The sequence below is a fragment of the Sphingomonas aurantiaca genome, assembly GCF_003050705.1.
Classification (GTDB): domain Bacteria; phylum Pseudomonadota; class Alphaproteobacteria; order Sphingomonadales; family Sphingomonadaceae; genus Sphingomonas; species Sphingomonas aurantiaca.
In genome coordinates this window covers 69,995-234,996 of record NZ_QAOG01000007.1, presented here as the reverse complement: position 1 = coordinate 234,996, position 165,002 = coordinate 69,995, and the positions used below count along the sequence as shown (strand labels likewise).

The 165,002-nt window shown below is 61.9% G+C and carries 154 protein-coding genes, 3 pseudogenes and 4 riboswitches; of the genes and pseudogenes, 65 read left to right on the top strand and 92 right to left on the bottom strand.

Annotation, left to right across the window (positions count from 1 at the left end):
- Positions 1-268 precede the first annotated feature (268 nt).
- Together C8J26_RS18080 and C8J26_RS18075 are read left to right on the top strand one after the other, a co-directional pair.
- Positions 269-1,513, top strand: a complete 1,245-nt coding sequence (locus tag C8J26_RS18080; RefSeq protein ID WP_208631454.1) for a molybdopterin-dependent oxidoreductase — start codon at positions 269-271, stop codon at positions 1,511-1,513.
- Positions 1,514-1,525: 12 nt separating this feature from the next.
- Entirely contained in the window at positions 1,526-2,002 is a 477-nt protein-coding gene (locus C8J26_RS18075; protein WP_107955917.1) for a hypothetical protein, read from the top strand.
- Positions 2,003-2,011: 9 nt separating this feature from the next.
- Here the strand turns inward: C8J26_RS18075 and C8J26_RS18070 are convergent.
- From C8J26_RS18070 to C8J26_RS18030, 8 genes and pseudogenes are all read right to left on the bottom strand, one after another.
- A pseudogene (locus C8J26_RS18070) lies at positions 2,012-3,375 on the bottom strand (voltage-gated chloride channel family protein).
- A 23-nt stretch (positions 3,376-3,398) separates the two neighbouring features.
- Positions 3,399-3,475, bottom strand: a riboswitch (Fluoride riboswitch).
- A gap of 241 nt (positions 3,476-3,716) precedes the next feature.
- On the bottom strand, positions 3,717-4,157 hold the full coding sequence (locus tag C8J26_RS18065) for a YidH family protein (RefSeq protein WP_056019523.1): 441 nt from the start codon (positions 4,155-4,157) through the stop codon (positions 3,717-3,719).
- Complete coding sequence (locus C8J26_RS18060; protein ID WP_043150693.1) at positions 4,157-5,242, bottom strand: sulfite oxidase; 1,086 nt, start codon at positions 5,240-5,242, stop codon at positions 4,157-4,159. The genes C8J26_RS18065 and C8J26_RS18060 overlap by 1 nt, the downstream gene beginning before the upstream one ends.
- A gap of 702 nt (positions 5,243-5,944) precedes the next feature.
- Entirely contained in the window at positions 5,945-6,967 is a 1,023-nt protein-coding gene (locus C8J26_RS18050) for a potassium channel family protein (protein ID WP_107959552.1), read from the bottom strand.
- 84 nt (positions 6,968-7,051) lie between these two features.
- The gene (gene rodA / locus C8J26_RS18045; protein ID WP_107959551.1) at positions 7,052-8,119 is read right to left on the bottom strand and encodes a rod shape-determining protein RodA; all 1,068 of its coding nucleotides are present in this window, start codon (positions 8,117-8,119) and stop codon (positions 7,052-7,054) included.
- A gap of 129 nt (positions 8,120-8,248) precedes the next feature.
- Positions 8,249-9,439 (bottom strand): Na+/H+ antiporter NhaA, encoded by a 1,191-nt coding sequence (gene nhaA / locus C8J26_RS18040; protein WP_107959576.1) that lies wholly within the window; start codon positions 9,437-9,439, stop codon positions 8,249-8,251.
- Positions 9,440-9,589: 150 nt separating this feature from the next.
- On the bottom strand, positions 9,590-10,885 hold the full coding sequence (locus C8J26_RS18035; protein ID WP_107959550.1) for a mechanosensitive ion channel family protein: 1,296 nt from the start codon (positions 10,883-10,885) through the stop codon (positions 9,590-9,592).
- Positions 10,886-10,984: 99 nt separating this feature from the next.
- Entirely contained in the window at positions 10,985-12,286 is a 1,302-nt protein-coding gene (locus tag C8J26_RS18030) for an SLC13 family permease (RefSeq protein ID WP_107959575.1), read from the bottom strand.
- Between the two features lie 236 nt (positions 12,287-12,522).
- Here C8J26_RS18030 and C8J26_RS18025 point away from each other — a divergent pair, with 236 nt between their 5' ends.
- The 3 genes from C8J26_RS18025 to C8J26_RS18015 all read left to right on the top strand — a co-directional run bounded on the left by C8J26_RS18025 (position 12,523) and on the right by C8J26_RS18015 (position 15,888).
- Positions 12,523-13,284, top strand: coding sequence for a hypothetical protein (locus C8J26_RS18025; RefSeq protein ID WP_146168901.1), 762 nt, complete (start codon positions 12,523-12,525; stop codon positions 13,282-13,284).
- Between the two features lie 34 nt (positions 13,285-13,318).
- Entirely contained in the window at positions 13,319-14,602 is a 1,284-nt protein-coding gene (locus C8J26_RS18020) for a DUF4118 domain-containing protein (protein WP_107959548.1), read from the top strand.
- A 203-nt stretch (positions 14,603-14,805) separates the two neighbouring features.
- Positions 14,806-15,888 carry an endonuclease/exonuclease/phosphatase family protein gene (locus C8J26_RS18015; RefSeq protein WP_244185385.1) on the top strand — a complete coding sequence of 361 codons (1,083 nt, stop codon included), beginning with the start codon at positions 14,806-14,808 and terminating at the stop codon, positions 15,886-15,888.
- Between the two features lie 283 nt (positions 15,889-16,171).
- Here the strand turns inward: C8J26_RS18015 and C8J26_RS18010 are convergent, their stop codons facing one another.
- The 14 genes from C8J26_RS18010 to C8J26_RS17950 all read right to left on the bottom strand — a co-directional run bounded on the left by C8J26_RS18010 (position 16,172) and on the right by C8J26_RS17950 (position 35,829).
- Complete coding sequence (locus C8J26_RS18010; protein ID WP_341871510.1) at positions 16,172-17,107, bottom strand: serine hydrolase; 936 nt, start codon at positions 17,105-17,107, stop codon at positions 16,172-16,174.
- Between the two features lie 317 nt (positions 17,108-17,424).
- The gene (locus C8J26_RS18005) at positions 17,425-19,083 is read right to left on the bottom strand and encodes a chloride channel protein (protein ID WP_244185389.1); all 1,659 of its coding nucleotides are present in this window, start codon (positions 19,081-19,083) and stop codon (positions 17,425-17,427) included.
- Positions 19,084-19,204: 121 nt separating this feature from the next.
- Positions 19,205-19,375, bottom strand: coding sequence for a hypothetical protein (locus C8J26_RS20605; RefSeq protein WP_167398896.1), 171 nt, complete (start codon positions 19,373-19,375; stop codon positions 19,205-19,207).
- A gap of 125 nt (positions 19,376-19,500) precedes the next feature.
- Positions 19,501-21,276, bottom strand: a complete 1,776-nt coding sequence (locus tag C8J26_RS18000) for an SLC13 family permease (RefSeq protein WP_107959544.1) — start codon at positions 21,274-21,276, stop codon at positions 19,501-19,503.
- Positions 21,277-21,535: 259 nt separating this feature from the next.
- Positions 21,536-24,352 (bottom strand): PAS domain S-box protein, encoded by a 2,817-nt coding sequence (locus C8J26_RS17995; RefSeq protein ID WP_107959543.1) that lies wholly within the window; start codon positions 24,350-24,352, stop codon positions 21,536-21,538.
- A gap of 133 nt (positions 24,353-24,485) precedes the next feature.
- Positions 24,486-25,739 carry a cation:proton antiporter gene (locus C8J26_RS17990; protein ID WP_107959542.1) on the bottom strand — a complete coding sequence of 418 codons (1,254 nt, stop codon included), beginning with the start codon at positions 25,737-25,739 and terminating at the stop codon, positions 24,486-24,488.
- A gap of 6 nt (positions 25,740-25,745) precedes the next feature.
- Positions 25,746-26,726, bottom strand: a complete 981-nt coding sequence (locus C8J26_RS17985; RefSeq protein WP_107959541.1) for a mechanosensitive ion channel family protein — start codon at positions 26,724-26,726, stop codon at positions 25,746-25,748.
- 8 nt (positions 26,727-26,734) lie between these two features.
- A complete protein-coding gene (locus C8J26_RS17980; protein WP_107959540.1) occupies positions 26,735-28,141 on the bottom strand; it encodes a DUF2254 domain-containing protein in 1,407 nt (468 codons plus the stop codon).
- A gap of 51 nt (positions 28,142-28,192) precedes the next feature.
- The gene (locus tag C8J26_RS17975) at positions 28,193-28,489 is read right to left on the bottom strand and encodes a hypothetical protein (protein WP_107959539.1); all 297 of its coding nucleotides are present in this window, start codon (positions 28,487-28,489) and stop codon (positions 28,193-28,195) included.
- A 548-nt stretch (positions 28,490-29,037) separates the two neighbouring features.
- Positions 29,038-30,198 (bottom strand): PepSY-associated TM helix domain-containing protein, encoded by a 1,161-nt coding sequence (locus C8J26_RS17970; protein ID WP_208631453.1) that lies wholly within the window; start codon positions 30,196-30,198, stop codon positions 29,038-29,040.
- A 1-nt stretch (position 30,199) separates the two neighbouring features.
- On the bottom strand, positions 30,200-32,224 hold the full coding sequence (locus C8J26_RS17965; protein WP_244185388.1) for a TonB-dependent receptor: 2,025 nt from the start codon (positions 32,222-32,224) through the stop codon (positions 30,200-30,202).
- Between the two features lie 52 nt (positions 32,225-32,276).
- Positions 32,277-33,116, bottom strand: coding sequence for a DJ-1/PfpI family protein (locus C8J26_RS17960; protein WP_107959572.1), 840 nt, complete (start codon positions 33,114-33,116; stop codon positions 32,277-32,279).
- Positions 33,117-33,128: 12 nt separating this feature from the next.
- On the bottom strand, positions 33,129-35,216 hold the full coding sequence (locus C8J26_RS17955) for a TonB-dependent siderophore receptor (protein WP_167398895.1): 2,088 nt from the start codon (positions 35,214-35,216) through the stop codon (positions 33,129-33,131).
- A gap of 175 nt (positions 35,217-35,391) precedes the next feature.
- Positions 35,392-35,829 (bottom strand): hypothetical protein, encoded by a 438-nt coding sequence (locus C8J26_RS17950; RefSeq protein WP_107959537.1) that lies wholly within the window; start codon positions 35,827-35,829, stop codon positions 35,392-35,394.
- A 353-nt stretch (positions 35,830-36,182) separates the two neighbouring features.
- On the opposite strand from C8J26_RS17950, the gene C8J26_RS17945 reads away from it, so the two are divergent.
- The 5 genes from C8J26_RS17945 to C8J26_RS21105 all read left to right on the top strand — a co-directional run bounded on the left by C8J26_RS17945 (position 36,183) and on the right by C8J26_RS21105 (position 39,456).
- The gene (locus tag C8J26_RS17945) at positions 36,183-36,494 is read left to right on the top strand and encodes a hypothetical protein (RefSeq protein WP_146168899.1); all 312 of its coding nucleotides are present in this window, start codon (positions 36,183-36,185) and stop codon (positions 36,492-36,494) included.
- Positions 36,495-36,691: 197 nt separating this feature from the next.
- Positions 36,692-36,847 carry a hypothetical protein gene (locus tag C8J26_RS20600; protein WP_167398894.1) on the top strand — a complete coding sequence of 52 codons (156 nt, stop codon included), beginning with the start codon at positions 36,692-36,694 and terminating at the stop codon, positions 36,845-36,847.
- A 73-nt stretch (positions 36,848-36,920) separates the two neighbouring features.
- The gene (locus tag C8J26_RS17940) at positions 36,921-38,330 is read left to right on the top strand and encodes a cytochrome ubiquinol oxidase subunit I (protein WP_107959535.1); all 1,410 of its coding nucleotides are present in this window, start codon (positions 36,921-36,923) and stop codon (positions 38,328-38,330) included.
- Complete coding sequence (gene cydB / locus C8J26_RS17935) at positions 38,327-39,340, top strand: cytochrome d ubiquinol oxidase subunit II (RefSeq protein WP_107959534.1); 1,014 nt, start codon at positions 38,327-38,329, stop codon at positions 39,338-39,340. Before C8J26_RS17940 ends, cydB begins: the two co-directional genes overlap by 4 nt.
- Positions 39,340-39,456: a DUF2474 family protein gene (locus C8J26_RS21105; protein ID WP_107959533.1), complete on the top strand. Its 117-nt coding sequence runs from the start codon at positions 39,340-39,342 to the stop codon at positions 39,454-39,456. The genes cydB and C8J26_RS21105 overlap by 1 nt, the downstream gene beginning before the upstream one ends.
- A 113-nt stretch (positions 39,457-39,569) precedes the next feature.
- On the opposite strand, the gene C8J26_RS17925 is transcribed toward C8J26_RS21105, so the two are convergent.
- Entirely contained in the window at positions 39,570-40,286 is a 717-nt protein-coding gene (locus tag C8J26_RS17925) for a DJ-1/PfpI family protein (RefSeq protein ID WP_167398893.1), read from the bottom strand.
- A gap of 288 nt (positions 40,287-40,574) precedes the next feature.
- Here C8J26_RS17925 and C8J26_RS17920 point away from each other — a divergent pair, with 288 nt between their 5' ends.
- The 5 genes from C8J26_RS17920 (at position 40,575) to C8J26_RS17900 (ending at position 43,423) form a co-directional block, all read left to right on the top strand.
- On the top strand, positions 40,575-41,003 hold the full coding sequence (locus C8J26_RS17920) for a DUF2946 family protein (RefSeq protein ID WP_244185384.1): 429 nt from the start codon (positions 40,575-40,577) through the stop codon (positions 41,001-41,003).
- A gap of 180 nt (positions 41,004-41,183) precedes the next feature.
- Positions 41,184-41,876 (top strand): superoxide dismutase, encoded by a 693-nt coding sequence (locus C8J26_RS17915; RefSeq protein ID WP_107959530.1) that lies wholly within the window; start codon positions 41,184-41,186, stop codon positions 41,874-41,876.
- A gap of 20 nt (positions 41,877-41,896) precedes the next feature.
- Entirely contained in the window at positions 41,897-42,373 is a 477-nt protein-coding gene (locus tag C8J26_RS17910) for a copper chaperone PCu(A)C (protein ID WP_107959529.1), read from the top strand.
- Positions 42,373-42,993 carry an SCO family protein gene (locus C8J26_RS17905; RefSeq protein WP_107959528.1) on the top strand — a complete coding sequence of 207 codons (621 nt, stop codon included), beginning with the start codon at positions 42,373-42,375 and terminating at the stop codon, positions 42,991-42,993. Before C8J26_RS17910 ends, C8J26_RS17905 begins: the two co-directional genes overlap by 1 nt.
- Before the next feature lie 10 nt (positions 42,994-43,003).
- On the top strand, positions 43,004-43,423 hold the full coding sequence (locus C8J26_RS17900; protein ID WP_107959527.1) for a copper uptake system-associated protein: 420 nt from the start codon (positions 43,004-43,006) through the stop codon (positions 43,421-43,423).
- Between the two features lie 54 nt (positions 43,424-43,477).
- On the opposite strand, the gene C8J26_RS17895 is transcribed toward C8J26_RS17900, so the two are convergent.
- The gene (locus C8J26_RS17895; protein WP_107959571.1) at positions 43,478-43,891 is read right to left on the bottom strand and encodes a MerR family DNA-binding protein; all 414 of its coding nucleotides are present in this window, start codon (positions 43,889-43,891) and stop codon (positions 43,478-43,480) included.
- A gap of 72 nt (positions 43,892-43,963) precedes the next feature.
- On the opposite strand from C8J26_RS17895, the gene C8J26_RS17890 reads away from it, so the two are divergent.
- Positions 43,964-44,725 (top strand): MauE/DoxX family redox-associated membrane protein, encoded by a 762-nt coding sequence (locus C8J26_RS17890; protein ID WP_107959526.1) that lies wholly within the window; start codon positions 43,964-43,966, stop codon positions 44,723-44,725.
- A gap of 68 nt (positions 44,726-44,793) precedes the next feature.
- Here C8J26_RS17890 and C8J26_RS17885 read toward each other — a convergent pair whose 3' ends face one another.
- Positions 44,794-45,132: an STN domain-containing protein gene (locus C8J26_RS17885; protein ID WP_107959525.1), complete on the bottom strand. Its 339-nt coding sequence runs from the start codon at positions 45,130-45,132 to the stop codon at positions 44,794-44,796.
- A gap of 270 nt (positions 45,133-45,402) precedes the next feature.
- Between C8J26_RS17885 and C8J26_RS17880 the strand changes: the two genes are divergently transcribed.
- Positions 45,403-46,542, top strand: a complete 1,140-nt coding sequence (locus C8J26_RS17880; RefSeq protein ID WP_107959524.1) for a DJ-1/PfpI family protein — start codon at positions 45,403-45,405, stop codon at positions 46,540-46,542.
- Positions 46,543-46,555: 13 nt separating this feature from the next.
- Here the strand turns inward: C8J26_RS17880 and C8J26_RS21225 are convergent, their stop codons facing one another.
- The 3 genes and pseudogenes from C8J26_RS21225 to C8J26_RS20700 form a co-directional block, all read right to left on the bottom strand.
- A complete protein-coding gene (locus C8J26_RS21225) occupies positions 46,556-46,735 on the bottom strand; it encodes a helix-turn-helix domain-containing protein (protein ID WP_208631456.1) in 180 nt (59 codons plus the stop codon).
- Positions 46,701-46,877 (bottom strand): hypothetical protein, encoded by a 177-nt coding sequence (locus C8J26_RS20705; protein WP_208631451.1) that lies wholly within the window; start codon positions 46,875-46,877, stop codon positions 46,701-46,703. Before C8J26_RS20705 ends, C8J26_RS21225 begins: the two co-directional genes overlap by 35 nt.
- Positions 46,878-46,879: 2 nt before the next feature.
- A pseudogene (locus tag C8J26_RS20700) lies at positions 46,880-47,179 on the bottom strand (DJ-1/PfpI family protein); the annotation flags it as partial.
- Positions 47,180-47,459: 280 nt separating this feature from the next.
- On the opposite strand from C8J26_RS20700, the pseudogene C8J26_RS21220 reads away from it, so the two are divergent.
- A pseudogene (locus C8J26_RS21220) lies at positions 47,460-47,708 on the top strand (isochorismatase family protein); the annotation flags it as partial.
- Entirely contained in the window at positions 47,635-48,060 is a 426-nt protein-coding gene (locus tag C8J26_RS21215; RefSeq protein ID WP_425275419.1) for an isochorismatase family protein, read from the top strand. The pseudogene C8J26_RS21220 and the gene C8J26_RS21215, both read left to right, overlap by 74 nt.
- Here C8J26_RS21215 and C8J26_RS17865 read toward each other — a convergent pair.
- The 4 genes from C8J26_RS17865 to C8J26_RS17850 form a co-directional block, all read right to left on the bottom strand.
- Positions 48,057-48,914 (bottom strand): SDR family oxidoreductase, encoded by an 858-nt coding sequence (locus tag C8J26_RS17865; RefSeq protein WP_107959523.1) that lies wholly within the window; start codon positions 48,912-48,914, stop codon positions 48,057-48,059. The two genes, C8J26_RS21215 and C8J26_RS17865, sit on opposite strands and share 4 nt — an antisense overlap.
- Before the next feature lie 74 nt (positions 48,915-48,988).
- Positions 48,989-49,549 (bottom strand): cytochrome b, encoded by a 561-nt coding sequence (locus C8J26_RS17860; protein WP_107959522.1) that lies wholly within the window; start codon positions 49,547-49,549, stop codon positions 48,989-48,991.
- Positions 49,550-49,587: 38 nt separating this feature from the next.
- Complete coding sequence (locus tag C8J26_RS17855) at positions 49,588-49,923, bottom strand: STN domain-containing protein (RefSeq protein WP_107959521.1); 336 nt, start codon at positions 49,921-49,923, stop codon at positions 49,588-49,590.
- A gap of 64 nt (positions 49,924-49,987) precedes the next feature.
- Positions 49,988-50,695 (bottom strand): DJ-1/PfpI family protein, encoded by a 708-nt coding sequence (locus C8J26_RS17850; RefSeq protein ID WP_167398892.1) that lies wholly within the window; start codon positions 50,693-50,695, stop codon positions 49,988-49,990.
- Positions 50,696-50,859: 164 nt separating this feature from the next.
- On the opposite strand from C8J26_RS17850, the gene C8J26_RS17845 reads away from it, so the two are divergent.
- Positions 50,860-51,840 (top strand): GlxA family transcriptional regulator, encoded by a 981-nt coding sequence (locus tag C8J26_RS17845; RefSeq protein ID WP_107959519.1) that lies wholly within the window; start codon positions 50,860-50,862, stop codon positions 51,838-51,840.
- A 166-nt stretch (positions 51,841-52,006) separates the two neighbouring features.
- On the opposite strand, the gene C8J26_RS17840 is transcribed toward C8J26_RS17845, so the two are convergent.
- The 4 genes from C8J26_RS17840 to C8J26_RS17825 all read right to left on the bottom strand — a co-directional run bounded on the left by C8J26_RS17840 (position 52,007) and on the right by C8J26_RS17825 (position 54,783).
- Positions 52,007-52,333, bottom strand: a complete 327-nt coding sequence (locus tag C8J26_RS17840) for a YnfA family protein (RefSeq protein ID WP_107959518.1) — start codon at positions 52,331-52,333, stop codon at positions 52,007-52,009.
- 158 nt (positions 52,334-52,491) lie between these two features.
- Positions 52,492-53,223: a hypothetical protein gene (locus tag C8J26_RS17835; protein WP_146168897.1), complete on the bottom strand. Its 732-nt coding sequence runs from the start codon at positions 53,221-53,223 to the stop codon at positions 52,492-52,494.
- A 103-nt stretch (positions 53,224-53,326) separates the two neighbouring features.
- A complete protein-coding gene (locus C8J26_RS17830) occupies positions 53,327-54,220 on the bottom strand; it encodes an MBL fold metallo-hydrolase (RefSeq protein ID WP_107959516.1) in 894 nt (297 codons plus the stop codon).
- 14 nt (positions 54,221-54,234) lie between these two features.
- A complete protein-coding gene (locus C8J26_RS17825; RefSeq protein WP_107959515.1) occupies positions 54,235-54,783 on the bottom strand; it encodes a cysteine hydrolase family protein in 549 nt (182 codons plus the stop codon).
- A gap of 52 nt (positions 54,784-54,835) precedes the next feature.
- On the opposite strand from C8J26_RS17825, the gene C8J26_RS17820 reads away from it, so the two are divergent.
- Positions 54,836-55,846, top strand: coding sequence for a GlxA family transcriptional regulator (locus C8J26_RS17820; RefSeq protein ID WP_244185383.1), 1,011 nt, complete (start codon positions 54,836-54,838; stop codon positions 55,844-55,846).
- A gap of 309 nt (positions 55,847-56,155) precedes the next feature.
- On the opposite strand, the gene C8J26_RS17815 is transcribed toward C8J26_RS17820, so the two are convergent.
- Positions 56,156-57,442, bottom strand: coding sequence for a type II toxin-antitoxin system HipA family toxin (locus C8J26_RS17815; protein ID WP_107959514.1), 1,287 nt, complete (start codon positions 57,440-57,442; stop codon positions 56,156-56,158).
- Positions 57,439-57,771 carry a helix-turn-helix domain-containing protein gene (locus C8J26_RS17810; protein ID WP_107959513.1) on the bottom strand — a complete coding sequence of 111 codons (333 nt, stop codon included), beginning with the start codon at positions 57,769-57,771 and terminating at the stop codon, positions 57,439-57,441. Before C8J26_RS17810 ends, C8J26_RS17815 begins: the two co-directional genes overlap by 4 nt.
- 586 nt (positions 57,772-58,357) lie before the next feature.
- Here C8J26_RS17810 and C8J26_RS17805 point away from each other — a divergent pair.
- Together C8J26_RS17805 and C8J26_RS17800 are read left to right on the top strand one after the other, a co-directional pair.
- The gene (locus tag C8J26_RS17805) at positions 58,358-58,645 is read left to right on the top strand and encodes a hypothetical protein (RefSeq protein WP_107959512.1); all 288 of its coding nucleotides are present in this window, start codon (positions 58,358-58,360) and stop codon (positions 58,643-58,645) included.
- Between the two features lie 6 nt (positions 58,646-58,651).
- On the top strand, positions 58,652-58,942 hold the full coding sequence (locus C8J26_RS17800; RefSeq protein ID WP_107959511.1) for a DUF1488 family protein: 291 nt from the start codon (positions 58,652-58,654) through the stop codon (positions 58,940-58,942).
- 99 nt (positions 58,943-59,041) lie between these two features.
- On the opposite strand, the gene C8J26_RS17795 is transcribed toward C8J26_RS17800, so the two are convergent.
- The 4 genes from C8J26_RS17795 to C8J26_RS17780 form a co-directional block, all read right to left on the bottom strand.
- Complete coding sequence (locus tag C8J26_RS17795) at positions 59,042-59,329, bottom strand: hypothetical protein (RefSeq protein ID WP_107959510.1); 288 nt, start codon at positions 59,327-59,329, stop codon at positions 59,042-59,044.
- Positions 59,330-59,332: 3 nt separating this feature from the next.
- A complete protein-coding gene (locus C8J26_RS17790; protein WP_107959509.1) occupies positions 59,333-62,602 on the bottom strand; it encodes an error-prone DNA polymerase in 3,270 nt (1,089 codons plus the stop codon).
- Positions 62,599-64,140, bottom strand: coding sequence for a Y-family DNA polymerase (locus C8J26_RS17785; RefSeq protein WP_107959568.1), 1,542 nt, complete (start codon positions 64,138-64,140; stop codon positions 62,599-62,601). Before C8J26_RS17785 ends, C8J26_RS17790 begins: the two co-directional genes overlap by 4 nt.
- Positions 64,141-64,303: 163 nt before the next feature.
- Positions 64,304-65,065: an ImuA family protein gene (locus C8J26_RS17780; RefSeq protein WP_208631448.1), complete on the bottom strand. Its 762-nt coding sequence runs from the start codon at positions 65,063-65,065 to the stop codon at positions 64,304-64,306.
- 307 nt (positions 65,066-65,372) lie between these two features.
- On the opposite strand from C8J26_RS17780, the gene C8J26_RS17775 reads away from it, so the two are divergent.
- The 3 genes from C8J26_RS17775 to C8J26_RS17765 all read left to right on the top strand — a co-directional run bounded on the left by C8J26_RS17775 (position 65,373) and on the right by C8J26_RS17765 (position 66,857).
- Positions 65,373-65,702 (top strand): hypothetical protein, encoded by a 330-nt coding sequence (locus C8J26_RS17775; protein WP_244185382.1) that lies wholly within the window; start codon positions 65,373-65,375, stop codon positions 65,700-65,702.
- Positions 65,703-65,913: 211 nt separating this feature from the next.
- On the top strand, positions 65,914-66,183 hold the full coding sequence (locus C8J26_RS17770; RefSeq protein ID WP_107959567.1) for an HU family DNA-binding protein: 270 nt from the start codon (positions 65,914-65,916) through the stop codon (positions 66,181-66,183).
- A gap of 50 nt (positions 66,184-66,233) precedes the next feature.
- Positions 66,234-66,857, top strand: coding sequence for an SOS response-associated peptidase (locus C8J26_RS17765; protein WP_107959507.1), 624 nt, complete (start codon positions 66,234-66,236; stop codon positions 66,855-66,857).
- Positions 66,858-66,899: 42 nt separating this feature from the next.
- On the opposite strand, the gene C8J26_RS17760 is transcribed toward C8J26_RS17765, so the two are convergent.
- From C8J26_RS17760 to C8J26_RS17750, 3 genes are all read right to left on the bottom strand, one after another.
- A complete protein-coding gene (locus C8J26_RS17760; RefSeq protein ID WP_107959566.1) occupies positions 66,900-67,769 on the bottom strand; it encodes a DUF7146 domain-containing protein in 870 nt (289 codons plus the stop codon).
- A 252-nt stretch (positions 67,770-68,021) separates the two neighbouring features.
- Entirely contained in the window at positions 68,022-68,345 is a 324-nt protein-coding gene (locus C8J26_RS17755; RefSeq protein ID WP_107959506.1) for a single-stranded DNA-binding protein, read from the bottom strand.
- Positions 68,346-68,395: 50 nt separating this feature from the next.
- The gene (locus C8J26_RS17750) at positions 68,396-69,046 is read right to left on the bottom strand and encodes a hypothetical protein (RefSeq protein WP_244185380.1); all 651 of its coding nucleotides are present in this window, start codon (positions 69,044-69,046) and stop codon (positions 68,396-68,398) included.
- Positions 69,047-69,442: 396 nt separating this feature from the next.
- Here C8J26_RS17750 and C8J26_RS17745 point away from each other — a divergent pair, with 396 nt between their 5' ends.
- The 15 genes from C8J26_RS17745 to C8J26_RS17675 all read left to right on the top strand — a co-directional run bounded on the left by C8J26_RS17745 (position 69,443) and on the right by C8J26_RS17675 (position 83,985).
- A complete protein-coding gene (locus C8J26_RS17745) occupies positions 69,443-70,159 on the top strand; it encodes a lysozyme family protein (RefSeq protein WP_244185379.1) in 717 nt (238 codons plus the stop codon).
- Positions 70,156-70,509 carry a hypothetical protein gene (locus C8J26_RS17740; RefSeq protein WP_107959504.1) on the top strand — a complete coding sequence of 118 codons (354 nt, stop codon included), beginning with the start codon at positions 70,156-70,158 and terminating at the stop codon, positions 70,507-70,509. The genes C8J26_RS17745 and C8J26_RS17740 overlap by 4 nt, the downstream gene beginning before the upstream one ends.
- Positions 70,506-71,111 carry a lytic transglycosylase domain-containing protein gene (locus tag C8J26_RS17735; protein ID WP_107959503.1) on the top strand — a complete coding sequence of 202 codons (606 nt, stop codon included), beginning with the start codon at positions 70,506-70,508 and terminating at the stop codon, positions 71,109-71,111. Before C8J26_RS17740 ends, C8J26_RS17735 begins: the two co-directional genes overlap by 4 nt.
- Positions 71,108-72,436, top strand: a complete 1,329-nt coding sequence (locus tag C8J26_RS17730) for an LPD7 domain-containing protein (RefSeq protein ID WP_107959502.1) — start codon at positions 71,108-71,110, stop codon at positions 72,434-72,436. Before C8J26_RS17735 ends, C8J26_RS17730 begins: the two co-directional genes overlap by 4 nt.
- Positions 72,437-72,445: 9 nt before the next feature.
- Positions 72,446-72,781 carry a TrbC/VirB2 family protein gene (locus tag C8J26_RS17725; RefSeq protein ID WP_244185378.1) on the top strand — a complete coding sequence of 112 codons (336 nt, stop codon included), beginning with the start codon at positions 72,446-72,448 and terminating at the stop codon, positions 72,779-72,781.
- Complete coding sequence (locus tag C8J26_RS17720; protein WP_107959500.1) at positions 72,774-73,115, top strand: VirB3 family type IV secretion system protein; 342 nt, start codon at positions 72,774-72,776, stop codon at positions 73,113-73,115. Before C8J26_RS17725 ends, C8J26_RS17720 begins: the two co-directional genes overlap by 8 nt.
- A complete protein-coding gene (locus tag C8J26_RS17715; RefSeq protein WP_107959499.1) occupies positions 73,108-75,474 on the top strand; it encodes a VirB4 family type IV secretion/conjugal transfer ATPase in 2,367 nt (788 codons plus the stop codon). Before C8J26_RS17720 ends, C8J26_RS17715 begins: the two co-directional genes overlap by 8 nt.
- A 1-nt stretch (position 75,475) precedes the next feature.
- The gene (locus C8J26_RS17710) at positions 75,476-76,201 is read left to right on the top strand and encodes a TrbJ/VirB5 family protein (RefSeq protein WP_107959498.1); all 726 of its coding nucleotides are present in this window, start codon (positions 75,476-75,478) and stop codon (positions 76,199-76,201) included.
- A 2-nt stretch (positions 76,202-76,203) separates the two neighbouring features.
- Entirely contained in the window at positions 76,204-76,476 is a 273-nt protein-coding gene (locus C8J26_RS17705; RefSeq protein ID WP_107959497.1) for a hypothetical protein, read from the top strand.
- 45 nt (positions 76,477-76,521) lie between these two features.
- Positions 76,522-77,586: a TrbL/VirB6 family protein gene (locus tag C8J26_RS17700; RefSeq protein ID WP_244185377.1), complete on the top strand. Its 1,065-nt coding sequence runs from the start codon at positions 76,522-76,524 to the stop codon at positions 77,584-77,586.
- A 437-nt stretch (positions 77,587-78,023) separates the two neighbouring features.
- The gene (locus tag C8J26_RS17695; RefSeq protein ID WP_107959496.1) at positions 78,024-78,701 is read left to right on the top strand and encodes a VirB8 family type IV secretion system protein; all 678 of its coding nucleotides are present in this window, start codon (positions 78,024-78,026) and stop codon (positions 78,699-78,701) included.
- Between the two features lies 1 nt (position 78,702).
- Positions 78,703-79,710, top strand: a complete 1,008-nt coding sequence (locus C8J26_RS17690) for a TrbG/VirB9 family P-type conjugative transfer protein (protein WP_107959495.1) — start codon at positions 78,703-78,705, stop codon at positions 79,708-79,710.
- Between the two features lies 1 nt (position 79,711).
- Positions 79,712-81,022 carry a type IV secretion system protein VirB10 gene (gene virB10, locus C8J26_RS17685; RefSeq protein WP_107959494.1) on the top strand — a complete coding sequence of 437 codons (1,311 nt, stop codon included), beginning with the start codon at positions 79,712-79,714 and terminating at the stop codon, positions 81,020-81,022.
- Between the two features lie 4 nt (positions 81,023-81,026).
- The gene (virB11, locus tag C8J26_RS17680) at positions 81,027-82,049 is read left to right on the top strand and encodes a P-type DNA transfer ATPase VirB11 (RefSeq protein WP_107959493.1); all 1,023 of its coding nucleotides are present in this window, start codon (positions 81,027-81,029) and stop codon (positions 82,047-82,049) included.
- 13 nt (positions 82,050-82,062) lie between these two features.
- Positions 82,063-83,985 (top strand): type IV secretory system conjugative DNA transfer family protein, encoded by a 1,923-nt coding sequence (locus C8J26_RS17675; RefSeq protein WP_107959492.1) that lies wholly within the window; start codon positions 82,063-82,065, stop codon positions 83,983-83,985.
- Positions 83,986-84,632: 647 nt separating this feature from the next.
- Here C8J26_RS17675 and C8J26_RS20265 read toward each other — a convergent pair.
- Positions 84,633-85,103: a hypothetical protein gene (locus C8J26_RS20265; protein ID WP_146168896.1), complete on the bottom strand. Its 471-nt coding sequence runs from the start codon at positions 85,101-85,103 to the stop codon at positions 84,633-84,635.
- Between the two features lie 233 nt (positions 85,104-85,336).
- Here C8J26_RS20265 and C8J26_RS17670 point away from each other — a divergent pair, with 233 nt between their 5' ends.
- Positions 85,337-85,657 (top strand): hypothetical protein, encoded by a 321-nt coding sequence (locus tag C8J26_RS17670; RefSeq protein WP_107956111.1) that lies wholly within the window; start codon positions 85,337-85,339, stop codon positions 85,655-85,657.
- Between the two features lie 248 nt (positions 85,658-85,905).
- Positions 85,906-86,226, top strand: coding sequence for a hypothetical protein (locus tag C8J26_RS17665; protein ID WP_107959491.1), 321 nt, complete (start codon positions 85,906-85,908; stop codon positions 86,224-86,226).
- A 676-nt stretch (positions 86,227-86,902) separates the two neighbouring features.
- Here C8J26_RS17665 and C8J26_RS20260 read toward each other — a convergent pair.
- The 6 genes from C8J26_RS20260 to C8J26_RS17640 all read right to left on the bottom strand — a co-directional run bounded on the left by C8J26_RS20260 (position 86,903) and on the right by C8J26_RS17640 (position 91,835).
- Positions 86,903-87,121 carry a hypothetical protein gene (locus C8J26_RS20260; RefSeq protein ID WP_146168895.1) on the bottom strand — a complete coding sequence of 73 codons (219 nt, stop codon included), beginning with the start codon at positions 87,119-87,121 and terminating at the stop codon, positions 86,903-86,905.
- A gap of 139 nt (positions 87,122-87,260) precedes the next feature.
- Entirely contained in the window at positions 87,261-87,827 is a 567-nt protein-coding gene (locus C8J26_RS17660; RefSeq protein ID WP_107959490.1) for a hypothetical protein, read from the bottom strand.
- A gap of 146 nt (positions 87,828-87,973) precedes the next feature.
- On the bottom strand, positions 87,974-88,441 hold the full coding sequence (locus C8J26_RS17655; RefSeq protein ID WP_107959489.1) for a hypothetical protein: 468 nt from the start codon (positions 88,439-88,441) through the stop codon (positions 87,974-87,976).
- Between the two features lie 525 nt (positions 88,442-88,966).
- A complete protein-coding gene (locus C8J26_RS17650; protein WP_107959488.1) occupies positions 88,967-89,845 on the bottom strand; it encodes a hypothetical protein in 879 nt (292 codons plus the stop codon).
- Positions 89,842-91,275, bottom strand: a complete 1,434-nt coding sequence (locus C8J26_RS17645; RefSeq protein WP_244185376.1) for a relaxase/mobilization nuclease domain-containing protein — start codon at positions 91,273-91,275, stop codon at positions 89,842-89,844. Before C8J26_RS17645 ends, C8J26_RS17650 begins: the two co-directional genes overlap by 4 nt.
- Complete coding sequence (locus C8J26_RS17640; protein WP_341871509.1) at positions 91,272-91,835, bottom strand: hypothetical protein; 564 nt, start codon at positions 91,833-91,835, stop codon at positions 91,272-91,274. Before C8J26_RS17640 ends, C8J26_RS17645 begins: the two co-directional genes overlap by 4 nt.
- A gap of 308 nt (positions 91,836-92,143) precedes the next feature.
- On the opposite strand from C8J26_RS17640, the gene C8J26_RS17635 reads away from it, so the two are divergent.
- Together C8J26_RS17635 and C8J26_RS17630 are read left to right on the top strand one after the other, a co-directional pair.
- Complete coding sequence (locus tag C8J26_RS17635; protein WP_107959486.1) at positions 92,144-92,404, top strand: hypothetical protein; 261 nt, start codon at positions 92,144-92,146, stop codon at positions 92,402-92,404.
- Between the two features lie 82 nt (positions 92,405-92,486).
- On the top strand, positions 92,487-92,873 hold the full coding sequence (locus C8J26_RS17630) for a VOC family protein (RefSeq protein ID WP_107959485.1): 387 nt from the start codon (positions 92,487-92,489) through the stop codon (positions 92,871-92,873).
- A 786-nt stretch (positions 92,874-93,659) separates the two neighbouring features.
- Here C8J26_RS17630 and C8J26_RS17620 read toward each other — a convergent pair.
- Both C8J26_RS17620 and C8J26_RS17610 read right to left on the bottom strand, forming a co-directional pair.
- The gene (locus C8J26_RS17620) at positions 93,660-94,346 is read right to left on the bottom strand and encodes a ParA family protein (protein ID WP_107959483.1); all 687 of its coding nucleotides are present in this window, start codon (positions 94,344-94,346) and stop codon (positions 93,660-93,662) included.
- 1,411 nt (positions 94,347-95,757) lie between these two features.
- Entirely contained in the window at positions 95,758-96,150 is a 393-nt protein-coding gene (locus C8J26_RS17610; RefSeq protein ID WP_107959481.1) for a DUF3768 domain-containing protein, read from the bottom strand.
- A gap of 248 nt (positions 96,151-96,398) precedes the next feature.
- On the opposite strand from C8J26_RS17610, the gene C8J26_RS17605 reads away from it, so the two are divergent.
- Entirely contained in the window at positions 96,399-96,725 is a 327-nt protein-coding gene (locus tag C8J26_RS17605) for a hypothetical protein (protein ID WP_107959480.1), read from the top strand.
- 197 nt (positions 96,726-96,922) lie between these two features.
- Here the strand turns inward: C8J26_RS17605 and C8J26_RS20595 are convergent, their stop codons facing one another.
- The gene (locus C8J26_RS20595; protein ID WP_167398891.1) at positions 96,923-97,087 is read right to left on the bottom strand and encodes a hypothetical protein; all 165 of its coding nucleotides are present in this window, start codon (positions 97,085-97,087) and stop codon (positions 96,923-96,925) included.
- Positions 97,088-97,819: 732 nt separating this feature from the next.
- Between C8J26_RS20595 and C8J26_RS20965 the strand changes: the two genes are divergently transcribed.
- Entirely contained in the window at positions 97,820-98,044 is a 225-nt protein-coding gene (locus tag C8J26_RS20965) for a hypothetical protein (protein WP_244185375.1), read from the top strand.
- A gap of 94 nt (positions 98,045-98,138) precedes the next feature.
- Here the strand turns inward: C8J26_RS20965 and C8J26_RS17590 are convergent, their stop codons facing one another.
- The 17 genes from C8J26_RS17590 to C8J26_RS17510 form a co-directional block, all read right to left on the bottom strand.
- The gene (locus tag C8J26_RS17590) at positions 98,139-98,549 is read right to left on the bottom strand and encodes a single-stranded DNA-binding protein (protein ID WP_107959478.1); all 411 of its coding nucleotides are present in this window, start codon (positions 98,547-98,549) and stop codon (positions 98,139-98,141) included.
- A 1,146-nt stretch (positions 98,550-99,695) separates the two neighbouring features.
- Positions 99,696-100,655, bottom strand: a complete 960-nt coding sequence (locus C8J26_RS17585; protein ID WP_107959477.1) for a DUF2493 domain-containing protein — start codon at positions 100,653-100,655, stop codon at positions 99,696-99,698.
- 979 nt (positions 100,656-101,634) lie between these two features.
- Positions 101,635-102,615: a hypothetical protein gene (locus C8J26_RS17580; RefSeq protein ID WP_107959476.1), complete on the bottom strand. Its 981-nt coding sequence runs from the start codon at positions 102,613-102,615 to the stop codon at positions 101,635-101,637.
- Complete coding sequence (locus C8J26_RS17575; RefSeq protein ID WP_107959475.1) at positions 102,608-103,219, bottom strand: DUF6927 domain-containing protein; 612 nt, start codon at positions 103,217-103,219, stop codon at positions 102,608-102,610. The genes C8J26_RS17580 and C8J26_RS17575 overlap by 8 nt, the downstream gene beginning before the upstream one ends.
- A 24-nt stretch (positions 103,220-103,243) precedes the next feature.
- Entirely contained in the window at positions 103,244-103,879 is a 636-nt protein-coding gene (locus C8J26_RS17570; RefSeq protein WP_107959474.1) for a hypothetical protein, read from the bottom strand.
- Positions 103,880-103,949: 70 nt separating this feature from the next.
- A complete protein-coding gene (locus C8J26_RS17565; RefSeq protein WP_107959473.1) occupies positions 103,950-104,159 on the bottom strand; it encodes a hypothetical protein in 210 nt (69 codons plus the stop codon).
- On the bottom strand, positions 104,156-105,127 hold the full coding sequence (locus tag C8J26_RS17560) for a phosphoadenosine phosphosulfate reductase domain-containing protein (RefSeq protein WP_107959472.1): 972 nt from the start codon (positions 105,125-105,127) through the stop codon (positions 104,156-104,158). The genes C8J26_RS17565 and C8J26_RS17560 overlap by 4 nt, the downstream gene beginning before the upstream one ends.
- On the bottom strand, positions 105,124-106,047 hold the full coding sequence (locus C8J26_RS17555; RefSeq protein ID WP_107959471.1) for an ArdC family protein: 924 nt from the start codon (positions 106,045-106,047) through the stop codon (positions 105,124-105,126). The genes C8J26_RS17560 and C8J26_RS17555 overlap by 4 nt, the downstream gene beginning before the upstream one ends.
- A gap of 139 nt (positions 106,048-106,186) precedes the next feature.
- Positions 106,187-108,250 (bottom strand): ParB/RepB/Spo0J family partition protein, encoded by a 2,064-nt coding sequence (locus tag C8J26_RS17550; RefSeq protein ID WP_107959470.1) that lies wholly within the window; start codon positions 108,248-108,250, stop codon positions 106,187-106,189.
- 126 nt (positions 108,251-108,376) lie between these two features.
- Positions 108,377-112,597 (bottom strand): strawberry notch-like NTP hydrolase domain-containing protein, encoded by a 4,221-nt coding sequence (locus tag C8J26_RS17545; protein ID WP_107959469.1) that lies wholly within the window; start codon positions 112,595-112,597, stop codon positions 108,377-108,379.
- Between the two features lie 177 nt (positions 112,598-112,774).
- On the bottom strand, positions 112,775-113,677 hold the full coding sequence (locus C8J26_RS17540) for a replication initiator protein A (RefSeq protein WP_107959562.1): 903 nt from the start codon (positions 113,675-113,677) through the stop codon (positions 112,775-112,777).
- Positions 113,678-113,942: 265 nt separating this feature from the next.
- On the bottom strand, positions 113,943-115,277 hold the full coding sequence (gene repC / locus C8J26_RS17535; RefSeq protein WP_107959468.1) for a plasmid replication protein RepC: 1,335 nt from the start codon (positions 115,275-115,277) through the stop codon (positions 113,943-113,945).
- A gap of 678 nt (positions 115,278-115,955) precedes the next feature.
- Positions 115,956-116,426: a MarR family transcriptional regulator gene (locus tag C8J26_RS17530; RefSeq protein WP_146168894.1), complete on the bottom strand. Its 471-nt coding sequence runs from the start codon at positions 116,424-116,426 to the stop codon at positions 115,956-115,958.
- Entirely contained in the window at positions 116,396-116,878 is a 483-nt protein-coding gene (locus C8J26_RS17525; protein ID WP_107959466.1) for a hypothetical protein, read from the bottom strand. Before C8J26_RS17525 ends, C8J26_RS17530 begins: the two co-directional genes overlap by 31 nt.
- A 25-nt stretch (positions 116,879-116,903) precedes the next feature.
- Positions 116,904-117,269, bottom strand: a complete 366-nt coding sequence (locus C8J26_RS17520; protein ID WP_107959465.1) for a hypothetical protein — start codon at positions 117,267-117,269, stop codon at positions 116,904-116,906.
- A gap of 27 nt (positions 117,270-117,296) precedes the next feature.
- Positions 117,297-117,788: a helix-turn-helix domain-containing protein gene (locus C8J26_RS17515; RefSeq protein ID WP_107959464.1), complete on the bottom strand. Its 492-nt coding sequence runs from the start codon at positions 117,786-117,788 to the stop codon at positions 117,297-117,299.
- 230 nt (positions 117,789-118,018) lie between these two features.
- Positions 118,019-118,249 (bottom strand): hypothetical protein, encoded by a 231-nt coding sequence (locus tag C8J26_RS17510; protein WP_107959463.1) that lies wholly within the window; start codon positions 118,247-118,249, stop codon positions 118,019-118,021.
- A gap of 798 nt (positions 118,250-119,047) precedes the next feature.
- On the opposite strand from C8J26_RS17510, the gene C8J26_RS17505 reads away from it, so the two are divergent.
- A complete protein-coding gene (locus C8J26_RS17505; protein ID WP_107959462.1) occupies positions 119,048-119,632 on the top strand; it encodes a recombinase family protein in 585 nt (194 codons plus the stop codon).
- A 69-nt stretch (positions 119,633-119,701) separates the two neighbouring features.
- Here C8J26_RS17505 and C8J26_RS17500 read toward each other — a convergent pair whose 3' ends face one another.
- Positions 119,702-120,208 carry a Ros/MucR family transcriptional regulator gene (locus tag C8J26_RS17500; protein WP_056418733.1) on the bottom strand — a complete coding sequence of 169 codons (507 nt, stop codon included), beginning with the start codon at positions 120,206-120,208 and terminating at the stop codon, positions 119,702-119,704.
- A gap of 403 nt (positions 120,209-120,611) precedes the next feature.
- Positions 120,612-122,168, bottom strand: coding sequence for an MFS transporter (locus C8J26_RS17495; protein WP_056418731.1), 1,557 nt, complete (start codon positions 122,166-122,168; stop codon positions 120,612-120,614).
- Positions 122,169-122,807: 639 nt separating this feature from the next.
- On the opposite strand from C8J26_RS17495, the gene C8J26_RS17490 reads away from it, so the two are divergent.
- Together C8J26_RS17490 and C8J26_RS17485 are read left to right on the top strand one after the other, a co-directional pair.
- The gene (locus C8J26_RS17490; protein WP_056418729.1) at positions 122,808-123,785 is read left to right on the top strand and encodes a TerC family protein; all 978 of its coding nucleotides are present in this window, start codon (positions 122,808-122,810) and stop codon (positions 123,783-123,785) included.
- Positions 123,786-123,946: 161 nt separating this feature from the next.
- Positions 123,947-124,780 (top strand): MipA/OmpV family protein, encoded by an 834-nt coding sequence (locus tag C8J26_RS17485; protein WP_279628956.1) that lies wholly within the window; start codon positions 123,947-123,949, stop codon positions 124,778-124,780.
- Here C8J26_RS17485 and C8J26_RS17480 read toward each other — a convergent pair.
- Both C8J26_RS17480 and C8J26_RS20255 read right to left on the bottom strand, forming a co-directional pair.
- Positions 124,770-125,669, bottom strand: coding sequence for a hypothetical protein (locus tag C8J26_RS17480; RefSeq protein WP_244185374.1), 900 nt, complete (start codon positions 125,667-125,669; stop codon positions 124,770-124,772). The genes C8J26_RS17485 and C8J26_RS17480 overlap by 11 nt on opposite strands.
- 82 nt (positions 125,670-125,751) lie before the next feature.
- The gene (locus C8J26_RS20255) at positions 125,752-126,036 is read right to left on the bottom strand and encodes a hypothetical protein (protein WP_146168893.1); all 285 of its coding nucleotides are present in this window, start codon (positions 126,034-126,036) and stop codon (positions 125,752-125,754) included.
- Positions 126,037-126,441: 405 nt separating this feature from the next.
- Between C8J26_RS20255 and C8J26_RS17475 the strand changes: the two genes are divergently transcribed.
- The 6 genes from C8J26_RS17475 to C8J26_RS17445 all read left to right on the top strand — a co-directional run bounded on the left by C8J26_RS17475 (position 126,442) and on the right by C8J26_RS17445 (position 132,123).
- A complete protein-coding gene (locus tag C8J26_RS17475) occupies positions 126,442-126,615 on the top strand; it encodes a DUF465 domain-containing protein (protein WP_082445373.1) in 174 nt (57 codons plus the stop codon).
- Positions 126,616-126,707: 92 nt separating this feature from the next.
- Positions 126,708-127,157: a hypothetical protein gene (locus C8J26_RS17470; RefSeq protein WP_055876914.1), complete on the top strand. Its 450-nt coding sequence runs from the start codon at positions 126,708-126,710 to the stop codon at positions 127,155-127,157.
- The gene (locus C8J26_RS17465; protein ID WP_055876911.1) at positions 127,154-127,897 is read left to right on the top strand and encodes a TorF family putative porin; all 744 of its coding nucleotides are present in this window, start codon (positions 127,154-127,156) and stop codon (positions 127,895-127,897) included. The genes C8J26_RS17470 and C8J26_RS17465 overlap by 4 nt, the downstream gene beginning before the upstream one ends.
- 787 nt (positions 127,898-128,684) lie before the next feature.
- Positions 128,685-130,097, top strand: coding sequence for a sensor domain-containing diguanylate cyclase (locus C8J26_RS17460; protein WP_187503153.1), 1,413 nt, complete (start codon positions 128,685-128,687; stop codon positions 130,095-130,097).
- A gap of 537 nt (positions 130,098-130,634) precedes the next feature.
- Positions 130,635-131,333, top strand: a complete 699-nt coding sequence (locus C8J26_RS17450) for a hypothetical protein (protein ID WP_146168892.1) — start codon at positions 130,635-130,637, stop codon at positions 131,331-131,333.
- A gap of 115 nt (positions 131,334-131,448) precedes the next feature.
- Positions 131,449-132,123, top strand: coding sequence for a hypothetical protein (locus C8J26_RS17445; RefSeq protein ID WP_146168891.1), 675 nt, complete (start codon positions 131,449-131,451; stop codon positions 132,121-132,123).
- 618 nt (positions 132,124-132,741) lie between these two features.
- Here the strand turns inward: C8J26_RS17445 and C8J26_RS17440 are convergent.
- Positions 132,742-133,455, bottom strand: coding sequence for an HPP family protein (locus C8J26_RS17440; RefSeq protein ID WP_082445371.1), 714 nt, complete (start codon positions 133,453-133,455; stop codon positions 132,742-132,744).
- 410 nt (positions 133,456-133,865) lie between these two features.
- On the opposite strand from C8J26_RS17440, the gene C8J26_RS17435 reads away from it, so the two are divergent.
- The 3 genes from C8J26_RS17435 to C8J26_RS17425 all read left to right on the top strand — a co-directional run bounded on the left by C8J26_RS17435 (position 133,866) and on the right by C8J26_RS17425 (position 137,061).
- On the top strand, positions 133,866-135,176 hold the full coding sequence (locus C8J26_RS17435) for a cation:proton antiporter (protein ID WP_056418714.1): 1,311 nt from the start codon (positions 133,866-133,868) through the stop codon (positions 135,174-135,176).
- A 134-nt stretch (positions 135,177-135,310) separates the two neighbouring features.
- Positions 135,311-136,267 carry a DUF3617 domain-containing protein gene (locus tag C8J26_RS20250; protein WP_146168890.1) on the top strand — a complete coding sequence of 319 codons (957 nt, stop codon included), beginning with the start codon at positions 135,311-135,313 and terminating at the stop codon, positions 136,265-136,267.
- Complete coding sequence (locus C8J26_RS17425; RefSeq protein ID WP_056418710.1) at positions 136,264-137,061, top strand: SHOCT domain-containing protein; 798 nt, start codon at positions 136,264-136,266, stop codon at positions 137,059-137,061. The genes C8J26_RS20250 and C8J26_RS17425 overlap by 4 nt, the downstream gene beginning before the upstream one ends.
- A gap of 119 nt (positions 137,062-137,180) precedes the next feature.
- Here C8J26_RS17425 and C8J26_RS17420 read toward each other — a convergent pair whose 3' ends face one another.
- Positions 137,181-137,390: a hypothetical protein gene (locus tag C8J26_RS17420; RefSeq protein ID WP_056418708.1), complete on the bottom strand. Its 210-nt coding sequence runs from the start codon at positions 137,388-137,390 to the stop codon at positions 137,181-137,183.
- A 49-nt stretch (positions 137,391-137,439) separates the two neighbouring features.
- Between C8J26_RS17420 and C8J26_RS20245 the strand changes: the two genes are divergently transcribed.
- Both C8J26_RS20245 and C8J26_RS17415 read left to right on the top strand, forming a co-directional pair.
- Entirely contained in the window at positions 137,440-137,937 is a 498-nt protein-coding gene (locus C8J26_RS20245; RefSeq protein WP_146168889.1) for a hypothetical protein, read from the top strand.
- Positions 137,938-138,121: 184 nt separating this feature from the next.
- Entirely contained in the window at positions 138,122-138,556 is a 435-nt protein-coding gene (locus C8J26_RS17415) for a pyridoxamine 5'-phosphate oxidase family protein (RefSeq protein ID WP_056418705.1), read from the top strand.
- Positions 138,557-138,904: 348 nt separating this feature from the next.
- Here C8J26_RS17415 and C8J26_RS17410 read toward each other — a convergent pair whose 3' ends face one another.
- From C8J26_RS17410 to C8J26_RS17390, 5 genes are all read right to left on the bottom strand, one after another.
- Positions 138,905-141,517, bottom strand: a complete 2,613-nt coding sequence (locus tag C8J26_RS17410) for a TonB-dependent receptor plug domain-containing protein (RefSeq protein ID WP_208631447.1) — start codon at positions 141,515-141,517, stop codon at positions 138,905-138,907.
- Between the two features lie 117 nt (positions 141,518-141,634).
- On the bottom strand, positions 141,635-142,930 hold the full coding sequence (locus C8J26_RS17405; RefSeq protein ID WP_056418698.1) for a DUF3526 domain-containing protein: 1,296 nt from the start codon (positions 142,928-142,930) through the stop codon (positions 141,635-141,637).
- On the bottom strand, positions 142,927-144,366 hold the full coding sequence (locus C8J26_RS17400; protein WP_056418695.1) for an ABC transporter permease: 1,440 nt from the start codon (positions 144,364-144,366) through the stop codon (positions 142,927-142,929). Before C8J26_RS17400 ends, C8J26_RS17405 begins: the two co-directional genes overlap by 4 nt.
- On the bottom strand, positions 144,363-145,103 hold the full coding sequence (locus tag C8J26_RS17395; protein ID WP_056418692.1) for an ABC transporter ATP-binding protein: 741 nt from the start codon (positions 145,101-145,103) through the stop codon (positions 144,363-144,365). The genes C8J26_RS17400 and C8J26_RS17395 overlap by 4 nt, the downstream gene beginning before the upstream one ends.
- A gap of 240 nt (positions 145,104-145,343) precedes the next feature.
- Positions 145,344-147,161, bottom strand: coding sequence for a M14 family metallopeptidase (locus C8J26_RS17390; RefSeq protein WP_082445370.1), 1,818 nt, complete (start codon positions 147,159-147,161; stop codon positions 145,344-145,346).
- 69 nt (positions 147,162-147,230) lie between these two features.
- On the opposite strand from C8J26_RS17390, the gene C8J26_RS17385 reads away from it, so the two are divergent.
- Entirely contained in the window at positions 147,231-149,480 is a 2,250-nt protein-coding gene (locus C8J26_RS17385; protein ID WP_056418685.1) for a TonB-dependent siderophore receptor, read from the top strand.
- A gap of 108 nt (positions 149,481-149,588) precedes the next feature.
- Here the strand turns inward: C8J26_RS17385 and C8J26_RS17380 are convergent, their stop codons facing one another.
- Both C8J26_RS17380 and mntR read right to left on the bottom strand, forming a co-directional pair.
- Positions 149,589-151,604 carry a TonB-dependent receptor gene (locus C8J26_RS17380; RefSeq protein ID WP_082445369.1) on the bottom strand — a complete coding sequence of 672 codons (2,016 nt, stop codon included), beginning with the start codon at positions 151,602-151,604 and terminating at the stop codon, positions 149,589-149,591.
- Between the two features lie 64 nt (positions 151,605-151,668).
- Entirely contained in the window at positions 151,669-152,127 is a 459-nt protein-coding gene (gene mntR / locus C8J26_RS17375; protein ID WP_056418680.1) for a manganese-binding transcriptional regulator MntR, read from the bottom strand.
- Positions 152,128-152,880: 753 nt separating this feature from the next.
- Positions 152,881-153,117, top strand: a riboswitch (cobalamin riboswitch).
- Between the two features lie 169 nt (positions 153,118-153,286).
- Between mntR and C8J26_RS17360 the strand changes: the two genes are divergently transcribed.
- The gene (locus C8J26_RS17360; protein WP_082445368.1) at positions 153,287-155,326 is read left to right on the top strand and encodes a TonB-dependent receptor; all 2,040 of its coding nucleotides are present in this window, start codon (positions 153,287-153,289) and stop codon (positions 155,324-155,326) included.
- A gap of 62 nt (positions 155,327-155,388) precedes the next feature.
- Here C8J26_RS17360 and C8J26_RS17355 read toward each other — a convergent pair whose 3' ends face one another.
- Together C8J26_RS17355 and C8J26_RS17350 are read right to left on the bottom strand one after the other, a co-directional pair.
- Positions 155,389-156,417, bottom strand: a complete 1,029-nt coding sequence (locus C8J26_RS17355) for a methionine synthase (protein ID WP_056418676.1) — start codon at positions 156,415-156,417, stop codon at positions 155,389-155,391.
- Between the two features lie 27 nt (positions 156,418-156,444).
- On the bottom strand, positions 156,445-157,428 hold the full coding sequence (locus C8J26_RS17350; protein ID WP_056418674.1) for a putative oxygenase MesX: 984 nt from the start codon (positions 157,426-157,428) through the stop codon (positions 156,445-156,447).
- A 125-nt stretch (positions 157,429-157,553) separates the two neighbouring features.
- Positions 157,554-157,775: riboswitch (cobalamin riboswitch) on the bottom strand.
- 159 nt (positions 157,776-157,934) lie between these two features.
- Positions 157,935-158,135, top strand: a riboswitch (cobalamin riboswitch).
- Between the two features lie 104 nt (positions 158,136-158,239).
- On the opposite strand from C8J26_RS17350, the gene C8J26_RS17345 reads away from it, so the two are divergent.
- On the top strand, positions 158,240-159,004 hold the full coding sequence (locus tag C8J26_RS17345) for an acyl-CoA thioesterase (RefSeq protein WP_208631446.1): 765 nt from the start codon (positions 158,240-158,242) through the stop codon (positions 159,002-159,004).
- 160 nt (positions 159,005-159,164) lie between these two features.
- Here C8J26_RS17345 and C8J26_RS20240 read toward each other — a convergent pair whose 3' ends face one another.
- Positions 159,165-159,422 (bottom strand): DUF6894 family protein, encoded by a 258-nt coding sequence (locus C8J26_RS20240; protein WP_146168888.1) that lies wholly within the window; start codon positions 159,420-159,422, stop codon positions 159,165-159,167.
- A 309-nt stretch (positions 159,423-159,731) separates the two neighbouring features.
- Here C8J26_RS20240 and C8J26_RS17340 point away from each other — a divergent pair, with 309 nt between their 5' ends.
- Positions 159,732-160,091 carry a VOC family protein gene (locus C8J26_RS17340; protein ID WP_107955855.1) on the top strand — a complete coding sequence of 120 codons (360 nt, stop codon included), beginning with the start codon at positions 159,732-159,734 and terminating at the stop codon, positions 160,089-160,091.
- Between the two features lie 1,374 nt (positions 160,092-161,465).
- Here C8J26_RS17340 and C8J26_RS21210 read toward each other — a convergent pair.
- From C8J26_RS21210 to C8J26_RS20590, 4 genes are all read right to left on the bottom strand, one after another.
- The gene (locus C8J26_RS21210; protein WP_416354519.1) at positions 161,466-161,786 is read right to left on the bottom strand and encodes a TetR/AcrR family transcriptional regulator; all 321 of its coding nucleotides are present in this window, start codon (positions 161,784-161,786) and stop codon (positions 161,466-161,468) included.
- A 96-nt stretch (positions 161,787-161,882) separates the two neighbouring features.
- Positions 161,883-162,527 (bottom strand): tetratricopeptide repeat protein, encoded by a 645-nt coding sequence (locus C8J26_RS17330; protein WP_162237049.1) that lies wholly within the window; start codon positions 162,525-162,527, stop codon positions 161,883-161,885.
- A gap of 173 nt (positions 162,528-162,700) precedes the next feature.
- Positions 162,701-163,144: an outer membrane protein assembly factor BamE domain-containing protein gene (gene bamE / locus C8J26_RS17325; RefSeq protein WP_056418667.1), complete on the bottom strand. Its 444-nt coding sequence runs from the start codon at positions 163,142-163,144 to the stop codon at positions 162,701-162,703.
- A 49-nt stretch (positions 163,145-163,193) separates the two neighbouring features.
- Complete coding sequence (locus tag C8J26_RS20590; RefSeq protein WP_208631445.1) at positions 163,194-164,876, bottom strand: YadA family autotransporter adhesin; 1,683 nt, start codon at positions 164,874-164,876, stop codon at positions 163,194-163,196.
- Positions 164,877-165,002: the final 126 nt, after the last annotated feature.

The following is a 165,002-nucleotide window of genomic DNA, read 5'->3' as shown; positions in this document are numbered from 1 at the left end:
TTCAAGCTCGGCACGACGCTTCAGCTCGGCTTTTTCGGGATCGTCGGCACTGTCCTCACAGTGGCGCTCGCAGCAATGTGGCTGCTGGTCGGCGCCAAGACGGTCGCGGGCGGCTGGCGCGGGAACCTGTTCGTGTCGCCCTGCATCGCCCAAGCCAATTGATGGGCCGAACTGATCGTCCTGTCGGATCGAACCGTCGCATCCGATCGACCCGTACCGGGCAGACCGGCGGACGGGTCGCGCATAAAAGCATGACATCGAAGGGAGAATGCTGGTGGACAGCCTGGATATGAAATTGGCGCAGGCGACGAACCGCCGTCGCTTTCTCTCAGAAGCCGCGATCGGTAGCGGCGCGCTGATCGCCGCACCCGCGCTGGCGCAGAGCATGGTCGATCTGCATCTGCCAGGTGGCCCATCGGAACGGCCCATGACCAACGCGTTCCCCGGCAAGGGCAACATGATCCTCCAGCGTATCCACCCGCCGTTGCTGGAAACGCCGATGAGCGTGTTCAATGGCGACGTCTTCACGCCGAACGACCAGTTCTTCGTCCGCTGGCACTGGGCCGACATTCCGACCGCGATCGATGTCGAGGCGTTCCGGATCAAGGTGTACGGCGCGGTCACGCGTCCGCTGTCGATCTCGCTCGCGCAACTGCTGAAGCTGCCGCGCGTCGAGTTGGCGGCAATCAACCAATGCTCGGGCAATTCGCGGGCGTTGTTCCAGCCTCCGGTGGCGGGTGCGCAGTGGCGTCACGGGGCGATGGGCAACGCCAAATGGCTCGGCGTGCGGCTGCGGGATGTGCTCGATATCGCCGGCGTGAAGCCGGGCGCGGTCGCGGTGCGGTTCGGTGCGCTCGACCAGCCGGTGGTCGCGGGCGGACCGGATTTCGCCAAGTCGCTGTCGATCGACCATGCGCGCGACGGCGAGGTGATGCTCGCCTTCGGGATGAACGGCAAACAGATGCCGCTCCTCAACGGCTTCCCGGTCCGGCTGATCGTACCCGGCTGGTATTCGACCTACTGGGTCAAGATGCTGAACGACATCGAGGTGCTTGCCGCGCCCGACGACGGTTACTGGATGGCCAAGGCGTACAAGGTGCCCGCCACGCCCGGCGCGAACGTGCGGCCTGGCCAGAAGGATTTTCCGACCGTCCCCATCAACAAGATGATCCCGCGCAGCTGGGTCACGAGCCTCGACGAGGGGCAGGCGATCGCGTTCGATCGCTCGATCCCGCTGGGCGGTATTGCGATGGGGGGCGATTGCGGCGTCGCCAAGGTCGATGTGTCGACCGACAACGGCAAGACCTGGTACAAGACGACGCTCGGCCCCGATCACGGCAAATACAGTTTCCGCCGCTGGGATGCGCAGGTTCCGCTCACGCATGCGGGCCCAACAAAGCTGATGTCGCGCTGCTGGAACACCGCCGGCATCGCGCAGCCGATGACGCCGATCTGGAATCCGGGCGGGTTCATGCGCGGCAACATCGAAACCACCAACATCGTCGTCGGCTGAGGAGCGCACCGCATGAAAACGCCTTCCATCGGCACGCTGTCGTTCGGGTTCGTCGGCGCGACCGTCGTTCTTCTGCTCGCGATCGGTGCCCCGAACAGCCGCGTCGCCCCGCCGCCTGCGGCCCCGACCGCACCACCGCCGCCAAGCGTCTCGGCGCGCGGCTTTTCGCTGGCGTCCACCTCGGTCGATCTTCCGACCGACGAAGGTCAATATCCCGCCGGCCCGCATGCCGATGTCATCAATGCCAACTGCACGTCGTGTCATTCGGCGAGCATGGCGCTGAACCAGCCACCACTCTCTGGCGACCAGTGGACCGCGGAGGTCACCAAGATGCGCGAGGTCTACAAGGCACCCGTCGCCGCAGCCGACGTACCGGCGATCGTCGCCTATCTGACTGCCATGAGCACGAAGCAGCCGGGCGCCGCGAAGGGCAAGGCACAGGACCCCGATCCGAAGGCTGCGCCCGACGTATCGGGAGGATCAGGTTAAGCCATCAACTCACGACACGCGGTTTTGCGCGCGAAGTGCTGTGCGGCGTGTACGTGTCTCGCGCAGTGTCGCATTGGGCGCCAGACCGTCTGCCGGCACCTTGGGTATCGCAACGCGCTGCGACAGGTAGATGCCGTTGTGGCCCGAGCAGAGATAGGCCACGAAACAGGCGACGGCGATCGGCACCGCATAGGCGGCGCCGAACAGTTCGATTCCCATGAAGGTGCAGGCGAGCGGGGTATTGGCGGCCCCGGCAAAGACCGCGACAAAGCCGATCGCGGCGAACAGGCCCGTCGGCACGCCCAAGAAAGGCGCCAGCGCGTTACCGAGCGCTGCGCCGATGAAGAACAAAGGCGTGACTTCACCGCCTTTGAAACCCGCGCCGAGCGTGACGACGGTAAACAGCAGCTTGATCGCCCAACTCCACCGATGCGTGTCCGGTCCGAAGAAGCTGGCGATGGTAAGGCTGTCGGGCCCCGCTGCCAGGACACCCAGGCCCAGATAGTCGCGCGTGCCGAACAGGAAGACGAGCGCGATAACGACGGCCCCGCCGATCACTGGACGTAGTGGACCATAGGGAACGATCCGCTTGAGCCATCCCCCGACCACGTGGTTGGCTTCGGCGAAGGCCAGACCGACCAGTCCGAATATGATCCCCGCAACACCTGCCTTCGTCACGAGCAGCGCATCGACGGGTATCAACGCACCGATCGGGTAGACACCGTGATGGATACCCCAGGCGAGGCACGTCCAATCGCCGACCAGCGCTGCAACGAGGCAAGGCACCAGCGCGGAATATTCAACGCGGCTGATCGCCAGCACTTCGAGCGCGAAGACCGCTCCTGCGATCGGCGTGCCGAAGACCGCGCCGAACCCGGCTGCGATCCCCGTCTTCAACAGGATGCGCGTGCCGCCCGCATCGAGGTGGAGCGCGCGGCCGAAACCGCTGGCAAGGCTTCCGCCTAATTGGACGGCGGTGCCTTCACGTCCGGCCGAGCCACCGAAAAGATGCGTCACCACTGTGCCGAAGAAGATGAGCGGCGCCATCCGCAGCGGCACACCGCCGCCCGGCTCGTGAATCTGCTCGACGATCAGGTTGTTGCCGCCCTCCACGAGCGCCCGGTGAGATGGTAGAGCAATCCGACCACGAACCCGCCCACCGGCAGCAGATAGAGCAGCCAGGGCGATGCGAACCGCAGTCGCGTAACGGTATCGAGGCTCAACAGGAACGCCGCACATAGCGTCCCGACGAGTGCCGCCATGGGCAGCAGGATCAGCGCCCAGCGCAGGACAGAGATCGCATGGTCGTGACGATCGCGCACGAATGCCGCGACGTTCAGCGTGTCGACCAGATTGCGAAAGGTAGCGCGCACAATTCCTCCTTGCTGCCTGACGGCGCCAAGTAGGAATCATCAGCTCATGTCAGAGCGGTTCGGCCAAATTGCCCGGCAGAAATCCATTGCCGAGGTCGATCTATGAGACGTTGGCCCCAACCGTCAATGGGCATGTTGGTCGGGCAAATGCTCGGACCGGCCGGTCGTTAGCGTCTATCTGAGCCCGTTATATGTACCGACTCCGGTTACGTTGCATGCGGGACCAATCGGTTTCGGCCCGCGCGTCGTTCTCGGGCTGCGTCGCAAGGAGCTATACCGCACGAAAGCCGCCGATGCGCTGCTGGAGCTGATCGGCTCGCAGCGCGGTTGGCGTCGCTGCGCTACGAGCGTGCCGTCCAGATGCCGACGAGCGCGGCCAGCGACACGAGCATGAGAAACCCGTTCATCACCACGAGCAACGCCGCGGGCAGGCGCTTTATGTCCGGTCGTGGCGGCGGGGCGCCGGCACCCATCTCTCGCCACACCGCGGCGACGAAGCAAAAGGCGCTGAACAGGATCAGCATCGTCCCGGTCGCCGTCGCCAGCCACGGGAACACGACGTCCTTGAGCAGCGCGCGCGCGCCGATCCCGGAAGCGAGCGCCGCCAGGCCGGTACGCACCCAGGCGGCATAGGTGCGTTCGCCGGCGAGGATTGTGCGGTCTGCAGCAAGCTCCGTGCGACGATCAGCGCTGTCCACCTGCTGGACTGCGCTGTCCTTTAGCGAGCTCGCGCTCTCCGCGAGCTTCGCATGGGCCCGATCGGCGTTGTGCGGCGCGTCCATCAGCCAGCGGTGACGGTGATGCGATGCCAAGCCGTCGAGAGATAGCCGGCGAAGTTCCAGATCGCTTCGGGCCGTTCGGGCTGCATCTGCCCGGCACCGTCGACGGCGCGCACGACCAGGACGTGGAGCCCGGGCGAGAGATCGACCGTGACGTGCCACTGCGTCCAGCTCCAGGGTGAATCCGGTTGGCTGGTCAGTTCCGCCTGCAGCCAGTCGGTGCCGTCATTGACGGAGACCTCGACGCGCGAGACCGCTCGGCCGAAGGCGACCGCATAGCCCGCGATTTCGCATGCGCCGGCGCCGATATGCGCGCCGTCCACGGGGGCGCAGATCGCAGCGTTGAGCGGCATCTCCTCGATCGTCAGGCCCCGGTCCCAATCCGCGTCCTCCTTCGCTACCGACGCCGGAAAGAGCTTGTAGTCCTTGGCCTGGATCGGCGCATCGGACGGGCGATCGCGCACCTCGATGCGCGTCAGCCACTTGGCGCTACGAACGCCCGCATAGCCCGGCACGACGAGCCGCAGCGGTGCGCCATGTTCGGGGGCCAGCACCTCGCCGTTCATGCCCCAGGCGATGAGCACGTCCGGCTCTAGCGCCTTGGCGATCGAGATCGAGGCACCGAACGGCGCCGTCTCACCATCGACATCCACGTCGTCGGCCCCCGTAGTGCCGACGAACGACGCGCCATCTTGGATGCCGGCCGCGGCGAGTACGTCGCACAGTGCGACGCCGGTCCAAGCCGCATTGCCGATCGCGCCCACGTCCCAGGGATCGCCCGAAGTCTTTTCCACGTCTTGAAGATGTGCCCGACGATTGCCGGCGCACTGCATGGTCGCGGTCACTGTCCGGGTCGCAAATGCCGTTTGAAGTTCGGCGACCGTGTAGGAGCGCGGGCGGTCGACCAAGCCGTCCAGCGCTATACGATGATCGTCGGCCAGCTCCGGCGTAGGTCCGTGACTGCGGATGTAGAAATTCGCCTGCGGCGTCAGGAAGGACGTGATCAGTTTATCCGGAGGCGTTTCCGCATTGAGCGGCTCCGGACAGCGGAGGATTAGATTCTGTTCGGCGCGATCGGATGCGGTCATGCAAGCGGCCTACCATGATGAAATCAATAGCGAAATTGATCGTTTGGCTGGACGATGTCACCCAGACTCTTTCGATAGCCTATCCCTTTCTAGACGGGGGGAGCGATCGCCATGCCGTCGCGCAAGAGGCGCCGAGTGCAAGACAGCCTTTCCCGTAGATCGACTCAATGTGGCTGAGCTTGCTACGACGGCTTTGTCCCAAAAGTCGTCGCTAGGCACCAGGGATGACGGAAAACCCTATCGCCATCGCAGATGCGCGACAAACGGGTGTTTTCGGACACCCAAGCAGACCTGTCGGCGCTTAGCGTATATCTGGGTCCATTCTATGTACCGACCCCCAAAGGTGTCGATCGCCCAGCTTTGCGCTGCCTTGAAAGCGGCGTCTGCGGTACCCGGTATCGCAAGCGTCGTTGCCAGGAGCAAGGCAATGATAGCGGACGCACCCCAGAACACGCGCGGATTGATTTGGCTCTTCATCATTTTGCCATTTTAACGCCGGCTGCCAACGATGGCCAATCAGTGGACGGGGAAGGTCACCGTTGCACCCAAACGGACGCCAGGTTCGCGAGGCTGCCAGCAGGCTCCTTGCCTAGAGCTATACCAAGTTCAAGAAAGATCCCAAGTTCCAGTCTAGCTAATTCGGGTGTCTAAGCTCGCGCTTGCCTAATTATCCAAAAAAGCTTTGCCACTTGATAAAAGAGGTCAACGACGAGGGATGACTTCCACAATAATATCGCCAGCTTCCAGACAGGCAGCTTCAGGCTCCCAGAAGCAAAAGTCCTGATGCCCACGATAGATGCGGTGACCGAGCCCGGTGGCGATGTCGGCAAGCGGCTTGCCCACTTCCTCTGCGGAGACTTCGCGTTCGCGCAGGACCACACGCCCGCCGGATGCGGCAAGATCGGCCATGTATTCGGCGGTATGTGCGCCGTGCGTGGAGCCGGCGAGCAGGAGACCGGCAAAGCTGGCCGGGTTGATGACCACGTTGGCGCCGGCCTGATGCGCGATCGCTTCATTGTCCTCCGATCGGATCACCACGCTGATCGGTAGATCGGGCGCGATTCGCCGCGCCGTCAGCACGATCAGGATCGAGGTATCGTCGCGACCGGCGGAGACGATGAGCGCCCGGGCCTTGGAAAGACGGGCCGCCTCCAGCGCTGCGTTGCGCGTTGCGTTCCCCTCCATCACCGTCGTGCCGCAACTCTCCGCCGTGCGTAACGCCGCGGCGCGCTCATCGACCACCACGATCGTGCCCGGATCGGCACCGCGACGGATGAGCTCGCTTACGGCCTCGGACCCGCTCGTGCCGAAACCGGCGACCACGACATGGCCTTCGAGATGTCGCTGGATTACCGACATACGCCATTTCTCCCAGACGCCTTTGAGCAGAAAATCATACGCGGTACCTAGAAAGATGAGCCATACGAAGAGCCGGATCGGCGTCACGACGAAGGTATCGAACATCCGCGCCTGCTGCGTCACAGGCACGATGTCGCCGTAGCCGACGGTCGTCACGGTAATCATCGTGAAATACAGGATGTCGGCGAACGTCACGGGCTCGCCCGAGTTCTGCCGTAAGCCGTCGCGATCGAACCAGTGGACCGCTAGCGCGATGCCGATCAGCGCCAGCGCGACCAGCGCCCGCCAGGACAAGGCCAGCCACGCCGGGGTTCGGCTCTGGCGTCGAAGGCGATAGTGCACCGTGTCGGCATCGTCAGTGTGCATGCTATCTCTTGCATCGGCACGCCGCTGTTGTGAAGCTAGGTTGGTCCGTCGAGGATCGGAACCAAGCCATAGCATTCAGCAGAGTCATAGCCCCCCGATATGGCGTGTCTGGAACCGCTCTCGGTGAATCGACATGAGGATTCCAAGCAGGATCAAAACGGTCATCATTGCCGATCCCCCATAGGATAGCAGCGGCAGCGGGATGCCGACGACAGGTGCCAGGCCCATGACCATCGCGATGTTGATGCTGACATACAGAAACAGCGTCATCGCAAGTCCAGCAGCGACCAGACGAGCAAACATCGACTTGCCATCGAACCCCAGGTTCAAGGCCCACCTGACGAGGTAGCCATAGGCCAGAAGGACGAACAGGCCGCCCATCATCCCCCACTCCTCCGTCATCGTCGAGAAAATGAAGTCGGTGTGTGTTTCTGGGAGGTATTTCAGGTGGCTTTGCGTCCCTTGCAGAAACCCCTTGCCGAAAATGCCGCCGGATCCGATCGCGATCTTGGACTGCGACAAATGGTAGCCGGTGCCGAGCGGATCGCTTTCCGGATCCATGAAGATCAAGATGCGGTTCTTCTGATAGTCGTGCAGCAACCCCCATGCGACCGGCAGCAGGGCGCCTACGATCGCGCCGGCGCCGATAAACCACCGCATTTTCGTACCCGCGAGGAAGATCATCGTCGTCCCGGCGATGGTGATCATCATCGCCGTACCGAGATCGGGTTGCAGCATCACCAGCCCGGCCGGAACCGCGACCAGCGCAACCGGGATGATCAATACGCCGGGGCGGCTGATGAAACCGGGCGGTACTGTGTCGTAGAAGCGGGCCACGCTCAGCACGACTGCGAGCTTCATGAACTCGGAGGGCTGCAGGCGGATGATGCCCAAATCGATCCAGCGCTGAGCGCCCATGCCGATATGCCCGAACAATTCGACGAGCAGGAGCAACGCGAGCGTGATGGCGTAGAAGGTGTAGGCATGCTGCTTCCACGTCGCGACGGAAACGCGCGAGAGCACGAGCATCCCTGCGAACAGCACCGCGAAACGCACCGCCTGGTTCGTCGCCCAGGGCGCAAGATGCCCTCCGGCGGCCGAGTAAAGCGTCACCAGACCAAATGTGGTGATCGCCATTACCGTCGCGAGCATCGACCAAGGCAATGCGCGGATCGGGGCGGGCAATGTGCCAGCTCTCAAGATTTTTTTCCCGTATCCAGTATTAAAACAATGATGGGCAGGCGCGTCGAGCACGTTTTGGTCCGTTCGCCACCCCGTCGCTCAGAGGCCGGTATTAGCCTTCGGCCGGCCGGACGTGACGCTCCGGAGCAGGAGGTAGCCGAGAAGTCCGGAGAGGAAGGAGCCGGCGAGAACGCCTAGCTTGGCTTCCGCCTGCAAAAGTTGGCTGCCGGGGAAAGCGAGCAAGGTGATGAAGATGCTCATCGTAAAGCCGATCCCGCAGAGCAGTGCGACACCAAGCAACTGCCGCTTCCCGGCATGTGCCGGCATGTCGGCCAGGCCGAGACGAACGGCCAGCATGGAGAACCCGAACACGCCTGTAATTTTCCCGATCAGAAGTCCCAGGGCAACGCCGAGCGTCACGGGCGCAACCAGCGCTTCAGCAGGTAGCGTCAGCACGGGCACTCCGGCATTGGCCAAGCCGAAAATGGGCACGACGAGAAAGCCAACAGGAAGGTTCAGCGCATGCTCCAGTCTATGCAACGGGCTGTCCGAGTCATTGTCGGGACGGCCGGGCGTGCACTGCATCGGGATGGTGAAGGCGAGCACGACCCCGGCGAGCGTCGCGTGGATACCCGAACGGAACACCAATACCCACAGGATCGCCCCCACGAGCAGATACGGCGTGAGGCGAAGCACGCCGAAGCGGTTGAGGCCTATCAGAACCATGAGCGCTACGGCCGCCCCGGCAAGATCCGGTATCGACAGCTTCGCCGTGTAGAACACGGCAATGATCATCACGGCGCCAAGGTCGTCGATGATCGCCAATGCCGCAAGAAACACTCTGAGCGATGCCGGAACGCGATTACCAAGCAACGCGATCACACCAAGTGCAAACGCAATGTCAGTAGCCGCTGGAATAGCCCAGCCTGCAGCGGTCGGACCACGGTTGAACACGAGATACACGAGCGCCGGTACCATCATGCCGCCAGCGGCAGCGATCCCCGGCAATATGCGACGCGACCAAGTCGAAAGCTGGCCATCCAGCATCTCGCGCTTGATCTCCATGCCAACGAACAGGAAAAATACCGCCATCAACGCATCGTTGATCCAATGCCCGACCGATAGCGGCCCGACGTAGGCGTGAAGGATGGTCTCGTAGTTCGGTCCGAGCGGAGAGTTCGCTACCATGAGCGCCAATACCGCCGCGCCCATCAGCACCAGACCGGCGGAGGACTGGCTTTCGAGAAAGCGGCGAATAGCGCTTGGCTGTACGTGGCGCGAGTGGCCCATCGTGACGGTCTCCGGACACAAATTTTCAGCGCTGGCGGCCCGACCAGCGTAAAAACCTGCCCCATTGACATGAGAGCACCCGTCGCGCCCTATCGCACCGGAAATTGACCGGGGCAACCCGATCAGGGTGGCAGTGGTACTATGTCGGAGTTATTCCCCGCTTGGTGGCGAATGAAAGCGCAGATCGCGCTGGGGCACTGGCATGGTGACGCCATGTTCCTTGAACAGATCCCAGATGCGAAAGAACACGTCGCTAGTGACGTTCCCAACCCCCGCCTCGGGACTGTCGATCCATATCCGCAGGTCGAACTCTACCCCGTTGTCGCCAAATTCCTTGATCCAGCAGACAGGGGCGGGTTCGGTCAGCACACGGGGCGAGACGGAGGCGGCTTCAACGGCGAGCCTCTGCGCAAGTCGCAGATCGCAATCGAACGATACCCGAAATCCGACATGAACCCTGACGTCCCGGCTTGAAAAAGACCAGTTTTCGACTTCGTCGGTCATCAGCCGTTCGTTCGGGATCAGATGCTCCTTGCCATCGCGGGTCAGGACTGAGACCGCGCGAACGCCGATCTTGTTGACCCAGCCGAAGGTGTCGCCCACCGCGATGACATCGCCGGGTTTGATCGATCGGTCGAGCAGCAGGATGAGACCGGCGATCAGATTGCCGAGCGTCTTCTGCAAACCGAAACCGATCGCGAGCCCGAACGCCCCGGAGAAAACAGCCAACGCTGTGAGATCAATGCCGAGAAGGTCGATACCGACGAAGATCGCGACGGTGACAACCGCGATCTGGGCGAGTTTCTGGAACAGCACGCGTTGCGCCGCGTCGAGCAGCCGAGCCTGTCCGATCCAGCGCAGAATAATCCCGAGAAGTGCTCTCGCGGCGAGGAACAGCAGGAGCGACAAGCCGACGGCATTGACGATGTCGAGCAGCGAGATGCGGCGGTTGCCAACCCTCATGCTGGCGCGATCTAGTCCCGCGATCAGAGGGCTAAGGCCACCCAGTCGACTTGCCAGCACGATGAGAAACAACGTGGCCGCGATCAACGACGCCGGCCTGCTTTGGAGGCCAAGCGCACGGCCAAACTCATAGGCCAGCACCGCAATAGCGATGCCGAGCCCTCCGGCGAGGAGAAGGTCCGCGCCGGGGTTCAGCCCGCGAATGCCCAAAAACGCCGTCAGTACCAGCGCCGTCACACCAGCGCGAGCAATTGCCATCAGCCGCGGCGCGATCACGTCCGCGTGCCGTGGCGCCAAGGCCGGCAAAAGGTACCGGCAGGCGAGGCGCGCTGCAATGATACCCAGCAGGAGGGCCGTGCTTAAGATCGCGACAGCCGAGATCAGGTCATGAAACGGGAGTGCCGTCCATTGATCCAGATAAGTCTGCCACCAGGCATCGTGTTCCAATCGGTTCTCCAGTGCCAGGTCTGCGGCGTCGATCACCCGACAATCATGGCGGCGATCACAGCGTCATTCACAGCTGGTAGCCGCCCCATTGCAATCTAACCATGGCGGTAATTTAGGGGCGGTACTGAGCATGGATCAGAACGGGAAGAACACACACGTAGTGGTGATCGCGACGATAGCGGTAAGAAGATTGAGCGGAAGTCCCACGCGAAGGAAGTCCGTGTATCGATAGCGGCCTAGTTGATATACGATGACGTTCGTCTGATAGCCGAATGGGGTCGCAAAGGAGGCACTGCCGGCGATCATGACTACAACAAGGAAGGGGCGAGGGTTTACCCCGAGACTCTCCGCCAATGCCACTGCGACCGGTGTGACCAACACCGCCACGGTGGCGTTCGAGAGCAACTCGGTCAGAACCATCGTCAGGCCATAGAGCACGATGAGAGCAGTTAACGGACTGACGCCCTCGAGAGTGGCAATAAGCTTTGTGGTGGCGGCACTCGCGAGCCCGCTTTGCGCCATCGCGATCCCCAAGACTACCATCCCAGCAATGAGAATGAGGATCTGAGGTCGAAGGCCCCCATAGGCTTGATCGGCCGAGATGACACGTAGCAAGATCAGTAACACTGCTCCTGCAAATGCCGTTGCGGCGATCGGTGCGACGTTGAGGGCGGCGAGCAGGATCGCGCCGACGAACGTCCCAAGCGCGATGGCAGCCTTGACGGGCTGCAACGGACGACGCTCGGCAAACACCTCGGCGTCCCCGACTTGCCCGCCAGCAACATTGATAGTCGCATCCGGATGCCCATCGGTTGGGTCCAGCATCCGCGTGCCCATTAATCTGCCGCTGAATAGCAGTAGATAGAGTCCGCCAACCAACGCAACGGGCACACCCACGGGCGTGATCTCGAAGATGCCGAAGCGGCTTTGACCGGCGATGCGCGCCATGTCGTCGACCAGGAGGTTGGTCGACGTGCCCAACAATGTGCAGCATCCGCCGAGGATCGTGATGTAGGATAGCGGCATCAGGTAGCGCTTGGCCGGCAGTTGCAGGCTCGCCGCGACGTCCTTGACGACGGGGGCGGTCAGCACGACGATCGGGGTGCTGTTCAACACGCTGGAAAAGAGCCCGGCAATACCTAGCAATAGCCAGACCCCCGTGCCGCCTAAACGACGGCACATCGCGACGGCAGCTTCGATCGCACGATCAAGCAATCCCGACAGTTCAAGCGCATAGGAAATGACGAAAAGCGAGGCGAGTGCGATGATAGCGGGGCTAGCAAAGGCGCCCTGAACGTCGATCGGGCGAACCACGCCCGCCATAAGCAAAACGGCCGCGCCCGCTAGCGCTACAACATCCGCACGCACCTTGTCCCAGATGAGCGCCGCGACGACGCAACCCAGTACAAGCAGTGTAACGATCTGGTCGAGCGTCATAACCGCCCCAGCGGTAACCAGAAGCCAGTGCTTTGCAAAGTAACCCTCATGCCACGCGGTATGGAGGATCGTGAGAAATTTGCTACAGTTCCGCAATGCTCGAGCCAACCCCCCGTACAAGTCGCCTTGTCGTTGCCGGCTCGGCCGCAGCGATCGTTCTGTTAGGCGGGGGCGGGTTTCTCCTAGGGCGGAGCACCGCACCCTTACCTCCGCCGCCAGTCGCAAGTTCGGAGCCTGTGCCGGTCGCAAAAAAACTGCCCGTTCCCGAAGCGCCTGCCGCCAATATTCTGGCACGCAGCGATATGATCGCGATTGCCAACGCTGCGGCAGACGCCACTTCGTCAGGAGCGCAACTTCCAGAGATGGCGTCCGCTGCCGAGGGTTTGCGGTTTGAGGTCGACTTACCGTTCGGTTGCGATGGTCCGGTGAGCGAAGACAGTCGCGAGGCATTCCAATGGCGCTACGACGCTAAGTCATCCTCACTCAGAGTGTCGGTAACACCGGCTGTATTCGATGCTAGCGAGTGGCTGGAGGAACCGCCATCAAGCGTTGCAAACGCCACGCCTTCGGCCAATCGGAAAGAGGCTATCGAGGGCTTCTGGATTGCGCGACCGTGGTCATCGCGCGAGACCTGCGAGTCCGGTTCGCTGCCCGTCGCCCCACTCGGCATCGATGCTGTTACGCTTCCGGGCCAGACGCTCGGTTTGGCGGAAGTGCTTTCCGATGATGGGGCGAGGAGCGCGAGACGCGGGGGCAAGCCCTATGAGAGCGTACGTCAGATAACTGAGACCGATCTCAAGATCGATCAAGGCCTGCGCGTCCGCCTCTCCGGGCGCATAGCCCGCTTTCCCGACGGATCGACAGTTCGGTGCCGTCAGCCGGCGGGCAAGGACCAGCGTCCGGTATGCCTCGTTGCCGTAAGCTTCGACGATGTCGCCATCGAGAACCCGTCGACAAAGGAAACGATAGCGACCTGGCCGTCGGCGAACAGAACGTGAGATTGTGGCAATTGAACATAAAGCTGTTTGTCACATGATCCTTCACGACGAGTCTGGATTGAACGCCAAAGATGCCTCGCTCAAGGTTGAGGAGGTGGCGGAAACCCGTATTCTTGCAGCAGTAAGCGGATCGGGAAGCGGAGAGCGGGTCGTTGAACTAGCTGCGGATCTGGCCAAGGCGCTGAGTGCGAGCTGGCACGCGGTGTTCATCGAGACGCCTCGATCGGCTCGCGATCCCGCCATCGCACGAAGAGCAGCCGACGCGTTAGCGCTGGCTTTGCGTCGGGGGGCGACAGTCAGCAACGAACCCGACGACGACGTAGCAAGCGGCTTGGTTGCACATCTTGCAGGTTCACCCGTTGAGCATCTCGTCATCGGAGCCCCAACATCCGAACCTAAGCGCCGCTGGTTTCAACGGTCGATGATATCGTTGGTACAGGAGCGGTTACCTTCGGTGACGGTCCATATCGCGCCAGCGACCGCGCCCGCATCAGCCTTTGATGGAGCAGATGCAGAGGCATCGCTCCCATCAGAGCCCAACCTACGCCATCATCTATTCGCCTTAGGCCTCGTCGCCATCACGCTCTGTCTTGCAGAGCTGGCAAGCCTGTTGATCGGCGGGCGACCGCTGAACCTTCTGTTCTTGTTTCCTGTGATCGCTGCGGCCGCCCGCTTCGGGATCGGTCCAGCCCTCACCGCGACCACGGCGTCAGTGCTGGGCTTCGATTTTTTCTTGCTTCAGCCTCGTTTTCACTTCGAACCGACAACACCCATCATATTCTTGACGCTGGCATCGTTACTGGCGGTCGCAGTCTATACCAGCTGGGTAACGCAAGCGCTCCGGAGCCGGGTTGCCTTGAGTGACCGCAGCGCGAAAGAGAATGCCCGCATCGCATCCTTTGCTCAGGTCCTTGCTCGTGCAGCAAATTGGAAAGAGACGGCTGGTGCAGTCTGTGACGAGTTCAGCAGCGTGCTGAAGGCCGACGTTGCCGTTTTCCGCGAACGCGGTGGACGTTTGGAACTTGTCGACGCAACAATGGATCCACTTTCTTGGGGCCCGATCGATCAAGCAGCCCTGGATTGGTGTTGGGAGCATGGCGTATCGGCAGGTCGTGGGACGACAAATATTGCTTCTGCGGAGTGGCGGGTTGAGCCTTTGCGGACGTCACTTGGGACTCTGGCAGTTTTGGCTTTCGTTCGTTCTGATGGGCGTGATCCAATCAGGGCCGATCGAGGGGTCTTGTTTAGCACGTTAATCAGCCAGGCGGCGTTGGCGCACGAGCGGCTGATCCTCGAAGATAGCTTGCGTACAGAGTAACCCAGCCGGCAGTGGTCAGCACCACCCTCCTGATTGCCGGCAATCAGGACGTTGCGTAGGCGCTTTGTAATGCGTCATGCAATCGGCGGAGACCGCTGCGATCTGCGATGCACGTCATTCGTTAATCCTGCTTCCGCACGAACATAGGCAAACGAATGAAGCACTTGCGTTACCGCGCTCAGGTTCGCAGAGACCGGCACCTAATGCTCTTCACTAAGTCACGAGAAACAGCTGTATTGCCGTGGTCGATGGTATGCCGTCTTTCGACGCTCGCTTTTGTGACCGGTACAGCAAGCTGTGTCGCGCTGCCTCCTCCCCTGATGCAGTCCTGCGCAACAGGTGGGCACGCAATCGCTGTGTCAGCCGATGGTCTGCGCGCTAGCACTACGTTCGACGTTCTGACCTTCAACATTGAAGGACTTGGCTGGCCGGCTCGTGGGAAGCGCGCCGGATCTCTGGTGAAGATTAACGCTGCACTCAAGCACATGATGAGACAAGGCACCGAACCGGACGTGATCATGGTGCAGGAGATGTTTAGCAAGGCGGCAGTCAACGCCGTTCAGGGCCTTGGCTACCCGAACATGGTTTCTGGCCCGTCCCGAACACAATCTAAGAATTTGCCTGTCAACGACAAGATGCCTGGTCCGTACCGGTGGAAGAAGGGGGAGCTTGGCCTGCATCTGGTCGGATCAGGCCTGTCCATTCTCAGTCGATACCCAATTATCGAAACGCACTCGGAGCCGTTTGGCAAGCGTCGATGTGCAGGCCTCGACTGCCTCAGCAATAAGGGTATGCTGTATGCACGTATGGCTATTCCCGGTGTCCCAGGCACAATCAATCTGTTTAACACGCATCTCAATTCGCAGAGGTCTTCTCGGGTACCGCCACGGCGACATGCCCGTGCGCATCGCCTTCAGGTCGAAGAGTTGGGCTATTTCATTTCCGCTGTCGGGGACCCGAACATTCCGACGATTCTTGGCGGCGACTTCAATATGAAGAGTTCGGCGATACGGTTCGAACGCTTCCGCAACGTTACCGAGCCGTTCGAGATCGTGCAGGAATATTGCATCGATAATCCGCTACCATGCGATGTCCGCATATCTTGGGACGGTGATGAACCGTGGATGGATACGCAAGACCTCCAACTATTCGAGAGCGGTTCCGCCGTCGATGTCATACCTGTGCGCGTCGAGGCTCTTTTCGATGGCTCGGAGCGCAGTCCCAGATTTTCGGATCACGACGGCTTTCGAGTTACCTACAAGGTAAGCTGGCAGGTAGGTAAATAGGATCGCATGTTTATTTGATATCTACCTGCTTTTATAAATTCGTACTTTTCAGGCAACAATAATTGCCTGCTCATCGTGAGCCATTACTGTGACATCGGAAACTCTAAATCGGCTAGTTCGTCTTAGCACTAGTCCGGCTAGTCGTAGTCTCTTCAAGTACATCCTTCACTTCAGCACGGGTATTATTTGACGTAGCATCAGAAAAAGGCGCGAATGTATAAGCATATGGCCTGAGCCCACACAATAACGCTCCTCCAGGCTGCGGACATTGAGCGATTATCGATTAGCGATTTGCCACAATCGCGCGCGTGACATTGCCCATGAGCCGCATCCGCACCGGTATGGGTTGGCGCGTGCTGGCGATCATGACGGCGACCGCATAGCGATGCCCATCGGGAGCAACGAGCAAACCCACGTCGTTGTAGCCGGTCGAGAGAGTGCCCAGATCCTGACCCGTCCCTGTCTTGTGCGCGAGCGTCCAACCAGGACGGAGGCCCGACTTTAAGCGCAGAGGACCGGTCTTGCTGGACCGCATGAGTGTTAGTAACGAGGTGGTCGATTGAGCGCTCAAGAGTTTGCCTTGAGCCAGTAGAGATAGCCCTAGCGTCACGCCATTGGCAGATGCACCGTCGAGCGGATCAGACAGATAGCGGCGCAACGCCTTGTCGCGCGCTTCGTAGGTCATAGCTGCACGGGCTTGCAGGAATCCCCAACCTCCGGCCCACTCCGGTCGCCATTCCAGTCCAGCGGTACGCGCCTGCAACTGCCTTTCTCCAGGGCCGAACCCGACGCCTGCAATCCCCTTCTCGTCCAACATGCGGTTGATTGCGGCAGGTCCACCGATGCGCCAAAGTAGCACATCGTTGCAAGTGTTGTCGCTGCGAGTCATTGCCCCGCGAAGCAAGTCACCGATCGTTGTCCTGTAGCCGTCTTTGCCAACAAATGCCCGGATAGGCTGATGAAATACAGTAAGGTCGGATCGTGTAACGGTTACTGGATCGGTCAGCGATAAGCGACCCCGATCCACCGCGTCCATGACCGCGATCGCAACCCAAAACTTGCTCACGCTCTGCTGGGGTCGAGGGTTGTTGCCCTCCCAGGCAACAACCCACCCCTCGTCAATGTCGCGGACGCTGATGCCAACGTCGCCTTTGAAACTTATGCCAAGCGCCTGTACCGCGTTAAGCAAGTTGGCTGATGGTTGGGCTCGCGTTTGCACAGGCTTGGGCGGTGTTCGGGCGGGTGTGGTGGTCTGTACCGTGATCGGCAGGGATACGGGCGTTACAGGGTACCGCCCTGCCGGAACACACGCTTCAACAACAGATAAACCTGCAATGATACCAACGCGACGACACAGTAAAGCAAATGACAATGCAACTTCCCTTTCAGGGTCTTTTAGCCAACTCTGTACACAGCGAAACTGGGGGGGGGGCGAGTTCGACCCGCATCTCACCCGGCTTGCCGCTGTTGTAACTGCGGGAAAGTCAGCTAAACGCCGAATTTGTCGAGGGAACATGGTACGTGCCTAAGCCGGGATCAGCTCTCGCCAAATAGCTCACGTTGCGCCTTGTCCAGTTCCTCTGCGTAGCGGCGTCGCGCGTAGCTCTCGGAGAGGATGCCGAGAACCCCACCGTCACTCCCAACTACCGCCAGTTCGTCCGCCCCTTCGGTATCGAACGTAGTCATGACGCTTCTGATGTCGGCATCCGGTGTAAGGGCGAGACCCGTGTGGATCGCCAGCGACCCGATCGCTGCCTTCTGATCGACCTCTTCGGCAAATGCACTGGCAGTCTGTACGATACCGCCATAATTTTCGTGGTCATCGACGAGTAGGACCCGACTTGTGGAACCAAGCGGGAACGCCCGACGAAACTCGGCAATCGTCGTGTTGCACGGCGTAGCCCGTTCGACACGTCGCATCATCTTGCCTGCCGTAAGCGTCCTGACCCAGCCGACATCGCGGGCGCTTTTGATGGTTTCGCCCCGGAGATGCAGGCGCCACGTTGAGAAGGAATAGCCGAAAAGCTCGCGGACGATGGTGGACGAGACCAGCGATGCTGCAATGGCCGCGCCGGCGAGGGAGAAGTCGTGGGTCGCCTCAAGGACTAGCATCGCCATTGTCATCGGCCCCCCAACCACGGCGACCGCTAATGCGGCCATCCCCACCAGGGCCGCATTGTGCGGGTCGATCACCGGCAATCCGACCATCCATTCGAGTGACCCCGCAAACAGGTGACCCAGTAGGCTGCCTAAGAACAAGGATGCGAAGAACAGGCCACCGCGGAAGCCAAAGCCAAGTGAGATGATGGATGCTGCGCACTTCACGACGAAGATAGCGGCGAGAAAGCGCAGCGATACGTCGGCTTCAAGATTGAGGTGGAGGGCGCCGTGACCAGCAGAGAGGATTTGTGGCGTGAGCATCGCGAGAGGGATGAGCAGCAGCCCGCCCAATATCGGCCGGCAAATTGAGGGTATCGGCAGCTTGCGTGTCGCTGCTTCCATCTCCGCGACAGCCCGCATCAGCAGTATCCCAGCGCCAGCGGCGCAAGCCCCAAGCCCGGCATAGACAAGGTAGTGGAACGTCTCGATCTGTTCGCCTGCATTAGCCGCAACCAGATACGGCTGAGCACCAAACGCCTGCGCCACAAGGACACTCGCCAGGCACGCCGCAGCGACAGGTGCCAGCGCTGATATCGTATAAGCCCCGATTACGATCTCGAAGGCATAGAAGGCCCCAGCTAATGGAGCCCCGAATGCACCTGCGATGGCGGCGCCCGTTCCGGCGCCGACCAAGATGCGCAGATCGGACCTGCGTAACGCAAACCAGTTGCCGCTGAGCGAGGCGACGAGCCCTCCCAACTGCGCATACGCCGCCTCAAGCCCCACAGACGCACCGAAGCCGTTGGAAAGGATCGTTTGCCCGGAGATAACGAGGCTGTCGGACCACGACATGCGACCACCATGAAGGGCGTTCGCCTCCACAGCGTCGACCATCCGGCGCCGGCGAGCATGAGTAACCCAGGAGAAGAGTGCGAGGACGGCTCCACCAGCCGGCAGGGCAAGTAGAGCGAGGTAAGAGATCGTCGTGGCCGCACTCAGCCTTTGATCCGGCGACAAGGCATAAAGCAGATGCTGCATCGTCTGTGCGAGCACGCCCTGGACGACACTAAGCAATCCGGCTGCACTGCCGATCATGATGGCCAGCACGATGAGTGCAGCTTCGCTGGATCGGAAAGCTTTACGGAGCCACGATGGCGCTACCCGACCAGAGCCAGGTGGACCAGCGGTGCTATCGATCAGTGGCGCTGAAGCCATGTCAGTCGGGGTCCTGCATCAAGGTCGCAAACAAGGCTGCGGCAAGAACCGCACTGGAAGGCCACATCACAATCGACAGCGTCCACGACGTCGCCAATCCAGCTGTCGTGACTGTTGCAAGCAGCAGGGCGATGAGAACGGGCATGGCTGCCGGCGAGCGGAGAAAACGCATGAAACCGCCTACGCCTGCTACATCTGCGGTGCCACAACCTTCCGGGCTTCCCTGCCACGGACGCCCATTCAGTATCCCGGAACGCCTGCGGTTTGGCCATACTGCCCATCAACAGTTCCCGGCGATCAGAGCAGTGGCCAAGTCCACATCACCAGAGGCGTACCAACCAAAACCACCAGAACAGATAGTGGCGCGCCCAGCCGGGCGTAATCACTGAAGCGGTAACCCCCAGGACCAAAAACCAGGGTATTACACTGATGCCCAATCGGCGTCAGGAAATCGCATCCTGCCCCGATGGCGGTCGCTATCAGGAACGCTTCGGGGCGATATCCGAGGTCGTGCGCGAACACCGCCGCGATTGGCGCCATCACCAAGACCGTCGCGGCATTGTTGAGAAACGGCGTCACAGCCATCGCCGCTACGAGGATCAGGGCGACCGCACCCCATGGCGGCAGGGAGGCAGCCAGATGGGCAAGCGAGGTCGCGAGTACATCCGACGCGCCGGTGCTGCGCAGGGTTTCGCTAACCGGAATGAGCGCGCCCAGCATGATGAGAATTGGCCATTCGACGCCATCGTAAGCCTCGCGCAGCGGTAGCGCGCCGGTCGCCATCATCAAACCGGCAGCGGCAAAGAAGGCGACTGCTACAGGCACATAGCCGGTCGCGGTTACGGTCATCGCAACCGCGAGGATGATAAGTGGTAGGAAGCGACGCTTCGAACTCCCCAGACGCAGGGCGCGCTCTGCCAGCGGCAACGTACCAAGGTCACGCATGCGTTCTGGCAAGAGTGTGAGGGGTCCTTGAAGAACGATGACATCGCCAGCGCGAAGGACGGTCTCGCTGAGCTGCTTGGTCAGCCGTTTGCCGGCGCGCGATACCGCGATGAGGTTGACGCCATAGCGTTGCTGAAGCCGCAGTCGTCCGGCGGACTGGCGGACCAGCACAGAGCCGGTGGTAATGACCGCCTCAATGACGCCGACCTCATCATCTTCGCTGCCTTCCGGTAGGTCACGATGCTGTCCGGCAAGTGCCAGGTAGTCACCCGCAATAACACGCTCGAGCGTATCCGGGTCACCGCCCAAGATCAGCGTGTCGCCGGCAGCCAGAAGGAACTCGGCCGTAATGCTCGTGCGCATATTGTCACGGACAACATTGGCGATCGTCACCTCATGATCATGGCGGTCGATGAAGGACTCAACCGTTTCGCCGACGGCGGGCGATCCGTCTTCGATGGTCGCCTCAGTGACATAGTCCGTGATGTTGAGAGCTTCGCCCATGGTCGGTGCTGCGCGGCGTTCCCTGGGCAGGAGGCGGTAGCCGAAACGCAGAAAAATGAGGCCTACCACAAGCAGGCCCAGCCCCGTTGGCAGATAATCGAACATGCCGAACGGCTTGCCGGTCATCTGCTCTAGTACTCTGCTGACAATGATATTCGGCGACGTACCAACGAGGGTCATCAACCCGCCGAGCAGCGAAGCGAACGACATCGGCATCAGGAACACCGAAGGGCTAGTGTCCGATTTCTTAGCCGTCTGAACGGCTGCCGGCATCAGCATCGCTAAGGCACCGACGTTCTTGACCAGCCCGGACGATACCCCGACTGCCGCGGTCAGCACCACGAGTTGCGACCGGACGCGGGTCACGCGCCGCGCCAGTATCCCGAGCGCGCTCTCGATTAGGCCGGAACGCTGCATTGCCGATGAGATCACCAGCGCCGATCCAACTATGATAACGATGTCATCGGAAAAGCCGGTAAACGCCTCTTTGGGCTTCACTAATCCCAGCGACAGTCCGGCCAGCAGGGCAATGATGGCTGTGACATCATAGCGAAAACGGCCCCAGAGAAAGAGGCCCATCATGCCAATCAGCAGGCCAATCGACATAAGTTGCGGCGTGGTCATGCAAGCAGAATCCGTAGAATGGCGATAGTCACGCCGGTTATTGCAGCCAAATCCCGACGAGTGCCGCCAAGACGACAATCGCTAGGAAGGCGTTCACAGCGATCAGCGGCCAAGCCGGCAGTCGCTGAGTGTCGGGCCGCCGTGGTGCGGCAGGGATCATTACGTGCCATACCGCTGCCCGTGTCTGACCCCTGCATCAAAGCGGAAGCCACCGGGACTCCCAAAACGCAGATTTTCAGCGACAAACTCGCGTTCTCGTTCAGGATGCGGCTTTTGTCATCGCAGCAACTTTGCTCGTCAACGCTTCAAGCGTGAATGGCTTGGTGAGCAATTCCATACCCGGCTCAAGGTGCCCGTTCCCAACCGCAGCGTTATCTGCAAACCCGGTAATGAAAAGTACCTTCAGGCCGGGCCGAAGCGTGCGAGCATGATCGGCTACCTGTCTACCGTTCATGCCGTTCGGTAGACCAACGTCGGTAATAAGCAGCTCGATACGAGCACTGGACTGCAAGACTTTGAGACCTGCTGCTCCATCCGCCGCACCAATCACTGTATAGCCCTGCTCTTCCAATACCTCGTCGATCAGATGACGGATCGTGGCTTCGTCATCCACCACCAAGACTGTCTGTCCGCCTGCAGCTTCAGCCGCGATGCGCTGAGTTTCAGCAACATCATCCACGACATCGCCGTGATAGCGGGGCAGATAGATGCAGACGGTCGTCCCTTGGTCGACCTCGGAATAGATGCGAACATGCCCACCGGACTGGCGTGCGAAGCCGTAGATCATCGATAGGCCGAGGCCTGTGCCCTGCCCAATGGGCTTGGTTGTGAAGAAAGGCTCAAATACCCGCTGGAGCAGATCGGGTGCCATACCCGTGCCGCTGTCCGTCACACAGACGGAAATATACTGACCTGGGGGAAGCTCATGGTCTTGCCCTGCACGATCGTCGAACCACTTATTCGCGGTTTCAATCGTAAGCCTGCCGCCATCAGGCATGGCGTCACGACCGTTGATGCACAGGTTCAAGATCGCATTCTCAAGCTGGCCTGCATCGATCTCGGTTGGCCAGAGGCCGACTGCGCCGACAACCTCGATATCGACGGTGGCCCCAACAGTGCGGGCGAGCATCTCCTCGAAACCGGTAATCAGTCGGTTTACATCGGTCGGCTTGGGATCGAGGGTCTGGCGTCTTGAGAACGCGAGCAATCGCTGGGTTAGTGCGGCAGCCCGGCGACCCGCACCCTGTGCTGAATTGATGAAACGGTCGAGATCCTCCAGGCGACCACGCGCAACACGAACCTGTAGCAGTTCAAGGTTGCCCATCATGCCGGTCAGCAGGTTGTTGAAGTCGTGCGCTAGACCGCCGGTAAGCTGACCCACCGCCTCCATCTTCTGGGCTTGTCTAAGAGCTTCCTCGGCTTGGCGTAGTGCCTCGGCCTGGTCCTTTTCCGCCGTGATATCTCGGGCGACGGCGATGATCAGTCCGTCTCCAGGCGCGGCCGTCCACGTCAGTGTCCGATAGCTACCGTCCTTGTGACGATATCGGTTATCGAACCGACCGATGACACTACCTGCCGACAGAGAGCCGGCAGCATTCTGCGTGGCAATCAGGTCATCGGGATGGACGAGGTCGAGGAAGTTACGCGTCAGCAGTTCCTGTTCGGACCAGCCGAGGGTCGTCATCCAGGCCGGGTTGACCGCGCTGATCACCCCATCGAAGCCCGCCACGAGCATGACGTCTCTCGATAGCGTCCAAAGGCGGTTCCGATCAGCGGTGCGCTGCTCCACCTGCTCTTCAAGCGAAATAGCGAGGTCGTTCAATCTGGCTTCCGCCTTGTGCCGTTGGATCGCTACCTGCGTCCGATCGGCAACCTCGCGGATGAAGGCAATCTCCGCCCCCGTCCAAGTGCGGGCGTCCCGCTGATTGACGAACAGGATCGCCGCCAGCGTGCCGCGTTCCATAACGGGTATATTGACTAAGGCAGTTGCTGCCGCTTCTCGAAGCGCTTCGGCATTCGTGCGGCGGTCGGCAGCTAAACCGTCGATGACCACGTCTCGGCCACGTTTCAGATCTTCGATGTATGATCCGTAGTCACGGAAGCGGACGATGCCCTGGACCGACGCAACGTCAGGTGCTGTCCAGTCACGCTCAATAACTAACGTATCCGCCGTCGGTTCAACCTCACCGTAACCCACCCGATCGACGTCCAGTGTGCGTCCAAGGACATCGCCCGCCGCATAGGTGATCTCAGAGGTCGAGGTGCAGTCACGCAACCGATCACCAAGCTCTAGCAGCGCCTCCCGATTGACCTCCCCGCGGCGCTGAACTGAGACATCACGAGAGACGGCGAGCAGCTTTTCCGGTTTACCGTCGAGGCCGAGGATCGGCGTAACCTTTACGTCCCACCATTTCGGCGTACCGGCCATGGTTGTCGCTGGACCACGGAAGTGCGCGGTTCCCCCGCTGCGCGCGGTCTCGACCGCAACTTTTGCGTCGGCGTTGCCCTGATCGGTCCAGAAGCTGGTCCAGGCACAGCCACGGATCGCCTCAAAATCAACGACCTCCATGACCTTCATGCCGCCCTCGGTCATCGATAAGAGATCGCCATTCAGATCGAGAACCTTGATGCAGTCGTCCGACGACGCAAGAACGCCCCGGAGAAACTCGGCATCGAGGCGGGCTTCCTCGGCGATCCGACGTTGCGCGGTGCGATCACGGAGAATCTTCACATAGCCGATGTGGGACCCATCCTCGGATCGCAACGGCATCATCTCGCCATTGGCCCAGAACCGCGAGCCATCCTTCTTCAGGTGCCAGCGTTCGTCGGTTGCGCGCCCTTCAGCCAGCGAGCAACGCATCTCGACACCCGCACGGTCAGCGGCTTGATCTTCCGGCGTGAAAAAGCGGTCTGCGGGCTGACCGGAGATCTCTTCTGCCGTCCACCCGAAGGTCCGTTCGGCACCGCTGTTCCAATCGGTGATCAGGCCATCAGTACCAAGGCCGATGATCGCGAAATCAACAGCGCTCTCGAAAATCGCCTGATATCGGGTGCTGTTACCCGCCGCTTCCGTCATTCCAACTCACCTGCTCGAAATGTAACAATGCGCCACTGACATAGATTGAGCGGCCTAGGCTCACTTTGCACCGCTGTCCTTGCAAATGCCTGAGGCTGCGATGTAGCTGACCATCCGCACCTCCTCGGATCCATTACGCTCTGCCGCGAGCTTTGGCGCGGTCAAGCACACGCTCGATGGTGCCGCCCTGCACGATTACCGAGAACAGCACGACGATGTAGGTAGCCGCAAGCGCGATAGACCGCGCGGGTCCGTCCGGCAGGCCAAGGGCCAGCGCAACCGAGATACCACCGCGCAGGCCGCCCCAGATGAGGGTCAGCGGTGCGAGCCGTCCGAGCGATAGGATCGGCCGCAGGACGGCAAGCGGCGTGACGACCGCAATCCCGCGGGCGAGCAGCACTAGCGGTACAGCGGTTAGACCGAGTGCGATAAGCCGCGGGTCCCAGGGGATGGTCACGACCTCGAGACCAATGAGCAGGAACAGGACAGCGTTGAGGATGTCGTCTATCAACGCCCAAAACTTCAGCAGATAATCGCGTGTGATGTCGCTCATCGCATCGGCAACGCCCTTGTTGCCAATCAGCAGCCCGGCGACTGCCATGGCGACCGGACCGCTGATGTGGAGCTGCGCGGCAAGCGCGTAGCCCCCCATAACCACCGCCAGCGAGATCATCACCTCGACATTGTATTCGTCAATCGATCGCATCGCCCGGTAGCCGATCCAGCCTGCCGCCAACCCCAGAAGCACGCCTCCGCCCGCTTCCTGAAGGAACAGTGCCGCACCGTGACCGAGCGACAGCGGTTCAGTGCCCAGCGCGGCTTCGAGCAGGATAGCGAAGACGACCACCCCGACCCCGTCGTTGAACAGGCTTTCACCGGCCACCGTCGCTTTCAGTGTCGGCGAAACCTCCGCTCGACCGAGGATGCCCATGACGGCGACGGGGTCCGTCGGGCTGATGAGCGCGCCGAAGACGAGACACCAGATCAGCGGCACGGCAAGGCCGAGCCAACCAGCGATCAGGTGGAAGCCACCGCCAATGATGAGGGTGGAGAGCAACACGCCAACGGTGCTGAGAACAACGATAGGCCAGCGCCCGCGTCGCATATCATCCCACTTCACGTGCAGTGCGCCCGCGAAGAGCAGGAACGACAGCATGCCGTCCATCAATGTCGTGTGGAAATCGATGCCGGCGATGAAGCCGACGACCTGCTCGCCGACCTGACTGCCGGGCAGCAACTGGTCAATACCGACGACAAGCAAGGAAGCGACCGCCCCCATGATCGTCAAGCCGATCGACGAGGGCAGTTTCAGTACACGGTGGTTGAAGTAGCCCAGCACCGCGGCGAGTACGATCAGGATCGCCGCTGCGTCGAACGGAGTCAGCACGGCCGGTTAGTCCTTCGGGTCGCTACGGACGATGGTCAGCGCGTTGATGTGGCGCGGCTCGGGAACGGTGTCACCCGCCGGCCAGCCCTCGCGCTGGCGTCGACGATCGCCGTCGCTCGCCTCGGTCTGGTCGTGGAACAGCACCTGGGTGGTAGGGAACGGCAGATCGATCCCGGCGCCGACCAGCGCCTCAGACACCGCCTGCAGAACCCGGTCACGAACCTGAACAACGCCCGACCGCTTGGGCTTAGTCCACCAGCGCACCCTTAGGTTCTTGAACGATCCGGCCAGATCCCAGAGTAGCACATCGGGGGCAGGCTCGGCGAGCACGCCGTCGACGCCCTTGACCGCTTCCAGGGCAATCCGTCGTGCGGTGGTGACGTCGTCGCCGTAGCCGATGCCAACGTCATACTCGCTGCGCAGCAAGTCGTAGGCGGTGATGACGGTTACCGTTTCGGTATAGATGACGCTGTTGGGCACGATCACCCGCTGGCCGTCATAGGTGCGGATGTAGGTAGCCCGCGTCTCGATCGATTCCACCGTTCCGGTGAAGCCGCCCCCGGTGGTGATCTCGTCTCCGGCGCGGAACGGGTGTCGGATGAGAAGCAGGATACCGGCGAGCAGGTTCTGGAAGATGTCCTTGAACGCAAAGCCGATCGCGACACCTCCGATCCCGAGCGCCGAGAACAGCTTCGCCGGCGTGACGGACGGAAACGCAACGGTCGCCGCGATCAACGCGCCGAGTAGCATCAGAGCGATATAGGCAAGCCGGCCAAACGCCATGCCAGCACTGGGAAACTCGGAACGCTTGGCTGCGAACGCTTCGACGCCGCGGCGAACACCCGATGCAAGGCCCCAGAATATCAGGAAGACGATCAGCCCCGCCAGAAGCAAAGGCAGCATGGCAAGGAAGCCGTTGACCATGCCGTTGACGGTCGTCCAGATCTCGGACGGATGGATGGCCTTCGCCGAGGGAGTATTCATCATGTTTTTCCTCAGGCCGTGCCGGCAAGCCAGGCGGTTCCGTCGCGCAGGCGACGCTTGTAGTCGGGTTGGTCGAGCGCGGTCCGTAACTCACCTGTGCGCGTCCGAACGCGGGTCAGGTTGAAGCCCCTCAGCGCCTCACCCGCCAGTTCCTCCAGCCTGTCGGCATAGAGGCGGATCGTCGTCAGCCGATCGGGCTCGTCACAGTCGAGCGATACCTCGCCTAGTGCGTTGAGGTAGCGCAGGCTCGCTACCATGTCGGCCGCACAATACTGCGCCAGCGCGCCAAACGATCGGTCCATCAGCGATGCGAACGTGGTGGGATGGGCAATGACGCGGAGCGCACCGGCATCGTCGACACGCAGGTGTGACGGCAGCGATCGGCCGGCCAAATCGGACATCGCAGCGCTCAGCCAGTCAAGGCAGGTGACCGCCGTGAAGGGATCGTTGACGCCAGGCGATAGCGCCCGTGCCGCGATCTCGACCAGTTCGTCAACGAGGAAGCGCAGGTCCTGCAACGCCGAACGGCGCGAGCCGACGGCGAATGCGTCGCGTAAGTCACTGGCACAGGCGTCGTCGCACTGCTCAGGCGGCCAAACTTCCACCAAAGCGCGCCCGACATGGACGAAGTCACCGGGCTGGTACTGAAGGCGAAGAACGAGATCGTGCTTGGATGCCAGACGGAGGACCGCCTCATCGTCTAGGAACTGGATGTAGCCTGTATCCTTGGCCGTAACGATCCGACGCTGTTTGCCGACGCTCGCGTTGGCATCGTCGCGGAAAGTGTCGGGAACGTTCGTAGCGGTCGTGGCATGATCGTCGGGCGAACTGCCGACAAAGCGGGGGAAGCGATCGTCAATGCCGCGCAGCAAGCGGTCGCCGACATCCTCAATCACGCTATTGATGTGAATTTTGGATGGTACATGGTGGATGAAATAGATCAGCACCGCGATCGAGCAGAGCGCCAGTAGCACGCCGACCAGCAGCGCCAGATTGGGCACGAAGCCATAGCCACCTGACTCGTCAGCCGAGTGAATCGTGCGGAGCACTAGCAGGCAATACAGGAACGTCGCGATGAAGGTTCCAAGCGTCACCTGGTTGCCGCGGTCGCGCATGAAGTTGGTCAGCAGGCGGGGACCATATTGGCCGGATGCATACACTACTGCGGCGATCGTGACGGAGAACACCGTACCGGCCACGGTGATCATCGACCCACCGACTGAGGACAGCACCTGTCGCGCACCATCCGGTCGCGAGGCGTACAGCCAGACATAGCCGTCCATCCAGGACGAGCCGACCTTCGAGTCCAGCGCCACCATGCCACCTGCCAGCAGTACTGCGGCGATGGCCATGACGGTGGGGACGAACCAATAGCTGGAACCGAGGTAATCGGTCAGACGGCGAAAGCCGGCTTTCATGAGGCAAGGCTTTCGACAGATGCCCGGCCGACTAGCGGCCGGGCAGAAAAATCAACGGACAGCTGCGGCCTGATTGGCGACAATGGCGTCGCGCTGTTGCTGGCTCATGCCGGCAACGTTCATATCAGCTGCCTCGATGGCGTCAGAGCGGGAGTCGCCGACCTTGCGTGCCTTGTCGGCACGATTATCGAGCTGCGCTGCCTGATTACGCAAATCATCGGCATTCGCTTCCATGGCGTCAGCACGGGTATCCGCTGCATTCTCGACGCGATCAGCAAGCTTGTCCGACGGACTTTTATTGCAAGCTGCCAGTGGAAGCATGGCGGCAAGTGCCACCAGGGTGATCATTGATTTCAAGGCATCTCTCCTGACAAAGCGCCAGGGTGTGTCCCGGGCGCGCCGAGCTCACCGTCCGGTTTGTATCAACTGCGAAACGACCAAGGGGTTCCAGACACAGGTTAAGCGCAAGCGGTTGGAATGATTACCGTCTTCCCAACAAGGCAGCTTTCGTGCCCCTCTTTGGTTGGCAACGCCGACGGGGTACGCGGGCGTTCCACTTGACGGATCTCGAGAACGCACTGAGTGCATCGAGCATTTTTCTTGGCAAGTGCCGTCAATAGATACGATGACGTACAATGAATAAAATCCCAAATAACATGGTTTTTCTTAGCAAAACACCGGCAGAAACCCAGGAGTATGTGACGCGACACCCTCGATCAGAGGGCCAGTATGTTATGGCATATCACACTGGCACGGATGTATTTCGTGTGTGGGCCATCCTCGAGCGACCTCACTTCCCGCAGCGCCGGCTTTTCACCAACCTCTTCAGGAAAGTAGCCAATGTTGCCTACGGCCGAAAAATAACGGGTGCGCCGTCAGCTACGCGAACATCACTCTCATGTGCCTCGCGGCCGTTCGTTCGGCCCTGCGAACTTCGCCAGAGTCCGACGCTCCGAATTGTTGCGGCGCCGCGACCAGCGCATAAAACCGGTCGTGAACAGGATCGTGGGCAGTATACCCGCGACCAGCGCGAGCAGCCGGCCGGTGAGCCCGAACGCCTCACCGCCATGCAGCGGGTGGAGCCAGTTTAGCACCGTGTCGCCGCCACTCTCCGCACGGCCGTCACGCACGGCAAGGATGCGACCATCATGGGGATCGAACCAGACATTGGTGCGCGGGAAGCGTCGGCTCGGCTCGCCGGGGCGGGCGAGATTGATACGGACGGCCCCTGTGGGGGTCGCCGGCGTTTCGATCCAGGCCAGCGCACCGTCGGGAAAGCGCCGACGTGCACGCATGATGAGCGCGTCGATGGTCAAGCGGGTGCTTCCGAGCATCACGGCCGGCTTGGGTGTCTGGTAAAGCGGCGAGACGCTGGCGATGATCGGCCTGGTCTGGTCGGGCAGGTCGAGCATCACCCCCGTCGCGGTCACGACCAGCAACAGGATCAGTCCGGCAAGGCCGGTCAGCTTGTGCCAGTCGTATAGTCGCCGGATCGGCAGGGCGTGCGTCTTGAACCGCACCGCGCGCCACCAGCCCCCTGCTCGCGGCCACCACGCCCATATACCGCTCGCCAGCAGCACCAGCATGACGATCCCGGCAATCCCCATCGCGATCCCGCCGGGCTCCTCCAGCAACAGGCGGTAGTGGAGATCGTAGATCCAGGTGACCAGCGTATCACCCCAGAAGCCGGTCCGGATCGTCGTCAAACGCACCGGATCGACCCAGGCAAGCAGCGGCGCAAAGGCGCGTCCGGTCGTTTCCTTCGGTGTGTAGTACCGGACGGGGATCGCGCCGCCCTCCCCCGACACCTCGATCCGCCACGCGCCGGTGCGCGCCGGATGCTCGCGGTGGAGCGTATCGACCACCGCCTGCCACGACGCCGGGTGTGCTCCCGTGGGCACCGCGCGCAGTGCTGGGCTGAGCACAGCGTCGATTTCCGGGTAGAACACCAGCAGGCTGCCGGTCAGCCCGGCAAACGCGAACAGCACGCCGATCGTCAGCCCGAGCCACAGGTGGACGCGCCGCATCGTCACGCGCAGCGAAGGACGCGTCGCCATTTTAGAAGTTCAACCGCACTGCGCCGAACAGGGAGCGCGGGTCCGCCGGCGCGTGAAGCCGCTGCGTGCCGTCGTACCAGACATATTCGTAATGATCGTTCGTGAGGTTCTTCAGCTGCGCCGACAGTTCGAGCTGCGGTGTCACCTTGTAAGCGAGTTCCGCGTTCAGCACGACATAATCGCCATAGCGCCCCTGCGTGTTCGCCGGGTTCAGTTCATAACTCGACTGTCCGTTACCCCAGAACGATAGGCGCAGCTTCGGATCCGGGGTTAGGTCCAGCCCGCCCGAAAAGACGTTCTGCGGGACATGGTCGATCGCGTTGCCCGCCTGCGACGGCGTCGCCGGATCGGGCGTCACGATCCGTGCGGTCTGGTGCGAATAACTGCCCCAGAGCGCAACGCCGCGCACCGGCTTCACGTCAATTTGGAAATCGACGCCGCGCCTGCGCGTCTTGCCGAGATTGTCGAAATCGCCCGACGGGTCGTTCAGGCGACGCTTCAGTTCGCCGCTCGCGGTCTGCTGCCACAGTGCAACGCGTGCTTCCAGCCAGCGACCGCGCGTTAGTTTCACGCCGCCCTCGAACCCCTCGTTGATCGACGCCGCGACATCGACGACGCGGGGCGCCACCAGATACGCACCTGAGCCGGCACCGATCTGGAAGGTCCGGCCGTAATTGCCGTACACCGTGACGCCGCGCACGGGCGCGATCGCGACGCTCAGCTTGGGCTGGCTGATCGTGCCGTAATCGTTGATCGGCGCCGTCGTGCCCGCGAGCCGGTTGGTGAAATCCCCCTCGGCCCGGTCAAGCCGCCATGCGGGCGTGATCTTCAGCCAGTCGGTCGGTTCGATCACCGCCTGCAGATACCCGCCGTACACGGTGAGGCCGAATTTCTGGTCTCGCGTCTGGCTGGTGAGGATACGCCGGTTGGTCAGCCAGCGCAGGCTCTTGTTGTCCTGCACCTGCACGTCGCCGCCCGCCTCGATCATCAGCGCGTCGCTGGCGTGGTAATGCAGCGCGAGCGTGCCGCCATATTGCCATTCCTCGGTCAGCCGGCGCTGTTGCGCGACGTTCGCCGAGAAGCGGACGTAGCGGTCGTCGCGCAAAGCGTTGGCATAGCCCTTGGCACTGAGCGCGAGATCGTCGGTGAGGTCGGAATCGAGGTGCAGGCTATACTGTCCGAGCCGGCGCTTGCCGCCATCGGTTTCCGAGACCGCGTAGGAGCGTCGTCGGTTCGTATAGGCATCGGCATCGGTTAGGTAGCCTGGCTCCTCGGCGGTCGCGTTCGAATGGCGGATGATCGCGCCGAGCCGCGTCGATCCGAAGTCGTAGAACCATTTGGCCGCGAGATTGAGCCGGTCGAGATCGGCATGGTCGCGAAACGCATCGGTGCGTCGGTAGCTGACCAGGTAGTTCTGGCTAAACTGGCCGCGTTCCAGACCCGCGGAGACCTGACCGTCGATCGTCCCGAATGCGCCCGCGATGGCCCGCGCGTCGAGGTAGCTGCCACCGATCCGCGTCAGGATGTTCGCGTTGCCCGCGATATTGTGCAGGCCCCAGCGCGGATCGGAGGTGCCGCGGACCAGTTCGATACCGGCGATGTCGAGCGGCGAGACCATATCGATCCCGGTCATGCCCCCGGCATTGTCGTTGGTCGGGACACCGTCGATCAGCAGCTTGACCGCGTTGATCTCGCCTTCGCCATTGAAGCCGCGGATAGAGAAGCGGCCCGAGGTGGTGCCCTGGTTGAAGTCGGTCAGCACGACGCCCGGCAGCCGCGCGAACAGCTCCCAGGTGTTGTCTACCGATTGGCGTTGCGCGATGTTGCCGCCGAGCACGTCGACCGAGGTCAGGATATTCTCGGTCGAGCGCGCCATGCTGGGCGCGGTCACGACGATATCGCCGATGGTGAAGCGCGTATCGCCCTCGGCCGGCCCCGTCGCCGCCGTCCGTGTGGTGGCCGTCTGTGCGACAGCGGGATACGCGAGCGCTAGACCCAGCATCAGGCCGGGCGCGGCGAGCATCATGTTCTTCACGTCAGTCTTCCCCTTGGATTTTTTATCTGGTTCGTCTGCGGGTTCAGCCGTTGGCAGCCAAAGCCTCGGCCTGTTTCCTGAATCCGGCGATCAGTTCGATCATCGGCGCCTTCACCTCGGGACGCGCGGTCTTGAGCGTGCCGGCGTTGAAGGGTGGCTGCGGATCATATTCGCTCATCAGCTGGGTACATTCGGCGTAGGTCCGGTCGCGCAGTTCGGCGATCATCGTTAGCCCGAAATCGAGCCCCGACGTCACTCCCGCGCCGGTGATGCGGTTGCGGTCGCGGACGACACGCGCGTCGGTCGGGATCGCGCCGAAACCCGCCAGCGCGTTGCGGCACGACCAGTGCGAGGTGGCCTTGTACCCCTTCAGCAATCCGGCCTTGCCGAGGATCAGCGAGCCCGAGCAGACGCTGGTGACGTATCTCGCGCGGGCACCGCGATCGGCCATGAATGCAATGGTCGCGGGATCCCGAGCCGCAGAGATCGTCCCGTCGGTGCCGCCCGGCGCGAACAGCACCGTCAAGTCCCGCGAACGGGTGTCGAAGGTGGCGTGCGGCGTGATTGTCACGCCCGCGTCGCTGGTCACCGGTTCGAGCGTTTTCGCGACCAGCATGACCTTGGCGCCCATCATCGATGCGAACATCGACTGTGGCCCGATCAGGTCCATGACGGTCATGCCGGGGTACATGAGCATCGCGATCTGTTCGTCGCCTATCCAGTGGATGCCGTCGCCGCTGTTGCCGGGCATCGCGTGGTTCATGGGCGGCGCCATCGGCGCAGGTTTAAGCCTGGCGGACGCCGTCTGTGCGCCGGCCGCACCCGCCGCCAGCGGAGAGAGCAGCGTCATCAGCGCAGCGGTACGGCGATCGATGTTCGTCATCGACATATCCTTTCAGAGACGCGTCTTGAGCGTGACGAACGCCGAGCGCGGCTGCGTCGGCATCACGACCGGGAAGGCGAAATACTGATAGGTGTCGAAGCTGCGCGCGCCGCCCAGGTTGACGGTTGACACCTGCACAGTGAACCGCCCGATGTCATAGGATGCCTGCGCGTCGATCGCCGCATAGCCCGGCACGGACACGCTGTTGGGCAGCGTGATCTCGCGCGCGGTGAAGGCGGTGACGCCCGCACCCAGCGACAGGCCCTTCGCCGCGCCGCCCAGGACGCGATACCGTGCGGCGATACGCCCGCTGTGCCGCGGCACGCGCGGCAACCGGTCGTCGATCAGCGATGTGTTGGTGTCACGGGTGACCGCAGCATCGGTATAGGCGTAGTTCGCGATCATCGAGAACGCCGGGCGCGGTTCCCAGATCAGGTCGGCCTCGATCCCGCGCGATCGCTGCTGCCCGGTCTGCACCGCGAAAAACGGAAAGGCCGGATTGGGATCGGGCGTCGCGACGTTGTTGCGCGTCTGTTCGTACACCGCCAGCGTGCCCGACAGGCCGATGCCGGTCGCCGCAAGCTTGATGCCACCTTCGACGTTGCGCGACGTTTCCGGCCGCGGCGTAACGCGGCTCATGAGGCCGAACGCGCCACGAAAGGCTGTGGCATAACCGGCATAGAGCGCTACCCCCGGCACGACGTCGACCGTCGCACCGATCCGCGGCGACAGCCGATGATACGTTTCGTCTGTCGCCTGCTGGTCCTCGCGGAACCTGAGCCGCGTGTAGCGAAGCGATCCGGTGAGGTGCAGCCAGCCATAATCGGCCTGATCCTGCGCGTAGATGGCCCGCGTCTCGTATCGGTCCGTCTGCAGGAGACTGGGAGGCAGGATTTCGCCGAACGACACGTCGTAGGTCGGATCGGCGAGGTCGATCGATCCGCGCGTCATGCCCGTGAAGGCCATGTCCGAATAGAAATCGGTATGGTCGTAGCTCGCCCCGACGAGGAACGTGTGCGTCCCGCCCACCATCTCCGTCTTGGCGACCAGGTTCGCATCGAACGTCGCCTCCTCGAAATGGCTGAGCATGTTGAGCGCCAGCAGCGGATAGGTCGTCGGGGTGGCGGGGTCGGCCGGGTACATGTCCGGATAGATGAAGGTCCCGAACTGCGGCACGCGGCTTTCGTAATAGCGGCCTGTGACGGTCAACCGCACGTCGTCGCCGAAGTCGTGCCGCAAGGTGCCGGTGACCATCTGGTTCGTGGTACTGGACCGCGGCTGACCGTTCGGCGCGCCGGGAAAGGCATTGCGATCCACTTCGCCTGCCAAGGTCTGCGCGGCGGGAAGCCCCGAATATTCCAGTTGCTCACGGCGACCATATTGCCCCTGCACCATCAGGTCGGTCCGGGTGCCGAGCTGGAAAGCGATGCTCGGCTGGACGAAGATCCGCTCGCCCTCGATCCGGTCGACCCAGTGGTCGTTGCTCTGATACTCGCCGGCGATACGCGCGGAAATGCCCGTTGTGATCGGCACGTCGAGTTCGCCGTAAGGATTGAAAGTCGCGAAGCTTCCGGCCCGGATCGCGGCATAGCCCTGAAGCTTGGTTCCGGGGCGCTCGCTTTCGATATTGATGAGGCCGCCAAGCGGCGAGCCGACGCCGCCGCCGTAGAGCGTGGCGCTCGGGCCTTTCAGCACGTCGATCCTGCGGATGCCGACCAGGCTTGCGGGATCGTTGGCCGCCGAAAACGCGCCGAACATCGGCAGGCCATCCTGATAGATCTCCGCCATGAAGCCGCGCACGATCGGCCCTACGGTCAAGCCCTCCTCGGGGCGGTTGCCGACGACACCTGACACATTCGCCAAAGCCTCGCCGAGCTGGCGACGATCCTGTTCGCGCAGCAGCGCGCCGGTCAGCACCTGCACCGACTGCGGCACATGGATCAAAGGCGTGGTGGTGCGCGTTGCGGACGCCGTCTCGGGAACGGCATATCCGTCGCGGATACCCGTGACGACGATCGTATCGCCAGTCCAGCTTGGCCCGGCATTGGTCGGTATGGGGTCAATCGGCGCAGTCTGAGCTTCGACGTTCTGAGCGTGCACGGTCGGAATTGAGAAAGACGTACAGGGTGCGGCGACGGCGACAGCCCATCGTCGTCCCAAGAAGAGACTTCGGTCGAAACATCGAAAATGCCTTTGACTGGCGCGCGAGCCTTTGGCAGCGCACCATGAACGACAGCGACCCGCCCCCGATGGGAGGCAGGTGCGATTCAACAGGTCAACGAAAGACGGGCGGGCCTTGCGAGGGCGGCCGGAGATGCGGCGTAAGTGCAAGGCGCGGCGATCCGACCGCTCGCGAGCCAACCGCCATGACGAAGGCGATGGCCGCGATCAGCAGGACGGGATCGACCGCCGCGAGCGCGTGCGCCGAAAGGCTGGAGAACGCGCACGGCATCTCCGTCTTGCCATGCTCGTCGGACTTGCCTTGATCGGCCATGTCGCCGTGCATCCCCGGCATGGTCATGTCCATGTCCCTGCTCGTGCCAGGGTTAATGGTCTGCGGTGCGACCCCCGAGCAGATCGTGATCGCGATCCGACCGTGCTCGGCGGAGATCATATAGCCCGACGGGATCAGCAGCTTCAGCGCCAGCGCCGCAACGCAAATCAGCGCAGCAAGATGGCGATGAGCCAGAACATGGCGGCGAAGTGCGAACACCCGATGCGAGGTAGCCCAGTCATGAGCAACTGTCACTTGGACAGGATGACCTCCCCGTGACGTTCGTGCGATCCGAACCTGCCGCCGTTCCATGCGCAATTCCGCCCGGGAACATTCGTTGGCAAAGAAGCAAAAATAATCGCGGGTTCCCAATATCATGGGGATATCGAAATGGACTTAAGCACCAGCCCTGCAGCGCACATGAGACATAATGTCACATCGACCAGGGCGACGGCGTGACTTAGCGCGTTCTCATGCCGGCCATTCGCCATCTTGTTCAAAACCATTCGCTGGCGATAGTCTTGATCCTTGCGGTATCGCTTGCATTACGGCTCGTCGTACCGAGCGGATACATGCCGACGATGTCGCACGGCAAGATGATCGTATCGATTTGCTCGGGCACGATGACCGAGCCGATGGTCCTGGAGGTACCCGGACTGGCGCAGCAGCCGGACGATGCGAGCCACGACGCCCCCGCAAAGCATGACAAACCGTGCGCCTATGCCGGCCTGACGATGGCGGCGCTTGCTGCCGTACCGCTCGACCTGCTGATCGTCGCTCTGGCCTTCATGATGGGTAGCGGCCTACGCCCTGGACCGGCACCGGTCGAGACGTCGCGGTACGGGCTTCGACCGTGGGCGCGAGGCCCCCCCTTCCCCCTCTGACCAGTCGTTCATGCGTCTGAACGTCCACTCGGTGGTCTCGTCCAGCTGAGCCGACGCGCGGCGCCCGCTTCGTCAGAGATGCCCGCGTCGATCGCGGGCGGAACAGGATCATCAATGTCTAACTCATCGTCCGTCCGGGCGAGGGCGTCGTGTGCCCGGCGCCAAGGCCCCGTCTCACTGATCGGAAGGGCAGCGGAATGCTGACTCCCGGTGAACGGCGTTTCCGCCGAAAACTCGACATCTTCGTGGTTCTGCTGGTCGCGGTCACCGCGATGCTCCTCATGCTGGAACGCGCGACCGAAGAGCGTGCAGGCGCAACCGATCCGCAGCCGGCCACGAGCACGGCAGGATGAACTTGGTGCCGAGCGCCAGTCGTTCGGCATCGCTCCGTGCCCGGCCAGGTCCGGCACGACGAACAGGCCTCCCATGACAGATTATGCGCTTCTTCTCGCACGGATACAGTTCGCCTTCACGGTATCCTTCCACTTCCTGTTTCCCGCGTTCTCGATCGGGCTCGCCAGCTTCCTGATGACGCTCGAGGGCCTTTGGCTCAGGACCGGGCGCGGCGTGTACGCCAACCTCTACCGCTACTGGCTGAAGATCTTCGCGATCGTGTTCGGCATGGGCGTCGTCTCCGGCATCGTCATGTCCTACCAGTTCGGCACCAACTGGTCGGTGTTCTCCGACCGGGCCGGCCCCGTGATCGGTCCGTTGATGGCCTACGAGGTGCTCACAGCCTTCTTCCTGGAAGCGGGCTTCCTCGGCGTCATGCTGTTCGGCATCACGAAGGTCGGGCGCGGACTGCACTTCTTCGCTACCTGCATGGTGGCGCTTGGCACTCTAATCTCGGCGACCTGGATCCTGAGCGTCAACAGCTGGATGCACACTCCGACCGGCTTCGCGATCAATGCGCAAGGGCAGTTCGTCCCTGCAGGATCGTGGCTGCCGATCATCTTCAACCCCAGTTTCCCTTACCGGCTGACCCACACGGTCATTGCCGCATTCCTGACGACGGCGCTGGTCGTCGCCGCGGTTGGTGGATGGCACCTGCTCCGCGATCGGGCGAACCTCGGCGCGCGCAAGATGCTGGCGATGGGCCTGGGCATGATCGCGGTCATGGCACCGCTCCAGATCCTGGCTGGCGACGAGCACGGGCTGAACACGCTCGAGCATCAGCCGGCCAAGGTGCTGGCGATGGAAGGGCATTACGACGCGCACCCTGACGGAGCGCCGCTCATCCTGTTCGGCCTACCCAGCGACCGCGACGAGCAGGTCCGCTATGCCGTGGAGATACCCAGGCTCAGTTCGCTGATCCTGCGCCATGACCTGAACGCCCCGCTGCCGGGACTGAAGGCTTTCGCGCGCAATCGACGTCCCCCGGCAACGATCCTGTTCTGGTCGTTCCGGATCATGGTCGGGCTTGGGCTGGCAATGCTCATGCTCGGCGTGTGGGGACTGTGGGCACGGTGGCGAGGCCGGTTGTACGACACACCCTGGCTACACCGCGCGGCGGTGGCAATGGGACCGGCGGGCTTCGTGGCAGTGCTCGCCGGCTGGATCACGACCGAGGTCGGCCGGCAGCCATGGGTCATTTATGGTCATATCCTGACGGCGGACGCGCGCTCGCCGATTGCTGCCCCCGCAGTGGCGACGTCACTTGCCGCTTTCGTCGTCGTCTACTTCGCGGTCTTCGGATTGGGCGTCCTCTACGTCCTTCGCCTGATCGCCAAACCACCCGAAGCGCATGAGGCTGAGCCGCGCCGCACGCCGCGCCATGCAGCCGGCATCACGCCGGCAGCGACCTTCGAGCCGACCAACAAGGAGAAGGACGCATGACCGGCCTGACATACAGTCTGGACCTTACGGTCGTCTGGGCCGTCATTATCGCATTCGGCATATTCGCCTATGTCGTCATGGACGGGTTCGATCTTGGCATCGGCATCCTGTTCCCCGGCTTCGAGGTCGGGGCGGAGCGTGACGCCGCGATGAATTCGATCGCGCCGGTGTGGGACGGAAACGAGACATGGCTGGTGCTAGGCGGGGGCGGGCTGTTCGCGGCCTTCCCTCTTGCCTACGCGATTATCCTTCCCGCCACCTATCCGCTGGTGATCGCCATGCTGCTGGGCCTGGTCTTTCGCGGGGTGGCGTTCGAGTTCCGCTGGCGCGATCCGGTGCACAGACGTTGGTGGGACAGGGCCTTCATGCTGGGTTCTCTGGTTGCAGCGATCGCCCAGGGCATGATGCTGGGCGCAATCCTGCAGGGCATCCGGGTCGTGGGCCGTGCCTTCGCCGGGGGATGGCTGGACTGGCTCACTCCGTTCACCGTCCTGACCGGTATCTCTGTAGCGGTCGGCTACGGGTTGCTTGGCGCGACCTGGTTGATCGGTAAGACGGACGGCCCCGCACAGGCGCACGCGCGACGGATGGCCAGGATGCTGAGCATCGCTACGGTCGTTGCAATGGCCGCGGTCAGTGTGGCGACGCCATTCCTCAGCTACGATTATTGGCGACGCTGGTTCGCGATGCCAGGGGTCCTGCTGACCGCGCAGGTACCGTTGCTGGTCGTCGTCATCACAGGAATCCTGTTTTGGTCGATCGCCCGCGGTAGGCACAAGCTACCCTTCCTCGCGGCGCTTGCACTGTTCCTGTTGGGCTATGTCGGGCTGGGCATCAGCATCTTCCCCTATGTTGTACCGCGCGCCATCACGATCTGGGCAGCTGCGGCACCGGCGCAGAGCCAGTTGTTCATGCTGGTCGGGACCGTCGTCATTATCCCGATCATCATCGGCTATACCGGTTGGGCCTATTGGGTTTTCAGGGGTAAGGTCGGCGAGGGGTATCACTGATGGCCACGCCCAAATCTCCGTTCGTCCGGCGGCTGTGCTGGCTGGCAGCGATCTGGACCGGGAGCGTGCTGGCACTTGCGGCGGTCGCCTTCGCCATTCGTTCGGTGCTACTTTAGTCTCTTCTACTCCGGCCGGGAAAGGCGAGTTTCCAGGCCGGAAGGGGGGCTGCATGCATCGGTACGCGCCACGTGCCGGCGTCCGTCGGCGCACGCTCTAATCGGTGATCTTATCAGCCCGGGCGTCGATCATTCGCCGTGGCGGCGACTTCACGCACACCTGCCACGAAGCCCGTAAGCATGTCCTGCGCCCGAGCGAGTACCGCAGGGGGCGCGTGGTCCGGCGTACCGCTATCGAGCGAAGGCGCCGGTGCATATTCGGCAAACAGCTGGACCATCTGCGCAAACTCGGTGGGACGAAGCCGCTGGATCAGGGCAAGCGCTAGGTCGAGGCCAGCGGAGACCCCTGCCCCGGTCGCCCTGTTGCGGTCGAAGACGACGCGCTCATCGACTTCGACCGCGCCGAATTCCTTCAGCAGCGGTCGGCCAATCCAATGCGACGTCGCGCGATACCCGTTAAGGAGTCCGGCGCGACCGAGCACGAGCGATCCCGTGCAGACACTCGTCACCCACTTGGCGCGCGCTCCACGATCGCGCAGGAAGGCGAGCATCGCCGGATCGCGCATCGCCGCCAGCGTGCCGGCGGTACCGCCACCAATCAGCAACACGTCGAGATTTTTGGGGCAGGTCTCGAACGTGGCGGTTGGCGTCAGGACGAGGCCGTTCTCGGACGGTATCGGGCGAATACTGTCGGCAACGAAGTGGATCGTCGCACCGGCCAGTCGGCCCAGGAAATAATGCGGCCCAATAACGTCGAGCGCCGTGACGTGATCGTACAGGACGATGCCGATCTGCTCATTGCCCTTCCAGGCGGCAGGAACCTTGTCCATGTAGCCGTTCGGTTCGGCGCTGGTGTATGATGCCTCCAAGGGCGCCGTTCCGCTTGCCAGAAGCGTTCCAAACAGAGTCATCATCGTTGCCGTTCGGCGATCGCAGTCGACCATGTGTGGCTTCCCAGTGGTTCGTGGATACTCGTACGCCGGATGGTATCATCGCAACTTTCCCGGCCGAGGCCGAACCCAGCGCCTGCTTATCGCATGACTAACCACCGCAACCCCCTTGTCACTTGGGCAGAATGCCCAAGTGACAAGGCCCCCTGATCACGATAGCTCTGCGTCGTGCCTGCGATCCGCCGCCTCCTTGCGCAACGTCATCTTGCCGTGCTGCTATGTGTCGCGGTGCTGCTGTTGAAGCTGCTCGTTCCGACCGGGTACATGATCGCGAACGACGGCGGTGCGATCACCATCGTTACTTGCTCGGGCATGACGACCGAAGCGACGGCGATGCCCGGAATGGGCGACGACATGGCCACGATGAAGGCAGCGATGCCCGACCACGCGCCGTCGACCGATCACGGCAAGACCGAAATGCCCTGCGCCTATGCCGGTCTTTCGGCACAGATCCTCGGCGCCGTCGATCCCGTCATCCTGTTGGCCGCACTCGCCATCGTCGCCGCGTCGGCCTTGCGGACAGCGCCCAAGGCAACGCTGCAACCTCATCCGTATCTACGCCCACCGCTACGTGGACCACCGCTCTCGCTGAACTGACGATCGTCCGCCCACCGGCATGACCGGATGCAGCGGCACTGTCACCGTGCACCCGTCGCGTGATCGGGTGTGCGTACAGGCTCGTCACGTCGATCGACTGACCGGGAGGCGTCGACACCATGTCGGCGACCAAGCTTTCGCGCACGATCAATGGAGCCTTTCGCGATAAGGAAATCATCGATGTTTCGCTGCCTGTTTTTCGGGGTGATCGCCCTGTGCGCGCCGGTGCCGTCGTTCGCTCAAGTCGCGCCGGCACCGTTCACGCTTCCCGCGTTACCCTATGCCACCGAGGCGCTTGATCCCGCGATCGACGCGACGACCATGACGATTCACCACGACAAGCATCATCAGGCCTATGTCGATGCGCTGAACAAGGCCGTGGTGGCCGATCCGTCGCTCGCGGGCCGATCGCTGGAGGCGTTGCTGGCGAAGGCCAGCACGCTCCCGCCGGTCGTCCGGAACAACGCCGGCGGTCATTGGAACCACAGCTTTTTCTGGAAGACGATGGCGCCGGCCGCACAGTCCGGGCAGCCTTCCGCCCCGCTCGGGGCCGCAATCGATCGACAGTTCGGTTCGCTCGCGGCATTCAAGGTCGCCTTCAGGGAAGCCGGTACGAAGCGGTTCGGCTCGGGCTGGGTGTGGCTGGTGGTGAAGGCGGATGGCACGCTCGCCATCACATCCACCCCCAACCAGGATAATCCGCTGATGGATGTCGCCGATGTGAAGGGCACCCCGGTGCTGGGCAACGACGTGTGGGAACACGCCTACTACCTCAAATACCAGAACCGCCGCGCCGACTATCTCGATGGCTGGTGGCAGGTTGTGAATTGGAAGACCGTTTCGGACCGCTTCGCTGCTGCGCGCACGCGCTGAACCCTATCAAAGGAAGTAGAATGACCTATCGCATCGCGCTGGCGCTCGTCGCCACGCTTGCCACCCCTGCCCTTGCGCAGGATGTCCGCAAGGGCTCGCTCACCATCTCGCAGCCCTGGTCGCGGGCTACGTCGCCGCGTGCCACGGTAGGGGCGGGCTTCCTGACGATCCGCAACGCCGGAGCACGAGGAGACCGGCTTATTTCCGCCACGTCGCCGCGCGCGGAACGCGTCGAGATCCACACCATGTCGATGGACGGCGGGGTCATGCGGATGCGCCAGCTCGTCGATGGTCTCGCAGTGCCGGCAGGCGGCACTGCGACGCTCGCGCCGAGCGGCAATCACATCATGCTGATCGGCCTGAAGTCCCCCCTTAAGGCAGGCGAACGGGTTCCGGCGACGCTGCGTTTCGCGCGCGGGGGGACGGTGACCGTGCAGTTCGTCATCGGTGGCGCTGGCGATGCAGCGCCGGCCGGTCAGAATGGGGGGCATAAGTGATGTCGGATCCACGCACGCGCGGGTTGCTGCGCGGTACCGCTCTGGCAACCGTCCTCACGCTCGGGCTGGTCGTGACCGTCACGGGATGTTCGCGCCAACCCAATGCCTCCGGCAATAGCGCCACGACATCGCAACGCGCGGGACCAGGCGGGCCGTTCACACTGGTCGACACCAAGGGAAAGACGGTCACCAATGAGACGCTCAAAGGCAAGCCCTACGCGATCTTCTTCGGCTTCACGCGTTGCCCGGATGTGTGCCCGACGACGATGGCGCGCATGGAATTGCTCCGCAAGCGGCTCGGGACCGACGCGGACAAGATGAACGTCGTGTTCGTCTCGGTCGATCCCGAGCACGACAAGAAGGAGGACATCGCCAGCTTCCTCTCGATGTTCGATGCGCCGGTGATTGGTCTGACCGGAGACCCAGCCGAGCTCAAGCGGATGGAGAAGTCGTTCAAGATCTATGTCGAACGTGTGCCGCTGCCGAACGGCGATTACACGATCGATCACACCGCGCGGATACTGCTGTTCGATCGTGATGGGCAATTTGTCGACACGATGGACGCCAAGGAACCGGAGGCTCAGGCGGTAACTAGACTGAAGCGACTGATCGATGCTTAGGTTTCTCGGGATGGCGGGCGCTTTTGCGCTCGCCGGCTGCGGCATTCCGAACACGGTCGTCGACAAAGGACGCATCGCTCAAGCGACTGAAGCGCACTTCGGCAGTGCGCGGTTTCCGATCGAGCTTGGTCCGGTCGTCATAAGCGGCGATCACGCGATCGCGGACTGGACCCAAGGCGACTTTGGCGGTCGGGCCTTGTTCGAGCGGGGGACGTACGGCTGGATGCTCGTGCTCTGCAGCGGCGATTCGATCCGACGCGCGGAGAATCTGAAGCGCGCTGGCGTGCCCGACTTCAACGCCGGCTGGATCGCCGACCGGCTTGCCAAAGCGGAAGCCGAACTGCCCCCCGAGAACCTAGCTCGCATGAAGCGCTTCGTAGGCACGGCGCAGGACCACGAAAACTATCTGAAGACACTGGAGGGGAAGTGATATCCGGATCGAGCTCAGCGCTACCTTTCGATCATGCGGAAGGTTTCACGGCGTTCATCCTCCGGCGTGATCGAACGAGGTCAGGATCGGGCACGGTCCCGCGGAACCGCTGGCGCATTCGCGTGCTAGCCGTCGAAGCGAGTCCCGCGCCTTTTCCAGCGCCTCGATCTGAAAGCCCAGCGCAACGAGCCGCTCCTTCGCCAGCGCCCGGACCCTTGCCCGATCCTCGGTCGCGTCGAGCGCGAGCAGTTCGCCGATCTGCTCAAGCGTGAAACCGGCTGCCTGCGCGGAACGGATGAACCGAAGCCTACGAACATCGTCGTTGTTATAGCGCCGGATACTCCCCGACTGGCCGTACCCGTCCGGTCGAGCCGGCGTCTCGAGAAGGCCTCGCCGTTGATAGTAGCGAACCGTCTCAACACCCACATTGCCCGCGCGCGCCAGCCCGGCAATCGTAAATCCTGACATCCCTTGACTCCGTACCACGGTACGGACCCTATACAAGTGGCAGTGCATGGATACCAGTCAAAGGCCGCTGCAATGACTTCAATCGCCGATCCCCGCCAAGCCGTTCTCTACCGCATGGTGATGGACCAGCACGTGTGCCCCTATGGGTTGAAGGCGAAGGACCTGCTGCGCCGAGAAGGCTATGCCGTCGAGGATCGCTGGTTGCGCACGCGCGCCGATACCGATGCGTTCAAGGCGAAATACGGTGTGAAGACGACGCCGCAGACTTTCATCGGCGGTGAACGGATCGGCGGATACGACGATTTGCGCCGGCATCTCGGCAAGACCGTCGCCGATCCCAAGGCGACCACCTACCGGCCCGTAGCGGCATTGTTCGTCATCACCGCGTCGATGGCTTTGGCTGTAAGCCACGCGGTATATGCCACGCCGTTCACGCCGCAGGCTGCGGCGTGGTTCATCGGGTTCAGCATGACGGTACTGGCCTTATTGAAGCTCCAGAACATCGAGGGCTTCGCGACGATGTTCCTCAACTACGACCTGCTGGCGAAGCGCTGGGTGCCGTATTCGTACGTCTATCCGTTCGCCGAAGGACTGGCGGGCGTACTGATGATCGCAGGCGTGCTGACCTGGCTGTCGGTGCCGATCGCGCTGGTCATCGGTACGGTCGGCGCGGTGTCCGTGGTCAAAGCCGTATATATAGACCGACGTGATCTCAAGTGCGCGTGTGTTGGCGGATCAAGCAACGTTCCGCTCGGCTTCCTGTCGCTGACCGAGAACCTGATGATGATCGCGATGGCGGCATGGATGGGGCTTTCGGTTCACCCAACCCTGTGATCGGCATCCTCGAAAGCATGACCGGGCTGGGAATGAGCCCGGATCAATGCTCCTTTCGGCATTGACGTTCAGTTGCGAGGAACGCGGACAATTTCGAATCCGCCCTTGATCGATCGCATCTGCAATCCCGTACCGTCCAGCATGGCCTGCAACGCCCGTTGAGGCACCATGGTGCCGACGACCGGCTTTGAGCGCTTGCCCTTGGCCAGCTTCGTGCCGGAAATCGGGCACCTGGTCGTGAGGCGCAGCTGGTTGAGCGCCCGGTCCAGTCGATCACCCGGGATGGCGATGGCGACCGGTTCATTCCGGCAGTCATACTGGAGACCCTGAGCGCTGACGTTGGCGCCAATGCCGGTCACCATCACAGCCAATGTTGGAATTACCAGTCGGGCGATGGAGGTGCGCATTCGCTTGATCCTTATGTATGCGAGATGGCCGTCGCGGGCCGTATGCCGTGACGGCAATCCTCTCTAACGGACTGTCATTTCAGTCTTCTGAACATGTAGGTGCCTCGTTGACCCGATGTACCGGTACCGAGCGCATACGCATCGCTCGGCTTGTGCGACACCAATTTTGAGAACCAAGTGCCCGATGGCGCAAAACCAGTGATCCAAGTCCTTTACGCCACCGCTTCGTCGGCAGACAGATCGTCGCATAGGCGGCAATCAGGAATCCCCATGCAAGACTTCAATCGACGGACAGCGCTCATCTCCGCAGCCGTGACACTAGGTGGGCTCGCACTCGCTGGCAGGGCCGCGATCGCCGGACAGGCCGCCAAGACATCATCGCTCTTCGACGCCTCCAAGAACCCAAATCCGGAGAGAATAGCGCCGTACAAACCAAGGTTCGGTCGCTCGAAGCCTCTCGTCGCCATCGTCGGCTTGAACGAGGGCACGATCATCAGCGATTTCTGCATTCCATTCGGGGTAATGGCACGCTCGGATGTGGCCGACGTCGTATCAGTGTCGGTGACATCTGGTCCGGTGAAGATGCAGCCTCTCACCTTCCAGCTGCAGACGACCGTGGACGAATTCGACAAGAACCATCCCGAGGGCGCTGATTACATCTTCGTTCCGGCCGTCGAAAACGACAGTGATGCGGGCCTGCTGCGGTGGATCAAGGCGCAGGCGGGCAAAGGCTGCACCGTAATCAGCATCTGCTACGGTGCGATGGCGGTCGCGAACACCGGCCTGTTCGACGGCCACCGGGCGACCTCGCACTACAGCAACGAAGAGATGCGGGTACGGCGTTTCCCGAACGTGAAATGGCAGAAGAACATCCGCTACGTCGCCGACGGCAAAGTAGTCTCCAGTGCCGGCGTCAGTGCCTCGATGCCGACCTCGATCGCGCTTGTCGAGGCGATCGCCGGTCCCGCCAAGGCTGCCCAGGTCGCACGCGACGTCGGCATCGACGGCTGGAGTTCGAAGCATGACAGCGACGCGTTCCAGTCCGATCCGGGTAATGCGGACATGCCGGCGCGCGATGCGAAGCCCGATGTCAAGCTCGGTATCCCGGTAAAGACGGGAGACGACGAGATCGCGCTTGCGTTGACCGCAGAGTCCTACAGCCGGACGGGGAACACGATGGCCTACGCCGTCGCGGCAAGCAGAGCTCCCCTGCGACTTGCACACGGGCTGGTCCTCCTGCCCGATCTGGTGGCAGGAGGCCCCACGAAAGTCGATCGCACCCTTGCCCCGCTCGAAGCACATGAAGCCACTCGCGCGCTGGACATCGCGCTGGCCGACATCACCAAGACCTACGGTCCGAAGGCCGCGCGTCATGTTGCCCTGTTTATGGAATATCCCGGACCGACGTAATCCCAGGCACCATTCAGGTCGTCGGCCTCTCCCCGCTCGCGAACCGTCGTCGGTAATCGGATGGGGAGAGGCCGACGATCCGATTGACGACCTTATGGAACGCGCTCGGATCCGTGTAGCCGACCTCCCAGCCGATCTGATCGATCGCAAGCCCTGTATCACGCGGCTTCGCTCTCGCGTTCGATATGCGCAAGCGCTGCCAATAGTCCGTCGTCGTGTGACCGGTCGCCTTTTTGGAAGCGCCGCAGGAACGTCCGGTCCTTCAGCCCCGCCTGCGCCGCGAGCGGCGGGACGTTGACGATCTTGCCCTGACTGCCTTGCATGAACTTCTGCACTTTCAGGATCGCATCTGCTCTCGCCCCGGCGGATCGATCAGGAAACTACGCGCCACTCCGATCATCACAGCATCCCTAAGGAACCTGGCTATGATCGTCAGGCAAAGATCCGCCCACGCCATGACACCGCCAGCGGTGACGATGTCATCGTCGTCAATGACGATCCGATCCGTGTCGAGCTTCGTCAGAGGAAAGCGGCTTAGGAGGCGATCCTCATAGGCCCAGTGCGTCGTGACCGTACGACCGTTGAGAAGATCCATTTCGCCGAGCAGGAACGCGCCCAAGCAGACCGAGGTTAGTACGGCGCCGTCCGTACCGTTCTTGCAACCAACGCGTCACGACCGGCACCGTATCGTTGCCGGGCTGTCCAATGCGGGGGAAGGAGGTAGATAGATGGAGTCGTGGTATGCGAAACCGAGGAATAGACCCGTGTAAGCGTACCCCTTACGCCGATGGCAGCCCAATGGGCCACGACTAACGTACCACTAGACGCTGGATCCGACCTAGCTGCAATGCGATCGGCGGCAACCAACAAGTCAGTAATGCCGAAAACCGCCGCCAGCTGTGCGCCGGAGTAAGGGAATGGAAAAGCGCGCCCTGATCGTGGTCGATCTTCAGAACAAGTATCGAGCCGACGGTAAGTTACCACTGAAGAACCTGGACCAGACCATCGCGAATGCGAAGTGTGTCCTCACCGCCGCGCGGGACCGACAGGACCTGATCGTCCACTTCCGCCACGAGACCCCCGGTTTCGCAGATGCACCGTTCGCGGCCGGCACGAACGGCACGGAGATCATTGCTGCCGTGGCACCCGTCGATGGCGAGGCCATACTGTCCAAGCGTTACCCCCAAGTCCTTCCGCGACACCGGACTGAAGAACATCTTGGAAGAGGCGAGCATCACGGATGTAGGGATCTTTGGCGCGGTGAGCCACATGTGCATCGATGCAACCGCGCGTGCCTCATTCGATTTCGGACGGTGGTCGGCGACGCCTGCGCTACGCACGCGCGGGTCAGCGATGGCGTCGACGTCCCGGCCCCACAGGTCCACGCGAGGTTCATGGCAGCGCTTGCCTTCGCCTATCCCAAGGTCGTGCCAACATCAGTGTTGTTTGCTGACTGAATTGCGATTGGAGGGGGAATCTAAATTAACGCCCCCTAACTGCCCGATCTGGCTCTCCTAAATTCCCATGTCGGTGAGCCACTGCCCCACGCTGCGCGGGCAAAGGCCGAGTTGCTCCTGCGCGCTGGTGTTGGCAGTCACCACGTTATCAGGCATCTGCAGGAGCGCGGCGTAGAAGCTTGCGATGTTCACAGCAGCAGGACCGATCAGTGGTTCGAGCTGCGCGCCAAATGATTTGGGAGACAGCGCCTCGAACCGGATCTCGCGAGCAAGATGCTCTGAGAACGCGTGGGCCAGTTCCGGTCCTGTCAGACCTGGGATATGGCCGATGCCGACTATGCCAGTCACGGAATGGTCGGTCAGCAGCCGTTCCGCCGCGATTGCCACATCGAGGTGTGAACTCCACGATACGGCGAAATCTTCGCGCATCGGGTAGGGCAGCACGCCGTCCGACTTCACCGGCCCGATGACCATCGGCAGCAGCAGGTTTTCCAGATACTGGCGCGGCGCGATGACACCATGAGACACGCCGCTGTCGGCCACGCCGCGGAGCAGCGTTGCGATAGCACTATCGGCAGATGCCTGCAGTATGCTTTCGGGCTGATCAACGATCGCGCCGCTGGTTGAGATCACAACGCGCTTCGGCCGGGCGACGGCTATTGCCTCGACAATGTTGTTCGCCTGTTCCAGCCGCACGGATTCTGCCGTCTGCGGCAGATGCACGAACACGCCGTCCGCACCGGTGTAAGCAGCGATCAGCGACTTGATCGAACCGTTGTCCATGATGATGGCGGGCATGTCTTGCGCACTGGCGGGGCTGCGTACCGCAGCAAGCGCAGCCCGATTGGATGCGAGAAGCTGCTTGTAGAGGGGCGCGCCCTGCGCTCCAGTCGCGCCATGGATGATGTAGGACATGTAATGTTCCTTTTCGATAACGCCGGCTAATCTACCGACACGGATGAGTTCGATGATTTCGGTTCCGGCGCAGCCTAGAACATACGCGGCAGGACATCGCTTCCAGGCCGTGTGTCGAAATACCGGTGCTTCACGACACCAGCGACATGCAGCCCGATCATGGTCAGAAGCGTGTAGGCCATAACTCGGTGCAGCCACTGGAAAACTGCGAAGCGAGCGTCATCCTTGGACAGCAACTCCGCAACGGGAATGCCGAACAAAGTGACTCCGTCACTTTGACTATAGCTGCTCGACATAGCGTAGCCCATCAACGGCACTGCCACTAGCAGTACGTACATAGCGGTATGGACCGAGGTCGACATCCGCTGTTCCCAGATGGAAATTGCGGCAGCGGGTGGCGGCAGCGCAGTTCGCAATCGAATCGCGATCTGCGTGACGACGAGGCCGAAGACCAGCAACCCGAACGACTTGTGGGTCGGATAGAACGTGCCGTATTTTGACGGAACCGTATCGTCGAGCCGGGTCATCCACCACCCTGCACCGAGCATCCCGATAATTAGCAGCGCACGGCTCCAGTGCAGCAGTCGCAAAACAAGGGGATAGCGCGAGACTTCTCGCCCCGAAGCGGTCACCATCAGTGGCCCATCGTTCCGGAACGAGACGCCACCCACGGTTAATTGCTCACCGAAAAGCCGCCGTGGATCATCCGGCCATTGAGTGGCGTATTCCGCAACATGCGGACCAGTGCCTGTTCAGGCGTCAAGCGCCCCTTGATCCGCGCGGTCTTCATGCTGCGCGTCGAGCGGCCTCTTATCCGATCCGTGTCGATCGAAACCGGGCAACGGGTGACACTGGTGAATTTGGCCAACGCCTTGTCCAACGGCATCGACGCGATCGCGATCGGAATCCTGTCATTCTGACAGTCGTAGAAGCTGGCGTCCTGCGCCTTGCCGGCGTGTGGCAGTAGCGCGACGAACCCGATTGCGATCGGAAGCAGGAACTTGGACATGAAATCATCCTTTGACTGATGCAGGACTTGCCGATGGTATGACCCTTCAGGACGGGTCGCCTCCTCAGCGGCGGTACTGAGCGATGATCGGTCCGATCATCCCTCGGGCGGCGTCTCGCATCTGCGATGAAGCAGCATCCACGGTGCCTGTGCGGAACGGAGGGTGCGGGTCATACTCGATCGCGAACTCCGCTAGTTCGCCTGCTTCGCGTCCAAACGCGTCTGCCGCAACCAGCAGCGCCACCTCGAAGCTACCGATGCCGGGGCCAGCGGTGTAGAGATTGCCGTCGACCGCGGCCCCCGAGCCGGACGCCAGCACCTTGGCTGCGCCAAGGTCCTCGAGAAGCCGTTCGGCGGCAAAGTTGCTTGCGACCGTCCGTCCCTCGATTAACCCGGCCGCACCCAGTAGCGCGACGCCATTGCAGACGCCGATGATATATCGCGCGCTTTCAGCCGCCTTCCGGGTGAAAGCGATGACGTCTGGATCATTCTGGACTTCGGGCGGGTTCATACCAACCGCAAAGACGTCCAGCGGAGGGCACGTCTCGAAGGTGGCCGTAGGCACGGTCGGCCACGATCGAAAGCCTTCGACCACGTCATGGTTCTTCCAGATAAAGTGGATCTGCGATCCTGGCATCATCGCCAGCACGGTCTGCACACCGATGATGTCCATCGGCACGAAGCCGGGTCCGATCAGGATACCAACGTGGAACGGCGGAACCCCTTCGGGCGCGAGCGAGGCGAGCATGCCATCGTAGGAGGTGATCTTCATGGCTGATTCCATCACACGTGTCAGTTGGCAACGAGCGCACTACCGCCCCGTCACGGATGGCTGTAGGGCATTAATCCCTCAATTTCGGCCATAGGTCGCTTATGCCGATGCATCCGGGAGCAACTTGCATAGGAGGTGATGTGGCTTGGTTCTAAGGAGGTACGATGTCAGCGCCGTTCGCTTTCTACCTGTGCGAAGGCTTCCAACTTCTGGATCTAGCCGGGCCTACGGCGGCTCTGACTGCGGCAAACCGTCTGCTTGGCACAGACTATTACCGGATCGAACTCGTCTCCAAAGACGGCGATACTGTTTTGGGTGATGCGGGGCTGAGCCTGACGGCACGCCTCGCGGGGTCGTCCCCAGCCGAGACGGTCGTGGTGGTAGGCGGCATGATCGAACCGATGCTGGAACCTGACAACATTGCAGGTATTCAGCGTGCATCTGCCGAAGCCTCTAGCATCGCAAGCATTTGCACCGGTGCGTTCCTGCTTGCCGCTGCGGGCTATCTGGACGGCAAACGAGCGACAACCCACTGGCAGTTCGCGCAAAGATTACAGGATCGATATCCCAGAGTGACGGTCGATGCAGACCGGATTTTCATCAACGATGGTGCGATCTGGACGTCAGCGGGCATGACCGCTGGTATTGACCTTATGCTGGCACGCATTGAGGTCGATCACGGCGCAGAAATGGCCAAATCGGTATCACGCGAGCTCGTCGTGTATCACCGGCGACCAGGTGGACAATCGCAGTACGCCGCAATCTCACAGATGGAGCCGCGGACCGACCGCATCCGCAAGGCGCTAACCTACGCACGCGACCACCTCTCAGAACCGTTGTCAGTCGATCGGCTTGCTGAGGCTGCCTGCCTGAGCGTTCGTCAATTCACTCGCCTGTTTCGGAAGGAAACGGGTGAAACACCTGCACGTGCGATCGAACGTCTGCGCTGCGAGGCCGCACGCATCCGTCTCCGCGACGGGAATGAACCGGTCGGGACAGTCGCGTTATTTGTTGGGTTTGCAGATGCAGAGCGCATGCGGTGCGCTTTCCTACGCAACTTTGGTCATCCGCCGCAGACGCAGCGTCGGCTTGACCAACCACTGGCAGTAAACGTTAGTGGCCTTACCTGCTGGCCTCCAGCATAGCAGTGCTGGCACATCAGATCCTGCAATTCTTCATCCTCGTTACTATTTCTCATTCGGGAAGCGCTAGCAGAAATAGGTTTTGGGATCGTCGCGCGGAGGTAGCGGGGCCTTGTGCCTGTCCCATCTGGGCGGCCTGGTTGACCTTCTCAGTCGGCAATTCCGACTGTTAAGCGCGGTGAGGTCCAAAGAAGATTACGCCGGCGCCTAACATGCAGAGTGCCGTGCCAGCCAAATCCCAGCGGTCAGGCCTGACACCTTCCGCTCCCCAGAGCCATAGAACCGCAAAGGTGATGTAGATGCCGCCATAGGCGGCATAGGAACGTCCCGCAGCAGCGCTATCGACGCGGGTCAGAAGATAGGCAAAAATCACCAAGGAGAGGCAGCCGGGAATAAGCCAGAACGGTGACTTCGACATGCGAAGCCACGCCCAAAAGGCGAAACAACCGGCAATTTCTGCAATAGCAGCGCACGCGTAGATAAAAGTCGACACCATTTTCAAGTCCTAGCAACCTGACGCGATCATGCTAGTCGGGTTTTCTAGCTTTCCTGACCAACTAACCCAATTTTCGAAATAACTCAAATAAAGCGGCTAAGGCCGTTCTTAGAAAATCAAAATGATGGCTACTTTATGTGACTACGAGGCTCGCCGCCCTAAAAGTTGGGTATTATAGCCAGTCCGGAGTTCCCGGTTCTAGTATTGATCGCGCTGATGTAGATTTGCGTCGGGATGGACGATGGCACATCTATCGAGCCGGCGAATACGCCAGGCGACTCCTTAAACGGCAGCGATGTTGTCACCAGTTTCTTGCCGGCCGACCAGACGGATGCTGTTACCACATACTCTGATGCATCCCATTCTCCCCCCGGGGTGATTGGGCATCCGCACATCAACTCGACCTTAGCTTGAACCACCACGGCACTGCCGCTGCGCATTGCGGTCGGGGTAATCGCCAGCCCAGGCAGTTCGACCATCCAGCCATTGCCGATATCGATTGCCTGGCCTGGCACCATCCATCGTTGAGACTTTACCTGGAGGAGCGACCCAAGCCGCCCAAGTGGTCCAGCCACCTCGAGATCGACTAGAGTTGGCTCTGCAATGTCGACAATCGTATCAAAGGTTGCCGCGTCGTCGGTTTGCAACAGTGGAGAGCGACCGGTCGCTCGCATGATCCGGTCGGTGTTCCCGGTGCCGCCCTTCGTAATGCCTTGAGCCAGCGTTTTACCGGACTTGGCGTCGCGGAGGGTGATGCGCGCACCGCCAGTATGATCGCCGACAAACTTGCCGTCCTGACTCAATACCCGAACCACCACACGGGTAGGCTCAGCGTACGCGGTAGTAGCGACTGCCATCCCAAAAGCTGATACGAAAAGCCCGATTTTCATCCCCATCTCCTTGCTGACATCAACGACTAATCCGCTAGCCCCGTGTCAAGCCGTTGCTGACGCCGTGGGGAAGCATCACCGTTGTTGCCCCACGGCGCCTTGCTTAGATCGAAATATTCTCGCCGTCGGCGGGGATAAGTAGCCGCTGAGCGAAGCCTTCCTTCTTAGCAAAGGCTGCGAGATCGGCCCGACTAAGGACACAGTGATTGATTGCTTCCATATGCGTCGCGACGAGCTGAGCGGTCGGTGCCGCGCGATGGACGGATAGTACCCCTTGTGGACCCATCAGGATCGGGCCGAGATCAACCCATTGGGCATACCCTGCATTGAGGACGATGACGTCAGGCTTGTAAGTCTGTACCGCCTGCGACACGGCTGCATCCCAAACGGTGTCCCCCACGACGTAAACCGACTTGTGCGATTGGTGACGAAAGACAACGCCGCTAACGGGATCTAGCGCTGGCACTGCACGCAACACAGCATCTCCGCCATGATGCCCGCCTGTCCGGGCAAGTTGAACACCCTTGAAGCGCGTATCCGTCGTCATAATCCGCACATCAGAAAAACCCTGCCCCCGAATGGTGGCAGCGTCCGTTGCGTTCTGAACGAAGATTGGCATCGCCTTCGGCAGTGCCTTCTGCGCGGCGTCGTCCCAGTGGTCGATATGCGTATGGGTAACTATAACAGCGTCTGCATCGACAAGGTCTGCAACTGCAACTGGCAAAGGAACGAGCGGATTGCGCAGATGGCTCATCGCCGAACCAGGGAAGCCCGGATAAGCCCCTGGATCCGCAAACATGGGATCAACCAGGAACCGCACCCCGGCATAGTTGACGCGAATTGTCGCGTTCCGGATCTGGACTATCGAGTCCCCGGTGCTTGGCGCAGGCAACGGCGCTGCCTTGAGCGAAGGGGCAACGCTGAGGGTAACGGCAGCGGCACCACCGGCTGCCAGAAGCTGGCGGCGAGAGAGGCCGGACAGAGTTTCCGATGTCATAGTAATGCTCCAGCTCAGGCAGGAAGGAAGTCGGCGGTGGAGACTACCTGACCGTAGGCAAAGGCGAGTGCGGCCATGAAGGCAGCGTGGACATGGGCGGCAGGAACCTCGACGCCGTTGATCGACAACGCGCGCGTGGCACAGGCATCATCGATGACGGTCACGGCATAACCGAAGTCGAACGCTGCGCGAGCCGTCGCATCGATGCACATGTGGCTCATCGCGCCGACGATGATCACCTCCTGCACGCTCGCGTCATCGAGCAGCGCCTTCAGCCCCGTGTCGCGAAAGGCGTTGGGGTAGTGCTTGGTGAGCGTTGTTTCACCATCGACGGGCGCTACTGCCGCGATGATTTCGGTGCCGCTCGTACCAATCGCAAAAGGTACCACGTCCAAATTCGGTGTCTCGTGACGAATGTGAACGATCATCTCCTCGCCGTCACGCGCGGCCGTGAGGACACGCTTCGCATTCGCGACGGCTTGATCCAGATTCTCCAGCGGCAGCTTGCCACTGGCTTCATATTCGTTCTGCAGATCGACTACGATCAGGGCTCGTTTGGCCACAACATTGCTCCAGTTGAGTATGGAGCCTGTCTAACAGGATGATCAGGCCTATATGAGTGGCGACAGCGACAAAAACCGGGTTAGAAATGACATGATGGAAATTGCTCTTCTTGCCTATCGTGGAGCCCAGCAAGCAGCGATTTTGGGCATGACGGATCTCCTGATTGCTGCCGATCGCATTGCCGCTTCGTTGCCGGCGCAAGCGCACAGATCCAGGCTAGTGGTCAGTCACTGGGCTGCAGCGAAGGCAACGGGCCGGTTGGAGCGCGTTTATTCCTCGGCGCCATGCAGCACTGATCCATCGATATGCATTTTGCCACCGGCGTTGGATGGCCCGCATGATGACAGGGATCCAGATATAAAGAGCTGGTTGCTCGAACGGCACGCCGAGGGCGCCGTGCTGGCCTCCATCTGCTCAGGTGCATTCGTGCTTGGCGATACCGGCTTGTTCGACAACCGAACCGTCACGACGCACTGGACCTACGAAGATCGCTTTCGAAGCCGCTTCCCTTTGGCGCGGGTCGAAACCGACCGGATCGTCATCGACGATGGTGACATCATCACGGCCGGGGGCGTCATGGCCTGGACCGATCTCTGCTTGACGATCATCGCGCGGTTCATGGGGGATGCCGTGATGATAGAAGTGGCCCGTGGCTTCCTCATTGATCCGCCCGGACGCGAGCAGAGCTATTACAGCGGCTTCAGTCCCCACGTTGGCCACAAGGACGAGGCTATATTGAAGGTGCAAGAATTCCTGGAAAGTAATAAGGGCAAAACCGTCAACGTGGCAGCGCTTGCAGCTCAAGCTAGCCTTGAGGAACGGACGCTTTTACGACGCTTTCAGAAAGCGACCGGCTATACCACGACCGAATACTGGCAACGCCTGCGAGTATCGAACGCCAAGACAAAGCTGCGTGATACAAGGCTTGCTATCGACCAAATCGGCTGGGACGTGGGCTACACCGATCCAAGCGCGTTTCGTAAGGTATTCCATCGCATTGTCGGCTTATCTCCTTCCGATTATCGGCGACGGTTCGCTACGGCGGTCAAGACTGTAGCCTGAAATTGGCTTTCACCGCCCACCTAGGCGATTCCCAAAATACCATCGTTTTTGAGAAAGGCAGATGGCTTCAGCGAAAGCCCGCTAACGCCATCTGCCTTCCCAATAGCGGACAGGCTGCTTTCGAAAAGAATTACCCAGACAGCAGCCAGCCATCTCAGTAAGACTACTAGTCGCAAGAGCAGAATTTCATAGCTTAAGATTGCCATCGCAAATAAGCGCCAATAGTCGGCCGATCCGCCAGCCGACGAATGTACCGGGAGTATCGTCAGCTCCTTCACTTGTTCATAGTTTGGAACGTCTAGCGTTTCATTAAGCCAGCACCGCCTGTACCGCGGCGCGCTCACCGTGCTCGAAAGCATCAGCAAAGCTGTCGAGGTCGGCACCGGTCATGCCAAGCGCACGTCCCTCGTCCTGCCAACCCGCGACGGCCTGCTCAATTTGCGACAGCATTTCCTTCGCGCGCGATTGTGTCAGGCGAAAGTAGGGTAGCACGGACATCAAAGCGTCGATCGTAGCTTCAGGGCCGACCTCTTCCGAGACCCACGTTTTCAACTCGCGTAGCCGCTCCGGGAACGGATTGATGTCGAACGCCGGCGCCAGCCGCCACAGTCCCCTGTCGACGTGCAGGAAGCCGTGGTTCATAAGATGATCGTCGACGTTGGTGATCAGGATCGAAAAGGCGATCCGACGCCATAGCTCCTCGATATCGGCAGTGGGGTTGCTTCCGTTCACACGAAGCGCGTCCACGATCTCGGTGTAAGCGTGTTCCTGTGCGTCTCCAGGCTCCGCGCCAATCATCGTCGCCGCCGAAACGTACATCAACCGCCCGCCCCCGGCGGGCCGATCGAACCGTCGGATCAGCGCGATTGCGTCGCCATCGCTCTCGACCAGCCGGGCTTCGGCGGCGTCGATCCCGGCGCGGCGGGCAAGCCGCATCGCCAGCACCTCCCCTCGCGTGACAGAACGCTCGTCGGCGACGCTCGGAAACTTGCCGATCGAAAGATGCCCCTCGTCATCGATGACGGTGCATTTGGGGCGTAGCCCGCCGAGCGACGTGCCGCGACCGCGCAGATAGGCGAGATCGGCGGCGGTTTCCGTGTTGGTCTCGACCGCGCGACTGGCGGCCAAGAGATGACCCAGCTCGATGAGGGGTGGCGTGGTGCGGCGACCATCCTCGGTCGCGCGCTGCGCGATCCCTTGCTCGTCGACGAGACGCAGCGCGCCGACCCGGCTGACGTCGTCGACCGCCAACAGATAATCGAGGCCATTCAAGGCGCGGGCGTTGACCTCCTCGCCGCGGCGGCGGGCGTCCTGCCGTCGCTTGGCATGGTCTCGCTGAATGACGCGCTTACCCCATCCGTCTGGCTCGGTGTCGGCGATGGCGGCATGGAAGACAGAGCCAGTGCCTGCCTTGCGGTGAAACTGCGGGCCGGCAACGAGCGGCAGCGCGGGCTCGAGGGCGAAGCGGTCGGGGTCGGCCAGCCAGCCGGCATCATATTCGAAGCCCGCGCTCTCGCGGCTTCCCTGCTGATTGTAGTGCAGCAATCCGACGACGCGCGCCTCGTCGCCAATCTGGATGCCGATGGTCCGCCTCATAGCGAAACCGGCGGTTTGGGTCGGCGAACGCGCTGCGGCATGCGCTCCACGTCGAGCACCAGACCTTGCTCGTCGTTTCTGGCGTCGAGGATCTCTCCAAGGCTCTCGCCAAACCCGAGAACGAAGAAGGTCATGGCGTATGTACCCAACGCGACGGTCGGGTCGCCTTTTTCCAGCTTGAGATATGTGCTCTTGGCCACGCCGATGCGTTCGGCCATCATGACCACCGTGAGGCTGCGCTTTTTGCGCGCCAGCGCAATATCGGCGCCTAGCTTCGTCAAGCTCCGCCGCACGCGCGGCGGCAGAGTATCAGCGACAGTCGATCGCATCTAGCGTCTCATATAAGCGCCCATCAGGCCAATACGGTACGTTATACACGACCTTACGTTGCCGGTCGAGATAGCCGGTTCGAGCCGCGTTGCCCGGGTTCGAGAGGGGCGAATGCAAGTGCCTGCTCGGGTGGCATCGATAGAACGGTTAATCCCACGCAGAGCGTCGGCCGTGGCGGCTTGCTCTTCAGGTAACCGGTACCGCTGGGCGTGCTACGTGCTGTCGCAGCGCGGGGGTATGTCGTTGGTCTACCGATCAGACCGAGCAACCTTCACGAGTCGGAATTAAAGCCCTAGACGCCCTGAAGGCTTCACCCCCTGAGGTGCACGCAGCAGCGCTTGCCGTTCTAGGTCAGGTGTCGGCGCCATTGACCGCGCGCCAGCTCGCCAGCGCCTTTCCAGCACAAGGCATCGCGCTGCTCGATGCCAAACGCATGGCACGAGCCCTGCGAAAGCTCGATATCATCGCGGTCGCCCCTCGCGGCCCTTGAAGCTCGAGGATTGTGGGCTTCGGACTGGCACGGACGCGCCCTGTCGGGCTACAATCGAAATTGCGCCAGAACCAGACGCGAGAAGGTAGACGATCATGACAGAAGCGACCTGGGGTGAAAGCGCGAAGACGCCCGAGATCAATTGGCGGATGAGCGCGTCGCTCGAAAACGTCCCGCGCGGCGATAGTGACGTCGCTGAAGTCACCAACCTCGAGCGAGCAGTTCGCGATTGGCGCGGATTGGACCCCGAGCATCAAGCCGCGGCCGTCCTGACGGTAGAGCATCCTGTCCAGATCGAGGGTGCCTCCAGCACGACATTTACCGGTGAGGGTATCGCAGCACTGGCGGAGCACCTGCCGGCTTCCAGCACAACCGAGGAGTAAGCCGGCATGGCCAATCCCAGCGTCCGTTTCGAGATGGGGGACTATTACTGGGTTGCCGAACGCGAGAGCGTCGGTTTCACGGGTACCACCAACTTAGGGGTCGTTGAATTCCTCATCACCAGCGAGGCTCTGACACAGCTTCTCGATCCTGATCGCGATACTGTCGATTCCGAAACTGCCCTGGAGGTCTTCATCGAGTTCGAAAGCGACATTCACCGCATAGCACAGCGCGAGTTCGTCAAGCGGCTCGGCGGGGAGCCCCCGATCCTGCTGACTGCGGCCGACGTAGAAGGCTGAAGCCGTGGCGGAAGGAACCGCCAGCCGGATCGATCCGTCGCATCCAAACGGGCGCCACCCCCAGGCGTTTCAGCCGACGATGCAGGCGGCCACTCCTTCTCACTGATCGAGCACTTCCTCATATCGGCCCGCACGGCGCAGCTGACGGACAATGCCGTTGAACGCAGCGGTCACCCCCTGTGCCCTGCCGATCTCATTCTCCTGGCGCGCCGCATCCCAATAAAGCTCGAGCGGCCATCGCTCCAGGCAGTGCGGCAGCAGGCACCGAAGCGCCAAGCGAACCTCCGCGCCGTCCACGCGTGCGTCCGAGCAGCGGGCGACGCCGCTCCGCAGGATATGGACCGATAGCGCAATGACGACGCGCTGGTGGCGAGCGAGCTTTGCCATCGCTCAACGAAAGTCATGCGATTTGAAACGCACCGCGTCCTCGGGATCCATGCCCTCGGCGTGCGGCGGCCAGTAGCAGTTCCGCGGCTCCGGCTTCCAGCCCGCGTCACCCCGGTCAGGCGATCCGGCATGCTTGGCCCCATCGCCGCGGCCGGTCCGATGAGGGAACGACATCTCGCCAACGCGGTGCAGCAGGTCCCCATGGTCGATGATCCGGTCGCAGATGACGTGGATCACCTCGCCCTCTTTCTGCACCCTGCCCTTCATGCCGATCATCGACGCGGACATGATCGTGCGGCGTTGCCGCTCGAACCGGTCCGGCCACAGGATGCCGTTGGCGATTCCGGTCTCGTCCTCGATCGTGATGAACAACACCCCCTTGGCGGACCCGGGCTTTTGCCGGACCAGGATGATGCCGGCGACCTCGACGTGCCGGCCATCTCGGATATTCGTGAGCTCCCCGCATTTGGTCACGCCACGCCTGGCCAGCTCATCGCGGACGAACGTCAGCGGATGCGCCCGCAGCGACAGCTGAAGCGAGCGGTAATCCTCGATCACCTCGCGCCCGTCCGTCAACGGACGGAGAGCGACGGACGGTTCGATCCCTTCGGCGCTGATCGTCTCACACAAGCGATCCGCAGCCGCGAACAGCGGCAGCGGCGCCTCGCCAAGGCCCCTTACCTTCCACAGGCCCTGCCGCCTGTCGGCGCCGAACGCGTGAAACGCATCGGCATCAGCGAGCTTCTCGATCGCCTCGCGCTGGACGCCGGATCGACGCCACACGTCCTCGATGGAGTCGAACAATGTCGTGCTGCGCGCGCCAACGATCGCGGCACCGTCGGCGTTCGACAGTCCGCGCACCTGGCGCAGCCCGAGCCGCACCGCGAGATAGCGGCCGCCTGTCGGCTCCAACGTGCAATCCCAGCGGCTCGCGTTGATGCACGGGGGCCGGACCTGAACATCGTGTGCCTGGGCGTCGCGCACGATCTGCGCGGGGGCGTAGAACCCCATCGGCTGCGCGTTCATCAGCGAGGCGCAGAAGACGTCGGGATGGTGATGCTTCATCCAGCTCGAGGCGTAGGAAATCTTGGCGAAGCTCGCCGCGTGGCTCTCCGGGAATCCGTAGGAGCCGAAGCCCTCGAGCTGGCGGAAGGTGCGTTCGGCGAAGTCGCGCGGATACCCGCGCGTGACCATGCCCTCGACGAGCTTTTCCGAGAAATGCGACACGCCGCCGGTGACCTTGAAGGTCGCCATGGCGCGGCGCAGCTGATCCGCCTCGGCCGGCGTGAAGCCGGCGCCCACGATGGCGACCTTCATCGCCTGCTCCTGGAACAGTGGCACGCCGAGCGTCTTTTCCAGCACAGCGCGCAGTTCGGGCCGGGGATATTCGGGCTTCTCCAACCCCTCACGTCGGCGCAGATACGGGTGCACCATGTCGCCCTGGATTGGGCCGGGTCGGACGATCGCGACCTGGATCACGAGGTCATAGAATCGGCGCGGCTTCATCCGCGGCAGCATCGACATCTGCGCACGGCTTTCGATCTGGAAGGTGCCGAGCGTGTCGGCATTCTGGATCATGGCGTACACCGCCGGATCGTCATCCTGGAGGTCGCCCAGACCGATGCGGATGCCCTTGTCCTGCTCCAGCATGTTGAAGGCGCGGTTCATGCAGCCAAGCATGCCGAGGCCGAGCACATCGACCTTCATGAACTTCAGGGAGTCGATATCATCCTTGTCCCACTCGATGATCTGCCGGTCGACCATTGCGGCAGGCTCGATCGGCACGAGGTCGTCGAGCCGGTCGTGGGTGAGCACGAACCCGCCAGGGTGCTGCGACATATGGCGTGGCACGCCGATCAGCTTGCGGGCGAGTTCGAGCGTAAGCCGCAACCGACGATCGCCCATATCTAGGTTCAGTTCATCGACCTGCTTCTCGCCGACGCCCTCGGCCGACCAACCCCAGACCAGACCCGCCAACGACGACGTCAGGTCCTCGGGCAACCCCAGCGCCTTGCCGACGTCGCGCACGGCGCCGCGCGCGCGGTAGCGCTGCACCACAGCCGTCAGCGCGGCGTGGTTGCGGCCGTAGGTTTCGTAAATCCACTGGATGATTTCTTCGCGCCGCTCATGCTCGAAATCGACATCGATATCGGGCGGCTCACGGCGCTCGCCCGAGACGAACCGCTCGAACAGCAGTTCGTGCTTGATCGGGTCGATCGAGGTGATCGCGAGCACGAAACATACGCACGAGTTCGCGGCAGACCCCCGCCCCTGGCACAGGATTCCGCGGCGCCGTGCTTCACGCACGATCGCGTAGACGGTCAGAAAATAAGGGGCGTATGCAAGCTCTGCGATGAGCTTCAGCTCGTGGGTGATCTGATCGGTGTACGCCTGGGGCACCGCCCCATCGAACATCCGGTCGGCGGCCTCCAGCGCCAAGCGCTCGAGCGCTTCCTGTGCGCTCAGCCCCTCCAACAGCCGCTCATGCGGGTATTGGTACGCCAGCTCGCCGAGATCGAAGGTACAGGCGCGCGCAATATCGACGCTGGCGCGCAGTGCGTCCGGGTACGCCTTGAACCGTCGAACCATCTCGGCCGGCGACTTGAGCGCGCGGTCGGCGTTCACCTCTCGGCGATAGCCGAGTTCGTCGACCGTGCATTTCTCTCTCACCGCAGTGACGACGTCCTGCATCAGCCGCGCCTCGGGCGCGTGATAGAGAATGTCGCCAGTGGCGACCGCGCGTACGCCTGCGGCTGCGGCTTGGCGGGCCAGTGCATGGATACGGACCGCGTCGTTCGGCCGGCGCCGCTGGTACAGCGCCATATAGCCGCGCTTGCCATACACCGTTTTCAGCTCGGCGAGCGCGACCGCATTATGGTCGCTGGCGTCCTCGGCGAGCAGAATAGCGACCGTTCCTTCGGACCAGGCCACGAGATCGTGCCAGTGCAGCTCGCACTTGCCCTTGCCCTTGCCCGCTCGCTTCTTGCCGACCGTCAGCAGCCGGGTAAGCCTGGACCAAGCGGGCCGATCGGTCGGATAGAGCAGCAGCCGGCGCCCACAGGCGAGATCGACGCGGGCACCGGCGATCATCCGCACGCCAGTCGCCTTCTGCGCCTCCCAGCCCCGCACGACCCCGGCGACGGAACCGATGTCCGATAGCCCCAGGGCATCCAGGCCAAGCAGATTGGCGGCCGCGAACAGCTCGTCCGGGCTCGACGCGCCGCGCAGCAGTGAGAAATGCGTGAGCACCTGCAGTTCGACATAATCGGTCATGCGAACACGCCGTGCATCCACCAGCTGAGATCGCCGGTTTCGCTCTCGAAGCCATCACCGCGTCGGAACACCCAGTAGCGGCCGCCCTTGTCATCCTCGACACGGTAGTAATCGCGCACCGCCCAGACCTCGGCGTCGCGGCGCCACCATTCGCCGTGGATGCGCTCGGGGCCGTCGCCGGCGACGATCATGTAGGTCGTGCCGCGCCATTCGAACCGCCGGGGCGGCTGATCCGGCAGCAGAGCTATCACGCGCGCCAGCGGCTCTGGCCTTGCGAACAACCGAACGGGGCGAACCCATTCTGGCCAGCCGCCGGGTGCGTCGACAGGGTCCGAGCGAATCACTGCGCGCTCGGGCACATGGCTTTCGACGGGCGCGAGGCGGTACACCGCGCGCGCGCCAATCCTGCCAGCGACGACGTCAACCAAGCGGGCAGGATCGCGCACCAATGTCTCGTCTGCGAGCACGGCTCCCAGGTCGATGGCATCAAGCGGTTCTGTGTGAGGTGCGACCAGCGTGAACTGCTCAATGCCGAGCCCGGGATCGATCCGGTCGATGCGAAGCTTCAGAAGGCGTAGGAGATGCGACACTTCCCGCGTCGGACGGGACGTGCCGACAGCGACCACTTGCTCGCCTCCATCGATCCGCAGCCCTACCAGCCGCAAGACGCGAGCGCCGAGCCCCCTTGCCTGCAGCACCTCGGCGAGATCGGCGAGCAGGTCTCCCATGACGCGCTCGATCGCCTCCGCGGTGCAGATGGGTTCCAGCAGGCGCCGTTCGACGACCGGCACCTCTGCATCCTCGCGCGGCGTGATCGGCTCGGCAACGCCGCCCAGAGCCTGATCGAGCCGTGTGATCGCGGCTAGGCCGAGACGGCGCGCTAGCGGCCCCCGGGCAACGGGCAGGAGATCCGCGACCGTCTCGAACCCGAACTTCCGGCCAGCGGTCAGCGCTACGCTGTTCAAACGCAGTGCTGCGATCGGCAAAGGTCCAAGCGCTTCGACGGTACGCCCCGACGGCACAATCGTGAGAGCGGCGCGCCCAAAGCGAGCGACTGCATGCGCAGCGCCTGGCGTATCCGCAACCGCAACACGGGCCGTGAAGCCGGCGCGCTGACAGAAAGCGCGCAGCCGCTGGCAGAAGCGCTCCTCGCCGCCATGAAGATGCTCGCAGCCGGTCAGATCGAGCCACAGCCCGTCGGGTGGTGTTGCCGCGGCGATCGGTGTCCAACGACGCACGGCGCGCAGCGCCAGATGGTCGAGCAACGCCGCATCTGCTTCCGGCTCAGCCGGTCGGAAATCCAGGTCCGACACCAAGGCGCGGGCATGCGTTGCGGCCATGCCGACGACGATCCCTAGGCTTGCAGCCGAAGCGCAGGCTGCCACGACCTCTTCCCGCCGACCGACCTTACCGATCAACGCGAGCGGCGACGCATGGAAGGCGGCAACCGTTGCTTCTACCGACATGGCTTGGTGTGCTGGCGCATCGCCGCGGTACGGGTGGACCGCCGCTTCCGAGCGCCGGCCGAGTTCGCGCATCGGCGGTTTCGCATGTGCCGGGAGCGCTGCGATCTGACTTTCGACGTCGGTGCTCTCCGGCGCGTCCGTACGGGCCCAGCGCGCACCGGGTCGCCAACCGCCACCACGCGGGACGGAACAGGCGCCGGGATTGTCGTCGACAGGAAGCTGGAGCGCGACGGGCCTAGGCCGCGGCATAGCGTGCCGGTCCAGCCGTCTCAGCCGTTCGATGGCCAAGTGCGGCAGGAACAGCGAGACAACCCGTCTCATCGCACCCCTCCACGATCATAGAAAACGACGTGCCACTGCGCTGGCGGGCAAGCTCGACCGACCAACGCGGCCGCCCTACCCCGGCGACGTTCAGGCGTTGGGACGGCGCGCTGGCAATCCGCCAGCGGGTCCACGCGGCCGACGGCTCGCCGAGCGGATCGTGCTCGCGCCCGCGTCGTCGCCGAAGGAGGAGCACAGGGATGTCTGCGTCGGCCGCGACCAGCTGAAGCCGGCGCGTCGCCACCATCGAAACCTGCCGTGCTTCTGCAATAACCGCAGACGGTGTGCCATCGCGCACCGCGTCTTCGATGACGGCCAGCAGCGCTGAGTCATCGAGCGGCTGCGCATAGATCACGTTTGCGGAAAGAAGGCCCGCCTGCTCGAGGCCGGGGGCGTAAAGATCGTTACGGCAACTCGCCCACAATACCGGCCCGCCGGTCCGGGCCGACTCCCGTGCCGCAATGCCGGCGAGGAACAGCGTAGTGGCTGCGTCGTCGACGACCGAGCAGCTGTGCGCTGCGGCCTCGTGGAGCGCCCCCGTGCGCAGGCCCCCGCCACTCAGGCGGCTATCGATTCCCTGGATTTCGAACGGCAACACCCGGTAGTCGGCGACGGGAACCGCAATCGTTCGCAGCTGCGCGAGACTGTGCTGGAGGTTAGTGGACGCGGCAAACATGATAAGCTGAAACTCGAATTGTTCCCCCTATGTTCCGCCTATGGCAGCGCTCCGTCAAGGCGATTCCGGCAAGCGGTTCGACCAAATCGGGATTCCACGGATGACTGCGGGACGGAACGGCTGCGCAACGTAAGGCAAACAAAGCAGGAAGATTTCTCTTTCGTTCTGCCACCGGCTGACTCATAGAATCGAGATGCCGATCCGCCCCGAAAACCGCTGGCTTTACCCGATCGATTGGCGGCAGCTATCCGACGTGATCCGGTTCGACCGAGCCGGCGCGCGTTGCGAGCATTGCTCGAGACCGCACATGCGACGGGTAGCCCATCTTGGCGACGGTCGTTGGTGGGACGCAGAGGCTGCGTGCTGGCGCTCAGCGGGTGGCAAGCGGATCACGCTTAAGGGCGACTTCATCCTCAAGTCGGTGCGAACGACCTATGTCGTGCTCGCCTGCGCGCATCTCGACCACGATCCGGGCAACAGCATGCCCGGCAATCTCGCGGCGCTCTGCCAGCGCTGCCATATGATCCACGATGCGGCCGAGCATCGATGGCAGCGCTGGTGGAACGTCTTTCGCCTGCGCGCGATCCGCGACCTGTATGAGGATCCGCGCGTCACCCGGGAGCGGGGTGCACGGTAGGTGGCCACGCCAAGGCTTCGCATCTGCCGAGGCACCCGTTGGGCGGACGCTCCTGTCCGTACGCAGTCCGATACCCTCGACGACGTGATGATTTGCCAACGTTCGAACAGTCGAGCGAAAGACCGCGATGTCGGCCGCGTTGCGCAGCGTCGTTGAAACGTTGCTCGTCATAGCTAAGGTCGCGTGAGATTCACAAGGGAAGTACATGAGCATGAATATGGGTGAACTGGTCAAGGCCGTCGCTGGTACGACGAGCACGAGCGAGGCAGAAGCCAAGGCCGCGATTGCCGCCGTGTTCGAACACATAGCAGGCGCAGCCGCGAAGGGCGAAGAGGTCTCGATCGCCGGCTTCGGCAAGTTCTCGGTCAAGGATCGTCCCGAGCGCCAGGGTCGCAATCCGTCGACCGGCCAGGCGATGACGATCGCGGCGTCCAAGAAGGTCTCGTTCACGCCCGCCAAGGGCCTGAAGGACAAGCTTTAAAACCAGAGTGCCGGCGGGCAAGCTCGCCGGCACCACCATAGGGTGTCCGGATGTGCAATCGATACAGGCTGACGGCGACGCAGGCAGAGATCGCCGCGACGTTCGGCATCCGGCCGCCTTACGAGCCGGACGAGACTTACCCGGCTCCCGACATCTTTCCGACGGGCAAGAAGACACCGTTCTACGGCCAAGTGGTCATCCAGGACGGTGCCGACCGGAAGATCGAGCGGATGGAGTGGGGTGTAACGACCCAGGTGCCGAGCAAGCGCGACGCAAGCGTAAAGCTCACCAAGTACGTGACCAACGTGCGCAATCTCAGCTCCAGCTTCTGGCGGTCGATGCTGACAACGCCGGCACGCCGCTGCCTGGTGCCGGTGACGGCATTTTCAGAGTTCGGAATCGCGCCCGGTGAGGACAGGAAGAAGCCGCTGCACTGGTTCCACGTGCCAAGCCGCCCGATTTTTGCCTTTGCCGGGATTTGGCGACCGACCGAGCGCGGAAACGCCTACGGGTTTTTGACCACCGAGCCGAATGCGATCGTCGCGCCGATCTATCCAAAGGCGATGCCGGTGGTTTTGCACGACGACGACTATGATCGCTGGCTATCGGCACCATGGGACGATCTGAAGGGGCTCGTTGCCCCCTACCCTTCCCAGTTGATGGGGCTCGGCTGACGCGGCCATGATCCGCGCAATTCAGCTGCCGCTGCTGCGCTTTCATGCACTTCCCCAGTGCGCTCGCCAGGCGTCGTTCCAGTCGTCATGATCCTCGGGCACGCGACTGATGAGCTCGCGCCCGTTCGCCGTCAGGTGATCGCGCGCTTTTTCGAGCAGGCGTTCGGCCGCGCGGCCTCGATCGCCATAGACGATCACACGCCGCACCTTCTCCGGGATCGCGACGAAGGCGAGCCGTTCGACACCGCCCAGCGCCCATGTCGGCGTTCCGAACCACTGCGTTGCTGACAGAGCGTCCTCGATCCCTTCGGCAAGGCCCAGTTCGTCGGTCGCGGGCGCAAGCCGGATCGCAGCTGTGCCGAGCAGCCCAAGCGCAACCTTCGGCTTGGGGATGGGCTTTCGCAGCACATCATCGGAAGCGAGGAAGGTACGTTGAACCGCGACGAGACCGAGGTCGTTTTCGACCGCGGCAATCATCGCGGGCATGACGCGTCTGTCGGCGCCGGAGCCGAATATGGTCGCCGGGTTGAAGCGTAGAGCCTTGGGATAGGGCGCGGAGAGGCCGCGGGCGACGAGGTAGTCTTCAGCGAGCGTGCCCGCGATCGGCGCGCTGGCGTTCCAGAGACGCATGGCGAGCGCGCCCATGTCGCGCTTTGGTTTTCCCGCCGGCATTGCCACTGCAGAACGGTCATGGAGCTTCCGGCGCTGAAGCGCCTTGAGCACCTCGGGCACTGTACAGCCGGCAAAGCAGTGGAACAGGATGGCCGAATCGCCGAGCCGGACGGACAGGCTGGGTGAGCCATCATCATGGGCTGGGCAGCGGCATTCGCCGCGGGTGCCACGCCATACCCCGCCGAGCTGTTCGACAATGTTCCTTGCTCGAATTTCGGCATCGAGCGGTAGTCTCGCCATCGGCCACGTCCTGTGAAGCTGATAGGTTTCGGTCACTTTTGGCCTCCGGAAAATATCACCGAAGGCCAGGCGGCATCCTCCACTCTGGATGGTCGGCAGGAGACGATTGGCCGCGCGCAGCGCGACGATCTCCTTCGTCCAGGTGTCGACCCGAGCGAGGATCGTCACCCGACCGCGTTGAGACCGCCAGGCAGGCTCGGTCGCAGCGCAGCGTAAGGTAGAGTTGTGCGGCCAAGCCGCTCCCGCCCCCCATCAGCTATGCTCGCCTTCAGCCTTGGTCAGGATCGAGAAGGTGTCGGCAACCAGTTCGGTGCGGTAGGAAACTTCGTTGCCCTCGCCGTGGTTGCTCTCGCGGACCCGGCCGGTGACATGCACCAGATCGCCCTTCCCGGCCGCCTCGACTTGGGGGCCGACATTGGAAAAGCACACGACGCTGTTCCATAGCGTATCGGTCTTCCAGTCGTCGCCATCGCGCCGGTTATAATTGGCGGCGACGCTCACATAGGTGACCTTCTCGCGCGCCGTGATTTTGCCGATGCGACCGATAATCCGAAACTCGGCAATATTCTGTGGCATGATATCCTCCTTCGTCGGTGTTGGGGTCGGATCCGGCTACCGGTGCGAGGCTAGTCACGCTCCTCTTGGCGATGCCGAAAGTGGTAGCGCGCCATGTTCTCGGGCGTTGCGTAGGTGTCGTAGGCCTTTGTCCAGTCGTGCCGGATAGCCTGCTGCGCCGTCCGAAGTGGCACGCGGCGCTCGCAAACCAGTCGCCACAAGACATAGGCCAAGGCATTTTTATCGGCCGCGTTCGCCTGACCGCGCCGGGGCTGGAGCCAAAGATCGCGTAGGTCGAGCGGCGCGCCGCCAAGCGAGATCGGGATCAGGTGGTCGAGTTCGTAATCGGCAAAGGACTCGCCCGTATGCTGCGTGTCCATTAAGCGCCGTTTGACGGGCGCGGTAACCGCGAAGGCGGGCCGGGCCGATCGGGCATAGCCGGGTCGGCAGATCGTCGTGCCGATGTTCGCCTGAGTGATAGAGGGATCGACGGCCCCTGGCGTGTCGCGGGGCGGCAGAATGCTGGTTCGGTCCACCCGTAAGAAGGGATTGCGGACCGCCTTCGATAGGCCGGTGACGGCATCGCAGAAGTCGTGCGTCGCGGCGGCGCTGCAGGTCCAAACCTCACCTCGCTTCACAGCCCGCTTGTCGTCGGTTGGCCGATACCAAAAGGCCATGGCAATCAAGAGCGCCAACCCGCCCAAAAAAGCTTGCAGCCTCAAGAGCTCACCGCCCGTATATCCACCGTCTTCTCCGTCACCGCCAAATCACTCTGCAAACAAGTCAGCTAGGCCTTGGCCATACTGACAGTTTTCGAAAGCCGTTTGAGTCGCGTAACCTATGATCAGATAGCACCAGCGCGCCTCCAGTCGCAATAGATTATGCTGTATCGCTCCATAATCGTGCCTGGTTCGTTCCAAACATGTCGTTGTTTGCCGGTATCTTCAGGCCTAACCTTTTGATGCGGATGTCTTTAAGTCACCGACAACTGCTCGGGTCTAATCCAATAACGGTGCATTGATGTGCTTCCGGCGAGTATCGTAGCCAAGGCAATTCAACTCTGTGCCGCCGGGCTAGCCGGGGCCGGAACGCCATCTCCCGCGTCCCTCGCGGTCTCCGTGCGTTCGGGCGCGGTTCTCGCCAGGCAGCCGGGCAACGCAGCTGACGCAGAGGCGACGCTGCATGATCTGATCGCGTTGGGCGCGGACTTCGAGGCGGGGCCGCTGGCGATCCGCGGGCGTGATTTCGCGACTTACGGTATCACGCCGGCAACGGTTTTTGATGCGTGCGCGCTCTCTCATATTGACGACGACCGGTCTTCTTTTGGCTCCGTGAGCGCGCCCTCGGTGTCGAACGTCGCAGCCCTGGTCCGTCGCGCCTTTGGCTCGCGGATCACCGATACGATCCGCCCGATGAACGCCAGCTACGGCGCGCGGTATAGCTGGCACAAGTTCGGCCAGGCGGTCGATTTCGTTCCCGCAGGCGGCGTCCACGCGATCGACCGCCAGAAGATCCGGGCCCTCATGGCACAGAGCGGTATCCGTATCATCGAGTTGCTCGGGCCGGGCGATCGCGGTCACGCGAACCACTGGCATGTGGCGTTCGCGCGACCCGGACAGGTCATCGACCGGACCCGACCGATCGAAGGCGACGAGGACTGGATCATCACCGTCGCACAAGGCGACGCGCCGTCCCCGCCGACGCCCGCCGGAGTTGAGGCGGCCCCCGCACCGACCGCGCCGGCCTCGGCCCTCGCCCTTGCCGCCAATGCACCAGCGCAGTGGGACGTGTTCGCAACCGAAGAGTGGCGCGCAGTTCATGGAGGTGGCTCATGATCCGATACCTGACGACCAAGCTCGGCGGCACTACTGGCGCCATCGCGCTTTGCGTGGCCGGCGTCGTGGCGGTCGCGGCCCCACAACCCGCCTACGCGTCGGACTGGGGGTGTCAGGTGGTCCTCTGCCTTGCGACACCCGGTTCGCCGACGAAATATGTCGAGTGCGTCCCGCCGATCACGAAACTTTGGAACGCCCTCGCTATCGGCAGCTCGTTCCCGACCTGCACCGGGATCGGCGTCAAAATGAAAAAGGCCAAGCACGGCTACGACCTGAGCGTGACGCAGGCCGATGGCGGAACCTCGCGGTACGCGCTCGACACCCTCTACCAGACGGTGACGCAGCGATGATCCACACCGTCACCGCGATCACCATGCTTGCGCAGCAATGCGCGCCTGAGATCGCGACCGAGGCGGTTGCTCCCCTCGTCGTGACCGAAAGCGGCGGCGACGATCTGGCGATTAATATCAACAAGGGGCCGCGTGTCCGCGCCGCGTCTGTCGCCGACGGTGCCGCGCTGGTGCGGCGGTACATGGCGGCCGGCTATACCGTCGATGTCGGGCTGGCGCAGATAAACTCGGCCAATTTCGCGCGATTGGGTGTCACCGTCGAGCAGGCCTTCGACCCTTGTACGAACTTGCGGCTCGCATCCTCAATGCTGCGGGCGGGATATGGCCTCGCGAGCCAGCATTATACGGGGCTGGACGCGATTTCCGCGACCTATTCGCTCTACAACACCGGCACGCTGACGCGCGGTTTCCGCAACGGCTATGTCGGTCGGGTCTGGTCGGCGGCGAGCAGCATGGGGACGATCCAGACACCCCCGCCCATCCCGGGCTTGGCGTCGGCGTCGGCGCCGACCGCCACGCCCGCCTCGGCAAAGCAAGGGATCGACGAAGCTAGCTGGGTGGTGGGGCAGATCGATTCCAGCGCGGTTCAGGTCTTCAAATGAGCGCGGATAACAGCGTTGCGCGGGGCGGCCTGGACGCGCAGACGCAAGCCGAACAAGCTGCGTTCCAGATCCCGCCTGAGCTGGCGACACGGTATCAGGTCCGGATCATCGAGCCGTCCGACGGCAGCGAGCGCCGCGTCGGCATGTTCCTGCCGACAGATCGTGAGAATCCGTCGATCGAGATTGCCGGCGATCGCATCATTGCCCGAAACGAGGATCCCGACACCGTCTCGGCCCTGGTCACGATCGCCAAGCACAATGGCTGGGCGGGGATCGACGTCGAAGGTTCGCCTGAGTTTCGTCAGGCCGTGTGGACGGCGGCGTCGCGCGAAGGCCTGACCGTGCAAGGCTATGAGCCGAGCTTCGACGAACAGGCGCGAATGGAAGAGCTGCGTCGCACCTATTCTGCACGACGCGACCGTGAGGTGGCGGAGAAGCCGGCGCCGACTGTCGAACCCGTCGCTCCGACGGCGGCTGTCGGGGCGACGGAGGCGACAGTCCTCGCGCCGTCGGCCGACGCGGAAAGGAACGGCGCGCCTCAGCCGTTGCCAAGCGGAAGCAGCACCGAATTGTCCGACGCAGACAAGCGCCTCCTGTTGACGGTGAGCGTCCACACGCAGGATCGCAAGGCGCTCTACGCGGCGGTCAGCGAGGACATGGAGCCCTTGCGGAGGGAGGTTCAAGCCGAACGTATCGATCTGAACAGGGATGCGCTGAACGGGGCGCTGGAGCGGGCCTTGGAAAGCCCGACGCTGGTCAGCGCCTTCTCAAGGTCCGGTTATGAACCCGACGATCTGCGCCAAATGGCGCGCGACGGCGCGTGGGACGGCGAGGTCGCCGATGCGATCTACATCGTCCGCTCCGGGCTCAACCGGCACGAAGTCGCCCGAGAAGCCGGTGCGAACGTGCCGCTCGGCGGCGCGCTCGCCGCCGGGCCCGAAGACCGCTTGGCCGGCGAAGCGACGGCTGCGCCCGAGCGACAGCCCGAACAGGAACCCCAGATCGTCCGGGAGGAGCGCCTTCATCAGGCCGCGCCTGAGCGACGTCACGAAGATAACGAACTGGCCGAACTGTTCCTGCATGGCGGGGCGGAGCGGATTGCCGCCGAACCGCGCCTCGCCAATGCGCTGCAGGCGCAGGCGGCGATGGATCAGCATCTCGGTGCGGCGTTCGCTGGGGACACGGACCGGATGGCGTCCGCAAGCATCGAGAGCCGCCACATGATCTCGGACGTGCTGCGGCGCGGCCTGGATGTTTCGGTCCGCGACCCGGCGCCTGTTCGCCAGGTCGAGCCGATCCGCCCCACCCACGATTTCGAGAGGTAACCTCAAGCCATGGAGACCCGTATGAAGTTCACTCAAGGCATGGGCCGGATGATGTCCGACGCCCGCGCCCGGCAGGTCATCGGCTTTGTCGGTGCGCTCGCCCTCATTTCAATCGCTCAGCCTGCCTTTGCCGATGGGACCGCGATCGAAGGCGGCCTCAACACTATCAAGACGTGGATGACCACGGTCGCATCCGTGGTCGGCGTCATCGCCGTCATGGCGGTCGGCTATGCCAAGCTGACCGGTCGGATGGACTGGGGAAAAGCGGTCTCGGTGCTGATCGGTATTGGCATCATCTTCTCGGCCACTACGATCGTCGGCTGGATGAGCAGCTCGGGTGGCTGACGCGGAGAAGCTCGCCGAGGATAAGGTGTTCCTCGCCCTGACCAGGCCATCGGTGTTCATGGGATTGCCGCTCGAGGCGATCCTGCCGATTATCATGGTTTGCATGGTGATCTGGGGGATTTTCCACAATCCGTTCTACCCCCTCGCCTTGTTCGGCGCGCTCTACTTCCCGGCGCGCATGATCTGTCACTACGACTTCAATGCTTTCCGGCTGTGGGGCCTGTGGTTCCAGACCGGCTTTCTATCCAAGAACCGCAAGTTCTGGGGTGGCGGGAGCTACTCTCCGGTTCGCCTCGCCAAAGGCGTGAAGCGAAAGCATTTCGGCAATGACTGATTCCAAGCTGAGGCATAAGAAAATCGCGGTGCGCGAGACGGATGACATCAAGTTCATTCCCTACACGCGGCACGTCGACGACACGCTGGTTGCGCTCGGGGACGGCTCGCTTATGCGCATGTACCGCGTCGATGGGCGGCCGTTCGAGACCAGCGACATCGGCGACCTCAACACCTGGCATAACAAGCTCAACATCGCGTGGCGCTCGATCGGTGACGATCGCGTTGCGCTGTGGACCCATCTCGTGCGGACAGCCACAGACCCCGTTCTCGGCGGCGACTTCCACTCCGACTTCGCGCGAACCTTGCAGGAGAAATACGCCGCCACGCTGAAGGAGAAGGTCCTCTACCACAACGAGTTCTACGTTACGATCATCGTCCGGCCGTCGAGCATGGCCGGCGACCAAGTGACGCGGCTTTTCTCGAAGCGGAAGGCCAACGCCGAGATCGACGATCGCGCGCTCACGATCATGGCGGACAAGTGCCGCGACTTCGAAACGCTGCTCGCTGATGTCGCGCCGGAACCGCTCTCGATGTATGAGCACAACGGCATCCTGTTTTCGCGACCGATGGAGGTGCTGCACTTCATCCTGACCGGCGACCGCATCCGCATGCCGCTGCTCGATGGCAGGCTGGGTCAAGCCCTGTATGCGTCACGGGTGGTGTTCGGTCGCGAGGCGGCCGAGATCCGTCTGCCGCACACGTCGCATTACCTCGGCATGTTCGGCGTGCGCGAGTATGTCGCTAGCACCAGGACCGGTCAGTTCAACAGCCTGCTCACCCTCGACTTTCCGTTCGTGCTGACCCAGAGTTTCGCGCCGTTGGTGAAGTCGGTCGCGAGCGAGCGGTTCACCAAAAAATACAAGCAAATGGTCTCCTCGGACGATGCCGGCGTCAGCCAGGCGGAGGAGCTGCTCGACGGCGTCGACGATCTGATGGCGAACCGCTTCGCCATGGGCGAGCATCACCTCTCGATCGCGGTAATCGACGAGAACCCGAAGCGGCTGCTGGAACGCTTGTCGATCGCACGATCGGCAGCGGCCGATACAGGCATGGTGATGGCGCGCGAGGACGTCGCGCTGGAGGCCGCCTTCTGGGCGCAGCTTCCCGGCAATTTTCGGATGCGCGCGCGCCCCGCGGTCATCAACACGCGCAATTTCGCAGGCTTGAGCCCGTTCTACACCTTCCCGGCAGGCCGCAAGTCTGGAAACCACTGGGGCGACGCGGTAACGCTGCTCAAGACGCGCGCGGGCTCGTCCTTCTGGTTCAATTTCCACCGGGCCGACATCGGCCACACGCTAATCATCGGGCCAACGGGTGGCGGCAAAACGGTGCTGCAGAACTTCCTGCAAGCGCAGCTCGAAAAGACCGGCGCAAAACAGGTGTTCTTCGACAAGGACCGCGGTGCCGAGATCTTCGTGCGCGCCTGTGGCGGCACCTATCTGGCGCTGCGCGACGGCGAGCCCACCGGCTTCGCGCCGTTGAAGGGTCTCACCCCGTCTCCGCACGACATCGCGTTTCTGCGGCAGTTCATTCGTGTCCTGGTACGCCGGGACAACCGGCCGCTCAGCGTCGCGGAAGAGCGACTGATCGACGAGGGTATCGAGGCGGTGATGCGGCTGCCAGCGCCGTCGCGCTCCTTCAGCGCCCTGCGCGAGATGCTCGGCTACGCCGATGCCGAGGGCATCGGCGCCCGGCTGGAGCGCTGGTGTCTTGGCGGCCCGCTCGGCTGGGCCTTTGACGGTCCCCAGGACGAAGTGTCGATGTCGGCGCGGTTCATCGGCTTCGACATGACGGACTTCCTGGAGAACCCTGAGATCCGCACTCCCACGATGTTGTACCTCTTCCACCGTGTTGACGAGTTGCTGGACGGGCAGCGTGTCGTGGTCGACGTCGACGAGTTCTGGAAGGCGCTTCAGGACGAGGCCTTTCGGGCGTTCGCGCAGGACGGTCTCAAGACCTTCCGTAAGCGCAACGCCTTCATGGTATTTGGCACGCAGTCCCCGGCCGATGCGCTGCGCTCGCCGATCGCGCACTCGATCATCGAGCAGACCACAACCAAGATCCTGCTTCCAAACTCGGACGCCAAGCGATCGGATTATTGCGACGGGCTCGGCCTGACGGATGCGGAGTATCGGCTGATCCGTGAAGACCTGACGCCGGAGAGCCGGACCTTTCTGGTCAAGCAAGGGCATACCTCGATCGTTGCGAAGCTCGATCTCGGCGGGATGCCCAATGAGCTGAAAGTGCTTTCTGGCCGCGAGGAAACCCTCGTCGCCATGGAGGAGGCCATTGCCCTGGCGGGCAACGATCCTGCGGCGTGGCTGCCGCATTTCTATGCCAACCAAAGGAGAAGCTGACATGTCGCTCAAGCGCATCATCTTGGTTGCAGCCGCGCCGGTCGCGATCGTCGCGTTTACGTCGCCGGCCGCTGCACAGGGCATCCCTGTGTTCGACACCTCTACCTATGTGCAAGCGCTCGCCCAGGTCCAGAACACGATCAAAATGATCCAGCAGGGCGAGCAGCAGATCCAGACGGCGACGACAACGCTCAGCTCGCTTCAGAAGCTGACCAACGTCAACGCGCTCGCCCCGCAATTGCTCAACGCGCAGGTGCGCAACATCCTGCCCAACACAACAATCGACGCCTCGACGTTGCTCAGTGGCGACCTGTCGAAGATTGGTTCGCTCGGTTCGCTCGCATCAAGCATCCAGTCTCGTTACGCGCTGCCGGCAACGTCGTCCTCCGACGCAGACCTAGCCTACAACCAGGCGCTCAAGGATGCGACCAGCTCATCGGCCGCCACGGCCGCGCTGGGCGAGAATACGCTCAGCATCGCCCAGACCCGGATGCAAGGCCTCGACCAGCTCCGCGAGCAACTGTCGTATGCCAAAGATCCCAAGGACGTGATGGACCTCCAAGCCCGAATCTCGGTCGAACAGGCACAGCTGCAAAACGATCTGCTCAAGATGCAGGCGATCCAGATGGCGCAGGCCGGTCAGGCGAACATGCAGATCAGCGCAGCGCAAGTGGCGGCCGGTCGCGATGAAGCAGCATTCTTCAGTGCCAACACGATCAGGAAGTGATCATGCGCAAGATACTATCCCTCTGCTCGTTGCTCGTCGTCTGCGGATGCCAACAGAACGTCGTGGTGCCTACCGCCAAGGAGCTGATCGCCGGTCCTCAACTCCTCTCGCAGTGGCAGGCGAAGTGCGATGCGGGGGAGTACAGCCATCTCCCTGCAGATCAGAAGGCCAAGATGTGCGCGACGACCGGAGACGCGACCATCTCGGTCGCTCAGACCAAGGCCGGCAACGAAGAGGCGGACTTCTTCAAACAGAACACGATCCGCAAGAAGTAGATTTAATCGCTGCGCTTTGATCGCCGAAGATCGGAACCTCACTCAATGGCTGCCGGCCCACCCAACATCATGACGCTGTTCACGACGATGTATTCGTATGTGGAGACCGCCATAGCGACCTCGGTTGCGAGCTTCGGGGCGGGGCTCGTCAGTTTCGTTGCAGCGCCTTTGGCCCTGGCGGCGATCATCTACTTCCTGTTGCTCGGCTTTGCCGTGCTACGAGGGGCTATCCAGGCTCCACTTCGCGAGCTTGTATTCCAAGCCGGCAAGGTCGGGTTCGCCCTCGCGGCTGCCAGTGCGGTTGGCTATTCGGCGTTTGTGGTGAACGTGGTCACCAACTTGCCGAGCGAAATCATCGCGACTGGATCGGGCACGCCCGTCACCAACCCGGGAACCACCTTCGATACCTATGTCGCCGATACCGGCAAGCTCTCGGAAAAGTTGGTCAATGCGAACCTGAAAGTTCAATCGCAAGAGCAAAAGGGCATCACAGACTTTCGCACACCCGTGATCCAGCTCAGCGCCACCCTGATCACCTATCTGTGCGTTGCCGTCCTCTACATCTTCGCGTTTATGTCGGCGTCGATCGGCTTTTGCATCGTCATTTTTGCCAAACTGTCGGTTGCGATCTGCGTCGCGCTCGCGCCGCTTGCGCTGGCATGTCTGCTTTTCAACTCCTCCCGCTGGCTATTCGACGGCTGGCTAAAGCAGACCGTCAATTTCATCCTGCTGATGGTCGTCATGGCGATCATGACCAAGTTCATCACCGGCCTCCAGGAAGCCGCCATGGACGGCATCATGGGATCGATCCCCGAAGACGGCTCCTCCTTCGTCATGGCGCAGAACGGCTACATCGTTCTGAAAGCTGCCGTAATGCTCGTAGCGACGATCGCCTGCGCGGCGATCTACATCGTCGGCACGATCTTCTTCTTTCAATCGCCGGCCATCGCCGCGGGTATCTCGGGGGGTGCGTCCTCTGGCGGCCATGGCTTCCTGCAGACCGGGGCGAACATGCTGACCAACCGGCTGATGTTCCGGCGCGCGACGCAGGCGAACCGTCCCCCGCCAGGAGGGGGCGCCACGGGCGGCTCGGCCTCTCGGTCCACTTGAGGACCGCTGGCGCGTCCAAGACCATGAACCACGGAACCGCCGGGCGCGGGACCTTACGAACGGAGACGTCATGAAAAGGCTGACCATCGTGGCGATCGGCACGCTTGTGCTTGGCGGCTGCACCGGGACTCATATCAGACCTGTCTCGGTGTGCGACGGCAAACACCGGCGTCCCGCCAACCTCTACGGGTCGATCCTGCCGAGCTTGCCGGTGCCACTGCCGGCGTCACAGCAGGGCGCAGGGCAGTCGATGGTGGCGCCGCCATCACGCGAGCTAGCACCGGCGCCTCTTCCCGCACCGACCCCTACGCCCGGTGCCGGAGGTACGCCTGCCGCCCCAATCGGACCTGGGGCCATGAATATCCCGCGATCGGCGCCACGCACGTCCGCGCAGGACGTCGCGCCGACCTACTCCTCCTGCTGAAGGGATCGACGCCATGGGCGCGGTGAAGGCCGAAGATAAAGAGAAATACTACGAGACATCGAGGACGTGGGAATATGACCGTATGCGTGCGGCGATCCAGTCCAAGCGGCTCGCCTGGGGCGTTGCGGCGGCTGCGTGCACGCTCGCTGTGGCGTCAGTTGCGGCAGTCGCGATGCTTAGCCCGCTGAAGACCGTCGAGCCCTATGTCATCAGGGTCGACAAGAGCTCGGGCGAGACGCAGGTCGTGACCGCGCTCAAGGGGCCGCAGCCGCGCACCTATGAGGATGCGGTCAACCGCTACTTCATCTCGCAATATGTGCGGTTGCGCGAAGGCTGGCTCAACGATGCCGCGCGCGAGAACGCCTATACGGTCATGCTCACCAGCGATTTCGCCGAGAGCGCTCGTTACCTGAACAGCGTTCAGGCCAACAACAAGAACGCGCCTTCCAACATTTACGGCGGCAAGGGCTTCGTCTCGATCTCGATCCGGACGATCAGTTTCCTCAGTCCTACCGTGGCGCAGGTCCGCTTCACGAAGATCATCACCTTCGGGCAGAACACGCCGATCGCGCAAAATTGGAACGCGATACTGACCTTCAGATACACGACGGCGCCGGAGCATGAGAAAGATCGGAATCTCAATCCGCTCGGCTTCCAGGTCGTGAACTATCGTTCAGACCCGGAGGCGTGACATGAGCGATCAGCCGAATACGTCGGACAGTGGCGACCATGTCCTCGTCCCCTTCCTGCCAGCGCTGCGCCAGAAGTTGGGTCTTCGTCTGTCACCGCCGGCAACGGCGTTGGTGCTGACAGAGGATGGCGCCAGGAATCGCTTCTGGCGCGGGGTCGGGGCGGTGTGGCACCGCCTCGTCGCGTTCTCGGTTCTGGGTGCCGTGGCAGTCACGCTCGCGCCACAGCCTGCGTTCGCGTCGGAAACCCCCGTCCCCGGGGCCAAGGACGCCCGCGTTCGCAACGTCAACTACGATCCGGATCAGGTGGTGACGATCGTCGGCAGTTTCCGGCATGCGATCGAGATCCAGTTCGGGCCTGGCGAAACGGTAACGCAGGCCGCCCTGGGCGATACCGTCTCCTGGCAGATCGCGCCCGTGGGAAACATCGTCTTCCTCAAACCCCGCGAGAAGGCTGGCGGCACCAACCTGATCGTCGTCACCAACGCCGGCGGCGTGCCGCGCACCTATCATTTCAACCTCGCGCTGGGAACGGGCGCCACGATGTACGGCGTGCGGTTCCGCTATCCGCGCGAGGAACGGGCGATGGCGGCGCTGCAGGTGCAGATTGCCCAGGCCCAGGCCGCCAAGGCGATCGAGACGACCATCACCACCGCCGCGCTCGACCATGCCGTGATCGAGGGCACCCGGAATATGAATTATACCGTGCAGGGCGACGTCGCACTGCAACCCACCGAGATCTCCGACAACGGCGAGTTCACCGTGCTGCGCTATCCGGGCCACGCCGACATTCCCTCGATCTTCGCGGTCGACGTTGACGGGACCGAGACGATCGTCCCCTACGATGTTCGCGAGGATTTCGTCGTGATCCATGCGGTCTACCGTCAGCTGCGCCTCAGGCGCGGGGCGACGGTGCTGTGCATCTACAACGAGACGCCGCTGCGGAACGATCGCGGCGATCGAACGGGCACCGTCTCCAACGTCGTCGAACGTAAAGTGAAGGGGCAGTAACATGGTCGGGACCGTGATTGACCGCGGGGGCGATGTCGCTGCCGACACCGTTGCGCCAGGCGAGGTCGATAACCCGGTCGCGCGTAGCGGCGGGTGGGGCAACCTCGCCTTCATCGGTGCGGGGATCGGACTGCTCGGTGCCATAGGCGGCATCGTGATAGGCTATGGTGCGTTTCACCAATCGGCCAGTACCGCGGCTGCCGCGCAGCCCGCGAAGGCCAGTGACCGTGCCGTGGACGACGTGATGGGATCGCCAAACGCGCAGCGAGCGGCGCTCGCGGGTCAGCTCGGCCAGCCCGACGCGGCGCAAACCGACATCTTCGGGCGGCCGATCGCCGCAGCCCCGGGGCCGCAGGTCGCCGATGCCAACGGAAATCCGGTGCCGGCAACGAGCGGGACAACCTCCCCAACGGCGAACGGACAGCAATCTCCTGAGCAGCGACGTGCCGAGCAGGCACGCGCCATGGCCGATGCGGCGCGGCGGTCGCCGATCATGGCCTTTGGCAACACCGGGCTGGCCTCGGCCGCCCTTCCCGCCTCCGCGCCCGGTGCGGACGCACAACAGGGGACCGACCTCGATGACCGGACGCGCGGCGGCGGACAATCCACCGTCGCGCGACGGGGCCTCGGTGCCAGTGGCTTCGGAGCGCGGGGTGAAGAAAGTCCAGCCGAGGCGGGCAAGGGCTCGACCGACTTCAGCGATCAGCTCGGCCATGCCGCGATCCAGACGGTCCGGGCAACGATGGTCGCGGACCGCAACCTTTTGCTGAGTGCCGGCACGGTCATCCCCTGCACGCTCCAAACGGCGATCAACTCGACGCAGGCCGGCTTCGTGTCCTGCGTCATCAATCACGACGTCTATTCAGAAAACGGCCGCATCGTCCTGCTCGACAAGGGGACCAAGGTGCTGGGGCAATATTCCGGTGGCATCACGCAGGGGCAAGCGCGCCTGTTCGTACTGTGGACGCGCGCCCTGACGCCGCGTGGCGTCGCCATCGACCTCGGGTCGCCGGCAGCGGATAGCCTTGGCCGGGCCGGGTTGCCAGGCGGCGTCGATACCCAGTTCTGGGCACGTTTCGGCGTCGGGCTCGTCATCTCGGTGCTGGAGGATGCCTCGCAGATCGCCGGTCGGGCGGTTGCCAATGAGGGGAGCAACACCACGCAGGTTCCCGGGCAAACCGGACAGACCGTCCTGCAGCAGACCATGAACATCAAACCGATCCTGAAAAAGAACCAGGGCGACACCGCGGCGATCTTCGTCGCGAAGGACTTCGATTTCCGCTCGGTCTATGACGTGGGATTGAGGCGTTAAGGCCGTGGCATCCAGTCCGACGTCGCTGATCTACGAGCATAATGCCGAGCCGATCCGACGGCACCTTCTGCGCGACGATGTGACCGAATTGGTCATCAACGAGCCGGGGATAATCGGCCTCGAGACTCGGAATGGCTGGGAGTGGCATGAGGAGCCCGCACTCGACAATGCGGCCCTCATGACGCTGGCGAAGCTGATCGCGGGGCTGACCAAGCAGGACATCAATTCCGAATATCCGATATGCTCCTCGGTCCTGCCGGGCGGCGAGCGCGCGCAGGTCGTCGTTCCCCCGGCGGTCGAGCAAGGCTTCATCTCGATCACGATCCGCAAAGCGTCGGGCGTGACGATGAACATCGACGATTTCGTGCGTGCCGGCCTGTTCAGCGAGGTCCGCGCGCGAGGCCTGTACGAGGAGGTCGACCCCGATCTGCTACGACTGCGCGAGGCGGGCGACTGGCGCGCCTTCTTCAAGCTGGCGGTCGCAGCCCGCAAGAACATCCTCATTTCCGGCGCGACGGGCTCCGGCAAGACGAGCTTCTCTAAGGGTCTCATCAAGCTGATCCCGGACTATGAGCGGATCCTGACGATCGAGGACACGCGCGAGCTCGTCGTACCCCAGCGCAACCACGTCCACATGATGTACGCCAAGGATGGGAAGAGCCTCCAGAAGGCGGGCGCCAAGGAGTTGCTGGAATCGGCGCTGCGGATGCGGCCCGATCGCATCCTTCTGCAGGAACTTCGGGACGGCACCGCCTTCTTCTACCTCCGCAACGTCAACAGCGGTCATCCCGGTTCGATCACTACTGTCCATGCCAATACGGCCGAGGGCGCGCTCGAGCAGCTGACGCTGCTGGTGAAGGAGTCAGAGGGCGGCAACGATCTCGACCGTCACGACATTCGGGCGCTGCTGCGCTCCCTGGTCGATATCGTCGTGCAGATGCATCGCCTGCCACCCGGTGAGGGCCAGCCGGCGCGCTATCGCATGACCGAAGTATGGTTCGATCCGGCGAGCAAGCCGACCGACTGAAGGGGGTGCCGGCATGAACGGAAACTGGGTGCGAAGCGACGAAGGGTCGCAGCCGGGCGCGATCGCGTTCCTCGGCGTTATCGGCATGTTCGTCAGCGCCGCGATCGGCGCCGTCGCCGTCCTGTGGCGTGCCCACCTCCTCAACGCCCATACCCCGTGGCGCAAGGTGCCGGCCGCGCTTTGGGCGCTGAAGGGCTATCCGATCGTCTATGAGCCGTTCCTGATTGGCTTCGGGATCGGCCTCGTCCTGACGGTCGTCATCATCGTCTCGACGCTGTTCACGCGGCAAAAGCTCCACGGCGAGGCGCGCTTCGCGCGGGTCGGCGAGGTCCGCAACGGCAAGATGCTCGCCTCGGCCGGCATCGTGCTGGGCAAGTTCGGCGGCAAGGTGATGCGCTTTGGCGGACCCGAGCATGTGATGCTGGAAGCCCCGACACGCGCGGGCAAGGGAGTGGGCGTCATCATCCCGAACTTGCTCGACTGGCTCGATTCTCTCGTGGTGCTCGACATCAAGCAGGAAAATTATGATAACACGGCGGGGTATCGGCTGAAGGTGCTCGGGCAGCAGGTGCTGCTCTTCAACCCGCTCGATCCCACGGGCCGCACCGTGAGGTGGAACCCGCTGAGCTACATCAACCGGCATGATCCGGTGGAGGTCATCAATGAGCTCCAGAAGATCGCGGCAATGCTCTATCCAGATCCACTCACGGGCGAAAAGTTCTGGGCCGAGGGCGCACGAACCGCGTTCCTCGGCATCACCGCCTATATCGCGGCGACCGTCGACGATGGGGAGGACGCCCTCCCCTTCACGCTCGGCGAGGTGTACCGCCAGTTCGCGGCCAGCGATGCCCAGCGGCGTTTTCCGAAGATCATCGCCGATCGTAAGAGGGCCGGAAAGCCCCTGTCGGAAGGCTGCGTCTCGGCAATCAAGGATTATACCGGCTCGTCGGCGAACACGTTCTCCGGATTGCGCCAGTCGGTTACGTCCAAGATCAACGGCTGGCTGAACCCATATGTCGATGCGGCGACCTCAGAGAGCGATTTCGATCTCAGTGACTTTCGGGACAAGCGGATCTCGCTCTATCTCGGCGTGTCGCCGGATGACCTGGAGCGGGTTGCGCCGATCTACGGCCTGCTCTTCCAGCAACTCATCGACCGCAACGTCCGCGAGCTGCCGAAGGGCGACAAGCATCAGATCAAGGTGCTGCTCGCCCTGGACGAGTTCGCGAGCCTCGGCAAATGCACCGTGCTCGCAAACGCCTTCAGCTATGTCGCCGGCTACGGGTTGCGGATGCTGCCGGCGTTTCAGTCGCTCGAACAGATTCAAGGGGTCTATGGGGACAAGGTGGCGGCCGACATCGAGCGAAACTGCGCGGTGCGGCTTGTTCTTCGTCCGGCCGGTTTGGCCGAGGCGAAGAAGATTTCGGACCAGCTCGGCAGTTACACGTTCAAGGCGCGCTCGCGCTCGATGGGAACGTGGGGTGGAGGCGGCGGCTCCACCTCGGACTCCGATCAGCGCCGGCCGCTGATGCTCCCTCAGGAAGTCGAGTTGCTGCCGGAGGACGATCTGATCGTTTTCCGGCGAGGCATGTACGCGACCTATGGAAAGAAGGTCCGTTACTATGCCGAGAAAAAGCTCTCGGCGCGGACTAAGATACCGGCCCCGGAGATGCCCCAGATCCGCGTGGACCCAGCCATCGCTGCCAATAGCCTTCGCGTGATCGAGGCCACTCAGGCACCCGATGACATAATTCCCGCCTGGTCGGCGCCAAGCGCCGTGCCGACGTCGGGATCCGTCGCAACCGACGGAGCAACTGCAACGGGTCGGCGTGGATTGAACCAGGCCGCGATCAGCGCTGCCTTGGCCGTTCCGACAAACGAGCGTGTCGCCAAGCTCTTCGAAGGCGTCCTCATGGTGCGAGGCAGGCCTGCATAACCAATGCGAAGGCCTTCTCATCGATTTTGAAAGTGGGAACGAGCGAGGTTGCCTCGAAGGGCGTTAAATGGGACAAAGCGGTCACTAAAGTCGTCGGGCGGCAATGGCGGCATCGGATAGAAGCAGACGCTCGCAGCATAAGTCTCCAGAGGGCAAACGCTCGAATGTGGCCGCCTCGGGGCCGACTTTGGGGTAGGTGCGCTAGGACTTCTTTTCCGCTTTGCCCGGTCGCTCGCCACCACTCGCGTTGAACCGTTCACAGGCACCCGTTTGTTGAACGCTCGCCCTGTCTAACTGGCTAAGACCGCATGGTTTTGTAGCATCTGACGGCACGGGAAGCACCTGTCCAGAAAACGACCGTTTGTTGAACATGCACGGACTGTGTTGTGTACGTCAGCACCCGGCTTCAGGTTTTGGTATAGTCGTCACCCCACATCCGCCCAAGAGCGATCAGCAGCTTTCCCAGTTTGCCGTGAAAATTCGCAATTTCGAGAATTTCAAATTGGGAACAGATTTTGAGAAAGCGCACCCGTCTGCGGCTGTCAGTCGGATCAACGGGTCAGGTTTCCCGGTCAACGTTCGTTATTGGGAACAGCCGGCCGCGCGAAGATTCATATATCACGTTGCGAAAAGCCGAACTGGCACATTTAATCCGCGCTCACGATTCCCATCCGGAGCATCCTCCTAAATATCTCCAATGCTTCAACTGTGACATTAGGTGTAGCTAGAATCACTGGTTCAGGGGGGCTGCTCAGCCTTTGATGTAAGTAGGCCGTTCTTGCCACCGCGCCTGTAGCAAAGCAGACGATATCGAGTGCGTCGTAAGCAGCTATGTCAGCGCCAACAAAGCTATATTGTGCACTCAAGTCGAGATTTGAGTCGGTATGATTTAGATAGATCGATATTGATCTGGCATCGACCGATCGATCTTCCATATAGCGAACGCATGCCGAGACGCTGTCATTTGCTACTCGCTTCGGTATTTCGAAATCGGCTAGCGTTAATAGTGAATGCGAAGCCATGAATATGAGCAACCTGTTCCGCTCATCATCTCCCAGGGACTGGTACTTTGCGTTATCGATGACTGACCAGCCAGCCGTCCATTCCTCGCTACTCACTTGCACACTCCTAATCACGCCATGCTTTGCTAAGCCACGACAATTGCGAAATCCGATCGGTTCGAGCAGCGCAGTCCCATATCGTGATCGATTCCGAGAACGCCGATGCCTTTTCGCCCGCCGTTCGCAAATGGACGCGTGAGATCGCAAGAACCATCTAGTTGCGGTCACTCCTCTTTATATGGGAACATTGCGAACGTCGTTTCGACAATCATTGGCGGAGGTAATGCAGAATGGAAAGTAGCCGTCAGTTGGAAAACATCGGAATCGCAATCGCGCCGATGCTAGTTGGTTCGGTGTCCGAAATAAGGGTCGTGGCGGAAGTCCATGACGACTGGATCCAGAGGCGCTATGATGTCGTGCATGACGGCAAGCTTGTTGAAGGAGTGGAAGGCGAGAGATCCGTGAACCGATCCGTCAATGATGCTCTATCTGCGCTCAGACGTGACATGCTCGAAGAGGGTCAGGTAGACTGGCATCATTGCGCTTATATCTTAAGGGCTGACGGAGCCTTCAAAATCGAATTCGATCGTAGCAGACCGCCGAGCGCATAAATGTCGACGACTGGAGATCTCTAGCGGAACAGTAACTGCCTCGTTTCCGAGCTCGACCATTCCGCTGCCTACCGTTCTCGGCCATTCCCGTAACAGCATCCATCGCGAGAAAGCCGGATCGGGAAAGAACGGCTCGGTACCGTCTAAAGCCCCCCCGTTATTCGCTCGGGATGCATTAGGTTTTGCATCGTTAGGATATCAAGGTTCACGCGGTTTGGTAGCGGATAATACAAAAGCGGAGCTTGAAAATGAACGAGATGGACAAGCAGACCGATATAATAACGAAACTGGCTCAACTAATGATTGATCAGATTGAGGGTCCTTTTGAATCCATCGTATGCGAATACGAATATCTAGAACGATACAGCACGGTTAGCAGTTCGCTTTCGGTCATACTGCACGGGACGCAGAAATATCCAGAGACTGCGGCCGGATTTGCGACCGACAATGTCGAGCTCTGCATGAAGCTTCGTGAGTTGATGAGATTTCATACGGGAGGGGAATGGGGCTCGTTTACCCTTTCGCTAGCTGCGAGCGGCGAAGCAAAAACAGAGTTCTATTATTCATAATCGGCGACGCCTAATCATCATACTCATCTCGAGAGCAATGACTGAGGTGGCGTGTGCGAGGAAGCTGTTGAGGAAGGATTTTTCGAATGGCTGTTGATCCGGAATTCATTGCCGCAGTGGCGAGTTCGAACGTCTGCGCATTATATTACGCCCTGTGCGATGAATATCCGTTGCGCTTAAGGATACCTAGAACGACATTGGCGAAGACGGCCGTGCTGGAGGCAGCGGCAGCGAGGGAACTCCCTTTAGAAAAACTGAGAGGTCCGGGAGCGGTATATCGCCTTTCATCGCTCCCAGAAAACTTGAGCCTTAATGTGATTATTCAGGGCGGCGGATCCTTAGAAACCGATTTTACCGTGCATTATAGGGATAGGCCCCAAAGAGACGGCTTTGCCCAACTTTGCTATAGTGCCCGTATATTCACCGGGCAGCCACCGTGCCAACCACCTTATCCCCGTCCAACATGCCTGTCGGTTGACGAGATTCTGCCGGTGATCAAAAGACTTGATGACTTAACCCGAATTCTCGGGAGCTTTTCCGGCCGACCTTCAACCTGCTGAATTATCCGGCACAGTGCGTTCGCGATTGAAAGCGGCCATGCCGCTTTCATCTCCAACCGGCCATTCCCAAAATTCGATCCCTTTCGAGAGGGCTGCCGGCTTCTCACGGCTCGTTCCTAATTGGGAACATCGCTCGGATCAGCGTTATCGTCCACCTCCAGCAGAACACGATAAGCGCTGTCTTCGCTTTGCATTGCTCGCGCCGCTTGTTCAGCCGTTATCGAACGGTGAAGAAGTCGGCTGCCGGCCGACCCTCCGCTGTCATATTCAGCTATATAATGGTCGTCTTCGCAGGTGATACGCAGACCCCATCCCTCGAATACGATCGTCTGCAACGTCACCCCCTATCAAAAGGTTTATGTGATACGCCCTGATAACGGATCTGCTTGAGCTTTGGAAAAATCCTGATCTACCATCCTAACGGGAATGCATTTGCCGCTGTGATCGCACTACCCTATCAGCGCGCGGCGCGTGCTAAATCGCAGCAGCTTCGATCCGGCTCTGTAGGTCTTTAATCGTCTGCTCCAAGGCATGCTGTATAACTGTATCTCCCAAAGCCCGCGCAGTCTCATATTCCGCCCTCCTAATCTTGAGCACCTCGCTGGCGACGTGCCGCCAATCGGCAGCAGGTATGCCGTAATCGCGGGTTGCCTCTACTTGATCGAGACCGCTGATCCCAATCAGATGAAGGCGAGGCCACTGATCGATTTCGTCGACATATGCATAGTCAAAGTTGGTTTTAGCATTTTCGGTCAAGGTCACCGTAACGTGATTCCAAGGTCTCGGCAGGAAGATGTCGAGCGTTCTCGTTCTCGCGAGATCGAACTTTATTGACTCCTCAACCTCTTCGGGCCGGCTACCGAAGCCGACATACTGCCCTCGCACGCCGTCGCGACGGGTCCATTGACTGACGCCCGCAGTCTGCATCCACTCATGAAACTGCGCCTCGAACCGCATCTCCACTGCGTCCTCGGGGAAGATCGACCACAGCTTTCGGCTAATGTCGCCAACGATTGCCTCGAACTGCTGCTTGTCTGCCATCGGTGTCCCAATCCGTTTGTTAGTATCAGTTCGTCGGTCTCAGGCGGCAGGTCCAGTCCCGTTCGAAAATTCGCCCTCAGCCAACAGAAATCCCATTTCGCGATCCCAATCGAGAAACCAGACCTGCAGAAATCATTCCCGGGCACTTATGGGGCGGGCAGAGTAGGGAGAGGCTCGTTGGCTAGCCTGACAATCTCCGCGGCTAGATCGTCGGATGATGCTGCCGCCTTAGGCCAATAAATTATGTCGCTGATAGGTACGTTAGGGAAAGTGCGCTCAAGAATACCGAGGCAAAAGCTGCTCCTTGGTTCGTCCGCAGCTTCGATGACGCCGATGCATTCCGCAACTTCCTGAACGGTAAGGTCGGGGATGCCTGGAGGAGGTCCCATCGCTGCCAACACCGCAAAATCACGTTCGCTGGTCCAACTGTTCAGGTTGCTAAACGTGACGCTATCATACCCCTGCGATCCCGCCAGCGCATCGGCTTCGGCGATGAGCGCGTCGCACTCCTCGTCAGCATCCAAACAATCGACGATCCGAAGAATGAGATTCTGCAATGCGTCGATCCGCTCCGGCGGGGGCGTCGGTATCAGCGCCTCAATCCTGCTGGGCATCGAACCTCTCCTAACCTTCGAATAATATCCGACCATGAACACCGCTATCGAATAATCTCAATTCATCGAGCCTAGCTATTCGTTGCCGACATTCCGTTTCCCATTTCTCGATCCCTTTTGAGAATCGGCTGATGGCAGCGGTGTGCAGAAAACGGCCGGTTTCCGAACATCGGCATATGGGCCGGCCAGAGCAGGCCCTTACCGCCGACCAATGTCCATCAACTGGTTCGGAAAACAATGTGCAGGAAAGGCCCACGTACGTCAGCTATCCGCATCGAGGTGCCCGATCGCTGCCGGTTGGCAATGGCCTCTCGCCGGTCGGTTTAATGCTGGTGCCGAGCGACCTCAGGAACGACCGCGTTCAAGACCAGTTACCGAACGCGTTCTATGGCAAGCATCAGGTGACCGCCGATCGTCCTCTTGCTTCGTCGAATGACGGGTTCCGTTTGGAGCTGCCATTCGCAACTCGCTTTACGAACGGCTTGTGTTGGTCGGAAGCCGCCGATCCACTCTACCGGACGCCGTCTAACGGTCCTTGCCGGGCTCGACCGCAGCCGCACGTTCGTTGCTGTAAACCGGGCCACTGTCGCCGATGCTCGGCCGATCGCCTGCCTCGATGCGGGTTGCTAGATCGCTGTGAAGCGAGACGAGCTCGGGTGGAAAATCCACACCAGCCGCAGATCCCAGCCTGCGCTCCGCATCGTCGAAGATATCTACGGCGCCCGCCAGCTCGGGTTCGCCGTAAAGTGCTGCGCTTTCCCCTGCTCGCCATAGCTCGGCAAGTTGGTGGGACCGGATCATGCAAGCCGAGGCCGTTCGATCGACCGCAACGGCGGTGCTTGGTGGTCCTGGCGGCTCGCCCCCCCTCCCCTTGATCTCGGCCCGCGTGATTGCTGCCAGGCGGTAGCGCAGGACCCGGGATTCCGAGGTATCCGTTGGTGAGGGCTGCTGCTGATGATTCAGGAGAGAAATAAGCTCCACGGTGGTGATGGACGACGCGGCGTTGCGCCAGTCCGTCAAAGCCCGCTCCTCCGATGCCAAATCCGCAGGCTGAGTCAGGATAAAGCGCTCGAGAAGTGGATCGCTGGCTACTGCGACAGGCAGGGGTGCTCGGTTGCCGTTAGCGGCGGCATGGGCGAAGCCGATCGCCGTCGCAATCGTACCGAGCTGCGTCTTCATGATCTCACGATCGTCGATCGATCGCCTCAGGATCATCTCGAGGATCGGCGTTAGATCCGTCACGGCGGCCTGGCCCGCATCGATCGTGTCGAGCCTATGGACGATCTCTCTGTGTGTCGCCTCGATTCGCTGGCCGCTTTCGGTCAGCGCATCGAGCTGCTCCTGCACGAGCGTCAACGCGTCCAGAACGCCTGCCAGAGCAACGCTTACTTGGTCCGTGCTCATCGTTCTGGCCCACCCCTATCCGGCGAACGCGCGCGGTCCAGAGTTGCGCGATCACGATCCAATATCTCGCGAAGTACCTCTTGCTGCTTGCTTGGCGTCGGTGCTGTGGCCTCCCGTTCGGCCTCGTCCATAAGCGAGCGAAGGCGCTCGGATACACCCGAAGGTCGGCGTTCATGCGGCATGTCTTCGGCTCGGTCGGGGCTCTTCCGGAGTGCTTGCTTGGCCTCCAGTTTTCCACGCATGACGCGAGAACGCTCCAGTGCTGCTGCGATCGGATCAGGCCCGGGATCCGCGACAGCGGGTCGCGTCCGAGCATCGACGATCGCGCCGCGCGCGCGAGGCGGTGAAGCGGCACGCATTGCCCGAGCGGAGTTGGGCTCGGGCGGCGGCAATGCCGCGACGAACCGCCCGAGGCTCTGTGCGACCACCTGATCGGCGAGGGAGGGCGAAGCCGACAGCTCTGCGACGGATCTCATATAGGTCGCGCGAACGATGGCCTGCCGACTTGCAAGAACGGCCTCGACCGGGTCGGAGATACCCTGATCGCGGAGGCGCATGGCGCGATCCGCCCGGCTCCTATCGAGCCGCGGAACCTGCCCCTTGTCGCGCATCTTTTGTACCGCAATGTGCTCATGCGCGGGGTCAATACCGCGCGCCCTGGTCGGCGTGGCGTTGGCCTCGATGCCGCGTTCGCGAAGCTTCTCGGCGAAGCGTTGCCGCCATCGAAACAGATCATCTCGGTCCGGATGAAAGCGGCGCCCGTCAAAGTCGCGACGCGCGATCGTGAGGTGAACGTGCGGATGGTCGCGATCGACGTGAAGGCCGGCAACCCACGACCGGTTCGCAAACTCTTCGCGTGCGAAGTCCAGGGCCGCCGCTTTCAAACGGTCCGGATTGGTCCCCGTCGGCATTGAGAGGATCATGGATATCGACGTCGCACCTTTTCGTCTGGCGTCCCCGTCCATCTCGAAGTTATGCCAATCCTTCGCGAGGATCTGCATGTCGCGTCCATCCCGCAGAACGATCCCCTCGCTGGTTTCAAGCCCGAGTTCCTCACCCGGACCGTGCCCCAGCCGGCTGATGTAGGCAAAGTTGGCAAGGACGTGTCCGCCGCCATGCTGACGCCCCGTGATCCGCACCATGACCTCGGGGACGCGACGCGATGTGCGATCCGCAGTCATTACTGCACGGCCGTTTATCCGGGCCTGCGATCCGCCGCCGAAAGCATGTTTCGCCTGCGCACTGGGACGCGACGTGGCCAAAGATGATGCGGCCTTCGGGAACATCGATGCGACGGCAAGGCCGAGCATCGTGCCCCCGGTACTCGGGCCCTTTGCGCTGCCGCCTCCAGTCCCGAGGCGGTACTTCTTCGGCGGCGCGAAGACGCCCGCCATGGAGTCCATGGTTCCGGAAGAGAAGCGGAAGCTCACGCTGCTGAACCTCGGTAGGTTTCGGTCCAGTACCCGACCTCTGCCCCGATCGAAGCAGATAGGGCCAGCCGGGTCGTAAACAGCAGCGTCTTCAGTTCTTCACATTTTTCGATGAAGGGACCGGCGATGCGGGCGATATCGAGCGAGCTTTCGGGCTGGTTCGCTGCGTTCATAGCATGAACCGCCTGGTTGATGTTCCGGCCGATCAGAAGCACCTGCTTGCGCAGTTTGACGATCTCAGCCTGGGTGGCCGGAGCCAGCCTCAGCACGCCCGCCTTGTCCCAAAGCTGCCAGCGCAGCGTGCGTTTGATCCATTCGTTTCGCGTCATCTTCATCGGTGCCGCTACGGTGTCGATGCCTTCGACCTCGCTCCGGTCGAGCCGGACGGTGACGCGAACGAGGTCGTCGGGATGCCCCCTGCCCTGAATTGGCAGCACCGGGATGTCATCGTTCTCCGGGGCCAGCACGGCGGTGGCCAGCACGCTTGCCATCCAGCTGCTGCGGTTCTGCCCGTTCGCTGCGGCAACGCGGTCGATCTCGGCGACCAACTCGTCCTTCAATCGCAGGCCTACATTCATCCCAAAAGCCCCGTGCAGCGGCGCCCCACAAGCCAATGTTAAACATTGGTGCCGTGAGGCATATCCTGCCATCCCTAGTAATTTCCTATCCTCATGAAACAACGACATCTTTGGAGCTAAATCACTCCAAACGCGGAGGTGAAAATTGATTGACTGTGCGCTTGCTACAAGTAGCTTTCGGTCTTGCGGTCCCCGCGCAAGGCGTTTGCACGATTAGGCACAGCTAAATGCTATTTCTTGGATTGCCTGCAACCTCCTAACTTGTTCTCTATTGGAACCGGATTCGAAGAATGGCCCGAACAAGAAACGCCGTCGATCTCGCAACAATCGAGGCTCGGCGGGAAGCTCTAAAAGCGGAACTTGCTCATCTGGACGAACAGGCAAAGGCGGCGGAGCAGACGGCTCGAGACGCTGGTCGTCCGGTTCTTACCGCAGCGCTCGAGCGGGTTAAAATTGCAGCGATCGACAAAGCGGATGCCCGGGCAATCGCGACGGCTATTTCGAAACACGGCGGCAAAGCGGTGGCAAGCCAGCTTGCGTCGCTAGGCTAGGCTTCCCGATCCACCATCCAGACGAGAAGCCGGCGTTGGCCTAGCATCCAGATTAGGGCAGCCTCATCGGAAGCCTCAACCCTTGAACCTGACCGCTCTCCTTGTCGACGAATATGACGCCGCGCTCTCCTTCTTCGTTCAGAAGCTTGGCTTCGAACTGCGTGAAGATACTGTGCTGACTGATGACAAGCGGTGGGTGATGGTCGCGCCGCATGGTGCGGCGAACGGACTGTTACTAGCGCGAGCGGTTGGCGACCGGCAACGTGAGGCGATCGGCAGTCAAAGCGGCGGTCGCGTGTTCCTGTTTCTCGAAACAGACGATTTTGCCCATGACCACCTCGCTTACACTCAGCCGGGCATCCGTTTTGTCGAAGCGCCTCGCCATGAATCATATGGCACGGTGGCGGTCTTCGAAGACCTCTACGGAAACCGATGGGATTTGATCGAACCTAGCGTGGGCAAGGGATGACCTTCGATCCGCCATTCTATGCGGTCAGGGCATTGGCTGGGATCGAACGCAGCGGTTCCCCAATCTTGGCAGCCACGGCCTGTCTGGGTGTTGCGCCGACGGAGGCTGACGGCCGGCGCTTGCTTCAGCGCGGCCGAGCAGAATACCCGAAAGCAGATTGACGGCGCCAGATGAGGCTGCCCCCTCCCCTGCCGGCCCACCACAGATTGCGTCCTGTTGGTGGCTGGCGATCGCCCGTGCGCCACTGCACGCGGGCGCCGCGCGTACGGTGTTTCGGGCGCCGTCGCGGTTCTGCCAAGCGAGGTATCACGCCCTATCCATTCGATCGTGGGGCCGCCTTTAACGAGGTTCTGCGGCGCGCGGGCGGTCAACCAGGATTGCGTTGCGTCGCCGCGCTAACGGCCATGCAAGGCCCCTGCCCTACCTATTGACTAGCGCCATCGATCTCGCGTTCGTAAAGCAAAAGCGCCGCATCAGCGACGACGTCGGCGAGCACGCGTTTGCGTGCCGGGTCCGCGTCACGAAGAGCATAGAGTCTCGCAGCGGTCTCGGGATCTACCCTCACGTTGATCGCGATATTGCGATTGCCGGTTACGCGTGGCGGCCGTTGGAATGTCCCGGCTTGGGGACGCTCTTGAGGCACGGGCGCCGCTACAGGCGGGGCAGCTACAGCTGGGACAGCCGGACGCGACGGAAAGCCGGCCCCGTCGCTGATCTCGCGTAGCTTGGCTGGATCCTTGTTCGGGGGCGTATCATCGAACTCCGAGAGATCGAGCCGGGACCGGGTCATGCTGCCTCCTTCACGGTACGCGCCTTACGCAGCCTTGCGATCACCGCTGCCGCATAGGCCTCGGCGTTCTCGAGCGCTGCCTTCATGTTACCGACGCCTTTGTCGTTGATGGTGCGAAGCGTCCCACCAGCGGCGAACATCGCGCGATAGGCCTCGCGATTGTAGATCATGACCGGAAGGACTGGAATTTCAGCATCGTTGAACTGCTCCGCGATGTCCTTCTGATTGTTCGAGCGCAGCGCTGGCGGGATTTGGCTGAACAGGATCGCATAATCGATCTTTGTCCTGGTACCGCGCGCCGTCTGCTTGACGAGCTTGATAGCGCGGGCAGCCTGGGTGGCATCCAGATGCGACCCCTTGCAAGGAATGATCACCAGATCGCTTTGCGCGATTGCGAACGTGACGGTCGCGGTCGCCGCGCCTTCGAGGTCAACGAGTGTGAAGCGCGCCTCCGACGCGCCCCTCTCGATCTCATCGATGATCGCGTTTTCGTCGCGGCACCCGACGACAGTTATAGCATCCGGTCGTCCCGGTAACTGGCCCCAGTCGACCAGCGGAAGGTTCGGGTCAGCATCGATCAGGCGTACGGTACCCCCCGCCTCCGCCAACTCTCCGGCGAGCAACAATGTCGCGGTGGTCTTGCCCACCCCGCCTTTCGGCGACACGAAGCTGATGACTGGCATGCTGCTCTCCCGTTGCGGCCAGGTTGCTACTATGTAGCAGCCAGCGTTCATGAAGCTGCTATATCGCAACCTTGCAGCTAGCGTCTAGCGACTTTAACGCAATCTGACAGCGAGCAGCTTGCGGTGTAATTGCGATTTGATTGCAACTCGACCGCGAGTCGGTTGCGAGTTTATCGCGTCCCTGTTGCAGCTTAGATGCGACAATGTTGCGCCTAAGGAGCTACATGCTCGCGGTCTGGTTGGTAGCCGGTTGCTGCTTGCTACCAACTAGCGATACGCACCCTTGCGATACCGTCGAGACGCGGTTGTAAAGGCGCGAGAGGCAGGGCCACACCGTGTATGAATATGCTACGTCATAGCTATCGGGTTGCTACCCGAGCGCAAACCGCGATCAAATCGCTACAATGTCGCTAGCTCGTTGCTACCAGGCAGCTACCAGATGAAGGAACAATCACCCTCAGTTCGCGTGTCGCCAAAGCAATTGATGAAGCCGCAGTGCCAAGCCACAAATCGACAAGAGATTGAGACGCCGAACGCGACGAACGCGATCGGCGTTCACCAAAGCGCAAAATGGCGAAATCGATCGTGAAGTACCCACGGCCCGATCTCGTTCGACACGACCTGCACCACACCGGATATCACGACGCTCAAGACGAAGACCCGATCCTCTAATCGGGCGGCCGAGGCCGCCCGGACGATGTTCATTCCTCCCAGAGCGGCTTGAGCTTGCGCGTCCGCTTTACTGCGGGGAGGGGTGCCCGCTCGGGCATCCCGTGTGCTGCGATCTCCGCTTGGATGCTTGCAAATTCAGCGAGCCATGCCCGGGTGCGTGCGGTTTGGACGTGCATGTGAACCTCCGTCTGTTCGTTGAGACGGATGCCGACTGACGATCGGGTGGGGTCCAGGGTCACAGGACCGCGCAGCGGCCGCGCAAGCGGGGCGTGGGGGTGCCGATTTTGTCGTGGTCGAAGCGAAGCGAAGGCCGCGTCAAAATTGGGGGAACCGCGCATCCTTGACGCTGGCTCCGCCCGGTCGTCACGATGGAAAGAGTCGACGACAGAGCCTTTTCGACGTTGGTAGGGCAGGGGAGGCGCCGACCCACGCGACGGTCTTGCCTCCCACACGCACCAGTCACCCTTCCCGGACAACCGCCGATGTCCAGATAGCGACCGTCAGCTCGTCTCAACCAAATTCTGCGGCAAGTCGTGAGCGTTGATGCCTCGATCTTATAAGAGAGAATGCCGCCTTCATAACGGACGTTGCCACCAGCGAAGTCGATCCCGCGTTCCCGTCGCGCGCGCTCGGCTGCGCTCATCTCGGGGCGTTGAGTGGGGAGGGGGGCCTCGACATTCGTGATCCGATCCTCTCGGCAGAACGATGAGCCCCGGCGCCATCGCGCCGGGGCGGTACGTCATCGTTCGTCGACGCGCATGATCGTGAGGATGCGCGTGGTCTTGAAGGGATCCGCCGGATCCTCCGAACCTGCGGTCACGTCGTGATTGTAATAGTCGATCTTCCAGTAGCAATCGGTGCCCTCGAACAGGAACCGGCCCAGGTCGTGCTCGCCATACGGGTCGATTGCGTCGTCGAAAGCGTCGAAGTCGCGAACCGCTCGGAGCAGCTCCGCCCGCTTGCGGAAGTTTCTGAAAAGGGTGACGTCGCCGATCAGGTCTGCGATCCCGCTGGTCATTATGACACGGTTGTTGCCCGGGGCGGTGAGATGCTCGCGCAGCCAGTCGTTGAGGCGGGCGATCGTCGCTGCGCCACCCGTGGCGTGGTTTGATTGAGGCGTTTGCTCGGCCATGATGGTCTCCTGCCATTGACCCCGACGATCGGGGCCTTTCGACAGGCGACAGGACGGCCGGGGCATAGGTCACTCGCGCACCCGTAGGGTCGCAACGGAGTGGAGAAGCCCGCTGGCGGGCTTGCGCGGGGGAGCGCCCCGGCCAGAACGTGGAAGCCCGAAATGCCGCGCGGATCGTCGACAGGGAAGAGACTTCAGGTCGAGGCTGATGCTGGACGACCGCGCCGATCGGGGCGTATCGTTCGATCATGGAAACGGCTGACAACATCGTTGCCCTGTGGCCCCGCTGGATGGACAGCGCCGGCGATATGCTCCGGATGAAGGCGTTGGTCCGGATTCGTTGCTGCAAATGCGGGACGCTGATGCGGGCCGAGTTGGAAGACATCGTGGCACGCCACGGCTCCGACTATTCGCTGGTCGACAAGCTGGAGCGCTGCCGGATGGTCGCGTGCGAAGGGTCTAGCTTCTATCTGGCGTCACGAACCTATGGTCGGGAATGGGTGACGCTCCTGCGCGACCCGCGGCTGATGAAGGTGTTCGAGGAACTGCCACCTGTCCGGACGGCGTGGAGCTGATTGCCCGCGTCCGGAAGCAATACCGTCGAAATTTGGATCCCGCACCCAAGCGGTGGGTGGAAGGGGGCAGAAGCCCTGCGTCCAGCGGCGGTGCCGTGCTTGCGCAGCAGGGCCGGGGCGGGCTCGATGCCCGCTCCCCGGCGCCTTCACGGTTGACGAGCGGAGAGGGGAGGGGGGGCGAAGCCCCCCCGGGAGGCTCAGGCGTAAGGGTCGTACTCGTTGATGATCGTGAGCGAGCTGTCGTGATCTTCGGCCGTGATGACGGCGTATTGGGTGCCGACGGCGATCACCATGGTAGCCACCATCAAGGTTCTTGCGAGGCCCATGGCGTTTTTGCGGGCGATCCAGATATCGTTGAACATGTCCGAGGCTCCTGTGAAGCCGGCGGGGTTCATCCCCGCTCGACAGGCGCCCGACAGGACGGGGAAGGGCCGCGATCACTTTTTTCGCTTGCGCAAAAAAGCCGTAGCGAAGCGCCCGGACCCCTTGCGGGTTGATCGTACGAGGCCCTGAGCCGGCCCAAGGATTGCGCCTCAAGAGCGGGGTGAAGCCCGCCTGCCCGGAGCGTCGTGCTTCGCGCTGGCTCGCCGGTGACGCTCCCCCTCGCAGGCGCGGTGGACGCCTGCCCAGCCCGTGCCCCCACTCTGCGTCCCTATGCCGATGAGGGGAGTGCGCCGCGCGACAAGGCCGCCCTGGCCGGGCTAGAATGGAAAGAAGTTGCCGATTCCCGGAAGAGAGTTTCCCCTGCGCTGCGCGCCCGTCAGTCGATCGTCACCCGAACGGGCCGAGACCGGCTACGGGCTCGGTGGAGCGAAGCGGAAAAGAGCGACGGTCCCGGCTTTGCCGGGAGACGCCAACTCGTCTCGGGACACCAACACAGGCTACCCGGCTTCATGATAAGCCTTTAGACTGAACGGCGATCCCTACCGTCCCTATGCATTGGTAGTCGACGACGATCCGCTCATTCTCAGGCATGTCTGCGACATTCCGGAGGGAGCGGGTTTTCGCTTTCACGAAGCGGGTACGGGTGAAGAGGCCAAGACCTCCTGAGCGATCATACCGACGGTGCTACGCTCCTGTTCTCAGACGTGGCGATGCCGGGCGACAGCGACGGGTTCGCGCTTACCCATTACGTTGCCGAGCATTGGCCCTGGATCGAGATCGTGATCGCAAGCGGCAACGTGACGCCATGTCCGGGGGACATGCCCGACAAAGCGACGTGCATCGCCAAGCCTTTCGACGATCGTATGCTCCAGAAACGTCTCACGGAGACGCTGCCGGACGACAAGCAGCTCGAGCAGCTCAAGCACGCGGTTTAGTTGTGTCTTCGTGAACTTGTGACCCTGCGGTCCTGATTGCCGGTGAACGCGAGAAGAGGCCCGGAGCGTCAGCTCCGGGCCCGTACTGCCTCCCTCAGAAGGGGACGTCATCGGCCTCATCGTCCTGCGTGGCGCCTTGGCGCTCCTGGCGGTTTTTGCCGTAGGAGAGGAAGGTCACTTCGTCGGCGATAATCTCGACACCGTAGCGCTCGTTGTTCTGATCGTCGGTCCAGCGGGTGTAGTGGATGCGGCCCCGGACCATGACCTTCTGGCCCTTCTCGACATACTGCGCGACGGTCTTGCCGACGCCGTTGAAGCAGGTGATCCGGTGCCATTCGGTGTCCTCGACCCGGCGACCTTCGCCATCCTTCATGGTCTTGCCGTCCTGGTCGCGCTTGGGGCGCGAGGTGGCGAGGGAGAAGTTGGTGATCTTGGTGCCGCCCTGGGTGGTGCGGACTTCAGGCGTGGCGCCGACGTTGCCGGCGAGGATGACGAGGTTCTGCATTTCGAGGTTCCTTTTTTTGCTCGCCGGGGGGTCCGTCCCCTCGACTGAACACCAAAAAAGACGGCTAGGACGCCCTCTCCACCGGAAGCGCGAAGACGCGCAGGGAAACCCCGATCGAAGGGGTGGTGCGGGCAGCCGTGGCACACGGCAACTCGGCCCGAACGATCGCGGGTTGGAGGGGGTGGACGGCCGGATTAGGTCGTTCAGGAAAGAGAGGGGATGGACCGCCCGGCGGGCAGCGGACATGGAACCGGGAAACAGGACGCCCTTGTCGCGTTGCTCGTCGGCAGTGCCACTATGCCTCGATCCCGCTATCCGGGGCGGCTTGATACCCTTCCTCGCTGGTGCTCGCACCCTGCTCCAGTGGCTGTCGTGAAGGATGATGGTTGCCGCGTGGACCTTGGTGCCGCCTTTCGCCGTCACGGCGCGCGCGGACGTCGTGCGCGTCGAGATGACGATGGAAGGTTCGTGCTGCGCAGCGTCCCGCCCGGACTGCAGGAACCAAGCGCGGCTGACGTGCCTGCCGGCAGTGCATCCCACCTGGCACAACGCGGCGAAGCCGGAGGAGAGATCAACGCGGTGAGGCGGCATGCCGCCCGACCGAAAGGCACACGGCGAGGGGCAGACTCCGGCCTCGCCCCACGGAACCGCTCCGCGTCGGAATCGCGATTTGGGCGCGATAACCCCCCGTCAGTCGAGCGTCACCCGAACGGGCCAAGACCGGCTAGGGGCTCGGTGGAGCGAAGCGGAATAGCGCGCTGGTCGCGAAACTATTGGCCCCGAACCTTCGCGAGCTTGCTCTTAGGAACCGGTCATCACCGCTCGGCTGTTCGCCTTGGGAAGCCTGCACGACCGATCATGGCGTCGACAGCGCGATCCGCGTCGTCATCATGTAGGCGGGGGGCCGGAGCCGGCGACGCTGACGAAAAGCCTATTGCCGCTCGCGCGAGGAGTGCTGCGGTTGTCCGTCATGACGACGTGGTAGGTGTCGCCGTCAACCGAAGCGCGAAGCGCCAGCTTTGCCCAGCCGCCTTTAACAGGTTGGGCTAGGCATCGGTTTGCTCCCCGATGGGTGGAAGTGAGTGGAATCTGCGGAGAGGCGGCAAAGGGCGAGGCCGCTGGCTTTGCCAGCGGCCGAGCCGAAGCTCAGGCGACCTCTCGGTCGCGCTGAGCGTTTTGAGCTGCGGGCGGGGTGCCGAGCGGGCCCCGACGATCGACCACGCGGATGCCGGCCTTCTTGGCGTCGATGACCAGACGCTCGGTCACGCCATTACCCTGGAAGGCGATGACGTAGCGGGGCTTCAGCGAGAGCATCTGCTCGTTGCGACGGAAGCCGGCACGATCGCCCAGCTTGCGATCGAGACCGAAGCGGACTTGCTGGATGCCGTTTTGCTCGGCCCACGACGCCGCGATTCGCTCGATCCCCTTCATGTCGCCGCCATGGACGAGATACATGTCGCCGACGCGCTCCCGAACCGCACCCAGGGTGCGCAGCAGATTGTCGCCGAACGCCTTCATGTCCTCGTCGGTCCGGAAGGTCAGCCGTCCCCCGGCAAACACTACGGGCGTGCCCTGTGCAGTGTTGGCGTCGCGGACCCGCTCGCGCCGAGCCTGGAGGAAGGCGCGTCCGTCAACGATTGCCGACGTAACCCCGAGCGAAATGCGGTTGCCGGTCGATGGGATCCAGGAACGGCCGGTCTCGCGGATGTAGTGTGCCGCTGCGGTGTCGCGCATGTGTTCGTAGCAGGTGGCGGCTTCCTCGATCTTCTTGGCGAGGTCGATCTTGTCCTCGAGGTTGGCGGTGTTGATCTCCGAACCGTCCTGCTCGGTCAGGAGGAGCCTGATCTCGTCGGTGAGACGGTCGATGGTCGCGTGCTTCTTCGCCGCGGCCCGGTGGAAGAGGTTGACCAGGCCCCAGCCCATCTCCTCGATGTCGCGCTCGAGCGACGTGTTCTGGAGGGTTGCGAACAGGTCACTCCAGATGGCGGTGGTGGTCTGCTCCAGTGCTTCGGTCGAGGGCGGGCACATGCCCGAAACGTCTTCGGCGCGGGGTTCGAGGTGTCCAAGCTCCAGAGCGGAGAGTGCGGCAGCGAGGGAAGTGGTCATGGGGTCAAGCCCTTCATCTGATCGAGACCGGCGGCCTATCCGCCGGATGCGCACCTCCTGGGCGGCCGAATGAGAGGCGCCCGCACCGGAGCGTAAGCGGAGGGAAACCGCAAAAACTGGGGTGGTGCGGGCAGCCGCAAAGCGGCAACTCGGCCCGGATTTTTGCGGTTGCGGGGGTCTCGCGGCTGCCCATGTGCCGCATCTCTCTGGCGGAAGGCTGTCGGGCGTCAGGTGGCGTCGGGCGCAGACGTGACCACGCTTGCTGCTACGGTTGACGTGGGGCTCAACCCGAACGTCGCAACGTAGTCGAGAAGTGCCTGCCCCGTTGCACACAAGCGGACCATCGCCGCTGCTGTGATCCGTGGGCGCTCCATCGGCGCCGATCGTGTCGATCATGATGCGCAAGCTGGTCGACCAGATCCTCACTCCGGGTCGCGGCATAGCCCGCGCACGCTGCCACCTCGCAAGAATACGCCCCGGGACGGGCAGGACGGAGGCATCGCCGCCATCCGGGACAAAGCGCCAAGGATCGACGTCCACACCTCCAGCGACAAGCGCTGACATAAGTGGGATGCTCCGTATCGAGGCTCTTCCACTCGTCGGCCGTATGCAACGCATCGACAAGCGGAGCGGCAGGCGCTGACGACATCTTCCGCCTCGACCATGATTTCCGCACGGTAATGGGCAGGGTATTCGAAAAGGGCCGGTGAAGGTCTTCATGAGACCGGACTTCTGAAGGTTGGCAAAATGGGAGACCCAAGCGGTTCGGGTCATTCGTAGCGGCGACGCTCGGCCGAAAAGGCGAGAGGGGGCCAGCCTTTGTGGGCGTGGGCCCCGAAGCGACCAGCTGAGAGGAGGCTGCTGATCTTGCGAACGTGATCGCCGACGTTCCAATCACGATTGAGATACGCCTGAAACTCCAACTGCATCGTCCAACCGTGGTCCTCGTGACCCTCGGCAAAGGTGACGCCACAGGCAGTCAGTGCCGGTTCGGTGCAGAGTTCGCCGGAATCTCAGTACCATGGTGATGGTCTTCGGCCAGCGCGTCGGACGCGCGATGAAAGTCGTCGAGCCAGCGCCCCATCGGGACGCGTTGCTCAGAGAGGAACGCGGCCTGCGCGGCCTGAAAATCGAGTAGCGCCAAAGGCGCCGTCTCGATGATGCGGTCGACTTCGGCCGGTGATAGGAGGCCGCGTTCGCGGATGAACTCGGTGATGCTGCCGGGACGCGGCGTCGCACCGCGACGGCCAAGCACCGGCTTGCGCCACAGGCCCTCGACATTGCGAAGGCGAGGCTTGGCTCGCGCTTCCATCAAAACGATGATGCGTAGCTCCTCGGTTGAAAGCTCCAGCACCTCGTCGGGCTTGATGCTGCCGCAGAAGTAGCAGCTCGATTTGGGCGGGACGGGGAGTCCGGCGCGCGCGATGCGCGCCTCGCAGTCGGCGCGCGACCATTCCCATTCCCGCAAGGGGTAGCGGTAGGCGTAGCGAGGATCCTCGCACCCGACCGCGTGATGGTAACGCTGCGTGTCGCGTCCCGAGGCGTCGTAGCCGATCAGCTTTACCACGCGCCCGCCTGCGTCCCAGCAGCGGCGCGCGGGTTCCCACTGGGCGGTCCAGGCATCTTGCGGGGCGGCCTTCCATTTCTGGCTGCACGACCCGCCACCAAATACCACAGAGGGCAGGGTGGCGTTGGTCAGCATGTTCTCGGCGATGCCCGCATAGGGCGGCCAGTGTTTGAAGTTGCGGGGCTGGTAGCGGACAATCTCGGACGCGATGCCGCGTTCCGACATCCAGGCCCGGAAAAGGGGGATAAAGGCATAGGTCGCCGACTTCGCGGCGCCGGGGTCGGCGAAGAGAACCATGTCGATCGGCTCGCCGCGTTCGGCGAGTTCGACGATCATGGCGGTGGAATCGACGCCGGCACCCCAGGCCGCGATGACGGGCGGGCGGTCAGCCACTGGCCGCGTCCCTTACGACGATCGCGGCATGAACGATGCGGTATGCCCGTTTGCGAAATGCCGGGATGCGGCAGATCGCGCGGCTTTCCGGGTCGCGGAACAGCGGCGTCTTGCCTTTGGGATTGGCAACCACCTCGAAGCGACTGCGGTCGCTACAGTCGCTGAAGCGTATGGGCTCATCGAAGATGATGGTCTGCCCGGGCTTCGGGGTCGGCTTGGCCCGGTCGAGCTTCTTCGCGAGTAGGTTGGCGCGGCACCGCGCGCGCCAAGCCAGGGCGTACTCGCTGTCCGTTTCGGTCAGTTCGTCGAGGATCGCAGCCGGGCACTCGCTCTCGTTCGGCCCGACCGTTTCATCCATATCCTTGTACCCGAACGTGCAGCCGTCGCGCGCGCCGGTGCTGGTCTTGGTGAGGCAGACGATGCCGAACACGATCCGTTCGGCGTCGTCCGCGAGGCGCTCGCAAGCTGCGTAATAGGTCGATCCGACCATGACGGACGCCAGCACGGTCAGACGATGCGTCTCGCGCTGGTAGGTGAACTGGTTGTCGAGATACGAGCGCGGGGTGGCGTAGCCGCCCATATCGCGCATGAAGAGCCAACCCATGATAAGTCTCCGATGACGTGAGGATCAGGCGGCAGCGGCGAGGCGCGGAGCGCCAACGTCGCCAACCGTCGCGGTAAGCCGGCGCTGGAACGTGCTCACGTCCAGCAGCTCGGCGATCGGCGCGCGTTGAACGGGGCCGGCGTGTTCGCCGTCCCGGCAGCGGTTGAAGGTGATCTCGCTGTTGGGGAGGAAGCTGTGCGGCCGCACCCGGATCGAGAGATCGGCGTGGCGCAGCTCGGTCGTGCCATCGCCCGCGATACCGCCCATGTCGGTATCGATACGGACGTCATGCGCGTCGAGGCCGATCGTCTCGGCGAGCGAAGCGAGCGCGAGGCGTGCCTGCCGATGGAAGGTCCGTTTCGCCACTGCGTCGCCGGCGACGCTGTTGCCTGCGATGTCGAGCAGCGCGGATCCGGCGACGACGCTGTTGCGGTCTTCCGCACAGCGCAGACGCAGTTCGTTTGTGCTGGGCGCACTACGTTCGGCGACGGACGCCAGATTGCGGATCAGCAGCAGGATCGACGCATCGCGATCGATCGGCTTGCCGGCACGCCGGCAGTCGTCGACGCCCGCGTTCAGGGCATGGAGCGCTGCAGGCAGGGTACCGAGCGCCTCGGAAGACAGCGCCTCGTTGTGGCGGTAGTGGGTGTCGTAGAGCATGGCCGAACCTCCTGAGCGCCAGGGCGCGCTCAAAAGGCCGAAGGCTCCCTCTCCTCCGTGCGGGGCCTTGTCAGAGCATCCCGCCAACAGGATCGGCCGATCGTGAGGCCGCGTCATAGCCGGACTGCCAAGCCGTGCGGAGCTTGCTCCCTCGGCGGTATTGGCACCGGTCGTTGCCCATGACGAAGCAGCGCCATCCCGATTTCTCGGCTTCCCACAGCGGGTCTTCCGGCGTGGGAGCGAGCAGGTCCATGAGACCGACGCGCATGGCGGCGTTCATGGCGGGCCTGCATGGTCGCCGAATGCGCCGGCAGGAAGCGTCCAGCGATCCGCCAGGATCGAGAGACTCCAGACCGGATCATCGGCTTGCGCTAATTCGTCGGGATGGAGCGTCGCAGCCGGGAACGCCGTGCCGCGGTCAGCGAGCTGCGTGACGGTGAGCGAGCGATGGATCGTCTTCCCGCTCGCGGCTTCGCGAGCCGCGACCCGTCGGAAGGCGGCAGGGAAGACGAGCCGGAGCGTCGCCCATTGGTCGGGCGAGCCGAAGATGCAGGCTCGGCAGGACAGGCGGCCCCAACCCAGGACGTAGGCCGGATGGGGACGGATCCGCGCTTGCGCGATCGCGTCCCAGATCAAGCGCTCGGTCCAGTCATGGACCGGGCGCCAATGATCAACCGCACGCGCGAGGGTCGATGTGCGATGCGGCTCGATCGTCGCATAGCGCGCACGCGAGGGACTTTCCTCGGCGCGCTCGCCGGTAATGATTAGCGTGCGGCCGTCGAGGAAGCGCGGCTGATTCCGGATCGCGGCCGCGAGGACGTCGATCTTCAGCGCGGGGCTGCACCAGCGCACGCGAAGATCGGGAGACGTCTGGGGAAAGAGCCCGCGCGTGCCGGCAGGGCCGTTGCCCCCGGCACGGCCGATGCCGGTCGGCGTCTCGAACGCGATCGGGGCGGTCGGCGCGTCGTCGCGCGCCAGCTCGCGCGCGAAGCCGCCCTCACGCCACGAGACGTAGAGCGCGATGCCGAAATGGTCGGCGATCGCGCGGACATAGGCAGGCGTGCACGGCCAATCCATGAAGGTCGGGCCTTGGCCATCGACATCATGATGGTGCAGCTCGATCGCGTGCGCCGGCACGCCGAGGCTGAGGAGGTGGAGCAGGGCGGCAAGGCTGTCCTTGCCGCCACTGAACGCCACGACGAAGCGCCGGTAGGCGCCGAGGTCGGGGAGGGCGGCCGGAGCGGTCATGCTGCTTCACGGATCTGTTCCTCGGACTCGGCCGAGGCGTCGAGGCCGGTTGCGCGGAGCAGATAGCCGGCTGCCGCTTCTGCTTTCGCCGCAGCGGTCATGATCGCGCGGCTGTCCTTGCGCAGCACCTTCAACCACGAGCCGATATAGGCGGCGTGGTCGTCCATATGCGACGTCGGCAGACCAAGATCGGCACCGAGGAGCGCAGAGGTCATCTCGGCGCAAAGCTCCTCGAACGCGTAGGCGTCGTCGCCGAAACGCTTGCCGAACGTGCGATCGAGCCGGTCGGGATGACCGGTCCAGTGGCCAGCCTCATGGGCAAGCGTGGCGGCGTGGTAGGCGCGGGTCGAGAATAGCTCGGCGGGCGGCATGGTGATGGTGTCGGCGGTGCGGTCGTAGAACGCGCGATCGCCGCGCGTGTGGACCGTAGCCGGCAGCGCATCGAGGAAGCGCTGCGCGCGCTCGGGGAGCGCATCGGCCGGGGGCACGATGCTGACAGGGCTCGGGTAGAAGTCAGGAGACAGCCCGTCGATCTGGTCGCAATTAAACACGGCGTAGGAGCGCAGCACGCGCCGCATCTCGTCGGTCGTGTCGCCGGTGACGACGGATTCGACGGTCTTGCTGTAGGATTTGTAGAAGATCGCGATCTGCGATCGCTCGCCCTCGCGGACCTGACCGCCAAGGGCCTGCGCCTGTTTGTACGTCATCCAGGTGCGCGAGTTGTATCCGGCCCCCTCGGCACACAGCCATAGCCAGAAGCAGTTGATGCCTTTGTAGGGGTCGCCGGTCGCGCGCAGCGGACGACCGCCAAGGCCGGGGCGCCACGGCTTGACCCAGGGACGCACCCCGGATTCCAGCTTGTCGATGATCGTGTTGGTGATGATGTCGGCAGGCGAGGGCTTGTCGGTGGTCTGTGCCACGATCGTTCTCCTGATTGGGTGAGGCAAACCCGCGTGAGCATCCTCCCCTCTGAAAGGGCGGTGCCGGGTCACAAAAAAGAGGGGCGACACTTGCGCGAAGAGTGCCGCCCCCAGGTGCCTTGAAATGTGCAAGCCGGCGTCAGGCCGCTTGGCTGAAATCCTGCTCTTCCTCGTGATCGATCACTGCGTCGTCACCGGTGTCGCGGTCGGTATCCTCGTCCTCGTCCGGATCGGTCCCGGTCTCGTCATCGGCGAAGCTCGAGCGCAGCGGCGTGCGTGCCTCCTTCTCTTGTCCCTCGAAGCGCATGGCTTCCGGCAACCAGGCCGTCGCCTTCTCGCGGATCTCGGCTTCGACGATGCCCTGGCCGTTGCACAGCGAAGCACAGGTGCCGGCAAGGTCGCCCTTCTTGGCGTCCTTGTAGCGGCCGCGCAGGATCGGGCCTCCAATCTCCTCGAGCGCGTCGAGCATGACGGTCTTCTTGACCCGGCCGAAGAAGTTCTCGGCCGTCGGGCGCCACCAATTCTCGACCTGGATGTCGAGGAGGCGACCGAGATGGTCGTGGAAGCCGTTGCTCCGATAGCCCTCGGCGACGTTGAGCGTCGGTTCGAGAGTTCGTGCTATCGAGTATGCAACCCAAGCGCCCCGGGCCTCGTCGTCGAGCGCGCGGAAGGCGTCGAAGCGGGCGGTCATGGTCGGCAGACCCGCCCAGCTCGTGTCGAGCCGCTGGCGCTGGTCGTCGATCGTCTGCGACGCCATCGATCCCTCGTCGCGGAACCCGAAGATCGGGAAGCCCGCGGCGCTCGACTTCAGGGTCGAGTGGTTGGGGATGTGCGCCTGCTCGAACACCACGTTCTGCGCCATCAGGAAGATGGCCAGGTCGAGTGCGAGTCCCGGGTCGCTGGCGACGTGGGCAACGAGGATCTGGCGGCGCTGCGTCGCCAGTTCATCGATCAGCGTGGCGCTGAGCTTCGGACCCTGTTCGGCGTCGCCGGCATCGCCGTCCCCGGTCGCGCCGCCCGACTCCTTGGGCGGGGCGTTCGGATCCACGACCGGCTTTTCGCTGAAGAGGCGGGTGTGGACGCGGGGTTCGCCATCGCCCCCGATATAGACGAACGTCCCGATCTGCGCCTTCAGCGCTGGATCGATCTCGTGCCGGGCGTCCTCGATCGTCTCCAGCTCGCGCTCGATCGCCTCGATACGCGCGTTCGCCGCCTCGGCTTCGGCGCTGCCCTCGGGCAGTTCCTGCTCGAGCTGGTCGATCAGCGCGTCGTTCTCGGCCGACAGAACCTCGACACGCGCGGTCTCGTCCTCGGTGAGGGCGCGGGCGGGAGCGTGATACTCGTGAAGCTGGCGCTCGAGGTCGTAGGGAACGTGCGTCGCCGCGATCGGCGTGACGAACGCGAGGCCCTCGGCCTGCGCCAGTTCGGCCGCTGCGGCTTCCAGCTTCGAGGCGGCAAGCGTCTCGATCAGGTCGACGTCGATCCAGTTCTCGTCGCCCTCGGTCGCGAACAGGTCGCCTTCGATGCGACCGCCAGCGGCGACATAGGCGTCGCGACCGACGAAGCGCGCCTTGGCGTCGTTCGCCTTGACGGTGCCGTTGAGGATGGCGCGACGGATGTTGTCGGGGTTGTCGCCGTAGTAGGAGGTCTTCATCTGGGCGAAGACGCGCGTCTGGCGGTCGACGTCGGTGGTGACGGCGTATGCCTGCGCGACACCGAGCGTGATCTCGCCTGCGGCGAGCGCTTCGAAGACGCACGGGGCCAACTCGGCAAGGCGCACGCGTTGCTCGACGAAGCGGGTGGTCACGCCCTGACGCTTGGCGACGTCCTCGGCGGTCATGCCCTTCTGGATCAGGAAGTTGAACGCGGCGCATTCGTCCGCCGGGTTCATCGGCACGCGCTGGAAGTTCTCGGCGAGGCTCGCCTCGATCGCGTTATCGTCGTCGCTCAGCACGAGGACGGGCACGGTGTGATCAGCGGGGAGGGTGCCCTGCTGGATCAGAAGCTGGAGCGCGCGCAAGCGGCGACCACCCGCCTTCACCGTAAACGTACCCGCCTTCTTGAGAGGGGTAACGATCAGGTTCTGCAACAACCCTTGGCTTGCGATATTCGCGGCGAGGGTGTCTACCCTCTCGTCACGGTTGGATTTGCGCACATTGTCCTTCGACAGCGTCAGGTTCTTGACCTTCACGGACTGGATCATCGGTCGTCTCCGTTTGGAAATGGCGCGCCGCGTCCCGCGGTCACGCGAGCCTGGTCCTCCAAGCTCACAAAGCCGAAGGCTCCCTCCCCTCCCTTTCGGGACACCGGAAGAGAGCCTCGTGTCGTGTCAGGCGGTGATACGGTCGATCACGACCGCAGCGGTCGCGACGGGCACGAACATCCGCGTCTTGTGCTGGATGATCTCGGTGAAGCATCCGGCTGCCTTCAGCTCCGGCAACCGCGTGTGCGGCCAGTCGAGCAGTTCGAGGCGCTGCTGGCCGGCGACCAGGCTTCGCTTCAGCCGGTACGCACCGAGCGCGGTGATCTCAGCCGTGCCCATGACATGCTTGGCGGTCTCGGCACCCGACACCTTGATGGCGGCGGCAATGCCGAAGGCGTCCGCGAGCTTGATCACGAGCGGCGCAGGGACGATGCGGCCGAGGAAAGACTGGCCGTCATCGGTGTTGAGACGCCAGACCTGGACGTGATCGTCGGGTAGGCGGTCCCAGACCGGCAGGAGCAGGCCGGTGACGAGGTAGAGCGTGTTGGTGCGGGTCTTGCTCGACATCTCCTCGACCTCGGCCTGCCAGAGCGCGGAAAACTCCGCCTCGGTCGCATCCTCCCACATCGTCTCTAGGAGAAGATCTTGCCGCATCCGTTCGGTGCGCGTCGGGCGGACAAGCTCGTAGCGGCGCACGATCTCGCCATCGTCGTCGGTGAGCGAGTAGGTGCTGCACCGGATCGCGGCCTTGCCCGACTTGCGGTTGACGATCGGGCGGGCGTCGTCGCTTAAGGTTCGCAAAGCGCGATCGAGCGCGAGCGGCTTGTAGCGTTCCTCGGTCTCCAACCGGAGGATCTCGGTCTCGGCGCCGCTGGTCTGGTCACGCCGGATGACGGTGCGATCGAGGATCGTGATGCGCTCGGCGTTGATGCTCTCGACCCCGAGATCGAGCGTGCCGGCCTCCTTGGCCGCCTCGATCCGCGCCTCGATCAGCCCGAGATACTCGTCGAAGATCGCGTTCTGCATGGCAATGCGCAGCGCTAGGATGCGGTTGAGCCAACGCTGGATCGGGGGCATCTCTTCCTTGAGCCCGCCACCTTCGCCCTCCAGCTCGAGGCCGGTCAGCTTCTGGAACTCGTCGAGCGTGGTCGAGCGCAGCTTGCCATTGGCGAGCAGGCGAAACCACTGTTCCAACGACTCCTTGGCATAATCGCTTTCGAGATTGTCGCGCGGGTCGAACAGGCCCTGACCGCCGGTCTGACGCTGGCCTCGGGTGAGCGCGCCCAGGCTGTCGAGCCGGCGTGCGATCGTCGAGATGAAGCGCCGTTCGCCCCGGCAGTCGGTCGACACCGGCCGGAACAGCGGTGCGGTCGCCTGGTGCGTGCGGTGGGTGCGACCGAGCCCCTGGATGGCGGCGTCGGCGCGCCAGCCCGGCTCGAGGAGATAGTGGTTGCGACGCGACTGGTTCTCGCACGTAAGGCTCGCATGATAGCTGCGGCCGGTGCCGCCAGCGTCGGAGAAGATCAGGATCTTCTTCTGCCCCCGCATGAAGGCGTCGGTTTCGGCTAAGTTGGTACGGGGCGAGCGGCTTTCGACGCGCTGGCGACCGTGCGCGTCCATGATGACGCGACGGCTACGCCCCGTGACCTCGGCGACCGCATCGGTGCCGAAATGCCCGATGATATGGTCGAGCGCGGACCCGACAATGGGCAGCGCGCAGAGCTGCTCGAGGAGATTGTCGCGCATCTCAAGCGCCTCTCGGGCGAAGACGGGGCGGCCGTCCTCGTCCGACATCGGTTCGGAACGCGTTTTGCCGGTCTCGTCGACAAAAGTCTTCATCTGTCGGACCGGGAAGGCGGCCGTGAGGTACGACATGAGAAACTCCCTCGGCGAAAGTTCAATGTCGAGATTGGCGCGTTCCTCGACCGAAAGAGCCGCCAGCGCCCGGTTGAGCATCGCCTCGGACGTCGAGACGAGTTGAATGACGACGCTCTCGCCGCGGGCGAGATCGGCCCGGATCGCGGGAACGAGCGAGGGCAGCTTCATGCCGATCAGGAGTTGGCAGAAGAACCGCTGTTTGGTGGACTCGAAGATCGACAGTGCGGCCGCCTTGGCGCCGCTGTTGTAGGTGTCGTTCGAGAAGCTGTCCGTGACGCGGGTCGCGTCGAGCGCGGCGCGAAGGTTGCTGTGGATGATCGCCCAGGCGTCGGCGTAGGCGTCGTACACCTCGATCTGGTCGACGGTCAGCTTGTGTTCGAGGATGTCGTACTCGACACCGGCGAAGCTCAGCGCCCGCGAGACGTAGAGCCCCTCCATTTTCAGGTCGCGCGCGATAAGCTCCAGCGCGGCGATCCCGCCCCGGCGCAGGGAGTCGACGAAGGTCCGGCGATCGGCGAATGCCGTGCCCGGACCCCACAGGCCAAGCCGCGCGGCATAGGCCAGATTGTTGACGTCGGATGCGCCGGTCGCGGACACGTAGAGGACGCGGGCGCGCGGCAGGAGGTTCTGGAGACGGACGCCGGCGATGCCCTGGTCGGAGCCTTGCTTGGTACCGAAGCTGCCTTCGCCGCCTGCGACACCGGCCATCTCGTGAGCCTCGTCGAACACGATCATGCCGTCATAATCGTCGCCGACCCATTCGAGGATCTGCTGGAGCCGGGTACCCTTGTCGCCGCGGTTGGAGCGCAGCGTCGCATAGGTGAGGAACAGCACGCCTTCGGCCGCGCCGATCGGGGTGCCCAGCTTCCACTGGTTGAGATGCTGGATGTCGAGCGCGAGACCGCCAACAGAGGTCCAGTCGCGACGCGCATCTTCGAGCAGCGTCTCGGTCTTGGAGATCCAGATGTGCTTGCGGCGTCCGCGCAGCCAGTGGTCGAGGATGATCGCGGCGACCTGGCGGCCCTTGCCGGCGCCCGTGCCGTCACCGAGGAAGAAGCCGGTGCGGTATGGGCGTCCATCCTCCGATGGTGCGATCGAGAGCCCCTCCTCGACGGGTTTGAACAGTCCGGGGATGTCGCGCTCGAAGGCGTCTCCGGCATAGATCAGCGTCTCGAGCTGCGCGTCGGAGAGCGTCTTCGCGTCGACGACGGCGTGCGGCAGCGTGGGGACATAGATCGGACGCGGCGCGGTGATCGATCCCATCGCGATCGATTCCACCAGAGCTGTCGGATGCGCTGATGCGCAGCCGATCGCGATGCGGCTCGGCCGATAAGGCAGGTACACACCGACAGACTCGCCGGTTGGAAGTGGCTCGGCGAACACGGTGTAGTCGATCGGGGTCGCGGTCTGCGACCGCGCGGCTTTTGCGGGTGGTGCGCTCAGGCGCGGTTTGTTCGCCAAGCCGCCAAGAAGCGAGCTGCGCCCGCTCGGGCGGGCGAGCAGCGAGGCGGCGCGCGCGACAGGCGCGGACACAGGCGGAGCGGCCTTTGCGGCGATCGCCGTGAGCGCATCGGCGAGTGTCGCGCAGCGGATCAGCTCGGCAGGCGTGCCGGTCCCCTTTTCCAGCACCATGATCTTTACCGTCTGGCTGGTGCCATGCTTCGCATAGGCGTTCGCCGGCAGTTCGAGGTGCAGCGTCAGTGTGCAGCCCTCGGTCGCCTTCGCCCAGGCGCGGCTCGACGTATCGACGCGATCGGGGAGGATGGCAGCGCAGCGGCCTCCGGTGCCGAGACGCATCAAGGCGGCGCGAAGATGTCGGAACGCTGCTTGGCGGTCGGCGTGGCGACCGATGCTGCGCGAGAAGGGAGGATTGATGAGGACGGCCGTGGGCCGGATCGTTGGTTCGAGTAGATCGTGGATCAGCTCCCCGTCGTGGCGCGTGACAGCGACGCCCGGGAAGGCGGCCGCAAGCATTTCGGCGCGGGCCGGATCGATCTCATTAAGAACCAGGCGGGCACCGGCGCGCTGCGCGAAGGCGGCGAGCAGGCCGGTGCCGGCAGACGGTTCCAAAACCAGATCCGTGGTGGCGATTCTGCCAGCAAGCGCAGCGAGGTAGGCGATCGGGGCGGGGGTCGAGAATTGCTGAAGCTCGATTTGCTCCTCGCTGCGGGCGGTATGCGTGGGCAGGCCGGCGACCAGCGCGGTCAGTGCGGCAAGGCAATCGCTCGGAGTGGATGGCAGGTCGGCCTTCGCCAGGTACATGACCTCGGCGAGCTCGAGCATGTCGTAAGCGTCGCGAAGCGACCAGCGACCGTCGGCCGAGGATCCGCCATAGGCTTGCTCCATGACCCACAACAGCGTGTCGCGTTGCAGCGATCCTTGTCCAGCGATCGTGCCGGCGACCGCCTTGGCAGCGGTGATCGACGGTTCGGTGAAATCGAGTTCTAGAGCTGCGGCTGAGGTGCGCATCAAGGGCCTCCATTGTGTCGCCCGGTGATCATCACCGGATCAACAAGCCGAAGGCTCCCTCTCCTCTGAACGCCTTGGGCCCGACGAAGCATCGCTACCGCGAAGCCATCTTCCAAAGTCGGTCGCGCCGCGTCGGCCGCCGCTAGTCGCGCAGCATGTCAGGCATATGGGTCGATATCAGGCGGCCAACGTGGCCCGAACGCCTGTCGACCGATCCTTAGGCCTCATTACAACTACCGTTTCTGGCTTCCCGACCCGTCGTCCCAGTTTATCCCGCGCAGGGACCTCCGGAACAACTTCACGCACTTCAATTGAGTAGCTCGGCATTTTATTCTCGGCTGCGATTTTCTTCAACTGACTTTTCAATGTGCGAAGCGGCGACGTGGAGCCGATCTTCGCACCCAGCATCTCCAAAGGCATCTCATATTCTTCATCACGACAATAACAGTGCGCCAATTCATAAAGGCGTCGTTCAATCGAGCCGAGACGGAAATAATCGTTGTGATAGTCATAGATACGACTGTCACGCGAGACCGCGCGGACAAGCCAATCACAGAGTTGGACGCGGACCGGCATGAGTTGATCGACGCCGCTGGCCGTCTCGCGAGTGGTTGCCTGTGCTTCTGCGAACCAGGAGAAGAAACCCTTCGTCCCCACGGTGCCAGTTTTGATGTTGGTGCGGATCTGCGTGCCCTGCAGACGACCGAGCGCTTCGATAAAGCGATCGTAATCACGCTTCGATGGACGTCCGACGCCGGTGGCACGGAAGAAGTCGTGTGCATTGAAGGTGAAGACGTTCTGTACTTCACCGCCGGTCCGACCGATTTGCTGCACCATCAACGACAGGACGTAGATCAGGACTTCTTTATCCCACATCGTCGCGATACCGCTCGAACTGGGCTTGATCTCGATTTTGACGCCATCCATCTCGTAAGTCATCGCCTCCATCTGAGGCCGCTTCGCTAACGAGAATAGTGGAAAGTCCATGATGCTCTGCTCGCCACGGACTTTGCCGTGTAGCGGGCTGTCGAGATAGTCGAACAGCTTACCCTGAGTGAGAGCGATTTCTCGCGAATCCATCGTCGGGGCTCCCACCAGCTTCACTTAGCAAGGCCGCTTATAGCGGATCGGCCGCAAACCTGCAGTCGGATAAGCGACCGCGTTATCGATAGCACGAGGATTTGGAGCGATTTAGCCGGTAAATCGGGGTGTGTTTCGCATTTGAGTAGGTACGGGCCACCGTAAACCCGGACTAGACTCGTGCTATCGGTAACGCCGTGAAAGCCGTTTAAAGACCTGGTGTACAGTACGAGCTCCAGCGCTTTGAAAAGAGGGCGATATCCCGTCATCTTAGTCCGGCTCCTTGGGAAACCAGCCGCGACATCAGACTCCCGATCGGCGTCGCATCGGTCCCATCGGACATCCCCCGCATTGCGACCGCGCGGCTCAGGTCCTTGAGGCCGTGGAGCGTCCGCCCAAGGTTCAATTCGCCCTTGTCAGCCTTGCTGCTCATTCCGCGGAGATACGCGCCGGGCCGCTGAACCTCGCCGCGCCGGTATTTCTGGATAGTGGCGATGACGGAGGCAGCGGCACCTCGCTGGCCCATGATGCGACAGGCTTCCTTGAAAGCATGATTGCTGATCCCCGACTGTCCCGCAAGCCGCTCCGCGGTGGCGACCACCTCGCCCCACGATCCATTGCGGTAGAGCAGACCGGAACAGAGCTCCGGCGCGATCGTCATCATGAATTCCGGATCGACACCGTGTTTCTCCAGATCGTCGTCGACGGCAGTTTGAGGTTGAGAGGGGAGGGCGTCCCCATTTCCACTACTTTCTTGCGCCAAGCTTCTACGGGTATCTGCTTTAGCAGATTGGAGTTGGTTTGTAGTTGTAGAGTGGATGTCGTCAGGCCCATCCCAGCATGAACTATGATCCTGATCCCTACCCGTAATTTGGACAACAATCTTGGCCGAAACAGCCCCGGCAAGACGCCGCGCACGCTCTTCGATCTGCTCCACACAAGCCGTCAGAAGGCCAGCATCGCGGACGCAGCGCATTTGGTCGGTGGCCATCAACGCCAACGCGAGATCGTCACCCGCCTTCAAATCGTGAAGATCGGCGTCGAATGCCGTTTGGGCCAGCGCCCTGATATTCCTGCGGGCAGCGGCAAGGCGCTTGCGGAGCACTGTCAGTGCCGCGTCCTCTGCGGCTCCCTTGGCCGCGCGGGCAGCAAATTCTTGAAGCCTGGTGCCGATCGGAGCGAGCACAATGCCGTAGCCCCACGTGATGAAGCCGTCGGCCCCGCGGCGTCCACCACGATGACCGTTCGGACTATCCCGAAAGCTGATAAGACCGAAGGCCTGTGCCTGATTCAAGAGCTTTTGAACCTGTCGGACGGTTACGCCCAGCTTTTGCGCGAGCAGGTCGTTCGACGGCCAAACGACAGGGATTTGTCCACCCTGCCAGTCCTGCGGCTTCGTCCAGGCAAACAGAAGATCGATGACGGAGACCACGCGCAGGGGGACGCCCATATAGGGAGCCGCCCGTTTGAGCGCCGCAAGCGCGTTGGAAGGTGCCATTCCGGTATCGAGCCCGCAAAATTGGTCGACAAGCTTCGTCGCCTTGGCGGCATGCTCGTCAAACCGGCGTAGTCCCCGGCCGGGGCTTTGGGCAGCAGCCATTGTTCGTTCTCCCTGGGAGGGGAGTCCGTGCAGACAAAGCGACTCCGTGGCGCCACGGTCGGCGCTTTGGGGTAGCAATATGAAAGGGAGCCAGCTAAGCGAGGGTTCTCACATCCGCCCTAGCAGGCGTCCCGAAAAGCCCGGCCTCGTGCCGGGTTTTTCATGTCCGCACAGCTCCCCCCTTGATCGTTGTGGCGCCCGCCCGGGTGGACGGCGGCGGTCAGCGTCGAGCCGATCCACAACGTCGATTGTTAAGCATCGCTGGCGGGTCGGTCGTGCGCGATGAATCGTGCTATCGGTAACGGGACGGGCAATAATCACGTGCTATCGGTAACGAAGCGTCGATCTTCGCTCGTGCTATCGATAACGCCGTGCCGCTGAGACACGTGCTATCGGTAACGCCGTCGCGCTCTCGCTCGTGCTTTCGGTAACGGCGTGAGAATCGTGCGATTCGGCTGTCTTACGTGACATGTAGCGCAGAAGGAGAGCATCCCCCTCAGCGCCGCGCCGAATAGGCGTGGCGGAAAAATTGCAGTTAAGGCAGCGACGGCCTGCAAGTTCAGGCTCAAAATCAGCTGCCGCCGTCTGTCCTAGCGGTAGATCGAATGGGACTTTTCGATCGTTCGATATGTCACTGGTGACCGAAAGAACGGAGTTGAGCGTGACCCGTAGAAATCGTCAGCCCGATCTCCGATCCTGTATTTGGGACTCGGCGATCTGAAGATCGAGCCACTGCTCCGAAGCAGCAAGAAGGGGAGTAAGCGTGCCGACGATCAGGCGGCGTCCGTCATCAGGATCCGTTTGTCTGACTATGTATCCCAGCGCCTCGAGATGCTCGATGTGGCGCAAAGCGGTGGTCGTCGAGCCTCCGCTAAGCTTACAAAGCTGGGACACAGCGATGCGGCGCCGCTCGCACGTAGCCACGTAAAGCTCCAGGATCATGTCCCAGCTCGGATCATAGAAGCGGACCCCGTTGAAGTGGGTCGCCCGCCGACGCCGGCCGACCAACACCGCCCTGGCCTCGGCAAGCCTGCGCTCGGACAGGTCTCTCGCGTCTGGCGGCATATACAGCAAAGTGTCCTCGATCGCCTTGCGCGGCAGCCGCACGACGACGTCGATCAGGTCGTCTCCTTCAGATGCTGCACCCATAATCGTCTTGATCCGTTTCGGATGTGGGGCTCGGCGTTCGCCGGCAAGCGGAGCGTGCCGAGCGCGAGCGCGCCGAGCGCGAGATAAGCGTAGATCCCAAGCCCGGTGTGGTAGGCAAATAGCGGCACGCGGGGCAGCAGGGCGCCGAAGACGCTCATGAAGAGTTCCGCTACCGCAAAACCTGCAGCCCAGATCGGCCAGAAGCGGGTCGTCGTCACGCCCAGCCAGTAGAACCCGGCGGCGACGCCCGCATCAATGACCAGGATCGATACCTCACCTGGAGCCCAGCCTTCTCTCGCCACAATCAATCGAATAGCCGTAGTCGTGGCGAACCCCGCCATGTTGATGAGCGCGCCCAATCGCTCGGGCCTGCCCCCTCGGAGTGCTGCGAAGAGCAACACGCCGACCATGACGACGTTGAAGATGACCGCGAGGATTATCTGGGCGCTCATTGGATTTCTCCCGGCCCGCCCGCCGTTACCCCTGCGGTGACGTAACCTCGACAATCGGCGGAAAGTCGATCTCCTCGAGCGAAGCAGATGAAGGCTTCGGCAAATTCTCGCCCCAGCTCGTCTCCGTCATACCCAGTTGGCGACCGACCTTCTCGACAAAAAGATGCGCTCGCATTGCCATCTGATCCTGGCCCTCGACGAGGGCCGACAGCGCCGCGACCGTCGCCTTTACCGTGCGCTGCGTCATCGCGGCGGATAGGCTGTGCGCCTCCGTCGCCTCGAGCGTGGTGAGCAAAAATTGCGCCGTATCGCGTGCGGCTAGATTGATCGATCGCTCCGCTCTGCGCAGCTCGTCCGCGACGATCCGGCTTGTGTTCGAAAGAGATTGCATAAGGCCTCCTTGGGCACCGCGCGCCCATCACAGTGGTTTCAGCCCGAGCAGGAGCAGCAGCGTTACAATCGCCATGCCGGCCGCAGTTAGGCCCAAGGGGGTCACGATCGAGATGATCGCGGTCCAGAAGGCAACCTGCTTCCAGGTGAGCATATTCGCTGCCGCCCCAGCGGTCGGCAACGGGAGGGGAAGCGGGAAAGTTGGTGGCGCGGAAGGTAGGTCGTTTGCAGGGGGTAAGGCCTCTACCCCTCCGTCGTGCTCCCCCAGGAGCCGCGCGGCATCAAAACGCGTCGGCACACCGAGGATATTATTGGCCTTTAACAGCTGCTTATCGACCGCCCGGTGGCTGCTACCCGTGGCCGCCGCGATCTCCTTCGAGTTGCGGTTCTGAAGCACAAGGCGGAGATAAGACCGTTGTCGATCGGTCAGGCGGGCAATGCGATCCGGTGCGCTTACATCGGGCGTCGGGGGTGGGGGCGTCTGTTCGGCAGGACGTCTGCCCGGTTCGTTGGTCAGCATGCTCTGGAGAAACCTCGGAATGCGAAATGATTCGGCTCCATATCGGGGGTAACTCCTGACGGGCTCCGTTTATCAAATCCACTTCACAGGGTTCAGGCGTCGCGCGAACGCGACGAAGAGGTGACGTTCCAGCGCCCATAACGCTTCGCCGATCACTCACTTCCGAAGTAGGCCCAATTCAAGAACACTCATCGATCAGCTTCGACCGCAACCCGGCATGAGCGATCGCCCTAGTGGACGGACGGGAATTTGCCGACGGTTGCCGCGGTGTCGTTCAAGCGAGATGCCCAAAAGGAGAGGATCTGTCCCTCGGCAGGGCGATCTTCGACTGTATGCGCGGCAAATTCGGACAGGGTGCGGGCAAGTTCGGCGCCCGTGATTACGCGTTCGCGTTCCAGTATCGTGGCCAGCAGCGCGAGCCAATCGCCGTGTGCCTGCACGAGCGCTTCGATCTCAAGCATTCCCGAATCGCTGCCGGAGAAACCCTCCGAAGGGCTTTGACGCCGGCAGAACCTTGTTAGCAAACTTTTGATCAAGGACATGGCGCGCGTTCCATCAACCGCCCGTAGCCGGGACGGTTGAACACGCGGGAACACTGGTAACCACGCCCCACGTATTCCCCGCACCGACAAGCGGTAGCAAGGTATTGTATTTCGCGGGCCGCCCGACGGAAATCGGGGACCCAGCATTCGACCGCACTTGCGGGCCAAGGATGGTGTTCAAGCCATGCCCAAGCCATGCCGCTATGGCACAAGGCTCAGGCGAAAACACGCTGTCATTGCAAAACCAAGCAGACCGCAGCATCCTTGAAGCAGGCGTCGCGCGCGCCGCTCAATGGAGGCGCGGGAGATAACCGCGGCGATCAGCGTATCAGTCGCCATGCTTTACGAGCACCTTCCTGCCCAGTTACACAGTTAACGCAGGCTCGCCGAGGCGTCACAAGGCACCTGTTTGCCGCTATCGACATCCGGGGGCAAAGAACATGCATCTATGAGGAGTAAACTGGCCTCACATTCGGGCGTCGGGAAACACAAGGGTGCCAACGTTACGTCGTCTCATTGCTTCGCTTTTCGCAGGCAGATGCCCATTTGCCTAAATCGATTTGCTCACTGAACGCGGCAAGCTAGCATTCTCGCAAACGATCGTTTTTGATGCGCCATCATGTGAGAACCTTTAGCAGTCGATGCCAGCGTCTCAAAACACTTTCGCGATTGGAGCTCGACATGATAGGCGTCGGACATGAGTTCTGAGAATGCTTCATGCTGATCGGCTATGCCCGAGTGTCGACCCCGGAACAGGATCTGACCCCGCAGCTCGAAGCGCTGCGCAGTGCGGGTTGCGAGCGAACCTTCTCGGATAAGGCCAGCGGAGCAAAAGCCGACCGCGCCGGCTTAGCCGACGCGCTTTCCCATGCGCGAACCGGCGACATCCTTGTAGTATGGAAGCTCGACCGGCTCGGCCGTACCATGAAGGGACTGATCGACCTCGCGTCCGATCTGGCGGCGAGGGGGATCGGGCTAAAATCGATTACTGACGGGATCGATACCGCAGGCACAGCTGGGAAACTCGTTTTCCATATCATGGCGGCGATGGCCGAGATGGAGCGTGACTTGGTACGTGAGCGCACGACGGCTGCGTTGATCGTCGCCCGGCGTGAGGGCAGGGTAGGTGGCCGGAAGACAGTAATGACACCCAAACGCCTCGAGGCCGCGCGGAAACTTTTATCCTCGGGGATGACTGCCCGCGAAATAGCCCCAACCATCGGCGTCTCGATCGCGACGTTATACCGGCATTTGCCAGCACCAGAACAAGAGGCAATTAGCGCGGAAGAGAATGTCGCTTAGCCGCATGCGGCTGATCTACACGCACCATAAATGGCTGGCTCCCCGTTCCCTGAGAAGCCAGTCCCTAGATCATTCCGCCGCTGCTTCTTCGGTCTTGCGCTTGCGCGGAGCCGAAGCGGGCTTTGCGTCTGCCTTGGCTACATTCGTCTGGCCAGGCTTGCGACCCAGTCCAATGCTCTTGGCCATCGTACGACGTGCTTCCGAATAGGTAGGAGCGACCATGGGGTAATCAGCCTTCAGGCCATAACGCTCGCGATACTCCACGGGCGTCATGCCGTTAGTCGCGAGGTGACGGCGCAGCGTCTTATACGGCTTACCATCGATCATGCTGATGATGTGATCAGGGCTGGCAAGCGACTTACGAGCCGTCACTGCCGGGGTGTATTCTTGAGCAGATGCTTCGGGTTCAGCAGCGGTCACGTTTCCACCGACCAGCACCGAAACAGTTTCATACATCTTGTTCAGGAAGGCTGGAACGTCGTCAGCATTGGTACGCGTGTTGGGATTGGCCAACCAGGCGATTGTCAATTCCGTAGCGAGTTCAACGGGGTTCAGGTCGAGGGTAGTGTCGGGCATAGAAGTCTCCGTTTCTGGAGGCGCATCTAGGTACTTGATTGGTCGCTGGCAATATCAGGTCGCGCTAAATCATCTATTTGAGATTGATACATAAAATGAACCCGGGAATACGCATTCCTAATTACCATCCGAGACCTTGGCAAATTTGCTCCTTCGCTGACGCCGACGCCAGCGACCGTTTGCATCTTGCCGGACTTGCTCCAAACTCCTGATCGACGATAATTAATCAAGCTCTCATGCGCGGAGCGGTCACCGCTCTAACCGTATCCGTCGCGGGGCCTAAGCACTGGCAAGGTCGCGCCGGAGACGCAAAACACCTGTTTGTTGTACAGTCGTGATTGCGACTGGTTTTTCACACATCTGACCGCTGAGGACACTCTGCAGGCCTATATCGAGCCGAAAGCTAAGCCGTTGCTTCCAGCTCGCGTAAGCTGCGGCCCCGCGTCTCTCTTCCTGCGCGCCCGATCAGTACCGCTGACAGCGTCATTGGTACAATCAGTGCGATTGCCGCGCCCCCCATCGTCGGGATCAGCCCAGCGAAGGCGCCCAGCTGGACAGCAACGCCACCAAATTTGCTACTCCCCGCGATAAGCCCTGTGGCACGTCCACGGACGCGTAATGCGTAGTTTTCGGCTGCATAGGGAAGTAGCACGGCGATCAATCCGTTTGTGCCAACCACCAGCAACGCGATCACAGCAATGAGCAGTGGCGGCCAAGCCAGCGTAGGCGCCGGCAGGAGGGCTCCGGTAAGCCCGGCGAGTGTGAGAAGTACAGTGCCGATCAGGGTGCGCTTGCTGCTCCACCGGCTGTAAAGGAAGGCCGCGATCATGATCGTGGGCAGGGCAACGAGTGCTGAGCTGGCGATGATGCCGCTCGCAATCTCGGCACTGAAACCTCGATCCTGCAGATCGGAAGGCAGCCATAGCAGCAAACCGAAGTTGACGAAGCTCCACGACAGGGCGGTTATGACCAAGGCAATGGTCAACTCGCGTTGGTGCGCCGCAACACTATCAGCATCCGCTGGAGGAGCTTGAGGCGCACGCCTGACAATACCGAACTTCCGGGCCATATCCGCCAGCTCAGTATCCATGCCCCGTTCCAACAGGAAACGCGGGGACTCAGGTATCCACCTTGCCATCGCAAGCAGCAGCAAACCGGTTGGAAAGCCCTGCAGCCACAAGCTACGCCAGCCGAACAACGGCTCGAACAGATGAGCGGCGCCACTAGCCGCGAGGTAGCCGCCAACCAGCCCCGTACCGCCAACCAGCACAAGTACCCAGCTTCTGTGCCGCGGAGGCATGATCTCTGCCAACAGCGTGTAGACGACGGGCAGCATGCCGCCGGCCGAGCACCCCATCAGAAAACACATGACCAGGTTCCAGCTGTAGGAAGGCATAGCTCCGCAGATAGAGGTCGAGACGAACAGGATCGTCGACAACAGGATCGACACACGCCGACCGTAGATATCCGCAAGCCACCCCCACAGAAACGAGCCAACTGTGGTCCCTGTAAGGGCAACGAACGGAAGCAGGGCAACGGTCGATTTGGCGAGCCCATACTCGCCACGCATGCCGGGGAGCACGAAGCCAAGCGTTGCTGGCTTCATAGTGTCGATGATGAGCCCAAGGGTAAGCACCAGCAGAACGGCAGCATGCGAGCGCGTCAGAGGGGTATCATCGGGCGCTTCATATGCGATGCCAACGCCTGCCCTGTGATCAGGCCGTTTCTTGGGTAAAGCGCCAAATATAGCTGCCGGCACGCCGATGCCGATCAGCGCCATGCCCAGGTACATCCATCCGTCCATGGGCATACCCGACAGGTGATTGCCCATCCTATGGGCCATCGCGAGCATCGGTAAGTGAAGGGCAACTCCAACGCTGATCGCCGCACAGCCTGCCCAGAAGAGCGGCCAGCGCTCGCCGACCACCGAGTTTCCGCGGCTGCTACTGCCATTCGCCATTCATTTCCCCCCACCAGCAGTAGCGACATACGCTGCACGGCTTGCCTGCCGCAAGCAGAGCATCTGCCGGCGGGGCACGTTGCGGCTCATGGCTTGCCGATTGGCTTTCAGGCTTGCGGCTCGCCAAACTGAGCGTCCAAAAGTGGGCGTTTTTGACCGATTCCTCTTCCCGATCGGCGTGATGTTTTGGAATGAGAAGTGCGGCAGATTGAGCGCAGACTACGGTCGTTATCAAATAGTGAAACCGCTTGATCACTGCGAACCGTGTCCTATCTAGAAAGCGCGGGCCGGGCCCCTCTGACAATTTCCCTCGGGTGATTGTGATGTCGGACCGCATCGGGTTATCTCGATATAGGCCTGGCCGCTTTGCCTCCTGTCGTCGTTGATGATCCGAGCTTTCGATCACCGATTGAAAAGAGGCTCTGAGCATGGAAACGAACAGACCGGCACAGCTCCATCAGAAGTTGGACGAGCACGCGCGTATCGCGATGGCGCGCCGAACCCCGGCTTCTCCAATTGCGCTGCAATTGTAGCGCTTTGAGTTGGGCCTGAAAGGTCGCTTGTGCGCGCCACCCGCGAGATACCTGCCCTCCTGACCGCTAATTCCGCCCCACGTCATCACGTTTGTTAGAGGTCCCCATGCCTGAGCTGCTTTCCTTGTTATTCCTCGGTACGCCTGTCTGGATGTGGCTGGCATTTCTCGGCATCGTCGCAACGTTGCTGATCCTCGATCTGGGTGTCTTGCACCGCGGACAGCGGGAAATTGGGGTACGCGAGAGCCTTGCATTGTCAGCAGGTTACATCACGCTGGGACTGGCGTTCGGCGGGTGGATTTGGTGGTATATCGGGCCTACTGCCGGCCTTAACTACGTGACGGGCTTCGTCATCGAGAAGAGCCTTGCGATGGATAACGTGTTCATCATCGCCATGATCTTCGGCTACTTCGCCATCCCCCGCATCCACCAGCACCGCGTACTGTTCTGGGGCATCCTGGGTGTCATTGTCCTGCGTGCAGTGATGATCGGTTTTGGCGCGGCATTGGTCGATCGGTTCGAATGGGTATTGTACGTCTTTGCTGCCTTCCTGGTTTTCACCGGTATCAAGATGTGGCTGACTGCCGACACGGAATATGACGTAGCCAGTTCGCCCGTTTTACGCTGGATTCGCCAGCGCATGCCGGTTACCGACCAACTTCACGGGGAACGTTTCTGGGTAAAAGAGCAGGACCCGGCGACTGGGCGCATGCGCCGGATCGCTACGCCGTTGCTACTGGCTCTGGTCATGATCGAATGCGCTGACGTCATTTTTGCGGTCGATTCTGTACCGGCTATCTTCGCGATCACAACGGATCCATTTATCGTCTACACGTCGAACATCTTTGCTATCCTTGGGTTACGCGCACTCTATTTTGCGCTCGCCGCAATGGTCGACCGGTTCCATTACCTGAAATACGCCTTAGCCGCGTTGCTGGTGTTTATCGGCTCGAAAATTTTCGTTGCCGACATGTTCGGGCTCGCCAAATTCCCGCCCGCAGCGTCGTTGGCGGTAACCTTTGCGATACTGGGTTGCGGCGTCGGCTGGTCCCTGTGGAAAACGCGAGCGGCTGCTTCGGCCTGAGTTTGAACGCGTCCGCCGGCATTGAAAGCGGACCGGTCATACGCTGTGGGTATAGCCGTACTCCATTTACCGAGACTGGCGTTTACGACGCACAGGGATAAGGTGGCTGCTGATTATGACCGTCCGGCCGTCCACCAACATGGTCAAAAAAAGGGATCAAGATGCGCGCCGTTTTAGCCATCATCGCGCTAGTCTCTGCTCAACCTTGCTTCGCGCAAACTGACCCGAGGCCAGGCCCGCCTGCAGGTAGGCCTTTGGAGGCAGGCACTGCCGGATGGAGCATTACCGTTGGCGTCGCGCCAGTCCTCAGTCCTGCATGGCAAGGCTCGCGAGACATGGCCTTGTCGATTTTTCCCGACTTGCGGCTCAACTACAAGGACGTGATCTTTGCCTCGATTCCTGACGGTTTGGGCTGGAATGTGGTGAACCACGACGGGTGGAAGGCAGGACCTCTGGCCAAACTCCGCTTCGGGCGGGATGAGGAGCGCGGGGGATCGCCGTTCCTCATTACAGGCGGGAGTGACGCGCTACGCGGCCTCGGCGACGTAGATGCAGCTGTTGAGGTGGGAGGCTTTATCGAGAAACGGGCTGGGCCATGGCGTGGACGGATCGAGGTTCGTCGCGGCTTCGGCGGACATGACGGCGTTGTCGCCGACGGGTCAGTTGCTTACCAAGCGCGCCGGGGACGGACCATCATCAACGTCGGGCCTCGCGCAACGCTGGCAAGCCGCGAGTATATCGAGACGTATTTCGGCATCGATGCGGTCCAGTCGCAACGGTCCGGGCTTAGACCGTATTCTGCGTCAGGCGGACTATTGTCCTACGGTGTAGGCGGTACCGTAATTCGTCCCCTGAGCCGGCGAAGCGCCGTCACGCTTTTCACTGGCCTGGATCAACTAGGTCAGAACGCAGGCGATTCACCTCTCGTCCGCGAACGTGGGCGCCGGACCCAATTCACCCTAGGTCTCGGCTACGGATTTAGGTTCAACCTCTAATCGAATCAGACGCATATACCCTACGCCGGTAGCCAGCGACCAAGCCTGAAATAACGAGGATCGCGGCAGCGCCGGTTGCTACGGCAATAGGTCCTGCAGCTTGGCCACCTGCAGCGAAGATAGCAGCAAGAGCCCAAAGGAAAACAGCTGCGTACGGCAGATTGCCACGTCCTCGGACCAGCACGGTGGCCGCGATGAGTCCAGCAATCACGATCACCGCTGCACCTATTACCGGCGCGGCTGCACCGCCCTCCATGCCGTGATACCTCAGGCTAGCTGCGATGTTGACGGTGGTAGCGACGGTCAACCATGCGGCGAGCGCGCTCAACGGAAGGTACGCACACCACCACGCGGTTTTCGACACCGCCGCATTCGACAGGGCACGATAGGCAATGATCAGGCACGTCAGCGTGAAGGTAATGATCAGAACCGATACGAAGCTTAACCCGTAAAGCTGTGTGTAAGCAGCCCAGAGTGCGTTCCCCAAAAATGCGCCCGCTGCCGGCCAGCGCAGGCGATGAAGCAATGCATTTTGGCGCTGTGCGGGCAGGGCCTGATAAACAGCAAACACCGTGGCTCCGAGGTAGAGCGCGCCCCAGATCGAGAATGCCCAGCCTGCCGGGGTTATCGAGGTTCGGACCGCCAGCGACCGGGATCCGATAGGCTCACCGATCCCAATCTGCGGTAAAAGAGGCGTTAGAATTTGAAGCGCTGCTGTCAGCAGCACCGCGAGATGCGGCAGATCGAACGCGGTCCGTTGGGGTAAGGTATTCGTTGCCATTTTTCCACAACGGCCGATCAGCTTACGCGTTGCAATGTCACAAAGAAACTCGCTCGCATTCAGCGCTATCGTACTTAAACGGTCCTCGGGCGCCTGACATATTGTCATTTACCCGAGGCTTCAGTGGGACGACCCAGAGGCCTTTATCCACGATCCCGGTTGCGACGCGAAGGCGGTATCTTATCGTGTTCTAAAGTGCAGAGGATAAGACGCAATATACCAGCACCGGTACGCCAACCAAAACGATTAAAAGTAACAGGTTGAGCTCCATAAGTCGGCTCAGCCAGTCCTTACCTTCATTCTGCCGGGCTTCGGCATCAGCCTTAGAATAGTCTTCTACAATCTCCAGATCGAATTTGTTCGAGAAAAAACTTTGTGGTCGCATCCGCAAGAAAGGCTGAGGTGCTGGATTGGCAGCTTGATGCTGACGGTCATCCTGACACAAATCATCGGATTTCGAGACTTGGTTTTCCACTACACGGTTTCCACTTATTCGAGATCATGGGCGCGTAGAACGCGTCCCAAAGGTCAGATCGAATAAAGCCCGAACTCGAGCGGCAGTGGCCGCGAGCTCGGGCTAAGCGCGTGCGGCGAGTTGGCCGGCGTGGTCGCGGAAACGCTTATGTGTCGCAGGAGCGTACATGCCAGTAACATCGGGGACCCGTGTCCTAATGTCAACTCGTGCAAATCCATTTGCTCTCCTATTGACCTTGACCGGCTAAACCCTAGCTTGAGGGAGCGGGCCGGGCCCCTCTGGCGGTCGTCTCAGGACGAACGTGATGTCGGACCGCATCGGGTTATCTCGATGTCTAGGCCTGGCCTGTTTGCCTCCTTTCATCGCGACTGATCCGATCGTTCAATCGTTGGTTGGAGAGCGGCTTTGCCTATATTTTCTCACAAGTTGACCCAGTTGCATGCCCGGCTGGATGAGCAGATCCGCGTCGAGATGAAGCGACGCATGCCCGATACCTTGCGGCTATTTCGGCTGAAGCGGTTGCGTCTCGACGTGAAGGACCGCCTGCACGCACGCGCCTTGCGGCCGCAGTTCAGCTGAACCGACACGCTGAACCATCGTTGTAGAATCATCGTCCGTAAGGATTGGCTTCACCGATCAGAATGGATCGGGATGGCAAAAGGAGAACGAATATGGCCTATTTTCTAACCGCCGGCTTGGTGCTTGCTGCTACCGGGGCGGCCCTCGGCATGACTGTCGATCATCAGAACCAGGTGGATCACCGCAGCGGTCCGGTCGCCGTCAAATATCGCGGTGACGTTGTCATCACGCACAAGCAGGTGGGCGCGGTTGCACCCGGCGGAAGACCGTCGTCGCTACGCTGCGACTGGGCGGCGAGCATGTCAGTGGCACGGCACGCGGTCGCGGCGTCGGGTACCAGGCTGGTGCGCAGCATCGACAGCGAACCGGTGATTTCCGGCACCCGGCCCGGCTGGTGCGTTGCGAGCCATGGCGCGATCAAGAAGGAGGTCGCGACGAAGTCCGCGGACATGCAGCAGCATCTGGTAAAGCTGGCGCAGGAAGACGAGCAGATGCTGCGCGTCGAGCTCGACCGGATCCACGGCCCGCAGCGCGCAGGATGATCCGGCGCGTTCGATTGGCGGGCGTGCTCGGTGCCGCAAGTTGCGGCCTGATCACGCCCGCGTTTGCACAAGATGTCGGGTCGGTAACCTTGGAAATGATGAGCGAAGAGGAACGGCGCGGGCTGAGCTGGAGTGAGGGACGTGCCGCGCTAGCGGGCGATATTCGCGTCTCGCGCGGCCGGCTCGATGCATCGGCGCGCGTGGTAACGCTTCGGAACAGCGTGCGACACGGTGGCGCCGATGCGGTCGTCGACCTTTCGGTGGGAACCGACTGGGATCTGGGTGCGGTGCGTATCCGTACCGACGCCACCGGCCACGCATTCGCGGGCGCGCGGGGCCGCATGGACTATGTCGAGGCCGGCGTATCGGCAAGCTATGCCTATGGTCCGCTCTACGCCACGGCCGGCGTGATCGGCGCGCCGTCGCAGCGCGCGATCGGTGGCAGCAACGTGTATGTCTATGCGAACGCCAATGCCGGTATTCCTGGTACGCCGCTGACGATGCTGGCCGAAGTCGGCCACTCGTCCGGCAGCGTCCGCGACCCCAGTCGGGTGCAGCGTCTTCGTCCGGGCGGCAGTTACATCAACTGGCGGCTGGGTCTCGAGCATCGTCGTGACCGTCTGACGATCGGCGTCGATTATATTGGGACTGACGTCTCCCGCACCGCCACTGCCAGCAGGTTTGCCGATCAACGCAACGCCGGAGACAGAATCGTAGGGCGCGTACAGGTTTCGTTCTGACGATTACCGCGGTCAGTGAGTGCCCATTAACGCTGATGTGTATACGATCTGCCTCGGCAGAACCGTCTGTATATGTTAAACAAACGGCCGGTGCGGTTGAAAAATAGCCTGACGTCGCGCTCCTGATCGTATCGACCGGGATCGAGTCCGAGAACGCCCTATCCGTCTCGATCATCGTTCGTTTGCGGGATTAGAAGTCGCGGATGGTAAGTTTTGCTGGCGAGCGAACTTGTTTGCTGCCGCCTTCACGATATCGGGCTGATTGCTATTAAAAAGGCCGTGACAAACTATCGGGAATAGCACGCAACGCGATTGCCGTTCGAAGGCATTTATGAAGATGCGCGCCTACCAACGGTTGGTCACCAGCATCCGCGACCGCCAAAGCCTGACCGATAACCGTTATTAGACGTTCGAGGCGCTGAGCGGTTGTTTCGCCGTCCATCATGGCTTCAAAGCCTTGATCATTTTGGCGTACCCGGCAGCACGAGCCAGATGAGCGATGCGAGCTGAAACGTCGTTACTGGCTTCGGCCTGTTCCCGCGCGCGCGCTTCGTTACGAACAAGAGTGCTCAGATCGCTCGAGTTGGACACGTTTATGCTCCTATCAAGCGGGAGCGCTCCAGCGTCTCTCAGTCGCCGCCATGCCATTAGCGAGTCGCGGCGATGTACCGACCCTGTACATGCCGTTAACCCGATGCCAACCTCATTTATGCTACCGTCCCCCATGGTAAACCTAACCGGCATAGTCGACGAGGTAGCGCGGCTGGACGCGCTTCGTGCTCTCGATATGCTCGACACTCCCCCTGAAGCCGAGTTCGACGCCATCGCTGTAGGGGCGCGGCACCTCTTTGGCTGCAAGTTCGCTTTCGTTTCGTTAGTTGACGCGGACCGGCAGTGGTTCAAGGCAGCGTGCGGCCTTGAGGCTAGCGAGACACCACGAGATGTGTCTTTTTGCACCCATACGATCGCTGCCGACGATCTGCTCGTCATTGCGGACACGCGCGAAGACCCGCGCTTTGCAACCAATCCTATGGTGGTGGAAACACCCTTTGTGCGTTTCTATGCAGGCGTGCCGTTGCGAGTGACACCACCAGGAGGAGGTGCCGCGCTGCCGATCGGCACCTTGTGCGTGGCTGACGACAAACCGCAGGATCCGACCCGCGAAAAGCTGGAGATACTCGCCGGTATGGCGCGGGTCGTCGAAGCGCTGCTTGAGGCGCGCCGGACCAGCAAAGAGAACCTACAGCTGGCGCTTGATCGCCAGGAGGCCCTCGGTGACATGGCCCGCACGCACAGACTGCTCCAGCACGCCGAACGCATGGCAAGGATCGGGTCGTGGCGCCTCGAGCTTGAAGGCGGACGGATACACTGGTCCGATCAGACCTACGCGATCCACGGCCTGGCACCGGGCTCGCAAGCGCAGCTTGCCCTAGCTATGCAGTTCTACCCCGAAGACGATCGTGCCAAGTTGGAAGCAGCGCTAGACCGCTGTGTGCGGCAAGGGACTGCATGGGATCTGGAGCTGAACTTCACAGATGCGCAGGGGCGGCCCCGTCGCGTGCGCACATTGGGTGAGATCGATGAGCGCGCCGGTAAGCGTGTCGCCGTCATGGGAGTGATCCAGGACATCACGGACCGGTACCAATTCGAGCGCCGTCTGGTTGCGGTAGCTCGAACCGACGAACTGACGGGCATACCAAGCCGACGCGCTTTTAACGAAGAATTGGAAGCTGCGCTCGATCGCGCCCGGGAAGGCGCACCGCTTGCTATCGCAATCATCGATCTGGATCGGTTCAAGGAGGTCAACGACCGGCTTGGCCATGCGACAGGGGACAAGGTTTTGCAGGTGATGGCCGCCAAGCTGCAAGCAGTACAGTATCTGGGCGATCACTCCATCGCCCGACTGGGCGGGGACGAGTTCGTGCTGATCCTACGCGGACGGCGTACGCACGAAGAACTCGTCCAAGACATCGCGCGATTGCTCGCAGACCTACGCTACGCCGTGCCTGACGACCGTAGCGTTATAACGGTGTCTGCGACGATCGGAGCCTGTGTCTATGGCGCAAGTTATGTCGATCGGGCTTCGTTGCTTAAAGAGGCAGACGAGGCTCTGTACCGCGCGAAGCGGATGCAGCGAGGCACGGGCGCTATTGCAGGCAACAGCGCCCATATCCAAAGTTTGGTTGGTGAGCCGCGATAATCTGCTTTGACCCCGGCACCTGGTTGGCGAGAATAGGATTCAGGCATTTTGCATGTGACAATGAGCCGATGAGCACCGGACTGATGAAGATCCCCGTCTTGCTGGTATCCGGTGTCCTGTACTGGCTTTTCGTCTGCTGGGTGACAGGCGCGGCGGAACCCTGGGATGCCGACGCCTACTGGCGTCTCTGGTACCCGTCCTCGTTGGGCCTAGCTGCGCTAGCAGGGGCAGCGTTCAAGACGAGGGGGTGGATGGCAGGAGTTATCCTGACGTTTGCCCAGCTTCCTGTGATATGGCTCAACGCTGGGACTATCTCGCTCTGGGTAATCGGCCTGGCAATGTGCTGCGTCCTCGCTGTGCCGGCTGTCGCAATCTCAGCTTTTACCGGCTGGTTTGCGGCTCGCTCACGACCGTTGTGACAGGTCGCGAATGGATCCGCCTGTGCATCAGTAAAGATCATGGTAGGACCTGTTCGCCCGCGCTGGACGGTGCCCTTACCGTGTGCAGCGAGCCGGAGTGTCGACCGGAGGATGGATCGTGTTGAAGCGAGTTGGACCGGCGGTGGCGGCGATGGGATTGCTAGCCACCGCCGCGGCATCTGCCACGATACGGTCGCCCGTGGGTCTGCAGTGTACGGCGGTAACAACCTGGGCTTGCGCGGAAGCGAAGACCTGCAAGCGACGCGAAGGCGAGGCCAAGGAAAGCTACAGCTTCGACTTGGTAGCGAAGACGTATCAGGCACCGCATGATCGAGGAGCGATCACCGCGTTCGAAACTGACGACGGCGGCTTCATGACCTTCCTGCTCAGTGGCGGCCCACGTTACGTCCACAAGAACGTCGACGCCGGCGATCCGATGACGTCGTTCCTGTACATGTCGTCGATGGATATGCGAGAACTGCGGTGCAATGCACGCTACGCGCCGGATGCATCAGCGGTTGCATCCGGCGCCAGTCGCAGTCTTACCGGTCATTACCACCTGTTAGGTGTGATGGAGACGGGATCGGAACTGCTGCTACGTCCAGATCAAAGCTTTGTCTGGTTCATGAGCTACGGCGCCGCGGATCAGGCGGCGGAGGGCAAGTGGCGGGTCGATGGCGACGCGGTCCTGCTGGAGGCCGGAACCGGACCCGGCGCTGCCGCAGAACCGGCCTTCCGGCAATTGCGGTTGCTGATTGACCATGGTGCGCTGCTGCTGAACGGCACGGATAAAGGCCGGTACGAGCGGCATGCGTAACGCTGGAGTTGATCCTGCGTACTGGCGGGGTAGTACCGCGAACATGGATCATCGTCACCACCGCGCGACCACGTCGCCGACGCGCTTCACCCTGAGGCGGTTTCCGGTGCGAGCGATGGTCGCCGTCGCGGTTGCCAGCGCGTTGGCGGCATCGCCAGCCGTGGCCCAATCCGAGCATGAGGTGCTGCCGACGCCGGCATCGCTAACGCAGGTCCTGTCCTGCCAGTCGCGCGACGCGCTCGGAACCTTCGCCGAGTTGCTTTTCCTGCAGTATCGCCCGCCAGCGTGGATGCGCCCGAGTAAACTTCCTAAGGCGCTCGACGGCATGATCGGGTTGTATGGCTTCGCGGTCGAGGGCAACGTCTCGGTGTTCGAGGAGCCGGTCGACCACGTCTATTTCATGAGCGACTGGGTCGTTGCGCTGCTACCCCGCGCAAGCGCCGAGCGGGTGATTGCTGCCCAGAAGATGACGCGGGCGCCGATCGCGATCACGGAACAATATTACCGCTTTGTCGATCCCGAAACCGGGCCGATGATCGGCGGGTTCGCGCCGACCGTTGATGCGATGGCGAAAATGTTAGTCGATGCCTTCGGCGGCGATCCGGCCGCGAAGTCTGCGAAGGTGCCGCCATCGACGGATCCGAAAATGCTCCTGGTCGGGTGCAATTACGCCGTGGCGTCGCAGGAAGATTTTCTAGATGCGGCACGTGGCGCCGAGGATACCATGCGCAAGGCAGGCGCGGATATCCGGCGGATGGCCGAAGAAGGTGAGGCTCGCCCGCCACGGTGATCGTCTTGCGGAAGGCGCAGCCGGGAGTACCGTAATTTCAGTGCGACCTGGCAGGATGCCTTCGGATTGCGCAGACCTCCCAATCGCCGAAAACCCGCATCCACGGAATGCATCATTCCGACCGTCTAGTCGACGGGAGTTGCCATCTAAAACACGGCGCGCCGATACGTCGAAGACTTTTACCGCTGTCGGACGGCCGAGAAACTAACGAAGATACCCCGAACTATTCCTGTCGCCAAGCTCGGGCGAACGCCCAAGAGCAACCCTGACTAGTATCCCGAATCTTCTGGTATCCTAAACTCTCTTTAGACAGAGTAATAGCGTCATTTTCCGTCTACTTCTCGAATAATGGTGTGAAGCCACTTTAGCAGAAGCGTTGCTGACAAAATGGCAACCCAAGAAAATATAGGATCCGCTTCTTGGACTAAACCGACCTGAGCAATCCAAATTGTGGCGGTCAGTATTGCCATTGTAAGCGATGTTAACAATATTTTTTCCGCTCTCGCTTCCGATCGCCAGAGCAAATCGCAAAGCAACGCTATAAATAGCGCAAGAAGGATATTAATAGATTCTATAATTTAAAAAACTCCCGTTTGCATTACAAATATGAATTCAAAGTCAAGTTCGTGGGCGCCTGTCGAGAATTCCGCTTGCCGCCCGACTGGCCGCGTGGAACTCAACACGCCGGAACAGCAGGTCGAGGTCTTCCCGGCTCACATCGAAGGTTTCTCCGAGATCCGCGAGCGCAAGGTCGATGTCTAGGGGGTGCGGGATGCTTAACTCGGATGCAGCAAGCTTGTGACCTACTACCGGGACTGCGCGGTGCGGGTAGGAATGGCCCGAAACCCGGTGGAACGCGATGCCAGCCAAGATTAGGATCAGTGAATTAACGCCGACCGGGACGAGAGGGAAAGCGTAACCAGCTTCCAGCACTGAAGGCCCACCGATCACTGCTGTCAACGCAGCAGCCCCGCCGGGGGGATGCAGGCAGCGTAGGAGCGACATGACCAGAATTGCCCCGCCCACAGCAACCCCTGCCGCCAGATACGGTATGGGTACGAAGCGGGCCGCTGTTACGCCGACCAGCGCCGATATGATGTTACCGCCGACCACCGACCAAGGTTGTGCCAATGGGCTCGCCGGGACGGCAAAAATTAGCACTGCAGAAGCGCCGATCGGCGCCACCAGCAACGGGAGCGGCTCAGATCCGTGCAGCGCCATAGCGCACACGAGGCTCGTCAGTGCGACCCCGATTACCCCCCCAATACACGCAAAAAGGCGGTCACGCAGGGTTGCACCAGCAAGCATCATGGGGAAAAATGGCCGTCTCATATTCTCAGATTACCCACAACGATGGAGACCAAACCGCGGTAACCACATCAACTACAACTGCTCAATCGTTAGCAGAATTGCCAAGCTCGGTGTATCGGATATGGCAGGCACGCGACTGAGCCTCCTTACGAACTGAGCTTACGCCGAACCGGACCCTGCAACGTTCTACCGATCCCTGTGCCATGGGGGCATGATCGCGGTCCACGCTGAAGGCGTGACATTAGAACGACTACCCTGTGGCGCTTGGGCAACAGAACCTGGAGCGATCATCAGGAATGCTTGAGTGCATGTACCATCTGCAATGCATCCGGCTTGAAATCGGCCCCGATTTGCGTCTTCTTCCGCGGTAGGTAGCGGCACCGCGGACACAATCGACAATCGATCGGCTGGCTGGCGCATGGGGGGGACATATGGCTCTATCTGAGCTGAGCGTAGCATTCTTTTTGCAGGTCTTCGTCATCGTCGCCGCATGCCGTGCGATGGGCTGGATCATGAAGCGCTTCTTCGATCAACCGCAAGTCATCGGGGAGATGATCGCCGGCGTCATCCTGGGGCCGTCGCTGCTCGGGCTGCTTGCGCCCGACGTCCAGGCGATGATCTTCCCCAAGGATGCAAAGCCGGTGCTGTATGTCTGTGCCCAGCTCGGCGTCGGGCTCTACATGTTTCTCGTCGGCCTTGGCTTCCGCACCGACCATTTCCGATTGAACGCAAGGAGCGCGGTTGCTGTTTCAGTGTCTGGCATGGCCGCGCCTTTCCTCGTTGCCGTGGCGCTCACGCCGTGGCTCCTCAACCTCGATCTCTTCGGCAAAGGCATAACCAGCGTCCAGGCGACGCTTTTCATGGGTGCCTGTATCTCGATCACCGCGTTTCCCGTGCTCGCGCGCATCATTCAGGAACGCGGGCTGACGAAGACGCCGCTCGGTTCGCTGGCACTGTCTGCCGGTGCAATCGACGATGCCGGTGCGTGGACGGTGCTCGCGATCGTCCTGGCGAGCTTTGGCGGAGGTCCGGAGGTCGCCATCAAGGCCATCGTTGGCGGCGGTCTGTTTGCCGCGTTCATGATTGTCCTGGGTCCAAAGCTGCTGGCGCCACTTGCCCGTTGGGCGGAGCGTGAAGGTAAGGTCACCCCGCAAATCCTGGCCGTCGCGGTCATGCTGTTTGGGTTGAGCGCTTGGGCTATGGACGCTGCCGGACTGCACTCGGTGTTCGGAGGCTTTCTGCTCGGTGTGGCAATGCCGCGTGGGCTGCTGACCCGTGAGATTAGAAAGCAGGTTGAACCGTTTACCACAGCGCTGCTCGTGCCGATGTTCTTCGCCTTCTCAGGGCTCAACACGCAACTCACAATGGTCAACAGCCTCAACCTGGCTGCCATCGCTACCGTGATTCTAGTGGGTTCGGTTGCGGCCAAAGGGTTGGCATGCTGGGCGGCAGCCCGTGTCACGGGTCAGGACAATGCGACCGCCATGGCGGTCGGCACGCTGATGAATGCACGCGGGTTGATGGAGCTCATCATCATCAACATTGGTCTGCAAAAGGGCATCATCGGTCCTGCGCTGTTCTCGATGCTGGTCGTCATGGCCATCGTGACGACGCTGATGGCATCGCCCCTGTTCGAGCTTGTGTATGGTAGAAAAGCGCGGGCGTCTGGCGAGCTTGGCCAGCTTAATGAGGCAGACGATAACGAGGACATAGTAGCCGCCCCTGCCAAAGGCCTCGCCTGACATCTCGCGTGAAGTACATATGAGTTAGGGCAGCGCCACCCGCCAACCAGCGAGCTGCTGCGATTCAAATCGGACCTTCGATTGTTCATACGCCACAACAGACGATGCTAATTATAAGCTGTCCCGGCTCAATCATGCGGTGGCTCAAGCTGCTACCGGGTGTTCTGATCTTCATGCCCGCGGTCGGCCAGGGGCAGCGGGCTGGATTATGGGAGACCCGGGTCAGCATCGCCGGTGCTGCGCAAGTTGCACCAGTCCGATGCTGCGTCGCTGCCGATGCACCGTTGCACTCGCTCAGTTTATGGCCTGCGAACTGCACTGCCGCCAAAGTCAGGAAAACAACTGCCGGGATCGTTTCCAGGGTGGAATGTGAAAGTGGCCAACCCGGTACGCTGCTGATCATACAACGGGAGCTATCAGGTGATCTGGCCCGCCAGTATCGGCTTTCCACCGAAACCTTGGTGGCACGGGCAGGCATGCAGGCGGAGTTGGCTCAGTCCTTCGACACGACAAGCCGCTATCTGGGGCCATGCCAGGGGGACGACCGCGAAGCGGTGTCCGACGAAGAAAAAGTACCTGAAACCACGTGGACAGCCCTGGGGTTTGCGCTGGTCTTCGTCCTCCAGGGGATGGCGTTCGTCGGACTGGCATATGCGACGTACCGCGGGATGGCCTGGCTGTCGTCGCGGCTGGGACGTCGCGCCTACGAACGAGCCGTGGTTGCTAACATCACTGTCGACGGGGCAGGCGCGGCAACGATACCCGTGCTTGCGACCTTCACCGGAGTCCGCGGTCTGCCGTGGTGGTATGCGGTCGCGTCGAACAATGCCAAACCGCTGTTCGTGATCGAACCTGACGGCATTCGTTTCCGCGTCGCTCGCCAGCGGAAACGTCGTTATGCCGAAATCGAATGTGTCGATGTCCGGCAGGGCAGGGGCACCGTCAATCTTGACTTCACCTTCTACGGATCGCTGCTGAACTTCACGGCCAATCTCGGTGCCGTGCCGCTGGCCGCCCATGTGCTAGCTTTGCTGCCTGGAGCCGTGCCGCTGTCTGCGCGCGCCCTCGCCGTGAAGGGAATCGGCATATGAACGGACTTATTCTGTCCATGTTCGTCAGTACGATCCTGAGCGGCGTGATTGCCACTGTGAGGGATCGTTCTGTGATCCTGTGGACGATCCTAGGCGCGCTCACCGGCCCCATTGCCGTCGCGTTGCTCCTGTGTCTGCCATCGCGAAAGGCGGTCGTTACACCGACACCGATCCGGTCACTCGCTAGCGAAATTCGCGAACTACAGGAACTGCGGGAGCGAGGTCTTATCTCTGACGACCAGTTCGAGCAGGGCAAGGCACGGGTGCTGGCCTGGCCGGTCGGATCGACAGACCCACATGCGCTGGGATCAGCGCGGGCCTTGGCAGATAGCGGTTGGACATGGGCGAGTTATCACCCAGCCGCCCGCGCCGCCTTTGTCGATCTGGCGCAGCGACATCATCTTGATCTGCAATGGCCGGACGACGTGTCTTTCGAGGTCGTCTGCACCCTCCCCGTGCAGCCGGGGCTTTCCTTCGCGGTCACGCTGGCGCTCGAGAAGGGCTCGATCCATTGCTGGGGCGATGGGTGGGCGCTTGATGGGGCGGCCCCTGGAAATCCGGAAATCGGCTTGCCGGCTGACCTCGCGGAAGGGCTTGAAGCCTTGATAGCTGGATCAGGCCGATTGCTGGTGCGAACGGCCTACCGCGATACGTCGCCGTTTTGGACATCGTTGCAGGTGCAGCGGAACGGCCGCTGGCGAACGGTTGGGTATCAGGCGGGGATCCCCATCCTGCCATTGTGGCGGCGTATGATTGTCAAAAACGAAGCCGCCCTGACCATGCCGCGACAATGAATTCCTAGCGCAAGTTCTCGTCGCTGACTGTTTGGGCAAGCAGGAAGCGGCGACCATGAACAACCACGCGGGTCTCCGCCGTCGTTAGACGATGTCACGACGGCGGCATGCTCGTCTGTTTATGGCTTCAGGTTATTCTCTTTGAGCGTTTTGCCATCGGTGGCGAACTCAGCGTAGTCGCTTTCCTTGATGTCATTGGTGGCGAGCTGCCCGTCGAAGTCGAGCCGCAGCACATGGACGTTGCTGAGCGCGCCCGGCGACATCAGCCGCACGCCCGACCACGCGGGGCGCTGGCGATTTGATTCAGTGAACCTGCGCCCGATCTGCAAATTAGACCGTTGCGTTCATAACGTCCCGGAGCCGTATTGGAGAAGTGAAATGGCACTAGAAAACATTGTTAACGCGGCCAAGTCTGCTTTGAAGGATGTCGTCTCGTCGCCATCTGCTGACCCAATTTCCGACCGTGACGAGGTTTTGCAGGACTTACATCTGGCCGAAAAGGCATGGGCGACCGACGGTGTTCATTCAGGAGTATGGTTCGTCCGTGACGGCGAGCATGTTGCCTTCACGCCCACGACGCGAAATGGGGCGACACTGACGATCGGTGGTCAAACGACGAACTTCATTCCCGCTGACCGCTTTGCCGACTACCTAGTGAACATGCGGGCCGCTATCGAAGCAGGCGAATTTGATCGTGAGATAGCAGGTGCGCTCCATGGTTCGGCTAACGTCGGGGGAATTGCCGAGGTTGCGCTTCCGCCGGCTAGAGAAGGCAGTCCGCAAGATATCCGGCAAGTGCAACAGGATGCTGTACTAATTCGTGAGGGGCGCAATCCGGACGGATCGTTATCTGCAGTCGTGAGCAGTGGTTCTTAGCAACTACTGCGAACAGAGGTGGCTCGGCAGAACTGGGGAGGGGCCTCTGTCTCACCTGTCCATTTTCCAAAAACTGTTCCCGATTGTACCGATAGTCGTATTGCCGCACGCGACCGTTATGCCACCATGTTCGTTGCAACCGCTTGGGCAAACTTTCATGGCCCCACTTTGAAGGAGCAACACGATGTCGGACCTCAGCCTACACGACCTGTCAAAGAAGATGGCAAAGTTGGACTTCACGATGATGGCCACTCGCTCACCCAATGGCACCCTGACAGCCCGCCCGATGAGCAACAACGGCGATGTAGAATACCAAGGCGACAGCTACTTTTTCGCCTACCAAAACTCGCGAAAGATTACTGACCTGCGTGCCGATCCGCACGTCACGCTTAGCTATACCGGTGCCGTCGGTATGCTCGGCGGTCCCCCGCTGTTTGTAACTGTCGAAGGCGCCGCTGCGCTGATCGAGGACAAAGGCGCGTTCGCCGATCACTGGACCAAGGATCTCGATCGGTACTTTCCCGAGGGCATCGACACACCCGGTATCGTAATGATCCGTGTCGATGCAAAGGCGATCCGCTACTGGGATGGTAGCGATGAGGGCGAGATCACAATCTAAGCAAGTCACCTAAAGCCCGTATCACATAGGACTTCCGCGGCATTCTCGCGGAAGTCCTAACTTTCGCGACAGCAGGACAGCCGATTGCTGTGTAACCGTCGATGCTGATCGGCGCGGCTTGTCAGCGCTACATGCGACCCGCCCAAGTGTCGCAAAACACCTGTTTGTCGCATAATCGTAATTGCGACTGGGTTTTCCACATAGGTGCCCACGAACTGGCGTCATCGTTCAGACAGTGCGAAGGGCGGGAGACTCCCGTCCCAGCCAGCGCCTCGTTCGAGGGAAGCGACGCAGCAGGTCCCTTTCAGTTATCGCTACGCTCAACACTCCGTCCTGAGTCATGCCGTGTTAAAAGCTGTAACTGCCGCGCATGAACACTGATCTACCGTTGAATCCGAACGGGGAAACGGCGTTGTAAGGCTGGGTGCCGGCATTGTCGGCGCCATTGCTCCCGACCGCAACGCTAGAGACCGTTGAGGCGATATTTTCGTCCGGATAGATGTTGAAGACGTTTTGCGCTCCCACGCTGAGCCTAAGCGCACGGGTCGCCTGCCAGCCGACATCGATATCCGTCAGAATCTTGGCACCAAAGCGCTGGATGATGTCCGAGTTCGCCGCACTACCTACCGAGGGAACCAAGCGAACGTCATAGCCCTGTACCAATGCTGCGACTTGAGCCGGCGTACGATTGAGCAACGCTACCGTCGCGACGCGACCATACCGGGTGTTGGTGACGGAGAACGTAAACGGCCCTCGCGCATAGTTCAGATCCAGCGTGATCTTGTCGCGCGGTAGGCTGTCAGAGAAGCGGAGCTGCTGGGTGAGATCAAAGAGTGGCGTGGTGATGCCCAGCGCCGCGATCGGTGCCGGGGTGCCCGCGATTCTGTCGAACGTCGTCTTGTTGTAATTGCCGGCAAGCGTGGCTGTGATCCGGCTTCCGCCTCCAAAGCGATGTCGGTAGTTCATGACCAGATCGATGCCCTTTGTCTCCGTGTCGACCGCGTTGGTCAGGAACGACAACGCAGCGAAGCCAGACTGCCCGTTGGCTGCCAAATAGCTGGTCAGGCGGGCGTCCTGAAAGGTCGATGAGATGGCGATGCGGTCACGCACCTTGATCCGGTAGGCATCGAGTGTCGCTGTGAAACCGCCAGCCTCGAAGACGGTACCGATAGATACGTTGCGTGACTGTTCAGGTTTCAGGTCAGTCGCGCCTGCCAGCCGCGCTGCAGGATTGTCGACTGCCGCCACTCGTACGATCGCCTGGGCACCGTTGAGGATCAGCGTATTCGATGCGTTATAGCCGGACTGTGCCAGCGCAGGCGCACGAAAGCCGGTGTTGTAAGAGCCTCGCAGCGCAAGCCCGCCGAACAGACCGAGCCGCCCGGCAGCCTTGAAATTCGTGGTGCTGCCGAAGTCGGAATAACGTTCGTGCCTGGCCGCACCTGACAGCAACAGCCGGCCAAAAAACTGCTTTTCCACTTCGCCATACATCGCGACGCTGTCACGAGTGATCGAGGCACGATCATCGGGTCCGTTGCTCGGTCCGGGTTGCGAACCTATCGGCCCTGGACGACCGGCGTTGGGGCCATCCGGGATCAATACGCCGCCATTGCGATAGCCATCGGGCGCCCCCGAGAAGAGACGGTAGGCTTCCTCGCGATACTCGGCGCCGAAAGCCAGTCTAAACGGCTGATCGTCACCGACCGGGATCTCTCGCGTGAAATCGAGGTTCGAGGTCCATTGATAAAAGTCGCTACCGCCGCGGTAAAAGCGCGACGGGGAGGCAGCCCCCAAGGACACGTTGACGCTGTCGACGTAAGTCGTGCGGACGGTGCTGACGCCATAGACGGTCGACAGGTCCCAACCGAACCCTGCCAGATCGTCTCCACGCAGACCGATCGCGGTGGAGAAATTCTCCAGCCTGGTGTCGAGGCCTGGGCTGTAACCGTCCGGGTAGAGCGCGCGTACCGTCTCGTCCTGTCCAGGACGGCGGAAGAAGTACTGGATGTCGCCGTCGAGGCGATTGTAGCCACCGAAGCTGTAGAGTTCGGTGCCCCCTGGCAGGGGCGCGACGAGGTTGTAGAAGAGCTGGTAGTTTCGGTTTGGCTGATCGCCCTGCTGAAATACGTTCCGGTCGAACCTGGCTTCCCGCGGGTCGAGCGTCCCGTTCGATGGTGTCAGTCCAACACCGGAGCCATAATTGCCAGAAGGCGCGACCGGCCGACCAGCGGCGTTCGTCCCGAAATACTGCTGCCGCGTATCTGCCCGCGCACGATTAGTGCCGTCCCGGTCTTGGTAAGCTGCGGTCAGGCGCAGGACCCCGTTCGCTCCGAGCGGGATGCCGGTGGCGGCGCTTGCCTCGTAGGTGTCACCGTCGCCCTTCGTGGTCTGCACATAGCCTGCCTGCGCGATGGTGCCGAGCGAGCGGTCGAGGATCATGTTGATCACCCCCGAGATCGCGTCCGAGCCGTATTGGGCGGCAGCACCGTCGCGCAGCACTTCGATTCTCGACATGGCAAGGGTCGGAATGGCATTGAAATCAACCGCGACGTCGCCGCGACCGATGCCGTTGCTCGAATTGAGGTCGGCTGTGGTGTGGCGACGTTTGCCATTGATCAGCACAAGCAGTTCGCCGGCCCCTAGTCCGCGCAGGGAAGGTGGCTGGATGAAATCGCCGACACCTGATGCCAGCGGTCGCGGGGCGCTGAAGCTCGGCACCTGAACCTTCAGCATCTGGATGAGATCGACACGCCCACTCTGTTGCAGCGCCTCACGCGATATGGCGTCCACTGGCGTCGACGATTGCGTTGTCGTGCGGCCGCCAAAACGACTGCCCGTAACGACGATCTCCCGGGCCTCATCATTGTCTTCGACTGCGTCGGCTTCCCGAACGACCTCCTGCGCAAACCCAGGCATCGGCATCGCAGCTGTGGCGGCAAGCGCTATCGCAAATGAACGCATGTAGACCCCTTAAGTGATGTTATTCTATTATGTTGCTCAGGCTGCCGATGGCCGTGTTTTGATCAGCGAACAGCCTGATAGCTCCGGGTGAGCCGTTCACCGCCGTAAAGGGTGGTTTCAGGGCCGGTCAGCGGCCTCGTTTGATCCACCCGCTGTATTCATGCGAGCGGCAAAGATCGGTGCCCGACCGAAGTCGACCCTGCCAAACGGCCGGTCGCGAAACAGATACCCGTAGTAGAAATTGCGCAGCCTGGCGTGGAAGGCACGCACTCGGTCCTGATATGCCAGCTGTGCGCGCACGTCGGTATCGGCCAGCCGGGTCAGCAAAGCCTGTACTCCCACCGAAGGCAGCACCCACCCAAGCATGCGCGCAGCGGCATCGCGGCGTTCCAACCCGCTTCGATAGGCGCGGACCTTGGTCGCGACGCTTTCGTCACCAAGCTGATGGAAGGCGAAATACCATTTGTAATGGAAGGCCGACCCGAGCGGGGCAGAGTCCGCCCATTCGGGATGACCGGCATAGAAGCGGCGCATCGTCGTTTCGCGAGGAATGTCCCAGGCGCGGTTGACCATCTCGCGCTGGGCAAGCGCGATCTCTGCGCCCTGACCGATCGGCACGGCGCGGTTGATTGCGACGTGCGCCAGTGTCGGCAGGACGAGCACCAGCACAAGCCAGCACGCTGCGAGCGTTGCAGCGTTTGCAACCGAGCTCCAGCGGAGTCTCGCGACCAATGCGGCGAGCGCTGTCCAAAACAGGAGGTAAGCGAGGATTACGGCGAGAACCGCAAAGATCGCTGCGCCCCCGACACCGGACGCTACCGCGGCAACGAGGAAGGGCACGGCAAGCGCCGCCCATAACAGCGCGATACGCAGCAGCATACGTCGACGCAGCAGCTTTGCGCCACCCCGTGGTAGAGCATCCAGCATCCGCAGCCGCCCAGCCTCGCGTTCTCCGGACGTCAGATCATGGAACAACGCGACCACAAATAACGGCGCGAGGAAGACGAGGACGAACGCAAAATCGAACCGGCCTGGCAAAGCGAGTTCAGGATTGAAGATGTCGCCGTCATAGATCTGCGCTTCCAGCCCCAACGCCCGGACTCGCAGGATGTAGGGCGAGACGTCGCGCATCCCGAGTGCGGCGAAGGCTAGGGGGGACGGTGCGTCCCAGGTTGGGTGGAAGCTGTAATAGCCCGCACTGCCCGCGTCCTTGGTCCGGTCGACATAGTCGGCAACGGCCGCGATATCTTCGGATTGCGCGGCCGGGATTGCGGCGATCGCGGTACGCTGCCGGGAAATTTCCACCATGCCTGCAGTGACCGCAGCAGCGGTGAGTATGGCCATCAGGATCAGTGCCACGACGCTTAACCGCGCACGGAGCAGCAGGCGCAGTTCATGCATCCACAGGGTCATTGACGGGCTCCCAGAAGGCGAGTCACCCGCGTGAGCAGCAGGGTGGCGACTGCCAACCACAGTCCCAGAATACTGATCCCGGGCAGCGCCGCGGCCGCAAGCGCCGAGGCACTTGGCGCAATGAAGGCGAAATCGGGCATATGCTGCCAATTGTCCGCTGCAATTCGCTTGCGGCGATCGGCACCCGCATCCTCGGCGATATCGTCGGCGTAGCTGACATTCTTCGCCTCCATCCGATTAAGACGCTGCACAAGGGCGTAGCGATACGTCTCTGCCTGTTCGAGGAAGCGACGATGTCCGGCAAAGTCGGTGTCCGCCGCAGCCATCGACAGCGCGCGGATCGCGATCGTTGGGCTCAGGACACCGATCGCATCGACCAACCGGTTCTGAGCGGTCTGCGCCGCGAAGCTGGCACCTGCATAGCGATCGAACAAGCCGGACGTCAGCCGCTCCCCCTCCATTGCCAACAGTCCTTTGTAATTCACCGGCAGATCCTCGACCCGGGTTACGCCATAGCGTTGCAGAACCGACTGCTTGAAGGCCGCCAGATGCGGATCGTCGGGATTGTGACTGTCGCCCAGCTGGCGCAGGTCGCGCGCGATGGCGACATCGGTCTGAAGACGGTTCTGGAGCGGCACCGCGGCCCCCGCAATGTCGGGGGCGATGCGCGGCACCAGCACGACCGCGACCGTCCATATTGCCAGCAGTGCAAGGAGGGCATCGCGCCCGCGCCGGGCAAAGCCCGACGCGAGCAAAATCAGGACGACCCACAATGCAAGATACAGCGCATAGCCTAGCCCGATGGCTGCCATTGGTAACGCCAGCGTACCGGGTTGCGCGACGACTGCGACAAAACCGACCATCGCCGGCAATCCGACGATCAATGCCACGATCCCGAGCGCGGCAAGCTTGCCACGCACGAGCTGTCCGCGCGAGACACCCTGCAGCATCAGTAATCGCAGTGTTCCTCGTTCGGTCTCGCCCGCCAGCACGCCGAAGCCCAGGAAGATCAGCAGCAATGGGGCGACTACCTGAAGGACGAAGGCGGGGGTGAGTTGCCCAAAACGGACCAGCAAGGAGCTTTGCCGGACGTCGCCGAAATTGGCGCTGTTCTGGCGGTGGCCTTCGAGGAACATGCTGTTGCCCGTGAAGGCGTCGACACCGGGATCGAACGCGGCCAACGCTCCCAGCGGACGATAGATGAAGGTGCCGTAGTGGACCATGCGGTGCGGGTGGCGATCAGGTTGAGCCTTGAACGCCGCAGCAGCCACCTGCTGATGCCGCATGCGCAGCTCGGCGATGCCGCGTTGGTGCGACCATGAACTGAGTACAGCCGCCAGGGTCAGCAGGACGAGCAGAACAAGCGCGATCACCGCCACGCGGTTGCGTGCCATCAACCGAAGTTCGTCACGCGCGATCAGGTGGGTCGCACTCACGCCGCACGGGTCCCTACGCCGACCTGGAATCGCGCGTGCAGGGCGCGAATGTCGAATCTTTCGGACCCGGTGGCCGTGACATCCTCGACGATCCGGCCCTGTTCAAGGAAGGCGATCCGGTCGGCGACATCGGCGGCAGATAAGAGGTCGTGCGTTACCATCAGCACCGCGGTGCCACGGTCGCGCACTTTCAGCAGCAGCGCGTTGAAGTCGGCGGTTGCGCGCGGGTCGAGACCAGAGGTCGGCTCGTCGAGCAGCAGCACCGGGACTTCGCGCAGCAGCGCCACCGCAATCGCAACCTTCTGCCGCATCCCCTTGGAGAAGCCGCCCAGCCGCTGGTCCCACGCCCGGTTCTGCAATCCGGCAGCAGCCAGCGCAGCGGTGATCGTTCCTCGGTCCTGACGTTGATCGGCGAGTGCCAACAGGTAATCGGCATTTTCGACCGCGCTCAGATGCTCGTACAGCGCGACGTTCTCGGGGAGATAGGCAATGCGTCGGCGTGCCGCGTCAGCGTCAGTCCCTGGATCGATGCCGCAGACTGCGATCTGTCCCGCATCGGCGCGCACAAAGCCAAGGAGAGCGGACAAGGTGGTGGACTTGCCGGCTCCGTTGCCGCCCAGCAACGCCGTGATGCTGCTGGCGGGAACGGTAAGCGAAAGACCGTCGAGAACGCGATGGTTGCCGTAGGCAAGTGCCAGTTCGTGAATGGCGATAGGGTTACCGTTGTTATCGGGCATAGGCCTCAATCTGCAAGCGACATGATATAGCGTATCATACGGCGTTGTTACTGCGTTGCAACATCGCATGGTGAGAAAGGGGGCTGGGAGCGCGCGACACGCGGGTCGGCGCTTCTGACGACTATCCCTTTTTGAACTATTCGTTCGACAGGTTCTTCATCGCTCTGGTGCCAGAACCAGTGGTTGTGGCCCTGGCAAGCCAGCAAGCGACTTCCGCACCTTTGGGAAGCGATACCGCGGTCACTCCTCACGGCGGACGGGATAGACGCGCACCTGACTGTTCGGTAGCCGCTCCGCGAACCAGGTCAGCCGCGCTTGCGGATCGGCGGCAAATTCCGGCTTGGCAGCGAGCTTCGCTTCGAATGCCGTACGCAGCGTTGTGTCGGCCGCGAGCATCGCTTCGGCCAGCGGCGCCGACACGAACGCTTCCGCCACTTGCGCCCCTGCCACTACCTCGGGAAAGAAGCCCCAGGCAAGGAACGAGTCCTGGCTTTCCGGCTCCAGCAGCGACGCGGCAAGCAGCCCCAGCGGCTGGTCGGCTGGCACGCGCAGGCTGCCGGCTGGCATTGTCTCGCGGACGGAAGCGTGAACAAGCCGCGTTTCTACCGGCACGCGGCCTTCACTCGGCGCTTTCAACTTCGGGTCGAGCAAAGTGGTGCGATCAAGCGTCATCGCCCGCGGCGCGGGAAGCACCTCGAAGCCGATACCGTGCAGTCGCAGCCGGTCGATCACCTCCGTCTGTGCAGGCGGCACCCACCAGGCGGTGGGTAGCCGCACCGTTTCAGTCGGCTCCTGCCCGATGATCGGCATGCGCCAGGTAACGGGCCGACCCAGCCAGCGCTGTTCCAGCCGCCCGGTCGCGGGCGATCGATACCATTCGAACGCAACTCCCTTGAAATTCTCGACCCACCCGATCGGCGTTTCTCGCGGTTTCCACTTCGTCATCAGTGTCGCCGGGCGGCTTGCCCGGTCCGCAGCCTTGGCAGCCGCGATTTGCTTCGCGTCGCGTGCCGCGACCCTTAACGCCTCTTCCAGGAGCACATAGGTGCCGAGCACGCGCTGCCGATAGGGCTTGAGCATGTGGTTCTCGACCAGCACCGTCGGCATGCCGATGAAATCGCCATAACCGGTGGAATAGCGCGGCCCTTCGGGGCTGTAGCGGATTCCGCGGGTCGGATTCCGCGTATCAATCGGGCTGGGGTATATGATCGGCGTGTGGCCGGACGCGGTCAGCGCGCTGGACACCGCCGGGCCGAACCGCGTCTGAAGCCAGTCGGCGGTCGCGCGATGGCGCGCATACGTCCCCCACCCCGCATAGGTGTAGGTCACGTCATACTGCATGTCGAAGCCTTCGCTGACATGGCAGTCAATGTAGAGGATCGGGTCAAGCGAGCGGATCAGCCCGATCATCGCGCGCGTTTCGGGCGCGTCCGCCTTGGCATAGTCGCGGTTCAGATCGATGCTGCGTGCGTTGGCATCGGTACCCTTTTGCGCCGGCCCGCGCACATGCACGAAATTGTACGCGCTGCGCTGCTCGTGCCCATCGACGTTGTAGATCGGCACGAACACCAGATCGACGCGATCAAGGAGGCCGTCCTTGCCGCGCAATGCTATGTCCCGCAGCAACATCAGTCCGGCGTCCTTGCCGTCGATCTCGCCGGAATGAATGCCCCCTTGGACAAGCACGACCGGCTTGCGCGCGGCACCCTTGTGCGCTCGGACCATCAGGAGATCACGTCCTTCCCCGCTTCTACCAAACGTCTCCATTTTCAAAAGCGGCGATGCTTTGACGAGCCTTTTCAGCCAGGCTCGTGTCTCGGCATAGGTGGGAGTGGTTTGGAAACCGGCACGTTCGGCCGGCGTGATCCAGGGGTCGTCCGCGCCCACGATCAGTCGCTCGCTCGCTCCCGACCAAGGCAACACAGGGGGCAGAACGCTTTGAACATCAACTGCTTGCGCGTGCGCAGGCGACGAGAGCGGCAGCAACACTGTGGAGAGCAGGAGGGCGAAGCGGCAAGTTCCACGCGAGGATCCGAAGAGGACACGATGAGATAACATATCTTTCCTCTTGCATGATTTGCTGCGCAGCAGCAAGAGCTGCCGATTAGTTCCACGAAGGGGGATAACGTGGCGACGCAATGGAAGATGATGCTACTGACAGGGGCGGCGCTGCTGACGGCAGATCGCGCGGCAGCACAAGCCGCGAAGGCGATCCCCGACGATCAGGCCGGGGCGACCGAAACGGCCGACGGCAATGCCGACATCACCGTGACTGGCCTGCGCCAGCAGTATCGCGGCGACGTGCCCTTGCGCGAACTGCCCCAGAGCGTGCAGGTTCTGTCCGCCGAGAAGCTCGCCGATGCCGGGATCGTCCGGCTCGATGACGCGCTCGATTTCGCCAGCGGTGTTTCGCGCCAGAACAATTTCGGCGGGTTCTTCGACAGTTTCTCTATTCGCGGCTTCGCGGGCGACGACAATACCGCGAGCAGTTACCTGCTCAACGGCTTTCCCGCCTCGCGCGGCTATGGCGGCATCCGCGACACATCGAATGTCGAGCGGATCGAGATACTGAAAGGCCCGTCTTCGGCGCTATTCGGCCGCGGCGAACCGGGCGGCGCGATCAACATCGTTACCAAGAAGCCGCAGTTCGATCGCTTCGCGGCGGGCGTGACCGCGGCCTATGGGACCTTCGATCGGTTCCGGGGCGAGGCGGATATCAACGCGCCGATCGCCGGCAGTGTCGCGCTGCGTGTGACCGGCGCCTATGATGAGGGCGACAGCTTCCGCGATTTTGTGCATTTCAAGAAATATACGGTGACGCCGTCCGTCCTGGCCGCGCTCGATCGCGACACTCGGCTGTCCTACGAACTGGAATATGTGCGCCAGGAAGCGCCGTTCGATCGCGGCATCGCGGCCGTTGACGGCGATCCGCAGGGCTTGCCACGCGGGCTCTTTCTTGGGGAGCCAGGCGACGGCGACATCGTCGTCGATGCATTGGGCCATCAGGTGCAGCTCCAGCATGACTTTAGCACGCGCTGGTCGCTGCTGCTCGGTGGCTCCTATCGCAACACCAGCCTTGAGGGTTTCTCCAGCGATCCCGAGAATGTCGACGGGCGTCAGCCCTATTTCAGCAACGCTGCCGTTGCGACGACGCCGATCCTGTCGCGCCAGCGGCGGTTCCGAAACTATGACACCAGGAATCTGGTGTTCCGCGCTGAACTGAGCGGGCACCTCGACACCGGTAGCATCCGACATCACCTGCTGTTCGGTGCTGATTACGACGAGTTTGACCTGGCCACCCGTCAGGACCGGTTCCGTCCCGGCACCGGTGCGAACGCGCTGAGTGCGTCGGCGACGCCTGCCCAGCTTGCCGGTGCGAACGCGATCAACGTCTTTGCACCCGTTTATGGCAATTTGCCCTCACTCGTGCCGTTCACCGATCAACGCGAGCGGCAGTGGAGTTGGGGACTGTATCTCCAGGACCAGATCGATATCACCGACGCACTGAAGGTACGCCTCGGCGGTCGCTACGATCATCTGGAACAGCAAGTCGATTTCCGCATCCGCAGCGGGGCCGGCGTACCAGCGCTCGCCGCACGGCAGGTGCAGCAGCGTTTTAGCCCGCAGGTCGGTATCGCCTATGTCGTGGGTGTGCCGTTGACCCTTTACGCCAGCTATGCCCGCGGCTTTCGGGCGAATGCCGGCACGGGCGCACCTGACACGCGCGGCGCCGCCACGTTGTTCCAGCCCGAATATACGCAAAGCTATGAAGTGGGCGCCAAGTTCGCCGCCCTTGAGGAGCGGCTGACTGGAACGATTGCGCTGTTCCAGCTCGACAAGGAAAATGTGCTGACCGCCGATCCGACCAATCCCGGATTTTCGCGCGCATTGGGCAAGGCGCGCAGTCGGGGTATCGAGTTCGATGCGGACCTGTCGCTGCCTGCCGATCTGCGGCTAGCTGTGACCTTCGCCTATCTCGATGCGGAAGTCAGAGCCGCGGCATCGGATCCCAATTTCGGTTACCAACTGCGTATTGGCGATCCGCTCATAAACATCCCGGAAACCAGCGGCTCCGCGCTGCTGTTCAAGGACTTTACCTTGGGTGATCGCACGCTGACGATCGGTGGCGGCGTCAACTATGCGGGTCAGCGGCTTGGCGAGACCGGGTACCGTTTTCCGGACGGTTCGTTCTTCAAGCTGCCGGCCTACACGACAATCAGGCTCCACGCTGCCGTAGACGTGACCGCTACTGTCCGGATCTCGGGTGAGGTCACCAATCTGTTCGATCGGGACTATTCGTCCAGCAGCTACTCGCGGGTGTGGATCCAGCCTGGTGCGCCACGCCAGTTTCTGGTGCGCGCCGGCTTCAAGATTTGATGGCCCCCTGTATGGCCCGCGCGTGTAGTTGTTTGTCATATGGGAGACCGGTGAAAGGATGTTCGAAAACGTACGCTAAGCTCAGGGGTGGTCCGGTCTAGCACCTCGCTACAGCGTGATCGTCGCTCCGATGCGCAACATTCTGGGTTCGACAGTACGGCTGTGGATGCCTTCGATCCCGTCGACCGGTTCACCGGGCAGTCTTGACGCATAGTAATAGTCCGCGTCGGCACGCGCGGTGTCGAAGATGTTGAGCATCTCGGCGGTCACCTCGACGGGGCCGAACCGACGTGCCGCGCGCAGGTTGACGACGGTCGTGGCAGGGGACCGGACACTGTTGTCCTCGATCAAGGGATGCGGCCCCAGGTAGCGGACGCGGACCGCCGCATTGAAGCGACCGAAGATCGTGGCGAGGCCAAGCTCACCCGCCCCCTCCAGCGCGTTGGGGATGCGATCCCCGCCCGGCGCATCGACAAAGCGCGCATGATTGGTGGCGTAAACGGCATCGATCGCCAGCCAACGCACCGGCTTGAGGTAGGCGGTGACTTCATAGCCACGCCGTCGGCTCGGGCCGGTCGGGCTGACCGTGCCGTCGTCCCCCGAATAGACCAGTTCGCTCGACGCGCGGCTCCACCAGTGATCGATCGCCAGGATCAGCGGGCCGCGCTCGAACCGGGTGCCGACCTCGTATCCGGTCGCGCGTGCCAGGGCCGGCGTCGCATCGCCGGGCGCAATCACCCCGCGAATGGCATTGGAGTGAAACCCTTGGCCATAGTTCGCATAGATCGCCAGCCCGCGTGCGACCTGTATGTTCGCCCCGGCTTTCGGTGTCGCGATAGTGTCATTGACCGCCCCGGTGAACCCCGCGCCGGCGCGGGCGGTGGTGCGGAAACGGAAATGATCGATGCGCGCGCCTGCCAGCAGGCTGATCCGCTCGACGGGCTTCCAGCTGGCCTCAGCATAGCCGCTCAGCGATGTCTCGGTCGCATCCACTAGACTGGTGGTGCCGATCCGTTGGCCGAACTGCGTATGGTAGAGACCGAGGCGGTCGATACGGTCGGTCTGGCCGTCGGCCCCGATCGTCAGCGTGAGGGCGTCGGCGAGTTCAAACCGCCGCGCGATCCGCGCACCATAGGTCCAGCGATTCTCCGCTTGCTCCAGTTCGTCGCCGCGCACCGGGTCATTCAGGAAGAACGTGAAGTTGGATAGCAGATCGAACCGGTAATGCTGTGCATAGGCCGTCGCCGTCAGATGATCGCCGGTCAGGCCTATGTTGAACACCTCGCGGTTCGTACTGCCGCGCAGGAACGGGTCGAGCGTACCGAACCGGTCTGGGATCTGGTTGCCGATCGCACGGACCGGAATCTGCTCGGTCGGGCGCCAACGCGCATCGTAGAGCGACAGGCTGGCGCGCAGGGTGCCGATGCCGGTCTCCAAGGTATATTTGCCAAACGCGCCGACATGGTGCAGCCGTTCGAGCAACTGCCAGCGCCCGTCGTTCGCCTTCACCTCGGTGGCGAGCAACAGCGTGCCCGGTCCGATATCTAACGACCCGCCGACCGCGAGCCGGTGATAGCCGTAGCTGCCCGCCGTCACCGAAGCGAACGGACGCTCGAACCGATCCAGCGTATCGAGAGATGCCGCGGCGACGAACGAGAAATCGCCATCCGCCGCCCGGTACGGGCCTTTGCGATACGCTATGTGATCGACCGTTTCCGGGATCAGGCCGTTCAGGTCGAGATAGCCGTGGCCGTGCGCATGACTACGCAGATTATACGGCATCCCGTCGATCGCGATGCTGAAGTCGGTGCCGTGGTCGAGGTTGTAGCCGCGGATGAGATATTGCGCGGCCTTGCCGCCCCCCGAATGCTGAACCGCGATCATCCCCGGCACGGCTTCGGCCAGTTCGCTGGTGCGCAACAGCGGGTGGACGCGCAGTTCGGCCCCCGAGACGACACCTTCGCTGGCGGACTGAGCCGTACCGATGCGGCGTTCGCTGCGTCCGGTCACCACGATATCTGAGTGATCGTGGTCGGGGGTCGATGCCGCAGATTTCGCTGGTGGAGCTGCTTCCTGCGACGCGGCGACAGGCGCGATCATCACCGTCAAGGCCTGTCCAAGCATTGCTCACTCCATACAAGGCTACATGATTTAGCCTCGGCTTAATTGTGGAGCAATGGCAATTCGACTAGCGATCGGCGACCAGGGTTTTCGTATGTCGGATGAAGGCTTCCAGGGTTTCCTTACTGACGTGATGCTCAATGCCCTCCGCATCCGCCTCGGCAACAGCCTCGCTCACTCCCAAGGCGCGCAGGAAGTCATGAACAATGCGATGCCGGTCCCGTGACATGGCCGCCACCTCGGCCCCGCGTTCGGTCAGGAAGATCGATCGGTAGGGCAGGCTTTCGACCAGCCCCTCCCGTTGCAGCCGCTGCACGACCTTGGCCGCTGTCCCATGGCTGACGCCGAGATGCTCGGCCAGATCGGTCAGCCGCGCCTCCCCGATCATCGCGATCAGGTCGCCGATCAGTTCGACATAATCCTCGGCGACTTCGGTGCGCTGCGCTTCGCGCATACGCCGAAAGGCGGCTGCGCGACGTGTGGCGTCGGGTAAAGCTTTTACCGGCATCTTCGGTTGAGTGGTCATGCGCTCGTCCTTTTGCGCGACAGCAGTTTTTCACCATCGGGTCTGATCTCACCTTGCGGAGTAACGTCCCGGTATAGCGTCTAACGCGTGACGCCGAGTTCGGCGCACAGGTCTGCAACCTTGGTTTCCGGCTTGCCCATCGCCGCCTGGGCGAGGCGCAGCTTGGCAGGTGTCATCTTGAACGGACGACCGCCATGCCGGCCACGTGCGCGGGCGGAGGCCAGCGCGGCGCAGGTAGCTGACGCGAGTGATCGCCGGCAGCACGGTCGGTGAAAGCCCGACCGCCATGACGAAGGCGATCAGGATGACGAGCTGAATAGGATCGATCGCACCGAGCGTTGCGGCTGACAGGCCCGCAAACGCGCACGGCATTTCAGCCTTGCCGTGGTCCCGCGACTTGCTGTGATCAGGCATGTCGCCGTGCATACCCGGCATTGCCATCGTCACGGCTCGAGGGGCGACGCCGGAACATAGCTCGATTGTGATCCGGCCGTGCTCGCTGCCGATCATGTACCCGGTCGGTACGAGCAGCTTGAGCAACAGCGTTGCCGCGCACACGAGGCCGCGAAGTAGCGTTGCGCTAGGAGGCGACGAACGGCGAACACCGAACGCGGGTAGCGCAGGCAGGCAGTCCTGTCATTGCCGTGTCGATCTACCCTGCAAACGGACGGGATCAGAGAAGGCCGAGGCTGTCTTGCCGATCGGAACCTTCCCCGGTACGCAATGTCCGTCAGGCCGGAGAAGTGTCTCCGACCCGACAATGATCGCGTTGGTGTCCCGAGAGGGACTTAATAGGGAACACGGTGTGGGAGACGCTCTCCCGAAGCCGAGGCTGTCCCTGCAACTGTAAGCGGCGAGCGAGACGTACATCGCGTCCTCTTCTGGAGGGTGCAGCCACTGGACCAACGCCGTAACGGCCGAGATCCGGGAAGGCCGTATGTCGAGCGACGACCCGTGAGCCAGGAGACCTGCCAGCGTCTGGTCGCTCTTGCTTTGGTCCAGGGGATGGTCGGGGCACGGTTCTTCCGTCTGAGCGACGAACGAGCGGCGGGGGTCGCATCGGTTCGTGTCGCGGGCGCTTGCGTCCGCCTGCCGACGCGCGCCGACCGTTCACAGCGGACGCCCCCGTCCAAAGTCGCTTGGCGCACGGGGGACGGACATGAAGAATCTGAGATTACGAACAAAATGGCTCGAATGCATAGCTATCGCTTCGGCATGTAGCACCACACCCGCATGGGCTCAGGGGCAAGACACCGAGGCTGTGCCGTCACAGGCACCAAACGACATCGTCGTGTTCGGCCGCGGCGAAGCGAAGATCGGTGTTGCGCATGCAGCGAGTGAGGGCACCGTCGCCGGGGCCGACCTTCTGGTTCGCCCGCTGCTGCGCGTCGCCGAACTGCTGGAAGCGATTCCCGGGATGGTCGCTGCGCAGCATTCGGGCAGCGGCAAGGCCAACCAGTATTTCCTGCGTGGCTTCAATCTCGATCACGGCTCGGACTTCACGACCTATATCGACGGGGTGCAGATGAACCTGCGCACGCACGGTCACGGCCAGGGCTATCTCGATCTCAACGGACTGATCCCGGAGATCGTCGCGCGCGAGGATTTTCGCAAAGGGCCATACCGTGCCGATGGCGGCGACTTCGCGCTGGCGGGGGCTGCGTACATGACCACGATCGATGGCCTCGCCCGGCCGTTCCTGTCGGTCGAGGGCGGCTCTTATGGCTATGGCCGGATCGCCGCGGGTGGCACGATCGACGGGATCGGCACCGGCAAACTGACGCTCGTCGCGCAGACCAAGGTCTATGACGGCCCTTGGGAGGAGCCTGAGCATCTGCGCCATGCCTCTGGCTTCGCGAAATATACTGCTCCAGCCGGTGCAGGCCAGATCGAAGCGTCGCTCAACGCCTACCGCGCGACCTGGCGTCCGACCGAACAAATTCCGGAGCGCATAATCGGTACCGCGCTCTGCAAGGACGTCTTCTGCTCACCCGATCCGACTGCACGCGGCGAGACCACACGGTTGGTCGGCAATATCGCGGTCCGCCAGCCGGACTGGCACGCCAATGTGTATGGTCAGTTCTACGACTGGTCGATGTATTCGAACCCGACCTACACCGATCCGGACGGGACCAGCGCGCAAATCCGCCAGTTCGACAAACGCTGGATCGTCGGTGCACGGGGCGAAAAGCGCTGGACGCTCGCGCCGACCCTCGCCGTCTCGCTCGGTACCGAAGAGCGCTACGACCATATCGGTAGCGTCGGTGTGTACCGCACCAGCGCGCGATCGTTCCTGTCATCGCTCGGCCGCTACCATGTCGAGGAAGCGTCGGCAGCTTTGTATGGCGAAGCGACATGGACGCCGGTTAAGGGCCTCCGCCTGATCGGTGGGGTCCGCGGGGACTATTATCACTACGTCGTTCGCGCGCGGGATCAGGCGGCGGTGTTGGCCGGGGAAGGCAGCGGCGACGACACGATCCTATCGCCCAAGGCATCGATCGCGTACTCGCCGACCGATCGGCTGGAGTTCTACGGCAACTGGGGACGTGGGTTCCACTCCAACGACGTCCGCGGCGCGGTAAACGTCGAAACGCCGGTGCCTGTGCTGGTCCGCGGCAACGGCCGTGAAGTCGGCGCCCGGTGGCAGTTACCCGGCATTACGCTGACCGCGACCTATTGGTGGCTCGACGTCGACAGCGAACTGCGCTTCGTCGGAGATTCCAACGCGGTCGAACCGACCGGTGCCAGCGAGCGTCGTGGCTATGAACTGGTGGCGTTCTGGCGGCCCAGGCCGTGGCTTGCGATCGACGGCAATTACACCGCGAGCCGGTCGCGGTACGACAATGGTGATCGCATTCCGAACGCCTTCGAGAACGCCGCATCCGCCGGGATCGCGCTGGTGCTCGATCCGTGGGAGGCAAGCGTTCGCGTCCGTCACCTCGGGCCTTATCCGCTGATCGAAGACAATAGCGTCCGGGATTCAGGAAGCACCGTCGTCAACGTCCGGGCGGCCCGCAAAATCGGCCGGTTCGAGGTGTATGGCGAGGTGCTCAACATTCTCGACAGCCGTGACAAGGACATCGCCTATTTTTACGAATCCTATATTCCCTCGTTTGACGCTTCAGGGCCAACGGATGGCCGGTTGAGTCGTGTGGTCGAACCACGAACCTTGCGTCTGGGTACCAGGGTCAATTTCTGACCTGGCCGAGGGCATCGCCAGCCTGGGACCCGTTCCGCGCTGGCGATGCAACACCGCCGTGATCAGCCGAGTATCTCTCGCCGCACAATTTCCGCGCCGGCACTCAGCGCCTGGAGCTTGCCCCGAGCGACGTCGCGCGACAGCGGCGCCATCCCGCAGTTGGTGGCGGGCAAGAGCTTGTCGGCATCGACGAAGCGCAGCGCATTGCGCAATGTTTCGGCAACCTGCTCCGGCGTCTCGATCGTGTCGGTCGCGACGTCTATCGCGCCGACCATCACCTTCTTGCCGCGGACGAGCTCGATCAGGTCCATCGGCACGCGCGAGTTCTGGCATTCGAGCGAGATGATATCGATCTTCGACCTTTGCAGGTTGGGGAAGGTTTCCTCGTACTGGCGCCATTCGGAGCCGAGCGTCTTCTTCCAGTCGGTGTTAGCCTTGATGCCATAGCCATAGCAGATGTGGACGGCGGTCTCAGCCGTCATCCCTTCGGCCGCGCGCTCCAGGGCAGCGATGCCCCAGTCGTTCGCCTCGTTGAAAAACACGTTGAAGGCGGGTTCGTCGAACTGGATGATGTCGACGCCGACCGCCTGCAGCTCGCGGGCTTCCTCGTTGAGGATGCGGGCGAACTCCCATGCCAGCTTCTCGCGGCTCCGGTAATGCGCGTCGTAGAGGGTATCGATCATCGTCATCGGCCCCGGCAGCGTCCACTTGATCGGCTGATCGGTCTGCGCGCGCAGGAAACGGGCGTCGTCGACGAAGACCGATTTCGGGCGCGATACGGCGCCGACGACCGTCGGCACGCTGGCGTCGTAGCGGTTGCGGATGCGCACCGTCTCGCGCTTCTCAAAATCGACACCGTCGAGATGCTCGATGAAGGTCGTGACGAAGTGCTGGCGGGTCTGCTCGCCGTCACCGAGGATGTCGATACCCGCCTGCCGTTGGTCCTTGACCGCGAGGCGGAGCGCGTCCTGCTTGCCAGCGACCAGCTCGTCGCCCTCCAGCTTCCAGGGCGACCACAAGGTCTCGGGCTGGGCGAGCCAGGAAGGCTTGGGCAGGCTACCCGCGGTCGTCGTCGGCAACAATGTCGTCATGATGCAAATACCTTCGTGTCGTGGGGATCAGAGGCCGCAGGTCGCGGACCAGCGCCGAAGCGCGGCACTGTGCGGCTTGATGAAATGCTCTTCGGCGAATTTGCCCTGCTCGACAGCGAGGCAACCACGTTCCTCGCGATCGTAGACGATGCGAGTCAGCGAATAGTCCTGATACTTCAGGCTCGGCTGATAATGCTCCGCCGCGACCGAGTTCGCATTGTAGATTTCAGGACGATAGATTTTCTGGAACGTCTCCATCGTTGCGATGGTGCTGGCAAGTTCAAGGTTGGTGTAGTCGCTGACAAGATCGCCGGTGTGATAGACGGCGAACGGCGCGACGCTGTGTGGCGGCATGAAGTAGCGCACCTTCATACCCATCTTGGCGAAATACTGATCGGTCGAGGAAAACTTGTCGTTCCGGTACTCGACGCCGAGGATCGGATGCACGTTGGCGGTCCGGTGATACACCTCCTTGCTCGACACGCTGAGGCAGATAACCGGGGGCTTGCGGAAATTGTCACGGTAGGCGCTCGAGCCAAGGAAGTGCTTGAACAAGTTGCCGTGCAGATCGCCGAACCCCTCTGGCGCACCGCCACCCCCAGCCTTCAGGTGGTCAGGCAGGACGACGCTGAAATCGTAGTCACGTACATAGGACGAGAAGTTGTTGCCGATCATGCCGTCGGATCGCTCTCCGCTGATCCGGTCGGTCACGGTCGTGTGCAGAATCTCGATCAGCGGGAAGGCTTCGTCGTCGGCACCATCCCCGAGCGTGAGCGCGGCCGAGACGATCTTCAGCTCAAGCGTGTAGCGATCACCCCTGGGATTATCCCAGTGCATCAGCGCGTTGAACCGATGGTCGATCATCACCAGCGTGTTGCGCAGATTCTCCTGTCGGCTGTCTCCGCGCGCGAGATTGGCAAAATTGGTGGTGATGCGCGTGTTGTCGGCCGGACGATAATCCTCGTCGAACGGGATACTGCTGATCGAGAATATGAACCCGCTATTCGTCATGACTCACCCTGGCTATGCGGGCGGGAGGTCAGGCGAAAGCGCGCAAGGCGTGAACAGGCCCGGATGGCGGCAAGCCACGGACCGTCGCATCAAGCGCGATCCACCGGAGGAACCCCCGTCCGAGGAACGTTATGGCGTCGAAGGCAGGTATCCTGGCTTACGGGTCAACGCAGTGGCTCCGGCCTTCCCAGGCTCCTTGCGAGAACCCAGTGACACGAAATGGAGCCGCCACTCGCCGCTTACAGTTGCGGGGGCAGCGCCGGAATCTGACCCGAAGGACACCACCGGCTTCCCGTCTTAGCCCCATCGCCATGCCTGGAATGGGGAACCTCGACGTGGCCGTTCGACACGAGCGAGCGATCATTGTCAACAAACATATAAAGATATCTTTATATGTTGATGAGGCGGCATGAGTGGAAGCATGGCGGACGGTGGTACGGCTACGCCCACCATGCCGTTCTCAGTCCGCGAAGCCACTTGGCCTTGACGTAAAGGGCCGTTTCCTGCGACCTCAGTGAGGTCAAGGTTCCTTCGCCGATTGGCCGAAGGCTAAGACGGGAAATCGGTTCGATTCCGATGCTGCCCCCGCAACTGTAAGCGGCGAGTAGAAATTCCCTCGTGTGCCACTGGCGCTTCCGCGCTGGGAAGGCCGGGATTTCGACGATGACCCGCGAGCCAGGATACCTGCCTTCGACGCCATAACGACCACCGGCGGGGTGCCCGGTCTGGCCGCTGCGTGCTGTAGGAAGAGGTGTACCTCTCCCGTTGGTCGCTGGCGTCTGGATGCCCTCGCGAATGATTGAGGACCAGGATGCCACAGGAACACCACAGCACCCCTATTCAGCTGATCGACATGGTCTTCCCCGGTGACGCCAATCACCACGGCACGCTGTTCGGTGGTGTGGCTCTGGCGCATATGGACAAGGTCGCCTTCCTGGCGGCCTCACGCCACGGTCGCGCGGCCTTCGTCACCGCCTCTTCGGAAAAGATCGATTTCGCGGCGCCTGCCCGGATCGGCGATATGGTCGAGGTGACAGGTTGCGTCGTGCGGGTTGGACGTAAGTCGCTCGACGTCGAGGTCGAACTGATCGCGGAGGCACCGGTATCGGGCGAACGACGGCTGTGTACGCGAGGCCGTTTCACGCTCGTCGCAGTCGGAAGCGAAGACCCTCTGCCACCGATGGGTGAGATGGTTCCGCATGATGCGGTGCAGCCGTTGCGAATGGTCGAAATGATTTTCCCGAACCAGACCAACCATTACGGCACCCTCTATGGTGGTGATGCACTTCGCATGATGGGCAAGGCGGCATTCATTGCCTCAACCCGCCAAGCCCGGGCGGTAATGGTTATGGCAGCATCTGACCGGATCGACTTCCGTTCCCCTATCCAGAAGGGCGAGATGGTCGAGCTAACCGCCGAAGTACGGATGACCGGGCGCAGTTCCGTGCGCATCAGTGTTGATCTTAGCGCCGAGGATTTAATATCCGGGGAACGACGACATGCGGCCACGGCTCTATTCACGATGGTTTCGGTTGATGAAAATGGTCGAGCGAAGCCGTTCGGTTGTATCGGATAGTACCGGGCCTTCAGCCCCCCAAACCTTCCCAAAAGGGAACCGCCAGTGAGACGGTGAGGGCGTTCTCGGAATCGATCCAATTTCGGGAATGTCTGGAACGGAGAGGAAAGCAGACCGCCTGCATTCGGGAAGGGGCGAGGGATAGCCGCCTATGGCTTTCTCAGATCAGCATCTTGAGGTTCAAGGTGGCGGGCGCGGCCGTGGAGCAAATCATTATCGTGAACATCGTTAGGTGGTTTACGTCCGATACCGTCATGACCCACTCTTCTCCGCCCCAGAACACCTCGCCCTGATCACGTATAAGTAGACCTGCATATTTTAGTGCGAAGCAACGGGCTGCAGCAAGCGACGGTAAATTCTCTCCGACACAGGGAATAGCCGGATTAGCATCGGCAATCTCGAAATAGTAAATTGGCATTAGAACTCCCGAAATTACGCGGGAGCACCAAGTCTCTCAGTCGCCGACAACCAACGATTTACCGTAAGCGAATACCGTAGGGCTTCGGTTCCACTGGGCGCATCTGACCTGACGGTCCGTCTGGTAGCTCATGTTTAATCGCATTTCGCTTGGTCTGCCGCCGAGGTAGACGATCAAAAAACGTCTGAAATTGGGCGAACTGTTCGGTGAGAGGTGGCTGGCAACACCCCAAGATTGTGGAGAGCTTGCGCTGCGATATTGTGGAGGACGACCACGTTGAGCTAGCTTATCAATGAGGCTGATCGGAGCATGGCGATGAACATCCAAGGCTTGTATGCGGTGGCATGTGTAACTGACATGGCTCGCGCCGAAGATTGGTATACGACTCTGCTTGCCCGACCCGCTGACGACCATCCTATGCCTACCCTGACGCAGTGGCGGAATATTGGCACGGCGGGTATTCAATTAATCTGCGATTTCGAGAAGGCTGGACGGTCCGTAGTTACGATCGTGACGCCCAATATGGGCGCGGAAAAGGACAGACTTACCGATCTGGGTCTCGATATCGGCCCGATCAGCCGGGGTAGTTTCGGCGCTATAGCCGAGATTGCTGATCAGGATGGCAACAGGATCATCATAGCGGAGCCCCCAAAGGATTTCACCGGTTGACGAAAGAGCTGATCTCACACGTCCACCATCATAATGGATACCGGACATATCCACCCGTTTAGCCCAAACCGTCTACTATTGGCATGTCACATACCGGCAAAGCCTAGAACGTTGGCCTTGTAATAACAGAACTTGTCATTTGCCCACCCCAACCTTTGCTAGAACCCGATTTTATAGGTTCGGAGCAAAAGTCGTGCTGAACCAATGTCCGCTTTCGCGGATGCAAATTACCCATCTTTGCGTCGGCGATTGGGCGGTTTGGTCATTTTGGCCATTCCCAAAAGGGAACCGCCAGTGAGACGGTGAGGGCGTTCTCGGAATCGATCGAATTTTGGGAATAGCCGGGGTTGTTTACCGTTCGATCGTGAGGATCGCCGAACATCCCCAACGACTGGCCAGGGCTGTCCGCCAAACGCCACATACGTTCCAAGAGGTCGCTTCATCTTTGAGATTGTCTGGCCTCGCCGACCAATGGTACGACCACTTCGAACACCACCTCACTAGAGAAATATGAGATTTAGCTGTTCCACCGGTTTCATGCGCCAAAACACACTAAATAAGCTGTGCGCCAAAGCTGGTCCGTGTCGGGGGCCCAACCGGTGGACCTCCTGACTCAACCCAATGTGAGGTGGAGATCGCTCGACTGCCAACCGTCGATGACCTTCCCGCTTAGTTCTGATCTATTACCCTATCCGAGATCGATAAGAATCGTATATTAATATCTAATGATATACCTGTTACTAACAAATCATTATAGGTCACTTACTAAAACCATATATTTCGGTGATAACGTCGTCAAATACGCTTCTTAGGCGAGATATCGTTTCATCTGATAAAATTAAGTCTTTTCCTTTTTCTATATCAAAAACTTGTCGGCTTTGAATTAGGTATTTTATCCAACGCGTACACGTTTCTACATTAGCGCCTAACTTATGGATTACCTCAGACTTGGATAATATTCTATTTTCTGCGTGGGCAACAAATAGGGTAAGCAAAATTATCCATGCGTGGTCATTAAACATATTACTAGGAAATAGCACATTACGATTCAGACGCGTAGATAGTATCATCTTTGCTATTTGCGCTCGCCGCTCATCACCATGCATTTGCCGCATATGATCTAGATTAGTAATTTAGTATATAATCTAGATCAATTAGGTCAATTATTCGACGTAGTACGTTTTACTTTTGGGGATGCCTTTTGTACTAGTTGTCCTATAAATCTTAGGACTGAATACCGTTAATGTCCTGACGGTAAATTACCTCAGCTCCACCACCTCGATCGGAGGGAGCGACGCCACTTGGCAACCGCCAGTGAGCCCTGGCCTGCCATAGTTTTGGAGGAGATATGGTTGCAGACCCTTAGCCGGCTGGTCAGTGAGATACTCCGATTTTTCGCTGTCCATTTCGCGACATGGCATAGATTGAATTGTCGAATGTCACGCCTACGGGCTGCGAACTATGCCTTTTTGCAAGATGATCTGATATTTCTCTGCATATGTCCTCTTTGTAAAAGAAATGCTCTCGCAACTCAAAAATTAATATGTCAACGTTGGCAAAATATCTATACACCGCGGGACTGGTAATATTTGCTTTCTTAGCAAGATCACCAAGTTTTAGAGATGCAGTTCCGGTCATCTCAATAGTGCTTAGAGCTATATCTAGCAATTGAAGACGGCGCCTAACGTAGGTCATTCGTGTATGCGATCGAATACCAGGGGAAAATCTCACCATATAAATGGTCCCTCGATAAAATTACGGTATTGCGTCATCATTGCAATAAGAGTTGTATCATCTGCCCAAAGCCTCGCGGCCCAAAGCCCGACTGGCTGCAACTATACCCGCATCTGCCGCCTTACCGAGCAAGCTCCGACCGCGGATCGGGTCTTTCACGATCCCGGTGCCATTGAGGTACGCCAGGCCAAGAACGTACTCAGCTTGGGCATTACCGGCATTTGATGCGACGGTGATGAACCGGATGCCTTCCTCCGCTTTGCCATTCGCGATCAAGGTCAGCCCCAGGCGCAAGGCTGCTTCTCTGTGGCCTAACGCCGCCGCAAGCCGATAATATCTCATTGCGCGGTCTGGCGATTGATTTTCGATGCTGCGGCCGAGCTGATACAGCTGTTCGGATTCATTCAGCGTTTGGTCGACCGGCGTCGGCGTCGGTGCCTGCTTTCTCCATGTCCCGGAAGGCTTTCCGCTCGAACGCTCATACGTGCGCCAGAGGATAGTGGTACCGACCGCCAGGTCGACTTTTGCCGCCCCACTGCGCCCGCCATCGGCCATCAAAAATCGAGTAGGTATCCCGCCTTTTACCGACCTCGTAGCGGTCACAAAGCCTTTCGCCTCAAGCTGCGCGACAACGGCCATCTGATAATAGCCTTGAGGTTCACCGACGATCAAGACGGCCCCCGGCTTTACCAAAGCTGCCACTTCTCGCGCCGTGTCTTCGGCAAAGACGTGCGCGTCGACGGGGGGCGTTTGAGCCGTGCTGACCGAAACAGGTGCCGCCAGAAGCGCGGCAGCGAGGCGTAACGTGGGCTTGCACCAGGCCAAGCCGTTAGGTCCGCCGCGTCGGATCACACAACGGTTCCGCCGTCCTGACGTCATCCCGCACCTACCCGGTCGGCACATGCCGACGTCTGCCAAACAACCCGCAGCACGATCGGCCGACGGCTAGCCAGCGGCCCCTGCTGGGGAGTTCCGAAGACCACCTGCATCCGGCAGCGCATCGGGTCGTCGCCTGTTGCCGTAAGATTCAGGATGTAATTGAATGTGCGCGTCATGGTCTCGCCGAAATGCGGCGCGCCGACGATGCGGTAGACTGCGTCCTTGTCCATACCTGGCACAATCAATCTGACTATTGAAGGCTGGATGACGATGCCCTTTTTCCGATCATAAGCGGACTTTGTCTTGAACGCGCTGCCATCGACGAGTGGTCGTGGGGATGGCGCAGACATAGTGGGGACTTGGGAAAAGGCCGCGCCCTTTGGTACGAGGAGGCTCGCCGGCGCGGCCAAGGCAAGGATCAAACTGACATACTGCTTCATGATGGTTCTCCGCTGGAGGAGCGGGTCACGTGACGCGACCCGCTATTAGTCAGAACTGGTACCCGATGCCTGCGTTGGCACCGCTGTTTCCACGCGTGTCGCGGTTGACGCCGGCCTTCAGAATGGTGTGGCCGTCGTCGAAGATCCGCGAAACGCCAACTGCGAAGGCGGCCTGACCACGGTATGTACCAACGCCTCCCGCAACGAGGCTCTTGCCCGGTTCGAAGGCCTGGGGAAGCGCCGCTGAAGCCAACGCTCCGGCCGTGCCAGCGTTTGCGTCACGCTTGTAGGTCTGTAGATCGAAGTTGACCGCGTTGATCCGTACGTCGGTATACTCATTAGCTGCTGCCAACGTGCTCGCCAGTCCGGATCCCAGTTGCCCGACGTTGACAGCGTCGGTCGCCAAGGTACCTGCGGCAACGTTGCGAAGGGCGACCGGCGATCCGCCGCTGTTCAGCGTGACCCCAGTGCGCGTTGCATCATCATATTGCACTGCGCTTTGCCCAAGTGTCGCGAGCGCTAGGTTGGTGGCGGCAAGCTGGCCACCATTGACCGCCTCTGTCGAACCGGCTGCGAGTAGACCGGCTGCGACGTTCGCCAGCGTCTGTGCGGCGCCTGGGGCAGCGCCTGAAGCGCCTGCCGCCACTAAGTTAAGCCGGTCGCCAGTGCCAGGGCGCTGAACGGCTCCGATCGTGCTGCCGCCTACAATAGTGGTAAGTGCTGAGATGCTGCTGTTGGTAGCGGCAAGCTGCGAACCGTTTACCGCATCAGTCGATCCGGCAGCAATTGACCCCGCCGCGACGTTCGTCACCGTTTTCCCGCCAGCATTGATCCCCGTGGTCGTAAGGCTCGGTCCGCCAGCGATTGTGAGACCGGCTGCGTTGATGACCGTGCCACCGGTCGTCAGACTGTCAGCCACCAGGTTCGGGTTGGTCGCGATCGTAAGATCGGTACCGCTCTGACTGATCGAGATGTTGTTACCCGCCGTGATCGTCTGCCGCGTGCCAGGTGCGACGTTGGCAACCGCGGTGCCCGTGACCGTCCCCGTCCCGGTCCGAGCGGTGGTGATGTCAAAGCCCCGGTTTGCGGTCGCGGCCGCGTTGGTGATGGCGGTGTTGTAGTTGTCGAACGCGCCTTGCACGGTCGTCGCGGTCGTACCCCCAGCAGTGGTGTAGGTCGGCCCGGTATAGGTACCGTCGGGATTGACGGTACCGCCGATGACGCCCGCAAACTGTCCTTGGACGCCTCTCAACTGGCTGACGTTGACCGCATCGGTCGCAGCGGTACCCGCGGCAAGGTTGCCGAGCGTCTGGAGCGCGCCAGGTGATGCACCCGTGCTGCCCGGCGCAACCAGCGCCAGCCGGTTGGCCGTGCCACTCTGCTGGACCGGACCGATCGTGCCGCTGGCGATGCTATTGCCGAGGTTGGTGATCGCCGTGGTATTGCCGGCGATGGCGCCGGTGTTCGCCGCAACCTGCTGGTTGGTGGCAAACAGCTGCGCGCCGTTGACCGCCTCGGTCGAGGTGGCACTCAGCTCGCCCTGATGGAGGTTGCCGATCGTCGTGCCGCCCGTCACGCCACCATCGGTCGAAGCGACGCCTGCAAGCGTCGTGCGTGTCTTGGCCGCGTCATCATACTGCACCGAGTTGTCGGCAACAGCACCAATCGCCTGGAGCTGGCCCAGATTGACGGCATCCGTTGTCGCAACGCCAGCTGCGACGTTGGCAATCACCTGATTGCCAGCATTGATCCCGGCGGTGGTGACGCTGGGGCCGCCTGCGATGGTCAGCCCGGTCGCGCCCAACGTGGAGGCCCCGTTCGTGAAGCCGGCCGTGTTGATCACCGTACCGCCGGTCGT

Excerpts from the sequence above, each read along its gene's own strand:
- C8J26_RS18080 (WP_208631454.1), top strand. The coding sequence starts at position 269 with ATGCTGGTGGACAGCCTGGATATGAAATTGGCGCAGGCGACGAACCGC.
- C8J26_RS18075 (WP_107955917.1), top strand. The coding sequence starts at position 1,526 with ATGAAAACGCCTTCCATCGGCACGCTGTCGTTCGGGTTCGTCGGCGCG.
- C8J26_RS18065 (WP_056019523.1), bottom strand. The coding sequence starts at position 4,157 with ATGGACGCGCCGCACAACGCCGATCGGGCCCATGCGAAGCTCGCGGAG.
- C8J26_RS18060 (WP_043150693.1), bottom strand. The coding sequence starts at position 5,242 with ATGACCGCATCCGATCGCGCCGAACAGAATCTAATCCTCCGCTGTCCG.
- C8J26_RS18050 (WP_107959552.1), bottom strand. The coding sequence starts at position 6,967 with ATGCACACTGACGATGCCGACACGGTGCACTATCGCCTTCGACGCCAG.
- rodA (WP_107959551.1), bottom strand. The coding sequence starts at position 8,119 with ATGCTCGCGACGGTAATGGCGATCACCACATTTGGTCTGGTGACGCTT.
- nhaA (WP_107959576.1), bottom strand. The coding sequence starts at position 9,439 with ATGGGCCACTCGCGCCACGTACAGCCAAGCGCTATTCGCCGCTTTCTC.
- C8J26_RS18030 (WP_107959575.1), bottom strand. The coding sequence starts at position 12,286 with ATGACGCTCGACCAGATCGTTACACTGCTTGTACTGGGTTGCGTCGTC.
- C8J26_RS18020 (WP_107959548.1), top strand. The coding sequence starts at position 13,319 with ATGATCCTTCACGACGAGTCTGGATTGAACGCCAAAGATGCCTCGCTC.
- C8J26_RS18015 (WP_244185385.1), top strand. The coding sequence starts at position 14,806 with ATGCTCTTCACTAAGTCACGAGAAACAGCTGTATTGCCGTGGTCGATG.
- C8J26_RS18005 (WP_244185389.1), bottom strand. The coding sequence starts at position 19,083 with ATGATCGGCAGTGCAGCCGGATTGCTTAGTGTCGTCCAGGGCGTGCTC.
- C8J26_RS20605 (WP_167398896.1), bottom strand. The coding sequence starts at position 19,375 with ATGCGTTTTCTCCGCTCGCCGGCAGCCATGCCCGTTCTCATCGCCCTG.
- C8J26_RS18000 (WP_107959544.1), bottom strand. The coding sequence starts at position 21,276 with ATGACCACGCCGCAACTTATGTCGATTGGCCTGCTGATTGGCATGATG.
- C8J26_RS17995 (WP_107959543.1), bottom strand. The coding sequence starts at position 24,352 with ATGACGGAAGCGGCGGGTAACAGCACCCGATATCAGGCGATTTTCGAG.
- C8J26_RS17985 (WP_107959541.1), bottom strand. The coding sequence starts at position 26,726 with ATGATGAATACTCCCTCGGCGAAGGCCATCCATCCGTCCGAGATCTGG.
- C8J26_RS17980 (WP_107959540.1), bottom strand. The coding sequence starts at position 28,141 with ATGAAAGCCGGCTTTCGCCGTCTGACCGATTACCTCGGTTCCAGCTAT.
- C8J26_RS17975 (WP_107959539.1), bottom strand. The coding sequence starts at position 28,489 with ATGATCACCCTGGTGGCACTTGCCGCCATGCTTCCACTGGCAGCTTGC.
- C8J26_RS17970 (WP_208631453.1), bottom strand. The coding sequence starts at position 30,198 with ATGGCGACGCGTCCTTCGCTGCGCGTGACGATGCGGCGCGTCCACCTG.
- C8J26_RS17965 (WP_244185388.1), bottom strand. The coding sequence starts at position 32,224 with ATGATGCTCGCCGCGCCCGGCCTGATGCTGGGTCTAGCGCTCGCGTAT.
- C8J26_RS17960 (WP_107959572.1), bottom strand. The coding sequence starts at position 33,116 with ATGACGAACATCGATCGCCGTACCGCTGCGCTGATGACGCTGCTCTCT.
- C8J26_RS17945 (WP_146168899.1), top strand. The coding sequence starts at position 36,183 with ATGCCGACGATGTCGCACGGCAAGATGATCGTATCGATTTGCTCGGGC.
- C8J26_RS20600 (WP_167398894.1), top strand. The coding sequence starts at position 36,692 with ATGCTGACTCCCGGTGAACGGCGTTTCCGCCGAAAACTCGACATCTTC.
- C8J26_RS17940 (WP_107959535.1), top strand. The coding sequence starts at position 36,921 with ATGACAGATTATGCGCTTCTTCTCGCACGGATACAGTTCGCCTTCACG.
- cydB (WP_107959534.1), top strand. The coding sequence starts at position 38,327 with ATGACCGGCCTGACATACAGTCTGGACCTTACGGTCGTCTGGGCCGTC.
- C8J26_RS21105 (WP_107959533.1), top strand. The coding sequence starts at position 39,340 with ATGGCCACGCCCAAATCTCCGTTCGTCCGGCGGCTGTGCTGGCTGGCA.
- C8J26_RS17925 (WP_167398893.1), bottom strand. The coding sequence starts at position 40,286 with ATGGACAAGGTTCCTGCCGCCTGGAAGGGCAATGAGCAGATCGGCATC.
- C8J26_RS17915 (WP_107959530.1), top strand. The coding sequence starts at position 41,184 with ATGTTTCGCTGCCTGTTTTTCGGGGTGATCGCCCTGTGCGCGCCGGTG.
- C8J26_RS17910 (WP_107959529.1), top strand. The coding sequence starts at position 41,897 with ATGACCTATCGCATCGCGCTGGCGCTCGTCGCCACGCTTGCCACCCCT.
- C8J26_RS17905 (WP_107959528.1), top strand. The coding sequence starts at position 42,373 with ATGTCGGATCCACGCACGCGCGGGTTGCTGCGCGGTACCGCTCTGGCA.
- C8J26_RS17900 (WP_107959527.1), top strand. The coding sequence starts at position 43,004 with ATGGCGGGCGCTTTTGCGCTCGCCGGCTGCGGCATTCCGAACACGGTC.
- C8J26_RS17895 (WP_107959571.1), bottom strand. The coding sequence starts at position 43,891 with ATGTCAGGATTTACGATTGCCGGGCTGGCGCGCGCGGGCAATGTGGGT.
- C8J26_RS17890 (WP_107959526.1), top strand. The coding sequence starts at position 43,964 with ATGACTTCAATCGCCGATCCCCGCCAAGCCGTTCTCTACCGCATGGTG.
- C8J26_RS17885 (WP_107959525.1), bottom strand. The coding sequence starts at position 45,132 with ATGCGCACCTCCATCGCCCGACTGGTAATTCCAACATTGGCTGTGATG.
- C8J26_RS17880 (WP_107959524.1), top strand. The coding sequence starts at position 45,403 with ATGCAAGACTTCAATCGACGGACAGCGCTCATCTCCGCAGCCGTGACA.
- C8J26_RS21215 (WP_425275419.1), top strand. The coding sequence starts at position 47,635 with ATGCACCGTTCGCGGCCGGCACGAACGGCACGGAGATCATTGCTGCCG.
- C8J26_RS17865 (WP_107959523.1), bottom strand. The coding sequence starts at position 48,914 with ATGTCCTACATCATCCATGGCGCGACTGGAGCGCAGGGCGCGCCCCTC.
- C8J26_RS17860 (WP_107959522.1), bottom strand. The coding sequence starts at position 49,549 with ATGGTGACCGCTTCGGGGCGAGAAGTCTCGCGCTATCCCCTTGTTTTG.
- C8J26_RS17855 (WP_107959521.1), bottom strand. The coding sequence starts at position 49,923 with ATGTCCAAGTTCCTGCTTCCGATCGCAATCGGGTTCGTCGCGCTACTG.
- C8J26_RS17850 (WP_167398892.1), bottom strand. The coding sequence starts at position 50,695 with ATGAAGATCACCTCCTACGATGGCATGCTCGCCTCGCTCGCGCCCGAA.
- C8J26_RS17845 (WP_107959519.1), top strand. The coding sequence starts at position 50,860 with ATGTCAGCGCCGTTCGCTTTCTACCTGTGCGAAGGCTTCCAACTTCTG.
- C8J26_RS17840 (WP_107959518.1), bottom strand. The coding sequence starts at position 52,333 with ATGGTGTCGACTTTTATCTACGCGTGCGCTGCTATTGCAGAAATTGCC.
- C8J26_RS17835 (WP_146168897.1), bottom strand. The coding sequence starts at position 53,223 with ATGAAAATCGGGCTTTTCGTATCAGCTTTTGGGATGGCAGTCGCTACT.
- C8J26_RS17830 (WP_107959516.1), bottom strand. The coding sequence starts at position 54,220 with ATGACATCGGAAACTCTGTCCGGCCTCTCTCGCCGCCAGCTTCTGGCA.
- C8J26_RS17820 (WP_244185383.1), top strand. The coding sequence starts at position 54,836 with ATGAGTGGCGACAGCGACAAAAACCGGGTTAGAAATGACATGATGGAA.
- C8J26_RS17815 (WP_107959514.1), bottom strand. The coding sequence starts at position 57,442 with ATGAGGCGGACCATCGGCATCCAGATTGGCGACGAGGCGCGCGTCGTC.
- C8J26_RS17810 (WP_107959513.1), bottom strand. The coding sequence starts at position 57,771 with ATGCGATCGACTGTCGCTGATACTCTGCCGCCGCGCGTGCGGCGGAGC.
- C8J26_RS17805 (WP_107959512.1), top strand. The coding sequence starts at position 58,358 with ATGACAGAAGCGACCTGGGGTGAAAGCGCGAAGACGCCCGAGATCAAT.
- C8J26_RS17800 (WP_107959511.1), top strand. The coding sequence starts at position 58,652 with ATGGCCAATCCCAGCGTCCGTTTCGAGATGGGGGACTATTACTGGGTT.
- C8J26_RS17795 (WP_107959510.1), bottom strand. The coding sequence starts at position 59,329 with ATGGCAAAGCTCGCTCGCCACCAGCGCGTCGTCATTGCGCTATCGGTC.
- C8J26_RS17790 (WP_107959509.1), bottom strand. The coding sequence starts at position 62,602 with ATGACCGATTATGTCGAACTGCAGGTGCTCACGCATTTCTCACTGCTG.
- C8J26_RS17785 (WP_107959568.1), bottom strand. The coding sequence starts at position 64,140 with ATGCGCGAACTCGGCCGGCGCTCGGAAGCGGCGGTCCACCCGTACCGC.
- C8J26_RS17780 (WP_208631448.1), bottom strand. The coding sequence starts at position 65,065 with ATGTTTGCCGCGTCCACTAACCTCCAGCACAGTCTCGCGCAGCTGCGA.
- C8J26_RS17775 (WP_244185382.1), top strand. The coding sequence starts at position 65,373 with ATGCGACGGGTAGCCCATCTTGGCGACGGTCGTTGGTGGGACGCAGAG.
- C8J26_RS17770 (WP_107959567.1), top strand. The coding sequence starts at position 65,914 with ATGAATATGGGTGAACTGGTCAAGGCCGTCGCTGGTACGACGAGCACG.
- C8J26_RS17765 (WP_107959507.1), top strand. The coding sequence starts at position 66,234 with ATGTGCAATCGATACAGGCTGACGGCGACGCAGGCAGAGATCGCCGCG.
- C8J26_RS17760 (WP_107959566.1), bottom strand. The coding sequence starts at position 67,769 with ATGGCGAGACTACCGCTCGATGCCGAAATTCGAGCAAGGAACATTGTC.
- C8J26_RS17755 (WP_107959506.1), bottom strand. The coding sequence starts at position 68,345 with ATGCCACAGAATATTGCCGAGTTTCGGATTATCGGTCGCATCGGCAAA.
- C8J26_RS17740 (WP_107959504.1), top strand. The coding sequence starts at position 70,156 with ATGATCCGATACCTGACGACCAAGCTCGGCGGCACTACTGGCGCCATC.
- C8J26_RS17735 (WP_107959503.1), top strand. The coding sequence starts at position 70,506 with ATGATCCACACCGTCACCGCGATCACCATGCTTGCGCAGCAATGCGCG.
- C8J26_RS17730 (WP_107959502.1), top strand. The coding sequence starts at position 71,108 with ATGAGCGCGGATAACAGCGTTGCGCGGGGCGGCCTGGACGCGCAGACG.
- C8J26_RS17725 (WP_244185378.1), top strand. The coding sequence starts at position 72,446 with ATGGAGACCCGTATGAAGTTCACTCAAGGCATGGGCCGGATGATGTCC.
- C8J26_RS17715 (WP_107959499.1), top strand. The coding sequence starts at position 73,108 with ATGACTGATTCCAAGCTGAGGCATAAGAAAATCGCGGTGCGCGAGACG.
- C8J26_RS17710 (WP_107959498.1), top strand. The coding sequence starts at position 75,476 with ATGTCGCTCAAGCGCATCATCTTGGTTGCAGCCGCGCCGGTCGCGATC.
- C8J26_RS17705 (WP_107959497.1), top strand. The coding sequence starts at position 76,204 with ATGCGCAAGATACTATCCCTCTGCTCGTTGCTCGTCGTCTGCGGATGC.
- C8J26_RS17700 (WP_244185377.1), top strand. The coding sequence starts at position 76,522 with ATGGCTGCCGGCCCACCCAACATCATGACGCTGTTCACGACGATGTAT.
- C8J26_RS17695 (WP_107959496.1), top strand. The coding sequence starts at position 78,024 with ATGGGCGCGGTGAAGGCCGAAGATAAAGAGAAATACTACGAGACATCG.
- C8J26_RS17690 (WP_107959495.1), top strand. The coding sequence starts at position 78,703 with ATGAGCGATCAGCCGAATACGTCGGACAGTGGCGACCATGTCCTCGTC.
- virB10 (WP_107959494.1), top strand. The coding sequence starts at position 79,712 with ATGGTCGGGACCGTGATTGACCGCGGGGGCGATGTCGCTGCCGACACC.
- C8J26_RS17675 (WP_107959492.1), top strand. The coding sequence starts at position 82,063 with ATGAACGGAAACTGGGTGCGAAGCGACGAAGGGTCGCAGCCGGGCGCG.
- C8J26_RS17670 (WP_107956111.1), top strand. The coding sequence starts at position 85,337 with ATGGAAAGTAGCCGTCAGTTGGAAAACATCGGAATCGCAATCGCGCCG.
- C8J26_RS17665 (WP_107959491.1), top strand. The coding sequence starts at position 85,906 with ATGAACGAGATGGACAAGCAGACCGATATAATAACGAAACTGGCTCAA.
- C8J26_RS17660 (WP_107959490.1), bottom strand. The coding sequence starts at position 87,827 with ATGGCAGACAAGCAGCAGTTCGAGGCAATCGTTGGCGACATTAGCCGA.
- C8J26_RS17655 (WP_107959489.1), bottom strand. The coding sequence starts at position 88,441 with ATGCCCAGCAGGATTGAGGCGCTGATACCGACGCCCCCGCCGGAGCGG.
- C8J26_RS17650 (WP_107959488.1), bottom strand. The coding sequence starts at position 89,845 with ATGAGCACGGACCAAGTAAGCGTTGCTCTGGCAGGCGTTCTGGACGCG.
- C8J26_RS17635 (WP_107959486.1), top strand. The coding sequence starts at position 92,144 with ATGGCCCGAACAAGAAACGCCGTCGATCTCGCAACAATCGAGGCTCGG.
- C8J26_RS17620 (WP_107959483.1), bottom strand. The coding sequence starts at position 94,346 with ATGCCAGTCATCAGCTTCGTGTCGCCGAAAGGCGGGGTGGGCAAGACC.
- C8J26_RS17610 (WP_107959481.1), bottom strand. The coding sequence starts at position 96,150 with ATGGCCGAGCAAACGCCTCAATCAAACCACGCCACGGGTGGCGCAGCG.
- C8J26_RS17605 (WP_107959480.1), top strand. The coding sequence starts at position 96,399 with ATGGAAACGGCTGACAACATCGTTGCCCTGTGGCCCCGCTGGATGGAC.
- C8J26_RS20595 (WP_167398891.1), bottom strand. The coding sequence starts at position 97,087 with ATGTTCAACGATATCTGGATCGCCCGCAAAAACGCCATGGGCCTCGCA.
- C8J26_RS20965 (WP_244185375.1), top strand. The coding sequence starts at position 97,820 with ATGCCGGGCGACAGCGACGGGTTCGCGCTTACCCATTACGTTGCCGAG.
- C8J26_RS17590 (WP_107959478.1), bottom strand. The coding sequence starts at position 98,549 with ATGCAGAACCTCGTCATCCTCGCCGGCAACGTCGGCGCCACGCCTGAA.
- C8J26_RS17585 (WP_107959477.1), bottom strand. The coding sequence starts at position 100,655 with ATGACCACTTCCCTCGCTGCCGCACTCTCCGCTCTGGAGCTTGGACAC.
- C8J26_RS17575 (WP_107959475.1), bottom strand. The coding sequence starts at position 103,219 with ATGGGTTGGCTCTTCATGCGCGATATGGGCGGCTACGCCACCCCGCGC.
- C8J26_RS17570 (WP_107959474.1), bottom strand. The coding sequence starts at position 103,879 with ATGCTCTACGACACCCACTACCGCCACAACGAGGCGCTGTCTTCCGAG.
- C8J26_RS17565 (WP_107959473.1), bottom strand. The coding sequence starts at position 104,159 with ATGAACGCCGCCATGCGCGTCGGTCTCATGGACCTGCTCGCTCCCACG.
- C8J26_RS17560 (WP_107959472.1), bottom strand. The coding sequence starts at position 105,127 with ATGACCGCTCCGGCCGCCCTCCCCGACCTCGGCGCCTACCGGCGCTTC.
- C8J26_RS17550 (WP_107959470.1), bottom strand. The coding sequence starts at position 108,250 with ATGATCCAGTCCGTGAAGGTCAAGAACCTGACGCTGTCGAAGGACAAT.
- C8J26_RS17545 (WP_107959469.1), bottom strand. The coding sequence starts at position 112,597 with ATGCGCACCTCAGCCGCAGCTCTAGAACTCGATTTCACCGAACCGTCG.
- C8J26_RS17540 (WP_107959562.1), bottom strand. The coding sequence starts at position 113,677 with ATGGATTCGCGAGAAATCGCTCTCACTCAGGGTAAGCTGTTCGACTAT.
- repC (WP_107959468.1), bottom strand. The coding sequence starts at position 115,277 with ATGGCTGCTGCCCAAAGCCCCGGCCGGGGACTACGCCGGTTTGACGAG.
- C8J26_RS17530 (WP_146168894.1), bottom strand. The coding sequence starts at position 116,426 with ATGGGTGCAGCATCTGAAGGAGACGACCTGATCGACGTCGTCGTGCGG.
- C8J26_RS17525 (WP_107959466.1), bottom strand. The coding sequence starts at position 116,878 with ATGAGCGCCCAGATAATCCTCGCGGTCATCTTCAACGTCGTCATGGTC.
- C8J26_RS17520 (WP_107959465.1), bottom strand. The coding sequence starts at position 117,269 with ATGCAATCTCTTTCGAACACAAGCCGGATCGTCGCGGACGAGCTGCGC.
- C8J26_RS17515 (WP_107959464.1), bottom strand. The coding sequence starts at position 117,788 with ATGCTGACCAACGAACCGGGCAGACGTCCTGCCGAACAGACGCCCCCA.
- C8J26_RS17510 (WP_107959463.1), bottom strand. The coding sequence starts at position 118,249 with ATGCTTGAGATCGAAGCGCTCGTGCAGGCACACGGCGATTGGCTCGCG.
- C8J26_RS17505 (WP_107959462.1), top strand. The coding sequence starts at position 119,048 with ATGCTGATCGGCTATGCCCGAGTGTCGACCCCGGAACAGGATCTGACC.
- C8J26_RS17500 (WP_056418733.1), bottom strand. The coding sequence starts at position 120,208 with ATGCCCGACACTACCCTCGACCTGAACCCCGTTGAACTCGCTACGGAA.
- C8J26_RS17495 (WP_056418731.1), bottom strand. The coding sequence starts at position 122,168 with ATGGCGAATGGCAGTAGCAGCCGCGGAAACTCGGTGGTCGGCGAGCGC.
- C8J26_RS17490 (WP_056418729.1), top strand. The coding sequence starts at position 122,808 with ATGCCTGAGCTGCTTTCCTTGTTATTCCTCGGTACGCCTGTCTGGATG.
- C8J26_RS17485 (WP_279628956.1), top strand. The coding sequence starts at position 123,947 with ATGCGCGCCGTTTTAGCCATCATCGCGCTAGTCTCTGCTCAACCTTGC.
- C8J26_RS17480 (WP_244185374.1), bottom strand. The coding sequence starts at position 125,669 with ATGACAATATGTCAGGCGCCCGAGGACCGTTTAAGTACGATAGCGCTG.
- C8J26_RS17470 (WP_055876914.1), top strand. The coding sequence starts at position 126,708 with ATGGCCTATTTTCTAACCGCCGGCTTGGTGCTTGCTGCTACCGGGGCG.
- C8J26_RS17465 (WP_055876911.1), top strand. The coding sequence starts at position 127,154 with ATGATCCGGCGCGTTCGATTGGCGGGCGTGCTCGGTGCCGCAAGTTGC.
- C8J26_RS17460 (WP_187503153.1), top strand. The coding sequence starts at position 128,685 with ATGCTCGACACTCCCCCTGAAGCCGAGTTCGACGCCATCGCTGTAGGG.
- C8J26_RS17445 (WP_146168891.1), top strand. The coding sequence starts at position 131,449 with ATGGTCGCCGTCGCGGTTGCCAGCGCGTTGGCGGCATCGCCAGCCGTG.
- C8J26_RS17440 (WP_082445371.1), bottom strand. The coding sequence starts at position 133,455 with ATGAGACGGCCATTTTTCCCCATGATGCTTGCTGGTGCAACCCTGCGT.
- C8J26_RS17435 (WP_056418714.1), top strand. The coding sequence starts at position 133,866 with ATGGCTCTATCTGAGCTGAGCGTAGCATTCTTTTTGCAGGTCTTCGTC.
- C8J26_RS20250 (WP_146168890.1), top strand. The coding sequence starts at position 135,311 with ATGCGGTGGCTCAAGCTGCTACCGGGTGTTCTGATCTTCATGCCCGCG.
- C8J26_RS17425 (WP_056418710.1), top strand. The coding sequence starts at position 136,264 with ATGAACGGACTTATTCTGTCCATGTTCGTCAGTACGATCCTGAGCGGC.
- C8J26_RS20245 (WP_146168889.1), top strand. The coding sequence starts at position 137,440 with ATGGCACTAGAAAACATTGTTAACGCGGCCAAGTCTGCTTTGAAGGAT.
- C8J26_RS17415 (WP_056418705.1), top strand. The coding sequence starts at position 138,122 with ATGTCGGACCTCAGCCTACACGACCTGTCAAAGAAGATGGCAAAGTTG.
- C8J26_RS17410 (WP_208631447.1), bottom strand. The coding sequence starts at position 141,517 with ATGCGTTCATTTGCGATAGCGCTTGCCGCCACAGCTGCGATGCCGATG.
- C8J26_RS17405 (WP_056418698.1), bottom strand. The coding sequence starts at position 142,930 with ATGACCCTGTGGATGCATGAACTGCGCCTGCTGCTCCGTGCGCGGTTA.
- C8J26_RS17395 (WP_056418692.1), bottom strand. The coding sequence starts at position 145,103 with ATGCCCGATAACAACGGTAACCCTATCGCCATTCACGAACTGGCACTT.
- C8J26_RS17390 (WP_082445370.1), bottom strand. The coding sequence starts at position 147,161 with ATGTTATCTCATCGTGTCCTCTTCGGATCCTCGCGTGGAACTTGCCGC.
- C8J26_RS17380 (WP_082445369.1), bottom strand. The coding sequence starts at position 151,604 with ATGCTTGGACAGGCCTTGACGGTGATGATCGCGCCTGTCGCCGCGTCG.
- mntR (WP_056418680.1), bottom strand. The coding sequence starts at position 152,127 with ATGACCACTCAACCGAAGATGCCGGTAAAAGCTTTACCCGACGCCACA.
- C8J26_RS17360 (WP_082445368.1), top strand. The coding sequence starts at position 153,287 with ATGAAGAATCTGAGATTACGAACAAAATGGCTCGAATGCATAGCTATC.
- C8J26_RS17355 (WP_056418676.1), bottom strand. The coding sequence starts at position 156,417 with ATGACGACATTGTTGCCGACGACGACCGCGGGTAGCCTGCCCAAGCCT.
- C8J26_RS17350 (WP_056418674.1), bottom strand. The coding sequence starts at position 157,428 with ATGACGAATAGCGGGTTCATATTCTCGATCAGCAGTATCCCGTTCGAC.
- C8J26_RS17345 (WP_208631446.1), top strand. The coding sequence starts at position 158,240 with ATGCCACAGGAACACCACAGCACCCCTATTCAGCTGATCGACATGGTC.
- C8J26_RS20240 (WP_146168888.1), bottom strand. The coding sequence starts at position 159,422 with ATGCCAATTTACTATTTCGAGATTGCCGATGCTAATCCGGCTATTCCC.
- C8J26_RS17340 (WP_107955855.1), top strand. The coding sequence starts at position 159,732 with ATGGCGATGAACATCCAAGGCTTGTATGCGGTGGCATGTGTAACTGAC.
- C8J26_RS21210 (WP_416354519.1), bottom strand. The coding sequence starts at position 161,786 with ATGACCTACGTTAGGCGCCGTCTTCAATTGCTAGATATAGCTCTAAGC.
- bamE (WP_056418667.1), bottom strand. The coding sequence starts at position 163,144 with ATGAAGCAGTATGTCAGTTTGATCCTTGCCTTGGCCGCGCCGGCGAGC.